Raw genomic sequence first — 225083 nt, forward strand, 5'->3', positions numbered from 1 at the left:
GGCTGATTGGCCAATGTCGGAAAACGCCGACACGGTTGAGGATTGGCTGCCGACAATGTTCAGGTTCCCCAGCAGAATGGTACCCACAATGATCAGGACAGGTGCACCCAGGAACCACGTGAATGCCTCACCGCGCGTAATCGGTTCGGCGTTGGTTGCGCCCATTTCGACTGCAGGTGCCTTCTCAGGATTCAAAAGCGCATAGCCGAAGGCATACAGAGCATAAAGCAGCGCGAGCATGATGCCCGGCAACAGAGCCGCTTGGAACAGCGTACCCACCGACACGACCGCAGGCTCACCCAGATAGGTCAGCGCGTCTGTGCAACCGGCAACCTGTGCCCGGTTTTCCTGAGCGGCCGAGTAAAGGTCGCCAGCAAGTGTGCCCAGAAGAACGATCACGATGGACGGCGGAATGATCTGCCCCAAGGTGCCAGAGGCTGCAATCACGCCTGTCGCGATCTCGGGTGAGTAGTTGTTCCGCAACATGGTCGGCAGCGCCAAGAGGCCCATGGTCACAACCGTCGCACCCACGATGCCGGTCGATGCGGCAAGGAAGGCACCCACAACAACGATGGACACAGCCAGACCGCCCGGCAGCGGACCAAAGACGCGAGCCATGGTTGTCAGAAGGTCATTGGCAATCTTCGAACGTTCCAGCGTGATGCCCATCAGAACAAACATCAAAACGGCCAGCAGCGTTTCGATGGATTGACCCGCCAGCACACGCTCGTTCATCCGGTTCACGACAAAGGACACGTTCCGGTCCAGCGCGACTTCCCAACCGTTGGGGAACACAGGTTCGCCAATGCGCGGCAAGTCGGGGTATCGGAACACGCTGATCGTATCGGGTTTGACCCCCGAATTGACCAGATCACGATAGGCTTGCGCGCTTTCGTCAATGGCTTGGTGGATCAACAGCCCGGCACTGTCCAGCGACGCGATGATCCCGAAGGAGATGACCCCTGCCCCCGCAATCGCAAACGCAACGGGAAAGCCGGAAAGGATGCCGCCAAAGAGGCAGACAAAGACGATGATCAGGCCAATTTCTACGCCATCAAGTCCAAACAACATTGTTTACTGCCCCTAACTCAGTGTGTGCCTTCGTAGGCTTCTTCGCCCTCGCCCAGCGTATCGCGGTCGAGGTATTTGCCTTCGCTCTCTTCGCCTTCCCTCCACTCAAGATACGAGCGGTAGAAGAAGGCGATTGCGTGCAGGAATACGAGCCCCGCAAAGGCGACCAGCAGGATTTTGAACAGGAAGTACCCGTTGAAGCCGTTGGGGCTGAACCCGATCGTTTCAACGTTCCAGCGCACTGCGCGGGCCGACCGCTCAGCGCGCTCAATATCCCAACTTGCGGCCGGTTTGGGCGTCACCAAGTGGCGCCACAGGAAATACCAGCCATACATCCAGATCAGCGTGGCCGAGGGCAGCATGAACACCAGCGAGCCGAACATGTCGATCACGCGCTTGGTGCGGAACTTCACCGCGGAATAGAACAAGTCCACACGCACATGCCCGCCCTGCACGAAGGTGTAGGTGACACACATACAAACAACGAGCGCGTTATAGAGCTTTAGCTCTTCTGCGAACCAGGAGATGTCGAACTGCAACGGGATTCCGAAGCCGATTGAGATATCTGGCCGGGTAAAGATCCGCTGCATGAATACAATGATGATCTGCTGCAGCACCATCAAAAGGCCAGCCCAAGCAAAAAGGCGTCCAGAGGTGTTGGCAATGCCCTCCATCACCCGAACACAGCCCCACATGAACTCGCGTTTCCACAGGCCGACGGCGGTGACAACAAGGATAATGGCGAGGACGGCAAAGAAGAATTGCGTCGACCCGCCGTAGTAAACGAATTTCATCAAGGACAGTTTGTCCTCGGGGGTGTTGGCCCAAGTGACCCAATCCAGCCATGACGCTGGGTGCGTGATGGCATAGGCGATATTGTAGAAGGCCAGGCCAAGGTTCTGAAAGAACCAGAGAACGCCATCTACAAGCGTTGCAAAGGTGCCTGCGGCTTCAGCGCCGTTTTCGTTTTCCATGAATGTGCCCCCTACGATACTACCAGCGCGTGGCTGACTGATCGCCTCAGTTCCTCACGTGAACCAAGGGCCCCGATCATCGGAGCCCCTGGTATTTTCAGAAAGTGTCGGCTTAGCCGCCCAGCACGCGCACGCGCTGTTGGACATAATAGCCGTCGGATTTGTTGATCCAGCTGGCGGAGGTGGCGAGGCTTTCTTCGAACGAGGCGCGTGTTTTTGCAAACAGCTCGTCGCCCATGTTCTCGTCCATAACCTCTGCAGATGCCGCACCGAACGCATCCCAGACGTCGTCCGAGAATTGCAGCGTTTTCACGCCCTGCTGTTGCAGACGTGCCAACGCAGCACCGTTGTTGGCCAGTGTTTCGGCAAGCTGGTAGTGCGTGACCGCGCGCGAAGCGTTGGTCAGGATTGCCTGGTGCTGTGGTGTCAGGTCATTCCAGACATCCAGGTTCACGTTGGCAGCCAGAGCCGAACCCGGCTCGTGGAAACCGGCAGTGTAGTAGACTTTTGCCACTTCCTGGAAGCCGGCGCGTTCGTCAGCCATCGGGCCAACCCACTCCAGACCGTCCAGAGCACCGGACGACAGCGCCTGGTACAGTTCACCACCGGGGATGTTCTGCACGGATGCGCCCAGCTTGCCGAGCACCTTGCCGCCCAGACCGGGCATACGGAACTTCAGGCCGTTGAAGTCAGCAGCCGAGTTGATCTCGTTGCGGAACCAACCACCGGATTGCGAACCGGAGTTACCTGCCAGCAGACCTTTGAGGTTGAAGATTTCGCCCAGCTCGTCGTGCAGCTCCTGGCCGCCGCCGTGCTCGTACCAGTTGGTGACTTCCTGCGCGGTGCCGCCGAAGGGCACGGCCGTGTAGTAGGCATATGCCGGGTGCTGACCGATGAAGTAGTAGTCAGCCGAGTGGTACATGTCCGCCTGGCCCGACGACACGGCGTCGAACACTTCGAACGCGCCAACCAGCTCGCCCGGGGCTTTCTTGTCGATGGTCAGCTGACCGTCCGACATCTCGCCCACGAATTGCTCAAGATAGCTTGCCGCGTCATCCAGAACGGCAAAGCCGCGGGGCCACGAGGTGACCATTGTCAGCGTGCGCTTGCCCTGCGCATAGGCCGGCGCGGCCAGAGTTGTTGCAGCGGCGGCGGACCCACCAAGTGCAGACGTCTTTAGAAAAGAACGACGATCCATAGAGATACTCCTCCCAAATATGATGCCCTTCCCCTCCCAGGGGGGCGGATCGTTTCGAGTGCCGACACACTAGCGATGGCGGCCACGATGAAAATACCTAGTACTGCGTAGAAAGTCGGCAATTCTGCGCGTTTGGTCAGTTTTTTTCACCAATTTTGACCGCGTTTCATTCTACCGCGATCCTGTTAGCGCACGTAATTTTCGCTGTGCCTCTTTGATTCGAGCGGTAATCCGCGTATCGAATCATGCTGTGCGACATGCCCTTTCCAATCTGCGCCTGAGCTATGCGCAAAAGCTGTCACTTGTGGCTGCGGTTCCGCTTATCCTTGCGGTCGCGGCAATCGCTGTCTTGGTTGCCATACAATCCCGCGCGTTGGCCGAGCGGGAGATACAGGCCCTGGAAACCCAGTTGATCGAGGCCAAGAAAAGGGAACTGCGCAACTACGTGACGCAGGCGCGCAACGGATTCTACTTCATCTATGGATCCGCCGCACCCGACGATCAGGAAGCCAAAGATCAGGTGGCCCAGATTCTGTCTGCCATGATCTACGGGGATGAAGGGTTCTTTTTCGTTTACGACTATGACGGCACAAATCTGGTCAATCCGCGCCAAACCGAGATGATCAATCAAAACCATCTTGCGCTCACCGACAGCCGTGGCACGCATGTCGTTTCCAACCTGATCGATATCGCGCGCCAGGGCGACGGATACCTGACCCACCTTTGGCCGAAGCCGTCCAACGGTCAGGAAGCGGAGATGATCACCTATGTCACCTCCTTCCCCTCGTGGCGTTGGGCTGTTGGCACCGGCGTCTATATCGATGACGTCCTGACCTCGGTTGCTGAGGCGCGCGCCGATGTTGAAACCCGGGTGCAACGCACGTTCTACTATATATCCGCCATCACGTTGGCTGCCCTGCTGATGGTCTTTGGCTCCGGCATGGCGCTGAACTTTCGTGAACGCCGTCTGGCCGATGCCAAGCTAAAGAAACTGACGCAACGAGTCTTTGACGCGCAGGAAGAGGAACGCGGCCGCGTGGCCCGTGAATTGCATGACGGCATCAGCCAGATTCTTGTTGGTGTCCGCTATGCGCTCGACAGTGCGCGGCGGCGTTTGGACAAGGGCAGTGGCGACGTAACAGCCCCGTTGACCCAAGGCATAGACAACTTGGGCACGGCCATTTCGGAAGTACGCCGCATCAGTCGTGATCTGCGCCCGGGCGCATTGGATGACTTGGGGCTTGGCCCCGCCCTGAAAGCCCTGATCGAGGATTTTGCGAACCGGACCGGGATAGAGACGGATTTCCAAACCGTGGTGTTCCGCAACCGACTGGATCAGGATGCCAAAATCGCGCTTTATCGCATCGCGCAGGAAGCACTTACCAACATCGAACGGCACGCCGCGGCAACAAACGTGTCCGTCGATCTGCGGGGTCACAAACGCGGGGCAACGCTGCGCATCTCGGACAACGGTGTCGGTCTTGACCAGACCGTCAGCCGAAGGTCTGCAGGAATTGGTTTGCGAAACATGCAGGAACGTGTGGAGCAGCTGGATGGTACGTTGCGCATCCTGTCTGGTGCGGGCCAGCAGGGTGGCACCGTGATCGAAGCAACGGTACCATTGACGCACCTGCTGCCACCAGAAAGCTCGACAACCGGTAAGGAGCGCGCACGCGCATGACTGACTTAATTCGCGTTCTGATCGTTGACGATCACCCAATGGTCGCGCAGGGCATCCAATCTGTTCTTGAGGACCACGATAGCATTTCTGTCGTCGGAACACTTGGCACCGGTCGTGCCGTGATTGATCAACTGGACGCTCTTGATCCGGACGTCATTCTGATGGATCTCAACATGCCCGAGATGGGCGGTTTGACAGCCACCGAACTTGTTCTGGAAAAACGCCCGGGCACACGCATTCTTATCTTATCCATGCATGACAGTCCCGAATACATCTCATCCGCCCTGAGCCACGGTGCGATGGGTTACGTGTTGAAAGACGTACCGACCGAAGAGATTGCACAGGCGATAGAAACTGTCATGAAAGGTGAACGTTATCTGTGCACTGGGGCAGAAGGGGCCATTGCGCCCAAGCGCGCAGATGTCGCCGGCGCGCTGACCGGACGCGAGCAAACCATCCTGCTGCAACTCGCACAAGGGATGTCCAACAAGGAAGTGGCAAACGCCTTGGACATCTCCGTACGGACGGTTGAAACCCACCGCAAGAATATCAAGCGCAAGCTCGGTATCTCTTCGACCGCTGGCCTGACACGCTACGCACTCGAACATGGCGTGCTGCAGGGCACCGGCAACGCGCTTTAGGCGGCGCCTCCTAACGATTTCTAAAGTGATCAGTGGCAATGCTCAGGCATGTCACAACCGTCTTTTCGAACCACGTATGCACCAGAAACGGATACGGAGCGCTTTGCACAGCGCAGGGCTGCCATCGACCTGATTGCAACCACACGGGCGCGGGCCATCCGTTCTGCGTTGTTTGGGTCATATTTGTTCCGCGTAAATCCGCTTGGACCCGAAACCAGCGAAAAGCGGGCGCAATGGCGGGCCGTCCTGAACGAACAGCGTGACGCTATCGCACGTTCGGCGGCAATTGTGCGGGGAACGGACCCCCAAAAGGCCGTGCCTGACTGGGTCTGTGAGTGGATTGGACAGCATGGATCCGAAAACCCCAAGACGGTCGCTGACTTTGTGAGAATGAGCGACCTCACAAACGATGTCGCTCTTGCCGCTGGCGGCGATGATGTCCGACGGTTGCGCGACGCTCTTGATGTCCATTTGCGGGTTGGACGCGGTGGTTTCTTCGAAAGCGTCACCGGGTTTTGCGACGGTCTTTGGGCCAAGTTGGACGCGTCACGTCATGAAGAGGTAGAGCGCGCAAGTGCGGCCGGGGATGCGATCTCCAAAACTCTGACCCGGCTTGAACAGATCGGCAAACATGTCCGCCTTGTGTCTCTCAACGCATCGGTCGAAGCGGCACGTGTCGGCGATGCTGGCCGCGGCCTGGGTGTGATCGCGGTCGAATTCAAAACTCTGGCCGAAGAGATTCAGATGCTGGCCACCACCGCCCGCTCCGAGATAGCGGCCATGACTGGCAGTGAGGATGGCTGCAGCATCGCAAAAAGAGGCAAAAATTACCTTTAATGTCGACAAGAAGGCCTCACGCGAAACAAAGTTTCACATTTTTCCAGCCGCGGGACAGTTTTTTCTGTTTTTCCACTGTTGACCCTCCTTTGGGGTACGCATAATGTTTGCTCACGCAGAAAAGGACCTCAGGGTTAATGACTGAACTAGTCGTCATCGTAGTGGACATGCGCATGGGCCGGTAACGGAAATCCAGATCTACACCCATGCGCCCCCGAAACCCGGGGGTTTTTTTATGCGCAACAGAAACCGCAAATCGGAGCACGCGGAACATGACACGTCAAATGACCGGAGCGAAAATGGTCGTCCAAGCCCTCATTGATCAGGGTGTGGACACGGTATTCGGATATCCCGGTGGCGCTGTGCTACCGATCTATGACGAGATCTTTCAGCAGAACTCGATCAAGCACATCCTTGTGCGTCACGAACAAGGCGCAGTGCACGCAGCCGAAGGGTATGCACGTGCGACAGGCAAGCCCGGCGTGTGCCTTGTTACCTCCGGCCCCGGTGCCACCAACGCCGTGACCGGTTTGACAGATGCGCTGATGGATTCGATCCCGATCGTCGTTCTGACGGGTCAGGTCCCTACGTTCATGATCGGATCGGATGCGTTCCAGGAAGCGGACACGGTTGGCATCACCCGCCCCTGCACAAAACACAATTGGCTTGTGAAGGAAACTGACGGCCTGTCAGGCGTCATCCATGAGGCATTCCACGTGGCAACCGCTGGCCGCCCAGGCCCAGTGCTGATTGACATCCCAAAAGACGTGCAGTTCGCAACCGGAACATACAACCCGCCCAAACCTTCAACCTCCCACTACCAGCCGCAGGTCAAGGGTGACATGGAGGCGATCACAGAGTTGGCTGCCGCAATTGAGACAGCCAAACGCCCGATTTTCTATACAGGTGGCGGCGTCATCAACTCCGGCCCGGGCGCGAGCCAGCTGCTGCGGGAACTTGTGGATGCGACGGGCTTCCCCATCACGTCCACCTTGATGGGCCTCGGTTGTTATCCTGCCAGTGGGAAACACTGGATGGGCATGCTTGGTATGCACGGTCTCTACGAGGCCAACATGGCGATGCACGATTGCGATTTGATGATCAACATTGGTGCGCGGTTTGACGACCGGATCACGGGCCGCATTGACGCGTTCAGTCCAAAATCAAAGAAAGCCCATATCGACATCGATCCGTCCTCGATCAACAAGGTGATTAAGGCGGACATCCCGATTGTCGGCGATGTCGGGCACGTGTTGGAGGACATCTTAAAGGTCTGGAAGTCGCGCGGGCGCAAAACCAATCAGGCTGCACTGGCGCAGTGGCGGGCTAAGATTGATGAATGGAAAGCTGTGGATTGCCTGAAGTTCACGCAAGAAGGCAAAACCATCAGACCGCAGCACGCATTGGCGCGGTTGGAGGCTCTGACCAAGGACCATGATCGCTACATCTGTACCGAGGTGGGCCAGCACCAGATGTGGGCAGCGCAGTACCTCGGTTTCGAAGATCCGAACCGCTGGATGACATCCGGGGGCTTGGGCACAATGGGCTACGGCTTCCCAGCCTCGATCGGCGTACAGATGGGACATCCCGAAGCGTTGGTGATCAATGTGGCGGGCGAAGCATCTTGGCTGATGAACATGCAGGAACTGGGGACAGCGATGCAGTTCAACCTGCCGGTCAAGCAATTCATCCTCAACAACGAACGCTTAGGTATGGTGCGTCAGTGGCAGGAGCTGCTGCATGGTAAGCGCTATTCACATTCGTGGTCCGAAAGCCTGCCCGACTTCGTAAAACTTGCCGAGGCGTTTGGCGCCAAGGGCATCATCTGCTCCGATCCGGACGACCTGGATGAAGCAATCATGGAGATGATCAACCACGATGGACCCGTCCTGTTCGACTGTCTGGTTGAGAAACACGAAAACTGCTTCCCGATGATCCCATCAGGCAAGGCGCATAACGAGATGCTGCTGGGCGAGGCCGAGACACAGGGTGTAATTGATGCCATGGGGAGTGTTTTGGTTTGAAACACGCGATTTTTCTGTTTGCTTTAATCGCAAGTGTTTCTCTCGCTGCTTGCGAAGCACCGGTCATAGAACCGGAGCTGAAAATCGAGCGCTTGGCCAGCGTAAACCTCAGCGATGAGAGCGCGCGGAAGTATCAGGAATTCCGGGAAATCGCGACTGTCTACAGCGCAATGTATGTAACGACGGATGGTATTGGCGGGGGCCGCGCTTGGGGATATTCCAGCCTTGAAGAAAGTAAGCGACTGGCGCTCGGAGAATGCCGTAAGTTCAATTCAGGGCGCTCTTGTATACTGTATGCTGTCGCAGTCCCAACGAATGAGTAAAGGCGCTTTATGCAAGTGGCCACGGCACCAAATGGCTCTAGCCAGAGCAAATTAGCCAAATGGCTCTCAATTTTGAAAGACTAGTGATATGTCAGCTCTGAAAATTAAAAAAGGCTCCACCAGCCACTCCGCATACAACCTACGCCCCACCTTTTCGGACGTGGAAGAACGACACACCTTGGCGGTACTGGTCGAAAACGAACCAGGGGTTCTAGCACGCGTCATTGGCCTGTTCTCGGGGCGGGGCTACAACATCGAAAGCCTGACGGTGGCCGAGGTAGATCACACCGGCCATCTGTCCCGCATCACAATTGTGACCACTGGTACACCGCAAGTGATCGAGCAGATCAAGGCGCAGCTCGGGCGGATCGTATCCGTGCATGAAGTCCACGACCTGACAGTCGAAGGGCCGTCTGTTGAACGGGAACTGGCCATGTTCAAAGTCTCGGGCCAAGGTGAGAAACGCGTGGAAGCGCTGCGCCTGGCTGATATTTTCCGCGCCAACGTGGTCGACAGCACTCTGGAAAGCTTCGTGTTTGAGATTACCGGCGCCCCGGACAAGATTGACGCTTTTGCTGACTTGATGCGTCCACTTGGGCTGGTAGAGGTGGCACGGACGGGCGTTGCCGCCCTGCCCCGTGGCGACTAGGCAAAGGGTTCGCCCACCTTCAGCAAACGCTTTTCATAGGGTGTTAACTCATCTTCCGTGCAGTATCCCGACGCGCGCGCTGCGGCCTTTGCGGCGCCAATGCTCGTACCGAGATGCTCATAGATCATGCGCACGACCCGGTCATTGCTCAGTGTCTCTTGCACGGTACGCGCCACGTACCCAACCCAGACATTGTTTTCAAAAGATGTCACCCGGCTCAGGTAATTGAACGATGCTGTGTGAGACCCCCGACGCGAGATCAGTGCACTCACGCCGTCTTCCTGACGCAAGACCAACCCACGAAACTCGCGCGCCTGCCGCGTGATGGGCATTCCCTGCACACCCAAGGCTGCTTTGGTTTCGTACCCCCGCACAATCGTGGCCCCGTCATCTCTGAAGACGCGTACCAGTCCCGTCACAAATCTGTCGGTGTCCAGAAAGCTGGCCCGGACGAAACGATAAAACCCACTAGGAAACAGGTTCTCATCAATCAGCCCGACCCCGGCGCCGACGAAATCCTTAAGGAGCGGACCAGTAAGTGGATCAGAACCTGACATAATGTTTTGCACAGGTTCAAGCAGCACGCGTGCATCAACATCAAAGAAGTCACAGATGCGTGCCAAGACATCAGGCCGCGGAAAGCTCTCTCCAGAAAGATAGCGATTGAACTGTGTCCGGTTGATACCCAACTGGCGGGACAGCTCAGAAATGGACGGATAGCTTTCGGCAAGAATCCGCAAGTTTTCACCGAACATGCTGCGCAATTCCGCCGGTGATCTGCGCGTTTCAGGCATAGTTGTCTCTTCGTTTTGTGCTCGAATCGGAATGTAATCGTTAATCCGACGCCAATCCGAGCCACTTGCTCAAAACGTGACGCCAATTCGCATCAAAGGTGACGCAAAACTGCTTCTGAACGATACTGTTCCAGACACAAAATGCAAGCGAACGTTACCGACTTAGACATGTCGTAAATGTCTAGAATTGAGTTTGATAAAAACTGTCTAACTCTGGGTAGAGCAATGATTGGTGTCATCCTTTGGAGCGATCCAACAACTGAGAAAGCAGTCATCTGGTGTGAGGACCACGGCGACCTCGCTTTCCTGTCGAGAGACGATTGTGATTCACTACCGGAAGCATTCTTTGATGTTGGCGACATGGTCGAGTTTGATGCTTTTGCCGAACGCAATCTACGTAAGGTAAGGCGCGCGCATCTGCTGCAGCAAAACCATGACACAGCCCTACCCGACAGCCTGCATCGAATCAGACACGAGAAACGCGCACTTGTCGATGTCACGGACTCGGCAGAAATCATTCCTTTCCGCCTTCCTTCCAAAGCCCATCCAGCTCCGGAGCGTATGCCGCAACAGTTGCGCAGTGTCTAAACCTTAGACAACATGTCGGGCACGGAAAAATTCTGTCGAAAATCTGCGCACCTCAACCGCCGTGACACATACCTTGTGTGTCAAACAGCAGGTGGGGAATGCGAATGGAAACGACAACCCTGAGTTCAGTGCGCCGCCCGATTTCGTCTGCACATGGCCTGCCGAACGAACACTACACCAGCCCGGCTGTGTTCGAGGAGGAGCGCGAGGCGCTTTTGATGGCAGGCTGGTCAGGTTTGGCCGTTGCGGCGGGCGTTCCGACACCGGGCGATACCGTTCCGCAGACCTTTCTTGGGATTCCCTTGCTCCTGATCCGGGACAAGTCGGGTACAGTACGCGTGTTTCACAACATCTGCCGCCATCGGGGCATGATCCTGGTCGATGCTCCCCGCAAGATCGAAGGGGCCATACGCTGTCCCTACCACAGCTGGTGTTACTCAACCGAAGGACGACTGGTTTCAACACCCCATGTGGGAGGACCTGGTCAGAACACCGCCGATGGGATCGACAAATCCTTTCTAGGGCTGATCGAGGTGCGCAGCCACGTGTGGATGGGCGTCGTCTGGATCAATTTGTCTGGCGATGCTCAGCCCTTTGAAGAGGCCAACGCAGATTTGCTTGCCCGTTGGATTGAGTTTGACAAACCATTGTACCACGGGGGCGAAGACAGCCATTTCCAACTCAGCGTGAACTGCAACTGGAAACTTGCGGTCGAGAACTATTGCGAGAGCTATCACTTGCCGTGGGTACACCCGGATCTCAACACGTACTCGCGGCTCGAAGATCATTACCACATCGAAGCCCCCAATAGATACTCAGGGCAAGGCACGCGCGTTTATCGGCAATTATCTGGTGACGACAATCGCACATTCCCAGACTTCGAGGGATTGAGCGACAAGTGGGACACCGCGGCGGAATACATCACAGCCTATCCAAATGTGCTGCTAGGTGTGCATCGCGATCATGCCTTTTCCATCATATTGATCCCACAGGGCCCAGGGCGAACGACCGAAAACGTCCACCTGTATTACGCGCAGCCTGACACCAATCCCGCTTTGAGGATGCGCAACGCCGCGCAGTGGAAGCAGGTTTTCGAGGAAGATATTTTTGTTGTGGAAGGTATGCAGCGCGGCCGTCAAACACCGGCGTTTGACGGCGGTCGCTTCTCACCGGCGATGGATGGGCCGACGCACCTGTTCCACACCTGGGTTGCAGAACGGATGATGGCCCATCGCGCGGCGGCCAACGCTGCCGAATGAATGATCTTGAGCAGCGTCTTCTGGCGGCACATACCGATGGCAAACACGCTACTTTGGTCGGTCTGTATCAAGAGGCTGCGACTGCGGCGCCGTCGGAGAATGAACGCGCCTTTTTGCTGACGCAAGCACACGTCTTTGCCTTGGACACGGCACATCCGGATGCCCCGCTTCTGCGTCAAATGCTGATCGACATGGGGCGCGAAACACCGCTTTAACGCGCACCTGCCGCCATTTGCGCATAGATGTGCCAGGATGCGTGCCCAAGCCACGGCAGAACGATCACCAGCCCAAGCAGTCCGGGTAGCATCGCCAGAAACAGCAAAACCACGATGACAGCCGCCCAACTTAGCATGGGGACCATGTGGGCCTGCACATGCCCCCAACTGGCGAGGATTGCGGTCATGTAATCCACCTCGCGCGCCAGCAGCAGCGGCAGGCCAAATACGCACATCGAAAAGAAGATAAAGGCAAAGATGCCTCCGACAACGGTGCCAAGCGCAATCATCATCAAGCCATCCACGGTCAGGAAAACATCAAACGATGTCGTGACGTTCACCATAGGTTTGAGGCCCAGAAACAGTGCGAAAATCATGTGCCCCAGAAAAAACCAAAACAGCAGCGCAACCACCATCAGCATGGACAGCCATGGCAGTTGTCTCCCCCGTTCTTCCCGCAGCTGTGCAAGGATTACGCCGATGCCCGCAGGTTGCCCCATCCCGATCCGCCGCGACACTTCGTAAGTTCCAAGTGCGCAAAGTGGAGCCACCAGAGGGAACCCGAATACGGCGAGGATCAACCAGAACGTGTGACCGGCCCACATTGTCAGGCCAATCAAACCCCAACCCGCAATGACCGAGGCAATCCCGGTCAACAGACCAAAGCCCGGCGCCGCCCGGAAATCACTCCAACCCGCAGATAATGCATGGCGAATAAATGCAGGCCGCGGCGCATCAAATGGCGGCACACCTGCCGGGAGGCTGGGATACGGATTCGCTTCCATTACATGAGATCCTCCATTCCGGGACGGCGCGCAGGCCAGTCCGTCATATCGTGCCATGCTTGTGCCAATCGCAGCAAGAGCGCGTCGCTGCCCCGGCGTCCAATCAATTGTAGTCCCATGGGCAGATCGCGCGGACCGCCAAAACCGGCCGGTACACACACAACAGGCAAGCCAAGCAAACTCGCGGGCACCACGACTTCCATCCAGCGGTGATATGTATCCATCGCCGTGCCACCGATCTCGCGCGGCCAATCAATTGAGACGTCGAAAGGCCACATCTGGGCGGACGGCAGCACAAGCACGTCACAGCTTTCGAACAAGGTCGTGGCGGCCCTGAACCAGCTTGATCTTACCACACTGGCCCTATGCACTTCCATCGCAGACAAGGTGAGACCGCGTTCGATCTCCCAAATCGCTGTGTCTTTCAATTGATCGCGCTGGGCTGGGTCCGCATACAGAACCTCAAGGTTCCCTGCCACAGCCCAACTGCGCAACGTGATCCAGGACGACCAAATAGCATCGCGATCAAACGGGGCATTCAAGGCGTCCACCGTGACGCCGAGCGTCTCCATCTCCGTCAACGCCGCCTTGCACAGATCCAACACACCAGCCTCCATTGGCAGCGCGCCACCCCAATCGCCCAGCCAACCAACGCGCAACCCGTCGGCACCGCCACCGATCTGTGGCAATGCGGGCGGCGCATCGACACCATGCGGCTGGCGTGGATCGGACCCTGTCATCGTATCCAGAAGGGCTGCCAGATCGCTCGGTGTACGGGCCATCGGCCCATTTGTGGAAAGCTGATGCAAGAAGCTATCGCCCATCGGTTCCGACGGCACGAGGCCCCAGCTTGGCCGCATTCCATACACATTGTTCCATCCCGCCGGGTTGCGCAGAGACCCCATCATGTCCGAGCCGTCGGCGACGCTCAGCATCCCGGTGGCCAAGGCCACCCCTGCCCCACCAGACGATCCACCCGCGCTGCATTCAGTATCGTAAGGGTTGCGGGTTGCGCCAAAGACCGGGTTGATGCTGTGCGACCCCAGGCCAAACTCCGGCGTATTTGTCTTTCCAATGATGATGGCTCCGGCATCACGCAACCGGGCCACCATGATGTCATCGGATTGCGCCACCTGCCCGGCAAACAAAGGTGACCCCATAGAGGTCGGCAGGCCCTTGGCGTTTGCCAAATCCTTGATAGCCATCGGGATGCCATGCAACCAGCCTGCCTTAGGCGCTGAATCAGCCGCGCGCGCCTCGGACATCAAAGCGTCGGCATCTCGCAACGACACAATCGCGTTGACCTTTGGATTGATTGCAGAAATGCGATTAAGCGTCTGCTCCATGAGCGCTTCTGCAGTGATGTTGCCCGCATCCAACTGTGTCCGCAGTGCGAGCGCACCTTGCTGGATCATGTGATTGGCCTCCCTTCGAGTTGGCAGGCCAAAGGCGGGTTACTCCGCCTGCGCCTCTGCCCGGGACTTGCCCGATACATCCAAAGCTAACGTGGCCGCCATCAACCCATCAAGGTCTCCGTCCAGAACACCCTTGGTGTCAGACGTCTCGTAATTGGTGCGCAGGTCTTTCACCATCTGGTAGGGCTGCAAGACATAGGATCGGATCTGGTTGCCCCACCCCGCATCGCCCTTGTTCTCATGCATCTCGTTCACAGCAGCATTCCGGCGGTCCAACTCCATCTGATAAAGGCGGCTTTTCAACGCCTTCATCGCAATGTCGCGGTTCTGGTGCTGGGATTTTTCAGAGCTGGTGACGACAATACCCGTGGGCGCGTGGGTGATCCGCACCGCCGAGTCGGTTGTGTTCACGTGCTGCCCGCCCGCGCCGGACGACCGGTACGTATCGATGCGAATGTCGGCAGGATTCACCTCAATCTCAATATTGTCGTCCACCACGGGATAGACACCGACGGAGGTAAAGCTGGTGTGGCGTTTCGCGGCACTGTCAAACGGGCTGATGCGCACAAGTCGGTGCACGCCGCTTTCCGACTTTAGCCAACCATAAGCATTCTGGCCGCTGATCTTGTAGGTGGCCGACTTGATGCCAGCCTCTTCCCCCGCGCTTTCGGACTGCAGTTCAACCTTGTAGCCCTTCTTTTCCGCCCAACGGACATACATCCGCGCCAGCATTGCGGCCCAGTCACAGGATTCTGTTCCGCCCGCGCCCGAGTTGATCTCAAGGAAGGTGTCGTTGCCGTCAGCCTCACCATCAAGCAGCGCCTCAAGCTCTTTCTGAGCCGCCGTTTCGGCCAGTGCCTTAATCGCAGCTTCCGCGTCAGCGACAACCTCGTCATCTTCCTCCATCTCACCCAACTCAATGAGTTCGATATTATCTGCCAGATCCTGCTTGATGCGATCATGCGTTTCCATGGCATCCACAAGCATCTGGCGGTCACGCATCAGCTTTTGCGCAGCCTCGGGATCGTCCCACAGGTTGGGGTCCTCGACACGCGCGTTGAACTCTTCCAATCGGTGCTGGGCCGTTTCAACATCCAGCCGCTGAGCCAACAAAGCCACCGACTTTTCAATCTCTTCGACGACATTCTGAATTTCGGCGCGCATGTCCCATCCTTCTTGGCAGAGCTTCGAGATAGCCCATGCAAGACTGCGCGACAAGATCAGTTGGAGTGCTCCGGACGGTCAGCTTAGTACAGACCGCCCGAACTCAGCGTACCGAAGTTTGCCTTGGGGCCTACAACTGCTTTCTTGCCGGTCGAGGTGGTCACCTGACGGCCACCGCTGCCCACTTCTTCGAACAAGGGCAGATCAGCGCCCATCGCAAATCCACCATCGAAAGTGATGCCGAACGTCGGCTCAAACCCATCCCGGAAACACTCGCTAACCACGTTGTCGCCTGCCGCCGCATCGCTCAAACGCGCACCGGAAAAGCGGTCGATTTTGATGAACATGCATTCCTCAGGCACATCGAATGAACCGCCACCATACTTAGCAATCGCTTCTTGCATGAAGGTGTTGAATACGGGGCCACACATACCGCCGCCAGACGCGCCCTTGCCAAGGCTGCGCGGTTGGTCGTAGCCAATGTAGCAGCCTGCAACGATGTCGCTGGAAAATCCGATGAACCAGACGTCCTTGGCGTCGTTTGTGGTCCCTGTTTTACCGGCAATTGGAACTGGAAGGTTCACGCTTCGTGACGCGGTGCCGCGATCGACCACGCCCTTCATCATCGATGTCAATTGATAGGCTGTCACGGGGTCCATTACGCGCTGGCGATTGGATACCACCCGCGGCGCAATGCCCGGATCAAGGCTGGCCAGTTGCGTGCAGTCACGGCACTCACGTTCATCATGGCGATAAACGGTGCGACCAAACCGGTCCTGAACCCTGTCAATCAGCGTGGGCTGCACCCGTTCACCACCGTTCGCGAACATCGCGTAGGCCGACACCATCTGGTACAGCGTCGTTTCTTCGGACCCCAGCGAGTTGGCAAGGAACAGCCCCATGCGGTCATAAACGCCGAAGCGCTCTGCATAGTTGGCAACAATGTCCATACCGACCTCTTCCGCCAGACGGATGGTCATCAGGTTCCGCGACCGCTCGATACCAGTGCGCAGCGGTGTGGGGCCGTAGAACTTGTTGGACGAATTGCGCGGGCGCCACAGGCCCTGAGGCGTGTTGATCTCGATCGGAGCGTCCACGACGATGGTGGCCGGGGAATACCCGCTGTCGAGGGCGGCCGCATAGACAAACGGTTTGAATGACGACCCCGGCTGCCGCTTGGCCTGTGTGGCGCGGTTGAAGACCGAGTTCTGGTAGCTGAACCCACCCTGCATGGCGATCACACGGCCCGTGTTCACGTCCATGGCCACAAAGCCGCCCTGCACGCGCGGCACCTGACGCAAGGTCCAACGGATAAAGGAACCATTGTCATCGGCCGTCATGGCACGCACATGCACCACGTCACCAACTTCGAAATTGTCAAAGAAGTTGCCCTGGATCCACTTGATGTCTTCGCGCGGAACAACCGCGGCCGGTTCGCTGTCCGTCCACCCTTCGATACCAATGCGCAGCTGCTGGTCTTCGACCTCCAAGACAACAGCGGGCCGCCATGCGCCGTTCAGGTCGATGTCACGCGCAACAGAAACACCCCTGAGGGCCTCTTCCCAATTCTCAAGCTGATCCGCTTCGATGCTCTCGCCGGTGCCGCGCCAGACGCCCTGCCCCCGATCATAGCTTTCAAGCTGGCGCCGCAATGCATAGGCCGCGATGGGTTGCATCTCGGCATCGATTGTTGCGCGGACCGTGTAGCCACCAGTAAAGAACTCACCCTCACCGTAGTCCTCGCTCAGCTGACGGCGAATTTCATCGGTAAAGTAATCACGCGGCGGCAGCTCAGCCTTGAAGCTCTCGAAGTCGCCATTTTGCACGGATCGCAGCGGCATCGCCACCTCTGTCTCGTACGTGACGGCATCGATATATCCGTTCTCCATCATCTCTTTCAGAACGAAGTTTCGACGGGATAACAGTCGATCCGCACGTCGCACCGGGTGAAAGTCCGACGGTGCCTTGGGCAAGGATGCGAGAAAAGCTGCCTCATGCGGCGCCAATTCGGTCAGGGTCTTGTTGAAATAAGTCTGACTGGCTGCAGCTACGCCGTAGGAGTTCTGACCAAGAAAAATCTCGTTCATATACAGTTCGAGGATTTTTTCCTTGCTCAACGCCTCTTCCACGCGGGCGGCAAGAATGATTTCCTTAATCTTACGCTCAGCTTGTCGGTCGCCGGACAGCAGGAAATTCTTCATCACCTGCTGAGTGATCGTCGACGCGCCGCGGACATCCCGCCCGCGACTGCGTACGGCATCGTATGCGGCGGCGCCGATACCACGAAGGTCATAACCGTCATGCGAATAAAAATTCTTGTCCTCGGCCGAGATAAACGCCTGTTTCACCAGGTCCGGGATCGTCTCGGCCGGTGCAAACAGGCGGCGTTCTTGGGCAAACTCGTCAATGATCTGACCTTCACCCGAATAGATGCGGCTGATTGTGGCCGGTTGATATTGGGCCAACGACTCGTGGCTGGGCAAGTCCCGGCCATACATCCAGAATATGGCCCCGATCGACAATGCGACCATGGCAATGCCCATCGTTACGGTGGTGAAAATCCCACCAAAAAAGGAAAGAATGAACCGAAACATGACCGCTCGCACCTGTTTTCAACGGTTGCTTTTGTTCCGGTATACGCGAGGGCGCGGACAGGGTCAAAAGCGAACGGCAGCGCGATATCGCCGATGTGAACGACTACTGTCGGATCAGCGGTTGCATTGCCAGATCATCATCCCGCCATTGCAGAATGCCCGCCGCCAATGCTTCGACCATGACCGCGCGCCAAACAGGGTCGCGCAAGTTGGCAAGGTCACGTTGGTCCGACAGAAATCCGACCTCGACAAGGACAGATGGGATGTCTGCACTTTTAAGCACGGAGAACGCTGCCTCGCGCCGCGGGCGTTTGTTCATCGGACCACCTGCCGCGGCCATATTGTCGATAAGTGCCGTCGCCAAAGTTTCCGTGCGGGGCATGGTTTCGGTGCGTGCCAAATCCATCAGAACCGACGCAACCTGATCATCCGTGCCACTCAGGTCCACACCGGCCAGAATGTCGGCACGGTCATGCTGCGCCGCCAATTGAGCTGACGCCGCATCGCTTGCTTCGTCGGACAAAGTATACACCGTGGCACCTCTTGCCTGACCCTGGCTCAAGGCGTCGGCATGCAAAGACACGAAAGCATCTGCACCGACCTGATGTGCCAAAGCAACCCGGCCCGTCAGCGAAACGAACGTGTCCGTGTCGCGGGTCAATACAACTTCGATACCACCAGCCCTGCGCAATGCGTCGCGCAAGGCCAATCCAATGCCCAGCATCAGTTCTTTTTCGCTGGTGGTCTCGCGCACGGCCCCCGGATCGATCCCCCCATGACCCGGATCGATGACAACCACGAAACCGTCTTCCAGCATTCCGGGCGGTTCGTCTGCAGCCTGCACCCCCCAATCGGCATCACCCGGCGGGCCCGCCAGTTCCGCGAATTCCTGTGCCGAAACCTCTTCCAATGCGATGGTCAGGACCGCTCGACCAGATGAGGGATCGACGGGCATTGCAATTTGCTTTGGTATCATCGGCGCGTTCAGATCCAACACAAGTCGGGACCATCCGGGTTTGAAGGCTCCGAAACGTATCGCTGAAATGCGGCCGGGCTCGGGCAGCAGGGCATCCGGCGAAATACCGGAGAAATCCACCTCTCGAAAATCGACAACCAGCCGCGCTGGGTCCGACAATGAAAAGACACGGAATGGCACGCCCTGGCTCAACGACAATGTCAGATCAGTTGAACCAAACCAGCCGTCAGAAATCTCACTTTCAGTGACATCCACTCGCGCCAGACCGGACAGGTCTTGCGCTATGGCCGAGAAAGCAAAAAACCACATCACCACTGCGATCAAGATCGCCCGCATCACCACTGCCCTTTTCGTTTTGCGTGCAGCATAGCGGCACCCGCTCCTCGCGGGAATCCCCGATTAACGCCCATCCATGAATGTTTTCAGTCGGCGCAGGCCTTCCGCAATATCATCCGTTGTACGCGCGTAAGAAAAACGCAGGGTCTGGTGCCCCCGGACGGGATCAAAATCGAGGCCCGGTGTTACTGCAACCCTCGCCTCGTCCAGTATCCGCGCAGCAAATGCACGGCTGTCATCGGTCAGATCTGACACATCGGCGTAGACATAGAATGCTCCATCAGGTGGCGCGATGCGCGTGAAACCGGCCTTTGGCAGACCTTCCAGCATCAGGGCACGGTTGGTGCGGTAGACATCCAGATTTGCCTGCATCTCGTCCGTTGCGTCCATGGCAGCAAGCGCGGCCACCTGACTGGCATGCGGCGGGCATATGAACATGTTTTGAGCCAGGCGCTCAACCACGCGCACGTGATCCTCGGGCACCACCATCCATCCGGCACGCCAACCGGTCATCGAGAAGTACTTGGAAAACGAATTGATGACATAGACATCGTCACTGACATTCAGGGCGCTGACGGCTTTAGCCTCATATTCGATGCCGTGGTAGATTTCGTCGCTGATAAAGCTGGCTCCGGCCTCTTGCGTGGCATCAACCAGACGCGCCATGGCCGCATGGTCCAACATTGTCCCGGTGGGATTTGCCGGAGAGGCAACAAGCAAACCCCGTAAATCATGGCCCGCAAAGTCATCGGGCACCGGTTGGTAACGGTTGGCGGCGGCCGTCGGCAAATCGACCGGTGTCAGACCCAGGCCCGTCAGGATTTGACGATAGCTGGGATAACCCGGAGCACCAATACCCACACGATCCCCGCTGTCGAACAGCGCATTGAAAGCAAGTATGAAACCGCCAGACGCACCTGACGTTACGATCACACGGTCTGGATTCAGATCAACATCGTACCAGTCGCCATAGAGCCGCGCGATGCGCGCCCGAAGTGCAGGTAGCCCCAATGCAACGGTATAGCCAAGCGGCCCTTCATCCATCGCTTGCCCCAATGCGCGGATCGCCGCCTTAGGTGCCCCTGTTCCGGGTTGCCCCACTTCCATATGGATTATGTGGCGACCTGCAGATTCCGCGGCTCGTGCGGCCTCCATCACATCCATCACAATGAAGGGATCGACATCGCTGCGTCTTGAGGTTCGCATGGCGTCTCCTATGATCGCACCATGACCTTTCATACCCTGGCGCGGGTGGCGTCAATCCTGATCGTGTCGCTTGCGCTTGCCCTGCCAGCGCGCGCGGTAACCCTGTTGCGAGATGCAGACATGGAATACGCGCTGGCACAAGTGGCGGCGCCCGTGCTCAAGGCTGCCGGATTGAGCGCATCACGCACCAAAATCCTCGTGGTCAATGACAGCTCTCTCAACGCTTTTGTGATCAGCAACGATGCGATCTATATCCATTCGGGCCTGATCAGTCGGATGGACCGCGCGGCAATGCTGCAGGCTGTGATCGCACACGAGGCGGCGCATATTACCAATGGCCACATCACGCGAAGGATTACGAACCTCGGAAACGCCCGCACGGCTGCAACGCTTGGCCAGGCGCTGGCAATCCTTGCGGCAGCAGCAGGCGCCGGAGAAGGAGCCGCGGCTATAAGCCTCGGGACGCAAAGCGCGGCACAACGCAACTTTCTGAGCCATACCAGGGCAGAAGAAACGGCCGCCGACCAATCGGGCGCGCGGTACCTGCGCAGCGCGGGCATCGATCTGGACGGCATGCTGGACGTCTTTCGCCTTTTCCGGGGCCAAGAGGTTTTGAGCGCAAGCCGACAAGACCCCTATGTCCGCTCCCACCCGCTGAGCCGTGATCGCCTGCGCACAATCGAAGGGTTTGCAGCGGCGTATGGCGGCTCTGCCACCGCAGACTCCGCCACGTCGGACTATTGGTTTGCGCGCGCAAAGGGCAAGCTGACATCCTTTACCCGTCGCCCGAGTTGGACACTGAACCGATTGGGCGAAAGCGGCTACCGCGACATTGCCTTGATGCGTGAGGCTGCTGCACGACACCAGAACTCGCAAACACGTCGCGCGATTGCTGCCATCGACAAAGCCATCGCTCTGCGCCCGCAGGATCCGTTCCTATACGATCTCAAGGGCCAAATTCTTATGGAAACCCGGCAATTCGCAGCGGCAGCGAATGCGCACGGCCGTGCGGTACAGTTGCGCCCCAACGATGGGCTGCTACAGGCCGGGTATGGCCGTGCGCTTTTGGCCAGTGGAAATGTCAGCGCGGCCCTGCCAGCCCTTGAACGCGCCCGCCGCATTGATTTCCGGGATGGATCGATGTTGCGCGATCTCAGCGTGGCCTATGCGAAATCCGGCCAGCGCGGCATGGCGTCACTTATCACTGCCGAGCGCTACGCCCTGCGTGGTCGGCTCGAAGATGCCGGTATTCATGCAAAGCGGGCCACCGGCCTCCTGTCAGAAGGGTCTGGCCCTTGGCAACGGGCACAGGATGTGGTCCTTGCATCTGAACGCGCAGAAAAGCGCAAGAAACGGAGATAGAGCATGTTCTTCCGCCCCCTCGCAGCAGCCTCTTTTGCCATGGCGCTCGCCTTACCCGCCCAAGCGCTTGATCTGAGCCAGATGACCGACGAAGAGCGGCAAATTTTCCGTGAAGAAGTACGCGCATACCTGATGGACAACCCACAGGTGATTATGGATGCGGTGCAGGTGCTGGAACAAAGGCAAGCTGCAGCACAAGCTCAAGCCGACCTTTCACTTGTGTCCGACAACGCCGAAGACATTTTCAACGACGGCTTCAGCTTTGTCGGCGGCAACCCCGATGGGGACATCACCCTGGTCGAGTTCCTCGACTATCGCTGCGGGTTCTGCAAACGCGCCCATGGTGAGGTTGCCAAACTATTGGAAACGGATGGCAATATTCGCCTGATTGTCAAAGAATTCCCGATCCTTGGAGAACAGTCGCTGCTTGCCTCGCGATTCACTATCGCAACCAAGCAAATCGCCGGTTCAGAGGCCTACAAGAACGTCAGCGACGCTGTGATGGAAATGTCAGGCGATGTATCGATGCGCACGCTGCGGCGCATGGCATCGACCTTTGGCCTCGATGCCACCGCGATCGAAGCGCATATGGAAAGTGAAGCGGTGACGGATGAAATCCGTCGCACCCGTGCTCTAGCCCAAAGATTGCAGATCACCGGCACGCCTACATTCGTCCTGCAAGACGAACTTGTGCGCGGCTTCCTGCCCTTTGATGAGATGCAGGCATTGGTCGACGAAAAGCGGGGATGACCTGCTGAGGTCTTCAGGACGCCCGACCGCCTCCAGAAGAACTCGCTATTCTGCCGCTTGCGCCTCTGCTGCGCTTGCGGCGTCCAGTTCCGCGGCTTTCTTCTCTACCTCTTCGACGATGTGATCGACCATCTGGTCATTGTCCATCCGGTGGCTTTGCTTGCCAGCCAGATACACCATGCCGTGGCCGGCCCCACCGCCGGTAAAGCCCACATCGGTCATGAGCGCTTCGCCCGGTCCGTTCACGACGCAGCCGATAATGGACAGGCTCATGGGCGTCTTGATATGCGCCAACCGGTCTTCCAGCACTTCGACAGTCTTGATCACATCAAAACCCTGCCGTGCGCAGGATGGACAGGAGATGATGTTCACACCGCGGTGCCGCAGACCAAGTGACTTGAGAATTTCGTAACCGACTTTGACCTCTTCCACGGGATCGGCAGACAAGGACACGCGGATCGTATCGCCAATGCCCATCCAAAGCAGGTTGCCAAGGCCAATCGCGGATTTGATGGTGCCGGACGTTAAGCCGCCCGCTTCGGTGATCCCAAGATGGATCGGCGCATCCGTGGCCTCGGCCAACTTCTGATACGCCGCGGCCGCCATGAACACATCAGACGCTTTGCAGCTGATCTTGAACTCGTGAAAGTCGTTGTCCTGCAAGATCTTGATGTGGTCGAGGCCACTTTCCACCATCGCGTCGGGTGTGGGCTCACCATATTTCTCGAGCAGGTGCTTTTCGAGTGACCCAGCGTTCACGCCGATGCGGATGGAGCAGTTGTGGTCGCGCGCGGCCTTGATGACCTCTTTGATCCGGTCTTGCGACCCGATGTTGCCGGGATTGATACGCAGACAGGCGGCACCTGCCTCGGCCGCTTCGATCCCGCGCTTGTAGTGGAAATGGATGTCAGCAACGATTGGCACCGGGCTGTCAGCGACGATCTCTTTCAACGCCTTGGACGACGCCTGATCCGGGACCGAAATACGCACGATGTCCGCGCCCGCCTCTGCTGCCGCCTGCACCTGCGCCACCGTCGCCGCGACATCGGTGGTCAAGGTGTTGGTCATGGTCTGGACCGTGATCGGCGCATCGCCACCAACCGGCACCGATCCCACCATGATCTGACGGCTTTCCCGACGGTAGATGTTACGCCACGGACGGATATGGTTAAGCGACATGAAACACCCTGTTCAGCATCGGCAGTTGTCACGAAAGATAGACAGGTGAAGGCACACCGGCAATGGGGCGCGAAGACTATTCGCTGATCGCTGTGGATGTTGCTTGTGCTTCGGCGTAGCGGGTCAGCCCCTCGTCGGTGCTAACATCAACAGGCAGATACGTCTCTTTCAGACCTGCAATCTCCAGCGGCAAGTTGGATGTCACAGCGCCAGTCGGGCCAACCGGACCATAGAACTTGTTGTTCATTGCGAAGTAGATTGCACCACTCTCGCCAGTGCGCAACGTGGGCGCTTCTTCGGTCAGGGGCGCTTCCCATGTATCGCCTGCCTGCATCGTTGCTTCGTAGATCACGGTACCATCGGCGGCACGCACGCGAACCCAGGAGGGTCGCACGGCAACCATTGTCAGCGCAGGCGCAGTTTCCTCGACCACTTGCGGCACGGTGGGTGCAATCGCCTCTGCCAAGGCGCGATCGACCGCTCCGATCAGCGGTGTGGTGACTGCCGGTTCGGGCGCTGCAAAAGTCCCGATCTCGCGCGGGTCCAAAGTGGCGATTGGCGCATCGCGCGCAACCAGCACAGGGACATCCAGCGCTTGCGGCCGGTACAGGCGATCCAGCGCATCCGCACGTGGCGTATCAATCGTGGGACCCTGCTCGGCCAATGACAGGTTTGAGCTGCTCAATGGATCAAGATCGGACAGAACGACCGGCGTTTGATCCACGGGCGCGACCTGTACGCGTTGCACCTCTTGCAGCACGGAATAGCCGCCAAACCCGATGCCACCAATCAAGGCGAGCAACACAAGCGACGATCCGACGGCGCGTGGCTCAATCCGTGACCAGACGGCCTCGCCTGTTGGAACGAACGGGGTCGCAGGTGCTGCGAAGATATCGGCTCCGTGAGGTTTCTGCAGCCGATCTTCACGCGCGGCTTTCTTAACCACGGACGCTTCTGCTGACATGCCATGGGCAACAGCAAAGCCGCTTTCTGCGCAGAATGTGTGGAAGGAACGATCAGGGTCCATGTTCAGGTAACGGGCATATGACCTAACGTAACCTGCGATGAAGCCCGGAGTGTCGAAGGCATCTGGGTCACAGGCTTCTATGGCGGCGATATAGCTTGCCTTGATCCGCAGCTCACGCTGCACATCCAACAAGGACTTGCCCATCGTTGCACGCTCGCCGCGCATGATGTCGCCTAGGCGCAACTCGAAGTCGTCAAAGCCCTTTGGCTCGACGTCTTCTTGAACTTTTGCGATGTCGGATTTCCGCCCGATCATACAGCTGCCCCGTTGTACCAAGTGATGACAAATCGATCCCACTCGATTCGCTTCACCTCTGTTGTTTAACAGACGGTAACATATGGCAATGTTATTTGCGAATATTAGTGAATTATCCTGCGCTCTCGGCGCGATTTAGCGCACAATGAGACCACAGTTTATCCATAGCTTTTACAAGGGCATCGATCTCTTCCGGGCCATGCACCGGCGATGGTGTAAATCGCAGCCGTTCGGTTCCGCGTGGCACAGTCGGGAAGTTGATCGGCTGAACATAAATACCGTGCTCTTCCAACAGCATATCGCTGAGCATCTTGGTGTGAATAGGGTTACCGACCATGACAGGAACGATGTGACTGCCGTGATCGATAATGGGCAAGCCCATGCCTTTCAGTCGCAATTTCAACGCCTTGGCTTGTACCTGATGGTCCGCGCGCAGGTTTTCAGCTGTTTTCAAGAACGCAACCGATGCAGCCGCCCCGGCAGCGACGGCGGGTGGCAGCGACGTCGTAAAAATAAATCCAGGCGCATATGACCGGATCGCATCGCACATCTTGGCCGATGCGGCGATGTAGCCCCCCATAACCCCATACGCCTTCGCCAGCGTGCCGTTGATGATGTCGATGCGGTGCATCACCCCGTCACGCTCAGCAACACCTGCACCACGCGGACCGTACATGCCCACGGCGTGCACCTCATCGATATATGTGAGCGCGCCGAATTCGTCGGCAAGATCACAAATCTCTTCGATTGGTCCAAAATCGCCATCCATCGAATAGATGGACTCGAATGCGATCAGTTTGGGCGCATCAGGATCGTCAGCCTCCAAAAGCTCCCGCAGATGCTCGACATCGTTGTGGCGGAAAACACGCTTCGCACCACCGTTACGACGCACACCTTCGATCATCGACGCATGGTTCAATGCATCCGAATAAATAATAAGGCCCGGAAAGAGCTTAGGGAGCGTGCTTAATGTCGCGTCGTTGGCGATATACGCGCTCGTAAACAGCAACGCGGCATCTTTGCCGTGCAGATCGGCAAGCTCGGCCTCAAGCCGTTTATGGTACACCGTCGTGCCCGAAATGTTGCGCGTCCCGCCCGAACCGGCACCGGTCGCATCAATCGCTTCATGCATGGCTTGCAGCACAATGGGGTTTTGACCCATGCCAAGATAGTCATTGCCGCACCACACGGTAATTGGTGCCTTGGTGCCATCAGGCCGCGTCCATTCCGCATGTGGGAACTGACCCTTTTGACGCTCGATGTCGATGAAGGTCCGGTAACGGCCTTCGTCATGCAGGCGTTGCAGGGCTGTGTCCAATTTGGCGGTGTAGTCCACGCGAGGCTCCATTTTGGTCTTTGCGTCTTTGTCATTCCGCTGACGCAGTATTTAGAATGAATATAGACAGCGAGATTGGGCTTCAATGCTAATCAAATGCGCGTCATGTCGCAGGTCTGGTATTCCCCACCCAGGCAACCTGCGCTTTGACCCAGATCAACCACTGGACACTGCCCCGCCGCATCGTAGTGTTGCCGCAGCAGTCAAACCAAAGGAAACCCCATGACCCTCGACGCCGTTCTGTCCCGCATCGATGCTGATCTGCCCCAAGCAACCGAACGGTTGCTAGAGCTATTGCGCATCCAGTCGATCTCGACCGATCCGGCATTTGCGGATCATTGTCAGACAGCGGCGGACTGGTTGGTGAGGGATCTGCAAAGCATTGGCATCACAGCAGAAAAACGGGAAACACCGGGGCACCCTATGGTTGTGGGTCACGTAGAAGGCGACGGACCGCACCTTCTGTTCTACGGGCACTACGACGTACAACCTGTTGATCCGTTGGAACTTTGGGATCGCGACCCGTTCGATCCACAGATCGAAGAAACGGCCAAAGGGCAAGTCATCCGGGGGCGTGGATCATCTGATGACAAAGGTCAGCTCATGACCTTTGTTGAAGCATGTCGCGCCTGGAAGTCCGAGCACGGCGCCCTGCCATGCCGCATTACCTTCTTCTTCGAAGGCGAAGAAGAATCAGGCTCTCCGTCCTTGGTCCCCTTCATGCAGGAGAACTCGGAAGAGCTGAAATCCGACCTCGCCCTGATCTGCGACACCGGCATGTTCGAGTCCCGCGTACCGTCCATCGTCACAATGCTGCGGGGATTGCTAGGCGAAGAGATCACGATCACCGCCCCAGACAAAGACTTGCATTCGGGCATGTATGGTGGGGTCGCGATGAACCCGATCCGTGTACTTACCCACGTCCTTGCCTCACTGCATGACGATCAGGGTCGCGTTACGGTCCCTGGGTTCTACGACGGCGTACACGAATTGCCGGATGACATTCGCAGCCAATGGCAAGGCCTCGCCTTTGACCATGGCACGTTCCTCGGCGATGTGGGTTTGTCGGAACCAGCAGGCGAACAGGACCGTACCCCAATCGAAATGATCTGGTCCCGCCCGACCTGCGATGTGAATGGCATCTGGGGCGGTTACACAGGCGACGGCTTCAAGACTGTCCTACCGTCCAAGGCACACGCCAAAGTGTCTTTCCGCCTTGTCGGCGATCAGGACCCGCACAAGATCCGCAACAGCTTCCGACAGATGGTGGAGGACGCCCTGCCCGCCGATTGCGAGGTTGAATTCTCAGGCCACGGAGCCAGCCAGGCATCGACGACAGAAACAACCGATCCGGCCTTCGAAGCGGCGCGTGTTGCGCTCACGAATGAATGGAATGTCCCTGCCGCCTATGTCGGCTGCGGTGGCTCGATTCCGATCGCAGGTCATTTCCAAGACATTCTCGGCACCACCCCCATGCTCGTCGGCTTCGGCAAGGATGACGATCAGATCCACTCGCCCAACGAAAAATACGACATGGAGAGCTTTCACAAAGGTATCCGCAGCTGGGCTCGTATCCTCGACGCTCTGACATGATGACGTTCACGACTGCCGAAGACGTTACCATCGCCCATGATATACAAGGCGATGGGCCTCCGGTTCTGCTTCTACACGGTTTTCCGCAAACCAGGGCCATGTGGCACGCCATTGCGCCACAACTGGCCCGGGACTTCACCGTCGTCACCGCCGATTTACGCGGCTACGGTGCCAGCACCAAACCAGCGCGGATGGAGGATATGAGCTTTCGCAACATGGCCACTGATCAACGGGCGCTGATGGAACATCTCGGCTTTGATCAATTCCACCTCGTCGGTCACGACCGCGGCGCGCGCACCGCACATCGCATGGCTTTGGATAGTGCCAACAGCGTCCTGTCCCTCACCTTGATGGATATTGTACCGACCCATTTGCTGCTGAACGAGGTGACGCAGCAGTTTGCGCGCGCATACTATCACTGGTTCTTTCTGGCTCAACCTGCACCGTTTCCGGAAACGCTGATCGGCCATGATCCCGATGCCTATTTCGAAAGCTGCCTGGCCGGTTGGGGCGGTGGTACGGGCGGGTTCGACGCTGACGCGCTTGAGGCGTATCGCACTTCATGGCGCGATCCCGATTGCATCCGCACGATGTGCAACGACTACCGCGCCGGCATCGATGTTGATTTCGACCTCGACGCCTCGTATCTCGGGCGATCAGTCGATTGCCCTGCCCTTGTGCTTTATGGCGCAGACGGAGTCATGGGACGATCCTATGACGTGGCTGCCACCTGGGCGGATCGGCTGACAAACATGCAAGCGAAGGGGCTGCCCGGCGGACATTTCTTCCCAGACACACACTCCGTGGAGACCGCAAAGGCCCTTACCGATTTCTTGAGTTCGCAAAAGTAAGGCGCAACTGCCGGTGCGCCCCGCACGTCAAATCACGCCCACAAACCTCTCGGGCAACACATACTGGGTAGCATAGTCCGGGCGGTCGAAATGATAATATCCAGTATCGCCACGCGGTTTGAAACTGCGCTGCATCTTCCGACGCAACGGGCGCATGTCGAACTCATCGACCATTTCGAGCTTGGCGAAGTCTTCGAAAACCTCTCGATCCTCCCCCCGCGCTTCTGCAAACCAGTGGCGACCTATCGAGGCTTCCTTGACCGATGCATTCACCTCATCGGTGACCGCATTGCGGTGATCCATCACGCCGACATATGCGCCGAAATCACAGAACTTCAGATGCATGAGGTACAAATCGTCCGGTGTGAACAGCTTGTCGGCCTGCGTGAAATGCCCGCCCCGCGCGATCTTGACTGGGACAGAGATGATGCAAGGCTTGGAATAATGTGGTGCCGGACGCACATGACGGCGCGGACCAATGATGTGATCTGTGATCTCGTCCTGTTCGAGATCGATGCGATGGATCACCTCAAGACCAAGCGGCGTCAACACGCGACCATCAGGCGCATCTTCCAGAAAATCCAGCAACGTACCGCCCGCCTCCGGGTCACGCACGACCAGTTCATCCACGTCACCAACGATCACATGACGGTAGTAGCGCCGTAGTCCCCCAACGAGGTTGTTCAGTAGTCCCCAACGCTTGATGTCGAAATTCTTGTGCGGGTCCCCAGGAATGCCGACGATGTTGCACCCGGCGGCCAGCTCGGCCACTTCGGCACCACGACCATGATTGATGACATAGCAATTCTCGCGCCCAAACATCTCACCGTAGTGGCGCAGCCACGCTTTCAAGAAAAACGCGTCATCGCGCACCATGGTCACGACGGCCACTGTCTGCATCTGCTAAGGTCCTGCTCAAAGGGTTATTTTTGCGCACCCTATCGCAAGGACCCGGCCAAGAGAATCGTTATTTTGCCCCAGAGGCTGCGCATGACACTGCCCCCAGACTTTGCCCGAACCGGCCTGCATGTCAGGCGTGCGGGTGAAACGCCGATCACGGGCTATCAGATCATCGGAGAACGGTCATCGGGCACGAATTTCGTCAAGCGCTTGTTGGGCCGGAACACAAACCTAGTACCAACCGAAGCACTGGGCTGGAAACATGGCTTTCCCCACATGATGGCGATCCCGTCGGACTTGGCAGTGATCGTCGTTGTACGAAGGGCTGACACATGGGCGCGGTCCATGTTTTCGAAGCCATGGCACACGACACCCGCCATGCAGGCCATGCCTTTTTCAGAGTTCATTCGCGCACCATGGGACACGATCATTGACCGTCCCCGATACTTCGAAGGGCTGGTCCCGGAAGGCAGTGTCGGCCTGCCTTTGCAACATGACAGGCATCCGGCAACGGGCGCACCTTTTGAAACACTGTTTGCCCTGCGCACCGCAAAACTCAACGGGATGTTGTCGCTCCTGAACCGTGACTGCACTTGCGCCATTCTCCGTATGGAGGATACGCAAGAGCGACCACGGGCAACACTCGATGCTTTGACGTCCGGTCTTGGCTCTGCTCAACCGCATGCCGAATACCGCCCCGTCGTCAAACGGCTTGGCTCAAAATTCAAACCCGCCGTTGCAGATCGCCCCGCCCTGCCCGACCGCTGGAGCCCAGAGGACATGACGCACCTGCGCAGCTCTGTAGACACAGACCTCGAAGCGCAATTGGGCTACATCTACTGATCCTCTTTCATCTTGCCAGGTAAACTTCGGGGAGCACGAGGGGCTGGCCCCTCGTTACACCGCAAGGCAATCACAGAGCAATCAGCATGGCTTGGAGGTTGGGAAAAGTGGCGCGGTTGACGGGGCTCGAACCCGCGACCCCCGGCGTGACAGGCCGGTACTCTAACCAACTGAGCTACAACCGCGCATTTTGCCTTTCGGCGTGCCCATTCCTCCGGGACCAGAGAGCAGCAGTGGCGCGGTTGACGGGGCTCGAACCCGCGACCCCCGGCGTGACAGGCCGGTACTCTAACCAACTGAGCTACAACCGCCCGCTGCGTTTGGCGGGTTTATGATCAGCCCCCCGCCCCGTCAAGCGTCTTTTCCCGCTTGGCAGTCGAAATCTGCTGCCAGAATGTCAAAGGCGGCACCAGACCAACGAAACGGCACCATGCGTACCGTCGCCCCAAGCAGTGTTTCGTCGTGGGGGGTGCCCTCTTGTCCTCCCATGCGGACATAGAAGCGGCGGGCACGCGCATTGTCGGCAATCACAACCAGACGCAAGGCGGTGGCGCCCTCTTCCACCAGACACGCAGACATCATCTTCAGCAGCCGCGCACCAACACCGCCGCTGCGCGCGTCCGGATCGACGTGCAGATTGTCCAGAAGCGGCACATCCTGCCGCACCACGGCGGCGAACCCCAGCACGGCATCGCCGTCTTCGGCCAGCAAGATCAACCGGTCGGCAGGCCAGCTATCCCACCGCGCGCGCATATTGTCATCAAGCGGCGCACCCAGGACCTCTGCCGGAACATATGGCGCATAGGACGCCCGCCAGCTTCGCGCGTGCAAGGCCGCAAGCGCAGGTGCATCTTCTGGCTCCGCACGGCGCAAGCGTACCGTCATTTGTCCGGCAGTGGAATGAACTCGCTTTCATCCCCGGGCGGCAATTGAAACCGGCCATGCGCCCAATCGCCCGCGCGCCAAGCCTCCTTGGCCGCATCAATGCGGTCCTGTGATGACGCCACAAAGTTCCACCAAATGTACCGCGATCCCTCCAACGTCGCTCCACCAAGAAGCATCAGTCGCGCGCCCTGCTCACCTGCCGCCAGCGAAATGGCGTCTCCGGGACGAAAAACCATCATCTGCCCCGCGTTGTAGGCATCTCCGGCTACAGTCACCGACCCTTCGACGACGTAAACACCACGATCCTCATGGTTGTCGGGCAAAGGAATACGGGCGCCTGCCTCAAGAACAGCGTCCGCATAAAACATCTCGGAAAACGTCTGCACGGGCGCCGTCTCGCCCCACGCATCCCCGAGGATCAGGCGCACCTCTTTGCCTTCCCCCTCCAGAAACGGCAGCGTGTCCTTGGGCGCGTGCTGAAAATCGGCCGGATCATCCTCGGCGTCCTTGGGCAAAGCAACCCAAGTCTGAATGCCGAACAGGTTATGCGGTTTCTTGCGGATCTCGCCATCCGTGCGTTCAGAGTGGGTAATCCCGTGGCCAGCCACCATCCAGTTCACCGCGCCCGGTTCGATCCACTGATCCGTGCCAAGGCTGTCCCTGTGATGTATTTTACCTTTGTAGAGGTACGTGACAGTGGCCAACCCGATATGCGGGTGCGGACGGACATCAATGCCTTTTCCAGTCACGAACTCCGCCGGCCCCATCTGATCAAAGAAGATGAACGGGCCCACCATCTGCCGCTTGGGCGCGGGCAAGGCGCGGCGCACCTCGAACCCACCCAGATCACGAGCACGCGGCACAATGACAGTTTCAATTGCGTCAACGGCATCCCCTTTGGGGCAATCGGGATCAAGGGCCGGGTTCCAGCTCATGGCATGTCTCCTTACGCGTCATATGATCAAGATAGTTGGGGTATGCTGACCAACAAGCAATTGTCGTCCACGGCCCCTGTGCATCCAAGCACGATCGACGGCGGCCATGCCCGCATCACAACTCGAGATTGATTCAAAGCGCAACTTCTACGAGTAAACTCCTTTGTGATAGGATCAACCTCCCGTATAACGAGCGCAGGTACCCACAATTGCAGGTACCCAGAAAACAGAGGATAACATGAAGACTTTAGTATGTTTCACAGCGGCTTGCGCAGCCGTTGCAGGCCCGGTTTGGGCCGATAGTATCGTACCCACAGACATGGCCCCCACCTGTGTCGTGTCGTCAGACACGATAAACGGCTGGTTCGCCGGAGGGTCAGTTGCAGAAAACGCTGCCATCGACGCCCCGGACTCCGTCACATTTACATCGACGTACAACGACGACCCTGACAGATGCGATTTCTACACTTGGGGTGCGCAGATGTTCCTCTGGCTGACGTCTACAGACGGCACCAAACTGGTACTGGACAGCCCAAATTTCTTCACGATTGCCCCCGTCGACAGCAGCGGCAACCGCGTGTTTATTGAAAACACCGCATCCACCCCAACGGCTTTGCAGGTTCGCAGTGAAAAAGCTGACACACCTGCTGGCGACGACATTGGCGAAATCGGCCAGGCCGGATCATCCGGTGTCCTGATGTCGCAAGACAGTTCCTTGGTCTACTACGGGCTGGCGGCGAACGATGCCTATGCCTACTTCCTGACAGGACAGAAGGATCCGACCTCGAATCTCGCGTCCAAAACGACCTTTCCATACACGCAGGCAGATCTGACCGACTTGCAGACCTACATGAGTGACAGCTGGAGCGGCACCACACTTCTGACTGGCAATCAGCTGGCAATGGAACTCAAGACGTCATGGGTTGAAGCCAGCACGCTCTCGGACAGCGGCACCTACCTGACGATTGAGGGTACGATTCCAAACTTCGTCGCGAATGCCGACAACACGGCCATGTCCGTCGATGCAACAACCCCCACCAAGACCGTGACACTCGCCCTCACCGGCATACACGTTGTGGGCACGGTCCAAGATCACCCGGAATTTGTCTGGGCGACGTTCGAACACTACAACAATGCGCCCGACGCGCCCTATTACTACTTGGCGGATGACGGCACGATCACCCTGAACGATTTTGACAGCAATCACGACTTTCTCTTCATGGCCGAAAGCGGCGCGCAGGACGGTGCCAACATCGAATGTATGAAGGCCAACAAAGATGGCACGATTGCAGTCAATGTCAGCGGTACCGGAGAGCCGGTCTGTGAAGGCGGAATCGTCCCGTCGAATACGGTGCGGGAATATCCCTGGGGCAGCCTTGCCAATGATCCGTCAAGTACAACGGTCACCAACAACACGCTGTTGCTGTCGATCAACAATTCGGTGCGCAGCCAATTGGCGAAAGGTGACATTCGCGCGAATTATATCCAGACCGGCAGCGTCTGGACAACGACACCTCCGAGTGGCGGCGCCGCACCAATTCCCAACCAAACGGCGAACCAGGCCCTGAACCTGCGTGGTTCGACCACCATCGCGAACATGACGATGGAGACTTACACGCAAGGGACCAACTGCTTTAGCTGTCACAACCTGACAGAAGGCACGCCAAACAGCTTTGAAGAGTTCGGTCTGTCGCACGTCTATTCCGAGATTGAGCCGCTGAAACCGGCCCAATAAAATACCGGACGCCGCGCACATATGCGCGGCGTCCAATCGCGCCTCGTGGCACAGACGTCATCCGCTCCAATTGACAAGCATTGGTCAAGACAACGGCTTGCCCTGCAACTGCAACGCCGTCCGTTCCATATCCGCCGCCAAAACGATCAGCCGCGCCACTTGTCGGGCTTCGTCTGACTGAGCGACCTCGAATGCCGCATATTCCAAAAGGTGTGCCGTGACGGCCAACACGGCACTGGTTCTGCCCTCCTGCGGCAGGTCATCCAGCTCACGCAACAAGCTTTGAACGTAGGTGCCCAGCGGCTGACTTTGACTCTCGGTTTCCAGCATGTCCCGGGCCCTTTGAACACATGTTTGATGACTGTATTTTATGAGCGATACCAACAGCCTGTCATGTCACGCAGTTACGTGACAGCCATCAAGGCAAAATAAGCCCTGCCCCGATCCCCTTGACCGCCGCGGTTGTTCGATCAGTCACCCCTAGCTTGGAAAAGATGCGGCGCACCAGAGTATCCACTGTATGAGGCGACAAAAGCAGAATGTCCGCAATACTGCTGTTAGACTTGCCACGTGCAATCCACCGCAGGATTTGGCGCTCGCGCGGGGACAGGTCAACGCCGGAAAAAGACGTCGGGTTCAACTCGCAATACCGGATATGCCCCGCTTGTGCGACAACCTGAAAATCCAAGACAAGCGCATCGCTTGGAAAATCACCAGCCGCATTCATGCCTAAACCAACATAGCCATTGCGCACCCCCGGGCCAAAAACCTGGAATGCAAGACCATCGCCCACTCCAGCATCGCGCATGTCGTTCAGGTATCGCTTCTGATCCACGGTCAGGCGCACAAGATTGCGAATGTTCGACCATCGGAACGGTGCTGTCACGCTTTGCGCAAATTCAGTGATCGGGTCGATAGTATAGAGCTTCTGCTCGACATAATGACACACCCACTCCTCGGAAAAACCATCTGCATTCACGTTCACCGCATCCTGCGCGCGCACGTCTCCGGAAAAATGGTGATAACTGACCTTGGTGATGCCCCGGTCGTGGAAATAGAGCAACAACAGCGCCCACAAGGCACCCGTATCCGTTTCAGCGCGAATGGCCTCCAATGCAGTATGTGTCATTGCAATCCCTTAACTTGAAAACAGGCGAGCACGCCCAGGGCCAAGATCGCCGCCATCCCAGCTCAAATCAGAGATTTGATAACGCCACTGCACGCTTTCAATGCGAACAAGCCACTCAATGCCAAACGAATGTGAGTGAGGCGCAGACAGGCAACAGGAGTGCAGCACAACGAACCCAACACGATGGCTCTGCCCCAAAATTTTCTTGGCGCAACAGATCAGTATTCCTATGCTTGGTCCATTTTTAAAAAGGGAACTGATTATGCTTCAATATTTTCGTGAAACCGCCACCGGGCACTCCATGACCAATGCCTATCTTCTGTCCGTTCTCAGTTTTTATGCATATCATCAACCATCCGTCGTCAACGGCAAATGGTCGGATGTTATACGGGCGCAAGTGCGGGCACTAAGTGATCCGGACGACAAGGCCGAACTGGAAACGGTAGAGTCCAGCGGGTCAATTACCTCAATCTTCGACGTCGAAGTGGCAATTGTCGCCACCAGTCGGGTGATCTTTGTTGTCTTTCGCGGCAGCGAAAGCAACCCGCAGGACTGGATCAGCAATATCAACCATCGCATGGTGGATGTTCCCACGCATTTAGGCGGGGTGACCAACGTGCGTGTCCATCGCGGTTTCTGGACGTCCCTCAATTCGCGCTATCCTGAGATCTTCGCCAAGGTGAAGTCACGCCGCAACAACAACCAAAAGGTGTTTCTGACTGGGCACAGTCTTGGTGGTGCGCTCGCAACCCTTTGCGCGTACCGATTTGCCCGAGCCGAACCATTACCGGTTGACGGCGTATACACGTTCGGCGCCCCTCGCGTCGGAAATCACAAGTTCCGCGATGCCTACGAACACCATGTCAAAGGCCCTACATTCCGCTGGGTGAACAACAAGGAATTCGCGGCCTATCTGCCCATATCCGACAACTTCGGTGTGGACGAAGTATACTACCATGTCGGTCAGCTGAATTTCATTGAACCGGATCAGTCCGTGACACTGGATCGCGATGAACAGATCCTTGACGCCATCCCAAGCCTCTCAGTTATCAAGGACCACGAATTGCAAAGGACCTGCCAGATTCTGCGCAAACATCTGAGTAAAAAGACGCGTGAAAGTCCCACGGACCCTACGCATCTTGTTTACAAGGATCCCGCGCGGGCCCTGTCGATCGTGTAGGCAGCGCCTCGGGTTTCAGTGCATTTTCGAGGCGAAGAACGTATTCAAAATCGCTGACAGCCATTGTTCGGGCGACGGTCTCGGTGGGCCATCGGCACGGCTGTCACCACAGCCAAGTTTACTCGTTGTCGAAACACTGTAGAGGGACGGAGGATATGGTGGGTCGTGAGAGGCTCGAACTCCCGACATCTTCGGTGTAAACGAAGCGCTCTACCAACTGAGCTAACGACCCGTTAGACGCCTCTTAGCGCAAGGTTGTCAGGACCTTCAACCCCCTTCTGCAAGACAGTTCTGTGACCCGTTCGACATGTGGTAGATCACACCCTGCCCACCCGGCAGATCGGCAAAGGCCGCAGGCTCAAGGCCCAGATAGTGACACCGCAGGATGCGCGACGTAATCCCGTGCGTCACAATGACAGTGGGTGCGTTCAATTCTGACAGAAACGCACCGGTGCGGGCATAGATTCCTTCCAAACCCTCGCCGCCCGGGGCGTGGTCATACCACTCCATCCCATCACCTTGGTCGAACAGGTGCGGCACCTCAGCAGCGATCTCGGTCCGCATTTTTCCGGTCCAATCCCCCAACGTGATCTCGACCAGACGCGAATCCTCCTGGGCACCCTCGATCTTGCGGCCCAAGGCAATACGCGCCGTTTCACGACATCGCCCCAGCGGGCTGACGCGGTACCCCCATCCGGTCAGGTCACGCTTGGCCAACAACCGTCCCTGCGCTTTGGCCTGCGTACGGCCAAGATCGGTCAGAGGGCTGTCTGCCGCGCCCTGCATACGCCCAATACGGTTCCACTCGGTTTCGCCGTGGCGCAGGATCAGAAGATCGGGATACCTCATCCCACCCGGCTACCCCTGCAAACGGGTCTTCACAAGGGGCAACACCCCCTCGACAACCGCGCGGATCGCGGGCGCATGCCTGCTGCGCGGGTGCAGAATGCACCACAAGGGACGCACACGCCGTCTGGCATCGGTCACATGCAGACCTTCCGTCTTGCACAATGGCAACCACGCCTTGCCCAAACCCTGGCGCACAGCTGCATGTGCCGCATCCACATCCGAAATACGCAGACAGACAGCCCCGGGTTCAGCCTCTGACCATTGGGCTTGGGGCAAATGCGCCATCTCTTCCACATAACCCACCCAATCGCCGCAACCCGCGACCACAAACGGCACGTCACAGATCTTGCGCGCGACAGCATCCCCCTCGTCACGCGGCTCGGCCATCCGCAATGCAATATCTGCTTCACCGTGCATCAGGCGAAGATTTGAGTGATCCGACAACAGGGACAGCCGGATATTGGGGGCCTTTTCGGACCAGTGCCGCACAACTGGCAACACAGCGCTTTCAACGATCCACGGCACTGCAGTGATACAAACCGAACCAGTCAGCCAACCCTGCCCAGACAGCGCATTGGCCGCCGCCGCCGCTTCGGCCTGCATCCGGTCGATATGAGACAACAACAGGGTCCCCTCTGCCGTTGAACCTGCGTCCGCACCGCGCCACAGAATTTGACCCGTTACCTGTTCCAGCCTGCGCACACGGCGCGCAACCGTGGTTTCATGCCGTCCCATTTCGTCGGCTGCCTTCGCAAAGCTGCCAGCGCGCGCAACAGCCTGAAGTGTTCGAAGATCGTCCCAGTCCCAATCCTGCATTTTTGCAACCCATTACCTTGAAGATATCCATTCACACAGGATTTTCGCAGGTCGATACAGGTACTGACAACAGTGGAGCCGGTAAATGCCCTACCTGATCCTTTTCGAAGATGCGCCAGACCACGATCACGTGCGGGCGCAGTACATGCCGGATCACTTGGCATTCCTGACAGCGCACGCAGATGCAATTCAATCTGCAGGCCCGTTATTTGATGGTGATATCGCAGCTGGCGGCGCATGGATTGTGAATGTCGGATCCATGGACAAAGCACGTGCACTGGTCGAAGCGGACCCATTCTGGCCGACCGGCTTGCGCAAATCTGTTCGCATCCTGCGGTGGAACCACGTGTTCGCCAACGGTGTGGCCATGCCGCCGAAGGCGGCAACATAGGCGGCCCATCCACCGCACTGCCTGCTCACTCACAAGATGATGTAAGGCACATGGAAGCCAATAAAGGAGGGGTGGTGGGTGATAACAGATTCGAACTGCTGACATCTTCGATGTGAACGAAGCGCTCTACCACTGAGCTAATCACCCAAAGTCCGCGCGTCTTAGCCAACTGCACCAGACCATGCAAGGCCCCGGAGGGTAGAATTCTACTCGGCTGCGGCCTTGTCTGACGTATCGGTTGTCTTCGTGACTGTCGTGGTCTCGTCCGTTTGCGTGGCAGCCGGGGTGTCGTTCTGACGAATGCGCGCAACAAACATGCGGCCTGACGCCAACTTTTTCTCGCGATTGATCTTGACCTTGCCCATCGGATGCAGATTGAGCGCGCGCCCGTCTTGCAGAGCCTCGCCGAGAACTGCCAAAGTGGCTTCAACCGCCGGTTTGACATCTTTCTTTTTCATGCCGCTGCGCGCAACAACCGCATCAATCAACTCTTTCTTACGCATCATCGGTCCTGCCACCACCGGAGTCGGTGCATCCACAACAACGGGTGCCGCTGTGGCCGCCTTTGTTGTGGCTGTGGACGGCTTGACCGAGGTCTCGGGTTTTGTGGCCACTGCCTTGGACTTGGTCGTTATCGTCTTCGGCTTTGTTGCAGAGCTGCGCGTCGACGTAGTCTTGGTTGTGGTTTTTGTTGTGCGGGTTGCCATTTTGGCCTCTTCCGTTCTGGACTGCTTGATCCCTGCATAGCGCGGAACGGTGACTCAATCCATAAGTTAGCAACAAAACAATAAAAGGAACTTCGATTGTCGCGGTTTTGGCAACAGAATTGACCAAGCACAACGGTTAGATAGGCACAAAAAAGGCGCACAAACAAAAGCTTGCGCGCCGATCTTCATTCGAGACTGATCAGTGGGCAGTTGCGCCCGCACCAGTATCGCGGGCAGCGGCGGCCGCGGCCGCGGCTGCTTCTTCGGCTGCCTCGTCCCATTCAATGGCGTCCGGTTTCGACACCAAGGCACGTTTCAACACCTCGGTCACGTGGGTGACGGGAATGATCTCAAGCCCCTCTTTCACGTTGTCCGGAATGTCGGCCAGATCCTTCTCGTTCTCCTCAGGTATGAGAACGGTCTTGATCCCGCCCCGCAAGGCCGCCAGCAGCTTTTCTTTCAAGCCGCCGATAGGCATCGCATTGCCGCGCAGACTGACTTCGCCGGTCATTGCAATGTCCCTGCGCACAGGAATACCGGTCAGAACGGACACGATCGAGGTCACCATCGCCAGACCCGCAGACGGGCCATCCTTGGGGGTCGCACCATCCGGCACGTGTACGTGGATGTCGGTCTTGTCGAACAGCGGCGGCTTCACCCCTATATCGGGGCTGATGGACCGCACATATGAACTTGCCGCGTCGATCGACTCCTTCATCACGTCACCGAGTTTACCGGTGGTCTTCATCCGACCTTTGCCCGGCAGCTTGAGCGCCTCAATGTGCAGCAGGTCGCCCCCCACCGACGTCCAGGCAAGCCCGGTGACAACACCGATCTGATCATCCTGTTCCGCCAGACCGTAACGATGCTTGCGCACGCCGAGGAAATCGTCGAGATTTTCAGAGGTTACAACAACCTCTTCAACCTCTTTCTTGACGATCTTGGTCAGCGATTTCCGCGCCACCTTGGCGATCTCGCGCTCCAGGTTCCGCACGCCCGCCTCGCGGGTGTAGTAACGGATGATGTCGCTCAGCGCCTCATCGGTCAGTTCAAACTCCTTGGTCTTCAGACCATGGTTCTTGATCTGCTTGGCGATCAGGTGTTGCTTGGCAATCTCGCGCTTTTCGTCCTCGGTGTAGCCGGCCAGCGGAATGATCTCCATCCGGTCCAGCAGCGGCCCAGGCATGTTGTAGCTGTTCGACGTGGTCAGGAACATCACGTTCGACAGGTCATATTCGACCTCAAGATAGTGGTCGACAAATGTGCTGTTCTGTTCCGGATCCAGTACCTCCAACATGGCCGACGCCGGGTCCCCACGGAAGTCCTGACCCATCTTGTCGATTTCATCGAGCAGGATGAGCGGGTTCGTCGTCTTGGCCTTTTTCAGCGCCTGAATGATCTTGCCAGGCATCGAGCCGATGTAAGTCCGGCGGTGACCGCGAATTTCGCTCTCATCCCGCACGCCACCCAGCGAAATGCGGATGAATTCGCGCCCTGTCGCCTTGGCAACCGACTTACCAAGCGAGGTTTTACCCACGCCTGGTGGACCAACCAGACACATGATCGGGCCCTTCATCTTTTTCGAACGCTGCTGCACCGCCAGATACTCGACGATCCGTTCCTTGACCTTCTCCAGGCCATAGTGATCGGCGTCCAGAATGGCTTCGGCCTTGCCCAGATCCTTCTTCACGCGGGATTTCACGCCCCACGGGATCGACAGCATCCAGTCCAGATAGTTGCGCACAACCGTCGCCTCGGCGGACATGGGCGACATGTTCTTGAGCTTCTTCAGCTCAGCCTCGGCCTTGTCCTTGGCCTCTTTCGACAATTTGGTCTCAGCGATTTTCTCTTCAAGTTCAGCAACTTCGTTCTTGCCGTCCTCGCCATCGCCCAGCTCTTGCTGGATCGCCTTCATCTGTTCGTTCAGATAATACTCGCGCTGCGTCCGCTCCATCTGGGACTTCACGCGGGTCTTGATCTTTTTCTCGACCTGCAGAACAGACATCTCGCCCTGCATCAGGCCATAGACCTTCTCAAGCCGCTCGCTCACCGCCAGCGTCTCAAGCAAGTCCTGCTTCTGGTCCACCTCAATGCCCAGATGCCCAGCCACCAGATCGGCCAGTTTCGCAGGCTCGGTCGTCTCCCCAACGGCGGCCAGTGCCTCTTCGGGAATGTTCTTTTTCACCTTGGCATAGCGCTCAAATTCATCGGCAACAGACCGCAGCAGCGCCTCGGTGGTGGCGATATCGCCCGGCATCTCGGTCAGATACTCGGCACGCGCTTCAAAGAAGTTGTCGTTGTCCAGGTATTCGGTGATGCGCACCCGCGCCTGCCCCTCAACCAACACCTTCACAGTGCCATCGGGCAGTTTCAGCAGTTGCAGCACATTCGCCAGCACCCCGGCTTTGTAGATGCCAGACGCTTCCGGGTCGTCCACGGACGGGTCAATCTGGCTCGACAGCAGAATCTGCTTGTCGTCAGCCATGACCTCTTCCAGCGCGCGGACCGACTTGTCGCGGCCGACAAACAGCGGCACGATCATGTGGGGGAAAACCACGATATCGCGCAGCGGCAGCACCGGGTAAGAGGCGTTCAAAGGCTCTTGCATGCTCTTTTCCTTATCATTGGCAAGACAGCGTGGCCCCGCTCTGCGGCAACCTTGTGCTGTCTCCGTGCTTCGGACTGTCTGATCTGTGATCCCAGCCCCTCGGTTTCAAGGTGTATCCTGACGTGGCAACGACAAGGGTGCAATGGCCCCCGGCAAACTGTCCCCAGTTTTTTGACACAATTTGTCGTGGAAAAGCAGCTCCCACCCCCAAGATACGGCATTCGCCCAGCGCTCTGCGGCACTCCGCACAAACACATTTGCTTGATCCTTGAGCACTCCGGCCTGTCCACCTCCTATTGTGAAGACCTTTGCGCATACACCATCGCCCAAATCTTGGCCGTGCCTGAACATCGCCGGGGATGGTGGGCGGGGCGTCGTGGCGCGCCAAGCGACACGCGCGCCGTCTCTCATCAGTCACACCAGAGTCAGGACCGCCAAGACGGATACTGAGAACCAAACAAACGAAAACACAACAAATGGCATGGCGGTCCCTCCCCAGGGTGCGTGACTGCATTCAATATAGGCCACGCATGCAGCCCGCACGATGGGGGAATTCCTGACCATCGGTCCCCGCTGCGACACCGAGATGGGCATTTACCTGTCACTCAGCGCCTCCCCCACAGTCACGGCACAAGAAAACGACTCCCTTATTACGGGAATCTGCTGCTACACTTTCACCCTGCGCGGTGATTCCCGCGTTTTTTTGAAATTATTTTTAGGAGCAGATTATGGGATTTCCGGCAGACTACGCGAAAGCGATGGAAAAACAGTTTGGATTTCAGGTCATGTGGCCGCCCAACAGGTTGGTGCAGATCGGGGACTACGGCACCATCCACGGCGGCAAGGGCAAGGGCGGAGCATTCACCAAACTCGGTAACATTGCACGAGACTTCAACCTCGCGTTTGAAACCGAAACCAGCGCCCGGGTCGAAGTGGAGTCGCTGCAATCGGACGGTGTGTCGATCGTGAACGCCACCGCCGATGGCGGAGGCAAGGTCGACGGCGTGGATTTCGCCGTCCAACTGTCTGTCCACTTCGAAAAGAAGAACAGCATGGTCTACAACGGCTCCGGCATGGTCCTCAGGTCTATGAAGGACATCGGGTCCATCGGAACCCAATTGGCAAGGAAACTGGCCTCCGGTGACTGGAAGAAGAACTATCTCGTCGTCACCGATGTACACGAGACGGAAGGCATGACCGTCTTGCTGTGCCAGACAAAAAACACCCAGGTGACATTGGGTGGCTCGGCGTCGCTCACCACTGGCGACATCGGCAAGGCCTCCGCCAATGTCGAGGTGATCTCAAACCAGTCTTCGATTGCACACTACATCGCGTCGACGCCGACCACACCACTTCTCAAGGCGCGTGCAGTTAACAAGAAGGGTCTGAAACTGCAGAACGATATGCTGACAAACGGGGCGCTGGCAGGCACCAACGCCATTCCGCTTGAGGATGGCGACACGTTCGAAGAGGTCCTTTTCGACTATTGCGATCTGGACCACTTGCCAAACGCCGACGGCGATTGACACAAAAACAGGTCAGAGCGGCGGGATATCACCTTCCGCTCTGCCCGCATGAAACGCGGCCTGCCACGCCTCGAACGTCCCCGCAGCAATTGCGCCGCGCATCCCTGCCATCAACTCCTGATAATAATGCAGGTTGTGCCATGTCAGCAGCATGCCCGAGATCATCTCCTGCGCCCGAAACACATGATGCAGATACGCGCGGGAGTAGTTGGAACATGCGGGACAGGTACAATCCTCATCCAAAGGACGCGGATCATCGGCGTGACGCGCATTCTTGATGTTGACCACACCGCGGCGGGTGAAAACCTGCCCCGTCCGCCCCGACCGCGAGGGCAGTACGCAGTCCATCATGTCAATGCCACGCGCAACTGCGCCTACAATGTCATCCGGCTTGCCCACCCCCATCAGGTAACGGGGCTTGTCCTGCGGCAACTGCTCCGGCGCATAGTCCAGGCAACCAAACATCGCCTCCTGCCCCTCGCCAACGGCCAAACCACCCACGGCATAGCCTTCGAACCCGATCTCCCTGAGGGCGTCGGCACTCTCGGCGCGCAAATCTTCCTCAAGCCCGCCCTGCTGAATGCCAAACAGAGCGTGGCCCGGACGGTCGCCAAAGGCGTCGCGGGACCGCTTCGCCCAGCGCATCGACAGACGCATACTCTCTGCAATCCGGTCGCGATCGGCGGGCAAAGCCGGGCACTCATCGAAACACATCACGATGTCCGACCCCAGCAGCCGCTGGATGTCCATGGACCGCTCGGGCGTCAAGGCATGCTTGGACCCATCAATATGCGATTTGAAGGTCACCCCCTCCTCGGTCAGCTTGCGCAGGCCCGCCAGGCTCATCACCTGGAACCCACCACTGTCGGTGAGAATGGGGCGATCCCAGTTCATGAACTTGTGGAGCCCGCCCAGACGATCGATCCGCTCAGCCGTCGGGCGCAACATGAGGTGATAGGTGTTGCCCAGCAGGATATCGGCTCCGGTGGCGCGCACACTCTCGGGCAGCATCGCCTTGACGGTGGCGGCCGTCCCTACGGGCATGAAGGCTGGCGTTCGGATCTCGCCCCGCGGCGTGGTGATGGTGCCGGTGCGGGCGCGGCCATCGGTGGCATGCAAATCAAATGAAAAACGGGTCATGGCCCCTCATGCCGCGCAGATGCAGAAATGCCAAGACCCGCTGGGAAGACGCACAATCACCACGCAATCGCCCAACCTGCGTACGATTTATGAACAAGTTAGGACAAATTGCTGCGATAGGCCTCCGGTTCAAACTCCGTTCCCACTGAGGGAAATGACCTGTCAATCAAGACACAAGGCCTTGTCATGCCCACCCCAGAAGAAGACTTCACGACCACGACGATCGAAGACGTCGACAACACCCAGGGTTGGACCAGTATCACCACCAGCGTGGACAGCTCTGGCCTTTTCATGATCAGAACCACGCTCATGGACAGCGGCAGCGCGGTGTTCGAGGCGTTTCTTGGGCCGCAACGGCTGAGCCAAACGGTCACGGACACAGCAGCCAATGACGCCGATTGGGACAGTCGCTCGACCGAGTGGAACTGGTTGGGTCAAAAAACCGCCCGGACCATCAACTATGACAATGGTGACCAACGGATCGAACGGTTCGATGAAACCACCGGCGCACGCACAGAGCGCATCGAGATAGACGGGAACGACGACAAGCCGTGGGCCTCGCTTACAACAAGCTATGATGCCGCGACCGGCGCACGCATCGGCTCGGAAAAGGTGCTGGACAACGGCCGCATCGAAACGCTGACGTTCGACGCAGATACAGGCACCCGCACCAGCCGCACCATCACCGATGGCGGCGATGACAATCCCTGGCAGTCCAAGTCACTGACTTACGACGCGGACACAGGACGGCTGACGACGCGTGAAATCGTTTATGACGACGGTCGCAGCGACACCATCACTTACCAGAATGGCAGAAAGACCTCTCAGGTGCTGACCGACGGGGACAATGACACTTTTGACTGGGTGACCCGCGAAACCACCTACGATGCCAACGGGCGCATCGCCCTGACCGAAGAGGTCCGCGACGATGGCGACCTGATCGTCGAATCCTATGCGGGCGGGCGGTTGACGGAACAAACCACTTACGACAACTCGGGCGACGAAGCCTGGCATGTCGAAGAGATCGCGTTCAATGCCGCCGGCGACATCGTCGATACAACCTACTACGATGAGTCGGGCAATATCCTGATCTTCTGATCCCGCGCACTTGTCCGCCCCTAGGGACAACCACAAAGACCATGCGCCGCCCGATCACAGGGCGGCTTTTTTGTGGGCCAAGCCATCCGACTTGCATTTTGCGTGGGCTTCATGTCTGCCCAAGCAAAGCCTGTCCGTTGTGAGCAGACCTCGCCCACGCTACGGTGCTTAAAAATACTCAACAAAAAAATGGGGACAACATGGACACGTTGAACTTCGGCTGGGAAGAATGGATGTCACTGCCCGAACTGGGACTGCCCGCTCTCAAGGCAAAGATCGACACCGGCGCGCGCACATCCGCACTCCATGCCCACGACATCGAAGTGTTCGGCCCCGCCAAGCAACCCAAGGTCCGGTTCAACGTCCACCCCATCGCGGGCAAGGACCATGTGTCGATCACCTGCTCCGCGCCGATCCTCGACCGGCGCGAAGTCACGTCCTCCAATGGTGAGGCGGAACTGCGCTACGTGATTGAAACCCGGCTGGACGTGGGCGGACAGTCTTGGCCCATCGAGGTCACGTTGACAGACCGCTCCTCCATGACCTCACGCATGCTCCTGGGGCGTCAGGCCTTGCAGGATCACATTACGATCACGGCCTCGGAAAAGCGGCTGCAACCCGAACTCAGCTATGACGTCTACCACTCTTCCGCGATGCGGAAAGTAGCCCCGGCCCGATCCCTGCGCATCGCCGTGCTGAGCCGCGAAAACAACTACTCGACGCGCCGATTGGTGGAAGTGGGCGAAGCGCGCGGCCATACTGTCGAGGTGATTGACACCACCCGCTGCTACATGGCGATCAATGCCATGGCCCCAGAGGTGCATTATGACGGCAAGCGCCTGCCCCGCTACGACGCCGTGATCCCCCGCATCGGGGCGTCCATCACCGCCTATGGCACTGCCGTCATCCGACAATTCGAAACGACCGGCACCTATTGTGTGAACGGCAGCGCCGGGATCACGGCCAGCCGGGACAAGCTGCACGCCCACCAAATCCTCGCATCAAAGAAGATTGGCATGCCCACCACGGCCTTTGCCGCCTCGCCCAAGGACACGGCCAACATCATGGGGCTCGTGGGCACCGCACCTGTGATCGTGAAACTGCTGGAAAGCACCCAAGGCAAAGGCGTTGTGCTGGCCGAAACCAAGAAGGCGGCGGAATCGGTGATCGACGCGTTCCGGGGACTGCGCGCCAACTTTCTTGTGCAGGACTTCGTCAAGGAAGCAGCGGGCGAAGACATCCGCTGCCTCGTCGTGGACGGCAAGGTCGTGGCCTCGATGAAGCGCACCGGGGCCGAGGGTGACTTCCGCTCGAACCTGCACCGCGGCGGCAGCGCTACATCGGTGCGGATCAGCAAGGCAGAACGTGAAGCCGCCGTCCGGGCCGCCCGGGTATTCGGGCTGGGCAAGGCGGGCGTGGATCTCCTGCGGTCCGAAAGCGGCCCAAAGGTGCTGGAAGTAAATTCAAGCCCCGGCTTCGAAGGGATCGAAAACGCGACCGGCAAGGACATCGTGGGCAAGGTCTATGACATGATCGAAGCACGCGTGAAACCGCGCCCGGTGCGACGGCGCAGTTGATCCCCCCTTGCGCCAGGCCAGGATGCCGAAAAGCAGGGCTGATCACTAACGTTTCAACTGATACGTGATCCAATTGCTCCTGTTCGCGTGCCGATCATAGACCGCCCGCGCGCGGTAGTTGGTATCGGACGTCATCCAGCGCACCACGTCCCACCCCTGCTCTTTCGCATAGGCGCCGACGCCCTCGATCATCAGATCGACGACACCCTGCCCGCGTGCCGCAGGAGCCACGAACATATCGTCGATGTAGCCGCCGATAGCCGCGTCCATCGGGCGCTCGAAAGACCGGAAGTGAACAAAGCCGACCAACTGCCCATGCGCATCCGCAACAACAAAGCACCGCGTTTGCGCTGATGGGTCGTGTATCCAAGCCCAAACGCGATCACGCATCTCAGACGTTTGCCGCGCCCCGCCGAATGCGCAATAGGCTTCGAACAGCGTGTCCCATTGCGCACGATCACGCGCTTCTGCCCACCGCAGTGTCACTGCCACGCCAGCCTCCATTGCTTGGTGCATTTCGCAACTTCCGACATTTGGTCGCCGGCAACAAGTGAATGACGCAACGAGCGGATGGGCCACAGCACGAATACATCAAGTCACACGCCCTTTACCGGCCACGCCCCGTTCCCTATATAAACACTCAGGAACAAGTCCGGGGATCCCATGAACCAGCCCACCGAACAGATGGAAGGCACGCCGCTGATCGCGCCCTCGTCAACCGACCACCCTTTGCATGAGGCCGTGGTCGAAGCCTGCCGCACTGTCTACGACCCCGAAATTCCGGTAAACATCTTTGAGCTTGGCCTGATCTACACGATCGACATCAATGCCGAGAACGAAGTGAAGGTGATCATGACGCTCACGGCACCCGGTTGCCCCGTCGCAGGCGAGATGCCGGGCTGGGTTGCAGACGCCATTGAACCGCTTCCCGGTATCAAACAGGTCGATGTGGAACTGACATGGGAGCCGCCTTGGGGTATGGAAATGATGTCGGACGAAGCAAGGCTCGAACTCGGTTTCATGTAAGAAGCGTCACAAAACCATCACGAACGCATTGAGAAACCGTCATATCGGCGCTTCATCCTGCATGGATAAACACCGTCGAAGGATTCTCAAATGCGACTTGCTGCTGCCTGCATTCTGCTTACCACGACCCCTGCCACCATTATGGCCGAAACGGTCGCCATCGATTACGGACCCCGTCCTGCCTACCTGATCGATAAACTTCCCGAAGGCGATCTGAAGACAAAGCTGCAAAGTTGTCAGAGCCAGACACCCGCCAAGTCGGACTTTTCAATTGGCCACCGCGGCGCACCCATGATGTTTCCCGAACACACGGTGGAATCAAACGTCGCAGCTGCGCGGATGGGGGCCGGTATCCTCGAATGTGACGTGACCTTTACCAAGGATCACGAACTGGTCTGCCGCCACGCGCAAAACGACCTGCACACGACAACCAACATCCTTCTGACCGATCTGGCCAGCACATGCGCCACGCCCTTCTCGCCCGCCAGCGGCGATGAAGAGGCGACCGCCGAATGCCGCACATCCGAACTGACGCTGGCCGAGTTCCAAACGCTCACTCCCAAAATGGACAGCGCAAACAAGGCCGCGACGACAGCGGAAGAGTACCAAGGCGGCATCGCCGGCTGGCGCACCGACCTTTACACAGACGGCGCACAACTGATGACACATGCCGAGTCCATCGCGCTGTTCAAGTCCCTCGGTGCCAAGTTCACGCCCGAACTGAAATCACCCTCGGTCGACATGCCGCATAACGGCTTCTCCCAAGCCGACTATGCGCAAAAAATGGTCGACGAATACAAGGCTGCAGGCATCCCCGCCTCGGATGTCTGGGTGCAAAGCTTCGACCTCAACGACGTACTTTACTGGATTGAAAACGAACCGGAATTCGGCGGACAGGCTGTCTATCTCGATGACAGCTACAACGTTGATGGCTTCGACCACAACGATCCCGCCACCTACCCGGACAGCATGACCAGCCTCTATGAACGCGGCGTGCGTTACATCGCACCGCCCATGTGGATGTTGGTCACAATGGAAAACGGGCAAATCGTGCCCTCAGCCTACACCAAGGAGGCCAAGGCTGCCGGTCTGAATATCATCACATGGACGCTCGAACGCTCAGGTCCTCTGGGCAATGGCGGCGGCTGGTACTTCCAGTCGATCAGCGACGCGACCACGCATGACGGTGTGTATTATGAACTGCTGGATGTGCTGGCACAGGATGTGGGCGTTGCCGGCGTCTTCTCCGACTGGCCCGCCACGGTGACGTATTACGCCAACTGCATGGGCCTGTAACCCGTACCCGGCGCCATCCCCCCGCGCGCTTCTACAGGTCTGCAAAGGGCCGCCGATCCCCCGGCGGCCCTTTTTTTGCTGGTTTCACAAACGACGCAAAACCCACATCAGCACCCGGCGTCGGCGCTGACTGCGCTTGCGAATTCGCTCCTGCTCTTGCATTTTTGCAAACAGGTCCTGTTCTTTTGCGTAAAGGCTGTTCATTTCCATTGACTTATAAGGGTGCAGCATAATCACTCCTTTCGTTGATAATGACCATATGGCAGCAGCCATGCGGCATTGTCAGACCCCGGATTCGCACCTACATTTGCAATCATGCAAATCACTGACTGGACAGACTACGGACTATTCGCCGCCGTCGCCCGCCACGGCTCGCTCGCGCGCGCAGCCCGGGAAACCGGGCTGAGCCAGGCCACCCTGTCACGGCGCATGACGGCGCTGGAACAACGCACAGGCCGCAGGCTTTTTGCCCACGGCGCTGCGGGCTACACCCCCACGACAGAAGGGCGCGCCCTTCTCGAACGGGCAAAGAAGATGGAGGCCGCCGCCCGTTGCATCGCTCACTGGTCCGCGGAACAATCCGGCGCCCCGCGCGTGCGCGTCTCTGCTGGCACCTGGACCACGCTCTACCTCAGCCGGAACCTGTCCAGCTACTGGACCCGAAGCGATCGCTGGACGCCCGAATTTGTCTCCTGCAATCTCGACATGGATATCGAGCGGCGCGAGGTGGATATCGGCATCCGCAACCGCCGCCCCGATCACGATTGGCTGGCCGGACGGCGCACAGGCCACGTCGAACACGCCGTCTACGCCGTGTCCGAAAACGTTGAAGGATGGATCGGCCCGAGCGACGATACAGCCACCCTGCCCTCCGAGGCATGGACAGTCGCCAATCACGGCTCTGAACTGGTTGCCGTCTCGAACGATCCACAAGTCCGCATGGCACTGGCGCAAAGCGGCGTGGGCCGGGTTGTCCTGCCCACCTTCGCGGCCGACACAGCCCCCGGTCTGACCCGCGTCTCAAGCATCATCGAGGCCCTCACATCAGAGGAATGGCTGGTCTGCCACCAGGACACCCGCCACGACCCAGCCATCCGCGCAGCACTCGACGCAATCGCCGGTATGCTGGCTCGTCCACGCCCCTTGCGGGACGACGCCGAAAGCCCTACCTTAAACGTCGGATAAGCAAAGAGGCGCCCATGTTCTCGATCCCCGGCAAAAACGCCGTCAGCATTACCCCCCGCGCCGCCGCGCAAATCTCCAAACTGATGGAGAAAGAGGGCCATTCGGGCCTGCGCATCGGCGTGAAAAAGGGCGGCTGCGCAGGCATGGAATACACCATGGAATACGTGGACGAAGCCGACCCAAACGACGAAACCGTCGAACAGGACGGCGCACGCGTCATGATCGCGCCCATGGCGCAGATGTTCCTCTTCGGCACCGAAATCGACTACGAAACATCGCTTCTGGAATCCGGTTTCAAGTTCAACAACCCCAACGTGACCGACGCATGTGGCTGTGGCGAAAGCATTTCGTTCAAGGACGTGGACGCGCTCGCCGCCGAGCAAAACGCACAATAGAATGGCCGTCAGCGCCGAAGAGATCGACCACGCGCTCGACCTCTTCTCCGGCCTCGGCCCTCTCAGCACCCGCAAGATGTTCGGCGGCCTGTCGATCTACTGTGACGGCATCATTTTTGCCATCCTGATGTCAGACGGGCGGCTCCTGCTCAAAGGTCAGGGCAAGATGCAGGACAGGTTTGAGGCCATGGGCCTCGACCGTTGGGACTACAAGCGCAAGGACGGCAGCGACACGCATATGCCGTATTGGTTCCTCCCTGACAGCGCCCAGGATGACGCCGACGAAGCAACAGACCTCGCCCGCGAAGCCCTGACGTATCTATAAAGGCGTGCGGGTTCACCGGGTACCCTACACACGCGCCTCCCGCGCCAGCGTTTCTTGAAAGACCCGCATGAACGCCACGCGCTCCGCCGCCATCCCGCGCGCCGGCGCTGTATTGAGCGTATCGGCCACGCCAAACAGTTTCACCCGGAAGTGGTCGAGGGCAAAGGCGGCATCGTCCAACGCCCGCGTCTCTGCCAAAGGATCATTCCCTTCCACCAATCCGGCTCCCATCTGACCAGCCACATTAAAACAGCGGGAAATGCCAATCGCGCCCAAGGCCTCCAACCGGTCCGCATCCTGCAAAACCTGCGCCTCCAGCGTCTCGCAAGGATGACCGGCTGAATAGCTATGCCCCAGAATGGCATGGGCAACTGCATCCTGCCGCGGCAATCCACGCGCCGCCATCCAGGCAACGGCATGGTCGGCAGAAAGCGCCGCAGCTTGCGTCCGGCGCGGGTCATCTTTGGGGACATTGACGATGTCGTGCAGATAGGCGGCAATCAAAAGCACCTGGCGATCTACCGGCGTGTCCAAGGCCTCTGCAATCCGCCGGCAATTCGCCCAAACCCGCCGCACATGCCAGATGTCATGCGCCCCGTCCGTCTGCTCTTTCCACTGCGCCGCAACCTCAGCTTCAAGTTCAGCCTGTAAATTCATGATTTTCCCTGAAGATGCACATAGGTCTCTTCAAACCGCGCGCTCAAATGATCGCCCGCCAACATCACCTCATCCGACCCTTCCGGGGCCACATTGGTGTCATAGGTCGGATTGAAAAACAGCGGGATGGAAATGCGCTCCGCCAGCCCACCGACAACCCGGTGCGGTGTCGCCTTGACCTTGCCCCCGGTCCAGAATTCCAGCATCTCACCGAAGTTGATGATGAACTCACCCGGCGGCGCGCTGACAGGAATCCACCCGCCGCCCCGCTTGCGCACCTCCAACCCCGGCGATCCATCCGTCGCCAGCAGGGTCAGACAGCCATAATCGGTATGGGTTGCAATCCCGAAATCCTTGGCGCCGGCCCAGTCGGGCCGCGCCGGATAGAAATTTCCACGCAACAGGGCCATGGGTGTCTCGAACGCCCCTTCAAAATGGGTTGGATCTGCCCCGATGGACCGGGCAATGGCCGCCAGCAACCCCTTGGCCACTTTCAAAGCATCATCGTAATACTTTGAAATCACTTCTTTAAACACAGGATCATCCGGCCACAGGTTCGGCGCATAAAACCGCTTGTCCCCAAGGGGATGCCCCTCGGGCAACTGAAACCCCACATCAAAAAACTGCTTGTAGTCAGGGTTGGCATCAGGATCGACCTGCTCCGATCCGGGCGCTCCCCAGCCCCGGTTCGACCCGGTGCGGGCCATATCAACCGCCCGCTTCTGCGCCTCGGGCAAGTGAAAGAACGCACGATAGGTCTCGATTGCCTCCTCCACACGTGCCGCCGACAATTCGGTGTTGTGCACGGTGGCAAAGCCCACCCCGGTCGCTGCTTCGCCCAAAACCTTCAGGCTCTCTGCTTCGCCAGCAGCCAATGCCGCCGCATCCAAACGTGGGATCATCTCATGCCCTCCATGCTGCGCGCGCAGCCCTAGCGCAGCCACACCCGCGATGCTAGGACCAAGGCAACAAAACCGGAGAGAGACATATGCGGCGCACATTGGCAGCAGGCAACTGGAAGATGAACGGCACCCCCGAGATGTTGGCAGACCTGGCCACGCTCACAGGTGGTGCGTCGGACAACGCACCACAGATCATCATCTGCCCGCCCGCGCCCCTTCTCACCCGCGCCGCCGAGGCCACGGAAAACAGCCCCGTCGGAATCGGCGGCCAAGACTGCCACGCCAATGCCAAGGGCGCCCATACCGGCGATGTCGCCGCATCCATGCTCAAGGACGCAGGCGCCAGTGCCGTAATCGTCGGCCACTCCGAACGCCGCGCCGACCACCACGAGACCAACGCGCAAGTCCGGGCCAAGGCAGAAGCAGCCTACGCAGCGGGCCTCACGGCCATCATCTGCATCGGCGAAAGCGAGGAAGAACGACTGGGCCCTGACTGCCTCGACATCATCGCCGCGCAACTGGATGGCTCAACGCCGGACAGCGCCACGGCAGAGAACACAGTCATCGCCTACGAACCCATCTGGGCCATCGGCACTGGGCGTGTGCCCACAATGGAACAGATCGTGGAAACCCACGACATGATCCGCGAAAAACTGACCGCGCGCTTCGGCAGCCAAGGCGAAAACATGCGTGTTCTCTACGGCGGCTCGGTCAAACCCACAAACGCAGCCGAAATCTTCCAGGCCGAAAACGTCGACGGTGCCCTTGTCGGCGGTGCCTCCCTTACGGCGTCCGACTTCCAGCCGATCATCGACGCACTGGCGGCCTCATAGTCTTCTTCTGGCTACAAATACCTCGGGGGGTTTGGGGGGCAGAGCCCCCCATCAGCACAAATGAATCGCGTCGCCGCAAGGCGTCATTTGGATCAGCGCTCCGTCACTGCACGATAATCTCCGGCCCCATCATCAGGGTCGGCAACCAGATCGAAATGGCCGGAATATAGGTCACCATGATCAGGAAGACGAAGAGGACGGCCAGGAACGGCAGCGCCGCCCGGACGACCCGCATCATCGGCATCCCCGCCACGCCTGAAGTGACAAACAGGTTCAGCCCCACAGGCGGCGTGATCATCCCGATCTCCATGTTCACCACCATGATGATGCCCAGGTGAATGGGGTCGATGCCCAATTCAATGGCGATGGGGAACACCAGCGGGGCCACGATGACCAACAGGCCCGATGGCTCCATGAACTGTCCGCCAATCAGCAGGATCACGTTCACGATGATCAGGAACACCACGGGGCCAAACCCAGCATCCAGCATCGCCCCGGCAATCTGCTGCGGGATCTGCTCGTCCGTTAGAACATGCTTCAGGATCAAGGCATTTGCGATGATGAACATCAACGTAACGGTCAGCTTACCGGCTTCAAAAAAAGCGTGCTTCGTGTCGCGGTGCACCAGTGCCAACGGCATCCGGGCAAAGTCCGTCGCAATCGAGACGGGGTTCAAATCCAACCCACGCACGATCCGCTCGGCCACCGCGCCCACGGCCGCCAGCGCAAAGCCAATCAGGACAGAGGTGGTCAGGTCGAGGCCGCCCGACACCAGCCAGATGACGATCCCAAGCGCCAACCCGCCCATCAGCGTGATGCCAGTGAAATTGCCCGCCCTTGGCGCCACCTTCGAAAATGGCCCCATGTCGCGGTAGATGAAACTGGCAATCAGGAAGGAATAAACGGCTGCTACGGCGGCGGCTTCGGTGGGCGTGAAGATACCACCATAAATCCCGCCCAGAATGATGATGATCAGGAACAGACCACCCGACGCGGCCCCGGCGGAGGAGGCAACCTCGCCCCAGCCGAGCCAATCCCCTTTGGGCAGGTTCTTGATCTTGGCGATGGCATAGATCGTGACCATCAGCATGGTGCCCGCCATGAGGCCCGGAATGACGCCCGCAAGGAACATCCGCCCCACAGAAACATCCGTGGCCGAGGCATAGACCACCATCACGATGGACGGCGGGATGAGGATGCCCAGCGTGCCCGCATTGGCGATGACGCCCGCCGCAAAGTCCTTGGAATAGCCCACCTGCCGCATACCCGCGATCACGATGGAGCCGATGGCTACAACCGTGGCCGGCGATGACCCGGACAGGGCCGCGAACATCATGCAGGCGAACACGCCCGCGATGGCCAGACCACCGGGGAAATGGCCCACGACCGCGATGGAAAACCGGATGATCCGTTTCGCCACCCCACCCGTCGACATGAAGGTCGAGGCGAGGATGAAGAACGGGATCGCCAGCAACGTGTAGTGCCCCGCCATCGCCTGGAACAGCGTCTGCGCAATTGAGGCGAGCGACGTGTCGCTCAGCACCAGCAGGAACACGATCGACGACATGCCCAGAGCCACGGCAATCGGCACCCCGATCAGCATCATCCCCACGACGAGGGTAAAGAGAATTGCAACTTCCATGGTCTCAGTCGTCCCGGTTCAGGTGTTTGACGTCTTCGATGGCGTCTTCGGCCTCGTGGCTGACGATCAGGCTAGTGGTTTGTCCCCGCCAGACCCTCACAGTCGCCTGCACGAAACGGAACAGCAGCAGGCCCATGCCAAACGGCAGAATGGCGTAGGGAATGAAGCGCGGAATTTTCTCGTATGCTTCACCCTCATTCATCAGAGGTTCGATCCATTTCAGCCATGCGGGATGCGGAATATCGACCGTCTCGTACCACCCGCGATAGGACGAACGCTTCATCTCTTCGAACCCCGTGGGGAACCAGCGGCCCGTGGTCTGCGGCAGGTTGGCGAAGTTGGCCCAATAGTCCCACGCGCCCTTGAAGACGAGGAAGGCGTAGGCGATGCAGATGGCACCTGCGACCAATGCGATAACCCGGCGGACCGGAGCAGAGAACAGGTTGATGACCGCATCAACGCCAAGGTTAGCTGTGATCTTGACCGCATAGCTGACCCCGAAGAGGACCAGCCAGGCAAAGAGGAAGGTCACCATCTCGAGGCCCCAGATAAGGCCGGTGTTGTAGCCGTAGCGCAGCACCACGTTGATGAAGGTGATGAGTGTCATCAAGGCCAGCAGGATCGCGATGGCCGTTTCTTCGATTTCGTTGACCCAGCGGCCAAAGCCCGAGCTGGGATCATAAGCGCCTGCCATGGTCCTGCCCCCTTCCCCAAATTTTCAAGAAAAGATGGGCCCGGCGGATGTCCCCGCCGGGCCGCGTCGCGCGACCTTTAGTTGGTCGCGGCGTTGATGGCTTGCGCCGCGTCGATATTGTCCTGGCCTACGTCGTCCTTGAACTGGTCCCAAACGGGTTTCATCACGGACACCCAGGCTTCGCGCTGTGCGGCGTCCAGCTGGCGCACAGTACCACCGGCGTCGATGATGGCCTGCTTGGCCTCTTCATTGACTTCGAAGGCTTGCGTGTTGCGGGTGGTGGTGACGTCTTCCACGATGGCCGCCAATTGGGTCCGCGCGTCGTCAGGCATGCTGTCCCAGAAGTCCGTGGATGTCACGACGAGGTAGTCGATGATGCCGTGGTTCGTCTCGGTGATCCCATCCTGCACTTCAAAGAACTTCTTGCCGTAGATGTTGGACCAGGTGTTTTCCTGACCGTCCACAACGCCGGTCTGCAGCGCGCCATAGACTTCGGAAAAGGCCATGGGCTGGGGCGAGCCACCGATGGCCGCCATCTGCGCCTTGAGCACGTCGGAGTTCTGGACGCGGAACTTGAGGCCGTTGGCATCCGCAGGTGTCATCAGCGGCTTGTTGGCCGACATCTGCTTCATGCCGTTGTGCCAGAACGCCAGACCCAACAGGCCGCGGCGGGTCATCGATTCCTTCATCGCCTGACCGGTTTCGGACGCCTGGAAGGCGTCAACCGCGTCGATGTCCTTGAACATGAACGGCAAGTCGAAGATGCGGAACTGCTTGGTGAACTGCTCGAACTTCGACAGCGACGGAGCGGCCATCTGAACGTCGCCCTGCAGCAGCGCTTCGAGCACCTGGTCGTCGTTGTAGAGGGTCGAGTTCGGGAACACTTCCATGCAGGCGGTGCCGTTCATTTCCTCGTTCACGCGCTCTTGCAGCAGCGAGGCGGCGATGCCCTTGGGGTGCTTGTCGGTGTTGGTGACGTGGCTGAACTTGATGACGATTTCGCCATCGTCACAGGCAGCGGCCACGGCGCCTGCGCTGACGGTCAATGCCAGGGCGGCGGCGGTCAGGAATTTCATTGTCTGTCTCCTCCCAGAGATCGTGTTTTTGGGACGTGTCCCCGCGGGGACAGCGATTTGGATAAAAGCAGAGCGTACGGTGGGGTACATAGAAGGAAGTTTTTAACTTCTCTCGCCACCGCCTTATCCATTATTTTTCAATATCTTAAAGAACACTTTGGAAGTTGCTCAGGTGTTGCGCGCTGCCTGTGTGTGCGGATTTTCGCACGACCCCATGCAACACTGTGTGGAAATCCACACAGTGTTAGCGCCGATAGTCCTCAGGCCGAATCCCGTATTTCTTGAGCTTGTCGTAGAAGGTTTTGCGCGGGAGCCTCAGCGCTTCGGCAGCCGCGCTGGCATGCCCGTTCTGTCGCCCCAGCGCCGCAACCAGCAATGAGCGCTCAACCCGCGCCATCTGCTCGGCCAAGCCGAGATCAACAGCCTTGGACGCATCCTCGGGCATGCCCAGTACAAAGCGCATGGCGGCACTCATCAACGATCGCGCGTTGCCGGGCCAGTCCTGCGCCATCAGGGCGGCCATATGATCCGGGGCCAGTTCAGGCGGGGTCAGGCCCGCCTGCTCTGCCGCCTGGGCGACATAGTGGCGGAACAGGATGGGGATGTCCTCGGGGCGTTCGCTCAGCGACGGAATGCGGATCGGGAACATCTCGATTTTGTAGTAAAGATCGGCGTTCAAAGCGCCCTCTTCCACGGCTGTGCCAAGGTTGCGTGTGCTGCCAGCGATCAGTCGCGGGCCTTCGCCTGCCTCCAGCGCTTCGAGCAGGGCGAGTTGGCTGGCATGGGGCAGCCCGGTGACTTCATCCAGAAACAGGCTCCCCCCCTTGGCCTTGTCCATAGACTCGGCCAGTGCGCCCGGGCGCAGATCGGCGGCGGCGCGTTTGACAAAGGGCGCCTTGGACCGAAGGGAGCTGAGGTGAATGACCTCGGCCACCTTGGAAATGCCCGTGCCGGGCGCTCCGGTCACAAGCACCTCGGTCTCAAGCGGGGCCAGCAGCCGCACGCGGTCACGCAAGCCATTGGCAAGATCGCTTTCGCCAAAGAGCATACGGGCGGCCGGATCACCGCTTTCCACCAGTTGCCGCAGGCGGCGGTTTTCAAGAACCAGGGCGCGGGTTTTCAATGCACGCTCAAGAACAGCCAGCAACTCATTGGGCGCACAGGGTTTTTCGAGGAAGCCAAATGCGCCGTCACGCATCGCCTGCACGGCCATCGGAATGTCACCTTCCCCCGTCAACAGGATCACCGGCAGGTCCGGATCGATCTTGCGCGTGTGGGCCAAGAGATGAAAGCCGTCGCGCCCCGGCATGCGGATATCAGACAAGATCACACCGTCAAAGTCGCGTGTGATGTGATCTTTGGCGACCACGAAAGAGCCTGCCGGGATTGGCTCAAGATCTGCAAGCTCCAACGTTTGGGCCAGCGCGTCACGCACGGCGGCGTCATCATCGACAAGCAGCACTTGGGTGGTCACGCGGCTACCTCTTGGGTCCAAGGTTGCAGATCGACCGTGAACACCGCGCCGTCCGGGCCATTGTCGCCGTGGATTTCACCGCCAAAGCTTTGCACGATGCCGTATGAGATCGAGAGGCCCAGCCCCATCCCTTCGGATGCGCCGACCTCTTTGGTGGAATAGAACGGGTCGAACACGCGGTCTGGCGTTTCGATGCCCGGGCCGGTGTCGGAGATGATGACCGAGGTGTCATGAATTTCGATGGTCAGCGCGCGCCTGCCGCGCCCCGCCATGGCGTCGACCGCATTCGAGATCAGGTTGACGAAGACCTGCCCCAGCCGCACCTCACCCCCCGACACCCAAACGGGTGCGTCGGGCAGGTTGAGCGTGAGTGTCACATCCTCGTTCCGCATACGCGGCGTGGTCAGTTCCACAGCACTTTGCACCACCTGGGCAAGGTCCACGCGCAGCGCCGGTTCGCTTTCCTGCCGGGCAAAGGCGCGCAGGTTCTTGATGATGCGCCCCATGCGGCGGGCCATGTCGGCGATGCGGCCCAGATTGTCTTCGGCCCGGTCGGGTTTGTCGCGCTGCAGGAAGGCCTGCGCATTGTCGGCATAGGTCTGGATCGCCATGAGTGGTTGATTGAGTTCATGGCTGAGCCCCGCGCTCATCTGTCCCAGTGCACTCAGTTTGCCCGCCTGGACAAGGGCGGCCTGCGCCTGTGCGAGGGCGGCTTGCGCCTCTTCCCGCTCCTCGGCCTCGCGCCGGAGCTGGGTGTTGGTGTCGGACAGGGCGGCGGTGCGTTCAGCCACGCGTTGTTCCAGTTGCGCGTTCGCTTCGGCCAATGTGCGGCGCCGTTCCGTGGCAAGGAACAGCAGCGCGCCGAAGGCAAGGCACAGCCCTGCCACCGCTGCGGCCTGTAGCGTCGCAAGGCGGCGGGCCGGGGCGACATCCACAAGCGCCTCGCCCGTCATGCCGATCACCGGCAAGGGTCGTACAAGGTGCAGGGCGTTTTGCGGCAGGTACGGCCCCCACCCCAATTGCCAGACCTCATGCCGCCCCAGTTCGTAGCTGTCGAAAGGCAACGCCGGGCCAGTGGCCGGTTTCAGGCCCGGCCCCTCGTCCGCGCGTTGCCAATAGACGATTTCGGATCGATTGGTGATGAACACCCGGTCCCGCGCGTCGGTGAAAAACACCGCAGGGTTGGAGCCGACCCAATCCCATTCGATCCCGGCAAGGTCCGCCGTCACAACCACGATTCCGGTGATCCGCGACCGGGCATCAAAGACGGGTGCTGCGTAAGCAAAGACGCGTGTGCCCTGGGCCGTGCGCCCATTGCCCCAGCCCAGCGCCCCTTGCGCCGCACGCGCCACCAGCGGCGCAATATCAAGACCCGGTTGATCGGAGCGCGCAGCGGCTAGCACGAGCCCCTCTGCATTCGTCAGGCGGATGTCTTGCGCTGCCGTTTTGTCTGCAATTTCAAGGAACAGCGCTTCGGCTTGGCTGACATCTTCCCCTGCAAGTGCCGCACTGACACGGGGATGATCCGCCACCAGCACTGCGAGTTCACGGTAGCGCTGGAGCTGCCCTGTCAGGCGGTCCGAGGCAAGCGCAAGATCCGATTGCCCCTGCCGGGCCAGTTGATCAAGCGCCTGGAAGTACCCGTAGCGCCACACGCCGGCGGCTGCCGCCGCAACCAGCGCAACAAAGCCCAGCACCACGCTGATCCGTCTGAGGTATCCGTTTCCCATGGCGGCCACCCTATCCGCGTGCGCAAAGGCTTGCCAAGGCGCGTCCGGCCTGAGACATCTGCCCCATGTTGATCCAGTCCCCGCATGAGCCCGCTTTTGTTCAAGATCCGTATGCATTTTACGACCGTGCGCGGGCCGACGGCCCGGTGCTGTTCTGGCAGGACTACGGGATGCACGCGGCCTTTGACCATGCCACCGTGCATGCGCTTTTGCGCGACCGGCGTTTGGGCCGTGCTGTGCCGGGGCGCGGAGCCGCACCGGCCCATCTGACCGATTTCGATGCGGTGGAGCGCTATTCGCTGCTGGAGCTGGAGCCACCCGAGCACACCCGCTTGCGCCGGTTGGTCCTGCACGCGTTCACCTCGCGCCGGATTGCAGGTCTTGAGGGCGATATTCGCGCCATCTGTGCCGATTTGTTGGCGAGTTTGTCTGCGGGTCCGTTTGATGTGATCCCCGCCTATTGCCAGCTTGTGCCCGTGCGCGTGATTGCGCGCCTGCTGGGTGTGCCGGAGGAGATGGGCCCGGACCTGTTGCGCTGGTCGTCCGCGATGGTGGCGATGTATCAGGCGGGACGTGATCGGGCGATTGAGGATGCGGCGAATGCAGCTGCTGCGGAGTTCTCTGCCTTTCTGCGCGGCTATATCGAGGAGCGACGGGACGATCCCCGCGATGACCTGATCACCGAGTTGATCGCGGCAGAGGAAGACGGCCAGACGCTGAGCCACGACGAGATGATCGGAACGTGTATCCTGCTGCTGAACGCAGGGCACGAGGCGACGGTGCATAGCTTGGGCAACGCCGTGAAGGCGCTGGTCGAGACCGGACAGACCGATGCACTGGCCCCGGGCCGCGTGGACAGGACGGTGGAAGAGGTCATGCGCTTCGACCCGCCGCTGCATATGTTCACACGGCACGTCTATGAACCCATCGAAGTGGGTGGGCACAGCCTTGGCCCCGGCGACGAGATCGCCCTAATGCTGGGGGCAGCGGGCCGCGACCCAGCCGTGTTCGACGCGCCTGAGCAGTTCAACCCGGCGCGGGTCAAGAACACCCATGTCGCCTTTGGCGGCGGACTGCATTTCTGCGTGGGCGCCCCGCTGGCCCGGCTCGAGATGCAAATCGCCCTGCCCATGTTGTTCGAAACGATGCCAAACCTGCGCATTATCGAAGCCCCGAAATACGCAGACAGCTACCACTTCCACAAGCTGGACCAGCTGATCGTCGCAGCGTGAGTCGGGACCGGGTCAAGGATGGCCGGAGGCCACCGCCAGAGGCGGCTTGTCCTTGACGCGGGCGCGACTCACATCACCCTTGATCAGGTCTGCTCAAGACGCAAAGCGCCTTAAGCGACCTCTCAGCAAAACTCCCAAACCTTTCAACCGCCACATCGCCGAAGGCAAAGCGTCGCGTCTCCACTGGCAGAATATGAAATGCGCGGTAGCGCACATTTTTGAAGCACGCAGCGACGCGCGACTGGATCACGTTTCCAAAGGGAGCATCGTGGTGGATTTGATCTCTTCCATTGACAAGAGCGCCGTGACGTTGTGCACCCGCACCTCGGAAATCAGCGCCTGATAAAACGCATCATAGGCACGTGCGTTTTTCACTCGCACCTTCAATATATAGTCGATGTCGCCCGCCAGCCGGTGTGCCTCCTGCACCTCCGGGCGCTCCTGAAGCGCGCGCAAGAACTTGGCTTGCCAGTCCGCCTCATGCTCGGACGTGCGGATCAGGACAAAAAAACAGGCCTCGAACCCCAGCGCCTCTGCATCCAGCACAACGGTCTGCTGACCGACCACGCCCGCATCGCGCAGCTTGCGAATCCGGTTCCAAACGGGGGTCTTCGAAGACCCCACGGCCTTGGCAATATCGTCCAGCGACTGGCTGGCATCACGCTGCAGCTCGGCCAGAATTTTGCGATCTACCTCATCGATGCGAACAGACATTCCAAAGCGCTCCAAATCGGGAAACAGGTGTTCTGCACCTACACAGAGACAGAACAATCATCCTTATCTGCGCCGCTGTCTAGCAGAAAACCGGGATAATTTCCTATATTGGGGGTCAGTTTTACGGGATCGAGGCCGATATGAACCATTTCCCCATCTTCCTGAACACCGCCGGACGGCGGATCGTGTTGTCAGGCGGCGGCGATGCGGCGCTGGCCAAGCTGCGGCTGCTGATGAAAACAGCGGCCCATATTACCGTCTTTGCACCAAACGCCGATAACCAGATCAAGGCATGGGCGACGGATGACAAGCTGCGCCTGATCGACCGCGCCATGGAGCCCGGCGATGCGATGTGCGCCGCCCTCTTCTATGCCGCCGATGAAGATGAGGTGGAAGACAAGCGCACCGCGGCTATTGCCCACGCAGATGGCGCGCTGGTCAACATCGTTGATAACCTCGCCGACAGCCAGTTCATCACCCCTGCCATCGTGGACCGAGATCCTGTCACAGTTGCCATCGGCACCGAAGGGGCCGCCCCCGTGCTCGCGCGTGCGATCAAGGCCGATCTGGAAGAACGCCTGCCCACGTCCCTCGGCACCCTTGCCCGTATCGGCAAGGCCTTCCGCAAGGCGGCAGACGCCCTGCCCTTTGGCCGTCCGCGTCGCGACTTCTGGCGCGACTATTACTTCAATGCCGGTCCCAAGGCGATGAGCGACGGCGAAGAGGCCATTCAACCGGCCCTCGATGGTCTTCTGGCGGATCATCTGATGCGCGACGCCCGCAAGGGTCACGTGGCCTTTGTTGGCGCAGGCCCGGGTGATCCGGAGTTGCTGACCCTAAAGGCCCGAAAAGCCTTGGATGAGGCAGACGTGGTGATCTACGACCGCCTAATTTCGAAGGAAATCCTGGAGCTTGCCCGCCGCGAGGCCACGATGATCGACGTGGGCAAAGAGGCCTTTGGCCCCTCGACCCCACAGGAGACCATCAACGATCTGATCGTGGAACATGGGCTGAAAGGTGCGCAGGTCGTGCGCCTGAAATCCGGTGACGCCACTGTCTTCGGTCGTCTGGATGAAGAGATCGAGGCGGTGACCGAGGCCGGTGTGGAGTATCACATCGTGCCGGGCATCACGGCGGCGTCCGCTGCTGTCGCCTCCATCGGTCAGTCGCTGACCCGCCGAGGCCGCAACTCCTCCGTCCGGTTCCTGACCGGCCACGACACCCGCGGCTTTGCCGATCACGATTGGAAGGCGTTGGCCCGCCCCGGTGAGGTAGCGGCCATCTACATGGGCAAGAAATCGGCCCGTTTCATTCAAGGTCGCCTGATGATGCATGGCATTGATCCAGCCACGCCCGTGACCTTCGTGGAAAACGCGAGCCGCGCTGATCAGCAGGTCCTCTCCACCACGGTGGCCGAGATGGAACCGACCCTCACCGAGGCCGGTCTGGGTGGCCCTGCCCTGACCTTCATTGGCCTTGCCCCGCGTGCGGCCATCGCCGCCATTCCCGAGATCCCCATGCCCCACATGCAGGAGACGCACTGATGCCCAAAGCGTTCACCCCCAAAGTTGTCACCGCCAACCACCTGCTGGCAGGCGACGTGATATACCAAACCGCTGATGGCTGGACCCGTAAGCTGGAAGAAGCCGAAGTGCTGACCGATGAGGCTGATGCCGATCTGCGCCTCATCGAAGCCAGCCAACAGGTGGACGAAGTTGTCGGCGCCTATCTGGCCGATGTGGCGGTTGAGGACGGCGTGCCTGTCCCCACCCATTTCCGCGAAACCTTCCGGGCCACCGGCCCCAGCAACTACGCCCATGGCAAGCAAGTGGAGCTGTCCTGATGTATAGCTATTCCGAGTTCGACACGGCCTTTCTGGCTGAACGAAACCGCCAGTTCCGCCAGCAGGTGGAGCGCCGCGTCTCGGGCGCACTGACCGAGGATGAGTTCAAGCCCCTGCGCCTGATGAACGGTCTGTACCTGCAGTTGCACGCCTACATGCTGCGCGTTGCGATCCCCTATGGCACGCTCAACAGCGCCAAGATGCGCACGCTGGCCGAGATCGCGGAGCGCTGGGACAAGGGCTATGGCCACTTCACCACCCGCCAGAACATCCAGTACAATTGGCCGGAGCTGAAGGACGTGCCCGATATGCTGGACGCGCTGGCCGAGGTGGGGATGCACGCCATCCAGACCTCCGGCAACACGATCCGCAACGTGACCGCTGACCACTTTGCCGGCGCCGCCGCGGACGAAATTGCCGACCCGCGCCCCGTGGCCGAGCTGATGCGTCAGTGGTCCACAGATCACCCTGAGTTCCAGTTCATGCCGCGCAAGTTCAAGATCGCGATCACCGGCAGCCCGAATGATCGCGCCGTGACCAAGGCCCATGACATCGGCATCCGCATGGTCGAGCGCGACGGCGCGCGCGGCTATGAGATCATTGTCGGTGGTGGCCTGGGCCGCACCCCGATGATCGGCAAGGTTATCAATGACTTCCTGCCCGAAGCGGACCTGCTGCCCTATCTTGAGGCCATCGTGTCCGTCTGGAACCAGATCGGCCGCCGCGACAACAAGTACAAGGCGCGGATCAAGATCACCGTGCATGAACACGGTATTGATGAAATACGCCGCCTTGTGGACGAACGGTTCGAAGAGACACGTAAAACCTTCTCGGGCGTGGACGTGCAGATGCTGCGCGAGATCGAAGAACACTTCGCGGCCCCCGCCTTTATCACGAAGTCGGAGGCACCATTCAAAGACGCCTATCACAACGATCCCGTGTTCCGGTCATGGGCAGATACGAACCTGACGGCGCACAAGGCGGATGGGTACAAGATCGTGTCGATTTCGCTGAAGAAACATGGCGATACCCCCGGCGACGCCACGGCTGACCAAATGCGCCTGATGGCGGACCTTGCCGAAGAGTTCGCCCATGACGAGCTGCGCATCAGCCACGAGCAAAACGTGATCCTGCCGCATGTGCATGTGTCCGACCTGCCCGCGATCCACGCGCGGCTGAAAGAAGCTGGCCTCGCCACGGCCAATATCGGTCTGATCAGCGACATCATCGCCTGCCCCGGTATGGATTATTGCGCGCTGGCCACCGCCCGCTCGATCCCGATTGCGCAAGAGATTGCGACCGCCTTTGACGATCTGAAACGCGAGCACGAGATCGGCGCGCTGAAAATCAAGATCTCGGGCTGCATCAACGCCTGTGGCCACCACCATGTGGGCCATATCGGCATTCTGGGTCTCGACCGTGCAGGTGTAGAGAACTACCAGATCACGCTGGGTGGCGATCATACCGAACAGGCCAAGGTTGGCGATCGCGTCGGCCCCGGTTTCTCGGCTGATGACGTTGTGCCAGCGGTTGAGCGGATCGTGGACACATATCTCGACCTGCGCACCGACGAGACCGAGGAGTTCATCGACACCTACCGTCGGACGGGCCTCGCCCCGTTCAAGGCGGCACTCTACCCCGAAACCAAGGTGGCTGCGGAGTAATATCCCATGCTTCATCTTGCCCAGAAAACTTCCCCCGGAGGGCCGGTCCGCCCGGAAGCGCACGTGATGGTCAGCGCGCTCAATGCGCAACTGACCCATCACGGCGCCACGGATGTGCTGCGCGCGGCGTTCGAGGCGGTGCCTGACATCGCCTTGGTGTCCAGTTTCGGGGCGGAATCAGTTGTACTGCTGCACCTTGCGGCCATGGTGAAACGGGATGTGCCGGTGATTTTCATCGATACAGAGATGCTCTTTGTTGAAACACTGGTCTATCAACAGGACGTGGCGGAGCGGCTGCGATTGGAAAACGTAACCGTGATCCGGGCGGATAATATCGTTGCCCAGGACCCGGACGGAAACTTGCATCAGCGTGACACGGATGCGTGCTGTGCGTTACGCAAGACGGTGCCGCTGCAAAAAGCGCTCGCACCCTACAGCGGATGGATGACAGGCCGGAAACGGTATCAATCGGGAACGCGGGCGAAACTGGAGTTCTTTGAGGTCGAGGACGCTACGGGCCGGATCAAGGTGAATCCGCTGGCCCGCTGGGCACCCGAAGACGTGCGCGACTATATGGAAGAAAACCGCCTGCCCCGGCATCCGCTGGTGGCACAAGGATATCCCAGCATCGGTTGTGCGCCCTGCACGTCGCCGGTGGCAGAGGGCGAAGACCCGCGCGCAGGGCGTTGGCGGGATCAGGACAAGGACGAATGTGGCATCCATTTTGTCGATGGCAAACTGGTGCGCGTAGGAGAAAGCAAATGACAATTGTTGTAACGGATCAGGGCTTTGGGCCGGACACTTGGGATGGCGGCTATGCTCCGCTTGGCGAGGCTGCGAATGATGCGGCAGCGCTCGACGTACCAAGCGATGCAGACCCAGATCAGATCCCGCTGAATGCGGATATCATCCGCGTGGATTTCCCCAGCTTTGCCGATGGCCGCGGTTTCACCATTGCCCGGATGCTGCGCCTGCGCGGGTATCAGGGCCGTCTGCGCGCCAAGGGCCACGTGATTTCGGACCAATACGCCATGGCCCGCCGGTCAGGTTTTGACGAGGTTGAGATCAGCCAGGCCCTAGCCGCGCGCCAACCCGAGGATCAGTGGCAGTTCCGCAGCGAGTGGCAAGCCCATGATTATCAGGCACGGCTGCGCGGTGCGTCCAACCACTAAAGCCCCGTCATCTGACCCAGATCAAGGCGCGCGACCTTTCGCGCACTTACCCAGCTACAAAATTCTTCCCAAATAGAGAGGCGCGGGTGTAAACCCGCGTTGACATATACATGACCGAGCAAACACCCGTGAACGAGACAACCGCCGTCAAGGCCACCCCGACCCTGCCCGATGCCCAGACGGTGACGGAGATCGAACACTACACCGATCGCCTGTTCCGCTTCCGGTGTACGCGCCCCGCATCCTTGCGCTTTCGCTCGGGCGAGTTTGTGATGATCGGCCTGATGGGTGACCCGCACCCCGAGACCGGCAAACAGAAGCCGCTTTTGCGCGCCTATTCCATCGCCTCTCCATCATGGGACGAGGAACTGGAGTTCTACTCGATCAAGGTACAGGACGGCCCGCTGACCTCGAAGCTGCAGCACATCCAGCCGGGCGACGAAATCATTCTGCGCCCCAAGCCCGTCGGCACGTTGGTGCATGACGCGCTGCTGCCCGGTAAGCGCATCTGGTTCTTTGCCACTGGCACCGGCTTTGCGCCTTTCGCGAGCCTGCTGCGCGAGCCGCAGACCTATGAGGATTATGACGAGGTCATCATCACCCACACCTGCCGCGAAGTGGGCGAGCTGACCTATGGCCGCGACCTGATCGAGAGCCTGAAGCACGATGAGTTGCTGAACGAGGTCATTGGCGAGGGCTTCTGGAAGAAGATCAAGTACTACCCCACCACCACCCGCGAAGAGAGCCCCAAGATGGGCCGCATCACCGACCTGATGAAATCCGGTGAAGCCTTCAAGGATCTGGACGTCGAGCCGCTGAACCCCGAAAGCGACCGCGCGATGATCTGCGGCAATCTGGCCTTCAACCTCGAACTTAAAGAGATGTTCGAGGAGTACGGGCTGGAAGAAGGCGCCAATTCCAAGCCGGCGCATTACGTGGTGGAAAAAGCGTTCCTCGACTGACGCAAGTGCACCCTTTGAATCAGCTATCCTGATCCTGTGCAATCAGGGTCAGGAACGTATCGATCAGCGTCATGTCTTTGGACACTGCGGGGCCGAACACGCCTTTGTGCGTCCAGCTGAGCGACAGGGCGCTGTAAGCAGCGGCCCATGACAGCAGGTGGGATTGCGAGACATTCAGCGCGGCGGACCACTGCACCGCCCGGCGCAGGATCACAGTTGGGTCAGAAAAAATCGCATCCGATCCAAGCGGGTTTCGGAACGCGTTTGCGAGTTCGTATGTCGCCTCACCCAACACACCTTTGGCGTCAAAGGCCAGAAAGCCGCGGTCGCTGCCCCGCACGTTGTCGTGGTGCAAGTCACCGTGCAACGGGCGGATATTCGTTTGATTGGCCAGCAGCGGCTGCGCCAGTTGGCGTGCGGCTTGTACCGTTGCCCGCACGCTAGACGGACAATCCGGGGTGAAGGTCGCTGCAAAGAGCGCCTCGAACCTATGCGGCAACGGATCAAGGCTGCGCGGCGGGTCTATCCGGCTTTGGTGCAATTGCTGTGCGACATCGCCGAGGATTTGGGTTGCCTGCTGATCGTCCCCCTGACGCACCATGTCGCCCAGCGACGGGCCGTCCAGCCATTCCATCAGAACGGCTGCGCCTGCCCTCTCGAATACGCGCGCCGCACCCTGCCCGTCCAAGGCGGTCAGCAAGTCGAACCCCGGGGCTTCGTCCCGCAAGTCATCATCTGTGTAGCATTTCAAGCAGGCTGTGGTGCCGTCCGCACGTTTGACCCGCCAGAGCGATGCAATGGGCGTATCCGTCAGGTGTTGAGCCTGTGTGATTTGGAAGGCGGTCAGTAAGCTGGTGTCAGGTTGCATGTCGCATGGGTATTGTCCCTGCTTCGACATGTCCAATGCCCGATCAGGTGGGCCAGAAAAAGGCCGCGCCCCAAGGGTTGGGACGCGGCCATATCACCGTTTGCTGACAGCTTGGATCAGAGACCCATCGCCTGTTTCAGCTGGTCCAGAAGGCCTTCGAGCACTTCGGGATTGTTTTGCGCCTGTTCGATCCCGGCTTTGAGCGTTGTTTTCTGCACGACGCTCAACGCTTCGGAGTTGTCGATCATCTCGGCGACCTTGTCGAACTCGAAGCCGTCGACGGTCAGCAGGTCAGCGACACCGCCATCCGTTGCACTTTCAGTTGCTACGCTTGCGGTGTCGGTCGCTGCGTCAGTTGTTGCATCCGTCGCTTCGGTTGCTGCACCTTCCGCAGTGTCGGTCGCGGCATCTGCCGTATCGGTCACAGCATCTGTCGTCGCCTCTGCAGCGTCGGTTGCACCTTCGGCGGCATCTGTCGCTGTCTCGGTCGCTGCATCAACTGCTTCAGAGGCGGTTTCAGTTGCGGCATCCGCTGCATCCGTTGCCGTCTCTGTTGCTGCGTCAACCGCGTCTGCTGCAGCGTCGGCAGTGTCTTCGGCCAGGCTCTGCGCGCCTTCCACGGCATCCGAAGCCGCATCGGCGGCGCCTTCGGCTGCGTCTGTAGCGGTATCGGCCACGGCATCGGCAGCCGCTTCTGCGCCTTCAGCCACCGCTTCGCCCGCGTCCGTTGCCGCATCCACGGCTTCACCCACGGCGCTTTCGGTCGCTTCTGCCGCCTCGCCGACGGCATCACTTGCGCTTTCCAGCGCTTCGGGTGCGTTCACGGCGTCCGCCGCTTGCGTCGCCACGTCTTGAGGGGTCTGACCCGAGTACAGCAGATACGCCCCCCCCGCGATCACGACCGCCACGATAATCCAAATGAGATTCTTCATTGCCCACTCCTTTTGTCCAGCGGTCACCCCCTGTGACCGTGTCTTTACTCTCGGGTGTCAGATGCGCAGGCCTGTGAAAAGGTGCAAGGGGGAAATTTGTAGATTTCGGCGCAGGATGGCCGATTCAGAGGGTTGAAGAAAACCAGGGCAAAGAGTAGGTTTTGGCCTCATATTTTTCGGAACGATCAAAGGACGACCACCATCGCTCGCAGACCCCACAACGCGCCGCCGCAACGCGACACCGGCCCGCGCGTCAACGACAAGATCCGCGCCAACGAAATCCGCCTGATTGGCGCCGACGGCGAAAATGTCGGTGTCGTCACCCCCGCCCGCGCCATGGATATGGCAGACGATGCAGGCTTGGACCTGGTTGAAATCTCGCCCAACGCCAATCCACCCGTGTGCAAGATCATGGATTTCGGCAAGTTCAAGTACGAGACGCAAAAGCGCGAAGCCGAAGCCCGCAAGAAGCAGAAGATCATTGAGGTGAAGGAGGTGAAATTCCGCCCCAACACCGACACCAACGATTACGAAGTGAAGATGCGCAATGTCTTCAAGTTCCTCGAGAACGGGGACAAGGTGAAGGTGACCCTACGGTTCCGCGGGCGCGAGATGGCGCACCAGAATCTGGGGCGTGAGTTGCTGGAGCGCGTGGCCGAAGACACCAAGGAAATCGGCAAAGTCGAGAACTTCCCCAGGATGGAAGGCCGTCAGATGGTCATGATGATCGGGCCGCTGCCGCAGAAGTAACGACCTGCTCTTATCCCAAATTCCAAGGGCGTCGCTTTCGCGGCGCCCTTTTTGGTGTCAGACGGTCTAGACGTTCACGTTGTCTTTCGTATCGTCATCCTCGGATGGCTCGAACAGTTTGGAACTTAGTTCGATCATCTTGCCCGTTTCCGCCGTGTACTGATCAATCGCCTTCTGCAGAAAGGCCATTTGTACCTCCTGCACTTCGGTGGGCGTCTTGGCGTGTAGCAAAGAGTGCTGCAAGGCAACGTCCTCGCGCACCCGTTCAGCAACAAAGGTCATCCATTCGGCACCCATATCGCTCATTCGTTCGATGGAAGAGGCCCCAAACCAATTGAGCGCGCCGAGGCCAGCCGCTTGCCATTGTGACATGGTATCCGCCATGGTTGATTGGTCTGTATCCTTCGGGTGTTTGTCTGTGCGTTTCATCGTGCGCAATCCTCCCTGTGGCGGGATTATGCTAACACGAGTGGCGCCTGCGTACCTTGCGCACAGTCAAAATTGATGTGCGCACGCGGCCCCTTGCCGAAAAAAGAGGCCAACTTGCGTTGGCCCCTTGTCAGGACGAGTATCAGGTCTGCGGATTTGCGGTCGTATCGGCCACAACCACGGCTTGCACGAAGCCGCGAACGGATCGTCAATGTTGCCTGAGCCATCGCGCAGCAGGAAGTCAGCCGTCACAGTCACGGCATTGCCCGATATCCGGGTGATATCCAGGTCAACCTCTTGCTCCAGCACGTGGTGATCGCCGTTGTTGTACCGCTGGCGAAAGCCTTTGAGCATCGCTTCGGCCTTTTGCACTGTGGATCCAAAGGTGACGGCCTGGGATTCCCGCCGTTTGCGCCCGCGGGTTGGATCGAAATGAATAGTCAGTTGGCGAAATTCGACAACCGTAATAGTAACTCCTTGAATAAATCAGTTTTTCAAATCACTGCTAAATATGCAGTGACACTATCATAACGCGAACCCCTCTTTTTTTACCCGTCCGGATCTGTGTCGCCCTACCGAACTTGTGAATGTCTGCATGTGAGCGCTCACAGACCCGGCCTTGACCTCACCCGGGGTGCATTCGACAAGGGGCCGTCATCAACGGAGCCAGAGATCATGCCTGAATTTGCGCGCTACCCGAGCCTTGAAGGCGCACCTGTCCTTGTGAGCGGCGGTGCATCCGGCATTGGTCGGTTGACGGTTGAAGCCTTTGCCGAACAGGGGGCTAAGGTTGCGTTCCTGGATCGGGATGCGGACGGCGCGGCAGAAGTGACAGAGGTGACCGGTGCAACGCATGCATTGTGCGACTTGCGCGACATTGCAGCCACACGGGAAGCGATCGCGGACCTGGCCAAGCAGGTTGGCCCCTTCAAGGTTCTCGTCAACAACGCGGCCCGTGATGACCGGCACAACTGGCAAGACGTGACCCCCGAGTATTGGGACGAACGGATGCAGACCAACCTGCGCCACATGTTCTTTGCCATCCAGGCTGTGGCGCCGGACATGATCAAGGCCGGAGGCGGCTCCATCATCAACATGGGCTCCAATTCCTGGTGGGAGGCTGGAGGTGGCTTTCCCGCATACACCACGGCCAAAGCTGCCGTACACGGCCTGACCCGCACCATGGCGCGCGATCTGGGGGACCACCGCATTCGGGTAAACACGGTTGTGCCCGGCTGGATCATGACGGACCGCCAAAAGGAGCTGTGGGCCACGCCAGAGGCGCTGGAGGCGCACCGCGCACGGCAATGTCTGCCCGACCTGATCGATCCCGTTTATGTGGCGCGGATGGTGCTGTGGCTGGCCTCAGACGATGCTGCAATGTGTACGGCGAACAACTTCATGGTCGAAGCCGGCTCGATCTAGGGCAGTGAGACACCTGCGGACCTTGCACCATCAAACAACTCCCGCAGATGACCGAATTCCGCCACAAGCATGCAGCGTGCAAGGTTCGTGTCCTCGCTGTAGCGGGCAATACACAGCGTGTTTGACGCTCCGCGCTGCACGGCCGCATCCAAAAGCGGCTCAAGCAGTTCCGCATAGCGCTGCATGACCATCGTCAGGTCGTTAAAACATGCTTGGGCCGGTCCGCTCTCCGACCCTTCGCATCTTGCGATTGCCAGAGAAAGGCAATGGGTTTGCATTGGCGCGCGCAGCGCATCTCCCAGACCATCAACAGCCTTGGCACACCCCACAATGTTGGCCCGTTGGAATTGTATGTCCTCCGCAAGCAAACTGCAGGGAAAAAGCAAAAGGGCCGCCAGCAGGCAGCCCTTCGATAGGTGAGTCCAAGCGCGGTTCACGCGGCCGCTGTGACGGCCCGCTTGGTCATCACGGCGCAAAGATGCGCGCGGTAGTCACCCGTTCCATGCAGATCACTGATCATATTGTCGCCGGATAAGCTCAGGCCGACGATGGCATCGGCCGAGAAATTCGACGACAGCGCGGCTTCGGCCTCGGTCCAGCGGAAGACACCGTCGTTGCTGGCACCAGTGATCGCGACGCGTACTCCATCGGCATATTTCGCCACGAACACACCGACGAGCGCAAAGCGCGATGCAGGTTGCACGAACTTCTGGTAATTCGCTTTGTCCGGCACCGGAAAGCGCACCTCGGTGATGATCTCACCTTCGTCCAGCGCCGTGGCGAACATGCCCTGAAAGTAGTCGTCCGCCGCGATTTCGCGCGCGTTGGTCTTGATCGTGGCCCCCGATCCCAAGGCAGCCGCCGGATAACAGGCGGAGGGGTCGTTGTTGGCAAGGCTGCCACCGATGGTGCCACGATTGCGCACGGCCGGGTCACCTATATGCGCCGCTGTCGCCGCCAATGCGGGGTAGCCCCCAGCCTCTGCCGCGACCGTGGCGTGGTTGGTCGCTCCACCAACGCAGATTGATCCGTCTTCTCCTGTGCAAACACCGCGCATTTCGTCGATAGCTGACAGGCTCACCAGCTTGTCCGGGCTTGCAAGCCGCTGCTTCAGCGTGGGGATCAGGGTCTGACCGCCGCCAAGGGGCTGGCTTTCGGTACTGTCCGACAACTCCTTGACCGCATCTGCGATCCGGGTCGGTTTTACGACATCAAAGTTGTACATCTTTGGTCCTTTCTCTCGGCAGGATGCGCGTCTTCATCTTGCCAAATAAACTTCGGGGGTCCGGGGGCTGGCCCCCGGTCCCACACTTTCCATTCAGCCGTTCATTGCCTCCCAAACCCTGTCGGGTGACAGCGGCATGTCGATATGGGTCACATCCGTGCCTGCCGATTGCAGCGCATCGACCACAGCGTTGACCACTGCAGGCGGTGACCCGATGGCCCCGGCCTCGCCACATCCCTTCACGCCCAACGGATTGTGTGTGCAGGGCGTCTGGCTGGAGTGATCCACAGCGAACATCGGCAGATCGTCGGCGCGCGGCATCGCGTAATCCATGTAGGACGCACTTAGAAGCTGGCCGTTTTCGTCATAGGCGCAATTTTCCAAAAGCGCCTGGCCAATGCCCTGCGCAATACCGCCATGGACCTGACCGGTCACGATCATCGGGTTGATGATGTTGCCAAAATCATCGGCGGCAGCGAACCGTTCGATGGTCACCTTGCCAGTGTCCGGATCCACTTCAACTTCACAGGCATAAGCCCCTGATGGATAGGTGAAATTCGCCGGATCATAGAAGGCCGTTTCCTCAAGCCCCGGCTCGATATCCTCAAGCGGGTAGTTGTGCGGCACATAGGCCGCGAGGGTCACATCGCCCCAGGCGACCGACTTGTCGGTCCCCGCAACAGAAAACGCGCCGTCCTTCAACTCAATGTCGGCCTCGGACGCCTCCAGAAGGTGAGAGGCGATCTTCTTGGCCTTGTTGATGATCTTCTCGGTCGCGCGGACCATGGCGGATCCCCCCACCGCGATAGAGCGGGAGCCATAGGTGCCCATGCCCATCGGCGTGTTGGCGGTGTCGCCGTGCACGATCTCGACCATGTTCTCGTCGATGCCGATCATCTCGGCCACCACTTGCGCAAAGGACGTCTCGTGCCCCTGCCCGTGGCTGTGACTGCCGGTCATCACAACCAGACCGCCCGTAGCATTCACACGGACGGTCGCGCTTTCATAGAGACCGGCACGTGCACCGAGTTGCCCGACAAGGTTCGACGGAGCAATGCCGCAGGCCTCGATATAGCAGTTCACACCCAAGCCACGCAGCTTGCCGTTCTTTTCACTTTCCGAGCGGCGCGCGGCGAAACCGGCGAAGTCGCCCATCTCTTCAAGCTTGTCCATGGTGCCGTGATAGTCACCGGTGTCGTACTCGACAGCGACCGGTGTGGCATAGGGGAACTCCGTGATGAAGTTCTGGCGGCGCAGCGCGATAGGATCAACGCCCAACTCGCGCGCGGCCTTGTCCACGACACGTTCCAGCTGGAACGTCGCTTCGGGGCGGCCTGCGCCACGGTAAGCATCGACTGGTACCGTATTGGTAAAGACCGCCTTGACGTTCACGTAGATCAGCGGGGTTTTGTAGTTCCCTGCCATCAGCGTGCCGTGCAGCCAAGTTGGGATCGACGGCGCGAAAGTCGAAAGATACGCGCCCATGTTGGCGTGCGTCTCGGTCCGGATCGCGGTGAAGTTGTTGTCCGCATCCAGCGCCAGCTCGATCTTGGTCACGTGGTCGCGGCCATGCGCGTCCGAGATGAACGCCTCGGTGCGCGAGGATGTCCATTTGACCGGACGGTTGCAGGCCTTGGCGGCGAAGGTGCAGAACGCCTCTTCCTGGTAGTGGAAGATCTTGGTGCCGAAACCGCCGCCCACATCGGGGGCCACGACGCGCAGCTTGTGCTCGGGGATGCCGAGGACGAATGCGCCCATCAGCAACCGGATCACGTGCGGGTTCTGCGACGTCGTATACAGCGTGCTGTCGTCGGTGCCCTTGGCATAGTCACCAACGGCGACGCGCGGTTCCATTGGGTTGGCGACGAGGCGGTTGTTCACCAACTCCAGCGACGTGACATGCGCCGCATCTTCGAACGCCTTGTTCACGGCATCCTTGTTCTCTTCAACAAAGCCCCAGTCGTAGCAGAGGTTGTCGTTGAGATCGTCGTGCACCTTGGTGGCGCCGCTTTCAAGCGCCGCTTTCATATCAACCACTGCAGGCAGTTCGTCGATGTCGAGCACGATGGCTTCGGCGGCATCACGGGCCTGTTCGGCGGTGTCAGCCACAACGGCGGCGACAGGTTCGCCCACATGCCGGACCTTGCCCTGCGCAAGGATCGGATGTGCTGGTTCCTGCATGGGCTGGCCGTGACGGTCCGTGACCTGCCAGCCGCAGGGCATACCGCCCACGCCTTCGAAATCCGCTCCGGTAAAGACGCGTACCACACCGGGCATCCTGGCAGCCGCCGCGGTGTCGATGCTTTTGATCGTTCCGTGCGCGATGTCAGAGCGCAAGAAATGCACATAGGCCTGGCCACGGATGTTGATGTCGTCGGTGTAGTTTCCGGCCCCTGTCAGGAACCGCACGTCTTCGCGCCGCTTGCTGCTGGCGCCGATGCCTCCGTCTTTTGGCATATTGTTATTCCTCCCTGTTGGCGTGACGCGCCTCCCCGCGCGCCTGCTGACTGACAGCCCGGAAGGATATCCGGGCTGCGGAATTTGGTGCTATTCGGCGGCGATGGCCGACACATCTTGGCCGCTGGCAGCCATGATCGCCTTGACGATGTTGTGGTAGCCCGTGCAGCGGCAGATGTTGCCCTCAAGGTATTCCCGGACTTCCGTCTCGGTCGGCTTTGGGTTGTCCTTGAGCAGTGCTGCTGCCGACATCACCATGCCGGGTGTGCAGAAGCCGCATTGCAGTCCGTGATGGTCCTGAAAGGCCTGCTGGATCACGTTCAGCGATCCGTCCGCGTTGGCCTGACCTTCGATCGTGGCCACATCGGCCCCTTCGGCCTCAACAGCGAGCATCGTGCAGGATTTCACTGCCTGCCCATCCACATGCACAACGCAGGCGCCACATTGAGACGTGTCGCAGCCCACGTGGGTTCCTGTCAGCATCAGCTGGTCGCGCAGGAAAGACGACAGCAATGTGCGTCCCTCGACCTCGCCAGACGCAGCCTTTCCGTTCACGGTCATCGAGACCTGTGCCATGGCATCCTCCCTTTTGGCGTTCTTGTTGGGGTCAAGTTAAGCATGGGTCGTGGCACTTGAGAACAGAAAACTTCGCCGCATCCGCGAAATCGCAAGATCGCGCAGTGCCTTAGCATATCAGCTTTCTCTCGGTCGGGGCCGAGTCGGAATTTCCTTGAGCAAGCCGCCAACCCCCATCTGCGCGATGTCCTGCGGGGTCAGGTCCACACCACAGATCAACCGTTCAAGAACCCAGTCTGCGCCGTTGAGTGCTGGCGATCGCGCGCATCCGGGCAGGCCGATCACTGGCCTGTCCTGGTGTGTTCCGAAAAAGAGCAGATTGCCCGGATCAACTGGCATGCCATAGGCAGTGACGGTTCCACCTGCCTCACGCACCGCTGACGGTGCGACATCGTGCATGTCCGATGTGGCGGACGCCGTAAGGATGAAAACAAATTCGCCCTCTGCCTCTGCGACGGCTTGGGCCAGCGGGGCGTCGCGATGCGGCACCACCACCCGGGGCGTCAGCGACACATTCAGGCGGTCGAGCCGACCGGTCAGCGCGGCACGGCCCTTGGAGGACGGTTCGGCATTGCCAACCTGCGTTTCGATCAACGTCGCCGTTGAATATTGCGGGCTCAGGATACGGATTGCATGGGCAGCATCCTCTGTCGCCCTGTCCAACGCGTCCTGCGGCACGGCATAGGATATGATCTTGATCGTGGCGACCATGGTGCGTGCATCGACGCGATGGAATGGCGGCACAGTGGCAATGGTGATCATGGGATCAACCGCATTGATACGCGAGAGCCGATCCACATCCAGCAGGGAGACTCCCGGGCCCATCGCGTAAAGGTTCACGCGCCCTGCCCCGGCCGCACTGATACGCAGCCCCTGTTTCTCGGGCGTTGGCACGACGGCAGCGGCGAGAGCTTCGGCGGCACTGTTTTCTTCGATGTCGCCTGGGTCGAGCGCCGCGACCGTCAGCGTGTCGTGACCTGCCGCAGTCAGTTCTGCAATGTCGTCATCTGTCAGGACGGTTCCCTTGGACACGCGACGGGACTGACCCGCCAACGAATGGGCGAGCGTCGCGCCAAGCGCATCCGCTGCAGGCCTTGGGCCGAACTTCATGCGCCTTGCCTGAGGGTTGCGACCATCTGGGCCAAGATGGACACCGCGATCTCTGACGGGCTTGCCGCACCAATATCGAGTCCAATGGGCCCTTTAATCCGCGCGATCTGGTCTGCGGTGAACCCCGAGTCTTCCAGCCGGGCCACGCGTTTGGCATGGGTGCGCGTGGAGCCGAGCGCGCCGATATAGAACGCCTCGGACTTCAACGCGATGTGGAGCGCCGGATCGTCCAGTTTCGGGTCGTGTGTCAGCAGGACCAGGGCGGTGCGGGCATCCACACCGATCTCGGCCAGCGCTTCGTCCGGCCAGTCATTGATCACGCGTTCACCTGGGAAGCGGGCCTCGGAGCCGAAGGCTTCTCGGGGGTCGATGATATAGGGGTCATAGCCAGCCAGTTTCGCCATGGGCACAAGCGCCTGGGCGATGTGCACACCGCCAACAATCGCCAGTCGCAGCGGCGGGTTGTGAATGGCGACAAAGGTCTTGCCATCCTCCTCCATCCCCGTGCGGTCCTTGGCAAAGCGTGCCGCATGGCCGTCGTAGTCCAGCCGCCTGTCCCAGCTTTCAGTGTCGACCACATAGGCTGCCTGTCGGCGCGTCGCGCGGGCCGTAACAAGCGCATCAAGCGTGTCTTCGGGCATCGCCGACCCCACCGGCTCAACGAGGATCTTGATCGTGCCGCCGCAGGCCAGCCCCACTGCAAAGGCGTCCCCATCGCTGACCCCGTATTCAAGCAGACGTGGGGCGCCGTTTTCGAGCGCTTCCATCGCCTCGACCACCACGGCGCCCTCGACGCAACCACCCGAGACGGAGCCCATCATGTCGCCGTCGCCCGAAACGACCATCTGCGCCCCGGCGCGGCGCGGGGCGCTGCCCCAGGTTTCGATCACGGTGGCAAGGGCCGCGCCCTTGCCCGCTTTGATCCATTCGAGCGCTTGCTCCGGCGCGGTTTCAACCGACGACATGCGATCCGTCCATTTTTGCTGGTTTCATCCGCGCAAAACGTAAGCGGTGACTTCCCGGGAACACAACCCTGACTTAAGCACAGGTTGTTGCGCGTGCTTATGCTTGCGCGTTCCCCGCCTGCGGCCTACATCCGTATGCAAGACCAGCCGGAGACCAGCCAGATGCCAATGCAAGCCCAAGAGATCGAAGACCTGATCCGTGAGAGCTTTCCCGACGCCAAGATCACCATCACGGACCTGGCGGGTGACGGAAACCACTATTCGGCCGAGGTGATCGACGCATCGTTTGCCGGTATGAACCGTGTGCAACAACACCGGGCCGTCACCAAGGCGCTGAAGGGCAAGATGGATGGCAGTCATGGCGAGTTGCATGCGCTGGCCCTGACGACAAAAGCACCTTGATGACTGCCTTGTGGCATATGGTGACTATGCCGTTTCGACGGGCACCGCGGCGTCCATTGTTGGCGCGCCGTCCCGATCGTGACGAGATGGGTCAGACCCGGGTCGTACCGTTGGGTATGGAAGCGACTGATCTGACGCTTGTGAACAAGGTCAACCGACGCAATGACGCTTTGGAGCGTGTAAACCAGGTCAAAACGGATGGAACCGCGAAAAAGAGCGGCTACATGGCGGAAGCCAGCACGCATGTCCAAGCGATGCCCGAAGATGAAACCTATGCCGCGCGGTTTCACCGCGCTTTCCACAAGAAAGGCAAATAGAATGAGCGACGCCGCAAGCCGGATCACCGAAACCAACACCGCCAACGACGTGGTCCTTTACATGAAAGGTACCAAGTCCATGCCCCAGTGTGGCTTTTCCAGCCGCGTGGCTGGCGTGCTGAACTATATGGGCGTCGATTTCGCCGATGTGAACGTTCTGGCTGATGAAGAATTGCGCCAAGGCATCAAGGACTTTTCGGATTGGCCAACCATCCCGCAGCTTTATGTCAAAGGCGAATTCGTGGGCGGTTGTGACATCATTACCGAGATGACACTGTCCGGCGAATTGGACACGCTGTTTGATGAAAACGGCGTAACCTATGACAAGGACGCGGCGGACAAGATCCGCGAAGCCAACGGCTAAGCAGCTGGGCGCACGACACGTGCGCCTTACGTTTCAAAGAAAGAAGGCGTGCCGGGTTGGCACGCCTTCTTTTGTTTCGCGGGAATGCGCAGCAAGCTGCGCTTTACGCTGTCTTCTCTTCCACTTCTGCGGCGAGTGCTTCGGCTCGGGCCGCCAACTCGGCCAGCGTGTCGGTCACCGCTTGCGGCACGACGGGCACCTCAATCCGTTCCGGCTCTGGCGCGCCCATGGTGCGCAGCCCTTCCAGTTCCGCCTCGCGTTCGGCCAGTTTGGCTTCGACCTCGGCCACGCGATCTTCGACGCTCGCCGTCTTGTCCGCCAGCATCAGACCCGCCATCAGCAGCATCCGCGCTTCCGGCATGCGCCCGGCCTGATCGGCCAGCACCTGCGCTTCGTCATCGAGCATCTTGGCTGCGGAGTGCAGATAGCTTTCTTCACCCTCCTGGCAGGCAACCTGAAAAGGGCGTCCGCCGATGTTGATTGTGACCTCAGGCATCTGCGTCCTCCTCTTCCGGGGCTTCGAGTTGGTCGAGCAGCGGGGTCAGCGCCCCGATTATGCTGTTGGCTTCGGCCACATCTGCAGCGCGGGCAGCCCGCAGACCTTCAAGCTCGGCCATCATGGATTTGTTGATCAGGTGCGCTTCCCCGACGCCTTCCTCGTTCGCTGTGCGCAAAGCGGCGTTCGACTCGCGTAACTGCTCGTTCGCCTTGCGCAGCCTTTGGAGTTCAAGGTCCAATTCCTGCACCCGGGCTTGCGCCGCATCGGCATTGGCCTTGGCGTCGGAGGTGGCAGCTTCTTGCCGTTCGGACAGCTTGCGCACCCGCTCCGTCAGCTGCGCGTTCGCAACACGCTCATCATCCAAGGCTGTTTGCAAGGCCGCCGTGTCGTCGGCCCCTGCCGTGTCCAGCCCCTCAAGGCCGGTGGCGATCCTGTCCATCGCGGCGGTCAGCCGCTGCTGCAATCCGTCGATATCGCTCATTTCCTGTGCCTGTCCCCTTTTTCCTCGCGCATGGGCGCAATGGTTCCATCCGCCCGGACTGTTCGAATCGATTTAGCGTCCGGTTGGGCTTGAGTTTAGCCAAAGAGGTATGGAAATGCGCCCCCCTTTGCGATCAACCACTTGCAGGGCGGCTTTGATGTAGCAAAACGCCGCTTGCCGTTAGATGCCCCGATTTGCTTGGGCACAGCGCCTTGATCTTTGGTCTTTGCCTGATATGCAGCCTCAAACCAAATTCCAAAGGACGAGCAATTCCGTGGATCTGACAGCCCTTCGCACCGCCCATCCCGACCACTGGTCCAAGGCCACCGCCATCCGTGCCTTGACCCTTGATGCCGTGGCCGCCGCCAATTCCGGCCACTCAGGCATGCCCATGGGGATGGCCGATGTGGCCACCGTCCTGTTTGAAAAGCACCTGAAATTCGACGCCAAGGCACCGGACTGGCCCGACCGCGACCGGTTCATTCTGTCTGCCGGTCACGGCTCAATGCTGCTTTATTCCCTGCTGCACCTGACCGGCTACGAGGATATGACCCTTGAGCAGGTCAAGAACTTCCGTCAGTGGGGCGCGATCACTGCAGGCCACCCGGAATATGGCCACGCCAAGGGAATCGAGACCACCACTGGTCCACTGGGCCAAGGCGTTTCGAACGCTGTGGGCTTTGCCATGGCCGAGGAAATCCTGCGCGCCCAATACGGCAAGAAGGTTGTCGATCACTATACCTATGCCATCGCAGGTGATGGATGCCTGATGGAAGGTGTCAGCCAGGAAGCCATCACGCTTGCTGGCCGTCACCAACTGGGCAAGCTGATTGTCTTCTGGGACAACAACAACATCACGATTGATGGGCCGGTATCGCTGGCAGACAACACCGACCAGCCGCAGCGCTTCAAGTCTGCGGGCTGGGCCGTGATCGAGATTGACGGCCACGATCCGGAGGCAATTGACGCCGCGATCACCAAGGCGAAGACACAGAAAAAGCCCACCATGATTGCCTGCAAGACGCATATTGCACTGGGTCATGCGGCACAGGATACGTCCAAAGGCCACGGCGCGTTGACCGACCAGACGCAGTTGCAGGACGCCAAGGCGGCATATGGCTGGACCACCGGACCGTTCGATGTGCCCGCCGATGTCAAAGCCGCGTGGGAGGCCATCGGCACCCGTGGGGCCGAAGCGCGCGCAGCCTGGGAAGAGCGGTTTGCCTCCATCTCAGGTTCAAAGCAGGCGCAGTTCAACCGGACCCTCGCCCGTGAGGTGCCCAAGAAGCTGTCGGCTATCATCAAAGCGTTCAAAAAGCAGATGTCGGAAAGCGCGCCCAAGTTGGCGACGCGGGCGGCATCTGAAAAGGCACTTGAAGTCATCAACCCGGTGATGCCTGAAACCGTAGGCGGCTCGGCTGACTTGACCGGATCGAACAACACCAAGACGGGCGATCTGGGTGTGTTCGACACCGACAACCGTGGCGGTCGCTATGTGTACTGGGGTATCCGTGAGCACGGCATGGCCGCCGCAATGAACGGCATGGCCCTGCATGGTGGCATCCGTCCGTATGGCGGCACGTTCATGTGCTTCACTGACTATGCCCGCCCCGCCATGCGTCTGGCAGCCCTGATGAAGATCCCAACAGTGTTCGTTATGACCCATGACAGCATCGGCCTGGGCGAAGATGGTCCGACTCACCAACCGGTCGAGCATCTGGCCATCAGCCGGGCCACGCCCAACACCATGGTGTTCCGCCCCGCCGATGCGGTGGAAACCGCTGAAAGCTGGGAACTTGCGCTGTCATCCACTGAAACGCCGTCGGTCCTGTCCCTGACCCGTCAGGGCCTGCCGACAGTACGCACAGAGCACAAGCTGAAGAACATGACGGCCCAGGGCGCTTATGTGCTGGCTGAGGCCGAAGGTAAGCGCCAGGTGATTCTGATTGCCTCGGGTTCAGAGGTCTCTATCGCACTCGAAGCCCGTGAAACCCTGCAAAGTGCCGGTATCGGTACTCGTGTCGTATCCATGCCCTGCATGGAGTTGTTTGCACAGCAGGATGAGAGCTATCGCCGCAAAGTCTTGCCTGCGGGAGCCGCTCGTATCGGCATCGAAGCAGCGGTGCGTCAGGGCTGGGATCGTTGGCTGCTGGGCGAACGTGGCAAGGCCAACAAGGCCGATTTTGTGGGTATGGACGACTTTGGCGCATCCGCACCTGCCAGCGTCCTTTTCGAAAAATTCGGTATCACGGCGGAAATAGTGGTCAAGAAGGCAAAGGCGCTTATATGAGCGAATGAGTGCCGTTAACGCCCCGGTTGAAATTTTGTGCTGTTCTTAGTGTCTCAGGTGTGGAAACTGGCACACACGTATTTGGAGAGTGAGCGCAAACAATAGGGCACGCGTGATTGGCATATTGATCATAGCCACGATTCTGGCCGCCGGTGGGGCAATAACAGCTTTGGCAATGGGTGCCAGTTGGTGGGTTGCTTTGCTTGTCTATTCGCTCGGCGGGGCGGCTTTGACCGTTGCCATGACGATGCTTGTTTCGCTTAGAAAAGATGCGTGTGATCCAGCCCTACCCATGTCTTCTGCGACAGAACCCCAGGATTCGATGGTAGACGCCAAGATCAGTCCCAAGCCGCACGCGGAAACGGTCTGACATCAGATCGTCCGCGCCAGGAAAATTGTACTTAGCTTAAGGATCAGGCGCGCGAAAGCGATGCAGATACACCGCGCCAGATCGGCGTGATGATCTTTTCCCCAACCGGGATGAGTACAAAGCCCATGGCAAGGCCCAAGATTCCATCAACACCAGCCTTGGTGATCCAAGACACGAAGCCCGACGCCCCCTCGACCATGGCTCCCGCCGATTTGCCGAGGCCATAGATTATCTCTTCCGGTGTGTGCCAACCCATTTCTGCCAAGCCGTGCACAATGATGGACCCGCCAACCCAAAGCATGGCCGCCGTACCAACGATTGTCAGCAGTTTCATAAAGCCTGGCATCACCTTGACCAGCCCACGTCCCAGCGCCCGTGTAAGGCCAAGGCGACCATTGTTTGCCATGGCAAGGCCTGCGTCGTCCGCCTTCACGATCAATGCAACCGATCCATAGACCGCCACCGTGATCATAATGGCCACAGCCGCCAGCGTCGCGGCTTCCATCCAAAAGTTGCTTTCGGGGATTGCAGCCAGTGAGATCGTCATGATCTCCGCCGACAGGATAAAATCGGTCTTGATGGCACCTTGGGCCTTCTGCTCTTCCAGATGCGCCGGGTCTTGAACTTCAGTCTCTTTGCCTGGGTAATCATCGTGCCCATGGCCCCACCCCAGCACATGCGCCACCTTCTCCGCCCCTTCGAAACACAAATAGGCTCCGCCCAGCATCAGAAGCGGCGGAATGGCCCAAGGCGCAAAGTTGGCCAGCAGCAGACCGATGGGCAACAGGAACACGAGCTTGTTCTTGAACGACCCCTTGGCGATACGCCAGATGATTGGCAATTCGCGGTCAGCTGAAAAGCCCGCAACGTATTTCGGCGTCACCGCAGCGTCGTCGATCACAGCGCCAGCCGCCTTCGCCCCGGCCTTGGCTGCCTGCCCAATCACATCATCCACTGATGCGGCCGCCACTTTGGCGATTCCCGCAACGTCGTCCAAAAGAGCCAAAAGTCCGCTCATTTCGCCCGTTCCCTCGTTTTGTCCTTACGTTAGCGCATAACACAGTGTGGCGGTTCCGCATACTGTTAGCGCGAACTGCATACAATGGAACACGTTTATCGCTAACACTCTGATTAATATTCTCTTTTCCCCTTCTCTCATTGCGGCGCAGCGGCTATCACGCTCGCGACATTCAAGCTGCCCCAGCGGAAGGACGACCGGAAACATGACCATCAAAGTCGGAATTAACGGGTTTGGACGCATTGGGCGCTGCACCCTCAGCCATATTGCAACGTCGCTGCGCAACGACATCGATGTGGTGGCTGTGAACGCAACGGGGCCGTTGGAAACTGCCGCCCACCTGATCAAGTATGACAGCGTGCACGGTCGTTTCCCAAACGAGGTGAAACTGACCAACGATACGATAGATCTGGGCCGTGGACCGATCCGCATGATGTCCACCTACGACATGAATGATTTGGACTGGACCGGCGTGGACGTGGTGCTGGAGTGCACGGGCAAGTTCAACGACGGCGAAAAAGCCAGGGTCCACATGGACCGCGGCGCCAAGAAAGTGCTGCTGTCGGCCCCAGGCAAGAACGTGGACAAGACGGTTGTCTTCGGCGTGAACGACGAACAGCTCGCCGCCAATGACCGGATGATTTCCAACGGGTCCTGCACCACCAATTGCCTTGCCCCGCTGGCCAAGGTTCTGGATCGCGCTTTTGGCATCGAACGCGGTGTGATGACCACGATCCACAGCTACACGGGCGATCAGCCGACACTGGACCGTCGCCACGACGATTTATACCGGGCCCGCGCCGCGGCGATGGCAATGATCCCGACGTCAACCGGTGCCGCCAAGGCGTTGGGGGAAGTCCTTCCGAACCTCGCGGGCAAGTTGGATGGCACCGCCATGCGCGTGCCCACACCGAACGTGAGCGCCGTGGACCTAACATTCGAAGCGGGTCGCGACGTCACCGTCGAAGAAGTCAACGCCGCTATGGCCGAGGCTGCAGCCGGCCCCATGGGTCGTGTGCTAGCCTATGATGACGAACAGAAGGTCAGCGTTGATTTCAACCACACCGAACACTCGTCCATCTTTGCCCCCGATCAGACAAAGGTGGTGGGCAACCGGATGGTGCGCGTCCTGGCATGGTATGACAACGAATGGGCGTTTTCGGTCCGCATGGCCGATGTGGCCGTTGCCATGGGTCGCCTGACCTGAACAACGCGACAGGTTGCAAGCATCGGGTGGGGCTGTCACAACAGCCCTGCCCTTTTTCTTTGTGACGCAGCCCCATGACCAACCGCATCGCTCTTGTCCTTGCCCTGCTGATCATCGGCGCGATCACCCTGGATGTGATGCTGTATGGCATGGAACACCTGATTTTCCTGGGCAAGAAATTCGCTGAGCTGCTGGAGTGGATCGCCTTCTGGCGCTGACCCGTGCCCGACATGTCGCACCGATTTGACCGGCATCCCCGGTTGACAATCGCGCCGCTTTGCATTTGTTAGCGGTAACGGCGCACCCCTCAAGTTCGGGGCCGCGTTCAGACATCATTCTGACACCAGACATGGGGGATACCATGGCCATTAAAGTTGCAATCAACGGGTTCGGGCGCATCGGGCGCAACGTGCTGCGCGCGATCGTCGAAAGCGGTCGGACAGATATCGAGGTGGTCGCGATCAACGACCTGGGCCCCGTGGAAACAAATGCACACCTGTTGCAATATGACAGCGTGCATAGCCGCTTCCCTGCCACCGTGACGGTCGCGGGCGACAGCATCGACGTTGGCAACGGCCCCATCAAGGTCACAGCAGAGCGCAACCCGGCCGATCTGCCCTGGAGCCATGTGGACATCGTGATGGAGTGCACAGGCATCTTCACCTCGAAAGAAGCCTGCCAGGCACATTTGGAGAATGGCAGCAGCCGCGTGCTGATCTCGGCCCCCGGCAAGAATGCCGACAAAACCATCGTATATGGCGTGAACCACGACACACTGTCAGGCGACGATGTGGTTGTGTCGAACGCCTCGTGCACGACCAACTGCCTGACGCCCGTGGCAAAGGTCCTGCACGACCAGTTCGGGATCAAGCGTGGCTTCATGACCACCGTGCACAGCTATACCGGCGACCAGCCGACGCTGGACACGATGCACAAGGACCTCTACCGCGCCCGTGCAGCGGCGCTGTCGATGATCCCCACCTCGACCGGGGCAGCCAAGGCCGTTGGTCTGGTCATGCCGGAACTGAACGGCAAGTTGGACGGTGTGGCGATCCGCGTCCCCACACCGAACGTATCCTGTGTCGACCTCACGGTTGAGGTGAATGGCGACGTGACCGTTGAGCAGATTAACGCAGCCATGACCGAAGCCGCCGCCGCTGGCCCACTGAAAGGTGTGCTGGGCGTAACGGACGCCAAACTGGTGTCAATGGACTTCAACCACGATCCGCACTCGTCGATCTTTGCCACCGACCAGACCAAGGTCATGGATGGCAACATGGTCCGTATCCTGAGCTGGTATGACAACGAATGGGGTTTCTCGAACCGCATGGGTGACACAGCGGTTGAGATGGGCAACTACCTCTGACCTGTATCGCACCACAGATCGAAAAGGCGCCCCGCACGGGCGCCTTTTTTGTTTGCAGCCTCGGCCCCGCGACACAACGCAGATATCCGAGTGGCCACTCGATCTTTCCCGCTTGACGCGCCCCTGTTTCTAGCAGATCGTTTTTCGCGATGGTTCCCGGATGCCAACGGCTACCCGGGATGAAAAGGGAATACGGTGAGGATGCCAATTGGCGCCAAATCCGTAACTGCCCCCGCAACTGTGAGCGGTGAGCGACCCCGATGATCACCACTGAACGCCTGCGTTCGGGAAGGATCGGGCAAGCCCGGACCCGCGAGTCAGGAGACCTGCCATCATCGATGTAACTTCAACCCGGACGGGGCGTCCGGACAGGAGGCCATGATGGTTTTTGCGGAACACCCCGCTGAAAGTGACATGTCTGCCGTACGCCTCGAACTATCGCGGAGGGCGACATGGGCCAACCACCACAGAAGATCACGATATGTACATCCTGTCGGCACAAGGGCAGCAATTGCCGACCTGGCTATGAACTGATTGCAAAATTGCGCGCTGCGATTGTCGCGGCGGGCGACAGCATCACGGACGAGTTTGAAATCTCTGGCGTGGCCTGCATGGCCGGATGCGATCGCCCCTGCACCGTTGCCTATCACGGCACCCGCAAGGCCACGTACCTGTTTGGGGATATCGAAGCGGACACAGACATAGACGACCTCGTGGCATTTGCGCAGCAGTACGCACGGATAGACGACGGCTGGTGTTCATCCGTAAACCGCCCCGGAAAACTGCGCACATCGACACTGGCGCGTGTGCCCGCCGCCATCATCGCGCTGGAAGACAGCGACGTGCGTGTGTCATGAGCGCAGCGGACGTTATTGCCGAAAACGTCAGTTGGACACCACAGCGTGGCTCGGCCCCGCTGCTGAAACCGACCAGCTTTCACGTTCAGGCTGGGCAGGTTCTGGGTGTCGTTGGGCCAAACGGGGCTGGTAAATCAACGCTGCTGCGGATGATTTACCGCTACTACCGCCCTCTGACCGGGCAAATTCGCATCGCGGGCGAAGACATCTGGTCTGTCCCGCCGCGCATGGCCGCACAACGTGTGGCGGCGGTCTTGCAGGAACAGGCCTCTTCCTTTGGGTTGACCGTACGCGAGGTCGTGACGCTTGGCCGCACACCGCACCGCGCCGGGTTTTCCACTAGCGGCGCACGGGATGCCGACATCGTCGCAAGAACGATCAAGCAATTGCACCTTCAGGATTTTGCGGACCGGGACCTGGCAACACTGTCCGGTGGAGAACGGCAACGGGTCATGGTGGCCCGCGCGCTGGCGCAAGAACCCCAGGTTCTGGTGTTGGATGAGCCGACCAATCACCTCGATATCCGCCATCAACTGGAGGTCTTGGCCCTGATCCGTCAACTTGACCTGACCATCATCGTCTCACTGCACGACCTGAACATGGCCGCGCAGACCTGTGACGCCATCCTGCTTCTTGAGAATGGCCACACCAAGGGCTTTGGCCCTCCCGATCAGGTGCTGACCGAAGCACAGGTGTCATCCGCATTCCGTGTCGATGCGCGGCGCGAGCGGCTGAGCCCAAGCGATACCAGACATTTTTCATTCCATTTGCCGACGTAAGGACCCCCACAAATGAAACGCACACTCACGATCCTTGCCACCACCTTGTGCGCCACGGGCGCATTGGCGCAAACCACGGTTCAAAGCTGTGACCGCACCGTGACCTTCGATGCCCCGCCACAGGCTGCAATTTCGAACGATGTGAACCTGACCGAGATGATGCTTGTCCTGGGCCTTGCAGACCGGATGGTCGGTTACACAGGTATTTCGGGCTGGAAAACACTAGACGAAGAGATGACGGCGGGCATCGAAGCGCTGCCAGAATTGTCCGCAAAATACCCCAGCAAAGAGGTGCTGATCGGAGCAGACGCAGACTTCTTCTTTGCCGGTTGGAACTACGGCATGAAGGTCGGAGGCGATGTCACGCCTGAAACGCTCGCGCCCTTTGGCATCGACGTGTACGAGCTGACGGAAAGCTGCATTCACATCGGCGACAAAGGCGCGGCCAGCATGGACGACATGTACAACGACCTGCTGAAGCTGGGTGCGATTTTTGACGTTTCTGACAAGGCCGAAGCATTGGTCGCAGACTACCGCGCCGATCTGGAGGGGTTTACGGCGGAGCTAGAGCCACTTGAGGCGGCCCCCCGTGTCTTTGTCTATGACAGTGGTGAAGATGTGCCATTTACGGCAGGGCGCTATGCCATGCCCAACGCCCTGATCGAAGCAGCGGGTGGCGCCAACATCATGAATGACTTTGAAAAAAGTTGGGCCACCGTCGGTTGGGAAGCGGTGGTTGAGCGCAATCCCGAAATCATTGTGATCGTGAATTACGGTGAGGTCACAGCTGAGGAAAAACGCGTCTTCATGATGTCCAACCCCGCCTTTGCCGAGATTGATGCAGTCAAAAATAATCGCTTCGTCACCTTGGAATATGTCGAGGCAACACCGGGTCCCCGCAACATCAACGCGGTGAAGACGCTCGCCGCCGCATTCCGCGTGGAGTGATCCGCATGGAGAGAACCAGTGCAGCTGTAAAAAACCGCACTTTGACGCGCCCGTTCGCGATCATGGTGGGCTTTGCTGTTCTGGTCCTTTCCATTTCTGCAGCTATTGGCCTGGGTGCGATTCCGATCCCGATGTCGGTGGTCTGGGGCGTAGTCGCTAACAAGATATCGCCCGACTGGGTACCGGTGGTATGGTCTTCGGGGCGCGAGGCGATTGTGTGGGACATCCGCTTTCCCCGCGCGCTTCTGGCGTGTTGTGTCGGGGCCGGACTTGCAATGGTCGGGGCCAGCCTGCAGGCCGTTACACGCAATCCGCTGGCCGATCCCCATCTTCTGGGCATCTCTGCCGGAGGAGCCTTTGGTGCCATCCTGGCCTTGCTGCATACGGGTCTGTTTCTGGGCCTGCTCACCGTACCGCTTTTGGCCTTCCTTGGTGCGCTCGCAGCGACGCTGCTTGTGCTGGCGGTGTCCCAGTTTGCCTCGGCAACCAGCGCAGATCGTCTGATCCTCGCAGGTGTTGCCGTGTCCTTCATCGTCATGTCACTGGCCAACATGCTGATCTTTCTTGGTGATCCGCGCGCAACCCATACTGTAGTGTTCTGGATGCTGGGTGGGCTTGGCCTCGCCCAGTGGGGCCAGCTTGTCTTTCCATTTGCAATCCTGGTCGCAGGCGGCGCTTACCTGTGGCTCAACGCCAGCAACCTGAATGCCATGACCATCGGGGATGAAACAGCATCCACTTTGGGCATTTCGGTGGCTCAGTTTCGCCTCTCCGTTTTCGTGGTGGGCGCGCTGATCACCGGTGTCATGGTGGCCTTCTCCGGCATCATCGGTTTTGTTGGCCTGATGGTGCCACACATCGTGCGCCTGATCGTCGGGGGCGACTATGCGCGCGTTCTACCTGCTTCTGCCCTACTGGGTGCCGTGTTCCTGATCTGGGCCGATGTTCTTGCGCGCACATTCATGGCGCCCGACGAGGTGCCAATTGGCGTCATCACCGGGCTCATTGGTGGTGTCTTCTTTGTCTGGCTGCTGCGCAGGCGCGTGGGCTAGACGAAAGTGTCCTCGAAGAACGTGTCGAAAGATCCAGATCAACCGAACCGCTGTTCCAGCGCGTCATTCACAAGCGGTGTCACAAACTTGCTGACATCGCCCCCAAGGCGGGCGATTTCCTTGACCAGCTTGGATGCAATCGCCTGGTGTTCGGCTTCGGCCATCAGGAATACGGTTTCGATGCTGTTATCAAGCTGGCGGTTCATGCCGACCATCTGGAATTCGTATTCAAAATCGGCAACGGCCCGCAGTCCACGAATGATAAGCTGTGCTCCGACGTCACGAGCACAATCGATCAACAGGTTTTCAAAGGGATGGGCGACAATCTCGGTCCCCGTCTGCGCGCTCAACTTCGCGCATTCGGCCTCGATCATTGCCACGCGTTCTTCCAATGAGAACAAAGGCCCTTTGTCGCGGTTGATGGCAACGCCAATCACCAACCTGTCGACCATGGGACTGGCCCGCCGAATGATATCAATGTGCCCCAGCGTGATGGGATCGAAGGTGCCAGGGTAAAGGCCGATGCGCATTGGCGGCTCCGTCAGTCGTCTTGGCCGCAATGCAGCATTTCAGACACGCGATTGCAAGCAAACACGACGCAAGTGTCTGGTCAGTGGCCCATAATCATGCCTTGAAGCGCTTCCTTCTCCATCGACAGCTCGGTCAGCCGCGCCTTGACCACGTCGCCCAGGGTAATCAGCCCCACGAGTTGCCCGTCCTCGACGACGGGCATGTGGCGAAATCGGCCTTCCGTCATCTGGGCCAAGATATCGTCCGCCTTGTCGTCGCGCTGGCATGTCACCAGTTTCGAGGTCATGAAGTTGTCCACCGGCTCGTTCAGGATGGCTCCACCCCGCTTGGCCAGAAACCGCACGATGTCGCGCTCCGACAGGATACCCTCAGCGGTTAGCCCATCTGTTGAGACGACGACTGTCCCGATCCTGCGCTCGGCAAGGATCTTCGCCGCTTCGGACACCTGCGTGCCGGGTTTCACCGTAACAACAGCGTCATCGGATTTGGACTTGAGAATCTGGTGCACAAGCATGGATCTGGACCTCGTCAATACTGCGGCATAACCCAGCGTCTGCCGCCAAGGCCCTGTCTGTCAAGTGTACGAACGTCGCCCGGCGATCCACTGCCGGTTGAAATCTGCCCGTGAGCGCGACCGCTACGCGCTAAATTGGAAGTTGAGCGTATGCCTGCAAGCATTTGATTTTATTCACACACAGCCTTCAAGTCGCGCAATCTCGGACCGGACCCCTTGCACCAGAAGCTCGGCAAACGCGTTCAACCGTCGGTCACGGGTGTCAGACTGATGCCGGATCAGGAAAAAACTGCGCAACAGAGACATCTGGTCCAGAAGCACTCGGCGCAGACCAGATGCGAATGGCAAGGCAAAGTCGTGCACCACACCGACGCCCGCACCCTGCCGCAGTAGGTTCAACTGCACCGCGACCGAGTTGGACGCCAGTGCAACCCGTTCGACCCCGGCATCGGCCAGATAATCCAGTTCTCGATCAAAAATCATGTCAGGGATGTATCCAACAATCCGGTGTGACTGCAGGTCGGTCATCTTGGCCAGCGGCGCAGCACCCTCCAAATAGGTCTCACTGGCAGCCAGATGCAGCCGGTAATCTGTAATACGTTGCACCGTCAGCTGCCCCGCTGTCGGTGCACTTACGCCAATGGCCAGATCCGCCTCGCGACGGGACAGGTTGAACACCCGGGGCAAGGCAACGATCTGAATATCGAGCGCGGGGTGCGCTTTCCCCAAGGCGGCACAGACCTGCGGCAGCACGTAGTTCGCGCATCCATCCGGCGCACCGATGCGCACCTGACCGGTCAACCCGGTCTCAGCTTGGGTAGGCCCTGCCCCGGAAATCCCTTCCGTTGCGGCGCGCATGGCGGCCTCTGCGGTCTCTGCCCGCTCCAGCAACTGCGCCCCCGCATCCGTCAACGCATATCCCTGCGGAGATTTGCGAAATAGAACCACATCCAGATCCCGCTCCAGTCGCGCCACACGCCGACCCAAGGTCGCGGCATCCTTGCGGACATCCGTGGCGGCCGCCGAAAGCGTTTCAGCGCGCGCCACCGCCAGAAACAGGCGCAGATCATCCCAATGTGGCAGCATCAAAACCTCTTTCAGTCTGCAAAAATGCAAAATGGTTTTGCCTACTTGCCTCTTTTGCCAGATATTTTGCAAGACTATCCTGCCGCCAACTTCGAAACTCAACACCCCCTCGGGAGGACGCAGAATGCAGGAACTGACCCACTACATCGATGGTGCCCACGTCAAAGGAACATCGGGCCGTTTTGCCGACGTCATGAACCCCGCCACGGGTGAGGTGCAGGCAAAGGTGCCGCTCGCTTCGGCAAGCGAATTGGCCCATGCCGTCGACATTGCTGCCAAAGCGCAACCGGCTTGGGCGGCCACCAACCCGCAACGCCGGGCGCGCGTGTTGATGAAGTTCGTGACTTTGCTCAATCGCGACATGGAAAAGCTGGCCGAAGCGCTCAGCCGCGAGCACGGCAAGACACTTCCCGATGCGGCAGGCGACGTGCAGCGCGGCCTCGAAGTTGTCGAGTACTGCATCGGCGCGCCGCACCTGCTGAAAGGCGAATACACCGACAGCGCCGGCCCCGGCATCGACATGTATTCCATGCGTCAGGCGCTGGGTGTGACGGCGGGCATCACGCCATTCAATTTCCCCGCCATGATCCCGATGTGGATGTTCGCGCCTGCCATCGCCTGCGGCAACGCCTTTATCCTCAAACCGTCCGAACGCGACCCGTCGGTTCCCCTGATGCTGGCCGAATTGATGGAAGAGGCGGGCCTGCCCAAAGGTATCCTGCAAGTGGTCAATGGCGACAAGGAAGCCGTGGACGCGATCCTGCACCACGACGTGATCCAGTCCATTGGCTTTGTCGGATCAACCCCCATCGCGGAATACATCTATGCCACGGGCTGTGCGAACGGCAAACGCGTTCAGTGCTTTGGCGGGGCCAAGAACCATATGATCGTCATGCCCGACGCCGACATGGATCAGGCCGCCGATGCGCTGGTCGGTGCAGGCTATGGCGCAGCGGGCGAACGCTGCATGGCGATCTCGGTGGCAGTGCCCGTCGGCGACGAAACCGCAGACCGTCTGATTGAAAAACTGGTGCCGCGCATCGAAAAGCTTAAGGTTGGCCCCTACACCGCAGGCAATGACGTGGACTATGGCCCCGTTGTGACCGGCGCAGCCAAGGCCAACATCGAACGGCTTGTGCAAACCGGTATTGATCAGGGCGCCGAACTGGTTGTCGATGGGCGTGATTTCAAACTTCAAGGCTACGAAGAGGGATACTTTGTCGGTCCGCATCTTTTCGACCGTGCGACCAAAGACATGGATATCTACAAGCAGGAAATCTTTGGCCCTGTCCTGACAACCGTCCGCGCACAAACCTACGAAGAGGCCATCGGCCTTGCCATGGATCATGAATACGGAAACGGGACCGCAATCTTCACCCGGGACGGTGACACAGCCCGCGATTTTGCCAACCGAATCAACATCGGCATGGTAGGCATTAATGTCCCAATTCCCGTGCCATTGGCCTATCATACATTTGGGGGCTGGAAAAAATCCGTATTTGGTGACCTAAATCAACACGGTCCTGACGCATTTAAGTTCTATACGCGTACGAAGACAGTGACGGCCCGTTGGCCATCTGGAATAAAGGAAGGCGGAGAATTTTCGATCCCCGTAATGGAATAGCATGCCCATACGTTTTCGCATCATCCCGGACCGCGGCTTGGTCGTGGTCCGGTATTCAGGTTTCGTGACCATAGACGACACACTCGGTGCCACCCAAACCTATTTGGCCCACCCGCACTATGCGCTTGGCCAAAAGCAGTTGGTCGATTTCAGCAGCATCACCGACTATGAACGGGACTATGTTCGTTTCATGCAGATGCAAGCGACCAAAGTAGATCGCTTTGCCAACTCCGGCGTGCAATCGCTTGTTGTCTATATCGCACCAACGCAGATCAGTCAGGAACTGAGCGCGCTGTTCATTAAATCCTGGGACAACGTGGATGCGGTTGTGCCGATGGTGCAGCACTCGGAATCCGAGGCACTGACGCTACTTGGTCAGCCTGAAAAATCCCTTGATATGCTTCTGCCCCCGGTCGGAAAGCAGGCCTTGCAATAGTCCTGCAAACATCGGAATTTAACGTGCGTTCAATTCAAGCCATTGCGCTATGGGAGGCAGCATGGATTTCGCACTGACCGAGGAACAGACCGCAATTTTCGACATGGCCCATGCCTTTGGCCAGTCCGAGATCGCGCCCCATGCGCGCGATTGGGAAGCTGCTGGCACCATCCCCAAAGACCTGTGGCTCAAGGTGGGTGAACTGGGCTTTGCTTCGCTCTATGTCTCGGAAGATGCGGGCGGTGCGGGTCTGTCCCGGCTTGATGCAACGCTGGTGTTCGAGGCGCTGAGCATGGCCTGCCCATCCGTTGCGGCCTTCCTGTCGATCCACAACATGTGCGCCAAGATGCTCGACAGCTTTGCGGGTGACGGTCTGAAGGTCCGCGTGATGCCGGACGTCCTGAGCATGAACACCGTGCTCAGCTATTGCCTGACCGAACCCGGCTCTGGTTCCGACGCGGCGGCCTTGCGCACCCGTGCGGATCGCACGAATGAGGGCTACACCCTGAACGGCACCAAAGCGTTCATCTCTGGTGGCGGATACTCGGATGCGTATGTCTGCATGGTGCGCACTGGAGAAGACGGGCCAAAGGGCGTGTCCACAGTCTATGTCGAAGACGAAACCGAAGGTTTGTCATTTGGTGGGCTGGAAGACAAAATGGGCTGGCGCAGCCAACCCACTGCGCAGGTCCAGTTCGACAATTGCAATATCCCCAGCGGCAATCTGGTCGGAGAAGAAGGCCAAGGCTTTAAATATGCGATGATGGGCCTCGATGGCGGTCGTCTGAACATTGCCGCCTGTTCATTGGGCGCAGCCCAGACGGCTTTGAATGTGACGCTGGCCTATATGGGCGAGCGCAAGGCGTTTGGTCAGCCCATCGACCAGTTCCAGGGCCTGCAATTCCGCCTCGCGGATATGGAGATCGAACTGCAAGCCGCCCGCACTTTCCTGCGCCAAGCCGCATGGAAGCTCGACAACGGCGCGCCTGATGCCACCAAATTCTGCGCCATGGCCAAGAAGTTCGTGACTGACGCGGGATCCAGGGTCGTTGACCAGTGCCTGCAATTGCATGGCGGTTATGGCTATCTAGCGGATTACGGCATCGAAAAACTGGTCCGCGATTTGCGCGTGCACCAGATCCTTGAAGGCACCAACGAAATCATGCGCGTGATCGTGGCGCGAGACATGTTGAAGAACCGATGACCGACATCAAGCGCTTCGATTCGGACAAACGGATGAGCCAGGCGGTTGTGCACGGTCAGACCGCTTATCTTGCCGGGCAGTGTGGTACCGCCTTTGCACCGATCCAGACCCAAACACGCGAAGCGCTGGCCAAGGTCGATCATCACCTTGCCGCCATGGGCACTGACAAAACCCGATTGCTGTCCGTGACCATCTGGCTCGCCTCTATATCCGACTATGACGCCATCAACGAGGTTTGGGACGCATGGGTGCCCGCTGGTACCGCCCCCGCCCGGTCGTGCGGAGAGGTACAGATTGGTGGCGAAGGCTACGACATCGAAATCATCTGCACGGCGGCTTTGCCATGACTGACATCTCCATCCGTATCACCGGGCGCGCGGGCCGGATCACCTTGCAGCGTCCCCAAGCGCTCAACGCGATGACCTATGAGATGTGCCTCGCCATCGAAGCGGCATTGGACGCATGGCGCAGCGATGACAGTGTCGAAGTGGTGGTGTTCGATGCGATCGGCGACCGCGCCTTCTGTTCGGGCGGTGACATTGCCGAACTCTACGAAACAGGGACTAAGGGCGACTATGCCTACGGCCAAACATTCTGGGCCGACGAATACCGACTGAACCACAAGATCTTTCACTATCCCAAGCCGGTGGTCAGCTTCCTGCAAGGGTTCACCATGGGCGGCGGGGTCGGCATTGGCTGTCACGGGTCACACCGCGTCGTGGGCGACAGCAGCCAGATCGCCATGCCAGAATGCGGCATCGGCCTTGTTCCGGATGTGGGTGGGTCGCTGATGCTCTCCCTCGCCCCGGGTCGTTTGGGGGAGTACTTGGGCACCACGGCGGCGCGGATGAATGCAAGCGACGCGATCTTTGCTGGCTTCGCCGACCACTACGTGGCCGAAGCACACTGGCCCGCACTGATAGCCACGCTTGAGGCCACGGGCGACACATCCTGCATCGCTGCTGCCGCCACGGATCCGGAGCGCGGACCACTTCAACAAGCAATGCCTGACATTGACAGGCATTTTCATGGCGCGTCACTCAGCGACGTGCTGACCACGCTGCGGGACGAGGACAGTGACTTTGCTCGCGATACACTCAAGCGCATGGGCCGCAACAGCCCCCTCTCCATGGCCTGTACCATCGAAGCCCAGCACCGCCTGCGCGGTCCATCGCTGACCTTGGACAAGGCGCTGGACCTTGAATACCGTTTCACCGCGCGCGCAATGGAGCATGGTGACTTCCTTGAAGGGATCAGGGCGGCCATCATAGACAAGGACCGCACACCGAAATGGCAATATGCCGACGGCGCGGTCCCGCCCGCCGCGGTCAGCAAGATGCTGATGCCGCTTGGGGACATGGCACTCAAACTGGGAGGAACGGGCATGAAGATCGGATTTGTTGGGCTGGGCAACATGGGTGCCCCGATGGCCGCGAACCTTGCGAAGGCCGGGCATAGCGTGACCGGGTTCGACGTGGCCGGAACCACTGCCGAGGGCGTCACGAATGCCCCAAGCGCTGCTGAGGCCGCTACCGATCAGGACATCGTCATCACGATGCTGCCCAATGGCGACATCCTGCGCGCCGTCGCCGCCGAAGTGATCCCCGCGATGAAACCCGGCGCAACTCTGATCGACTGCTCGACCGTTGATGTGGAAAGCGCGCGTGCGGTCGCCGCACAGGCAGATGCTGCCGGGCTGGGCTCTGTCGACGCACCCGTCTCTGGTGGCATCGGCGGCGCTGCTGGTGGAACACTCACCTTCATGGCGGGCGGCAGCCCAGCGGCGTTCGACGCCGCCAAACCACTCTTCGACATCATGGGCCAGAAGGCCGTGCATTGCGGCGATGCAGGCGCCGGTCAGGCGGCCAAGATCTGCAACAACATGATCCTCGGCGCGACCATGATCGCCACCTGCGAAGCCTTTGCCCTGGCCGACAAACTCGGACTTGACCGACAAAAAATGTTCGATGTGGTCAGCACATCCTCGGGCTATTCTTGGACAATTAACGCCTATTGCCCTGCCCCGGGTGTCGGCCCGCAAAGCCCCGCGGACAATGGCTACACCCCGGGCTTCGCAGCGGAACTGATGCTGAAAGACCTCGGGCTGAGCCAGCAGGCGGCAGAGGCCGTCGACGCGGACACCCCGATGGGTCAACGCGCGCTCGAACTCTACCGCCAGTTTGTCGAAAACGAGGATGGTCTGGGCAAGGATTTCAGCGCCATGCTACCCCGGTTCGAAACCCGCGGGCGCGGCTGATTGCTATTTCCCCACGGTGATCAGCATTAAGCCTGCGAAAATCACAAAGACAAGGAACAGGGCCACGATGATCAGGGCTGGATACCCCCATGTGGCAATGGCCAGCCCCCATGCGACCACCAAGGCCAGTATGCCCAGCAACACGTAAAGCTCCGGGCCAACCACGGCAGAGAACATGGTGCGCGCGGCATCCGATATTTTCTGCATCCCGGCTCGGATAAAACCCAACTGTCGCGCAGCGTTGGTGTTTGTCGTGGTCATGTTTGGTCTGCTCCATCAAAGGTTTCCCATCAGATAGGAGGCTTGGAACCGCATTGAATGCGGCATTCTGACCAAAACAATCGGACTTCCCTGCGTCGCCCTTCACGCGACACGGGAGCCGAACGTGCACGATGCGCAACGTTTACCAGCCTTGCCCGATTGGCGGCTTATACAGCAACTGAAGAACGGTTCAGGACCCGGGCAGGCTCACTTCCCCGCCTGAGCTTTCCTTCACCTTCACATCCATCGGCGCACCTTCCACATTAATGTCGCCCCCGCTGGAGGCGCGTGCGAACAAGGTCTCGGAGACATGGATTTCGATGTCCGACCCGCTTGAGGCGCGTGCATGGACGTCCCGGCATTCCAGATCTTCACCATCAATGTCCGACCCACTGGAGGCCTCGACCACAAGGGACCCGCAGGAGCCGCGCACGTCCAGGTCCGAGCCCGAACTGGCCTTGAGGAACACCGTTTCGGTGTCCAACCCGTCAATATCGACATCGGCACCACTGCTGCTCATCGCTTCGAACGCATCGGTAAACGTGCCTGATACTTCGACATCAACCCCGCGACTGCCAATGATCGACGTCAACTCTGGCATATGCACCGTGACGGTATAGTAATCGGCCATCCCCATGAGGATCATCGACGACCCACCCTGGCGTTTGATCGACAACGTGTCGCCGTCCTGTTCCACCACCAGCCGACGTTCGCGCGCAGTGCCAGAGACATCGGACACAACGCGGTAGTCCGAGCCTGAAAACACCCGGACCGTCACACCATCAGCGGCGATTATCTTGGTAAAACCTGAAAAGTCATGAACTGTTTCGCGAGCCGCCAGCGGGGTGGCCAAGGCAACCACACAGACAGCAGGCACGACGTACAAAGGTCGTCTCATCTTCACTCTCCCGATGTGAATACGAAGATGAGATGGTGTTAATCAGATTAACATTCAAGACACCTGAGCCTATTTACTCTGCTGCCACCCTGCGCTGTGCCAGCATCGGCTTCAGGTACCGGCCGGTATGGCTCTCGGCCACCTCCGCCACTTCCTCCGGCGTACCGGTCGCAACAACCTGACCACCACCATCGCCACCCTCTGGGCCAATGTCGATGATATGGTCAGCGGTTTTTACGACATCCAGATTGTGTTCGATCACAACGACCGAATTGCCCTGATCCACCAATTCATGCAGCACTTCCAAAAGCTTGCGCACATCTTCGAAGTGCAGACCGGTCGTCGGCTCATCGAGAATATAGAGCGTCCGGCCCGTCGACCGTTTCGACAGTTCCTTCGACAGCTTTACCCGCTGCGCCTCGCCCCCGGACAGGGTCGTCGCCTGTTGGCCCACCTTGATGTAGCCCAGCCCCACGCGCATCAGCGCATCCATTTTTTCACGGATCGACGGCACGGCCTGGAAAAACGTCTGGGCATCCTCAACCGTCATACCCAGTACATCGGCAATGGACTTGCCCTTGAACTTGATCTCAAGCGTTTCACGGTTGTAGCGCGCGCCTTTACACGTCTCGCACTCGACATAAACATCCGGCAGGAAGTGCATCTCGATCTTGATGACACCATCGCCCTGACAAGCCTCGCACCGCCCACCCTTCACGTTGAAGGAAAAACGCCCCGGCTTATAACCACGCGCCTTGGCCTCCGGCAGTCCCGCGAACCAGTCGCGGATTGGGGTGAATGCCCCGGTATAGGTCGCAGGGTTGGACCGCGGAGTGCGCCCGATGGGGCGCTGGTCGATGTCGATCACCTTGTCCAGATGCTCCAGCCCCTTGATCGTCTCGCAGGGCGCAGGTGTCTGGCGCGCACCGTTCAGCGCCATGGACGCCGTCTTGAACAGCGTTTCAATTGTCAGCGTGGACTTGCCCCCGCCCGACACGCCCGTCACGCAGACAAACTTGCCCAAGGGAAAGTCGACAGTCACGTTCTGCAGATTGTTGCCCGTCGCCTTGACGACAGTGACCTTCTTTTTGCCCTTCTTACCCTTGCGACGCTCTGTCGGCACCGCGATCTCGCGCTTGCCAGACAAGTAGTCGCCGGTGATGGACCCGCTGGCGGCCAGCACATCCGGCGTCCCATGCGCCACGACCTGCCCGCCATGCACCCCCGCACCCGGGCCAATGTCGAAGACATAGTCGGCCTCGCGAATGGCCTCTTCATCATGTTCCACCACGATGACAGTGTTGCCCTGATCCCGCAGGTTCTTGAGCGTGCCCAAAAGCCGGTCATTGTCGCGCTGGTGCAGGCCAATCGACGGTTCGTCAAGCACATACAGAACGCCGGTCAAACCGGACCCGATTTGGGAGGCCAACCGAATACGCTGGCTCTCTCCCCCGCTCAGCGTGCCACTTGAACGTGACATCGTAAGATACTCAAGACCAACGTTATTCAGGAACCCAAGCCTCTCGCGAATCTCCTTCAGAATGGCCCGCGCAATCTCGTTATTCTGGTCCGTCAGATGCTCCGGCACGGTCTGACACCAGTCAAAGGCCTCGCGGATCGACATCTCGACCACCTGCCCCACATGCAGCAGCCGTTCGGGGTCATCACGTGGCCCGATCTTCACCGCCAACGCTTCGGGCCGCAGGCGGAACCCGCCACAATCGCCACAAGGACGGTTGTTCTGGTACCGTTCGAACTCTTCGCGAATCCAGTTCGAATCCGTCTCGCGATAGCGGCGCTCCATGTTGGGGATCACGCCCTCGAACACGCGCGTCACCTGATAAACGCGCCCGCCCTCATCATAACGGAACGGGATCTCCTCATCACCGGAGCCGTAAAGGAACACCTGCTTCACATGCGCTGGCAGATCCTTCCACTTGGTCTGCGGGTCAAACTCGTAGTGGGCCGCAATCGCCTCAATGGTCTGCAGGAAATACGGCGATTTCCCCTTCCGCCACGGTGCCAGCGCCCCGTCATAGACCTTCAATGTCTGGTCCGGCACCACCAACCGTTCGTCAAAAAACAGCTCGTGCCCCAGCCCATCGCAGGACGGGCACGCTCCAAAGGGCGCGTTGAACGAAAACAGACGTGGCTCAATCTCGGGGATCGTGAAGCCACTGACAGGGCAGGCAAATTTCTCGGAAAAGGTCGTGCGCTCGGGATCACCTTCGCTCGGCGCAGTCTCAAGGATCGCAATCCCGTCGGCCAAATCCAGCGCCGTCCGCAGCGAATCTGCTAACCGCGTCTCCAGCCCCTCGCGCACCACGATCCGGTCCACCACAACGTCGATGTCATGGCGAAACTTCTTGTCCAATGTCGGCGGCTCGTCCAACTCATAGAACGACCCGTCCACCTTGACCCGCTGGAAACCCTGCTTGCGCAGCTCCAGGAACTCCTTGCGGTACTCACCCTTCCGGTCGCGGATGATGGGGGCCAGAAGATAGGCGCGCGTCCCCTCCTCCATCGTCATGATGCGGTCCACCATGTCCTGCACCTGCTGCGCCTCGATCGGCTTGCCAGTGGCAGGCGAATAGGGCGTGCCGACGCGGGCAAAGAGCAGACGCATGTAGTCGTAGATTTCAGTCACAGTGCCAACAGTCGATCGAGGGTTCTTCGACGTCGTCTTCTGCTCGATGGAAATCGCGGGGCTCAGGCCCGAGATGTGATCCACATCCGGCTTCTGCATCATGTCCAGGAACTGACGCGCGTAAGCCGACAGTGATTCCACGTAGCGGCGCTGCCCCTCGGCATAGATCGTGTCGAAGGCCAGCGATGACTTGCCCGACCCGGAAAGCCCAGTGATCACAACCAGTTGGTCGCGCGGGATATCCACGTCGATGGACTTGAGGTTGTGCTCGCGCGCGCCACGCACCTCGATATTCTTCTGCTCGGCCATATCAGCCCCCCGGATTAACGGTTTGTACATAGGTCAGATGGCCGAAACAGCCAATGAAAAAATGAGAACATGTCGTGAACATGTCGCTTACTGCCGAATGGTGTCAGTACGCCGCCGCGTCGCCATCCACGCATGGACCGCAATCCCGCAACCAAAGACGGCGACGCACGTCCAGACCAACCCCGGAAAGCCAGCTATACCCAGCACGGCCAACAACACGGGCGTGCCCAGCGTGTTGCCCAGATTGCCGGTCTGCGCCAAGCCACCATAGGCTTGGGATTGGTGGGCGGCAGTCCGGTTCAACTGCGGCACAGCAGCAAAGCTTGCCCCCTGCACCAGCCCCAAGGCTCCTGCCAACGCCAGGCACGCAGCGGGCAAGCCCGGCGCGGCCCAAAGCCATAACAGAGACAGGATGCACAGCACAAAACCAATCTGCACCAGCATGATCGCAGACATGAACCGCATCGCAAAAACGCCCAGCGTCAGGGACACGGCAATCGAGGTCAAAGGCATCGCCCCCATGACCCAAGCCCGCCATTCCTGCGCGATGTAGGGCGGCAAAACTGTCAGGATCGCCAGAAAGCAAAACGTATAGAACAACCAACCGGCCCCCGGTGCCGCAATGCTGGGGGAACGGTAGATGGTCACGTGATCGCGCAAGATGCCCCGCAGGGACAAAGTACCCCCTGGCGGCACCTCAATTGGGTGCAGGAACACACCAAGGGTAACCGCGAAAACGGCCAGCCAAATGGAATGAGCGACGAACAACGCAGGCACTCCCATCGCATCCACAAGCGGCAGGCCAAGGGCGACCAAAAGGGTGAAGGCGACGGAAAAGAACGTACTCCACAGTGTCAGGGTAAAGCCGCGATGCCGCTCGGCACTCAGCTGCGCGATAAGCGTAGGCGCGGCAACAACCATCGCCAGATGCGACACGCCCTCAAGCGCACGGCTCACCAGCATCAAGGGCAAGCTCGGCAAAGTCGCCTGATAAAGTGACAGCGCCGCACCCGCCCAAAGCGCCCACAGCATCGCCCGCCGATACCGGATGCGCGCGACAACCAGGCCAGCCACGACGCCCAAAAGGATACCCAGAAATCCAACAAGAGACACGGTGAACCCAAGCGCTGCACCAGCATCAGGATAAACAGCGGGCAGCCTGTCAAAGATCACCGAGATTTTGGCATACTGCCCCGCAGCGCCCAACCCCGCGCCCCAGAGAGCAAAGACGAGCGGGAATGAAGTGCGATCAGTCATTCCCGACGCTCATCACAAGCGCCGGGGAGGTGCAAGGCCCGTTAACCGGCGGCTTCGAAGATTTGCACGCGCGTCACGGTGTTGCCGTTGCCGAAAACCCGGACGAGAACGAAGCCGATGAACTGAGAACGGATACGCTCGACCGTATGGTAAGAAGGATCGTACTCGCATCGCCCCGCAATCATTGCCCGCCGCTCCGCCGTGGTAAAGAACGGGTCGATATTGTCCGCCGAGTCGCGTCTGCCGAATTTGTGGACGTTGGCGCGATCCTGCTGCACGATCCCACACACGTCATTCAAAGGCAGGCCGCTTGAGTTGTAAGTGTCCTGTGGTGACAGCATCGCGTAGTACTCAAATGTAAACTGCTGCGCAGAGGTCGGTGCGACTGTCAGCCCCAAACCAAAAAAGGCGGCGGCCAGCATCATCAAACATCTTTTCATCAATCATTCCCCAGAATCAAAAAAACCGATGAGCGTAGGATAACGATCATCAGTTTTTTCAGACAATAAATGTCGCGCCTTACATGTGGATCACACGATCATAGGCATCCAGCACGCTTTCGTGCATCATCTCCGACAATGTCGGGTGCGGGAAGACAGCATGCATAAGGTCTTCTTCCGTTGTCTCCAGCGCTTGCCCCACTACATACCCCTGGATGAGCTCGGTCACCTCGGCACCGATCATATGCGCGCCCAGCAACTCACCCGTTTTGGCATCGAACACGGTCTTGATCATGCCCTCTGGCTCGCCCAGGGCAATCGCCTTGCCGTTGCCGATGAACGGGAACTTCCCGACCTTCAGTGTATAGCCAGCCTCTTTGGCCGCCGCCTCGGTCAGACCAACAGACGCGACCTGCGGGTGGCAGTAGGTACATCCGGCAATGGAGTTGGGTTTGATCGGGTGAACATCGTTCTTGCCAGCAATCAGTTCAGCCACCATGACGCCCTCGTGTGACGCCTTATGTGCCAACCACGGCGCGCCAGCAATGTCGCCGATGGCATAAATCCCCTCGACACCGGTCCGGCAGTATTCGTCCGTCACAACGTGGGTGCGATCCACCTTCACGCCCAGTTTTTCAAGGTTCAGCCCCTCGACATTCCCAACGATACCAACGGCGGAAATAACTGTGTCGAAATCATGCTTCTCAACCTTGCCACCGACCTCGATATGGGCCGTCACCTTGCCCTTTGCTCGATCAAGTTGCTTGACCATCGCCTTTTGCATGATCTTCATGCCCTGCTTTTCGAACGCCTTCTTGGCAAAGGCCGAAATCTCGGCATCCTCAACAGGCAGCACACGATCCATGACTTCCACCACGGTCGTTTCGGCCCCCAACGTATTGTAGAAGCTGGCAAACTCGATCCCGATAGCACCGGAGCCGATCACCAGCAGCTTTTTTGGCATCCGCTTCGGCGTCAGCGCCGCCCGGTAGGTCCAGACAAGATCGCCATCCGCCTCAAGCCCCGGCAACTCACGCGCCCGCGCGCCAGTGGCAAGGATGATGCTCTTCGCTGTCAGCTCCTCGGTGCCCTTGTCGGTCTTGACGCTGACCTTACCCTTGGACGGGATCGTCCCCTCGCCCATTATGACCGTCACCTTGTTCTTCTTCAGCAGATGCTGAACACCGCCGGACAGCTGACCAGCCACCTTGCGTGAGCGTTCAACAACAGCGGGCAGATCATAGTCCACACCGGTCGCCTTCAGGCCAAACTCCTTGGCGCGGTGCATTAAGTGGAACACTTCCGAACTGCGCAACATCGCCTTGGTCGGGATGCAGCCCCAGTTCAAGCAGATGCCGCCAAGACTCTCGCGCTCCACCACGCAGGTACTCAGCCCCAGTTGCGCCGCACGAATGGCTGCCACATACCCGCCTGGGCCAGATCCGATCACCACCACATCAAAGGATTTCGCCGCCATTTCAATGCCCTCGCCAAACGCTGCGCCAGATTTAGTTTACCGTTAAACTATTTCTGAACACTTCACAACGGAAGCATGGCGCGACAAAACGCCTGACGCAAGGGAAGCCCCGCGCCAGCTCGTCATTGAAACAGAAAAAGTTTGTCAGGCAGCCTTGTCGGCCTGCATGCCCCGCAGAACGGCACCATAACCGCCTGCGTCCAGATGCGCTTTTTCCGCTGCCGTCGTGGCCCGTCTCAGAACCGCATTGCGGTGCGGAAAGCGGCCAAATTCGCGGATCACTTCGCGATGCGCACGGGCATGTAGCAGAAACTCGTCATCCTTCATCCGCTCACAAATCAAGCGCACGGCCCGATCCTGGTCACACAGGTTTTCCGAATGCTCAAGCGGCATGTAAAAGAACTGGCGCGCAGGCAGATCTATCCGCATGTCCCAGCCTTTCGCGATCGCGGATTTGGCCGCGGCAAGGGCCGCCTTGTCCGTGGAAAAGGCTGCTGCATCATCGCGAAACATATTGCGTGGGAACTGGTCTGTCAGAATGATATAGGCCAGCGCCCCCGACGGATATGTCAACCAAAGCGCAAACTTGCCTTCCGTCGCCGCCTTCCACGCGCCGCCAAAACGGTCGCGTATTTTTTGATCGAATGCAGCGTCAGATTTAAACCAATCATCCGGCGTGCACTCATCCAACCAGAAACTCAATACTTCGTCCGGACCAACCATGGTTTGTCTCCCGCTTCCCATGCCCCGTACTCAAATCGTTACATAAGTTTTCCACAGACCCCAATCACGAAATACGACAGGTGCGACACATTGCGTGTTAGGATGCCGCTTGTGCGTCATCTTCCGCCTCCAAATCAGCCTCAATGGCGTATTCTTGCGCGAATTCCATGCCAACCGGCGTCGTGGTGGCCTGGGACATCACAACATACGAACCCGTTTCTTCGACGGGAACCGCAGCCCGTTGCGTTCTCCGGTAGGCTGCATAGGAAACCAACGCGGCAAACAGCACACCAGTGAACATATAAAAACCCGATGGCCCCACGCTTTCCATCAGCGCACCAACGATCAGCGGACCGAAAACAGCACCCAGACCATTGATAAAAACCAACCCGCCAGACGCGGCCGCCATATCATCGTGATCAAGAAAGTCGTTCGTGTGGGCCAAAAGCAGGGAATAAAGCGGGTTTGACATGCCCCCCACGACAAAAGCCGACACCAGAAGCATTGCGAAATTGCCACCCAGAATCAGGCCAAGGACTGACCCACCACCGCCGATGGCTGCGACGATCAGGATCAGCGCCCGGCGGTCCATCCGGTCCGAAATCCAGCCAATGGGATATTGCAACAGCATGGCCCCGACAAAGAAGGTCGACACAAAGGCCGAAATCTGCGCGACCGACAGCCCTACTTGCGTGCCGTAAACCGCCGACATCCCGAATTGCGCGGCAAAGACACCTCCCAGCAGGAACATGCCCACACAGCCCAAGGGCGAGGTCGCGACAAGCGCGCGCAGCGACATCGGCTTGGTTGTTTCAAAGGCCGGCACCGGACTGATCGACAACAGGATGGGCGTAATCGCCAGCGACACCAGCACCGACGGGATGACAAACAGGACAAAGCCCGAGGGATCGGCGGTCAGCAGCAAATACTGGCTGACCACAATGCCGAATGTTTGCACAATCATGTACAAAGACAGAGCCTTGCCCCGGTTCGAATTGTCGGCCGCATCGTTCAGCCAGCTTTCCGCCGTGACATAGACGGCAGAAAAGCAAAAACCGATAACAACACGCCCGATGGTCCATGCCCACGGATCCGCAAAGGTTGGGTACAGGATCATTACCGCCGAAATCAGCGACGCGAGTGCCGCAAAGACGCGCACATGGCCCACCCGCTGGATCATCCTTGGGGCCAGACGGCTGCCACCGAGAAATCCAAGGAAGTAAGCCGACATGACAATCGACATCTGGGCGGTCGAGAATCCCTCGATCTCCCCCCGAATACCAAGCAACGTGCCTTGCATCCCGTTGCCCACCATCAAAAGCCCCATGCCAAACAGCAGGGCCCAGGCGCTTGTCAGAACTTGGAACATGATGCGGAACTCCTTGAAGGGGTGAAATCACCCTGCCCTGCATTTGCCGACCGTGTCGCAGATATGTGCGACCAGTGTGTGTCGGTTTCCGGTGTCACGTTTGCGGCAACAAAAGCGACGCATCCCCATATGAAAAGAACCGGTACTCCGATTTCACGGCGTGGTCATAGATGGCGCGAATGCGATCCTGCCCCATCAGGGCTGACACAAGCATCATCAATGTCGATTTGGGCAGGTGGAAGTTGGTCATCAACCCGTCCGCCACGCCAAAGCTGAAACCGGGATAGATGAAGATATCCGTTTCCCCCTCCCACGGCGCGATGCCGCCATCCCGCGCCATCGTCTCGATCAAACGCAGGGCCGTGGTGCCAACGGGAATCACCCGGGCACCGCGCGCCTTGGCTGCCGCTATGTCCCGCGCGGCCCGGCCCGAAACCTGCCCCCATTCGGCGTGCATCTTGTGCTTGGTCACATCATCCACCTTGACCGGCAGAAATGTGCCTGCACCGACGTGCAATGTCACATGGGTCGTCTCGACCCCGTGCGCGGCCAGCGCTTGCATCAACGTTTCGTCGAAATGCAGCGAGGCCGTTGGTGCCGCCACAGCGCCACTGCGCTTGGCCCAGATGGTTTGGTAATCGGTCTTGTCCTGTGCGTCTGCAGGACGTTTGGCGGCGATGTACGGCGGCAGCGGCATCGCACCGGCCTCAGCCAGCGCCGCGTCGAAATCCTTACCCGTCAGGTTGAACCTCAAATGCCCCTGCCCGTCGGCGCTGCCTTCAAGCGTGGCCGACAGATCATCGGAAAAGCGGATCACCTCGCCCGGCTTCACCTTCTTCAACGGTTTGACCAAAGCCGACCATGTGCCGTCAGCGCGGGGCTCCAGCAGGGTCGCCTCGATCCGTGCTTCGGTCAGGCCTTGCGCACTTTCCCGTGCGCGGGTGCCGAACAGGCGCGCCGGGATCACACGCGTGTCGTTCAAAACCAGCAAATCGCCAGGACGCAGCCATGATACAAGGTCCGTGACCATCTGATCGTGGATCGAGTCCCCAACGGCCACCAGCAACCGCGCCGATGACCGCGGTGATGCGGGACGGGTCGCAATCAGCGCCTCGGGCAAATCAAAATCGAAATCATCCAGTTTCATGCGCGCCACGTAGCGACGCAATCACCGATCATCAATGCGTTTTTGCCGTTCAATCCGTCTTTGTTCGGCACGGCTGGGTCCTGTGTCCTCGGGCACAAAGGCCTCCGGTACGACCGGCGCCACCTGCTCCCCTTCGACCCGGGGAACATCCGGCGCCGGGGCGCGGAAAATCTCGCGGAACACGCCGGGCGTCAGCGCCGACAGCGGATTGACCTGCACGCGCGGGTTCGCCGCCGGGCCGCGCAAACGGTAGTTGAAACCGATCAAACCCTCGCCGCGCCGAGGGGTAAAGATGCCGCCGATCCCATTGATCAGAAACAGGGGTGAGATCACGCCCTGCATGTTCAGACGCCCGCCTGCCACATCATAAACACCATCCATGGACAGCCCCATCGATGGCCCCGTCGCACTGGCCTGTGTCAGTGTCATCGTGGATGGGGTCAGGCGGAAAGAGGCATCGACATTCTGAAAGTGAATGCCGCTGCCGCTCATCTGCTCCAACAGGCCGACAACACTAAGCGCATTCAAAAGAGCGGCAATGGCCGGCGCATCCTGCACCCGCGTTTCCTTGACACTCAACGTGCCGTCAAAGGCCGCATCGCCTACAGGCAACAGGGTCAGGGACAAGGACCCGCCGCGCGCCTGTTTCAAAATACCGGCTGAGGCCGCCACACCACCAGCATCGTCCGACGTGATGCGGATCGCACTGCGACCGTTCTGCGGCAGCACCTGGCCACGGATCGGCGTTCGGCCATTCACCCGGGCACGAAACTCGCCATCCAACCCGCGCGCCATGTTGAAATCACCCGTCACGCGATCAAGCGCGATGGTGTCGGTGATCTGCAATCGATCCAATGTCAGGCTCAGCGGCCCGCCCCCCTGCTGCCCGCCGGTGCCCGCACCCGAACCACCAAAATCCGCCGCGCGCAGATCCAGCACGCCGCCACGCACCTCGACCGCCGGCGCAGCGCCCGAGCCACGGCCCCACAGATCCACCGGGCCATTCATCCAGTTTCCGACACGAACAGAGCTGAAACTCGCCCGCTCCAGCCCCCCGCCCGGAATGAACGTGATTGCCCCTTCCGCCTGCAAGCCAGGCGTATCCAGCGCAATCCGATCCACACGCGGCAACGGCCCAAGTTGCCCGGCCAGGGTCAAGGACGCAGCAGCTGACGCAGGCTTCGACCACCCCAGCGGCGGCGATGACAGGCGCACCCCACGCAGGTTGGTCGACAAGGCAAAGGAGGGGACACCGCCGCCCACCGGCAGGTCAATGGTGATGTTACCGGTCCCCCGGCCCGTCACCAACCCGGGCGGAAGGCCCAGTTCAAACGCATCAATCGTGCGCTCTGACAGCTCGATTGTGCCCGTGACCTGGCTCGGTTGCGGCGATCCCTGCCCCAATGGCTGCGCCCAGCGCGCATCAAACGGCACCCCATCCAACGTTCCGGGGCCAGACACCTCAACCCTGTTTTGCGAGGCGATGACCCGCAACGTGTCCGCCGCCAGACGTCGCCCTTCGATCAGGGTGGTGCTCAACACATCCCGGGCAGTGCCGGTCGCATCATACTCAACATCCTGGGGCTTCAGCCCCTTCTTCATGGCAAAGGCCAGCGTACCGGCGGCTTGCAAACGCCCGTCCGCCAGTGTCGGAGACAACCCCGCGCGCTCCATCACGCTCAGCGGTGGCAAATCCAACAGCGACAGGCCCGCCGTCACTGTCCCGTCTGTTTCCAACCGGACGACGGCAGGCACACCCTCACGCGCACGCACATCGGGAATGATGAAGGACGACCCGCTGACATCGATACGGCCACCACGCGGTGACGCGACAAAGCCCTGATCAACGGCAACCACAAAACGGCCATCCAGCAGGCTGGCGCTCCCCCTCGCCTGCTCGACCGGGGGCATCGTCTTGAGGTAACGCACCCGCGCGTCCTCGTAAGCAAACCCGGCATAGGCGACCGTTGGACTGCCGGGCGTATCCCGCAGTGCAACATCAATGTCGCGCATGAACCCATCTTGCAGGTTCTCCAGCACCCATTTGCGGGCCTTGGGTGCATAGCGATCCGGCCAGATCTCAAGCAGACGTTCAGGCATCATGCCCGCCACCTGCGCATCCAGCTCATAGCTCCACCCATTTGGGGCCGCCAACAAGGAACCCTGCGCAATCAGGTTTTGCCCATGGTCCTCAAACAAAGCCTGTCCGATATCCAGCCGAAAGGGATCAAGGCGCAAACGAAAATCCAGCTGCGCCGCCTGCATCTCGATCGGTTCAGGATACAGGTTATCCGGATTTGCACTTAACGACGTGGCCCGAAACTGGCCGACAAGATCATCAAGACCGCCCTGATCGTCCAACCCCAAAACCGCCTGACCGTCGATCTGCGCCGTGATCCATGCGCTTTCGACGGACAATTCGTTAAAGGTCAGGACGGTGTCGCCGGGATCGTAGCTGAAGTAACTGCGCGCCGACTGGAACGGCACCGGTCGTGTCGCGTCGGTTGGTTGAATAACACCCGCGCCGATATTCAGCGACACATTTAGCGGGGCCAGCACGCCATCCGCGCCCACGCCGCCACGCACCGCACCCGATATCGGGGCACGCACCACGTCAAGCCATTCAAAAGCCGGTGCGAGAACCGCAATATCTCCGGCATCCACATCGCTGACCAAGACACCAAAGGTGGCCGATGACTGCCCGACCTGACCCTCGTAATTGGCCTCCAGCGTCGCCACGTCCTCGCCACCGCTCAGCAAGGCAAGGTCCGAAGTAATGCGCACTGCGTCGCCGTCGCGCGCCAATCGCATCCGACCACCGTCAACCGTCCACGCGCGGGAGGATCTGACATCCTCGACCCGCAGGGTCAGCGCCTGAATGTCGCCCGAGGTCAGGGCAGACAAGCCCGGCAAGGTCAGCAGTTCGTCAACGCTTTCGATCAGCAGGGCCAGGTTGGCCGCCCGCTGCGTGGGTCCGGTCAGATCCAGACCGCCGGACAGAATGACCGAGCCATCAATCTCACGCCGCATACTGGCAAAGACGCCGGACACACTGATGTCCGTGGGGCGAAACTCTCCCTGCGCCAGACCGGTCACGGATAAACCAATCCGCATTTCGGAAAAGCCCACAATCTCTACGCCAGCTGTGTTCAGCACTTGCACATTGCTCATGCGGACCCGTGGCTTGCTGCTGTCCTCGACGACAAGATCGAGCGCATCAAAGCGCAGCGACGCCGCGCCCAACGCTTGTCCTGCCCGCACCTCGATCCGGTCGCGCAACCAATCCGGTGCCGCAATCGGTCGCCCGATCAGCACATAGATGGCGGTGCCCAGAATGACGGCAAAGAAAAGACTGAAAAACAGGCTCCCCAGCCCAAGGCGACGCCACAGGCTTTTTTTCCGCCGCGCGGGCGGTTCAGGAGTCGGGTCTTCACTGCTCATGTCTTTATTCTTGTCCGCCCAGCCCTATCATGCCAGTCACAACTTTCCCAAGTCTTATGAAAAGGCCGAAACATGCTCGATATCGCCTCCCCCGCCCCTGACTTCACCTTGCCTGACAGTGATGGAAATGATGTGACCTTGTCGGCGATGCAAGGCGGTCCGATCGTACTTTATTTCTATCCACGCGATGACACGCCGGGCTGCACCAAGGAATCGATCGCCTTTTCAGAACATCTGGCCGAATTTGAATCCGCTGGCGCCAAGGTTTTTGGCATCTCCAAGGACAGCGTCGCCAGCCATGCCAAGTTCGCCAAGAAACGCGAGCTGACCGTGGGGCTTTTGTCGGACGAAAACGGCTCGGTCTGCGAGGATTACGGCGTTTGGAAGGAAAAGAACATGTACGGAAAAAAGTACATGGGCATCGAACGCACCACCTACCTCATCGACGCCAACGGCAGTGTTGCAATGGTCTGGCCCAAGGTGAAGGTGCCCGGTCACGCCGAAGCGGTGCTGGCGGCTGTCAAAGCCCTGTGACCGGATGGCATCTGCCTGAGCGGTTCCAGACGTCAGCAGGTTTTGTTGCTGCTGGTCGATCCGGCACCGGCCCCGCGCTGGTGCTGGCCCATGGCTGGCCCTGGTCGTCCTTTTCCTGGCACCGCGTGATTGCACGCCTGTCCGAACAGTTCACCGTGCACTGGTACGACATGCCCGATTTCGGCGCTTCGGAACATCGGGCCGACCGTCCCAGCGGGATTGATGCGCAAGCGCAGGTCTTGGCCGAGATGCTCGATCATTTCGACCTGCGCGCACCCATCGTGTGGGCGCATGATTTCGGCGGCGCGATTACATTGCGGGCGCATCTGATGGGCGGTGTCGAATATACCCGTCTGGTCCTGATGAACGTGGTGATGATGCGCCCGTGGGGGTCAGGCTTTTTCGATCATGTGAAACGCCATGTCGATGTGTTCTCCGCCGTGCCGCCGCACATACATCGGGGTATTGTCGAAGCGTATATCGGCGGCGCTTTCGCACATGGCATCGCCGGGGACGACATGGAGCAACTGGTCGCGCCCTGGCTGGATGCAGAGGGGCAGATCGCATTCTATCGCCAGTTCGCGCAAGCGGACGAGGCGCTCACCGCAGCGTTCGAGGACAAGCTGGATCAGGTCAGATGCCCGGTTCACATCTTGTGGGGCGCTGATGATCCGTGGATACCCTTGGCGCGTGGGCGCGAATTGGCTTTGGCGATGGACCGCCTACCCATGACAGAACTGCCGGGACTCGGACATATGCCGCAACTCGAAAACGCTGACGCAACGCTCCGGGCCGCCCTGCCCGCCCTCGCCCCATGATGCCCCTTGCGCAAATGGCGGAGGCTGTGCTGCGCACCGCAGATGGCCGGGAAAAGACGGCCCTGTCCCGCAAGCTGGCCGCCGAATGGAAAGCGGCACGGGCCGACGGGCACACACCTGACATCGGCACGGCTTCCCCGCCCATGCACCCGGCCCGGCCATCAACGCCCGAACTGCTCAGCCCCCGTGACGTGCCGCGCCGCCGCCCCGGCAGCCCGCAGGGGCGCATCGCGCTGCTGCACGCCGTGGCCCATATCGAACTCAACGCCGTCGACCTGCACTGGGACATCATCGCCCGCTTCACCCATGTGCCGATGCCCATGGGGTTTTATGACGACTGGGTGAAAGCGGCAGACGAAGAATCCAAACACTTCAACCTGATGTGCGACTGCCTCGAAGAGTTGGGCAGCCACTACGGCGCCCTTCCGGCCCATGCGGGCATGTGGCGCGCCGCCGAAGACACGGTAGAGGATTTCATGGGCCGTCTGGCCGTTGTCCCCATGGTCCTCGAAGCCCGCGGTCTCGACGTGACGCCGGGCATGATCGACATCTTCCGAAAAGCGAAACTCGACAGCGCCGTCGCAGCACTCGAAACCATCTATGCCGAGGAAGTGGCCCACGTCGCTTACGGCTCGAAATGGTTCCACTTCATGTGTGGGCGCTACAATCTTGACCCCAAGGATGCGTTCCACGCCTTGGTTCAGAAATACTTCCACAGCCCCCTCAAACCACCCTTCAACGAAGAGAAAAGGGCAGAGGCCGGGCTGCCCCCGGATTTCTACTGGCCTCTTGCGCTAACGGACTGATCCGTATGGATATCATGCGCGGTTTTCCGCCAATTTGATACATTTCCGCACCGGTTTTACACAGAACGTAGCGTGAGACTTGCCGCCAAAGCGCTGTGACTTTATGCACAGGCGTTAGGGCGTCGTGTTTGGGGATATGAGCGCCGCTGTGGGATGGGAACTAAAGGGACGAGCGTTTTGCGGACACGCCTCGGCATTAAGTGGCACGGACTTCTGGAAAAGTATTTTCCCGAGCGTCGCGTCTTTCTCAAATCGGACAATGACACCAGGTTCATCCGGCTTCGGCCCGGCACACAACTGCTCGCTTTCGCGGGCAGTTCTTTTGTTGTGGCATGGGCAATCGTGGCAACGGCCATCCTGCTCATGGACAGCATCGGGTCCGGCAACTTCCGTGAACAGGCCAAACGTGATCAAACCACCTATCAGGCCCGCCTGAACGATCTGGCTGGTCAACGCGACGCCCGCGCTGAGGAAGCGCTGGCCGCACAAAACCGCTTCAACGCCGCCCTTCAACAGATCTCCGTCATGCAATCAGAACTGCTGACGTCCGAGACACGCCGCCGCGAACTTGAAACCGGGATCGAAGTGATCCAGGCGACGCTGCGCGGCACCATGAAGGACCGTGAAACAGCACGCGAGCAGCTGGCCGCACTGCAGGACCAGGTTGAGACCGGTGGCGCAGGCACGGCACTCGCCGCAAGCGGTGGTGGGGCACCCATGGATTTTGTGGCAGACGCGCTCGCCAAAACCGCTGCCGAACGCGACAAGATCGAACAGGACGCGCAGGATGCGCTGCTTGCCGCCGACGCAATGGCGACCGAAATTGCGCTGATGCGCGAACAGAACGATCAGATTTTCCGCCAGCTCGAAGAAGCGATGACCGTCTCCGTTGCACCGCTGGACAAGATGTTCCGCTCCGCTGGTATGCCCACCGACCGGATTATCGAGCAGGTCCGGCGCGGCTATTCCGGCCAAGGCGGCCCGCTGACCCCCCTGTCCTTCTCGACACGGGGTGAAGAACCCAGCCCCGACACGCTGCGCGCCAATCGTCTGCTGAACCAGATGGACACGCTGAACCTCTACCGGATTGCCGCACAGAAAGCCCCCTTTGCCACCCCGGTCAAATCCGCCTTCCGCTTCACATCGTCGTTCGGCTTCCGCCGCGACCCCAAAACGGGCGGTCGACGCATGCACAAAGGCGTCGATTTCGCCGCCGGTCTGGGCACACCGCTATATGCCACGGCCGACGGCGTTGTGACCCATGCAGGCTGGCAATCGGGCTATGGCAGACTTGTCAAAATCCAACATGAATTCGGGATCGAAACCCGCTACGCGCACCTGTCACGGCTGCGTGTGAAAGTTGGTCAAAAGGTCTCGCGCGGGGACCGGATAGGTGATATGGGAGCGTCTGGACGGGTAACCGGCGTGCATCTGCACTACGAAGTCCGCGTCGGCGGAAAAGCCGTCAACCCGATGATCTATATCAAGGCAGCCAACGATGTTTTCTAAGAGCAAAATCAACGATCCCGCGCCCAGCACCGATGCGGAGAAAAAAGCGGCACCGGCCGCCCCTGCCCCCGCAGCGCCCAAACAGCAAAGCGAATTCAAGGCCAGCGCGCCCAAGGCGAAACCACCCGCATCGCTTCTCTCAGCTGACCTGCACGTCACGGGCAACATGAAAACCACCGGCGACATCCAGGTCGAAGGCACAGTTGAGGGCGACATTCGCGCCCACCTGCTGACCATCGGTGAAAGCGCCACGATCAAGGGCGAGGTCGTCGCGGACGACGTCGTGATCAACGGTCGCATCGTGGGCCGCGTCCGTGGCCTGAAAGTGCGCCTGACCTCGACCGCACGGGTCGAAGGCGACATCATTCACAAGACCATCGCCATCGAAAGCGGTGCCCATTTCGAAGGGTCCGTACAGCGTCAGGACGATCCCCTGAACGCGGGCGGCAACAAGCCCAAGGCACCACCGCAGCAGCCATCGCCAGCGCCGCAAAACGGCTAGGGTCTTTTTCACATGACAGACACACGGGCGCCCCAGACCACTGCGGCGCCCGTTTTTCATCCCGGGTTCTGCGCGGAACGCAGTCGCCCCTACATCCTTGTTGCGGCGGTACTCGCCTCGGCCCTGGGCATCATCGATGGCACGGTCGTAGCCATCGCCCTGCCCGCCATGCGCGACAGCCTGGGCGCGGGGCTGGTACAGGCACAGTGGATTCACAACGCTTATATGCTCACGCTGGCGGCCCTGATCCTTGTCGGCGGGGCCATGGGCGACCGTTTTGGACTGGGCCGCGTTTTTGGGCTTGGCATTGCGCTTTTTGTTGTGGCGTCGATGTTTTGCGCCCTCGCCCCCACGCCGCTCTTCATGATTGTCGCACGCGCGGTGCAGGGTGTGGGCGCGGCCATCATGGTGCCCGGCTCGCTCGCCCTGATTGCCCGCGCCTATCCCCGCGAAAGTCGGGGGCGCGCCATCGGCATCTGGGCCTCTGCAACTGCAGTCACCACTGCAGCGGGGCCCATCATCGGCGGGCTTACCCTGACCATTGGCGGGCCCGAAATGTGGCGCTGGATCTTTGCCATCAACCTGCCGCTGGGCGCTTTGGCGCTGTTTCTGCTGTACCGCCATCTGGGCGACGACCCAGCCAAGGAGAATGCCCGCGTTGACATTCCCGGTGCCCTGACCGCCACTGCCGCTTTGCTAGCCATCGCATGGGGACTGACCTCGCTTGATCATGGCGGCAACGCGACGATGTGGCTGATCGTTGGCGCGATGATGCTGGTGGCTTTCCTCTGGACGCAAACGCGCAGCGATCATCCTATGATGCCGCTCACACTCTTTGCCTCGCGCCCCTTCTCTGCCGCCAACGCGCTGACGTTCACGCTCTATTCCGCGCTGTCGATGATGTTCTTCTTCATGCCGATGACCTTCATCGCAGGCTGGGGGCTCAGCGAGATTGCAGCCTCCGCCGCTTTCGCGCCCATGTCGGTGTTCATTTCACTGTTATCAGCCCGCGCGGGCAAACTGGCTGACCGGATCGGCCCTGCGCCCCTGCTCATTGGGGGATCACTGGTGGTTGCGACGGGCTACGCGGCGATGGCGATCCTCGCATCGTATCAGAATTTCTGGGGTCACATCCTGCCTGCCATGTGCCTCGTAGGCCTTGGCATGGCAGCCGTTGTGGCCCCGCTCTCAACCTCAATCATGGCAGCGGTGGACGAAACCCAATCCGGCACGGCCTCGGGCATTAACAACGCCGTCACGCGGATGGCAGGCCTCATCTCGGTGGCCGCTGTCGGCGGGTTCGTCGCGGCCCTCTACGCAGGCGCAGGGGGCACCGCCAGCTTCGGAATCGAGAGCGATACAGCAGGTCACGGCGCGGCCATGACAACGGCATTCACAGGGCTTGCTTGGATCGCCACAACGCTCGCAGTGATCAGCGCAGGCCTCGGCTGGTTGACCCGACGTGTAAACGAAAATTAACCTTCAACCACTTTTTAATCGTTGAATACTGCAGGTTAAGTCGTTGCACGAAAACGCAAAAAGGGCACACTTAAAGTGTGCCCTTTCAACGTGTCCCCGCGGGGACAGATTTTTATTCGGTGACCGACACCTTGGTCATCACATCCGGCGCACCTTCAATCGCACCCGACCGCGGGTGCCCCCGCTTGATCTGGTCCAGCACCTCAAGGCCCGAGGTCACGCGGCCTACAACGGTGTACTGGCCATCCAGAAACGGCCCCGGCTGGAACATGATAAAGAACTGGCTGTTGGCACTGTTCGGGCTTTGCGACCGCGCCATGCCGACAACCCCACGGTCAAAGGTGACGTCCGAAAATTCGGCTGGCAGATCCGGTTGGTCGGAACCCCCGGTCCCCGCACGACGACCATCATAGTCACCGCTCGTATCTCCGAACTGCACGTCACCGGTCTGCGCCATGAAGCCGTCGATCACCCGATGAAAGGCCACCCCGTCATACTCACCACCTTCGGCCAGCGCCGTGATGCGCGCGACATGTTGCGGTGCCGTGTCTTCCAGAAGATCGATGGCGATGGTGCCATTGGCCTCACCGCTCACCTCAATCTCAAGGCCCGAGGCCAGCGCTGTCCCCGCAGGGACAACAAGTGCTGCGGCGGCGATCAGGTTACGCCACATCGGCGGCCACCTTTACGCTGATCATACGGTCAGGCTCGGCAGGCGGCTCGCCGCGGGTGATTGCATCGACGTGCTCCATGCCAGAGGTCACCTGACCATAAACGGTGTACTGACCGTTCAGGAAATCATTGTCCTTGAAGTTGATAAAGAACTGGCTGTTGGCGCTGTCGGGGTTGGCCGACCGCGCAGCCCCCAGCGAACCACGGGCGTGGGGGACCTTGGAGAACTCGGCCGGAACGTCCGGCTTGTCCGAACCACCTGTGCCGGCCATGCGGATATTGAACCCGTCTTCCATGTCGCCATGCTGCACGTCGCCCGTCTGCGCCATGAAACCGTCGATTACACGGTGAAACGCGACGTTGTCATATTCACCGGCACGCGCCAGTTCCTTCATCCGCTCGACATGCTTGGGGGCCACGTCGGGCAGCAGTTGAATGGTGACGGTTCCGCCTTTGAGCTCCATCAGGATCGTGTTTTCGGGGTCTTTGATCTCGGCCATGTGCGCCTCTTTCCAATTGGTTTGGGCATCTACCTAAGCCGGTGGGCACGCAGGGACAAGTCACCCGGTTGACCCGAGGTGCATTTGCCGCGATGCAAGGGCCAACACAGAGGCAAAGGAGTGCGCAACATGGGCTGGAAATCGCTGGATGATATGGATCTGAACGGTAAGCGCGTGTTGACCCGCGTCGATATCAACGTGCCCATGGAGGATGGCCGGGTGACCGACGCCACCCGCATTGAGCGGATCGTGCCCACCATCAAGGACATCCGCGCAAAAGGCGGCAGCCCGGTGTTGCTGGCCCATTTCGGACGGCCCAAGGGCCAGCCCAACCCCGAGATGTCTTTGCAGCCCCTCGTCCCTGCCCTCGAACAGGCGTTCGGGTGCGCGGTCATCTTTGTCGAACGTCCCAGCCGGGACTGGATCGACGCGCAACCTGCCGACGCTGTCATTCTTGTGGAGAACACCCGCTTTTCCCCAATGGAAGAAGCCAACGATCCGCAGATGGCACAATTCCTTGCCACGCTCGGCGACGCCTATTGCAACGACGCATTTTCTGCAGCGCACCGGGCGCATGCCTCGACCACCGGCGTGGCCCACCTGCTGCCCAACTGCGCGGGTCGGTTGATGCAGGCGGAACTGGAAGCGCTAGAAGCGGCCTTGTCCAACCCGAAGCGTCCCGTAGGAGCCGTTGTGGGTGGAGCCAAAGTGTCGACCAAGCTGGACCTGCTGCAGAACCTCGTGAAGAAGATCGACGTGTTGATCATCGGCGGGGGCATGGCCAATACATTCATCGCGGCACAAGGCGCGGACCTTGGCGCATCGCTGCAAGAGGCGGACCTGCACAACTCCGCGCGGGACATCATGGCGGCAGCCAAGGACGCAGGCTGCACCGTGATCCTGCCGACAGACGGACGTGTCGCGCGCGAATTCAAAGCCGGTGCGGACCATGAGGTGATTGCCCTTGGGCAAGATACGAAACTGGCAGATGACCAGATGGTTCTGGATGCTGGCGATGATGCAGCCGACACCATCGCACGGGCGTTTAGCGATTTGGAAACGTTGATCTGGAACGGGCCACTCGGCGCATTCGAGATCGCGCCATTCGATACGGCAACAGTGACCGCAGCCAAGGCCGCTGCAGCGCTGACCAAGGCAGGCAAGCTGGTCACCGTCGCAGGTGGCGGAGACACGGTGGCCGCGCTCAATCAGGCGGGTGTTGCAGGTGACTTCACCTATATCTCCACCGCCGGGGGCGCATTCCTCGAATGGATGGAGGGTAAAGACCTGCCTGGGGTAGCTGCGCTCACTCAATAGTCAGCGCGAGCCGGTTGGCGCAGACGCGCCTTAACTCATATGATGCCCTATCGATCTGCATCAAATGGGGGACACGACATGGCCTGGACACTGATCACCGGCGCATCCGAAGGTTTGGGTGTAGAGTTCGCGTGCGTTGCGGCCAAGGAAAACCGCAATGTGATCCTGGCCGCGCGGTCCAAGGACAAGCTTGACGCGGTCGCCGAGGAGGCGCGCAGCCACGGGGTTGAGGCGGTGGTGATCCCCGCCGATCTGTCCGACATGGCGGAGGTCGACCGGTTGTGGTCCGAAGCGAGTAACGGACGCGAGATTGATGTCCTCGTGAACAACGCAGGTCTTGGCTATAGCGGGCCGTTCGACGCCGGTCAGGGATGGGAGCGCGAGCTGGCCTCGATCAACGTGAACATGCTGGCACTGACCCGGCTGATGAAGCTGGCGATCCCGCACATGCAGGGTTTGCCCAAGGGGCGTATCCTGAACGTCGCCTCTGTCGCTGGGTTCACCCCCGGTCCGCAGATGGCAGTGTATCACGCCACGAAAGCTTATGTTCTGTCCCTGTCCGAAGCAGTAGCCGAAGAATTGCGCGGATCATCCGTGACCGTGACGGCACTGTGCCCTGGTGCGACTGCCACCAATTTTTTCGATGACGCCGACATGCACGGCGTGCGCCTGCTCAGGATGTCGAAGCCCATGAACGCCAGGGACGTGGCCGAGGCCGGTTGGCTACACGCACGGATCGGCAAGCGGATCGTCGTACCCGGTGCCATGAACAAGATGTTGGCTTTCCTGCCCCGGATATCGCCGCGAACCCTGACAACGCGGATAGCCGCGCAAATGATGGGAAAACACTAGGCCTTGTAAACAAAAGGGATTCACAGCGCGAATCACCTGTGTCATAGTGTTCGAAACCGCCCAAAGAGGCGGGAACAAAGGCAGTAGTTTCACATGACCCGTACAGCGCGCCCCGCCGTGGGCACATTTATCTTCTTCTCGATTACGTTCGCTTTGGCGATCTATTTCACCTTTGCCGCCGTACAGGGGGATTTTGGTCTGTTCCGCCGTGCCGAGATCGAAGCAGAAGCGCGGGACCTGTCGCGCCAGCTTTCTGAGGTCCAAGTGCAGGTGGCACAGATGGAGAACCTGACCAAGCGTTTGTCGGATGATTACCTAGACCTTGACCTGCTAGACGAACAGGCCCGCAGCGTGCTCGGCATGTTGCGCAGTGACGAAATCGTCATACGCTGACCCCTGAAAAACAAGCATTATTGGTGCAAGTTGCCCTCGCGGCAGATTGGCACTCGCCTCGCGTGAACGAATCCTGTAGGGAATAGTTTAACGCTAAACTATTCCTTGTCAGGGAGGTCGCCGCCATGGCCGCGCGCAAAGCCCAAACGAAACCAAACGTGTCAGCGGAGGAGCTGCAGGGCTACTACCGCGACATGTTGCTGATCCGCCGGTTCGAGGAAAAAGCCGGGCAGTTGTACGGCATGGGCCTGATCGGTGGGTTTTGCCACCTTTATATCGGGCAGGAAGCCGTGGTTGTGGGCCTGGAGGCTGCGGCCGAGGACGGCGACAAGCGCATCACGTCCTACCGCGATCACGGCCACATGCTGGCCTGTGGCATGGATCCCAATGGCGTGATGGCCGAGCTGACGGGTCGCGAGGGCGGCTATTCCAAGGGCAAGGGTGGCTCCATGCACATGTTCTCGAAAGAGAAGCATTTCTATGGGGGGCATGGCATCGTTGCCGCGCAGGTGCCCCTTGGTGCGGGCCTCGCCTTTGCTGACAAGTATAAGGAAAACGGGCGCGTCACCTTTACCTATTTCGGTGATGGTGCGGCCAACCAGGGCCAGGTCTACGAGGCCTATAACATGGCCGAGCTCTGGGACCTGCCGGTCGTATTCGTCATAGAGAACAACCAGTACGCCATGGGCACCTCCACCAAGCGGTCAACGAAGTCGCCCAGCTATTGGGAACGTGGTGCGGCTTATGGCATCCCCGGCGAGGAAGTAGATGGCATGGATGTGTTGGCGGTCAAGGCGGCGGGTCAGAAGGCCGTCGCGCACTGCCGGGCTGGCAAGGGTCCGTATATCCTTGAGATCAAGACATATCGGTATCGCGGTCACTCGATGTCCGATCCAGCCAAGTATCGCACCCGCGAGGAAGTGCAGAAGATGCGCGATGAGCGTGATCCGATCGAGGCCGTCCGTTCCATGCTACTGACCGGCAAGCACGCGACCGAGGATGACCTGAAGGCCATCGACAAAGAGATCAAGGAAATCGTGAACGCCTCGGCCGAGTTTGCGAAGGAAAGCCCGGAACCAGCGCTCGACGAGCTTTGGACCGATATTTACGCCTGAGGGGAGACGAGACTTATGGCAACCGAAATTCTCATGCCCGCCCTGTCCCCCACCATGGAGGAAGGCACGCTGGCGAAATGGCTGGTGAAGGAGGGCGATACGGTATCGTCCGGTGACATCATGGCCGAGATCGAGACCGACAAGGCGACGATGGAGTTCGAAGCCGTCGATGAAGGGATTGTTGGCAAGATCCTGATCGCGGAAGGCACCGAGGGTGTGAAGGTGAACACGCCCATCGCCATTCTGGTCGACGAAGGTGAAGAGGTCGGCGACGTATCTGCCGCCCCTGCCCCGGCAGCCGAAGCCGCCCCTGCGGTTGAAGCATCTGCATCTGCCGCTACGGCGGCGCCTGCCGCACCGCAGGTCGACCTGACGCCGGACTGGCCGGAAGGCACCGCGATGAAGGAGCAAACGGTCCGCGAAGCGTTGCGCGACGCCATGGCCGAAGAGATGCGGTCTGATGACACCGTGTTTCTGATGGGCGAGGAAGTGGCCGAGTACCAGGGTGCGTATAAGATATCGCAAGGATTGCTGGACGAATTCGGGGCAAAGCGTGTGATTGACACGCCCATCACGGAACACGGCTTTGCCGGGATCGGTGTCGGTGCTGCGTTCGGTGGCTTGCGCCCGATTGTCGAGTTCATGACCTTCAACTTCGCGATGCAGGCAATTGACCAGATCATCAACTCGGCAGCCAAGACGCTGTATATGTCCGGCGGTCAGATGGGTGCGCCCATGGTGTTCCGCGGCCCGAACGGTGCTGCCGCCCGCGTGGGTGCGCAGCACTCTCAGGACTACGCGGCGTGGTACATGCAGGTTCCAGGTCTGAAGGTGGTCATGCCCTATTCGGCCTCGGACGCCAAAGGTCTGATGAAGACGGCGATCCGCGACAACAACCCCGTCATCTTCCTGGAAAACGAGATCCTCTACGGCCGCACCTTTGACGTGCCGGACATGGACGATTTCACAGTGCCCTTCGGCAAGGCGCGCATTTGGCGCGAAGGTGACGATGTGACCATCGTATCCTTCGGCATCGGGATGCAATACGCGCTGGAGGCTGCGGACAAGCTGGCCGCTGAAGGCATCAATGCCGAGGTTATCGACCTGCGTACCCTGCGCCCGATGGATACGGGCACGATCATCAATTCGGTAATGAAAACAAATCGCTGTGTGACTGTTGAAGAGGGTTGGCCGCAAGGCTCTGTAGGCAACTACATCAGCTCGGTCATCATGCAGCAGGCCTTCGACTACCTCGATGCACCGGTCATCAACTGCACAGGCAAGGATGTTCCAATGCCGTATGCCGCGAACCTCGAAAAGCACGCGCTGATCACCACGGACGAGGTGATCGAAGCCGTCAAGCAAGTCACCTACCGCTAAGGAGCCGCAGACATGCCGACAGAAATTCTCATGCCCGCACTGTCTCCGACCATGGAGGAAGGTACACTTGCGAAATGGCTGGTGAAAGAAGGGGATACCGTATCGTCTGGTGATCTACTGGCCGAGATCGAGACCGACAAGGCAACCATGGAATTCGAAGCGGTCGATGAAGGGATCGTCGGCAAGATTCTGGTCGCGGAAGGTTCGGAAGGTGTGAAGGTGAACACCCCCATCGCTGTATTGCTGGAAGACGGCGAAAGCGCAGACGATATTGGCAGCGCAAGCACCGCGTCGACGGCCCCCGCGCCAGCAACCGTTGAAGCCCCAGCCAGCGAACCTGCAGCCGCGGTAGCCGCTGCACCTGCTCCGTCTGCGCCCAAGAGCAACGACGGAACCCGTATCTTTGCATCCCCGCTTGCGCGACGCATTGCGGCGCAGAAAAGGCTCGACCTGAGTGCGATCAAAGGATCCGGGCCGCATGGTCGCATCGTCAAGGCGGATGTTGAACAGGTAGAGGCTGCTCAAGTGCAGGCTGCACCGGCGACAGCAGCAGCCACACCGATTGCGGCAGCCCCAGCAGGCCCCAGCAGCGACACCATTGCGAAAATGTATGAGGGGCGCGAATACGAAGAAGTCAAACTCGACGGGATGCGGAAAACCATTGCTGCACGGCTCACTGAAGCCAAGCAGACGGTCCCACACTTCTACCTCCGGCGCGATATCAAACTGGACGCGCTGCTCGAATTCCGCAGCACCCTCAATGGGCAGCTGTCCGAGCGCGGGGTGAAACTGTCCGTGAACGACTTTATCATCAAAGCCTGCGCGCTGGCGCTGCAACAAGTGCCTGACGCGAACGCGGTTTGGGCAGGTGACAAAGTGCTCAAGCTCACGCCTTCCGATGTTGCCGTCGCAGTAGCAATTGAAGGCGGACTTTTCACACCCGTGTTGCAAGACGCACATCAGAAATCGCTGTCCGCACTTTCCGCGGAGATGAAGGATTTGGCAGGTCGCGCCCGTGATCGTAAACTCGCCCCGCATGAGTATCAGGGTGGTAGTTTCGCCATCTCGAACTTGGGTATGTTTGGGATCGACAACTTCGACGCGGTTATCAATCCCCCACACGGCGCAATTCTCGCCGTTGGCGCCGGTGTCAAAAAACCAGTGGTAGGCGCGGATGGAGAATTGCAAGTCGCGACCGTGATGTCCGTCACCCTATCCGTGGATCACCGTGTGATTGACGGAGCTCTTGGTGCGAACCTTTTGAAAGCCATTGTGGACAATCTGGAAAATCCATTGGCAATGCTTGCTTGATACAGAAAAAACCCCTGGCGAACGCCAGGGGCTCTACTCGCTATTCGGCTGCACCTGATTTGCCAAGACTAATAAGAAAAACAGCCTCAACAACAAAGACTTTCAGCTAGTTTTCACAATCGCAAGATAGATCGCTTACTGATCCTTACCCAGCATGTGGTTCATGGATACCGAGGGTTGATCACAGCCAGCCTCGCCTACAATCCGCGCCGGAATTCCAGCAACTGTTTTGCACGGCGGGACCTCTTCCAAAACAACAGAACCCGCTGCAATACGGCTGCAGTTACCCACCAGAATGTTTCCAAGCACTTTGGCACCGGCACCAATAAGAACACCATCACCGATCTTGGGGTGCCTATCTTCTTCCTCTTTGCCGGTCCCGCCCAGGGTCACGGAATGCAACATGGATACGTTGTCGCCCACAACAGCGGTTTCACCGATAACGATGGAATGTGCGTGATCGATCATGATGCCCTTGCCAATGTGCGCGGCTGGGTGAATGTCTACACCAAATATCTCGGACACGCGCATCTGGAAGAAATAGGCAAGGTCGGTATGGCCTTCCTGCCAAAGAAAGTGCCCCACACGATACGCCTGCATTGCCTGATACCCCTTGAAGTACAAGATGGGTTGCAGCAACCGATGGCATGCCGGGTCACGTTCATAAACAGCAACAAGGTCTGCGCGAGCAGCCTCTACCAGCGCCGGCGACTTCTGGTAGGCTTCTTCGACAATCTCGCGCACGACAACCATGGACATCTCGTTCGAAGCCAGCTTGGCCGCAATCCGATAAGACAGCGCTTTTTCCACAGATTTGTGATGTAGAATGCATGCGTGTACGAACCCACCGATCAACGGTTCGTCTGAAACAGCTCGGCGCGCCTCTTCCGTAATCTGGTCCCAAACCGGATCAATCGAAGCGATGTTTGTGCGTAGGTCAGCCATAGAGTGTCCTTTCGGATTCTTCCTACCCTATTTAAGACCTTTTCTCCAAACGCAAACCCGTGATGTGTCCCATCTCGAAACTGGATCATTTGCCCATGCTCGCGCAGGCTGGTTCCACGGCAAAGCTCCCAACACAGTTAATGCCGCGCAAGTGCTACAGGCTGCATAGCCCCTGTTCGAATCGCCATGTCATTCAGACCAGATCGCTGTTTTGAACGGCCCTGGCCCAAATCGGGCAGAGTTCTGGGCCACCGAGACCTCAAAATCTCCAGTAAGTCCATCAGCTTGCTGCATAGCGCTTGTGTATGTCCAAGACGGCTCTGATACGACAACTTCACGAACAACTTGTCCAAGCGTCCCTACCCGAACTGTATAGCTCTCTGTCTCTTCAGCCAACGGTACCTCAGGCAAGTCCCAACCGTCACCATCCAATCTCGTGCGACGAACCCACTCGACATCAACACCGGTACCGCTGCTGGCAAGCTTAAGATGAACCGGTGCATAGGGCCTCAATCCATTCCCATTAAAGGCATGAATGGCCTCCGTATAAGATGGGTCGTCATAGCTGCGCTTGGACGGCCCAATTCGGAAAGTTTGCGAGATCCGACGCAAAGAGCGAAGCAGATTGATCTGAGACGGAACACCGTTCATGTGCACGAACCAAGAACCAACTGGCCATTCAATAGGAATATAGGCATCCGTTCCAGCTTGTCCGCGCAACCTGTTGGACAGCAAATACTGGTTCGGCCCAATCAACTCGGCGTCCTTGAACTGGATCAGCTCCCAGTTGTCAGGCGAACCATCTCCGACAGCAACAAGATTTCCACCGCTCAGAAACGCGGACTCTGGGATTGACTGCAGAGTCCCATGGATCATTTTAACATCAAGTGGAGCACCTCGATCTACCAGCCCGGGCACGGCACGCGGCAAGGGCGAATTCAGAAAGCCGATATTCGCCCGGGCGGCAATCACTGTGTTGAGCACAAAGTCAGAGTCAGTTGGCGACTGATACACCGCCACGCCACCCGGCCAAGGTGAGCCTGTCACGGCCAGATGTGGTGCGTGCTCCACCTCATCCCCAGTGAGCAATGGCAAGTCCATGAATACTGATGTCAATGGAACCGGTGGAACAAACTCACGGACACCTGCCAACTCGTCGGAAAGATCCGAGGGCGTATATACTTCAGGTTCAATCCGCACAGCTTCCAACAACTGCATATGGCCTTGTTCCACCCGGTCCACGCGGTAAAGCCCAGCACCCTCAGATTGATCGGCCGTCACCTCGATAACGTCACCAGCACCTACACCAATTTGTGACGGCGGCAGCGCAAGCTTGATTGCTTCGCGGGCAACCCTCGCCTCGGTCAACCAACGCTCTGCCACCTGCCGACCCTCGGGACGGGTCAACGCCATCACAATCTCACTCGTGGATACGGCATGCGTGGTATCGTCCGCCAGAATGGCTTCCTCCGACAGCACGTCGAAATTCCCGTCAGTCTGTACAAAGCGAACGCGTACACGCCCCGCCAACTCGGCCTCGGATTCGCGCGACTGCTCCAAGCGGCCGTTGAGGTCAGAGTGGATTGCAAGTGTTTCCGGCGGCAGTTCAACCGCCCCTGTTCCAGAGCGCGAGACAAACTTCAGAACACCATCACGCTCAATTGCATCAAAAGCAAATCGCAGCATCAGCGGCTGCAACGCCCCCCGCGCATCAGTGACATCATCAACAACGAACCCACGCACATATCCAAACAGCTCAGATGTGTCGTAGTGTTGTAGCCCGGACCGTTCGCAGATTTCACCAACAACCGACGCAAGCGACCGGCCCGACGTGCGCCCGTTGATCCAGTGACCACGCGGGTAGTTCTCTCCATCGGACCAAATGCGCAGCGAGTTTGGAAAGAATGGATACGGCCTTGCATCCCAAGCCCAGACAAAGGCCCGAGACATGTCCACCATCGGAGCCTCATACTCAACCGATACTGGATTGTTCTCGGTAGCCCGCCAATACGAATGCATCGCCCTGAGGTATTGCTTCTGGATCAGATCGTCGCGCGCGCCATTCGAATACTTCGGCAGGCTGCTCTCAGATGATTTCTGGTCCAAAAACTTGTTGGGCTGGTTCGTACCCTTGTCGATGGCAGCGCACCCAAGCTCTGTGAACCAGATTGGCTTGGACTCCGGGACCCAAGACGTAGGAAGTGCCGACCGCACGCCCGCGATACGTTCATAGTGCGCATTGCCCCACCAGTTGCGAATGTCCTTGTAGCGATACACCCAAGGCTCGTCATGCGCGCCATCTGTGATTGGCGTTCTTATTTGCGCAGTATCGGCTTCCTGTGACCGATAATACCAATCGTAGCCCTCGCCACCCTCAATGTTGGAGCGCAGGTAGTCGATGTTGTATAAGCTCTGCCACTCTGCGTCCGCATGATCTTCGCCATCGCGCCAATCCGAAATCGGCATGTAGTTGTCGATCCCGATGAAGTCGATGTTCTCATCTGCCCACAGAGGATCCAGGTGAAAATAGCGATCGCCACTCCCGTCCTGCGGCTGATACCCAAAGTATTCCGTCCAATCAGCGGCATAGCTGATCTTGGTGTCTGGGCCCAGGATAATGCGCACCTGAGCCGCCAACTCTCGCAGTTTCTGGACGGCGTAGAATTGGTTTCCTGTACCACGAATTTGCGTCAAGCCACGCATCTCCGACCCAATGCAGAACGCGTCAACTCCCCCTGCCTGACGGCACAATGCCGCGTAGTGCAAAATAAACCGCGACAACGTCCACTCCTGCGGGCCGACATACTGGTAATTTCCGTGAGTATTGAAGTGGGATGCATTTACATTACCAAAGAATGCATCAACCTCCGCTTCGGCAGCAGCGGTACCATCCGGTGATCCGTCGATCCCTAGTGCCCGCGACAAGGTGATCCTACCCCGCCAGGGAAGGTAAGGCTGCGTTTCATCAGGTGCGTACGGGTTGGGCAGCTCATTACCTTCCAACTGATCCATCAGAATGAAAGGATAGAACATGACCTTCTTTCCGGATGCATTCATGGCTTGAATAGCTTGCATGACCGACCCATCCGCAGGTGTGCCGCCATAGATCGGGCGATCATCGACACGAGCGATCTCCGCCACCCCTTGGCGTGACACTCCAGCGACATGCCATGGCATGTTCTCAGCCTCAATGTCGCGGCGCTCTACCTTCGGCTGCACCTGGCAAGATCCGCAGCGCAAGTCATTCCCAAACCACGACACAATCAACGAAGCGGCCTCACAATTCGGCAGCTCATCATTCAGCGCATCAAGAGACATGTTAAAGTCGGGCTGGCCTGCCGGCGTGTTAATGTTGGCACTCCAGCGACCGCGATTTTGGTCAACATAGTTCACCGGCGTCGTTGCCAGCGCATATTCTCCGGTTCCTGGCATAAGCGCGACGGCTTTGACAGCGCGGGTGATCTCTTCTTCGGCCCCGGCTTCTTCTGGCTGCTCCGGGCGTACAACCTCGAACGAAAACTGCGGGACCCGATTGCCAAAAGGACCTAAGGCCAGATTTTCAATCACGACATAGGCGGTTCCACGATACGCCGGCACCAACCCCTGCCCTTCAATGGCTTCCATCAGCGGGTCCGGCAATTGATCCTGCGTTCCCTTGTAAACGCGCATGTTCAGATCATTGATCGCAACTTCTTCGCCATCGGCCCAGACGCGGCCGATACGGGCGATTTCTCCTTCGCAGACAGCAAGTGCCATGCTCAGCGAATAGCTGTATTCACGAACCTCGGGCTGTGGTGACGGTGCCGGGCCACCCTTGCCGCCTCCTCCTCCTCCGCCGCCTGTTACGGTAACAGTCTCCAGAAAGTCCGAGGACCAGATCACCTGCCCACCCAAGCGCATACGCCCATAAAGCTGGGAAATCGGTGCGCCTTCACCCGAATTCGACAAGCGAAACCGGTCCACCTTACCATGCTCAACGACCTCAGACCCCTGACCCATAACACGCTGATCAATCACCTTGCCCAAGGTCGCACCAATGGCACGCCCGATGGCAACGGATGACAACCCAAGCGCAGAGCCACCAATCGAGCCGCCAATGGCCGCGCCAGCGGCAGAAAGTACTACGGTCGCCATCAGTCGGCCTCCACATCAGGGAATTGAAAACGGGCCACGATCCGTCGAGCCCACGGTGCACTCAGCGGGCTCTCGACAACGCCGTGACCGCTATAGGCGTGAATAAACTTAGGCGCAGTGCCCACGTCTGACTGAATACCAAGGTGTTTGGCCACCCCGCCCTCGCGCATACGAAACAGGATCACATCTCCACACGCCGCCAATGACACTGTCTTTGGTGACAGATGGCGCAGCGCCGCTGCCCAGAGTTGTTCTTGTCCCTGCGGCTCAGACCAATCCATGCTGTATGCAGGCGGCCGCTCCGGTTCGCTGCCGACCACGGCACGCCAAACCCCACGGATAAGCCCAAGACAATCAGTGCCTGCCCCACGCGCGGCCATCTGGTGAATGTACGGCGTGCCGATCCAGGCGCGCGCTTCATCCACAATAAAGGAATGCGCCAGTGTCATCGCAGGCTGCCTCCGCTGTTTGAGCCGCCGGTTGTCGGATATGCCATCATCCAGTCGTCACTGGGCAAGTCCGGGAAACCTTGGAAGTTCAAAAGGTTGGCAAACTTCAGGCGACAGGTTTCGAACCGCTTGTCACAACCTGCCGTCAAACGCACTTGGTCCTGCGCACTGACCTGGCCGCGCACCGCTTCCCAAAGCTCGATCCGGCGCACACCATCTTCGACGACATCGCGCTTGATCATGCCCCACAGACCACTGGCAGGTCCGGACGTGACATCAAGCCGCCCTCGCATGAACCACTGCGGCTCAAAGCCGCTCAGATCGTTCCACTCAAAGATCCGACCATCGATCACGCGATCTGGCTGCCCTTCGAACCGATACCCCGGCTGCTCCAGATTGAAACGGCATGCACGGTCACCCAGAACGGCGGTACATGGCTTTTGATAGATGCGGCCCAACGGCCGGTTCAATGCCTCGGTCAAGCCGCGCAGTTCAGCGTGAAAAGCTCCACCAGAACGCCGCAGTTCGCCGATGGAGCCTCGAAACTGCAACCAACGAACATCAGGATCAGCCCAGTTCACCAACCACGCGCGGACCTCCGCATTGTCAAAGCGCCCTGCTTCGATCTCGTCTTCGCGCACCGACGCATCAGTCAGCGCGCCCAACGCTTCAGTATTGTCAACGCTCAGTCCAGTGCTTTGCGCCAACGCCGCAGCAGACAGGCCGGTGTCAGCGCGAAACTCAAGCCCGTCAAAGGTCAGCGGCGTGTCATGGTCAGTAAACCCGAAAGTCTTGCCATCCGTCCGCAGAATGGCCCAAGCCCGACACAGGGTCGTAACGCCCTTTGCCGTGTGTGCAAGAAACTCTTCGCTCTGCCCGCTCATCACACACGCACCTCGACAATGGGCACGTTTGGAACGGTACCCGCCTGAAAACTGGCTACGGATGTCTGGATCTGGTCCGTGTCGAAGCGCACAGGCACATCGAATTCAAAGCCGGCCGTGATCTCTTCATCTTGCTCAGGCGGGTGCTGAAAGGTGACAAGCCCGGTGTTCAATTCGACTTCGTAGTCGACCCCTTCTTGCATCTCATCACGCCCAAGACCCACGCGCACTGTTCCGGAAACGGGCTTCGAGATCGGTCGTGAATAGGCAAACTCTCCTGATCGATACGTCTTGAGCAACGGAAACGCGGCTTGCACGCCATCACCGGTGGCAATCGTCTGATCCAGAAAAGTCGGATCAGCACTCGCCGCACCCGACTTGAAGTCCGCCCAATCCTTCCAACGGAACCCGTACATCTGCCCCATGCGTGCTTCAAAGAAAGCAATCAGGGTTTCCACGTCATCCAGTGACCGCATCCCCAGTCCCGCGTCATAGCGGCGACGCGAGTGCGCCCAGGGCGTGTTCCGTTCCTCGAATCCGTTGGCGAGCGTCACAACCTCTGTCCGGCGCTCCGGCCCGCCGACCGAGCCAAAGCTCAAGGATGCGGGAAATCGAACCTCGTGAAAATTCATGGCCTTGGCTCCCCTTCCATTTGTTATCTGTTGCGGTTCGCGCGGCTCAGTGCGCGGTTCATCTGTGCGGCGATCTGGTTTTGCGATCGGGCAAAGCCCTGCACGTCCGGTGTGGTGATGTTCATCACGACGGTCGGGCCGCTTTGCCCACCACCGCCACGCACACCCAGCTTGCCATCAGGACCACGGGCAAGCGGCATGATGGCCTCTGGCCCCGCCTCCCCCATGACACCCATACCGCCCCGCATGCCAAACGGCGTGGCCGAACTGACGACACCGCCTGATGCGAAGGGCATTACGCGCCCCTGGCTGAACGGCGCACCATCGGCAAAGGGCAGGATATTCTCGAGCAACCCACCCGCACCCGAGGCCAGCAATCCACCGACATGATCAGTCACGGGCTTGATGGCCGCATTGTAAGTCGCGTTGATCATCGAGTTGGCCAGCCCATCCAGGGCATCCGACAGGCTCGCCCCATCAAAAACCAAACCATCAAAGGCCTTGCGCAATCCACGCGACAGCCCTTTCTCAAGCGTCGCCACGTCCTTGTTGGTCGCCGCCAGACTCTCACGCATGCGGCGCAATTCGCTGTCGAAACCGGTGACCATGTCCGAGGTTGCACTCAGCGTGAAGCGCAAATCTTCGGCGTTCTCGTCAAGGTTCTCGATCTCATCTCGGTAATCAGTCATTCCGGATCCCCTTCCGACCGTTCATCCGGCCAGGCCGCCATCAACGCGTCCAGACCGTCGCTCAACAGCGGTGCGGCCTGGCCCGGTGTGCCCAGCATCATCTGCAATTCGGCAGGGGTCAGCGCCCAGAACGCCTCTGGCGTTAGGCGCAGCCCCTGCATCCCGGCCCGCATCAGCGCGGGCCAGTCCAATGTCTTTGTCATGCCTCAGGCACCACGAAGGCCCGCGCGATCAACTCGGCCGCAGCACGGGCAGCGCCCATGGGGCCGCCCGCAATGTCAGCATGATCCAACCGATCGACATCAAAGGCGCAGCCGCCCCCAGCCAAACCAGCCTTCAGCACAGCCAGCACGTCCGTACTGGAAAAGCGGCCCTGCTCAAACCGCTCCACCAAGGCAACCAGCGATGGCTCTGCCAATGCCGCCTCAAGCCCCGCCAAAGCCCCAAGGGTCAGCCGCATCACCTGAGGCTGACCGTCGATCACCAGCGTGACCTCTCCCCTCCACGGATTGGTCATCAGGCTACAAGTGCCGTAAAGGTCAATGCACCGGCCGAGGCCAACGACATCTCGTAAGTCGCCTCGCCATTGTGGCTGCCGCTGTACTCAAGCGACGTCACCTGAAACGGCCCTTCGACAACGCCGAAATCAGGAATGATCACCTGAAAATCCGGCGTCTCGCCGTCAAAGAAGATCTGGCGCGCACGCTCATCCGTGCCTTCATCCTTGAACACACCGGCGCCCGTGATGTTGGCGGACCGCACACCGGCCCCCGCCAGCAGCTCACGCCACCCGCCCTGGCTCTCCAGGCTGGTGACATCCACGCTCTCGGCGTTGAAACTGACGCGCGTGGCCCGCAGACCCGCAATGGTTTCGAACTGCCCGTCCGAGGTCATGTCGACCTTCAGAAGCAGGTCCTTTCCGTTCTGAGCACCCATGGGTTTTCTCCGTTAGATATTGGTTGATTGGTTGTCTTCCGTCCGCGCGCGGAACGTCAGGTCGATGCGGCGGCCCGTGCCCTTGTCGATCTTTACGGCACGCGCGCGCTCAAATCGCAGGGACACCAGCCGCCCACGATCAAGCGTCAGAGCGGCATCATGCAGAACATCGCAAACAGCGCCCGCCGCTTCCTTGGCGGCAAGGAACCCCGGCACCTCGGTCACGACCGACACGACAAAGCTGTGGACGGCGCCGCTGCCTGTCTTGTCATCCGCAACACGCACGGTTTCCGGACCAAGGTTGATGTACATGTTCGGCAACGCACCACTGGGCACCGCGTCATAGACAGCGTCGCCAACTGCATCACCAACCGCGATGTCTGACGCAATTGCTGTAAACACGGCACTCTGAAGGGCTGCAGAAACGGCATAGCTCATATCGCGACCTCCTCATCGGTCATGCAGACCAGGTAACGGCCTTCAGGATCACGCTCCGCAACGCTGCGGATGTGAAACACACGGTTGCCATCACGGAACCGCTGATCGGCAATAGGACGCTCCGGGTGCCCCACCGGGGCACCACGAACGACAACCGAATACGGAACGGCGGACACCGCCGCGCCAGTGGCGATCGTCTCTCGGCCTGTCCGTGCAGTCAGCTCGGCCCACAGGACACCCAAGGGCATCCAGCGTTCCGAGAAACCACCGGCGCCATCAGACACACGCGATGGGCTCTCCAGGGTCAGGCGCCGGTTCAGGCGCGGCAGTTTCATCGTGCGCCTCCGCCCAAACGTATGGGCCTGTAACGCTCGATCAGGCTGGTCACGCCAAAGGGCATGCACCCTTCGCTCAATGCCGTCTCGTTGCGGAACTCGTAGTAGTGAGCCGCCAAAAGCATCACGGCCTGCGCCAGATCCGCCGGAATGTCAGACCACACCGCGCCAAACCCGGCGGTGAAAGACACACGCATAGTCCCGGCAGCTGGAATCTGGGGCAAAGAATGCCCGACCGAACGCAACCGCGGACGGTGCGTATCGCGCTCCAACCAATAGGTGTCACCGGCCACACTTGTTTCCGCGCCAGCACGATCCACAAAGGTAACTGTGTGCACCGCCGTCACCGGAGCAACAGGAAATGCAACTGCATCCGTGGTGGCCAGTGACGAAACTGACAAAGAAAAATCATGCTCGATCAGGGCTTTGCCCGTACGAGCCTCAATTGCCGCGACAGCCGCGCGCAGGAAACTGACAAGCACCGCGTCCTGCACGGTATCATTGCCAAACCCACTGCCCAGACGCAGATGCGCCTTGAATTCTTCGACCGGCAGCGCGGCGTCGGGCACCGTGGTCTCTTCGTTCAACATCATGGAACATCTCCAGGAAAATTCTGCCCCTCGGCTCCAAAGGCCCGGGCGCGCGCCAGTCCGCGTTGCTCGGACGGAGGGGAGCAGCTAGACAACACGGCGCACTTCCAGCGCGCACCCGGAACCGGGGGCAGTTGCCCACCCCCGGCCATCCGCATCAGCCGTTCAGGCCGTTGCGAATTTCAGCAGCTTGATCGCCGCAAAGTCGCTCACGTCGCCGCCCACGCGCTTGGTGGCATAGAACAGAACGTGAGGTTTCGCGCTGAAGGGGTCACGCAGCACACGCAGGTCGGGGCGCTCGGCCACGGTGTAACCTGCGTTGAAGTCACCAAAGGCGATGGCGTCGGCACCCGTTCCGGCGTCAGGCATGTCCTCGGCGATCAGAACCGGGTAGCCCATCAGGGTCGCGGGCTGACCGGCAGCCAGACCATCGGACCACAGGAAGCGGCCGTCATTGTCCTTGAGCTTGCGCACGATGCCAGCCGTCTTGGAGTTCATGACAAAGGTCGCGTTGGCGCGGTACTCGGCACCCAGTGCGTACACGACATCAATGATCGACTCGGCAGTCACGTCACCGTCGATACCAGAAGGCACGTAGCCAAGGTTGCCCCAGGCCCAGACATCATTGTCGACCGATGTATGGGTCAGGAAACCACGGGGTTTGTCGATGCCGTCACCGTTGACGAATGCAGCAGCCTCGGCGCGGGCAAACTTGTCGGCAATGCGACCTGCCAGCCACGCTTCAATGTCGAACGCGCTGTCGTCCAGCAAACGCTGCGATGCTTTCGGCAGGGCCGACAGCTCGTGCAGCGGGATGGTGATGCGGTCGATGGTGGGGGTGTCGGTCTCGGCCTGTGTGGCGGTTTCGGTCGCCCAGCCTGCACCTACATCGGTGTGATCGACCAGCACGTCAAAGGATGTCGCCTCGACATTCACCACGGACGCGATGGAACGGATCGACGCGGTGGCATTCAGAACCGATTTCACGGTCTCTGACGTCTGCGGGTCAACGAGGTAACCACCGTCCGAGTTCACGGCAGTGGACAGCGATTTGCCCTCCAGCTCCAGGCCGCGCAGGCCATCATCCTCACCCGAACGCAGATAGGCGTTGAACGCCTTCTGATGGGGGGCACCCGTTTCGACGGCACCTGCCAGAGGGGTGCGCGCCGCAGTCATGTTTTTCCGATCCAGCATGGTCAGTCGCTCTTCCGTTTGTTGAAGTTTGGTTTGAAAGTCGGCTTGGAAGCCTTTGAATTCGGTCACGAAACCCGTTACGGCCTCTGCAACCTCCTGAGCCGGGGACAAACCTTCCCCGGCCCGAGCCTTGATCTCGGTCTTGCTCATCAGCATGTCCTTGATGGTTGGTGTGAAACGGCCCCGCGCTTTAGCGCTGCGCCAACTCCGCGCGCGCAGCCCGCAGGGCCGCCGCCATGTCGCGCAAATGGTCGTCCTGATCCGAAGGCATCTCTTCGGACTTGGCCGCCACCCGCGCACTGGGCAGCATCGGGAAGGTCACAAGCGACACCTCCCAAAGCTCCAGTTCGGTCAAGAGCCGCTGGCCCTTGTCATTCTTCGTGGCCTTCACGGTCCGGTAGCCGATGGACAGACCATCAATGGCCCCGGCCCCGATCAGCTCCGCCGCCTCGCGGCCCTTGGCGATTGAGGGCAGCAAACGCCCCTTCACCCACAGCCCCTTGGCATCTTCCCGCACCTCGTCCCACACGCCGATAGGAAAGGCCGGGTCGTGCTGCCACAGCATCTTCACGTTGCGCCCTTCGGCAGCGATGGCCTTGAGCGACGCCGCATAAGCGCCCTTTCCCACCACATCGCCCCCCTGGTCACAGGCACCGAACAGGCTCGCATAGCCCTCTACACCCAGGCCATCCTTCACCTCGACACCTTCGCCAAAGCGCGCAAATTTCGTCTCCAGACCGGTCTCTGCCTGCATCTGCTCTCTCCTCTTCGATGCGGATCCCTAGTGAGGAATGGCCGCCATAATCGATTGAAATCCGGTCGCCAGCACAACCGCCACGACACCGTAAACGGTCAGCCACAACCGCTTCTCCAACCGCTCCATCAACTTTTCCAACCGCTCCAAACGGTCGGAAATATTGGCAAAATGGACTTCGGTCAGACGCTCATGGGCTTCCAGCTTCAGGCCCGGGCCACAGGCAAACCGTTCCCACAGCTTGGCGTCATCCATCCGCACCGTCCTCGGCCACAGCTGGCAGCCCCAAAAGGCGGCGCTTCTCAGCCACGCTCAGGAAATCCGCTTTGGCCACCCGCGCCCACTGCGCATCCCGCTCGCTCGACAAGGCAGGCACCTGATCCAGATCGGGGGCCAGCACCACATCCTCACCGGTATGCGCGCCCAACCATTCGGCCAAGGCGGCAGCCACACGGGTCGCCAGCGGCAATACGGTCAGACGATAGAAAGCCCGGTTGGCCTCTTGATAGTTGGCATAGGTGGCATCACCCTGAATACCCAACAGCATCGGAGGCACACCAAAGGCCAAGGCAATCTCCCGCGCCGCCGCCTCCTTGGTCTTCTGGAACTCCATGTCCGATGGCGAAAAGCCCATCGGCTTCCAATCCAAACCACCTTCCAGCAACATCGGACGCCCCGCATTGCGCGCACCCGAATGATTGGCCTCAATCTCACTCACCAAACGATCATACTGATCCCCCGACAATTGCGACTGTCCGTCCTGCCCGCGATACACGATGGCCCCCGAAGGACGTGCGGCGTTATCGAGCAACGACTTCGACCATCGCGACGCCGCCGTATGGACATCCAACGCCATCGCCGCCGCCTGCATGGGCGAGAACCCGTAATGATCATCCTGCGGGTGAAAGCTCTTGATGTGACAGATCGGGCTCACCGGCCCTGACGCATCAAAGCGATGTGTCTTGCCCCCCACGGAATAGTCATAGGCCACAGGCCACCCATCGGCGCCAGGCACGACAGACATCCGATCCGACCGCAGAACATGCAACTCCAGCGGCGCGCCGCTTTCACCGGCAACAGCCTCCACATAAGCGTTCCCCGACAACAGCAGCTGCGCATAAAGCGCTTCCAACAGCTCGGCCCGCCCCTGCCCCGGATTGGGCCGCTTGATCAGGCTCAGCAACGGATGCGTCTCAAACCGCTGCTCCACATCCTGCAACACCAAGGGCAAAGCCGCTGCGGCCTCAGCAATCAGCTTGACCGACCGAAACCCGACCGGGTTCCCGGAAAAGCCCGCTCGGGTCAACGACACGGCATCGCGCGGTGACCAGGCCACACGGCCACCTGTCTGCCAGGCCACAACCTTCCCCGTCGCACTTGCCTTCTGCTCTGGTACATCCGCCACAGCCCGGTTCCGAAAGAAATCAAACACGAAGGGTCTCCTTTTGATCCCAAAGGGCCGCCCGGCCCGTCGCTCAAAGAAAAAGGCGGCCCGAATGGAACCGCCTCACCGCAAGGGGCATCCCCTGCTTCATCTTGCCAAATAAACTTCCCCCGGAGGGGAAAGCGCCACACGCGGCGCGCTTACAAACTCCGCACGCCCGGCCGCCGATAGGCATTGCCGGGCTCGATCATCAACTCGTGCAACGCCCACACCAACGCATCGACGCGGTCCGGCGATCCCTCGCCCTCATATCCAACCCGCGTCATCCGGGTCATCTGATCCTCAAGATCACCCAACCCAAGGGCATGTGTCACCCGATCCTGCTCATAGAGCGCTGCCACAGGCTCCGCCCGTGCCACCTTGCCCTTCGAGGCATGTACGGTCTTGAGTGACACCAAAGGATCCACCTGCCGGATCACCTCGCTTACCAGTTGTCCGCCCTGATTGACCTCAGCCACCAGACGGTCAGCATTGTACTTGTCCATCGCGTCTATCGCCACCTTCGCCCATTGGGTGGGCCCAACGCCCTGCACGGTGCAATCAGCAATCACATGGGCCCGCCAGTCCTGCGGCGGCCCATCCATCGACACGCCTGCAACAACGATGCCGCACGCATCAGAAGAGCGTCCCGCGCTCACCGCCGGGTCCAACGCGACAACCACACGGTCCAGCTTCGGCTTACGCTTCCGACGCACCGCATCCAGCATCGCCGTGGTCCAAAACGCGCCTTCGGCATCACGCAGCAAGATGCCTTCCAATTCCTGTCGCCCCAACCGGGTCCCGGCATAGCGACGACGCACCTCTTCCAGAAACGAACCCGCCAGGTTGGCCGCATTGGCCTCGGTCGGCGCGTGCGTAACAACAGTCGATGACTGCGCCAGCAAATCCTTCAACACTTCGACGTTGCGGGGCGTCGTCGTCACGCAGACACGCGGATCATCGCCCAGCCGCAACGCAAACTGCAGCATGTCCCAGGTTTCCTGTCCCCTCTTCCACTTGGCCAGCTCATCAACCCAGGCACAATCAAATTGCGGCCCCCTCAGCCCCTCGGGGTCATGGGCCGTGTGAATGGTCGCGACAGCTCCGTTCGGCCACTCCAGCATCTTCCGCGTCGCATGGAACTTCGGGCGGCGATCAGACGGCGTGCACACCAGCAACCCGCTCTCGCCAAAAATCATCACCTCGCGGACCTGCTCGATGGTTTCACCAACCAAGGCAACCCGCTTGGCCTTGCCCTTGTCCAGCGGCATCGGTCCTTCGACCATGGACCGGACCCACTCAGCCCCTGCGCGCGTCTTGCCAGCCCCGCGCCCGCCCATGATCACCCAGGACCGCCAATCGCCTTCAGGCGGCAACTGATGCTCCATCGCCCAGAATTCGAACAGAAAAGGGAGGGCGCCCAAGGCGCCCTCTCCCAACTCACTCAGAAACTGTTCCTGCGCCTCCACAGGCGCGGAGGCGACCAAGCGCGCACCGTACCTCAGCTCGGGCAAAGTCAAGGTCGAAGGCATATCCGTTCTGGGCGATGCCGGTTCGGGCTTGTCGAAATTCGTCAAGCTTCTTCTCCATACCTTCCAGGTTCACGATCAGCTTGTTCAACGTGACAAGCTGGCTGTTCACCTCAGTTTCCTTCACATCCTCCCCGGCTTCTGCCTTTCTTGTGAAGGCTTTGAAGTGCTTTCGCATAGTCGTCAGGGTGTCATGCATCGACGAGACAAGCTCCTCGCTGCGGTCGCCCTCAGCCTCCGGGGTAATCAATGCCATGTGATATGACCTCTCATGCGTTGGGATAATCTCCGCACGAGCGAAATAGAAAAGCGACCTCCGGGTCACCCCGGGGCCGCTTACCCACTTCTTCTAGCTTGTCACAAGTTATACGTGTGACCGTTCGCAAAGTCAAGCGAAATCCACTTGAGGAAAACCCTCTAACCGTACGGTATGATTAACAAAATCTTACCTCAGTGGTTAAGATGTGGTTAATGCAAGGCGTAAGCCTTTGATCCCCCACAACAACCGTTGTTTGTCCCCGCGGGGACAAACGGGCGGAGAACACCTCGGCCTTACGATTGAACCTTTGCGCCTCGTAAGGCGGACGTGCCGTCCGCCCTACCCGTCGTCCGACTGGTTGGCCCGCTCCGCCTCGATCTCGCGCCACCGCGCGACGTTGCGGTTGTGTTCATCCAATGTCTCGGCAAAGGCGTGCCCGCCGGTCCCGTCAGCCACAAAGAACACGAAGTTCGTGGCATCCGGCTGCGCCGCAGCCATCAGGCTTTCCCGCCCCGGATTGGCAATCGGAGTCGGCGGCAGACCCTGAATGACATACGTATTCCAAGGGGTCGCAGCGCGCAGCTCCGACCGGCGCAAGCCCCGGCCCAAAACGCCTTGCCCCTTGGTGATGCCATAGATCACCGTCGGGTCCGTCTGCAGGCGCATGCCACGGTTCAACCGGTTCACAAACACCGACGCCACTTGGCGCCGCTCCTCAGCCACCCCCGTCTCCTTCTCGATGATCGAAGCGAGGGTCAGCAACTCCTCCGGGCTCTCCAGCGGCAGTGCCTCGTCCCGGGCCTCCCAGGCCGCGGACACCCACAACTCCTGCTGTTCGGCCATCTGCGTCAGGATGTCTGCGCGATTGTCACCGCTGCGCACCTCATAGCTGTCGGGGGCCAATGCGCCCTCCGGTGGGATTTCAGCGACCTCCCCATCCAGCACATCCATGTTGCGCAACGCGTCCACGACCTGCCAGCTCGTCACACCCTCGGCCAGCGCCACACGATATCGCGTGTCCTGCGCGGCGCGCACTTCGGTATAAATCTCAGGCACTTCTTCCTCACCCGGCTGGAACTCGGCGCGCTCCACGAAACGGTTTGTGCCCGGGTCCAACTCACGGACTTGCGCACTCAAACGGTTCACTCCGATCCGATAGACCACTTCGGTGCCACAAGTACTGGCCCCACCACGGGTCACAACATCCACGATCTCTTCCATGGACGCACCGGGTTCCACCAGGAAACTCCCGGCCTTCAACGCGCTTGTCTTGCCCGCGTACTCAGCCCCGGTGCGGAAAATCCAGCCATGGTTGACGGCCCCCTGTTCCTCAAGGTCAGCGCTCACACGGCGAAAATTCGATCCCCGATCCACCTGAACACAGATCGCCTCAGTCAGCGGACCCGCACCCTCATATTGACCGCGTCCCCACAGGATCAGACCGCCCACCACGAACAGGGCCACGATCAGGAATGTCAGTGCGTTCGAGGCGATGGATCGCCACATCAGCTGACCTTTCCAAAGATCACGCTGGCATTTGTACCGCCAAAGCCAAAGCTGTTGGACAGGGCCACGTCGACCTTGCGTTCGCGTTTGGCATTGGGTGCCAGATCAACCGGCGTCGCAACGGCAGGGTTGTCCAGGTTGATGGTCGGTGGGCAGACCTGATCACGGATCGCAAGGATCGAGAAGATGGCCTCGATCGCACCCGCAGCACCCAGCAAGTGGCCGGTCGCCGACTTCGTCGAAGACATGGTCACGTTGGCCGCATGATTGCCCAGCAAACGCTCGACCGCGCCCAGCTCAATGGTGTCCGCCATGGTCGAGGTGCCGTGCGCGTTAATGTAGTCGATATCCGACGGCTCCAGCCCCGCATTGCGCAGGGCTGCTTTCATTGAACGCTCACCACCTTCGCCATCCTCGGACGGCGCGGTGATGTGGTAGGCGTCGCCGGACAGGCCATAGCCCCGGACTTCGGCGTAAATCTTGGCACCACGGGCCACGGCGTGCTCATATTCCTCAAGCACAACAATGCCCGCGCCTTCACCCATGACGAACCCATCACGGTCTTCGTCATAGGGACGGCTTGCCGATTGCGGATCATCAGCACGTTTGGTCGACAGCGCCTTGCAGGCGTTGAACCCCGCGATGCCGATCTTGCAGATGGCCGCCTCGGCCCCACCCGCGATCATCACATCAGCGTCGCCATGCTGGATCAGACGGCTCGCATCACCAATGGCGTGGGCACCTGTCGAACAGGCAGTCACAACAGAATGGTTCGGCCCCTTGAACCCGTACTTGATGCTCACCTGACCTGAGATCAGGTTGATCAGCGCACCCGGCACAAAGAAGGGAGACACGCGGCGCGGCCCCTTCTCTTCCATCATCACGGCAGTGTTCGCGATGGAGTTTAGACCACCAATCCCCGAGCCGATCAGAACGCCGGTGCGCTCCAGGCTCTCGGTGTCCTCGGGCATCCAACCGGCATCCTCGACCGCCTGCTGTGCCGCAGCCAGACCAAACATGATAAAGGTATCGACCTTGCGCTGTTCCTTGGGCGCCATGTAGGCATCGCCATTGAACGTGCCATCCGACCCGTCCCCGCGGGGCACTTCGCACGCGTATGTTGTGGTCAGCCCCTCGGGATCGAACTGCGTGATCGGACCCGCGCCCGATTGCCCGTCCAGAATACGGCTCCAGCTTGCCTCGACCCCGTCCGCCAATGGCGTCACCAGTCCAAGACCTGTCACGACAACTCTGCGCATCTGCTCATGCCCCTCTCGTTTCTGGCTCGCCTCTTACCGCGCCCGCATGCCCCTGTTCAAGTCCCGACGGGGTACGGCTCGTTCGCCTCGGCAAGCCAGAAGCGGTATATAAACAATGTCGTGCGCCGCAGGCGCGCCTTTGGATCACACCTACGGCGGAGACTTGCGCAGTTTCAGTTGAATGGGGCCGTCATCATCTTCGGCCAAACGCATGTCGACATAACCAAGTTGTTCGGCGATGCGCGCCGAAGCGGCATGATCAGGGTCCATCATGCAGACCAAGGGGCCCGTCACCACGCGGTCAAACCAGTCATGGGCCGCCTGGGCCGCTTCAATGCCCAAGCCAACGCCCTGCGCCTCAGGGGCCAGAACCCAGCCCGCCTCCGGCACAGAATCGAAATCCTCACCCAAACCGCGCGCGCCAAAAAAGAACCCGACCTGCCCCACCAGCCGTTTGGATGCATGTTCTTCGATGCCCCACTGGCCAAAGCCGGTCATCTGCCAGTGCCCTGCATTGATCAGGAATGATTTCCAGCTTTCGCTGCGATTGCGTGGTGCACCGCCAATGTAAACTGCAACCTCGGGCATGGCCCAAATCTCGGCAAATCGATCAAACTCGGCTGGTCGTATTGCGCGCAAGGTCACGCGCGCCGTGTTGATGGTCGGCACATGTCTGCCCATGGATGTTGTCCTGCCCGAACGTTTTGTCGTTTTGCATAACTTTGTCCGTGCACAACCGCCAAAGCAAGAGCGCATGATACATGCACAAAAAAACGGCGCCCTTTCGCACGAAAGAACGCCGTTTTGTCGGGCAGTTGCCCGGAATGCTTAGGAGGCTTTCGAGATGAAGCCCACTGCGTCGCCGAAGGTCTGGATGGTTTCGGCCGCGTCATCGGGGATCTCGATGCCGAACTCTTCTTCGAAGGCCATCACCAGTTCCACGGTGTCCAAGCTGTCTGCGCCCAGATCATCAATGAAGGACGCGTTTTCGCTGACCTTTTCTTCGTCCACACCCAGGTGCTCTACAACGATCTTTTTAACGCGATCGGCGATGTCGCTCATATGACTGTCCTCATTTTACCGGGGCAAATATTCGCGCCCCCAAGTGGTGTCCCCGTGCAAGCAGGGCTCTGGTCTTGCCCCCCTGGGGCGGTGAAGCAACAGACCATTTGCATGGTCTGCCGCCGGAATCTGCGCCGCCTATAGCACATCCCGTAAAGATGGCAATACGCGGCGTGTTAGCGCCTACAACATGGCCATGCCGCCATTGACGTGCAAGGTCGTGCCCGTGACGTAGGCCGCCTCGGGGCTGGCAAGGTACAGCGTTGCGGCGGCAATTTCATGCGCTTCGCCCATACGACCGGCAGGAATTTGCCCCATGATTCCAGTCTTTTGGTCGTCAGTCAGCTTATCCGTCATTGCCGTGGCAATGAACCCGGGCGCAATGGCGTTCACAGTAATGCCTCGGCTTGCCACCTCGTAGGCCAGGCTTTTGGACATGCCGACCATCCCGGCCTTGGAGGCCGCGTAGTTCGCCTGCCCCGGGTTGCCTGTGGCGCCCACAACCGAGCTGATATTCACGATCCTGCCCCAGCGCGACTTCATCATGCCGCGCATGACGCCTTTGCACAGTTTGAAGGTCGACGTCAGGTTCACGTTGATCACCGACTGCCATTCCTCGTCCGACATGCGCATAAAAAGGTTGTCCCGCGTGATGCCAGCGTTGTTCACAAGGATATCGACGGCCCCCATCGCCTCGATCGCCTGTTTCGGCAGGGCCTCCACGGCCTCCGGATCGCTCAGGTTGCACGGCAGCACATGCGCGCGTTCGCCAAGCTCTCCCGCCAGCGCCTCAAGCGGGTCAGTCCGCGTGCCGCTTAGGCCCACGGTCGCACCAGCAGCGTGCAAGGTGCGCGCGATCTCGGCCCCGATGCCGCCCGATGCGCCTGTAATCAGCGCGGATTTACCTGTCAGATCAAACATATGAACCTCTTTCGTTAAGTCTGGGCCACGTCCATGTAGACGTCGCAAATGTTGAGGGACGCGTCCTTGGCCATAAAGCGGTAGACCTCGCGCGCCCAACCGGTCCGCGTCAGGTCCCGCGCCTCGACCTCTGCGGTCAGCGCCTGGTAAATGCGCGGCAGCGTATCAAAGGCGCCGTGATGGCGGATGTGGAGGGCCCGCGTTGCATCCACATCGAACATCTGGAAGCCCGGTAAGGGCTTCGGCAGCGGTACGCCGATCCGGATTTCCATATCGTCGCCGTTGACCCGGTACAGCGCCGTTTGGGGACCGGCAAAGAAGATACCCGCCTGCCCGAGCAGCGAATCCATCCGTCCGAACACATCCGGGATCAGCTGGAACCGACGGGAAAACGGCACCGTATCGATCACACCACCCAAGGTTTCAGGCGGCAAGGTGACCAGATCAGCCATCAACGGCCGCCTTCACATCATCGGGTGTGCCCACAGGACGGGTTGCGATGGAGCGGTCGATGCGGCGGATCATGCCGGACAGCGCTTTGCCAGCGCCGATCTCCCAAATCTCGGTCACGCCTTGCTGGCCCATATACATCACCGTTTCACGCCAGCGCACCGAACCTGTCACCTGAGACACCAGATGTGCCCGCAATTCATCAGGGGTACTGCATGCCGTGACCGTAACATTGGGAATCACGGGAACTGCAGGTGCATGGATATCAACCGCACCCAGCGCATCGGCCATCGCCCGGGCTGCAGGCTCCATCAGGCTGCAATGAAACGGTGCGGACACGGGGAGCATCACGGCGCGTTTCGCCCCTTTCCCCTTGGCGATCTCGACAGCCCGTTCAACGGCACCCAAGTGGCCGGACACGACCACCTGACCGGGATCGTTGTCATTCGCGGCCTGACACACTTCACCCTGTGCCGCTTCGGAGGCTATGGCTGTTGCCGTTTCGAAATCCAGACCGAGCAAGGCTGCCATGGCCCCGACGCCAACCGGCACGGCCTCTTGCATGGCCTGCCCGCGTGTGCGGAGCAATCGTGCGGTGTCAGCAACACTCAGTGCGCCAGCCGCGCAGAGGGCGGAATATTCACCAAGCGAGTGCCCTGCAACGAAGCTGGCCCTGTCGATACCGATCCCTTCTGCCTCAAGCGCGCGCATGGCAGCCACGGATGTCGCCATCAGCGCCGGTTGCGCGTTCTGGGTCAGTGTCAGCGTGTCCTGCTCGCCTTCCCAGATCAGCGCGCTCAGCTTCTCGCCCAGCGCCTCGTCCACCTCGTCGAACACAGCGCGCGCTGCCGGGTAGGCATCTGCCAACGCCTTGCCCATTCCAATTGTCTGTGCACCCTGTCCCGGAAATACAAATGCCACGCTCATGGCCTGCCCCCTCGTTGTCGTTTCCACCGGGTGTAAAGGCCATCCCCGCGCCAGACAAGGGATCGGTGCACGGCATATGTGCGGGAATTGCGTGTTGTCCCGCGCGCAGGTCGCATAACATTGAGGGCAAAGGTGTTAGACCTACACACAAACGCCCGGAGACCGCTTATGGCCCTCGCCAACACCGCCAACCGCTACGGCAGCCTGTCCAAGACTTTTCACTGGCTGACCGCCCTTCTGATCCTGACGCTTTTCCCGCTGGGTCTTGTCGCAAACAACATGGCCTATGAATTGCAGAGCATGTCCGCCCCTGCAGATGATCTGGTGGCCCGCACGGCGTGGCTGTTTTCGCTGCACAAGACATTGGGCGTCACCGTGTTCTTCGTGGCACTGCTGCGCATCCTGTGGGCACTGAACCAGCCAAAGCCAGGCCTTCTGCACCCGGATCGCAAGCTGGAAAGTCTGGCTGCGGAAACCGTGCACTGGCTGCTGTATGGCAGTCTGGTTGTCGTGCCTTTGTCCGGATGGATCCACCACGCCGCGGCCAGCGGCTTTGCCCCGATCTGGTGGCCCTTTGGCCAGACCTTGCCACTGGTGCCCAAATCCGAAGCCGTTGCCGCGGCTATGGGCGGCGCGCACTGGGTGCTGACCAAGGTTCTGGGAGTTGCGCTACTCCTGCATATCGCGGGCGCGTTGAAACACCACGTCATTGATAAGGATGCCACCCTGCGCCGCATGTGGTTCGGGCGTACCGATGTGCCCCGGACCAGCCCCGAACACAAACATGCCGCACCGATCACAGCCGCGCTTGCCTTGTGGGCGCTTGCCTTGTCCGGCGGCGCAGCTCTGGGTGTATATGCACCGCACGGGGATGGGATCGCAGTCGCCGAACTGGAAGAGGTTCAGTCCGACTGGCAGGTCCAGGATGGCACATTGGCCATCACGGTCACCCAGCTTGGATCCGAAGTCGAAGGGCAATTCGCCGACTGGACCGCAGTGATCAGCTTTGACGAAACCGTTGAAAACGGCACGGCCGGCGCGGTTGAGGTCACGGTGGCGATTGGCTCCCTTTCCCTAGGGTCGGTCACAGATCAGGCGATGGGGCCGGACTTCTTCAACTCGGCAGACTTCCCAACGGCCACGTTCACGGCAGATATCGTTACGGTGGTGGACGGGTACGAAGCGAAGGGAACGCTCACGATCAAAGAGCAGTCGATGCCAATCACCCTGCCCTTTGGTCTGTCGATCAACGGCGACACCGCCTCGATGACCGGGGGCCTGACGCTGGACCGCCGCAGCTTTGGGATCGGAGACAACATGGCCGACGAAAGCTCCCTTGCCTTTGCAGTCACCGTAGATGTCAACCTGACCGCCCTGCGCGCAGCATCGGAATAGAGTTCACCCCCGCTTCCCTGTTTCAAAAAATCCCCGCCGGAGGCATGGGTCAGGAGGGTCTGAAAAGGCCCTCCTGAATAAAATCGTGTCGCGCGCACGCGCGGCCTTTCGACGGCAACCACGAAAAAAGCCGCGCGAGAAAATCGCGCGGCTCTCAGATACTACGTGAGTGGTGATCTTACTCAGCCTTCTGGGCTTCGACCGAAATCTGCACCTGCACTTCGTCACCGACGGCCGGAGCGAACGCACCCAGATTGAAGTCGGACCGCAAGAGGGTTGTTGTGGCGTTAAAGCCAGCCCAGTCTTTCTGGTTCAGCGGGTTGGCACCCGCCTGGTTCAGCGTCGCGTCGAGAACAACAGATTTGGTCACGTCATTCATGGTAAGATCGCCTGTGATCTGCGCCGTGTCATCCCCGGTCAATTCGATGCCGGTTGATGTGAACGAAATCACATCTTCATCCGTGGCCCCAAAGAAATCATCGGACATGAAGTGGCCATCGCGCTGCTCCCACCCTGTGAACATCGATTTCGTAGGCATCGACACGGTCACGCTGGAATTGGCGGGATCTTCCTGATCAAACATGATCTCGCCTTCAAAGCCCGAGAACATGCCCCAAGTGGTCGAGAAACCGAGGTGGTTGTAGGAAAACAGCACCTGGCTGTGGCTTGAATCCAGCGTGTAGCGCTCTGCTGCGAAGGCGAAAGACGCAGTTGAGGCCAGCGCTGTGGCAAGAAGAAGGGATTTCATGGGGCGTGCTCCACAAGAGTTTATGTATGCAGACAAGATGTCGCATATTGCCGCAGAGGCAACTGCACATCCGTCAACATATCGTGCGCATGGCTGAACATCGCTCATGCGCATGGGGAGTGCCCGATTGAAATTTTAGAGTTTGCCAGCGTCCTGCAAGGCGCCATACAGGCTGGACCACGCATCCGGATCCGGCAGTGTTATTGCAGCCAGAAACGCGCCATTTGCCGCCGTCAATCGGATCACGTCACCGACAGCTTCCGCGCGCCCCAGATCACGGATGGCGATGCGACGGATCACTGAGCGGCGGCGCCCACCCGGTCGGGCGATGCGAACTTCGCGGCGCACGGTATCGATTTGCACTTCAGGGTCCTGCGCCTGAAGCTTGTCCTGCATCAGCGCGAGGCCTGCGAAGCCAAGAAACAGCGACACACCCAGCTTCATCAGCACAAGATCGACGGCCATCTCGGTCCCGGGTTCAATCCAAAGGCCAAGCGAGGCCAGAACAAGGACAGCGCCAAACGCGCGGCTTGCGATCCTCCGCGCTCCCAGGGACCACATGCGCGTGCGCTTGTTTCCCTGCTGTTCAGCGTCGGTCGCTTGTTGTTCGGCTTGGGTCGTTGTTTCGAATGTGGCAGTCATGGCAGTGATCCTCCAGCGTGTTGCGGCGACATTGTCGATCAAAAATGACTAAATTGCGGCCCATCCAAGGAAAGCCCATGATCACGCCGTGGGGCGAGATCTGCCCTTGCACCGCAGCGTCAAGAGTGTATACGAGCGCATCCCTGCAAACCCGTTTTGCCGCGCAGTCTCTCGTGACCATCCCGCAGGGCCTTGATGGATCGGTCTATGAAATGCGCCTTGATAGAAGTGGAGATATCCCATGCCTCTTTATGAGCATGTGATGATTGCCCGTCAGGACCTGTCGAACACGCAGGCCGAAGGGCTCATCGAACATTTTGGCACCGTTCTGGCTGACAATGGCGGTCAACTCGTAGACAACGAGTACTGGGGCGTCAAAACAATGGCCTACAAGATCAACAAGAACCGCAAGGGCCACTATGCCTATATGCGCACCAACGCACCGGCCCCCGCCGTGCAAGAGATGGAGCGCCTGATGCGCCTGCATGACGATGTCATGCGCGTTCTGACGATCAAGGTGGACGAGCATGCCGAAGGCCCCTCGATCCAGATGCAGAAACGTGACGAACGCGACAGCCGTCGCGAGCGCCGCTAAGAGAGAGGGAGCTAAACCATGGCTGCAAAACCGTTTTTCCGCCGTCGTAAAGTGTGCCCCTTCTCGGGCGAGAACGCACCATCGATCGACTACAAGGACACGCGCCTGCTGCAACGCTATATCTCTGAGCGTGGCAAGATCGTGCCCAGCCGTATCACCGCCGTCTCGGCCAAGAAGCAACGCGAGCTGGCCCGTGCCATCAAGCGCGCCCGTTTCCTGGCCCTGCTGCCCTACGCCGTGAAATAAGGAGCGACTGACATGCAAGTTATCCTTCTCGAACGTGTGGCCAAACTGGGCCAGATGGGTGACGTCGTTGACGTCAAGCCTGGCTACGCCCGCAACTACCTGCTGCTGCAGAAAAAGGCGCTGGTCGCATCCAAAGCCAACATCGCAGACTTCGCAGCGCAGAAATCGCAGCTTGAAGCCCGCAACCTTGAAACCAAAAAAGAAGCCGAAGCGTTGGGTGAAAAGCTGGATGGCCAGCAGTTCATCGTGATTCGCCAAGCTTCGGACGGTGGCAACCTCTACGGCTCCGTCACGCCTCGTGACGCATCCGACGTTGCCACGGCTGAAGGTTTCAGCGTTGATCGCAAACAGGTTGTGATCCCGAACCCCATCAAGGAGCTGGGCCTGCACGATGTGCACATCACCCTGCACCCTGAAGTGGACGTGGTCATCCAGCTGAACGTCGCCCGCTCGGAAGAAGAAGCCGAGCTGCAGGCGTCGGGCAAATCGATCCAGGAGCTGGCCGCCGAAGAGGAAGCCGCTGCCGAGTTCGAAATCCAGGAACTGTTCGACGATATCGGTGCTGCCGCATCGGAAGACGAAGAGCTGGCAGAATCCGCAGGCATCGCACCCGAAGAGGCACCCGCCGAGGAAGAGCCCAAGGACTGATCCACCTTCGGAATGAAACACGTAAACCGCGTCCCTTCGGGGCGCGGTTTTTTTCTATGCCTCTCCCATTTGACCTTTGCACATCGCGCAGCCAAGGTGCGCGCATGTTGCGACGCTTCGGCCTGTTCTTGCTATTACTTGCTGCCTGCGATGAGCCCGACCTAGGTCGCGACCCGGCCACGATTGTCATGGCCCCCCGCCCCCAGCCGCAGACCGAGGCCGAAATCGCCTTTGCCGCCGACTTGTTCAATGGGCTTCAGGCGCAATCCATCGATGAGGGGCGCGAATATTGCGGATTGATCGGTGTCGATGCCAGCGGGTCCTATGTCGCGACGACCGCCCGCCGTGGGGGAACCTCGACCTGTCTGCCGCCCCTATCCGCTGGGTCCAACATCACCGTCCTGGCCTCTTACCACACCCATGGCGCTTATGATCCGGAATATCTGACCGAGATTCCGTCCTATGATGATATCCGGACGGACATTGAGGATGGTACGGACGGCTATGTCGCCACGCCCGGCGGGCGTCTGTGGTATGTCGATGCCCGGGCCCAAGAGGCGCGGCTCGTCTGTGGTGCGCGATGCCTGGTGAGTGATGCAGAGTTTGAGGAAGACCCCGCATTTCCGGTACGTCCACGATATTCGTTGCAGGATCTGAGTGGGTTCTGAGCCGGGCCTTAGCGCATAGCCCAAGTGAAGACTTGTAGAAAGGAGCCTAAGGAATGATTGCGTATGTCACCGTTGGTGTTGACAACATTGCGCGCGCAGAGCGTTTTTATTCAGCATTCCTGCCAGCCCTCGGTTACGGGCTGGAGGAGTATCATGGTGACCTGAGTTACGCGTTGCCTGTACCAGCGGGCCAGTCTCCGGTGTCGCCGGAATTTTACGTCAAATCGCCCTTCAATGGAGGGTCAGCCACGGCTGGGAATGGGACGATGATTGCATTCGAGGCGCGCAATCAAAAGCAAGTGCGCGACCTGCACGCGGCAGCACTTGCCGCTGGCGGGTTTGACGACGGGCCGCCGGGATTTCGTGCCATGTACGGGCCGAATTTTTATGTCGGCTATCTTCGCGACCCTCAGGGTAACAAGATCGCATTGTTCTCCAGCAATCCAGACGAACCGGGACGCGACGGATAGCGCGGGTTTCGCCAGCGGAACACGCGCCCGATCCGCGTTTCAGGGCAGAAGTCAGCACACTTGTGGATCGTGGCGGAGCGTCTTGTTTCGCGCCGTCACGATCCTTTTCCAAAACCAATGCAACGCCCTACTCTGCGGGGATTGCGTCGCGCCGAGCAGACGGTGGGACCTCGCGCGCACTGTCGGGTTGCGGAGGGCGCTTTGCGGACAGGGTCAGACCAACCGACAAAGCGGCAACACCCAAACCGATGACACCGGTAAATGTGAGCGTCTCGCCAAAAAGCATCCATGCCATCACCATGGTCACCGGCGGTGACAGGTAGGTCAGGCTGGCAACGCGCGGCGCAGGCATTTGGCGCAGCAAGACAAACATCAGGCCGTAAGCGGCCAGCGACACGACGACGGCCAGCCACACGATAGCAAACACCAGATTGCCGTTCCATTCGGCCTGAAGCCCTTCGATACCCACAGCCAACGGCGCCAAGACCAGCAAAGATGCGAGGCAATGCAGGAAGGTCACCAACACCAACGGTGCCTCGTTTTCGTTGCTGACGGTTGCACTGCGATCCACAAGCGACGCGATGGTGATCGAGATCACCGCAAGAAACGGCAAGGCATAAGCCAGAAACGCGCCACCGAGAGCAACGCCATCTCCGATCACGATCGCCACGGCCACAAGGCCCAGACAAAGCCCAAGCCATTCGCGCGTGGCCACCCGTTCTCCGGTCATCCGTGCGGACAATGCGCCGGTCATGATCGGCTGCAAGGCCGTGATGAACGCCGCAAGACCCGCAGACAGGCCCAGATCAATCGCACCCAACACGGCGGCCAACCACCCCGCATGTGCCAGTGCGCCAACAACCATGTGCCGTGCGACCACGCGGCGTGGCATCCTTTGCCATTGCCGCAGGATACTGACCAGAACGCCCAGGATCACCACGATCAAAAGGTAACGCCAAAACAGGATCGTGAACGTTCCTGCGTAGTCGAGGCCAAATTTGGCCCCGACAAACCCTGAACTCCAAAGCACGACAAAGGGCGTGCACAGGACCGGGATGCCCATCATGCGCGCGCTCATCTCGCGCCCCCCTGCCCTTCGACAATGCGCTGGTAGCCCGTCAGATCATCCAGTTCCATGTAAACCTGTTGGAAGTGCCGAACGCCTTCGTCATCATCAAAGGCGTCCCGCCCATGCAGTACACGATGATTGTTGATCAGCAGGATTTCACCCGGTTCACACCGATAGGACAGCCGGTTTTCAGGGGCATTCACCCGGGCCGCAAGGGCACGCCACGCATCATACCATTGTGGCACCAGATCGAAGGGCACGGTGCGCAACGGCTGCACCGTCCAGTTGGCATATCGCAGGATCACCAATTCCCCCGCATTGTTCAGGATCACCGGCGGGAATTGCGACAGCGTGTCTGCCTTTCCTGACCACAACCGGAATTCGACGTCATGGGTGGTCAGAACCTCAAGCGCCTCGGGGTTTTCGTCGCGCAGTTGCGCCACGACCTGCGCACCATCCACATATTGCGACGCCCCACCCGCCACATCGTTCTGCAGGCAATGGAACACCATCACATTGGGCGGCCATGAGTAGCCCGAGCAATCCGTGTGAAGCGGCAATGCTGCTTTGGTAAAACCCAGCGTGTAGGGATCAACGCTGACCCGAATGTTGGCAACCCGATCGAATGCGATCTCCCGGACATGGGCCAGATGCTCGGCAAAGCGCTCAACCTCGCCCTGCTCGGTCGGCACGTCGATCATCTGCACCAGGCCGAAACGCTGAAAGTCAGCGATCATGGCAGCTGCCGTGTGCGGATCATTCATTACGTGCTGGTAGGAAAAGCTGCGCAGTTCCCGCGTGTTGATGTCGAACCGCTGATCCGAACGGCAATTGTCGCGCAGCCACTGATAGTGGAACCGCGACAGGCCACCGTGCGCCCAATGCACGGTCAGATGGTCGGTGTTGAGATCCGTGGCGATAACGCTTGGTGACGTGAAGTGCGTGTCGTGCTTGCCCACGGGGAACCTCCTTTGCTGAGCTGTACCCATAGAATTGAAGCGACCGTTGCTTTTCAGAAGATGTCACTTATGCGAACCTCCTTTGCGTAAAACGCAAAGCCATGCAGATCGCGAAAAGGGTGGATCATGGACCTCATCGGTGACTTGGAACTCATGCAGGACCTTGCGGAGCTGGGCAGCTTTTCAGCCGTGGGTCGTCAGAGATCACAGGCCGCGTCGAGCATCGCGCGCCGCCTGGATCGGCTTGAAGCCCATGTTGGGGAACGTTTGTTCAACCGCACCCCGACGGGGCTTTTTCTCACTGCCGCTGGCGCGCGCAAACTGGTGGACGCACGGGACCTGACCGCGGCCGCCGCCGCCTTTGCCGAGCGTGACGAGGACAACGGCCAGCTCAGGGGCCATATCGTGGTATCGGCGCCGTCCCGGTTGGGCGAGGTTTGCATCGCACCGATCGTCGGTGCGTTCCTTGAAACACATCCGGCCGTGTCGATTGACTTGCATCTGACTGACGCGGTTCAGGATCTGGACCGAGGCAGGATTGGCCTTGCCGTTCGGATCGGAGGCACGTCCGAGAACCATCATATCATCCAGCGGATCGCCAACAATCGCCGGACCCTTGTTGCCGCCCCAACTTATCTTGCGCAGCATGGAGAGATAAGGGCTGTTGAGGACTTGGACAGGTGTGACGGGTTACTCTTGGGAGACGCACCATCCTGGCGGTTGCTGGGCCCTGGCGGTCGGGTTTACCTTGCCAAGCCACGGGCGCGGCTCAAATGCGTGTCGGGCGATATTGTGCGCATAATGTGTGTCGCCGGACTTGGCGTCGCGCTCAAATCCCATTGGGATGTTCAAAGTGCGCTTGCGGACGGCACGCTGGTGGAAATTCTGCCGGATTGGACCCAGGCGAACCCTGTGGACGTGATGATCGTGATGCCGGACCGCAGGCTAACCTCTGCAACACTGCGCGCCTTCCGCGAGGTGCTTGAAAAGCGGCTGAAATCCATGCTGGCTGTGCCATCGGCATAGGCTGACGCCGACGACATTCCTGATGGCGGGCGCACACTACTCGCGCGTCCAAGATCCGTGCGCGAACTCGAATTGAGGACGGAACGCGGCACTTGAGCCGTCATACTTCAAATCCGGATAGCTGGAACGGGCCCACCAACGCTGCGATGGGTCATCAGCATCGCAGGCGGCGGTTCCAACGTCGGGCCCTTCCGCAGGTCCGACCGTTCTGGGAACGAGCAAGCACCGGTCGCTGTTTCGGTTGCAGATCAGCACGCCGGGCAAGCCGCGGTTCGGTTCGTTGACGATCTCGAAGTACTGGCGGGAGTCATTTGAATTGCAGCCGAACAACTGTATGAAAGGCGGCTCCTCCGCGCTGAGCCCAGTGTCAATTCCAAGACAGGACTGCCCTTCGCTGCCTTGATGATTGCGCCAGACCAACCGGATAGAACCAAAATGCGCCTCGACGGGAACCACCTCGAATGACTGATCATTGAAGTCGCCATCAGCAGTGGCGCACGCCTGCGTACGCACATTCAGCGGGGTTTGCTCTGGAAGGTCGGCAACGGTGATGCACGCATTCAGGTTGGCGTCAAAGAGTTGGTGTGTGGAATACGGGCTTCCGAACTTTTTACGTCTGCGCAGCTTTGCAGAGTTACGCTGGGTGACACTGTTGCCCGGCGCTGCATTGGGATCAACAGAGAAAACTTCGAATGGTCCAAAGCCCAGAAAGCTGGAATCGACCAATTGCAGCTCAAACGTATTGCGCAGTTCGCAGCGCGACGGCAGATCGGTCAGAAACCGCGGCAGGGCAAGCTTGTATGTGTGCGATGTGTCGTCACCGCGCGTGCAATTGAAGAACTCGGATGCCGAGCAATCGGCCTCGAATGTTTCGACCGTGCTGTCGATGCGTGCCCGGCTCCGCCTCAACCGATAAGGCTTGTAGTGGCCGGTATGCAGGCAAGCCGAGGCGGATCAGGTTGTTCGCGCGAATGTCCAGTTTGCCGCGCTGCCCAATCGCGGCATGAGTGCTAGAAAGGGGCGCTGCCCGGTTGCTTCAGGAGTGACCGTGGCATCGCGCAATTCCGCAACGTCATCCCTTTCCTTGACGTCTGTTCCGACGCGCAGCACGGAATAGTCGATCAGCTCGATCACGTAGGACGTCAGTGAGGGCGTTCTGTTGTCGGATCGGCCAAACTCTTGTGCGGCCACCGTTCCCGCGCCGAATACCAAAGCAACAAGGATAGAAGTTGGTTTTCCAAAGACTTTCACAATAACTTCTCGGTCCGTCAGGGTTGGCACAAAGAAATCGTTAAATAATGACTAGCATATCGCAGCCGGACCAAAGCGCACTCTGGCGTTGCAGCTGATCAGGTGGGCCGCATCAGCAGAAGGTCATTGCCGTCAACACGTTGCGCCCACGCAAAACGAAAAAGGGCCACGCCAAGTGGCGCAGCCCCAAGATACTTTCGGAAGAGACGGCGACTTAGTCTTCGTTTTCTAACGCTTCGACGGCCTTTTGAAGATCGTCCTTGCTGACATCCTTGTCCTTCACCGACGCGTTTTCGACGATGTGGTCAACCACCTTGTCCTCGAACAGCGGGGCGCGCAGTTGCTGTTGCATCTGCTGGTTCTGCTGCACGAATTCAAAGAACTGGCGTTCCTGGCCCGGATACTGACGCGCCTGCTGCATGATGGCCTGGCTCATCTCCGCGTCGGTCACTTCGACCTCGGCCTTCTGGCCCAGTTCGGCCAGCAGCAGGCCAAGACGCACGCGGCGCTCGGCCAGCGTGTTGTGTTCGTCTGTCGGCTCGACCTCGGGGTGGTCATGCCCTTCGACATCGGGGTTTTCCTCGTGCCACAGCTGGTGCGCAATCTGCTTGGCTTCGGCTTCGACCAGCGACGGCGGCAGGTCGAACTTCACGATGTCATCCAGTTGGTCAAGCAGCGCGCGTTTCATGACCGCGCGCGCGGCACCGCCATATTCACCTTCCAGCTGTTCGGTGATGCGGGTTTTCAGACCATCCAGATCTTCGGCCCCGTATTTCTTGGCCAGCTCGTCGTCGATCTCGGCGGCAACGGGTTCTTTCACTTCCTTAATGGTGCAATCGAACACGGCCTCTTTGCCGGCCAAGTTCTCAGCCTGATAATCGTCAGGGAAAGAAACAGTTACGGCCTTTTCTTCACCTGCCTTCGCACCCACAAGCTGCTCTTCAAAGCCAGGGATGAAAGAGTTGGAGCCCAGTGCGAGAGGATAGTCCTCGGCCGAACCGCCTTCGAAGGCTTCACCGTCGACCTTACCCACGAAGTCCATAACAACCTGATCGCCGTCCTTGGCCTTTGAGCCTTTTTTGCGCGCTTTGAAGTCCTGCGCGTTTTCAGCAAGCGACCCGAGTGTTTCCTCGACCGCCGCGTCGTCAGCTTTTACAACCAGTCGTTCCAGCTTGATCTTGCTCAGGTCCACTTCGGGAATCTCGGGCAGCGCTTCGTAGGACATCTCGACATTCACGTCGTCGCCTTCTTTCCAGTCCTCGTTGGTCATCTTGACCTCGGGCTGCATGGCAGGCCGATCGCCGCTGTCTTCGAAATGCTTGTTCATGGCGCCATCGATGCTTTCCTGCATCGCTTCGCCCATCAGGCGCTGGCCAAACTGCTTTTTCAGCAGGGCCATGGGCACCTTGCCCTTGCGAAAACCCTTCATCTCGACGTCGGGCTGCGCCTCGGTCAGTTTCTCGTTGACCTTGTTGTCCAGTTCAGCGGCGGTCACGGTGATGGCATAGCCGCGTTTCAGCCCTTCGTTCAGCGTCTCGGTGACCTGCATGTGTGCTCCCATAGCATTAAAGCCCCGTCCATGGGGGCTGATCGGAAATTCGCGCCCTTCTATGCAGCGTGGATGCGGTGTGCAAGGGGATTGGCGCATGTCACGCAAAAATGGGTAGATTGGACGCGCCGGACGGATTGATCCGCGAGGGCTTGCAACGCTCGTGCGCCACCACAAGGCGACCACACAGCAACTTTTTGGTGCGGGCGGGGAGACTCGAACTCCCACACCTTGCGGCGCCAGAACCTAAATCTGGTGCGTCTACCAATTCCGCCACGCCCGCAACTCCGGCCCCTTTAGCAAAGCAATTGCAAGGATGCGAGACGTATTTGCGCAAAAACCACGCGACATTAAGGGCGTGTTCAGCTATTGTGCCCGTAACCTAGAGGCAGGTTACAGAAAGAGACGCCATGAAACCGAATACGGTCGGGCGCGAAACGGGCACAACGATGCCCCCTTTGCGCATTGATATTGCACATGTCGGACTTGTGTCCGGCACCCTTATTCTCACAGCGGACGGTGAAATCCCGGTCGAGTATCTATCGGCCGGTGACAGGATCATCACGCGGAACGCAGGCCTTGTGCCGCTGAACGCAAGCCAGTCCTATCGCACAACAGACGAGGCGGTGAAGATCGCCGCGGGGGCGTTGGGTGATACCAAGCCCACCCACAGTGTCATCATCCCCGCCGCTCAGATGGTGCTTGTACGGGACTGGCGCGCCAAGGCCTTGCGCGGGGCTGCGCAAGCGGTGATGCCAGCCGGGTGTCTGATCGATAACGAGTTCATCACGTCGCTGGGCCCGCGCGAAATGACGCTGGTGCGGCTTGGCTTCGAAGCACCCCACATCATTTATGCTGATGGGCTGGAATTGTCCGTACCGGCAATGGCCCTGACAGGCGCCGCTGCAGCCTAAACGCCTACATCGCGCAGCACCCGCGGTAGCATCTCGGGCAAATCCTCGGCGATCAGGCCCGGGCCGAACTTGCGCGCGCATTCGATATGCAACCATGCGGCGGTTCCGGCTGCTGCCATTGGCTCAAGCCCACGGGCCAGCAGGCCCGTGATGAACCCGGCCAGTACGTCCCCCGCCCCGGCTGTGGCCAACCAAGGCGCTTCACGCCCATAGGCGGCCGTGTGGACAGAGCAACGCCCGTCCGGATGCGCGATCACCGTGTCATGTCCCTTGAATACAACCACGGCACCGCAACGTGCCGCGGCGTGCCGGGTTGCATCCACTTTCGAATACGCCGGGCCTTGATCCGGTATCGCCTGAAGGCTTGCGGCGATATCGGGGAAAAGGCGCGCAAACTCTCCACCATGTGGGGTAAGAATTGCGTTTTCATTCAATGCCTCCAATCGCGTTGCGTCCTGGGCAATGAGCGTCAGACTGTCGGCATCAAAAACGACGCGGCGCGTAAAGCGGAGATGCCCCTCGCCCAGGATGACATCCAGAAGCGCAGCTGCCTGGTCATGCAGCCCAAGGCCGGGCCCGAGACATAGGGCATTTATCCTTTGATCTTCCAGAACAGCGTTCAATGCATGCGCGTCGCTTACCCGCGTAAGCATCAAGGCCGTGACCTGTGACGCAACCTCCATTTGCGCTGCAGGCGGCACACCCAACGTCACCAGCCCTGCGCCGATCCGCAATGCACCACGGGCAGCCAGACGCGCGGCCCCGGTTCGCCCTGCCCCCCCGGATAGGATCAGGGCATGTCCGTGGTCGAACTTATGTTGGAACCTGTGCTTATTGATGTTCGGGCGATCTATTTCTGCAACGTCCACGAGGCGGATCAATTGCTCTTCTGCGACCTCAGCAGGCAGGTCCTCGTCCAATCCAATGGGCTTGACCCGGACGACGTCGGGCGTGAAGGGGAGGCTCATGTAAACACCAACCTTGGCGCGATGAAATGTAACGATCAAGTCGGCGACCAGTGAAACGGGACCGATCTGTTTGCCACTGTCGGAACAGATCCCGGAAGGCACGTCGATAGCAACGTTCCTGCTGAACATGCGATCCGCCAATTGCTGCACCTGCCACTGGAAAACGTCCTGAAACTCCTCTGGCAAAGCACGTCTCAGCCCGGTCCCGAACCCACCATCCACAAACAGATCCATGGTTTCGAAGGCTTTATTCATCTTGCGCATGTCGGATACCTGGCCCACCTCGCGCCACCGCCCGCAATTGGTTTTCGCATCCGACGGAAGCATCTCAGGGTCGCCGTAAAGGAACACCTCAACCGTCCAGCCAAGATCAGCCAGCAATCGCGCCACGACAAATCCATCGCCACCATTGTTGCCAGGCCCGCAGAGAACCACGGCCCGGTGCGCGCCCTCGCTCAGCTCAGGCCATTCCTCGAAGACACCCTCAACAACGCCGGCTCCGGCACGCTCCATCAGCTCGAGGCCAGTCACCTGTCCCGACTCAATCGCGGCCTGTTCAATGGCCCGCATCTGGGCCTGGGTCAGCAGCTCAGTCATGCGCAAATCCTCAAAGTTTTCAAAACGCCCAATTTTTATGCGCGTCGCCCAATTTGAGGGCGCATACCTCACAATCGCGTCTCATCCCCAGCAATCTCTACAGCATGCCATGGACGCCCCAAACCACAAATGGTCCACCGCCAACACAAGGCGCGACAAAGGGAGGCAGCCCCGTGAAAAAGATCGAAGCGATCATCAAGCCCTTCAAGCTTGATGAAGTCAAAGAGGCACTGCAAGAGGTCGGTGTCCAGGGTCTGTCCGTGATCGAGGTCAAGGGATTTGGCCGCCAGAAAGGTCACACGGAACTCTATCGCGGTGCCGAATATGTTGTCGACTTTCTGCCAAAGGTGAAAGTCGAGGTCGTGCTGGACGATGATCAGGTTGATGCCGCCATCGCCGCCATCGTGGACGCCGCCAAGACCGAGAAAATCGGTGACGGCAAGATTTTCGTATCACCCATCGAACAAACCATTCGCATCCGTACCGGCGAGACCGGCTCGGACGCGCTCTAAACTCTACTCAAAGACAGGAAGGACCCATAGGAAATGGCCAACCCCGTTCTCGATATGATCAAGGAAGAAGGCGCCGAGTACGTCGACATCCGTTTCACAGACCCGCGTGGCAAGCTGCAGCACGTGACCGTCATGGCCGACCAGGTCGACGAGGATTTCCTTGAAGAAGGCTTTATGTTCGACGGCTCGTCGATCGCAGGCTGGAAGTCGATCGAAGCGTCCGACATGAAACTGATGCCCGACCAGGCCAGCGCCTATGTCGACCCCTTCTATGCCGAGAAAACCATCTGTGTTCACTGCTCCATTGTAGAGCCGGACACAGGCGAGGCCTATGAGCGCGACCCACGCGGCACCGCCGAAAAAGCCGAAGCCTACCTGAAATCCACAGGTATCGGCGACGCAGCTTACATGGGCCCCGAAGCCGAATTCTTCCTGTTTGACGATGTGCGTTATTCCAACAGCATCAACAAGGTATCCTACGAAGTTGATGCAACTGACGCGTCGTGGAACACCGACACCGAATACGAGATGGGCAACATGGGCCACCGCCCCGGCGTCAAGGGCGGTTACTTCCCTGTAAACCCAACGGACGAAAGCCAGGACCTGCGCTCCGAGATGCTGAGCACCATGAAGCGTCTGGGCATGAAGGTCGACAAGCACCACCACGAAGTGGCGTCCTGTCAGCACGAGCTGGGCCTGATCTTTGACAGCCTGACCAAGCAGGCGGACGAGCTGCAGAAGTACAAGTACGTCATCCACAACGTCGCCGCTGCCTATGGCAAATCGGCTACGTTCATGCCAAAGCCCATCGCAGGCGACAACGGCACCGGCATGCACGTGAACATGTCGATCTGGAAAGACGGCAAGCCGCTCTTTGCTGGCGACAAATATGCCGACCTGTCGGATGAGGCGCTGTTCTTCATCGGTGGTGTTCTGAAGCATGCCAAAGCGCTGAACGCCTTCACCAACCCGTCGACCAACAGCTACAAGCGTCTGATCCCGGGCTTCGAAGCGCCTGTGCTGCGCGCCTACTCGGCTCGTAACCGCTCGGGCTGCGTCCGGATCCCATGGACCGAGTCGCCCAAAGCCAAGCGCGTCGAGGCCCGCTTCCCCGACCCATCGGCGAACCCCTACTTGTGCTTCGCGGCCCTGCTGATGGCTGGCCTCGACGGTATCCAGAACAAGATCCATCCGGGCGAGCCTTCGGACAAGGACCTGTACGATCTGCCGCCAGAAGAGTTGGCCGGCATCCCGACAGTTTGCGGCAGCTTGCGCGAAGCGATGGAAGAGCTGGAAGCCGACATGGACTTCCTTCTGGCCGGAGACGTGTTCACCAAAGACCAGATCGAAGGTTACATCGCGCTGAAGATGGAAGAGATCGAAACATACGAGCACACACCGCACCCGGTTGAGTTCGGTATGTACTACAGCTGCTAAGCTGTTAACCGATCAAACGAGAATTGGAGGGGCGCCCGCAATGGCGCCCCTTTTTCGTACACGGAGCCATGCCGCAAAGAGCGGTCACGTTTGACCCAGAACCACTCTGTTTTAGCCGCATGTCATTAGATGACGCGGCGCGGTCGCATGCGGCAATTTCAGTAAAAACCACATGTCGCGTCACGGCTGCGCGACCGTCAACCCGCCACGCGATACAGCATCTCCGCAAGATCGGCGATGACTTGCTCATATGACGTCTTGGACGCCCTAAGGTCCTGAATTCCTTACTTGCATCCGCTACCAGCAGTTAAGACTATGGCAGCATTACAGAACTATTTTAACCAGGTGACCATATTATGACCACGACACAGTTTTGCTTCCGCGTCTGTATTGCAGCGTCCGCCATTATGGCGCTGCACTTGATCCTGACGCACGTCGCCTAAACAGCCAACAAGGTTGATTTTGAAAACCAAGCGCGTGCAGGTTACTCTGCACGCGTTTTGCAGGAGAGCTAACATGCATTTCAAACAGCGTGCGCGCAGCCTATTTGCCGCTGGACTCATTCTAACAGCAGGCGCCGGATCAGCACTGGCGCAGTGCGGGAACACCTCCGCAGGCTTTGAAACATGGAAGACCAGCTTTGCGAATGATGCGAGGAAAGCAGGCGTCAGATCGTCGGGGCTGCAAGCGCTCGCAAACGCGCAGTATGCGACACGTACGATTGCCGCAGATCGCAATCAAAAGTCGTTCCGCTACTCGCTTGATAAATTCATGCAGGTCCGTGGCGCGGATACAATCGTTGCGCAAGGACGCAAGCGCAAAGCCCGCAGCCCCGATTTCTATGCGGCGCTTGAACGTCAATACGGTGTGCCATCCGGTGTGCTGATTGCCATCCACGGGATGGAGACCGCGTTTGGCGGGTTCATGGGCGACAGCTCTGTTGTGTCAGCCATTGTGACGCTGACCTATGATTGCCGCCGTTCGGACTTTTTCGCACCGCACGCCATTGGCGCGTTGAAGCTGGTGGATCAAGGGTCGATCACAGGCGCGACCAAAGGGGCCAAGCATGGCGAGTTGGGGCACACTCAGTTCTTGCCCGGCAACGCACTGAAATACGGTGTGGATGCAAATGGCGACGGGCGCATCGATCTGTACAACCAAACCGATGCCTTGGCCTCGACCGCCAACTTTCTCCGGCAGAAAGGTTGGAAAACGGGTCAGGGTTATCAGCAAGGGCAGCCAAATTTTGCCGTCATAAAGCAGTGGAACGCGGCAACGGTCTATCAACAAGCCATCGCCATCATGGGCGCGCGCATCGACGGGTGACCTGCGCGCCGTCGTCGCGCTTGGCCATCTTTGCGATGCTCTGTGGATGCAAAACCTGCTCAACGCGCTTGTCATTGCGGCAGCCTCATCATAGATGGTCGGCCATAGGGTTCAGGCCCCTGCCCTCCGCATCTTGGTGAAGCCTGACGATCCGACCCCAATTTCGGTCGCGGGCATGGCAACGCGGAGACCCAGCTGCCCAGATCACGCGACCGGAGAACGGAGACGGATATGGACATCCCACTTCCCTCACGCGCAGCGCTCAAGGCGCAAGCCAAGCGATTACGTGCGGCCATGAACGAGGCTGGCACCCCTTGCACCCATTCCCTGGCGCTGGAAACGGTGGCACGGCAATGGGGTGCGCGCGATTGGAACACCTTGAATGCACGGGCGCAGGACGACAGCCAACACGGGTATCATCCCGGACAACGCGTGTCCGGTCGCTACCTGGGGCATCGCTTTGCGGGTTTCGTGAAATCCGCGCGGCTCATGCCGAACGGGCGTCACGCCCTGACCCTGCGCTTTGACGATGCAATTGACGTTGTCGCGTCGCGGCACTTCTCGGCGTGGCGCAAGCAGGTGAACTGTGTCGTGGATCAGCGCGGGCGCACGTTGCGCACCACGTCAAACGGGCAACCGCATGTGGTTATCCACGATGCCTGGTGCGGCAGATGATTGGGTCAGGCGGTCCTTGGCCCGCCTAACTCAGCCCTGACACGTCTTCGCGCGCCAGCACATAGGTGTGAATGGCAAACACCACCGCACGGCTTTGCGGCAGACGCAGCAGCGTCTGCCGTTCGCTCCTATAATATGGCCCCTCGGTCAGGCCCGCCCCCACTCGTCGCGGTTCTGACTGAGACCGGGGCTGGAACAGTTCTGGGTCCTGATACCAAAGCTGGTTGAACCGCCACAGCGGACGCCCGACCTGAATCCCGTCAAACAGGCGCTGCACGCGGCGTGCAAGGTCACCGGTGTATTCCGAGACGGGTATGTGAATGTCGACCAGAGGTCGGCCAGCTTTCTCGCTCAGCCGCCACGAGGCCGGAAAACACAACACAGCGCCAGTCAACACATGTTCGTCGCCGCGCTTCTGCATCAATACAAAGTCGTTCTGGCACAGCCGCCCCAATGTCTTCATCGGCGCGGAATGATCCAACGATACAATGCGCCCATCCGGACAGGTGACGTCATTGCCATCCCGCTGAAACCCTTGCGCGGGCAAGATGTCGAGCACGGCATTCAGCAATTCATCTGCGGCGTCAAGCGCCAACGGGTCGAGGTACAAGACCTCACCGGCTCGTTCCGCCAACAAGGCCTCACGCCGTGCCATCTGTTCGGCATAGGCATCATCCACGCGCAGCCACAGTCCGCCCTCGGGCTGGATACCCGGCAAGGCGCGGCTGACGCGCATGTCTTCGGGCAATTCACGCTGCAAAATCACGGTCATGGCGCACATTTGCACGGGGTTCGATCAACACGCCACAGCAAAAAAACGCCGGTTCCCTGTCGGAAACGGGCAACTGCACCGCACGAATCCACGGCACCCTGCCCTCAGGGAAGGACGCACCATGAACCAGCATTACCGTGACACGCGCAAAATCGACCCCAATCGCGGCGCCGCGTTGGGCGATGGCACACCGAATGATGCCGACCGCATTGAAATCGGCCCAACGCAACTTGCCTTTGCCGAATGGGAGGCTGCTGGCCTGCAACTGCCCAACCTCGCCAACATGCGCGAATATCGCTGGCGCAGGCTGACCCAGCACATCGTTGATCGCGGCTATGCCGGCCTTTTGATGTTTGACCCGCTCAACATCCGCTACGCCACCGACTCGACCAACATGCAGCTTTGGAACACGCACAACCCGTTCAGGGCCGTACTGCTGTGCGCTGATGGTTACATGGTGATCTGGGATTACAAGAACGCCCCCTTCCTGTCGTCCTTCAATCCGCTGGTCAAAGAGGTGCGGCACGGGGCTGATCTGTTCTACTTCGACCGGGGCGACAAGATCGACATCGCCGCCGATGCCTTTGCCAATGCCGTGCGCGAGATTTGCGCGGAACACGCCCCCGGCCATACGCGCCTCGCTGTCGACAAACCGATGGTGCACGGGCTCCGCGCGCTTGAGGCGCAGGGGTTCACCGTCATGGATGGCGAGGAAGTCACTGAGAAGTCCCGCTCCATCAAAGGCCCGGACGAAATCAAGGCCATGCGCTGCGCGGTCAACGCCTGCGAAGCGTCGATCAAAGCGATGGAGGATTTCGCGCGGGCCAATGTCGGCGATGGCAAGACATGTGAGGATGATATCTGGGCTATCCTGCATGCCGAGAACGTCAGACGCGGCGGCGAATGGATCGAAACGCGGCTCCTGTCCTCCGGTCCACGCACCAATCCGTGGTTTCAGGAATGCGGGCCACGCATCTGCCAGCAGAACGAAATCATATCCTTCGACACCGACCTTGTCGGATCATACGGCATCTGCGTCGACATCTCGCGCAGCTGGTGGATCGGTCCTGACACACCGCGCGCCGACATGGTCTATGCCATGCAGCACGCGCACGAACACATCATGCAAAACATGGAGATGATCAAACCGGGTGTTATGATCCCCGAGTTGACGGCCAACACACATGTGCTGGATGACAAATTCCAGGCCCAGAAATACGGCTGCCTCATGCATGGCGTTGGCCTGTGCGATGAATGGCCATTGGTCGCCTATCCCGACAAGGCGGTGCCGGGCGCATTCGACTACGCGCTTCAGCCGGGCATGGTGCTGTGCGTCGAAGCTGCAGTGGGTGAAGTCGGTGGGGACTTTAGCATCAAGCTGGAGGATCAGGTGCTGGTTACGGAAGACGGGTTCGAAAACCTGATTGGATACGAGTTTGATCCCGCGCTGATGGGTCTCTGATTTCTGAGGACGAGCGCGCCATCCCGGCGCGCATCTTGGAAATCCCCGCCTCTGCGTGCGTGGTGTGGGCAGACCGCAGGTCGCCCTGCATCCATGCCACCCCCGACAACCTGGAAAAGCGTTTCTGCCCGGCCCCAACTTGCCCAGTCTCGATGGAGGCAGGTCTGTTTCAATCTTCGCCCAGGACAATCATGAAAACTGTATGCGGAACCGTATTTCTCGCATAACGTGAATATATCAGTCGAATCTATGTTGGGTTGAAACTGCATTTTTCGCTCATACGCGAGCAAAGTCATTTTTTGGGGATCATATGAACGCCGACGACATTGAAAGCATCGCAATCCACCCGGCAATCGGTGTCGCCCGCGTCGGAAATGCGAACGACGCATATTTCCTTGCCCCCGAGGTGATTGGGGAAACACCGAAAGACACAGATGGTTTTCGCGACGCCCATGGTCACCTCAAACGCCAGGTGGCGCGTTTCCGAGTGTACGCGACCCTCAAATCCGGGGAAGTGCGCGAAATCACGGCGTCCGACGCCCAGATCAACTGGCGGGTGGAAGTGGCCAATCTCAAGGCCGGGTGGTACGAATTCCAGCACGCGATGGACCTGCCGCCTGATCAGGTGTTTGAACCGCCCAAACGCAATGCAGATTTCAATGACGATGACCGCGAACGGCTGAGCATTCGGCCCAACGCGCGCCATGTCAGCGGTCCCAACACAACGTCCGACGCCTTCGACGACGGGACCTTTTTCGGCAAGCCCGTGTATCTGGGTGAACTGCGCACCGACGACCAAGGGCGGCTTTTGTTTTTCGGTGGGCATGGCAAGTCCGAGCCACTGGTGCCCGGCACCGCGCCCACCACTTTTGCCAACAATGATGGCTGGCATGACGACACATGCGACGGCCCAGTGCGCGCGACAATCACCATCGGTGGCCGCGATTTCGAAGCGCAGCCCGCCCACGTGATCGTCGCGCCCCCGAACTTTGGCCCGGGTCTGTTCGGTGTTGTGACGATGGACGACGTGGTACGCGATCTGTTCTTTGGGCTTGGCGTTCTGGACGCCCCGGAACACACTAGCTTCACCCGCGACATCTGGCCCATCTTCGACAGGATGACCGGGCATCAATGGGTGTGCGACGGCATCTTGCTTCTTGCTGGTCAAGGAACGCCGCTGGATGCGCGCGACCCGGCGATCATTGCGCAGATGGGGGACCCTTCGGACGCCAGCGCCGCGTACAGGCAGGCCGTGTTCAATCTGTTCCGCAACAGCAAGACAGAGGCCCTGAAACATGCGGCCCTGCCCCCCTTCTATGGAGACACATACGGAGACCGATATCTTGATGGTCCTCATGAGGGAGAGTTGGTCAATCCGGCACGTGAAGATCTGTTCCTGACCAAGACCCAGTATCAGCACATCGAAAACTGGGCGAACGGCGATTTTGAAGCCGACTGGGATGGTATCCCCGTAATCCCGGATTTTGACAACATCGCCGTGGCGGATCAGCCCCGGGAACTGGATCGCGCCGCGTTGCACGAATGTCTGGGTGGCCCGTTTCACCCGGGCATCGAACTGACCTGGCCCATGCGCCTCGCCTCAATGTGGGATCCGGACAGACCCTATCGGTTGCGCCCCCTGCCCGAGGGTGAGCCGGTGCGCCAGAACTACGGCGTGACGCTCAGCCGTGAACAGGCGCTGGCATCGGATGGGCCTTGGGGACCAACCGGCGCAGGCAGTCTGACGCGCTGGATGGGGGTGCCATGGCAAACGGACGAGGCCTCCTGCAACTCGGGTCTTGTCTATACGCCAAGCCTGTACCTCAGCTCACCCAGTTTCTGGGGCGCGCGTGTCCCGAACCAAGTGCTGCCCATTGAAGCTTACAACATAGCCACCACTCCGGACCTCGCCCCGCTTCAAGTGCAGCGCCACTTCAGCAACCGCCGCTTCTGGCTGCGCGACCTGCAAGGCACGGGCTACGCCGCACGCATCAATAACATGGTGCACAAATGGTGGATGACCGGCCTGGTCGAAGCCCACACTCCACCAGAGGGCGCGGGGCTGCCCGACACATGCTTTGTCGAAACCGGGCGCTCACCCAGTTTCACCAAGGGCGATCCCAGCCTGAGGTTGGCAAAGGGTGTCGTCGCCCTTCAAGCGCAAGAGGACAAGGCCGCCACGCCATTGGGCACTGCGCCAGGCACCGAGGACGCCGTCGAAGAACAGACCTTCGAACGGCTGGGCCGCGGCGAGGTCTAGTGCCTGCCGTTCTCATTGCCGGTGGCGGGCCCGCGGGGCTTGCCGCTTCTATTGCGCTTGCGGAACGCAAGGTACCCGTCACCGTAGTCGATCCATCCGGGGCAGCAGCCGAAACACGTGGCGAGTTGCTTGCCCACGGTGCCGCGCAGATTGTGCGGCGTTTGGGCTTGAGCCACGTTCTGACGGACGCGCTGTTGATCAGCGATGTTGTCAGCCATTGGGGTGCCGCTGGCCTGCAATCCCATGGCGCGCATCCAGGTCTCGGCTTGCACGGCTGGGGTATCGACCGCCGCGCACTTGCCAAAGCGATGCGGGAACGGGCCCTTGATCTGGGCGTGACACTGCACAAGGCGCGCGTGGCCCAAAGCCACCCATCTGAAACGGGGTGGCGTGTGATGGTGAAAACACCCGTAGGCACGGAAACACGGCATGCAGACTACGTGATTGATGCAACGGGCCGCCCGGCCCATATCGCCAGACGTCAGCAGGCCACTGTTTTGCATGGCCCCGCACTGGTCGCCGTTCTTTGGCAATTGGGCGCGCCGCAACATGCAACAATGCAGGCCGAAGCCGCGCCGAATGGGTGGTGGTACATGGTTCCGCACAAAACCGGCGGGACAGTCGGGTTTGTCACAGACGCCGCCACCGCCAAACGCATCAGTGCCAGTCCAACCGCCTTCCTGGACAGCGTGAAGGATACACTGTCGCTTGTATCGCTGAACGGAATATCCACTCCGCCCTGGTCAATGGATTGCCGCAGCGCAGCTCTGGATCACACCTCTGGCGCCGGATGGCTTGCAACGGGCGATGCTGCAGCCGCCTTTGACCCGATCACATCCCAAGGGCTTTTCAATGCCTTATCCGCCGGTTTCTTTGCAGGCAACGCCGCCGCAGATGCGATTTCAGGCGATGCAGAGGCCCCCAAAGTATACGATGCCCTGCTGACCCGGACGGTCGAACGCACGCATGCCACAACCCATCTGCAATACGCCGCTTTACCCTTTGACACGCCGTTTTGGCGACACCACGCACGGGCCGGTCTGGAAAAGAGCAAAACGTCAGCAGTTCCCGCTTGAGTGGAATCTGCCGCATATGCAAGCTGGCCCTATTCAGGTGCCGCATTCACGAATGGTTATTCAGATCATTCCACATTTCTGGGAGGAACGCAGTTGCCCACATTTGAGATTCACCCCCGCATTGGCGTTGCACGGCTTGGGAACAGCTTGACGGACTTTTATCTGTCGCCAACCGAAACCGGTGGCCTGCCCGTTACCTGCGATGAATGGGGCAATGAAACGCCGGACGCCGGGCCTGTCACCGTGTTCAAGGACGCAACCGGCGCGATCAAGCGGCAAGCCGCGAAATTCCATGTTTTTCAAAAGGATGACGATGGAGCTGAACGTAAGGTGTCATTGGACGACGCAGAGATCGACAAGATCGAATGGGTGGCTCATGTCGCGAACAAGAAGCCGATCTGGTACACGTTCTCTGAACTGCTGGGGGACCTCGAATTCGGCGAAAGCAACAGCTACGACAACAACCACGTGCCATGGAACAACCCGGATGTGACCAGCAGGAAAAAGCGGCAAAAGCTGATCATCGACCCCGGCCCCCGCCACATCTCGGCGCCGCAAACCAGCATTGATTTCTCGCGCTACAATATCCCCGAAGACTACAAGCACGGGTCCTTCCCCGACCTATCAAATGGTGGTCAGCAGATTGACACGCTGGGCGAGTTGAAGATGGATGCACAGGGCAATCTCATCGCATTGGGTGGCTTTGGTCGCGTCACGGGCAGCGCAGAAATTTCCAGCTTCCGTGGGGCCGCAGGCTATTGGGACGACATCGCGGATGGTTATGTCTTTGCGCGTGTGACCATGGCCGACGGGACGGTGCACGACACATCATCGGCCTGGCTGGTCGTGGGCAGCCCGAAATACGCGCCCGAAATCGTGAACATCACGACGCTGGCTGACACGATGGACGACGTGGCCATCCGCAAACGCAATGCGCGGCCTGATGTCTTCCCCGGTGGGGATACCTCCTCGGATTGGCCCCGCGACCCACGCAACGGCTATACACCTCTGCAAGGCTTCAACCCGGACTATGTCGTGAACTTCGAACGGGATGTGCAGCCCATCGTCGACCGCATGGGCCTCTACAAATACGTAGCCAACGTCCCCACCATGGATGATTTCGCCAATCCGAAATTCGATATGCGGGATGCCAGCGACGGCAACTCGGACCAGCGCATGCGGTACTTCAACCTGTTCCGCATGCCACTTCTGCCCAAGGACTACAGCGAGTTCTACGCCACCATGTCCAAAGGCCCCGGCCAGCTTTACGCGCTCAAGGATAATGATCCCGACACCTTGTCGGGCCTGCCAATGATGCCGCTCAATTCCGGCGACAACTCGGTCACCAACACGGGCCCTATCTACAAGTTCGAAACGCTGTCACCCACGCAGTATTTCTATCTGTACCAATGGGCATGCGGGCACTTCACGACCGACAAGCCCGACCCGCTGTCACTGACCGAACATATGGACCGAGTGGACGCCAGCAACTGCGTGGGTGCCCCGTTCAGCCCCGGGATCGAAGTGACGTGGAGTGTACGCAGCGCAGCCATCTATGACGCCCCCCTGCATCTGAAGCTGGCCCATGACAAACGCGGCTACGCCAAGATGTCCAAGCATTATGAGAAAGAGGGCCTGAGCGTTGATCACAACGAATGTGCAGGCGGCGGATGCGAGCCCGGCGACCTGACCAAACGTATGGCAATCCCGTGGATGGCCGATTTCCATGAATGCACGGTCCAGACCCCGAACCTGACCAACATCCACGTCAACCAACTGGCAGACGGATCGGGGATCGAGGTGCCGCCGGCCTTCTATGTCTACTGGTGGCCGCCACAAAGCCCGTTCAATGTGACCACCGGCACGCAATTGCCGCAGGATCAAGTGCTCGACGCCTTTGTCAGCGACATTGACGGGCAGACCATCGTGCCACAGGGCCAGAATGTCGAATTCCAACGCGGCATCGATTCCGCACAAAAGATGATCGACTCGTGGTTCATGCTGGGCTTTCTGCTGAACCGCGGCACCGAAGAGGTCCCGTATATCGTTGAAACTGAACGGAACTTCGGACAACTGGCGCAGGCGCACATCACCGAAATCACGTCAGCGGCGGCCGCGGCCTCCACGGCAGCCAAGGGCTGACCGTGGATCAGCACTTCGATGTTGCGATCATCGGCGGCGGACCTGCGGGCACCGCCGCCGCACTGACGCTGTGCAAGCGCACCGACATCTCTGTCACCGTCCTTGAACGCGGCGCTTATGCACAGCCGAAAGTCGGCGAATCCCTGTCACCGGGCGTCCGTGGGTTACTGCAATATCTCGACCTGTGGTACCGGTTCGAACAGGAACAGAGACTCAGCTTGCTGGGAAGCGAGGCGGCATGGGGCAGCGACGCGCTTGGCACCATGGACTTTATCCTGACGCTGCACGGCGCAGGCTGGGCGCTCGACCGCCAGCGTTTTGAACAAATGATGGCGGACGAGGTAGAGCGGCGGGGTGTGCCGCTACAAACCGAAACAAGCGTCATGGCCTGCCACCATGATGGTGCAGTCTGGCACCTGGATTTGGGCGATCGTGTCATGACCGCGCGTTACGTGATCGATGCAGCTGGGCGAACATCGCGATTTTCAGTGCGGGACGGGGCGCATCGACAGCGCAACGACACGTTGACAGCGATCAGCACGCGGTTGCCACGCGCGGACGATGCCCAACAGATGACACGCGTCGAAGCCTTCGAGGATGGCTGGTGGTATGCTGCCCCCCTGCCCACTGGGGACACCATTCTGTGCCTGTTCTCGGACGCCGAACGCATACATGCCTTGCGCCTGTCGGACCCGCAGGTGTGGGCAGACCACCTGTCACAAACACAGCATATCAAGCCGCTGATCAAAGCGGGTCAGACACAGCTATCACAGCTCGAAACCCTGCCCGCCTTCTCCGGCCTGCTGAGCCGCGGAGATCCAAACACTCCCATGGTGGCCGCAGGGGATGCCATCGCCGCGCGTGACCCGCTATCGTCCTCCGGCATACCCAACGCGATCGGCAGCGGCATTCAGGCAGCCCGCGTAGCCGCCGACTGGCTCTTTGGAACCGGCGCATTGAAACCCGCCTATCTGGACGGTGTGGCGCAGGATCACGCGGCGTATCTGAAAACACATTGGCGAACCTACAGGACCGAAGACAGGTGGGCGGACGCACCATTCTGGCGCTTCCGCTCTGCGCAGGTGACCAGAGGGCCCGGTGCAAGAGTTTGCGCCGCTCCCAATGGGGATACCTCGCTTTTTGTGCCGGGCCATGTTGCCCGCTGGATTGCAGGCGAAGCGCAACGGCCGACATCACAGCTTGATCTTGTCAGACAGGCCCGCCAGACCTTTCCCGACATCCCGGACGAACGACTGCTGCTTGCCATCGAAGACCTGACAATCGTTGCTGGTACAGCCCCGTCAGCCTGACATTATCCCGGCAAACCCCGTGTTGTCCGTTCCCGTTTGCACGCAGATTCTCACCCGCGCGGCTCGGGTTCCAGATGGCACACCATATGTCACGGCAACACCTGTGCGTGAGAACTATGTCACGCCCCTTCTTTCCAAAGGCATCCTGTACCATTCTCCCAGTCAAGGAGACAGCATATGCCCACTGAACGCATCACATTCCCCGGTCATGCCGGAACCCTCGACGCCCGGCTCGACATGCCCGACGGGCCACATCTGGCCACAGCCGTCTTTGCTCACTGTTTTACCTGCGGCAAGGATATCCCGGCCGCGCGTCGGATTGCGGCGCGGTTGACCACGATGGGCATCGCCGTGCTGCGCTTTGATTTTACCGGTTTGGGCCACAGCGAAGGTGAGTTTGCCAACACATCCTTCACCTCGAATGTCGAAGATCTTGTGCAAGCCGTCGCATATCTTGAGGGGCGCGGTCTGCCACCCACTCTGATGATCGGCCATTCTCTTGGCGGCGCTGCCGTGCTCAAGGCAACCGCACGGCTGGACCAGATCAAAGCTGTCGCAACCCTTGGTGCGCCTTTCGACCCCGAACATGTGACGCACAACTTCTCTGACGCCCTGTCCGAGATCATCGCGCAAGGGGAAGCCGAGGTGAACCTGGGTGGCCGTCCCTTCCGCATCGGCAAAGGCTTTGTCGAGGACGTGACCGACGAAGCCCTGCAACCTGCCATCGCACGGCTCAACGCCGCCCTTCTGGTTCTGCACGCCCCGCGCGACACGATCGTCAGCATCGACAACGCGAGCGAGATATTCCTCGCCGCCAAACATCCCAAAAGCTTCGTGACGCTGGACGACGCGGATCACTTGGTGACAAAGGCCGAGCATGCGGAGTATGCCGCCGACATCATCGCCACATGGGCCAAGAAGTACTTGCAGCTCAAACCACCCGCCCCGCCCATCGGCGCGCCCGAAGGCATCGTGCGCAGCTCGGAAGCCGATCCAAAGGGGTTCCTGCAGGACATCACCCACGGAACGCGCCACCACATCCTCGCGGATGAACCCCGCGCCTATGGCGGCACCAATCAGGGCCTGTCGCCCTATGGCCTGCTGTCGGCCGGTCTGGCGGCCTGTACATCCATGACCATCCGCATGTATGCGCGCCGCAAGGAATGGCCACTGGATCATGTCCATGTCGATGTCAGCCACAACAAAGTGCATGCGCAGGACGCGGGAACAGGTTCGGGCGACAAGATCGACGAGTGGAAACGCAGGATCAGCCTGACCGGCCGCCTCGATGATGCACAGCGGCAACGACTGCTCGAAATCGCCGATAAATGCCCTGTTCACAGGACATTAGAGAGAACTTCTAAGGTTTTGACTGAACTCGCGCCCGTGGGTGAGGTGTTGGAGATCACCTAACCCTTTACGGGCTCAGACCGGCAATCCGACCCCAAGAATGAAATGAGGCGCGGCCCCGTCAGGGACCGCGCCTCTCATTTGGATCAGGAGAGTGATCAGCCGCGTGCGCGGCCCACCAGTTTCCATGCTGCCGGCAGAACCAGAGCGGCCAGCGCCAGCTTCAGCGCATCCCCCACTAGGAACGGTGTCAGGCCCCACTCAAGGATCGGCTTGTCCCAGCCGTAAAGCTGACCCAGCCACGCAAGGCCCGGAACGTAGATCAGTACGTTGCCGATCAGCATCGCCAGCGCCATCCACAGCACCGATCGGTCCCAGCCGCGTTGCGCCAGTGCGCCCAGCGCAACGGTAGCCATCACATATCCAACCAGGTAACCGCCTGTGCCGCCCATCATGTAGGTCAGGCCGAATTTCTCAGCCGACGACCCGGCAAAAACGTCAAAGCCCAGCGCGCCGACAATCATGTAGCCAATGATCGTGACCAGACCCAGACGCGCGCCATAGGCTGCACCGATGGTCAGCACGGCAAAGGTCCCCATCGTGATCGGAACGGGCCACATTGGCACCTTGATTTTTGCTGCAACTGCAAGAAAGGCAATGCCCAACACCACCAGGGCAACTTGCTTGACGCGCAGCGCCGTACCCTCTGTTGCGCCAAGCATATCGCTCAGCACCTTGTTATTCCACGTCGATTCCATGAGGCCTCACCTGTCAGGTCAAAAAGAAGTGCGCGTGTTGTGCCAAGGGGTCGCGGTTTCTGCAAGTGCAAAGCGGATGTTTGCGATCACATCAGCCTATGCGGCTATATCGGGTCACGCTCAAATAGCCCTTGCGTGGTCCACTCACGTCCCACGTCACATTGAAGGAAGGCCAGGCCGTGAAATCATAGGTTCCGACATAAGTGTCCGGATCGCAAAAGTGCTCGGTGCGACCGCCCGAGCACGGCACTCTGTGAAAGAAACGCCCATCGTCAAAGAACACGGACAGATCCGTTGTCCAGTGGTACTTGCGTTCCGCCTGCATCGGGGCGGCACCTTCCATCTGCAAAACACCTCTTTCGAAATAGTCCAACCCATCTGACACAGGCACCCATCGGGCGGTTCCTTCAAGGCGGACCACAGGCCCGACGGTGGGAGTGATCGTGCGTTCGATGGCCCACGCACCGGCAAAATCTGCCGACGTACGATCAGTCTGCATAGCTGGCTTCCGTGATGTCTCCGCCCTGCCCAACAAAGCGCAACATGTCATTCTTGCGATCCATCATGTAGCAGGCCCACATGTCATTCGGCGGCCATTGACTGCAGTACTGATCATCTTCGATGCGCCAATAGCCCCAGCTTTCACGCCCCTTGTATATATAAAGGGTTCGACCTGAATCGCGAAAATCCTGCGTGGTGTCAGGATAGGCCAGCGTGCGCCCGGTCAGGGCGTCGCGAATCTGCTCGCCCGTCATAGCCTCCCAATCCTCGGCAGCAGCAGGACTGCCCATCAGGGTCAAGATCAGGGCAAAGCGTCTCATATGGGGGCCTTCGTCTTGTCGTTCGTCGGGCCTCAGTCTAAGGACGCGGCACGATATCCGACAGTCACAAAAAGGTGCCCCATGATCCCACGTTATTCCCGCCCCGACATGGTTGCGATCTGGGACCCGGCCACCAAGTTCCGCATCTGGTACGAGATCGAGGCCCACGCCTGTGACGCAATGGCCGATCTGGGCGTGATCCCCCGCGAAAATGCCGAGGCTGTCTGGAAGGCCAAAGACGTCGAGTTTGACGTCGCCCGCATTGACGAAATTGAGGCTGTGACCAAGCACGACGTCATCGCCTTCCTCACTCACCTGGCTGAACATGTGGGCAGCGACGAGGCGCGGTTCGTCCACCAGGGCATGACCAGCTCAGACGTGCTCGACACCTGTTTCAACGTCCAGCTCACCCGCGCCGCCGACATCCTGATTGCCGATCTCGAAGGGTTGCTTGCCGCCCTCAAGCGCCGCGCGTTCGAACACAAGGACACGCCACGCATCGGGCGCAGCCACGGCATCCACGCCGAACCCACCACAATGGGCCTGACCTTTGCCCGCTTCTATGCAGAAATGGACCGCAACCTCAGCCGCATGCGCGACGCGCGGGCCGAGATTGCGACGGGCGCCATCAGCGGTGCCGTTGGCACCTTTGCCAATGTCGACCCTGCTGTCGAAGAACATGTCTGCGACAAGCTGGGTCTCGTCCCCGAACCGATCAGCACCCAAGTGATCCCCCGTGATCGTCACGCAGCCTTCTTTGCAACGCTCGGTGTGGTGGCCAGCTCGATCGAGAACGTCGCCGTCGAAATCCGCCATATGCAGCGGACCGAGGTGCTGGAAGGGGCCGAGTTCTTCTCGATGGGCCAAAAGGGCTCGTCGGCGATGCCGCACAAGAAGAACCCGGTTCTGACGGAAAACCTGACGGGCCTCGCCCGCATGGTCCGCTCTGCCGTGATCCCGGCGATGGAAAACGTGGCCCTTTGGCACGAGCGGGACATCAGCCACTCCTCGGTTGAGCGCATGATCGGCCCCGATGCCACCATCACGCTCGACTTCGCCCTTGCCCGTCTGACCAGCGTTGTCGACAAGATGCTGATCTTCCCCGAGAACATGCTGGACAACATGAACAAGTTCCCCGGCCTGATGATGAGCCAGCGTGTGCTGCTTGCCCTGACCCAAGCCGGTGTCAGCCGCGAGGATGCCTATACCTTGGTGCAGCGCAACGCTTTGAAGGTCTGGGAACATCGTACAGATTTCAAAGAGGAATTGCTGGGCGACGCAGACGTGACCGCCGCACTGAGCAAGGAAGAGATCGAAGAGAAATTCGACCTTGGCTATCACACCAAGCATGTCGACACGATCTTTGCCCGGGTGTTCGCCGAAGGTTGACCTGCGGGGCGGACGACACGTCCGCCTTACTTATTTTTGATCACACAGCATGCAATAAGGCGCATCAGGATGCGCCTTACCTCGTTTTTGTTTTGCGGAACGGCATCTGTGCCCTACCCTTTGTCCACCCAAGATAAAGGAGAGGACAGATGAAGACCAAGACCCTTGTGGTGGCACTGGCGTTCACCCTCGCCCCCACGCTCACACTCGCCATGGGCTGCAACTATGGCAAACACGAACAGCAAGCGATGTCCTGCGCGTCTGGCACTGTCTACGATGCGGACACCAACAGCTGCGTGGCCACGACCGGATAACGCTCACGATTTCGTGATCGCATAAAAATCGGAGGCGCCGGGTTGTCTCTGCATCATACCCGACGCATCCAATACGGAGACTTCCAATGCTGCGCACCTTGATCCTGACCACGGCCATCGCCCTTCCGCTGGCCTTGCCCACAAGCAGCTTTGCCGCCGGCGGCAACGACAATTCAAAGCCCAAGAAAACCGAAACCACACAGAACTGCCTGCAAGCGCGCCAATGGGATCCCGACAAAAAGGCTTATGTCCGCTTCTCGCAGCCCGTGAACGGTGTGTGGGACGCAACGATCGGCAAATGCGTGCGCCCTGACAAGACATCGTATCTGGATGCAGACGAGCTCTACAAAGCCGTGCGTGAACTGGCCTATGCCGGGCGCTACAACGAAGCCAACACCGTGCTCGACCAGATGCCCGACCAAGCGGAAGACCGGGTGCTGACCTATCGTGGCTTCACGGCGCGCAAGACTGGCCAGCTTGAACTGGCGAACGTCTACTACCAGCAAGCCATTGAAACTAACCCCGACAACATCCTGGCCCGGTCCTATATGGGCCAAGGCAAGGTCGTCGAAGGGGACAAGGTCGCCGCCCTGACCCAATTGCGCGAAATCCAGGCGCGCGGCGGTGCCGGCACCTGGGCCGAGCAAAGCCTGCGCGACGCCATCGAAAGCGGGACAACCTACAACTACTGATCCCGGGTCGGGGTTGAGGGATTCTCAACCTTTGCCTGCCACAACGACATCAAATCGTTTCGAGGCAGGACATGACTGATCTGGTACCCGTGTCCGCCACCCCTGCCCCGGTGCAGCAGGGTGGCGGTTTCTCTTCTACCCGCACGCCCCCCTTGCTGTCTCGTCGGGCCAAGGCTGCCATCGTGGTGCGCCTGCTTCTGAACGAAGGCGCGGATATCCCTCTCGAAGAACTGCCAGAAGACCTGCAGGCCCACCTGACCAAAGCGATGGGGTCCATGCGTGTGGTCGATCGCGACACGTTGCAGCTGGTAGCGGCCGAATTTGCCGAAGAGGTTGAGCGTATTGGCCTCAGCCTGCCGGGCAGCATGGCGGGCGCGCTGGATGCGCTCGATGGCAAGATCAGCGCACAAACAGCGGCACGCCTGCGCAAGGAGGCTGGTGTGAAACGCGGCGGCGATCCCTGGCAGCGCATCCGCGAGATGGGGCCAGACACCTTGTTGCCTGTGCTGGAAGAAGAAGCCGTCGAAATCGCAGCTGTCATGCTGTCGAAGCTGGATGTGACCAAGGCGGCGCAGCTTCTGGGTCTTCTGCCCGGTCCGCGCGCACGCCAGATTACCTACGCCGTGTCACAGACCGGGGCAGTGACGCCTGAGGCGGTAGAACGGATCGGCCTGTCGCTGGCCACGCAAATGGAGGCACAGCCGCTACGCGCCTTTGACAACGGGCCCGTCGAACGTGTCGGCGCGATCCTGAACTCCTCGACCTCGACCACACGGGACGAGATGCTGGCCGGGCTGGAGGAAACGGATGAAGGTTTCGCGACAGCCGTTCGCAAGGCCATCTTCACCTTCGAAAACATCCCGACCCGCATTGAACCCCGCGATGTGCCACGCATCCTGCGCAATGTGGAACAGGATGATCTGATCATGGCCTTTGCTGGAGCTCCGGCCATGGGGCTCGACACATCGGTCGAGTTTGTCCTGACCAACATGTCTGCCCGCATGGCGGATCAGATGCGCGAAGAAGTGGAGGAAGCAGGTACGCCAAAACCCGCAGATGTCGAAACGGCCATGGGCAATGTTGTCAAAGCGATCCGCGATATGGAAGCAAGCGGCAACCTGATGCTGATCACCCAAGAGGAAGAAGAGTAAGGTCAGCACCCGTCTGCCTCATCTCGCCTCAGCACCACCACGCAAAACCGCCCGACGCAATGTTCGGCCCGCGCCAACTTTGCCGGGCAGTCACGCACTCGACACCGATTACGGCACCGCGTAAGCGGCACGGATGCAATCGCCAAATCCATCCCGTGCAATCCTCCTAACCATCACCGCCATCATCTGCTTTGGGATAATGGACGTGGCGGTCAAGGCGGTCTCCCCCGCCACAGGCACCCTACCCGCCTTGTGGGCGCGCTATGCCGGGCAAATGCTGATCGTGTTGATCCTGATCGCGCCCCGTTTGCGACAGGTGGTGCGCAGCCGGTATCCCAAGTTGCAAATCGCGCGGTCCGTCCTGCTGATGCTGGCCACGTTCTTTTTCTTTTCGGCCCTTGGTCATATCGGTCTGGCCGAAGCAACCGCAGTCATGGCCCTGAACCCGGTGTTGATCACGCTGGGCGGGGCGCTGTTTCTGGGTGAAACGCTGGGACCACGCCGCATCGGCGCCATTGTGGCCGCACTTGTCGGCGCACTGATCATCATTCGGCCCGGAACGGACGTATTTCAACCCGCCGCCCTTCTTCCGCTTGTCGCCGCCTTCTGCTTTGCCAGCTACACGCTGATCACGCGACGTGTCGGCCCGGATGAAGATGTCTGGACCTCCCTGTTCTATACTGGGCTGATCGGGTCGGTGATTATCAGCGGTCTTGTCCCCTTTCACATGACCGTGCCGACCTTTAACTCCATCGCGCTGCTCGGGGTGATCGGCATCTTTGGAACGATGGGACAGTTGATGCTGATCCGCGCCCTGTCGCAGGCCGAGGCCGGACTGCTGGCACCATTCAACTACGTTGGCCTGATCACAGCGGTGATCTGGGGGCTGCTCCTGTTCGATGAGTGGCCTGACGCGCCGACGCTTATTGGCGCGCTTGTGATCGCGGGGGCCGGGATTTATGTCTGGCATCGGGAAACGCGGGCCAACTGACGGCACGCCCAGAACACGGACCTCAATGCGATACGATCCCGAAGACCTGCCCTGGCGCGTCAAGCTTGCCTACCTCGCCACCAACGCGGTGGCGCGCACCTGTATCGGCGCGGCCCTGGCATTGCCCTATCGCTGGCGCGTGCCCTTCATGGGATGGATCATGTCGCGCGTGGTGGGACCTCCGGCAGGTTTCAATCGGCGTGCTTTTGAACATGTTGCATTTGCGATGCCGCATCTCTCACCTGCCGAGCAACGGCGTATTGCACGCGACAGCCTTGAAAATGTCGGGCGCACCCTGATCGAAAACTATTCGACACGCATTCTGCTGGAACGTCAGAAAGACACCCCCATAACCGGCTCTGGATTTGACGCGATGGTCCAAGCCGCTGAAACAGGACAGCCCGTTATCCTCGTCACGGGACATTTCGGAAATTACGAAGCGCTACGCGCATCGCTTGTCGGGCGCGGGTTTAAAGTGGGCGGGCTCTACCGCGACATGTCGAACCCATATTTCAACGCTCACTATGTGCGCACGATGCAAGCCTTTGGCGGGCCGGTCTTTCCGCAAGGACGCAAGGGTACGGCAGGGTTCGTCCGCCATCTGAAAGCTGGCGGCCAACTGGTTCTTCTCTTCGACCAGCACGTGTTTCAGGCACCAGTCCTGGATTTTCTCGGACACCCGGCCCACACCGCAGTTTCAGCAGCGGAACTGGCCCTTCGCTACAACGCATTGCTGATCCCGTTTTACGGTATTCGGAATGCGGACGGGTTGACCTTTGATTGCGTGATGGAGAGCCCAATTCCGCATTCTGATCCGACAACAATGACGCAAGCCATGAACGACAGTATCAGCGCCCAGATCCAAGCGCATCCTGACCAATGGCTTTGGGTTGCACGCCGCTGGCGTGTCAAAACCCGCTGAACTGTGACTATCTGAGTTGTGCCGCCGCCAGAATGGGACCACTCAGCCCCTTCTGAACCATGACGACCAGTGGCTTTTCGCCGGGCGCATCCGCTTTGATGCTCAGGTCGGTAATGCCATCCCATTCCTGCAGGATTTTCCAATCCTCGGTCACATTGGCATAGGAAATCGTATGGCCCGCGTTCTCACCCCGCGTGATGCGTGCCGTCCGTTCCGGCGTATAGCGCAGCATCTGCACAACCAGTGGACCGTTTGACGCGCTGCTCTGGGCGACGATCTGCACGCTTTCACCATCGCGGGTAACTTCCAATGAAACGGGTGTCGACTTTTCCGCATATTCCATAATCAAACGCGACAATTCCATGGGGCGTGCGCCAACGATGTCCGTTTGCCCGTTGATGATCATCTGCGGGGTGTAGACAGACCGGCGCCCTGCCTCAACAGCGTAACCGCGCTGACGCTTGGCATAAGCTGGGTCCGCAAACTCGTCTTTCCAGCCGATGTAGTCCCAGTAGTCCACGTGCAACGCCAGGGCGATGACATCGTCCCGCTTGGCCAGCTCATGCATCAGCTTGTCAGCCGGGGGGCATGACGAACACCCCTGCGAGGTGAACAGTTCGACCACCACGGGCGACTGCGCTGCCGCGGGACTGATCAGACTTGCAAATGCCGCGAAGGCAACGGGGATCAAACGATGCATCAAGGGGGCGCACTACCTGTTTGGTTCGGTTTTGAACTGTACCGCCTAATTATGAAAGACTTTCACGATTCACCAATCAAGGTTTGTTGAGCGTATGTGACAGCCGGATCACGACAATGCGCACAAAAACTGTATGCAATGGTATACAAAATCGTCGCACACCCCCTAAATGCAGTTGATCGCAGACATCATTTCAGGGCATGACGAACCCAAGTCATTGCCCCATCCGTTTCAGGAAAGGAAGATAGCCCATGCCCATCACCGTAGGTCAAGACACCGCAAAGACGCGCAAGACGCTGACCGTTGGCGATCAATCCATCGACTATTATTCGATCCCCGCTGCCACAGACGCGGGTCTGGGAGACTTTGCGAACCTGCCTGCCGCCCTGAAGGTGGTGCTGGAAAATATGCTGCGGTTCGAGGACGGCAAGACCGTCAGCGTCGATGACATCAAGGCCTTCGCTGAATGGGGCGCCAAGGGCGGCAAGAACCCCCGCGAGATTGCCTACCGCCCGGCCCGCGTGCTGATGCAGGACTTTACCGGTGTGCCTGCGGTTGTGGACCTTGCTGCCATGCGCGACGGTCTCGTGGCCCTCGGTGGTGATCCGGAAAAGATCAACCCGCTGAACCCCGTTGATCTGGTCATCGACCACTCGGTCATGATCGACGAGTTCGGCAATCCCCGCGCCTTCCAGATGAACGTGGACCGCGAATACGAACGGAACATGGAACGCTACACCTTCCTCAAATGGGGTCAGTCCGCGTTCAACAACTTCCGCGTCGTGCCCCCCGGCACCGGCATCTGCCACCAGGTGAACCTTGAATATCTGGCGCAAACCGTATGGACGGACACCGACCAAGACGGCCACGAAGTGGCCTACCCTGACACGCTGGTCGGCACCGACAGCCACACCACCATGGTCAACGGCGCCGCCGTTCTGGGCTGGGGCGTCGGCGGGATCGAAGCCGAGGCCGCCATGCTGGGCCAACCGATCTCGATGCTGATTCCCGAGGTTGTGGGCTTTGAGCTGACAGGCTCCATGGTCGAAGGCACCACCGGCACCGACCTCGTGCTGAAAGTCGTGGAAATGCTGCGTGAAAAGGGCGTAGTCGGTAAATTCGTCGAATTCTTTGGCGAAGGTCTGAACCGCTTGCCGCTGGCCGACCGCGCCACGATCGCCAACATGGCCCCCGAATACGGCGCCACTTGCGGCTTCTTCCCCATCGACGGCGAAACCCTGCGCTACCTGCGCAACACGGGCCGGGATGAGGCACGCATCGCTCTGGTCGAAGCATATGCCAAGGAAAACGGGTTCTGGCGCGGCGACGATTACGCGCCAATCTACACCGACACCCTGCACCTCGACATGGGCACCATCGTGCCTGCCATCTCGGGCCCCAAGCGCCCGCAGGACTATGTGGCCCTCACCGACGCTAAAACTGCCTTCCTCAAGGAAATGGAAGACACCTTCAAACGCCCCATGGGCAAGGAAATCCCGGTCGAGGGCGAAGACTACACCATGGAATCGGGCAAGGTCGTGATCGCCTCGATCACGTCGTGCACCAACACCTCGAACCCCTATGTGATGATCGGCGCGGGCCTTGTCGCACGCAAGGCCGCTGCGCTGGGTCTGGACCGCAAACCATGGGTGAAAACCTCGCTGGCCCCCGGCTCGCAGGTTGTATCCGCCTATCTCGAAGCCGCGGGCCTGCAAGAAGATCTGGACAAGATCGGGTTCAACCTCGTGGGCTATGGCTGCACCACCTGCATCGGCAACTCCGGCCCCATTCAGGCGGAACTGTCCAAGGCCATTGCAGACGGCGATCTGGTCGCCACCTCTGTGCTGTCGGGCAACCGCAACTTCGAGGGTCGGATTTCGCCCGACGTGCGCGCGAACTACCTCGCCTCCCCACCCCTCGTGGTGGCCTATGCGCTGGCAGGCACGCTCGACATCGATCTGACATCCGAACCCCTGGGACAGGACACGGACGGCAACGACGTCTTCCTGAAAGACATCTGGCCGTCCAGCCAGGAAATCGCGGAACTGGTTGAAGCAACCGTCACGCGCGAGGCGTTCCTGACCAAATACGCGGACGTGTTCAAAGGCGACGAGAAATGGCAGGGCGTCGAAACGACCGACCAGAAAACCTATGACTGGCCACCGCAATCCACCTATGTCCAGAACCCGCCCTACTTCCAGGGCATGTCGCCTGAACCAGGCGTGATCACCAACATCGAAGGGGCCAAGGTTCTGGCACTCTTGGGTGACATGATCACAACCGACCACATCAGCCCGGCAGGGTCGTTCAAAGAAAGCACGCCCGCAGGCCGCTACCTGACAGAACGGCAAGTTGCCCCGCGCGAGTTCAATTCCTATGGCTCGCGTCGCGGCAATCACGAGATCATGATGCGCGGCACATTCGCCAATATCCGCATCAAGAACGAGATGCTGGACGGCGTCGAAGGCGGCTACACCAAGGGGCCCGATGGCGCACAAACCTCAATTTTCGACGCGTCCATGGCGCATCAGGAAAACGGCACACCACTGGTGATCTTTGGCGGCGAACAATACGGCGCCGGATCGTCCCGCGACTGGGCGGCCAAGGGCACAGCCCTGCTGGGCGTCAAGGCGGTCATCGCGGAAAGCTTCGAACGCATCCACCGCTCGAACCTCGTGGGCATGGGTGTCATTCCGTTCGAATTCACAAACGGTGACACCCGCAAATCCCTTGGCCTGACAGGCGACGAAACAGTCTCCATCTCCGGCCTCGACACGATCCAGCCGCTGCAAGAGGTGCCCTGCACGATCACCAAAGCGGACGGCACAGTGCACGAGATCATGCTGAAATGCCGGATCGATACCGCGATCGAAATCGAATACATCGAACATGGCGGCGTTCTGCACTACGTACTGCGCAACCTTGCATCTGCCGCGTAAGCCGGATTTTATACTACCAGAACGGGTGTCCCTCGGGGCGCCCTTTTTGTTGGGAGACCGCTATGAAGATCGCACTTGTCACCGGCGCCGCACGCGGGCTGGGCCGTGCCATCGCCGCCGACCTCGCACAAGATCATCATGTCGCCGTCACATGGCGCGGCACCAATCCGGCGAGTCTACTGGCCGACCATCCCGACATTGCCGCCTTCCAAGTGGACCTTGCAGACCCCGGTGCCACAGCAGCCCTGCCCCGGAGAGTCATCGACCGGTTCGGTCACCTCGACCTGATCGTGAACAATGCGGGCAGCATCCTGACCGATGATGCGGAAAACTACGACGCCAAGACGGTCGAAACCAACTTCAATGTCAACGTGAACGCCCCCATGGGGCTGGTCGCGGCGGCCCTCGACCACCTGCAACCCGGTGCCGCCATCGTCAACATCTCCTCCCAAAACGCCCGCATGCCTGCAATGATCGCGCACAGCTATTCCGCCAGCAAAGCCGCCGTCGACACCTGGACCAGGATCGCAGCCAAGACCCTGGGCCCGAAAGGTATTCGCGTGAACGCGGTCGCCCCGGGTGCCGTCAACACACCCGAAGCGACCCGCCCAGAGGACGTGACCGAAATGATCGCAAAGGACACAGCACTCCGCCGGCTTGCCACACCCGAGGATATCGCCGCCGCCGTCCGCTTCCTCGCCTCCGACGCCGCAGCAGGCATCACGGGCGTCATCCTCGACGTTAACGGAGGCTACCGTCTCTGACACACACCCGTCGTTTTCATCGTTGCTAATCGCCCGTTGCGGATACGCACATCAATTGGGCAAAAACAACAACCCAAAATAGAATTTCAAAGCGCTGAATTGACCTGAAATACAAATCATTGCGAAAAATCCGGAATCAATTTAATAATTAAGTATAGAAAGATATATTTTTTACTTTTTTTGACTGGGGAAGGTTATGAAAAAGCTATTTGCCACCGCTCTTTTTTGCACTGTTTTCGCAAGTGCAGCATCAGCAGTCACCATCAACTTCGAAGACTTTGACGAAGGCGACGTGCTGGGTATTGGCACGGATCTTGGTGGTGGTATCCTTGCCGACGTCACGGCAATCGGTGGCATCGCACAAGCTGTTGTGTTCGACACTGCCAGCGGGACCGTCAGCGCCGGAAATGACCCGGACTTGACGTCGCCCTTCACCAACGCCGAGGACAGCAGCGATCGCCGCGGCTTTGGAAATGCTCTGATCGTTCAGGAAAACGCAACCGGTGGACCAGACGATGTTGTTGGTGGGTCTTTGATCTTCAACTTCGACGCGCTGTGGTCTTTCGCCTCGCTGTTCCTGCTCGACGCCGAAGTGGGCACAAGTGCGACCCTCTTCAACGGAAGCGACGAAGTGGCATCGTTCACTTTGGATAGAAGCAATGAGTCCGAAACGGGCAGCAACCCAAACAACAACGAATTCACGCTGCTTGGTTTTGCCGGGGCCGTCGGTGATACTCTTCGGATTGATTTCGCTGGGTCAGGCGCACTTGGTGAGTTCGAACTCAGCGCCGTGCCGCTTCCGGCAGCATTTTCGCTGCTTCTGGCGGGGCTCGGCGGGCTGGTATTGGTGCGGCGACGCCAAACGGCCTAGACAACCTCGGAATAAAAACAAAAAACACCGCAGCATCGTCTGCGGTGTTTTGCGTTGGGTCACTTGCCTTGAGCTTCCTCAAGCGCAGGCAGGAACCGGTTTTCGTAATCTGACCCCACGAGCGGACCCTGATAGCGGAACAGCACGGTCCCCTCACCGTCCAGGATAAAGGTCTCTGGTGGGGCCGTGACCCCCCAGTCGATGGCGGATCGCGCTGCCGGGTCAAACGCGACAGCAACAAAAGGATTGCCATCCTCATCCAGATACCGGGACGCAGGCCCTTCGGTATCGCGGAAATTCACGCCAATGATCGGAATACCGTCCGCCGCCATCTCCAACAGCTTCGGATGCTCGGCACGGCATGGCGGGCACCAAGACGCCCAGAAGTTCACCAGCGTTACCTCACCCCGCGCCAGATCTCCCTCGGCAACGGGTGTGTAATCCGCCAGTTGCGCATCCGTCAGCGGCGGCGCTACCGCACCCACCCGGGTCGAGGGCAATTTATCCGGGTTGTCCCGGAACATCCCCACGGCGGCCAAAGCGACAAAGCCAGCAAAAATCCCGATGGGCGCCAACATGAGCGGAGAGATTTTAGCCATTCCGCCCGCTCCGCTTTTCCACCGCATCCATCTCGGCCCGCACACGACGGCCTCGCCACACGGTCAGCACCACGATGCCCACCAGCAACACAATAGACACGGCATAGGCCGACAGAACCGCGTCCGCATATTTCCCAAGATCAGGCATCACGCCCCCTCCGCATGCAGCCCGGCGCTGCGCGCCTCCCGTGCGATCAATGCCCGCGTCCGACGCAACCGGATCTCGGTTCCCGTGCGGTACAGGACCAGCGCCAGAAACAGCAGGACAAAGCCCCCGATGCACACCAACAAGGGGATATAGAACACGTCGGCCACGTTCTCTTCCTTGTCCAGCGACAGCGACGCGCCCTGGTGCAAGCCCTGGTTCCAGAACAGCACCGCATAGCGGCTCAGCACAGCAAAGACGGTGCCCACCAGACACAGGATCGATGTCAGATCCGCCGCAGTATCCGGGTCCTCAATCGCCTCCCACAAGGCGACATAGCCAAGATAGAAAAGGAACAGGATCAGAAAGGATGTCAGGCGCGGATCCCACGCCCACCATGTCCCCCACATCGGCTGCCCCCAGATTGCCCCGGTCAACAGCGCAATCAACGTCATCACGATGCCCACGGGGGCCGCCGCCTTGGCCGCCAGCGCCGACACATGGTGCCGCCGGATGATCCAAATCAGGGACGCCACCAGCATCATGAACCACGCATTGATCGCCATCAGGGCCGATGGCACGTGCAGATAGATGATCTTGACGGTCGATCCCTGCCGGAAATCATCCGGCGTGAAAAAGAACCCCCAGACCAACCCGACACCCAAACAGATCGCGGCCCCGGCCCACAGCCATGGCTGCACCCGTTCGCTCAGGCGCAGAAACTTGACCGGATTGGCATATTCCCAAAGTGACATGGCTTGTTCCTAAACCCTCGCTTGTCCCTTCTCAATCGACAACGACGTTACCGCAGGTTCACCCGCAGCACAGCCCCTGCGGCAAATGGCATCGCCGCCAGTACGGCCAAGGTGATCCCGGCCAAAAGAAACAGCGGCGTGCTCGGATCAAGACCCTGCGCCGCCCGCCGTGCCGCCTCTGCGCCAAAGATCAGCGTCGGCACGTAGAGTGGCAAAACCAAGAGTGACAAGAGCAGCCCGCCGCGCTTGATCCCCACGGTCAACGCCGCACCAAAAGCCCCGATCATCGACAAGGCAGGCGTCCCAAGCGCAAGGCTCAGCACAAGCACACCATAGCCCGACGGGGCCAGGTTCAACAGCACGCCCAAAACGGGTGCGGCCAGCACCAAAGGCAAGCCAGTGGTTACCCAATGCGCCGCCGCCTTCACGGCAACGATGCCCTCAAGTGGCAGGGGGGATGTCGCAAGCAAATCCAGCGCCCCATCCTCCCAATCCACGGCCAAAAGCCGATCCAGCGACAGCAGGCACGCCAACAACGCACCCAGCCACAGCACCCCCGGCGCAATCTGGGTCAACAACGCCGATTGCGGCCCCACGCTGAACGGCACCAACACGACGACGATCAGGAAAAACGCCAGCCCCAGGCCAAATCCGCCCCCGGCTCGCAGCGCCAGCGCAAGATCACGGAAAAACAGCGCCCTCACAGAAACGCCTCATCGGTCGATGCCATCTGTGCGGCTGCCGCGCGAAAGCCCGACACATCCAATGTCTCCGCCTCAATCCCCAGATCGATATGGGTCGCCATCAACGCCGACCCGCCGCGCGCCAAATGCCCACGCACCGCATCAGCAAAAAGCGCAACCGAAGCGGCATCCAAGGACACCGTCGGCTCATCCAGAACCCACACATCACGGCCCGTCACCATCAACCGCGCAAGACCCAAACGCCGCTTCTGCCCCGCCGACAACTGTCCAGCCCGGCGCTCCACCAAATCCTCAAGATCAAAGGCAGCCAATGCGGGTGCAATATCCGACTGCCCAAACACCGACGCCCAAAACCGCAGGTTCTCGGCCACCGTCAATGCTGCCTTCAACCCATCCGCATGGGCGGCATAGGCGATCCTGTCTTCGGCCCCATGCACCTGCCCGGCCATCGGCACCTGCAAACCAGCCACGGTGCGCAACAACGTGGTCTTGCCCGACCCGTTCGGCCCCCGCAACACCAGCGCCTGCCCCCCCGGCAGGGAAAAAGACACACCAGCCAGCACCGGCGCACCGCCACGGCCCACGGCCAGATCAGTGACTTTCAATTCCATGCCACAGCCGTAACCTATTGCGCGCAAGCACAAAACCCCGCGCGGTCCTTCCCTGTTTCAAAAAAATCCTCGGGGGGATGCGTCAGCATCGGGGGCAGACAGCCCCCTCTCCGCTCTCAAACAGGCAGAACGGCCAGCGCAATGCGCCGTCCTTCACTCAAAAGCACGTTATAGGTCCGTGCCGCCGACGGGGATGACATCACCTCGACCCCCAGACCGGCCCCCTCCAATTGGGACCGCAGCTCAGACGGAATATGCGCAATCTCTGCCCCGGTGCCCATAAACAGGACATCCACCTGCCCGGCCAGGTCAAGCAGCGGCTCAAGATCATCATACCCACCCCAACTGCCGGTCCCCGTCGGGGCAGTCAACAAACCGCCCTCAACGACCTTTCCGCCAATGCGGAAAAAGCCGGGGCCATAGCCCTCGACCGGCTGGGCGTCGGTGTATGTGATCTCGTTAAGGCGCATGCCCCATCTCCCAAATCGGCAGTCCAAGGATAGCGGAAACCGCGATGACGATATAGGCCACGGCGCGAAAAAGTCGCTCGGCCGTCGGGTCAAACAGCCATGCGCCCGCGACATTGGCCATCATGTAAAGGGGCACTAGCACCAGCCCGATCAACACGGCCTGTGCATCCAGCAATCCGAACACCAAAAAGATGCCCAGCATCATCACGTCGATGCCCAGAAGGTACAAAAGAAAGTTGGCGCGGATCACGGCGATGGCCTTGGCAGACGCAATGTACAGCAGGATGACCGGCGGCCCCGGAATACCGGCCAAACCACCCAGAAAACCGCCAAAGGTGCCGACCCCCGCAATCATGCGCGGCCCCATAGGCCCGGAATAGCGCCAGCCCGACAGCAAAGCGCCCAGCAGGATCAAAATGGCGACCGACACGCCCCAGCCGAACATCTCTGGCTCGACAAAGGACAAGGTCCACAGCCCAACAGGCAAACCGACAGCCACACCCAACAACAGGAATTTCGCTTCGCGCAGGTCCCCCACACGCAACGCCGCGCGCAGATTGGGCAACGGTCCCCAAAGCTCGACCACGACAAGAAACGCAAGGGCGGCAAAGGGCGACAGAACCGAACTGGCCGCTGCCATGATGATCATGCCCGACCCGAACCCGGCAAAGCCACGCACCAGCCCCGCCGCAATGATCGCCACCACCAGCCACCATAGCCCGGGCAACGCCAGTGTTTCCGTGATCAGTTGCGCCATCATACCCTACGCTCGCAGCGTTGCGCGCTTGGGCCTAGGGCCAGTTTGGGAACGTGACTAAGCCAGGAAGGCGTCAAGCGTCCACATTCGCAAACTGGTTGCCTGCATTGGCATCCGGCTTGGACCAGTCCCGCTTGACGCCCAACCACAACAGGATGGTCGACGCGACAAAGACGGAACTATAGGTCCCCACGATCACCCCCCAGATCATCGCAAACACGAAACCGCGGATCACATCACCGCCCAGCACATACAGTGAAATCAGCGCCAGCAGTGTGGTCACCGAAGTCATCACGGTGCGCGAAAGCGTCTCGTTGATCGAGATGTTCAGCACTTCGTTCAGCGGCTTCTTCTTGTACTTGCGCAAGTTCTCCCGCACCCGGTCGAACACAACAACGGTGTCGTTCAGCGAATAGCCCACAATGGTCAGAAGCGCCGCGATGATGGCGAGGTCAAACTTGATCTGCAGTTCCGAGAAAACACCGATGGTCAGGATCACGTCGTGCACCAGCGCGGCCACGGCCCCCAGCGCAAACTGCCACTCAAAGCGCAGCCAGATGTAGATCAGAACCGCCCCGATGGCGAGAATGACAGCAATGGCCGCCGTCTGGATCAGCTCGCCTGACACTTTGGGGCCAACCGATTCCACTGAAGGGAAGGTGATCTTGTCATAGGAAAAAGAGAGGCTGTTTACGGTGATACCCGAGCCAGAGGCGCTGTCACTGATCTGATCAAGAATGGCAAATGTACTCCCGGTCGGAAACAGGTACCGCTGTGTGTCCACACTTGTGTCGCGAATTCCGCCGAATTGTTCAAATCGTACAGGGAGCTGGGTTTCATCTCCAGACTGCAGGCTGATGTCCAGAACGAGCCGACTGCCCGTCGCGTTCCCGAGAGCATGCTGCACCTCGCGGATGGTCTCGGGCGTCACCGCCTCTTGGCCCTCTTGCGCCTGAATGCGGATCATCGCCACGTTCTGATCGGCGTCAAAGGTCGGGTCAAACACCTCGGTGATTGAAATATCGCCCAGCTCCAGCACGGCCATCGCGTCGCGGTACACACCGATGTCGACCGGCTGCGTGCTTTCGGTCCGCACCGTGGTGCCCCCCCGAAAGTCGATGCCAAAGTTCAGCCCCTGAATGGCAAAGGACGCAAAGCCCACCACCATCATCAACGCCGAAATACCCAGCCACAGCTTCCACCGGCTGAAGAAATCGAAATTGGTGCCCTGTTTGACCAGCTTCAGTCGCATCTTACACCTCGATTGTCTTGGGGCGGCGGCGTTCAAACCACATCACCACCATCAGCCGCGTCACGAAGATCGCGGTAAACACGGACGTCAAAATGCCCAGACCCAGCGTGATCGCAAAGCCGCGCACCGGGCCAGAGCCCATGGCAAACAGGATCACAGCCGTGATGAAGGTCGTGATGTTGGCATCCAGAATGGCCGACAGCGCCTTCTCGTACCCAAGTTCGATCGCCCGCGCAGGTCCCCGCGCCGACTTCAACTCTTCGCGTATGCGCTCGAACACTAGCACGTTGGCGTCCACCGCCATCCCCACGGTCAACACGATGCCTGCAATACCCGGCAAGGTCAGCGTGGCTCCGATCATGCTCAAAAGGCCAAAGATCAAACCAATGTTGATGATCAGCGCGATATTGGCAAACAGCCCAAACAGACCATAGCTCAGCCCCATGAACACCAGCACCGCGGCAAAGGCGATCATGGTCGCGATCTTGCCCGCATCAATGCTGTCCTGCCCCAGTTCCGGTCCGATGGTCCGCTCTTCCAGGAACGTCAGTTCCGCAGGCAAAGCCCCCGCACGCAACAGAATGGCAAGGTTCGTCGACTCCTCGACATTGAAGTTGCCGGTGATGATCCCCGACCCACCCGGAATATGGCTCTGGATCACAGGGGCGCTCACCACCTCATCATCCAGCACAATGGCAAAGGGCGACCCAATATTCTCGGCCGTGTAGTCCCCAAACCGACGCGCACCCGTGGTGTTGAAGCGGAACGACACCGCGGGGCTGCCATTCTGGTCAAAGCTCGGCTGCGCATCCACCAGATCCTCGCCCGTCACAACAGGCGCGCTCTCGATGACATAAAACAGACCCGGCTCATCCAGCGACGGCACCAGCTTGTTACCAATGCCCGGCGCGGCATTCTCGTCCGAGGTCCGGTTCACAACCGGGTTGAACGTCAGCTGGGCCGTGGTGCCAATGATCTCTTTCAACTCGGCGGCTGATCCGATGCCCGGCACCTGGATCAAAATCCGCTGCGATCCCTGCCGTTGGATGGTCGGCTCCCGCGTGCCGACCTCGTCAATCCGTCGGCGCACAATCTCCAGCGATTGCTGCACCGTCCGCTCGTCGCTTGCCAGCTTTTCCTCGTCGCTCAAGCTGACAACAATCACGTCCGCCCCATCGGCACGGACCACAATGTCATTCGCGCCCACACCCGTCAGGGTCTGCACCGGCTGCGCCAGCGTCCGCACGACCTGCAACGCGCGCTGCAAGCCCGCAGGTTCCCCAATGCGAATGCGCAACTCGTCAGATGCCGAAGGCTGCAAGCGAATGGTGCCAATCGTTGCCCGCTCAGGGCGCAGAATATCCCGGATCTCGGGCCAGCTCGCCTCCATGCGGCTTGCATAGACATCCTCGACCTGCACCTCGGCCAGCAAATGCGCCCCGCCCCGCAGGTCCAAACCAAGGTTCACCAGCGCCGACGGCATAAAGCCCGGCCACTGCGCCAGTATCTCCTGGTTCGCGGGCGTATCAGCGCCCAACTCGATGGCCTGCGCGGCATCATTGTGCTGCTCAACCCGGGTGTAAAACCCGTTCGGCAGGGCCAGGATCAGGCCAAGCGCACACAGCGCCCAGATCAGAACCCGTTTCCAGCTCTCGATCTGAAGCATTACTTCGCGGGCTCGGTCTTGTTCAGAACCTGCGCGATGGTGGATTTGACGACGCGCACTTTCACGCCCTCGGCCAGCTCCACCTCGACCTCATTGTCTTCCTTGACCTTGGACACTTTGCCGATCAGGCCACCTTGGGTGACGATCTGATCACCCCGGCGCAGTTGCTCCACCATGGCGGCATGCTCTTTGACCTTCTTTTGCTGAGGGCGGATCAGCAAGAAATACATGATCGCAAAGATCAGGATCAGGGGAATAAACTGGCCGATGGCTTCCATGGGAATTGTCCTTGGTCTTGGGGCGGATTCTAGGCCCGCTTCAGAGTTTGGCAGAACCTATGGGCGGGGGCGGGTCAGCGCAAGGCACAAAGGGGTTTTCAGGGGCGACAGATCATCCCGACAATGTCAAAAGTCTTTTGCCCGACGCACATTCGCGTCAGAATGGTGGGATGGAGACGACCACGCTGACTATTCCCATGCCCCCATCACTGTTCTGGGGCTTCATTTCTCTCGCATCCATCGCCGGAGCGTCATGGCTTGTTTTTTCGATCTTGCCGGGACAGCAACGCGACCTGCCTTTCCTGACATATTTGCGCGAAAGGCTGGGTGTCCGAAGGATGCCTGTGTGGTCATTTATTCTTGGCACAGTCTTGTGGGTGGGAGTTGTAACGATCCTGACTGCCGGTCTTTTGGGTTTGATAATCGACGTTCTTTCAAACGCTGTCACGCGTCGACAGGTGCCAAACGGCGTTTGGGAATTTCGATTCAAACTGGTGCAGCTGACGGCCCTCACAACTGTCATCGGTGCAGCGATCGCACTGCCGCTCACCATGGCACGCCTCAGATTGACGCGGCGCACAAACAAAACGGCTGAGGATGCATTGTTTAATGACAAGATCAATGAGGCGACCAAGGGGCTCTACGCCCGCAGGCAAGTGAGCAAGCCAAACGCAAATGGCACCTATCAAGACCTTTGGGAAGACGACATAGTCCAACGCAATGCGGCAATAGATCGGCTTGAAGGGCTGGCGAAGGAAGACCCAAAAGAAGTTTCCCGCATCGCCCGCTTGCTTTCTGTATATGTCCGCGAACTCAGCAAAGAGTTTCCGCCCAAAATTCGAGACGACGAGCAAACGGACAACCCAAAAGTAAATTGGGCCAGAAACCTGTCTCCGGTTCGGGCAGACATGGAAAAGTCGGTGCAAACACTTGGCAGGCTAAGCCGAATATCAGACACGCCACTGCGAGATGGCGAGTTCGACTTGCGGGGGTGCAACTTGCAAGCCTTTGACCTTACAGGGGCGCAGCTTGAGCACTGCCTTTTGTCCGGGTCGAGCCTTCAGGGCGCAAAACTGGTCGAGGCGCAGCTGCATGGATCGGACCTGTCATTCGCCCAGCTTGAAGCGGCGTATCTTGTGGACGCTGACTTATCGGAAGCCAATCTGTTCATGGCAGATTTAAGGGTCGCCGCCCTGAACGATGCCAACCTGCAAAACAGCCATTGCTTCAGAACGGGTTTCGACGGGACCAATCTGTCTGGCGCTCTATTTCAACACAGCTCGCTTCAAGGCGCATCTTTCCACGGCGCCATTGTGAAGGAAACTTGGTTCCAAGGGGCGAAGATGGACAGCATCAAACTCTACGACATGTTTTTGCGTCACCCGAGTCAGGTCTTTGATCGCTCAAATCAAATATCCGGAGCAGCGTTGCGGAACATTGATATGACTAAACAGCAGATTTCTGAGTTACCAACTGATCTAGTGTTCGGAGACGCCTCTGTCGTTCTCCCATCCGGTGTTTGCCCTGGCGACGACGGTTGGCCACCGCACTGGCCGGACCAAAAGCTAAAGGGTGATGCGTTTGAAAGACAATGGCGCGCTTGGCAAGAAACCTTGCCCGTAGGATGGCAACAAGGGAATGCATAAAACCCAAACACCAAACCTTTCCTAGTCCCTAACACCCCTCCCCAAACCTTAACGCCCCCCAAAAAGTTAACCAAACTCGCCAACCCACCATCTACCGAAACACGCACTTTCCCCCGCAAAACGTGCGGTTTCCCCAATCCTCACTCAAAACCCCACATATCCACCCCATCAAAACACGCAGTTTCACCCCCAAACATCGCAGTTTGCCCGCAACTCCCCCACCGTACACTACCTTAACCTCTTGGCCCCCGCCCCCTGATCGGGCATAGGGGCGGCACCATAAATTCTGTTCAAAGGATCAGACCAATGCACGACATTCGCGCCATTCGCGAGAATCCCGCCGCCTTCGACGCCGCTCTTGCGCGCCGTGGGGACGCTGCGATGTCGTCGTCTCTGCTCGCGCTGGACGAGGCCCGCCGGGCCAAGATCCTCGCCGCCGAAACCGCGCAGGCCGAACAGAATAAAGCATCCAAGGAAGTGGGCGCCGCCAAGGGTCGTGGGGACGAGGACGAGTTCCAGCGCCTCCGCGCCTTAGTATCTGAAAAGAAAGCGGAAATCGCGCAGATGCAAGAGGAGGCCAAGGCGCTCGACGCCCAGCTGACCGACGCATTGGCGCGCATTGCCAACCTGCCTGCAAGCGACGTACCGGACGGCGCGGACGAGGATGACAACGTCGAAATCCACCGTTGGGGCAACCCGCAAAACTTTGATTTCGACGCAAAAGAGCATTTCGACATCGCGGGCGTTACGGCCTCGATGGACTTCGAAACCGCCGCCAAAACCTCCGGCAGCCGCTTTGTCATGCTCAAGGGCGCCGTCGCCCGCATCCACCGCGCACTGGCTCAATTCATGATCGACACCCATGTCGATCAGAACGGACTGACGGAGGTGAACAGCCCCGTGCTCGTCCGCGACGACGCCATGTATGGTACTGATAAGCTTCCCAAATTTGGCGAAGACAGCTACCGGACCGAGGACGGCATGTGGCTCGTTCCCACCTCCGAAGTGCCCCTGACTTACACCGTCGCAGGCGACATTCTGGACGAGGCCGCCCTGCCCGTCCGCATGACCGCCCACACCCTCTGCTTCCGCTCCGAAGCAGGGAGCGCAGGTCGTGACACGGCAGGCATGCTGCGCCAACACCAGTTCGAAAAAGTCGAGATGGTGTCGATCACGCATCCAGACGGTTCGGAAGACGAACAGAAGCGGATGTTGGGTTGTGCGCAAGGTATCCTGGAAGCCCTTGAAATTCCTTACAGAACCGTCGTTCTGTGCACGGGAGACATGGGTTTTGGCGCGCGCCGCACCTACGACATCGAGGCGTGGCTACCCGGCCAGAACACCTATCGCGAGATCAGTTCGGTCTCAACCACCGGCGACTTCCAGGCCCGCCGCATGAACGCCCGATTCAAACCCGCAGACGGCGGAAAACCGCAGTTCGTTCATACACTTAACGGCTCTGGCCTTGCCGTGGGTCGCTGCCTGATCGCCGTGCTGGAAAATGGACAGCAGGCCGACGGTTCGGTTTCTCTGCCCGCGGCGCTGACCCCCTATCTTGGCGGCAAGTCAACGTTGTCAGCAGACGGAACGCTGGCCTAAATCTTCAAGGAGCCGGGGCGATAATCGCCCCGCTTCTGCCTGCGCTCGTCGACCGAGGCATGAATTTCCCATTTGGAAAGAGGGCCTTGGCGCCACTTCTTCAACAAGGACCACCCCGTATCGATATCCGCGTCCGCCAGCGGATCAGGGTCGCTGGGTGGAAACCTTGTGCCCGGTTCAAGCGTCAAACGCCCGGCCCCCTGCACCACCCAATCCAGCGCAATCATCGACAATGGTTGGGCCGCACCCGATCCACCCACGATGCTATGGTCGCCCACGAACCAAATCTGCTGATAGGGACGCAGCGGCCCGGTATCCCCGTGGTTCAGGCCCTTGTCGCCATCCAAGTTGTCCCACTTCGCAGGCCTGTACATCACCCGCCGTTCATCCAATGCCAGCGCGTGCCGGGCCGATTGCACAAGGCTGGACAGCGCCATGTCATGGAACTTGTACTGCCTGTTCCACATTGACGCGATCGGCCCCAGCAGTGACGGGGGAATGCCCCGCGCGCCCACAGTATCCCAGACGCCAAGGTATGAAATCTCGACCAATCGGGAGGTATCGTTGCGCCATGCCAAGTCACTGACAGACGTACCGAATTTCGGCGACATCGCGCGCCGTGCTTCGCGGATATGAGGGGTGTCGGGGTGATTGCGCTTGCCCCGTTTGCGATAGAGGTTGAATGCGGCATTCACACCCTCGGTGCTTGTATCGGTAATGATCCCGCACTTGCGTATCATCCCCGCGACCGACCGCGCTGTGAATGCGCCCCTTGAAAAGCCGAACAAATAAATTTCGTCCCCTGCCTGATAGGCTTGAGCCAGAAACTGATAGGCCTGCTTGACCTTGGCATCGAGACCCCAGCCGAACGCCCCGCCGCCCCACCTGTTCAGGAACTTCTTGACCGGGCCATCGAACCGACGGTCAGTGCCAATCCCGGCAAAATAGGCAGCCACTTGTTCCTTGCTCGGATCGTTCACAAGCGCGCGTTTGAGTTTGTGCACGCTGGTGGGTTCTTGCATATCGGGTGAGTTCCATGTCCCATCACAAAAGATCGCAATGCGTGTCATATCTATTCAAGTCCTTGAAATACGGTCGAAAGCACTAAACTATGACAGCAAGGTTACCGGCCTTGTGAAATTTGTAAACGGTGGAAAACCATGCCTGCGGTTGTGCTGATCCTTGCGCTGGCCTTTGCCGCGTCGCCCTTTTGGGTGCCGGGCTTCGGGGGATTTGATGCCGATCAGTTCCCGATCCCGCAGGCGGACCCGCCCGTGCAGCCGGAAGGATATGCTTTTGCCATCTGGGGTGTGATCTATCTCTGGCTCATCGTTGGTGCCGCCTTTGGCGCCCTGCGCCGCTGGACTGCGCCGGACTGGGCGGAGATGCGCATCCCTCTTGCCGTGTCGCTGGCGGTTGGCAGCATTTGGTTGCCTGTGGCTGTGCGTAGCCCTGTCTGGGCGACCATATTAATTTGGGTGATGTTGGTCAGTACGTTGATCGCGCTTTGGCGCAGTCCTCGGCTTGACCCTTGGGCGGCCGCCTGGCCTGTTGGGCTTTATGCAGGGTGGCTAAGCGCAGCCAGTTGCGTCGCTTTAGGATTGCTTCTGGCGGGGTACGGGCTGACATCCCAGCAAACGGCTGCTTGGCTGATGGTGGCTACCGCGGTCGCTCTGGCATTCATAGTCCAAAACGCGCTGGGTCGTGCGCCAACTTATGGCATTGCCGTGATCTGGGCCTTGGTGGCCGTGACCGTTCAGAACGGGTTTGACCTGCGGTCTGTGGGCGCACTGGCGCTGCTTGGGTCCATCATCATGGTGTACCCGGTGATCCAGTCTACGACACAGAAAACATAGTGTCCCCGCGGGGACAGATTTGTTTTCAACACCTTAGGTGCTTTAAACCTGGTTAACGCACTAGCTGCGTCGCCCTTCGGTGTGTTTGCGCAGCTTGGACGGCCCCGCCTTCTTGCGCCCCTTGTAAGGGTTTGCATCATTTTGTCCGCGCATGAACAGACGGATCGGCGTACCGGGCATATCAAAGTCCAGCCGCAAGCCATTCACCAGGTAGCGATTGTAGCTTTCGGGCACCTTGTCGGGGTGCGAACACATGACGACAAACCCCGGCGGCCGGGTCTTGGCCTGAGTCATGTAGCGCAGCTTGATCCGCTTGCCCTGCGGCGCGGGTGGCGGGTGCTGTTCCAACATGCCCGTCAGCCAGCGATTCAGTGCCGCAGTAGGCACACGGCGGTTCCAGACGTCGTAGGCACGCATGATGGCGCCGTGCAGCCGATCCAATCCACGTCCAGTTTTGGCCGAAACGGTAACCAGCGGTGCACCTTTGAGTTGGGGCAACAGCCGTTCGAAGCTCTCCTTCAGTTCTTTCAGCTTGGCTTGCTTGTCGTCCTCGATATCCCACTTGTTAATGGCGACAACGACGGCCCGCCCCTCACGCTCAGCCAGATCGGCAATGCGTAGGTCCTGCTGTTCAAAGGGAATGGCCGCATCAAGCAAGACCACCACCACTTCGGCAAACTTCACGGCGCGAAGACCGTCGCTGACAGACAGTTTTTCCAGCTTTTCCTGCACCTTGGCCCGCTTGCGCATGCCTGCGGTATCGAAGATGCGCATAGGCGTGCCGTCCCAATCCGTGCGCAAACTGATCGCATCGCGGGTGATCCCGGCTTCCGGGCCCGTCAACAGGCGATCTTCGCCAACGATCTGGTTGATCAAGGTGGACTTGCCCGCGTTCGGTCGCCCCACAACGGCAACCTGCAGGGGCTTGGCGTTGGTGGGCTGCGGGACGTAATCGGGATCATCTTCATCCTCGTCCACGGTTACATCTGTTTCCGGGGCCTCTTGGGCGTTCTTTTCTTCGTGGAGATCCGCCAAGGGTTGCAGTTGGGCATAGAGATCGTTCAGCCCTTCACCGTGTTCGGCAGACAGGCGGATTGGCTCCCCAAGCCCGAGCGAGAACGCCTCGAGCACCCCTGCATCTGCGGCTGATCCCTCTCCTTTGTTCGCAGCCAGCAGCACGTGGTCCGCCCGCTTGCGCAGGATGTCAGCAAAGACTTCGTCCGTGGGTGTCACACCTGCCCGTGCGTCGATCATGAACAGGCACACATCGGCCATGTCCACGGCGCGCTCGGTCAGCCTGCGCATGCGGCCCTGCAGGCTGTCGTCGGTCGCTTCCTCAAGCCCGGCCGTATCAATGACGGTAAAGCGCAGATCAGCCAGCCGCCCGGCCCCTTCGCGCAGGTCGCGGGTCACACCGGGCTGATCGTCAACCAAGGCAAGGCGTTTGCCCACAAGGCGATTGAACAGCGTGGACTTGCCCACATTGGGACGTCCGACAATAGCGAGGGTCAAGGTCATGAGGTTTGTATCCGAGAGATCAGATCGCGCACATAGACCATTCGCGCGCCCACTTAAAGGGGGCGGTTTTGACTTAGCGATAAGCCAGCAATTGGCCCTTGCGGGACACGACGTACAGGGTTTGCCCTGCCACCACGGGGGCTGTGGTTGCCCCGCCGGGAATTTCCGTCCGACCTGTTAGCCCGCCCGACACCGGGTCAAAGCTGCGCAGTGTTTCGTCCGAGGATGCAACCAGCAGTCGACCACCGGCGAGAACCGGGCCGTGATGTGCAAACACTTCGGATTGACGCAAAGGGCGATCCTTTACGAAGTTCGGCAAGCGCGTGTCCCAGACACGGGTTCCGTCCTCGGCGTTCAGGCGCACAAGTTCGTTCCGGTCAGAAATCAGGAAAACGCTTCCTGCCACTGGCAACACGGTATCAATTGCCCCTTCGGCGCTGGTCCAGATGGGTGCGCCGGACCCGGCATTCACTGCAACCGTACGACCGGATTGGTTGCCCGCATAGATAACGCCATCCTTGGCAATGGGGCGACCAGTGACATCGTCGACCTTGGCCAGCGCACGGCCCTGCCGTTCACCCAGCACCGATGCATCCCAGCGGCGCAGGCCACCCTGACGGAACACCGCCTGCATTTCGCCGGAGCCAAAAGAGAATACCGCCAGACCATCCGTCACGATGGGCGCAGGCCCACCCAAGACGTTTGTGCGGGTCTCAGAACTGCTGACCTGCCACGCGATGCGGCCACTGTCTTTCTCCAAAGCCCAGCCAGTGTCGTCCCCGGCCATAACATAGACGAGATTTTCAAAGGCGGTTGGGCGCCCAACGCCGATGGCTTCCAGTTCCTGTTCCCAAATCGTGCCGCCCGTTTCGACATCAAGGGCGGTCAGCGTGCCCAGCCCGCTTGAGACAAACAAGACATTGCCATCAACGGCAAGACCACCGCCCGTTCCCTCGCCACTGTTGGCGCGATCCGTCAGGATGTCCCGTTGCCACAGCACCTGGCCAGACGTGGACACCGCCGTAACCGTCGTTTCGGCGTCAAGTGTGAACACACGCCCGTCCGAGACGACAGGGTCGGCCACGATGCGGTGTTTGCGGCTGTCGCCTGCGCCAATATCCACGGACCAGATCGGCGTCAGTGTTTGACCCAGCTGCGGGTGATCGGTTCGAAATGCAGGTGTGCCAAAGCTTTGTGCCGCATCGGTGTTTGCCACTTGTGGCGGAAGGGCGATATCACGCGCGGCCTCAGTCAACGCCTCAGCCTCGGCAGTGTCGGCCGTCAAGACGGCGGACACAGGTTCGCGTTTGCCCGGCAGAATGATCTCCCGCTCGGAACAGGCCGCAACAATCGTCAGCGCCACGGTTGCCAACAGGATACGTTTACGGGTGTTCCAAACCATACCCAAATCCCCCATCGTCCGGCCCATCTTGCTTATTCTCCAGCGGTCTCTGTGGCTTCTGGCGCGCCGCCCAGCGCCACCATTGCCTGTAGGGCACGACGTTGCAAGCCCGGGGTCGCCTCGGCATCATCCATGATGGACTGGAAGCGGGCGATGGCCGCATCCGGGTTGCCGGTTTCGATATCGATCAGCGCAAGCTGTTCTTCGGCCAGAAGGCGCATACGAACGCCCGGAACGGCCAATGCCTCGAACCCCTGACGACGCGTGTCTGCATCCTGCGTTTCACTTTGCAACATCAGCGATTTGAACGTGGCGATCTGGCGATAGATCAGCGGCAGCTCGGGCGATTGTGCAATAGGTTGCAAGGTCTGGATCGCATCGTCTGCGCGACCTGCTTGCGACTGCGCACCTGCTGTCATGAAAGCGAGAATCGCGGCGCCTTCTGCTGTGTCGGCCGTAACCCCGATCAGTGCGTCGGCGCGCGCGTCATCTTCGTTTGATGCCAATGCGGCCAGCATTGCGTCACCCAGCGCTTGTGCGTTGGATTCTGCCTGCGCCCGGCGGTATTCATTGAAACCCGCAGCACCAACGATGCCCACAATCACGATGGCTGCAATCCAGCCATAGCGACGCACATAGCCATACAATCGGTCGCGACGCACCTCTTCGGTGACTTCGTCAATAAAGCTGTCGGTATCACTCACGCCCGCGCTCCCAATATCGTGGCGGATTGGCTCCGCCTCACCCTTGTTTTCCGAGCCGTCTTACAGGGATGCCGCGCCCAAGCCAAGAGCATGCATCCGCTGCTTGCACTGCGTCAATTGGGCATCATTGCGATGCCGCCTCAAAAAAAGTAATCTGAACTGGTTAGTTTAGACGTATGAAACTCTATATAGCACCCGACCCGTCATCACGTTTTGGGTCATTGGTCTACCAAGGAAGAACACAAGATGCGGATTGTTTCGATGATCTTGGCCATTGCAGTTGGCGCAGGATTGTATTTTTGGGTCATTGAACGTGAGTCGACTCTTGCCTTTATTGCCGAATTGACCGGCGGGGCGGAAACAGAAGTCGAGGAAGTCGCAGAGGAATTGGCCCCTGCGGAAACTGAGGATGCGGCTCAGGATACCGACGCGTTGATCAAGGTCGTTGTGCGCAAATCTGTTGCGCGCGAAATCGACAACGCGGTCACATTGCGTGGCCAGACACAAGCCGCCCGCGAAGTTGAAGTACGGGCCGAGACGTCATCCACCGTCATCTCTCCACCGCTGCGCAAGGGCGCGTTCGTCGAAGCGGGTGAATTGATGTGTCAACTTGATCCCGGGACCCGTGCATCCAGCCTTGCAGAGGCGCGGGCGCGTTTAGCCGAGGCCATCGCCAGCAAAGCCGAGGCCGAAAGCCGCGTACCCGAAGCCGAATCGCGGGTGATCGAGGCGCAGGCGCGCATTGATGAGGCAGTGGTAAACCAGAACGCGGCCCGCAGGCTGAGCGAGGGTGGTTTTGCTGCTGAGACGCGTGTGAAAAACGCCGAAGCAGCCCTGGCCGCCGCCGAAGCGAGCTTTGAAGGGGCCAAGGCCAGTGTAGTTGCCGCCAAATCCGGGCTTCAAAGTGCCGACGCCGCGATCGAAAGCGCGGCTGCATCCATCGCCACGGCAGAGAAGGAATTGGAACGGCTCGACATCCGTGCACCTTTCGCGGGTTTGCTGGAAAGCGACACGGCAGAGTTGGGTACGTTGCTGCAACCGGGATCGCTTTGCGCCACGGTTATTCAACTTGATCCTATCAAGCTGGTTGCGTTTGCCCCCGAGACCGAAGTCGCGCGCGTCGCCGTCGGTGCCGCCGCTGGCGCGCGCCTTGCGGCTGGCGGCAGAGAGGTCACTGGCAAAGTTACATTCCTAAGCCGTTCTGCTGACGAAACCACCAGAACCTTCCGGGTTGAGATCGAGGTTCCGAACGCCGATCTTAGTATCCGTGACGGGCAGACGGCAGAAATCGCCATCTCAGGCGCAGGGACCAACGCGCACTTGCTACCCCCATCTGCGCTGACCCTGAGTGAAGATGGCGTGTTGGGCTTGCGGACGGTTGATGACGCTGGCCTTGTTGCTTTCAACCCGGTCAATGTCGTGCGCGATACCGCACAAGGTATCTGGCTGACCGGATTGGCTGATGAGGTCAATGTGATCGTCGTTGGACAGGAATTCGTGACAGCGGGCGTGACAGTCGCGCCCACTTATCAGGAGCAGACCCAATGACCGGTATCGTCGACTGGGCCGCGTCACGAGCGCGAATGGTTGTAGCCTTTATCTTCCTGTCCATTCTTGCAGGCGGCTTGGCCTATGTCGTGCTGCCCAAGGAGGGTGAACCAGATATTGAAATCCCAACTTTGGTGATTTCACTGCCCTTCCCCGGCATCTCTGCCGCGGATTCGGAACAGTTGCTGATTCAGCCCATGGAAACCGAGTTGTCCGACCTTGACGGCTTGGATCGAATGACGTCCACAGCGGCCGAGGGCTACGCCAACATCGTGCTGGAGTTCGAGTTTGGTTGGGACAAGACCAAGGTTCTGGCTGACGTTCGTGATGCCATGGACAAGGCCGAAGCGGATTTCCCGGATGGGTTTGAACAATACACGGTCGATGAATTCAACTTCTCGGAATTCCCGATCATCATTATCAACCTGTCCGGCCCTGTCCCTGAACGCACAATCGCGCGGGTCGCAAAGGATTTGCAGGACGACATCGAGGGGCTTGATGCCGTTCTGGAAGCCAACCTTGTAGGCAACCGCGACGAGATGGTCGAAGTCCTGATCGATCCGCTGCGCCTTGAAGCCTACAACGTAACCGCTGGCGAATTGATCAATGTGGTTCAGAACAACAATCAGCTGATTGCAGCTGGCGAGATTGAAACTGCGCAAGGCGCATTTGCCGTCAAAATCCCGTCGTCCTTCAACGAGGCGCGCGACATTTATGAACTGCCGGTCAAAACGAACGGCGACCGCGTCGTAACTCTGGGCGATCTGGCCCAGATAAACCTGACATTCGAGGACCGCGACTCAACAGCCCGCTTCAACGGAAGCGACACCGTGGCCCTGCAAGTGGTCAAGCGGAAGGGGTTCAACCTGATTGACACCGCGAGCGAAGTGAAGGTGCTGGTTGATGAAAAGGCCGCTGAATGGCCTGAAGGATTGATCGCCGCCGTCGAGGTTGGCACGTCCAACGACATGAGCCGCGAGGTGGCATCGATGGTCGGTCAGCTTGAAGGGTCCGTCCTGACCGCGATTGCGTTGGTCATGATTGTCTCTCTTGCTTTCCTTGGACCGCGCGCCGCGACGCTTGTGGGCTTTGCCATTCCGACGTCGTTCCTGCTGTGCTTTGTGCTGCTGGCAATCATGGGGATCTCGATTTCGAACATCGTGATGTTCGGTCTGATCCTGGCGGTAGGTATGCTGGTCGACGGCGCCATCGTTGTTGTCGAGTACGCTGACAAGCGGCAGCAGGCCGGTGTCGGTCCGATGCGATCCTATGTCGAGGCTGCGAAACGGATGTTCTGGCCTGTTGTTTCATCTACAGCGACGACGCTTTGTGCGTTCCTGCCCATGCTGTTCTGGCCCGGCGTGCCAGGGGAATTCATGGGCATGTTGCCTGTAACGCTGATCTTTGTTCTGTCAGCATCACTGATCGTTGCTCTTGTGTATCTGCCTGTTATGGGCGGTGTTCTGGGTCGCATCATCCAGGCACTCGGCAATGCAAACATCAGTATCGCAGGCATGCCAATTTTGGCCCATCTGCTGTTTTTCTGTGTGGCGGCCGCAATGATGGCCGGTCTCACCGCCATTCCGCTGCTGCTTGAAGGTGCGGGCACCGCATTTGCCATGATGGACCAGCAAGAGATTTGGCGCTCCGTGCTGCCCACATTCCTTGATGTCTTCATGTTCGGGTTGGGCATGCTGATATTGGCCGCTCTGGGCTTTGCCGGCGCGATCATGGCGCTCCTGTCCGTCACGGCCTTGTTCCTGCGCTTGGGATTGGGTGTGAACTCGGGCGTTCGCAAGGTCTTTGGCACGCGTAACCGCAAGGTGCACGCGGGCTATCAGCGGTCGACGTTCGGTTATGTCATTCAAGGCATTGTCGGAAACCCGGTTATGCCGCTTGTGATGATTGGCGTTGTGTTTGTCTTTGTCGGCACCACGCTGATCTATTTCATCAACAACAACCGCGGCGTCGAGTTTTTCGTCGAGACAGAACCAGAGCAAGCCATTGTTTACGTGCTGGCGCGCGGGAACATGTCACTGGACGAAAAGGACGCGCTGCTGACGCAGGCCGAAGAGATTGTGCTGGGCCACCCAGGCATCAAGAGCGCCTTTGCCTTTGCGGGTGCGGGCGGGTTGAACGCCAATACCGGCGGAGCGCAATCGCCCCGTGACACTGTTGGTCAGATCCAGCTTGAAACCATAGCGTGGGAAGACCGCCCTGACGCCTCAGAACCCTGGTTTACCATCCCGTTCACTGACTACACGGTGATGCGCGAGATCAAGGCAGAGGATTTTGACGGCAACACCGTGCTGGACGAGTTGTCGGTCGAATTGGCACAGATACCGGGCATCCGGGCAGAGGTTTTTCCACTGTCACAAGGGCCGGCCTCGGCCAAGCCTGTGCATCTCAGGATCAAGGGGGACAATTGGGAGGACCTGGTGCAAGCCGCAGGTGCGGCGCGCGCGCAGTTCGATACCCTGCCCGGGTTGACGCGCATCGAAGATACACGCCCCCTGCCCGGCATCGACTGGCAGATCGACGTGGATGTTCAAAAGGCGGGCCGCTACGGGGCCGATGTGGCAACCGTGGGCGCAATGGTACAGTTGGTGACCCGTGGCCTGTTGCTGGACACGATGCGTGTCGACACGTCTGACGAAGAGATCGAGATCCGTGTCCGCTTGCCCGAGGATGATCGGGTGCTGTCCACGCTGGACACGCTGAAAGTGCGTACAGCGGATGGACTTGTTCCGCTTGCCAACTTCATCACTCGCACCCCCGTGGCCGAGCTGGCGCAGATCAGCCGTGTGGATCAAAAGCGCTATTTTGACGTGAAGGCGGATGTGCTGGATGGACTGCAGAAAGTGGTACGGACAGTGGACCAGGATGGTGCACAAGTTGAGCAGATCGTTGCAACCGTTCGACCGTCAAGCGATGCGGACCTGACGGCAAATGGTCTGGACTACGGGATCTTTGCGGCAACGCCCGAAGGCCGGTCACTGGATCTGCAGGCTGGTCTGAATGCAGGTGAGCTCCGCCTGATCCCGGTCAATCCCAACGAGCGTATTGCAGAGTTGACCAAGTGGATCGACACCGCGCCCTTCCCGATCGGTATCGACAGCGAATGGACAGGTGACCAAGAAGATCAGGAGGAATCGGGTGCCTTCCTGATGCAGGCCTTTGCAGGTGCTCTGTTCCTGATGTTCATCATCCTGCTGGCGCAATTCAACTCGATCTACAACGCGCTGCTTGTTCTGGGCGCTGTGGTTCTTTCCACGGCAGGGGTGCTGATCGGTATGCTGGTGATGAACCAGCCGTTCTCGATTATCATGACCGGCACGGGCATCGTCGCGCTTGCGGGGATCGTGGTGAACAACAACATCGTGCTGATCGACACCTATCAGGAGTACGAGAAGTACATGCCGCGGATTGAGGCCATCATCCGCACGGCGCAGGACCGTATCCGACCAGTGCTGCTGACAACGGTCACCACTATGGCTGGTCTTGCCCCGATGATGTTCGGCCTGTCGCTCGACTTTGGTGGCGGCGGCTATACCATCGACAGCCCCACTGCGCTGTGGTGGAAGCAGTTGGCCACGGCAGTTGTCTTCGGCCTTGGCATCGCGACGGTGCTGACCTTGGTTGTCACCCCCTCACTGCTCGCAATTCGGGTCTGGATCGTCACATATGTTCGTTGGATCAGCCAATTGCTGGCCAAACTGTCAATGGGCCGCGCCAGCCGGGCTGCACGGGACTGGGCGTTGACACGAGACACGCGCACGGTTGGCAACCACGAACTGGTCTGGGATTTCGGTGACGAACCAAGCCACGCCGAGGCGACGCTGTCACAGGCATCGCTTGGGGCTACGTCGCTGAAGGCCGCGGAGTAAGTTCAAAAGGAAACTGTCGGTGGCAGGTGTTCGAATGCCACCGACACGACATTCTTTCGCCGGAGTCGTGATCCTTATTGCCCGCATCACGTGTGGGAGTATTTTCATGTTCCGATTGATCTACCGACAACGACTTTGCCATCTGTTTGGTGCTTTTTTGCTGCGTTGACAGCTCCCAGCTTTGCCGTTCAGCCGATCACTGACACAGATCGCTGCGAGATCACGCTGACACTCAAACGGCAATCTCTGCTGATCTGGGAAGGGCTGCTCATGTGGTTCGACGCGCTGGGTGATCAAGCGGACCACATGTGCGCCGAATGTAACGACGGATGGGACTGGAGCATGGCGAGCACGTTCCGACGTGAGGCCTTGGCCTTGTTATGATGCGCCGATCAGCTGGGTGCCTCATCCGCCTGCTGGCGATACCACAGCTGGGCATATCGACCATCCTTCGCCAGCAGTTCGTCATGGGTGCCAGTTTCGACAATCTCGCCCTGCTCCAGAACAATGATCCGGTCGGCCTCGGCAATGGTGCTGAGGCGATGGGCGATGGTCAGCACCGTGCGGCCCTGCCCTGCCGCATGCAACGCGTCCTTGATATCCTGCTCCGTCTCGGTGTCGAGCGCGCTTGTCGCTTCGTCCAGCAGCAGGATGGGCGGGTTCTTGAGCAGGGTCCGGGCAATGCCGACACGCTGCTTTTCGCCGCCAGATAGCTTCAGGCCCCGTTCGCCCACGGCCGTGTCATAACCTTCGGGCAGTGCATGAATGAAATCGTGGATCTGGGCGGCTTTGGCAGCGGCTTCGATCTCGTCATGGGTGGCGTTGTCGCGCCCGTAGGCGATGTTGTATCGGATCGTGTCGTTGAACAGCACGGTGTCCTGCGGCACGACGCCAATGGCTGCATGCAGGCTGTCTTGCGTGACTTCCCGCACATCCTGTCCGTCAATCCGAAGTGCCCCGGCACCCACATCATAGAAACGGAACAAGAGCCGACCGATGGTCGACTTGCCCGAGCCGGTCGAGCCCACGATTGCCACTTGCTGCCCCGGCTCCGCCGCAACGGACACACCTTTCAAGATGGGTCGCGCCGGGTCGTAACCGAAATGCACATCATCCAATTCAATACGCCCACCCGTGACGTTCAGGGCCTTGGCGTTTGGAGCATCCACGACCTCGGCAGGTTGTTCCAACAGATCGAACATCTCACCCATATCCACAAGCGCCTGCCTGATCTCGCGGTAGACCGTACCAAGGAAGTTGAGCGGCATGGTGATCTGGATCATGTAGGCGTTCACCATGACGAAATCGCCGACAGTCAGCGTGCCATTCTGAACACCGATGGCTGCCATGACCATCACACCGACAAGGCCGGATGTAATAATGACGGACTGACCGAAATTGAGAAACGCGAGCGAATAGCTGGTCTTGAGCGCCGCAGTCTCGTACCCTTCCATTGCCTTGTCGTAGCGGCCAGCTTCGCGTGCTTCGGCGCCAAAATACTTGACCGTTTCGAAGTTGAGCAGACTATCGATAGCTTTTTGGTTGGCGTCGGTATCTTGCTCGTTCATGACCCGCCGCAGCTTCACCCGCCACTCGGTCACTGCAAATGTGAACCAGACATAGAGGCCAATAGTCACGGCTACGACGACCAGATACCAAATATCGAACAGGATGGTCAGCACGACCCCGATCAGCAGAAGCTCCAGGATCAGCGGCCCGATTGAGAATAGAAGGAAGCGTAGTAGAAATTCGACCCCCTTTACGCCCCGTTCGATGATGCGGCTTAGCCCGCCGGTCTTGCGCGTGATGTGATAACGCATCGACAAGCGGTGGATGTGCTGGAATGTCTCCAGCGCCAACATGCGCAAGGCACGTTGGGCCACGCGAGCAAAGATGGCGTCCCGCAGCTGCTGAAAGCCAACGTTCATCAGGCGCGCCACGCCATAGGCCACGGTCAAACCGATGGCACCCAGCGCAAGATCGGAAACGCCTTCGCCCCCCAGCACGTTCACGGCATCGCGGTAGAGGATGGGCGTGTAAACCGACACCAGTTTGGACAGCACCAAGGCCAGCATCGCGAGTACAACACGTTGCTTTACCCAAGGCTTGTCGGCTGGCCAAAGGTACGGTGCGACCTTGCGGATTGTGCGCATCCCCGAGCTACGCTCGGCCTGGCTCACATCCTTGTTCGGGTCATTGGTCGGGGTTGTCGGATCGGCGGGTGTAGCCGAGGCCGAAGTGTCTGCGGGCATAGAAAAGCATTCCTGAGGTTCAGGTCTGACTATTTAGGACACTGATGCCTGACTTGCCAGCGTCAGAGCGCCAGTAGTGATTAATTCGGTAGGGCAAATACCTGACCAGGGAAAATCAGGTCCGGATTGCGGATGCGGTCGCGGTTGGCTTCAAACACCTGCACATAAAGCGTTCCTTCGCCATAACGGTCGCGGGCGATAGCCCAAAGCGTGTTACCTGCTTGAACAGTGATCTGCGTCGCTGGTGTGTCCTCACCGTCAGCTTCCGCCAAAACCTCGGGATCTTCGCGTCGAAACGGTGTTTCAACCCGGCTTGTCACCTGTCCGGCGTCATTAAGCTCGTCCACGCGCAGCGTGTAGGTGCCCTTGTCGATCTCAGGCAGTTCACCTTTCCATCTGCCATCTTCGCTGACGTCGATATCGGCAACAGGCGTGTTGTTGACATAGACCCTGACAGCCTCTGCCTCGGATTGCGCGCGCCCGGCAAGTTCCACATCGCCGGTGTCAGAATAGCTGATGCTGTCCAGCGCGATGTTGTCCAGCGCCTCGGGCGCAACGTTGCCCAAAACCTCCACACCTTCGGCGGTCGATTTGAGAACGGTCACTTGGGTCTCAGGTTCCGAAGCGCTTGCGCCTGTCTCCGCTGAAACGGAGGTTACCGCGTTGCTGTCATCGGGCGCCACCTCATCGGATACCGGTATCTGCGGTTCCTGAAAAGATTCAACCTGAGCAATGTCTTCGCTGGGCGCTGCGGTGGATGCCGGTGCTGTGATCGCTCCTGCGACATCGGCCTCAACAGGTGTCTGCTCGGCCACCGAAAACGTTGACTGGTCTGTGGGTTCGGCTGCAACCACGTCCTCGGTCTGAGGTTGCTCCGGCACGCTTTCGGCTTCGGCCAAAGCTTCGGGTGCCGCAGGTTTTGCTGATTTGGGCGTGGGTTGCGCTTGCGGGGCGAGGATCACCTCGTCCACCGATGCGATCTCATCCTGACCAACACGTTGGACGACCGTCAACACTTGCGTCTTCGGGCTTGGTGGAAGGATGGTGATTGCTGCAAAGCTGCCGCCATCATCTGTTGTGGTTTCCGTGTTTTCTGTCCCATCCAAAAACACGGCCACCTTGCTTCCAGGGGCCGCACGACCAGCGATCACCATCAGCCCGTCCGGTTCGACCCTCACCTCGTCAATAGAAGGCGGATCGGGTTGCAAAAGCTCTTTTGGTTCTGGAACGGCCGCTGGCTGCACTTCAGTTGTTTGTTCGACATCAGTCGTTTCAGTGACAACAGTCTGCGGTGCTTGAACCGTGTCAGATCGGTTCGCGTTGATGTACAGCCCAGCCCCGACTGCCGCCGCAACGACGACAATCACAGTACCCGCCAAGGCGCCGTTCGATCCGGCAAATGCCGACCATTTGGACATGTTCACCCTTTCCACCGCACCGGTTGGCCCGGTTTCGTTGCGCTTGCATAACAGGCAGCGCTATAGCGGTCAAAAGAACGGCGTCACAAAACCTTCACTTTCGCGCGCCCGTTACAGGAGCACCACATGTCCCCATTTTCCGTCTGCGTCTACTGTGGCTCGCGCCCTGGGAATACTCCCCGCTACACAACCGAAGCCGAAGCCCTTGGCGCCGGGATTGCTGAACGAGGATGGCAGCTTGTGTATGGCGCGGGCGATGTGGGGCTGATGGGATCGGTTGCGCGCGCAGCACAGGCGGGCGGCGCTGATACGTTTGGCGTCATCCCTCGCCATCTGGTCGATTGGGAGGTCGGCAAGACCGACCTGACCCGATACGTCGTGACCGAAACGATGCACGAGCGCAAAAAGGTCATGTTCATGAACTGTGATGCCGTCGTTGTGCTGCCCGGAGGCGCGGGGTCGCTGGACGAGCTGTTTGAAGTGCTGACGTGGCGACAACTTGGGTTGCATGAAAAGCCGGTCGTGCTGGTCAACGTGGGCGGCTATTGGGATCCACTGATTGCGCTGTTGGATCACGTGGTCGCGGGCGGGTTTGCCGACGCATCGCTGCTGGGCTATTTCCAGGTGACCGACAGCGCGGAAAATACGTTATCTGCGCTTTCCAAGACGGCAAGGTAAAACAAAAAAAGGCCGATCTGTGTGATCGGCCTTTTTGTTTGTTCAATACGTACCGGCTTACATCCGGCTGGCAACGTTTTCCCAGTTGACGAGGTTGTCCAGGAAGTTGGTCAGGTAGGCCGGCCGTTTGTTGCGGAAGTCGATATAGTATGAGTGCTCCCACACATCGCAGCCCAGAAGCGCTGTCTGACCGAAGCACAATGGGTTCACACCGTTTTCGGTTTTTGTGATCGCCAGACTGCCGTCTTTTTCTTTGACAAGCCACGCCCAGCCAGAGCCGAACTGCCCAGCACCAGCTGCAGAAAACTGTTCTTTAAACCCATCTACCGAGCCAAAGTTTTCAGTCAGCGCTTTTTCCAACTCGCCGGGCATCGCACTGTCGCCGGGACCCATCATCTCCCAGAACTGGTTGTGATTCCAAAGCTGGCTAATGTTGTTGAATATGCCATTCTGTGCAACGGCGTTTGCGTCGTAAGTACCGACTATGATCTCTTCGAGAGACTTGCCTGCCCACTCGGTGCCCTCAATGGCCTTGTTGCCGTTCACGACATAGGCGTTGTGGTGCAAGTCGTGGTGATACTCCAGCGTTTCCTTGGACATGCCCTTGGATGCAAGTGCGTCGTGAGCATAGGGAAGGTCGGGAAGTTCAAAAGCCATGGGGGCCCCCTTTTGTAGTATTGCAAGGTTGTGCCTGACAGATTGTGCGCGGACGAGCAAGTTCAAGCACCAACCACAAAATACAATTCGAAATGGTGAGTTACTTGTTCTTCAATTGCCCCACTTCGCATGAGCCATTGCCGTTGAACGAGTTTGTGACTCCGGGCATGGAACCTCGCACGATAACTCTTTTGGTGTTCGTGTCGAGTTCGATACGATACCCGATCCGCGCGGGTCGAGGGTTGGCCGGTATGTTGTTCACCCGGTACGTAAAACGAAATTTGCCGTTGCCGCGATCTTTGAGCTTCACAGAGATTGGTTCGCCATGAACAGCATGAATGATTGCATCGTACACGATTGCTGTCTTCGCTGACGGTTCAAATTGCAGTGCAAGTACGGGTGAAATAAATCCATCGCCGGTATCACGCACCTTGCAGACATAATCCAATGCCGCTGCTGGTGTCGCCATCATCGTCACCGCACACATAATTCCGCACAAAGAACGCATAACTTTCCCCCTAAAGTGTAGTGACGTTAATTGACGTCACTACAAGAGAAACTCAATGTGAAAAACGGTTCTCTCAGAAAACATCTACTGCGCTGCCGCGTTGGCTTGCGACCGTTAGCAAGTCAAACACATACTGTGCCTGACTGCGGAAACAGATGATGCGGAAGCTGTCGTTGTCATGCAGCCAGAACGCAGCTGGAACCTGCGCCATCCGCGTACGCCGGAACATGCCGACCGTGAACTGATCCGGCGCAAGATCCACGGGCACCAGCTTGGCCAACACCTCACGTGCGTTGTCACCGGACAAGTCAAACACTGCACGCGCGTCAGACACGTTGACGCAAAGGCTGTGCACGTCGCCCAAGACCCCCTGCATTTGCTTCAAGTTGGTAGATACCGCATCGTAAGGGCAAAGGACCAACAGCTCATCAGGTGACATCCAGCAGATACCGCGATCGTCGACACAGTTGGCCTGCCCGTGCCCGGGCATCTCCAAAGAGGTCGCGCTCATTGCGGCCTTTTTGACCTTCGCATCGGTCAGTTGTCCGCGCAGCGTGATCATCCCCTGCAATGGTACCTCGGTAACGGTCGCGATACCTTGGGCCCATGTAACGCCATTCAATGCACTGACAGCATTAGACATTCTGCTTCTCCCCATCCGGGTCATAGAAGACCGGGCTTACAATCCTGGCCCTATAGGTCGTGCCATCCGTGCCCGGGAAATCTATCACTTCACCCATACGGTCCGGTCCATGTAGGACAAGGCCCATGGCGATCCCCTTGTTCAGGTTCGGCGAATGGTACGACGATGTGACTCGCCCTTGCATGTTGCGCTGGCCGTTGTCGTTGGTGCCCTCCGCAACCGCATAGGCGCCATCGGGCAAATCAGAGCCATCCAATGTTTCTAGGCCCACCAGTTTCCAGCGTTCAGGATCAATCATATGAGGGCGTTCTTGCGCGCGCTTTCCAAGATAGTCCTCTTTCTTCTTCGAAAGTGCCCAATGCAAACCAAGGTCCTGCGGGATGACCGTTCCGTCTGTCTCATCGCCGATCATTATGAAACCCTTTTCGGCCCGCAGAATGTGCAGCGCCTCGGTGCCGTAAGGCATGACGCCCAGATCGGCGCCAACGGCCATAAGCGCATCCCAGAACGCCTGCCCTTTCGAGGCATGTACCGCGATCTCATAGCTGAGTTCGCCGGAAAAGGAGATGCGGTAGGCACGCACGTCGAAGCCGCCCAGCGTGCCATCGGCCCATTCCATGAAGCCGAGAGCCTCGGCCGAGACATCCATTCCCCCGAGCGCTTCAAGCGCCTTGCGCGCGTTCGGGCCGACCACTGCAACCTGCGCGTATTGCTCGGTCACATTGGCGACATAGACCTGCATGTCCCACCATTCGGTCTGAAGCCATTCTTCCATGTGGCCGTGGATGCGTTCGGCTCCCCCCGTAGTGGTGTGACAAAGAAACGTATCGTCATCGATCCGCGCCACAACGCCATCGTCTATGAGAAAGCCATTTTCGCCGCACATCAGCCCATAGCGACATTTGCCGGGTTTCAGCGTGCTCATCATATTCGTATAGAGCATGTCGAGGAACTTGCCCGCATCGGGCCCTTTGACAACGAGCTTACCGAGCGTTGATGCATCAAGAAGCCCGAGGTTCTCTCGCACATTCCGCGTCTCGCGCATGACGGCATCATGCACGGTTTCCCCGTTGCGAACATAAGCATACGGGCGGCGCCAGTGGCCTACCGGTTCCCAATCGGCCCCATTTTTATCGTGCCATTCATGCATCGGTGTGCGGCGTATGGGTTGGAATACTGTGCCCCGCGCTTCCCCCGCAATCGCCCCCATTGAAATTGGCGTATATGGCGGCCGGAAGGTGGTTGTACCTGTCTGGGGGATGGGTTGATTCAGTGCATCAGAAAGGATCGCAAGGCCATTGATGTTGCTCAGCTTTCCCTGATCCGTTGCCATGCCCAGTGTTGTGTATCTCTTGGCATGTTCGACGCTTTCAAATCCTTCCTGCGCCGCCAGTTGTACGTCCGACACTTTGACATCGTTCTGATAATCAAGCCATGCTTTCCCGCGTAGGGCTGCACCTGCGCCTTGGGGCATCAGCCATACGGGTGCCATGGCGGCCTCTTCCACACTGCTTGCGTCCGGTGCCGAGACCTTTCCTGGCTTGTGCCCTGTGGCACGCGCCGCCGCATGCCCCATCGCATGGGCGTCACCAACCAGCTCAGCCAATCCGAAGTGTCCGTTTGCTGACCCAACCGGGCTGACAAACGCGCTACCCTCCGCGCCCGTCGGTGCTTTATCCACATCCGGACGGAACATGGCGAAATCGTTATCCCAGAGCAGTTTGCCACCGCAGTGCGACCACAGGTGGACAACGGGTGACCAGCCGCCCGACATAGCGACTGCGTCGCACGCGATTTCTTCCAGTACCGCGCCCTCGCCCGCCTGCGAACACACAGCAACACCGGTGACCCGCTTGCCGCCCAGAACCTTGGATACGCCGTGGCCCATCAAGACACGGATTCCAGCCGCTTTTGCCTCGGCAATCAGCGGGCTGTCGACCGGCAGCACGCGCGCATCAAGAATGGCGGGAACATCCAGTCCAGCGAACTTCAAAGCGCTTGCGGTGCGATATGCATCATCATTGTTGGTCACGATGACGGTCCGGTCGCCCGAGCTGACACCGTAATTCACAACGTAATCCCGCACGGCGGATGCCAGCATCACGCCGGGGATGTCGTTGCCTGCAAATGACAGCGGGCGTTCAATCGCGCCAGTGGCTGTCACGACGTGCCCCGCCCTTATGCGCCACAGCCGATGGCGCGGGCCATCGGTTTCCGGTGCATGGTCGTTCAGGCGTTCATATCCCAGCACATATCCGTGGTCATAGACTCCTGCCCCCATCAGGCGCGTGCGCATCGTGACGTTTGGCATCGCCTCCAACTCAGACACCAGTTCGTCCACGACATTATCCACAGGCTTGCCGTCAACATCGCCACCATCCACAGGCGCGCGGCCACCCCAATGCGCGGTTTGCTCAATCAACAGAACCCGTGCACCAGTCTTGGCCGCCGAACGTGCGGCGATCAGACCTGCAATTCCGCCGCCTACGACAAGCACATCACAAAACGCATGAAAGTGCTCATAGGTGTCCTGATCACGACCTTTGGGGGCCTGCCCAAGTCCAGCGGCCTGACGGATGAATGGCTCGTAGACGTGCTTCCACAGCGGACGCGGATGGATGAACATCTTGTAGTAAAAACCAGCTGGCATGAAGCGCGACAGCTTGGCGTTGATCGCGCCCACATCGAATTCCAAGCTCGGCCAATGGTTTTGCGACGTGGCAAGCAACCCTTCGAATAGCTCCGTTGTCGTGGCACGCTGGTTCGGCTCGAACTTGCCCTCGACACCAAGGTTGACCAGCGCATTCGGTTCTTCCGGTCCGGCGGCGACAATACCGCGCGGACGGTGGTACTTGAAAGATCGGCCAACCAGCATCTGGTCATTGGCCAGAAGGGCGGAGGCAAGCGTATCGCCCTCGAACCCGCGCATCTGCTGCCCGTTGAAGGTGAAGCGAACGGCCTTGTCCTTGTTCAGAAGGCGACCGCCTGTGGCGAGACGTGTGCTCATGTGTTGGCCTCATCGCGGCGGCAGGCGTCAAAGCCTCCGGCGGTGGTATTTTCAGTCAGAAGAAACAGGGTCAAGAAAACGCCCTCCATGACCAGTCGGGGCGCTTTTTGCTAATCTTGTCGCAGATCTCTTTCGGAGGTTCGGTAACTTGCGCGGAATAGGTGCCAAAGACTTCGAGAGTTGTCGTGCATCGGGCAGCGTGGAACCACTTGCCACAGCCATAGACATGGCGCCAGCGTTCGAAATGCACGCCCTTCGGGTTTTCGCGCATGAACAGATACTCTTCGAAATCACCATCCGATGACCCGGGGCCGAAACGTTTCAGGTGCGCCTCGCCTCCGGCATGGAATTCGGTCTCTTCTCCAGTCTGGCCACAATTGGGGCAGGTCAGGATCAGCATTGGCGCACTCCGATCATTGGAGCGGACACGCAAAAGGCGGACGTCCGAAGACGCCCGCCTGATGCGGTCCGAATAGTTTGGGAGGGGTTATTCGGTTGGCACCGCCGTGCCTGTTGTGCCGGTCGTTTCGGTTGCCGCCGGTGTGATGGCATTTTGTGTTGGGCCGCCTTCACCACCGCCCGAGCCGATGGAGCCAAGCAGTGCAAGAAGTGCCACAACAGCGACAATGACCGCGAATGAGATAAGGAGCCCGCGGCCTGACACGCCGTCGCCACGATGGATGTTCGGGTTTGGATAGTCTGACATGTGTAAGCCTCCGTTCTATGGGCTTCCATGTCATCACGTGGATACGCTGGCGCAATACTTGGGACCTTGGGTACGGAAAACGGGCTGAGCACAGCCGGTTTGCCCCCAATAGAACGGCTGCATCCCGCCTGTTTTGCGATTTTTCGTGACGCAGCGGTCGTTTCTGTGCAAGTGTCAACTAAAGTTGACAGGAGGTCATTATGGATCACACGACTGGCGCCATCATGGTCTTTGGCGCGATTGCTGCGGGCGCAATCATCATGTTTGTTCTCGAGCGGCGTGCGGCCGCCAAACGGCTGGAAGCGCGGGGCGGACGAGAGATTGATGTCGCCAACCTGATCGCCTTCGGGTCGGCCGCAGGCGAAGGGAAGAAGACGCACGAATGATGTGCAAGACGGATTGAACAAGCCTTGCCAAAAATCTGCTACGGATTTTTGCACTACTTGCTGCATCAGTGCGCCACCCCGGCGGCCACGCTCTCGTCAATGAACCGCCCCTCACGGAACCGGTTCAGTCCAAACTCATCGGTCAGCGGTGATCGTCCCTTGGCAATCAGTTCGGCCATAGCCCAGCCTGATCCCGGGATCGCCTTGAACCCGCCCGTGCCCCAGCCGCAATTGATGAACACACCATCCACCGGCGTGGCCGACAGGATGGGAGAACGGTCGCCCGTCACATCCACGATGCCGCCCCACTGACGCAGCATCTTGAGACGTGAAATCATGGGGAATGTTTCGATCAGCGCGCGCACCGTTTCCTCGATATGGTGGAACGAACCACGCTGCGTGTAGTTGTTGTATCCGTCGGTACCACCGCCGATCACCATCTCGCCCTTGTCGGACTGGCTCATGTAGCCATGAACCGTGTTGGCCATGACCACCACGTCCATACAGGGTTTGATCGGTTCGGACACCAAAGCCTGAAGTGCCACGGATTCGATGGGCAGACGGAAGCCCGCCATGTCGGCCAGATGCCCCGAGTGCCCTGCAACGACGACACCCAACTTGTCGCAATCAATAGCGCCCTTGGATGTATCGACGCCAACGACCTTACCACCCTCTCGCCGGATCGCCGTTACTTCGCATTTTTGGATCACGTCCATGCCCATGTCCGAACAGGCACGGGCATAGCCCCAAGCTACGGCATCATGGCGGGCCGTGCCACCGCGTGCTTGCCAGAGGCCACCCATGACTGGGTAACGCGGGCCATCGAGATGGATAATCGGCACCAGTTCCTTGACCTTTTCGGGACCGATGAACTCAGTCTTCACGCCCTGCAAGGCATTGGCATGGGCCGTGCGCTGATAACCACGCACCTCATGATGGGTCTGGGCCAGCATGATGACGCCGCGCGGGCTGAACATGACGTTGTAGTTCAAATCCTGGCTCATCGTCTCGTAAAGGCTGCGCGCCTTTTCGTAGATCGCAGCCGACGGATCCTGCAAGTAGTTCGAACGGATGATCGTTGTGTTTCGCCCGGTGTTGCCGCCCCCAAGCCAACCTTTTTCAAGGATAGCAACGTTCGTGATCCCGAAATTCTTTCCGAGGTAGTAGGCTGTCGCCAGACCGTGCCCACCTGCCCCAACGATGATCACATCGTACTTCTTCTTTGGCTCGGGCGCGCGCCACGCGCGCTCCCACCCGGTGTGGTAACGCGCGGCCTCTCGGGCAATGGCAAAAGCAGAGTATCGTTTCATGGGCAGCCGTCCGGACCGTGGAATCGCAAAGCGTATACGTGCGGTTTTAATCGCCTTTGTGTCCGAAAAAAGGGGCCGCGCTGGCGGCGTTTTTTGACGGATTTGCGACACATGTCCCTGCCTGCGACATCACGGGTGTGCCATGGACCCTTTTGCTGGTCCTGCGCAGGGGTTAAATGACGACGAACGAACAAGTGTGGTGCGCATGTTATTCTGGATAATCACGGCCCTGTTGACGCTCGCGGTCCTCGCAACATTGGCCCGCGCAATGTTGCGTGGCTCTGTCGGAGATCGCCCGCCCGCAGCCTATGATTTGGATGTCTACCGGGACCAGTTGCGTGAAGTGGACCGTGACCTGGCACGTGGCGTGGTGTCAGAAGCAGATGCGGATCGGATCCGCACGGAAGTGTCACGCCGCATTCTTGCCGCTGACGCAGCCTTGCAAGAACAAGAACAAAGCGCCGGGAAGTCCGGCGGGCTGACAGGCCTTGGCCTGACCCTCGCCGTTACTATTGTAGGGTCTTATGCCATCTACACCCAATTGGGCGCACCGGGTTACGGCGATCTTGCGCTGGCCAGTCGGATCGAGGCCGCCGAGATCCTTCGCGAAGAACGACCCAGCCAGGAAACGGCTGAAGCCAGCCTTGATGAACCGTCCGCGCCGCCAAATGTCGATCCCGATTACGTGGTCCTTGTCGAACGCCTGCGGCAGGCAGTTGTGACCCGCCCTGATGACGTGCAAGGCCATGAATTGCTAAGCCGCGCCGAGGGGCGTCTTGGAAACTATGCGGCAGCGCATACCGCAAAAGCGCAGGTTCTCGCGCTTAAAGGGGACAAGGCCACCGCGACTGACTTCTCGGAATATGCGGATCTGTTGATCCTGGCCGCTGGTGGATACGTCTCGCCCGAAGCGGAAGGCGTTCTTGAACGAACGCTTTCCATGAATCCGGCAGATGGGCCTGCGCGCTACTACTTTGGGCTGATGATGTCGCAAACCGGGCGACCGGACACGGCTTTGCGCGTCTGGGATCAACTGTTGCGTGAAGGGCCTGCCGATGCACCTTGGATTGCGCCAGTGTCGTCACAGATCGAGGAAATGGCCTTTCGCGCGGGTGTGAACTACGCCATGCCAGCGATCGGTACAGGGCGCGGACCTTCCGCAGATCAGATTGAAGCAGCGCAGGGCCTGAGCCCTGCAGAGCGGATGGAGATGATCCAGGGGATGGTCACTGGCCTGTCTGACCGTCTGGCAACCGAAGGCGGTCCTGTTGAGGATTGGGCGCAGTTGATTTCCGCTTTGGGGGTTTTGGGCCAGATGAATCAGGCCAATGCGATCCTGATCAATGCGCGCGAAGTGTTTGGCGACGATCCCCGCGCCGCAGATATCCTGAGCCGCACCGCTGACCGCGTGGGCTTGGAATGATAACGAACGATACTGATGCGTTTTTGGCGGCACTGCCCCCAATGCAGGCCCTCATGGGCCTCGATCTGGGCGACAAAACCATTGGTGTAGCGGTTTCAGACACATTCTGGTCCGTCGCAACACCGCTTGAAACGGTACGGCGCAAAAAGTTCGGTTTGGATGCCGCACGCCTGCAGACCCTCATAGCTGAGCGCAACGTCGGTGGTCTTGTGTTGGGCCTGCCCCGCAACATGGATGGGACCGAGGGGCCGCGGTGCCAGTCCACTCGTGCCTTTGCACGCAACTTTGAAAGGCTTTGGGATGGTCCCATCACCTTTTGGGACGAACGATTGAGCACCGTGGCCGCCGAAAAAGCGCTGCTTGAGGCGGATACGACACGTAAACGTCGCGCCGAGGTGATTGATCACGTCGCTGCCGGATATATCTTGCAAGGACTGTTGGACAGGCTGGCAGCAATAAAGAGGCAGGCATGACAGACGTTCCCCGTTCCCTTGTGTGGAAGCGCGACGAGATCGAAAGCCCCTGCGTGCAGATCTGCGTCATTCATCCCGAGACGCGGCTGTGCACTGGCTGCGCCCGCTCTATCGACGAAATCGGTGGTTGGAGCCGAATGAGCACCGATGAACGGCGCATCATCATGGCTGAACTGCCAACGCGAGAAGCCGCACCGAAGGGTCGGCGTGGCGGACGTGCGGCCCGGCTCAAACGGTAGCGAAATCTGACGCAGTCCCTCGTGGTCCTACGACGAAGGAACAATCTGGCGCATAGTTAGCAAAGCGATCTTTGCGTCAAGGTTGGTTGAGCCAATCCATCGGGTCCGGGAATTCAGGTCGAAAGAATGCGATCATGCGACGCCCGCCTTCGGCCCCCTTCCACGGTTCAGTGCCATGCAGGGCAAAACGGTGGATCAGGAACGACTGGCCGGGTTTTGCACGTATCTGCACCGCCTCACAGCTGTTGAAGACGATGCGCCGCGCGGCATGGTAGGCGTCGGTCACATCCACCTCGCGCGGATCCTGGTCGACGATGGCCTCTCTGAGTGCCTTCTGCATGATCCGATGGCTGCCTTTCCAAACAACCGTTGGAGCGGCAGATACATCATTGAGTGGTAGCCCCAGAATATAGGCGTGAAATTCGCGGGCAAAGCGCTGCCGGTCCAGCCCTTCGGGCAACAGGCCATCCACATGCGCGGCCATGCGCGTGATCCGAAACCGATGATTGGCTTCACTTTGGTCCGCGTCGCGCTTGGGATAACCGGGATAGACAATTGACACTTGACCGGCGTGCATCGGCAAGTCTGGCACATGGCTTTGCCAAGGTCCGGCAAGGGGCACACCCATCACGCTGCCATCTGTTTTGTTTGGCAAAACATCGACACCTACGAACCATGTTTTGCCGTGCCGCAGATTGTGCAGCCTCGTTTCAGGATCATCAGCGGCGTTTGCCGCTGCTTTTTCTGCCGCTGCGGCCCATCGCACCGTCCGATCATCATAGTCAAAAACCACGAAGCCGTCCGGGTCGATCATCCCCACAGCGCCTTGCGCAGCATGTTGAGCGCGACAAGCACAAGGAAAACCGCAAACACCCGCTTGAGCGGACCGGGATCCATCGCATGTGCCAACCTGACGCCCCAGGGCGCGGTCACAAGGGTCATCGCAATAATGACTGCAAAGGCAACTAGGTTCACGGCCCCCACCGTAAATGGCGGCACCGGCCCATCAAGCGAAACCATCAAAAAGCCGATGACCGATGGAACAGCGATCAGCACACCGAAGCCCGCCGCCGTCGCGACGGCGCGGTGAATCGGAACTGAAAACAGGCTCATCAGCGGCACACCAAAGCTACCCCCACCGATCCCCATCAGGACCGAAAGAAATCCCATGCCCGGTGACACGGCAGCCCTGCCCGCACCGGTCGGCATTGCAGGGCCCAGCCGCCAGCTCGTGCGGCCAAACCCCATGTAAAGCCCTACGATCAAGGCAAGAATGCCAAATATGGCCTGCAGGGTGGTCGTGCGCAGCTGTGCCACCAGCAGCATGCCCAATACGGCTCCGATCACGATGCCAGGTGCCCAACTGCGCAGGATGTCCCAGTCAACCGCACCTTTCTTGTTGTGGCTCATCACGGACCGGACCGAGGTTACGATGATTGTTGCAAGAGAGGTGGCCAAACACATCTGCATCAAGTCTGGCCCACCATATCCAAGCGTTTGGAATGCATAGAAAAATGCCGGCACCAGAACGATACCTCCGCCAACCCCCAACAGGCCGGCCAGTACGCCGGCAAAGGCACCGATCACGGCCAGCACGATCAGCATCTGAATCAGAAGAAATGTGTCCGGCATCGCCAGCTCCCGCGTGAAGTCGCGTGGTGCTACACTGCTTTGGCTTCAGGGACCAGTGCCGTGACATGGCACAGGGCGGCCTCGACCAATTCCGGTCCTGCACCGTCACGTGTCGAACCTTCACTCAGAGTACGGCGCCAGCCACGCGCGCCGGGGCGACCGGCAAAAAGGCCAAGCATATGGCGGGTGATCTGATGTAGACGGCCGCCTGCCGACAGGTGCGCGTCGATATATGGCAACATGGCTGCAACTGCCTGTTCGGCGCTGCTGTCACGCCCCTTCCCAAAGATGCGTCTGTCAGCCTGCGCCAAAACATCCGTGGGCTGATGATACGCCGCGCGGCCGACCATCACACCATCAAGCCCACCGTCGAGCAACATTTCGACCTGATCCAACGTGGCGACGCCACCGTTGATCGAGATATGCAGGTTTGGAAACAGTCCCTTCATCCGGTGCACCAGATCATAGTCCAGCGGCGGGATATCCCGGTTCTCTTTTGGGCTTAACCCTTTGAGCCAGGCCTTGCGCGCATGGATCGTTACCCGTTCGCATCCAGCGGCAACGATCCGAGACAGAAATTCCGGCAGAACCTCTTCCGGGTCCTGCTCGTCCACACCGATGCGACATTTGACCGTCACCGGCACATCAACCGCATCACGCATCGCAGCCACGCATTCGGCAACCCTGCCCGGCTCCCGCATCAGCACAGCCCCAAAGGTGCCGGATTGCACCCGATCTGATGGGCAGCCGCAATTCAGGTTTATCTCGTCGTAGCCAGCTTGCGCGCCCAATTGCGCGGCCTGTGCAAGTTCCCGGGCATCGGAACCGCCCAGTTGCAAGGCGACAGGATGCTCTGCCGCGTCGTGGTCCAGCAGATGCAAAGCGCCGCCGCGCACAAGCGCCGGGGCTGTTACCATCTCGGTGTACAAAAGCGCTTGC

Annotated in this window: 226 protein-coding genes, 5 tRNA genes, 1 pseudogene and 1 riboswitch (2 of these 233 running past the window's edge); of the genes and pseudogenes, 103 read left to right on the top strand and 129 right to left on the bottom strand. The window is 59.4% G+C overall.

Annotated features, from left to right (window positions below):
* From Q1A51_RS01120 to Q1A51_RS01130, 3 genes are all read right to left on the bottom strand, one after another.
* On the bottom strand, nt 1-1071 hold the 5' portion of the coding sequence (locus Q1A51_RS01120) for a TRAP transporter large permease subunit (RefSeq protein ID WP_299605904.1). 1284 nt of this gene lie to the left of the window's left edge; the window shows 1071 of its 2355 coding nt (coding positions 1-1071); its start codon is at nt 1069-1071; its stop codon lies off the left edge, out of view.
* Nucleotides 1072-1088: 17 nt separating this feature from the next.
* Nucleotides 1089-2045: a TRAP transporter small permease subunit gene (locus tag Q1A51_RS01125; protein ID WP_299605907.1), complete on the bottom strand. Its 957-nt coding sequence runs from the start codon at nt 2043-2045 to the stop codon at nt 1089-1091.
* A 112-nt stretch (nt 2046-2157) separates the two neighbouring features.
* Complete coding sequence (locus tag Q1A51_RS01130; RefSeq protein WP_299207089.1) at nt 2158-3243, bottom strand: TRAP transporter substrate-binding protein; 1086 nt, start codon at nt 3241-3243, stop codon at nt 2158-2160.
* Between the two features lie 250 nt (nt 3244-3493).
* Between Q1A51_RS01130 and Q1A51_RS01135 the strand changes: the two genes are divergently transcribed.
* The 6 genes from Q1A51_RS01135 to ilvN all read left to right on the top strand — a co-directional run bounded on the left by Q1A51_RS01135 (nt 3494) and on the right by ilvN (nt 9398).
* Nucleotides 3494-4924 carry a cache domain-containing protein gene (locus Q1A51_RS01135; RefSeq protein WP_299605909.1) on the top strand — a complete coding sequence of 477 codons (1431 nt, stop codon included), beginning with the start codon at nt 3494-3496 and terminating at the stop codon, nt 4922-4924.
* Entirely contained in the window at nt 4921-5565 is a 645-nt protein-coding gene (locus Q1A51_RS01140; RefSeq protein ID WP_299605911.1) for a response regulator transcription factor, read from the top strand. The genes Q1A51_RS01135 and Q1A51_RS01140 overlap by 4 nt, the downstream gene beginning before the upstream one ends.
* Before the next feature lie 48 nt (nt 5566-5613).
* A complete protein-coding gene (locus Q1A51_RS01145) occupies nt 5614-6402 on the top strand; it encodes a methyl-accepting chemotaxis protein (protein WP_299605914.1) in 789 nt (262 codons plus the stop codon).
* Nucleotides 6403-6674: 272 nt separating this feature from the next.
* Nucleotides 6675-8426 (top strand): acetolactate synthase 3 large subunit, encoded by a 1752-nt coding sequence (locus Q1A51_RS01150; RefSeq protein ID WP_299605916.1) that lies wholly within the window; start codon nt 6675-6677, stop codon nt 8424-8426.
* Nucleotides 8423-8749: a hypothetical protein gene (locus Q1A51_RS01155; RefSeq protein WP_299207100.1), complete on the top strand. Its 327-nt coding sequence runs from the start codon at nt 8423-8425 to the stop codon at nt 8747-8749. Before Q1A51_RS01150 ends, Q1A51_RS01155 begins: the two co-directional genes overlap by 4 nt.
* A gap of 88 nt (nt 8750-8837) precedes the next feature.
* On the top strand, nt 8838-9398 hold the full coding sequence (gene ilvN, locus Q1A51_RS01160; protein WP_299207102.1) for an acetolactate synthase small subunit: 561 nt from the start codon (nt 8838-8840) through the stop codon (nt 9396-9398).
* Here the strand turns inward: ilvN and Q1A51_RS01165 are convergent.
* On the bottom strand, nt 9395-10153 hold the full coding sequence (locus Q1A51_RS01165; protein WP_299605918.1) for a helix-turn-helix transcriptional regulator: 759 nt from the start codon (nt 10151-10153) through the stop codon (nt 9395-9397). The genes ilvN and Q1A51_RS01165 overlap by 4 nt on opposite strands.
* Before the next feature lie 216 nt (nt 10154-10369).
* Between Q1A51_RS01165 and Q1A51_RS01170 the strand changes: the two genes are divergently transcribed.
* From Q1A51_RS01170 to Q1A51_RS01180, 3 genes are all read left to right on the top strand, one after another.
* Nucleotides 10370-10780, top strand: coding sequence for a hypothetical protein (locus Q1A51_RS01170; RefSeq protein ID WP_299605919.1), 411 nt, complete (start codon nt 10370-10372; stop codon nt 10778-10780).
* Between the two features lie 98 nt (nt 10781-10878).
* Nucleotides 10879-12039: an aromatic ring-hydroxylating dioxygenase subunit alpha gene (locus Q1A51_RS01175; protein ID WP_299605920.1), complete on the top strand. Its 1161-nt coding sequence runs from the start codon at nt 10879-10881 to the stop codon at nt 12037-12039.
* Nucleotides 12036-12254 carry a hypothetical protein gene (locus tag Q1A51_RS01180; protein ID WP_299207110.1) on the top strand — a complete coding sequence of 73 codons (219 nt, stop codon included), beginning with the start codon at nt 12036-12038 and terminating at the stop codon, nt 12252-12254. Before Q1A51_RS01175 ends, Q1A51_RS01180 begins: the two co-directional genes overlap by 4 nt.
* On the opposite strand, the gene Q1A51_RS01185 is transcribed toward Q1A51_RS01180, so the two are convergent.
* From Q1A51_RS01185 to Q1A51_RS01210, 6 genes are all read right to left on the bottom strand, one after another.
* On the bottom strand, nt 12251-13039 hold the full coding sequence (locus tag Q1A51_RS01185) for a DUF2189 domain-containing protein (RefSeq protein ID WP_299605923.1): 789 nt from the start codon (nt 13037-13039) through the stop codon (nt 12251-12253). The two genes, Q1A51_RS01180 and Q1A51_RS01185, sit on opposite strands and share 4 nt — an antisense overlap.
* Entirely contained in the window at nt 13039-14454 is a 1416-nt protein-coding gene (locus tag Q1A51_RS01190) for an amidase (RefSeq protein ID WP_299605926.1), read from the bottom strand. Before Q1A51_RS01190 ends, Q1A51_RS01185 begins: the two co-directional genes overlap by 1 nt.
* Nucleotides 14455-14493: 39 nt before the next feature.
* Nucleotides 14494-15618: a peptide chain release factor 2 gene (gene prfB / locus Q1A51_RS01195; RefSeq protein ID WP_299207116.1), complete on the bottom strand. Its 1125-nt coding sequence runs from the start codon at nt 15616-15618 to the stop codon at nt 14494-14496.
* A gap of 83 nt (nt 15619-15701) precedes the next feature.
* Nucleotides 15702-18212, bottom strand: coding sequence for a penicillin-binding protein 1A (locus Q1A51_RS01200; protein ID WP_299605929.1), 2511 nt, complete (start codon nt 18210-18212; stop codon nt 15702-15704).
* 103 nt (nt 18213-18315) lie between these two features.
* Nucleotides 18316-19524, bottom strand: coding sequence for an N-acetylmuramoyl-L-alanine amidase (locus Q1A51_RS01205; RefSeq protein ID WP_299605931.1), 1209 nt, complete (start codon nt 19522-19524; stop codon nt 18316-18318).
* 63 nt (nt 19525-19587) lie between these two features.
* Nucleotides 19588-20730, bottom strand: coding sequence for an aminotransferase class I/II-fold pyridoxal phosphate-dependent enzyme (locus Q1A51_RS01210; RefSeq protein WP_299605933.1), 1143 nt, complete (start codon nt 20728-20730; stop codon nt 19588-19590).
* Nucleotides 20731-20751: 21 nt separating this feature from the next.
* Between Q1A51_RS01210 and Q1A51_RS01215 the strand changes: the two genes are divergently transcribed.
* Both Q1A51_RS01215 and Q1A51_RS01220 read left to right on the top strand, forming a co-directional pair.
* Nucleotides 20752-22092 carry a M48 family metalloprotease gene (locus Q1A51_RS01215; protein WP_299605935.1) on the top strand — a complete coding sequence of 447 codons (1341 nt, stop codon included), beginning with the start codon at nt 20752-20754 and terminating at the stop codon, nt 22090-22092.
* A 3-nt stretch (nt 22093-22095) separates the two neighbouring features.
* The gene (locus tag Q1A51_RS01220; RefSeq protein WP_299605938.1) at nt 22096-22842 is read left to right on the top strand and encodes a DsbA family protein; all 747 of its coding nucleotides are present in this window, start codon (nt 22096-22098) and stop codon (nt 22840-22842) included.
* Nucleotides 22843-22887: 45 nt separating this feature from the next.
* On the opposite strand, the gene ispG is transcribed toward Q1A51_RS01220, so the two are convergent.
* From ispG to hemA, 3 genes are all read right to left on the bottom strand, one after another.
* Nucleotides 22888-24021 carry a flavodoxin-dependent (E)-4-hydroxy-3-methylbut-2-enyl-diphosphate synthase gene (ispG, locus tag Q1A51_RS01225; protein ID WP_299605940.1) on the bottom strand — a complete coding sequence of 378 codons (1134 nt, stop codon included), beginning with the start codon at nt 24019-24021 and terminating at the stop codon, nt 22888-22890.
* Nucleotides 24022-24097: 76 nt separating this feature from the next.
* Entirely contained in the window at nt 24098-25303 is a 1206-nt protein-coding gene (locus Q1A51_RS01230) for a helix-turn-helix domain-containing protein (protein WP_299605942.1), read from the bottom strand.
* 112 nt (nt 25304-25415) lie between these two features.
* Nucleotides 25416-26639 (bottom strand): 5-aminolevulinate synthase, encoded by a 1224-nt coding sequence (gene hemA, locus Q1A51_RS01235; protein ID WP_299605944.1) that lies wholly within the window; start codon nt 26637-26639, stop codon nt 25416-25418.
* Nucleotides 26640-26861: 222 nt separating this feature from the next.
* On the opposite strand from hemA, the gene Q1A51_RS01240 reads away from it, so the two are divergent.
* Complete coding sequence (locus Q1A51_RS01240) at nt 26862-28232, top strand: M20/M25/M40 family metallo-hydrolase (RefSeq protein WP_299605946.1); 1371 nt, start codon at nt 26862-26864, stop codon at nt 28230-28232.
* Nucleotides 28229-29083, top strand: coding sequence for an alpha/beta hydrolase (locus Q1A51_RS01245; RefSeq protein WP_299605948.1), 855 nt, complete (start codon nt 28229-28231; stop codon nt 29081-29083). The genes Q1A51_RS01240 and Q1A51_RS01245 overlap by 4 nt, the downstream gene beginning before the upstream one ends.
* A gap of 27 nt (nt 29084-29110) precedes the next feature.
* On the opposite strand, the gene Q1A51_RS01250 is transcribed toward Q1A51_RS01245, so the two are convergent.
* Nucleotides 29111-29983, bottom strand: coding sequence for a glycosyltransferase family 2 protein (locus tag Q1A51_RS01250; protein ID WP_299605950.1), 873 nt, complete (start codon nt 29981-29983; stop codon nt 29111-29113).
* Between the two features lie 90 nt (nt 29984-30073).
* On the opposite strand from Q1A51_RS01250, the gene Q1A51_RS01255 reads away from it, so the two are divergent.
* Nucleotides 30074-30826 carry a hypothetical protein gene (locus Q1A51_RS01255; protein ID WP_299605952.1) on the top strand — a complete coding sequence of 251 codons (753 nt, stop codon included), beginning with the start codon at nt 30074-30076 and terminating at the stop codon, nt 30824-30826.
* 108 nt (nt 30827-30934) lie between these two features.
* Here the strand turns inward: Q1A51_RS01255 and Q1A51_RS01260 are convergent.
* From Q1A51_RS01260 to Q1A51_RS01275, 4 genes are all read right to left on the bottom strand, one after another.
* Nucleotides 30935-31011, bottom strand: a tRNA-Asp gene (locus tag Q1A51_RS01260).
* Nucleotides 31012-31060: 49 nt separating this feature from the next.
* Nucleotides 31061-31137: transfer RNA gene (locus Q1A51_RS01265), tRNA-Asp, on the bottom strand.
* A gap of 40 nt (nt 31138-31177) precedes the next feature.
* Nucleotides 31178-31711, bottom strand: a complete 534-nt coding sequence (locus Q1A51_RS01270) for a GNAT family N-acetyltransferase (RefSeq protein ID WP_299602853.1) — start codon at nt 31709-31711, stop codon at nt 31178-31180.
* Complete coding sequence (locus Q1A51_RS01275) at nt 31708-32646, bottom strand: pirin family protein (RefSeq protein ID WP_299602856.1); 939 nt, start codon at nt 32644-32646, stop codon at nt 31708-31710. Before Q1A51_RS01275 ends, Q1A51_RS01270 begins: the two co-directional genes overlap by 4 nt.
* Nucleotides 32647-32884: 238 nt before the next feature.
* Between Q1A51_RS01275 and Q1A51_RS01280 the strand changes: the two genes are divergently transcribed.
* The gene (locus Q1A51_RS01280) at nt 32885-34381 is read left to right on the top strand and encodes a hypothetical protein (protein WP_299602858.1); all 1497 of its coding nucleotides are present in this window, start codon (nt 32885-32887) and stop codon (nt 34379-34381) included.
* Nucleotides 34382-34465: 84 nt separating this feature from the next.
* Here the strand turns inward: Q1A51_RS01280 and Q1A51_RS01285 are convergent, their stop codons facing one another.
* Nucleotides 34466-34711: a hypothetical protein gene (locus Q1A51_RS01285; RefSeq protein WP_299602860.1), complete on the bottom strand. Its 246-nt coding sequence runs from the start codon at nt 34709-34711 to the stop codon at nt 34466-34468.
* An 88-nt stretch (nt 34712-34799) separates the two neighbouring features.
* Complete coding sequence (locus Q1A51_RS01290) at nt 34800-35510, bottom strand: LuxR family transcriptional regulator (RefSeq protein WP_299602864.1); 711 nt, start codon at nt 35508-35510, stop codon at nt 34800-34802.
* A gap of 205 nt (nt 35511-35715) precedes the next feature.
* On the opposite strand from Q1A51_RS01290, the gene Q1A51_RS01295 reads away from it, so the two are divergent.
* Nucleotides 35716-36690 carry a lipase family protein gene (locus Q1A51_RS01295; RefSeq protein WP_299602867.1) on the top strand — a complete coding sequence of 325 codons (975 nt, stop codon included), beginning with the start codon at nt 35716-35718 and terminating at the stop codon, nt 36688-36690.
* A gap of 156 nt (nt 36691-36846) precedes the next feature.
* On the opposite strand, the gene Q1A51_RS01300 is transcribed toward Q1A51_RS01295, so the two are convergent.
* The 3 genes from Q1A51_RS01300 to Q1A51_RS01310 all read right to left on the bottom strand — a co-directional run bounded on the left by Q1A51_RS01300 (nt 36847) and on the right by Q1A51_RS01310 (nt 38355).
* A tRNA-Val gene (locus Q1A51_RS01300) sits at nt 36847-36922 on the bottom strand.
* A 35-nt stretch (nt 36923-36957) separates the two neighbouring features.
* Nucleotides 36958-37539, bottom strand: a complete 582-nt coding sequence (locus Q1A51_RS01305) for a histidine phosphatase family protein (RefSeq protein ID WP_299602870.1) — start codon at nt 37537-37539, stop codon at nt 36958-36960.
* Nucleotides 37540-37548: 9 nt separating this feature from the next.
* A complete protein-coding gene (locus Q1A51_RS01310; protein ID WP_299602872.1) occupies nt 37549-38355 on the bottom strand; it encodes a LysR family transcriptional regulator in 807 nt (268 codons plus the stop codon).
* A gap of 85 nt (nt 38356-38440) precedes the next feature.
* On the opposite strand from Q1A51_RS01310, the gene Q1A51_RS01315 reads away from it, so the two are divergent.
* Nucleotides 38441-38746 (top strand): YciI family protein, encoded by a 306-nt coding sequence (locus Q1A51_RS01315; RefSeq protein WP_299602874.1) that lies wholly within the window; start codon nt 38441-38443, stop codon nt 38744-38746.
* Nucleotides 38747-38818: 72 nt separating this feature from the next.
* Here Q1A51_RS01315 and Q1A51_RS01320 read toward each other — a convergent pair.
* The 3 genes from Q1A51_RS01320 to lon form a co-directional block, all read right to left on the bottom strand.
* Nucleotides 38819-38893: transfer RNA gene (locus Q1A51_RS01320), tRNA-Val, on the bottom strand.
* Nucleotides 38894-38952: 59 nt separating this feature from the next.
* Nucleotides 38953-39453, bottom strand: coding sequence for an HU family DNA-binding protein (locus tag Q1A51_RS01325; RefSeq protein WP_299671108.1), 501 nt, complete (start codon nt 39451-39453; stop codon nt 38953-38955).
* Between the two features lie 199 nt (nt 39454-39652).
* Nucleotides 39653-42061, bottom strand: a complete 2409-nt coding sequence (gene lon / locus Q1A51_RS01330) for an endopeptidase La (RefSeq protein ID WP_299602880.1) — start codon at nt 42059-42061, stop codon at nt 39653-39655.
* Nucleotides 42062-42789: 728 nt separating this feature from the next.
* Between lon and Q1A51_RS01335 the strand changes: the two genes are divergently transcribed.
* Complete coding sequence (locus Q1A51_RS01335; RefSeq protein ID WP_299206405.1) at nt 42790-43587, top strand: hypothetical protein; 798 nt, start codon at nt 42790-42792, stop codon at nt 43585-43587.
* Between the two features lie 12 nt (nt 43588-43599).
* Here Q1A51_RS01335 and tgt read toward each other — a convergent pair whose 3' ends face one another.
* The gene (gene tgt, locus Q1A51_RS01340; protein ID WP_299602884.1) at nt 43600-44727 is read right to left on the bottom strand and encodes a tRNA guanosine(34) transglycosylase Tgt; all 1128 of its coding nucleotides are present in this window, start codon (nt 44725-44727) and stop codon (nt 43600-43602) included.
* A 186-nt stretch (nt 44728-44913) separates the two neighbouring features.
* Here tgt and Q1A51_RS01345 point away from each other — a divergent pair, with 186 nt between their 5' ends.
* Both Q1A51_RS01345 and rimK read left to right on the top strand, forming a co-directional pair.
* A complete protein-coding gene (locus tag Q1A51_RS01345; RefSeq protein WP_299602887.1) occupies nt 44914-45825 on the top strand; it encodes a hypothetical protein in 912 nt (303 codons plus the stop codon).
* Nucleotides 45826-46025: 200 nt separating this feature from the next.
* On the top strand, nt 46026-47402 hold the full coding sequence (rimK, locus tag Q1A51_RS01350; RefSeq protein WP_299602892.1) for a 30S ribosomal protein S6--L-glutamate ligase: 1377 nt from the start codon (nt 46026-46028) through the stop codon (nt 47400-47402).
* 45 nt (nt 47403-47447) lie between these two features.
* Here the strand turns inward: rimK and Q1A51_RS01355 are convergent, their stop codons facing one another.
* Nucleotides 47448-47894, bottom strand: a complete 447-nt coding sequence (locus Q1A51_RS01355; protein ID WP_299602895.1) for a GNAT family N-acetyltransferase — start codon at nt 47892-47894, stop codon at nt 47448-47450.
* A 171-nt stretch (nt 47895-48065) separates the two neighbouring features.
* Between Q1A51_RS01355 and Q1A51_RS01360 the strand changes: the two genes are divergently transcribed.
* Both Q1A51_RS01360 and Q1A51_RS01365 read left to right on the top strand, forming a co-directional pair.
* The gene (locus Q1A51_RS01360; protein WP_299206415.1) at nt 48066-48428 is read left to right on the top strand and encodes an SUF system Fe-S cluster assembly protein; all 363 of its coding nucleotides are present in this window, start codon (nt 48066-48068) and stop codon (nt 48426-48428) included.
* A gap of 141 nt (nt 48429-48569) precedes the next feature.
* On the top strand, nt 48570-49724 hold the full coding sequence (locus tag Q1A51_RS01365) for a glycerophosphodiester phosphodiesterase family protein (protein WP_299604004.1): 1155 nt from the start codon (nt 48570-48572) through the stop codon (nt 49722-49724).
* 84 nt (nt 49725-49808) lie between these two features.
* On the opposite strand, the gene Q1A51_RS01370 is transcribed toward Q1A51_RS01365, so the two are convergent.
* The gene (locus Q1A51_RS01370) at nt 49809-49955 is read right to left on the bottom strand and encodes a hypothetical protein (protein ID WP_299206417.1); all 147 of its coding nucleotides are present in this window, start codon (nt 49953-49955) and stop codon (nt 49809-49811) included.
* 84 nt (nt 49956-50039) lie between these two features.
* On the opposite strand from Q1A51_RS01370, the gene Q1A51_RS01375 reads away from it, so the two are divergent.
* The 3 genes from Q1A51_RS01375 to Q1A51_RS01385 are packed head-to-tail and all read left to right on the top strand — an operon-like array spanning nt 50040 to nt 51629.
* A complete protein-coding gene (locus Q1A51_RS01375; protein WP_299602902.1) occupies nt 50040-50909 on the top strand; it encodes a LysR family transcriptional regulator in 870 nt (289 codons plus the stop codon).
* A 14-nt stretch (nt 50910-50923) separates the two neighbouring features.
* Nucleotides 50924-51304: an iron-sulfur cluster assembly accessory protein gene (locus tag Q1A51_RS01380; RefSeq protein WP_299206421.1), complete on the top strand. Its 381-nt coding sequence runs from the start codon at nt 50924-50926 to the stop codon at nt 51302-51304.
* Between the two features lies 1 nt (nt 51305).
* Nucleotides 51306-51629, top strand: a complete 324-nt coding sequence (locus Q1A51_RS01385) for a TfoX/Sxy family protein (protein ID WP_299206423.1) — start codon at nt 51306-51308, stop codon at nt 51627-51629.
* Between the two features lie 24 nt (nt 51630-51653).
* On the opposite strand, the gene Q1A51_RS01390 is transcribed toward Q1A51_RS01385, so the two are convergent.
* Together Q1A51_RS01390 and Q1A51_RS01395 are read right to left on the bottom strand one after the other, a co-directional pair.
* Nucleotides 51654-52286 carry an HD domain-containing protein gene (locus tag Q1A51_RS01390; protein WP_299602907.1) on the bottom strand — a complete coding sequence of 211 codons (633 nt, stop codon included), beginning with the start codon at nt 52284-52286 and terminating at the stop codon, nt 51654-51656.
* The gene (locus Q1A51_RS01395; RefSeq protein WP_299602911.1) at nt 52283-53188 is read right to left on the bottom strand and encodes a 2-oxoglutarate and iron-dependent oxygenase domain-containing protein; all 906 of its coding nucleotides are present in this window, start codon (nt 53186-53188) and stop codon (nt 52283-52285) included. The genes Q1A51_RS01390 and Q1A51_RS01395 overlap by 4 nt, the downstream gene beginning before the upstream one ends.
* A gap of 86 nt (nt 53189-53274) precedes the next feature.
* On the opposite strand from Q1A51_RS01395, the gene tpiA reads away from it, so the two are divergent.
* Nucleotides 53275-54021 (top strand): triose-phosphate isomerase, encoded by a 747-nt coding sequence (gene tpiA / locus Q1A51_RS01400; RefSeq protein WP_299602915.1) that lies wholly within the window; start codon nt 53275-53277, stop codon nt 54019-54021.
* A gap of 103 nt (nt 54022-54124) precedes the next feature.
* Here the strand turns inward: tpiA and Q1A51_RS01405 are convergent, their stop codons facing one another.
* The 5 genes from Q1A51_RS01405 to Q1A51_RS01425 form a co-directional block, all read right to left on the bottom strand.
* Nucleotides 54125-55663: a TRAP transporter large permease gene (locus Q1A51_RS01405; RefSeq protein ID WP_299602918.1), complete on the bottom strand. Its 1539-nt coding sequence runs from the start codon at nt 55661-55663 to the stop codon at nt 54125-54127.
* Nucleotides 55664-55667: 4 nt separating this feature from the next.
* Entirely contained in the window at nt 55668-56357 is a 690-nt protein-coding gene (locus tag Q1A51_RS01410) for a TRAP transporter small permease (protein WP_299602921.1), read from the bottom strand.
* Between the two features lie 77 nt (nt 56358-56434).
* A complete protein-coding gene (locus tag Q1A51_RS01415) occupies nt 56435-57433 on the bottom strand; it encodes a DctP family TRAP transporter solute-binding subunit (protein ID WP_299602923.1) in 999 nt (332 codons plus the stop codon).
* Between the two features lie 244 nt (nt 57434-57677).
* Nucleotides 57678-58907 (bottom strand): sigma-54 dependent transcriptional regulator, encoded by a 1230-nt coding sequence (locus Q1A51_RS01420; RefSeq protein WP_299602926.1) that lies wholly within the window; start codon nt 58905-58907, stop codon nt 57678-57680.
* Entirely contained in the window at nt 58904-60637 is a 1734-nt protein-coding gene (locus Q1A51_RS01425; RefSeq protein WP_299602930.1) for an ATP-binding protein, read from the bottom strand. The genes Q1A51_RS01420 and Q1A51_RS01425 overlap by 4 nt, the downstream gene beginning before the upstream one ends.
* Nucleotides 60638-60702: 65 nt before the next feature.
* On the opposite strand from Q1A51_RS01425, the gene Q1A51_RS01430 reads away from it, so the two are divergent.
* The gene (locus tag Q1A51_RS01430; RefSeq protein ID WP_299602934.1) at nt 60703-61869 is read left to right on the top strand and encodes a cytochrome P450; all 1167 of its coding nucleotides are present in this window, start codon (nt 60703-60705) and stop codon (nt 61867-61869) included.
* A 246-nt stretch (nt 61870-62115) separates the two neighbouring features.
* On the opposite strand, the gene Q1A51_RS01435 is transcribed toward Q1A51_RS01430, so the two are convergent.
* Nucleotides 62116-62583: an Lrp/AsnC family transcriptional regulator gene (locus tag Q1A51_RS01435; RefSeq protein WP_299602938.1), complete on the bottom strand. Its 468-nt coding sequence runs from the start codon at nt 62581-62583 to the stop codon at nt 62116-62118.
* Nucleotides 62584-62723: 140 nt separating this feature from the next.
* On the opposite strand from Q1A51_RS01435, the gene cysG reads away from it, so the two are divergent.
* From cysG to Q1A51_RS01465, 6 genes are all read left to right on the top strand, one after another.
* A complete protein-coding gene (gene cysG, locus Q1A51_RS01440; protein WP_299602943.1) occupies nt 62724-64127 on the top strand; it encodes a siroheme synthase CysG in 1404 nt (467 codons plus the stop codon).
* Nucleotides 64127-64426: a DUF2849 domain-containing protein gene (locus Q1A51_RS01445; protein ID WP_299602946.1), complete on the top strand. Its 300-nt coding sequence runs from the start codon at nt 64127-64129 to the stop codon at nt 64424-64426. Before cysG ends, Q1A51_RS01445 begins: the two co-directional genes overlap by 1 nt.
* On the top strand, nt 64426-66090 hold the full coding sequence (locus Q1A51_RS01450; protein WP_299602950.1) for a nitrite/sulfite reductase: 1665 nt from the start codon (nt 64426-64428) through the stop codon (nt 66088-66090). The genes Q1A51_RS01445 and Q1A51_RS01450 overlap by 1 nt, the downstream gene beginning before the upstream one ends.
* Nucleotides 66091-66156: 66 nt before the next feature.
* Nucleotides 66157-66855, top strand: coding sequence for a phosphoadenylyl-sulfate reductase (locus Q1A51_RS01455; RefSeq protein WP_299604007.1), 699 nt, complete (start codon nt 66157-66159; stop codon nt 66853-66855).
* A complete protein-coding gene (locus Q1A51_RS01460) occupies nt 66852-67262 on the top strand; it encodes a DUF934 domain-containing protein (protein ID WP_299206455.1) in 411 nt (136 codons plus the stop codon). The genes Q1A51_RS01455 and Q1A51_RS01460 overlap by 4 nt, the downstream gene beginning before the upstream one ends.
* A gap of 110 nt (nt 67263-67372) precedes the next feature.
* Complete coding sequence (locus tag Q1A51_RS01465) at nt 67373-68224, top strand: ferredoxin--NADP reductase (protein WP_299602952.1); 852 nt, start codon at nt 67373-67375, stop codon at nt 68222-68224.
* Between the two features lie 19 nt (nt 68225-68243).
* Here Q1A51_RS01465 and Q1A51_RS01470 read toward each other — a convergent pair whose 3' ends face one another.
* Both Q1A51_RS01470 and Q1A51_RS01475 read right to left on the bottom strand, forming a co-directional pair.
* Nucleotides 68244-69092, bottom strand: a complete 849-nt coding sequence (locus Q1A51_RS01470; RefSeq protein ID WP_299602954.1) for an aminoglycoside phosphotransferase family protein — start codon at nt 69090-69092, stop codon at nt 68244-68246.
* A gap of 116 nt (nt 69093-69208) precedes the next feature.
* Complete coding sequence (locus tag Q1A51_RS01475) at nt 69209-70024, bottom strand: translation initiation factor 3 (RefSeq protein ID WP_299602957.1); 816 nt, start codon at nt 70022-70024, stop codon at nt 69209-69211.
* 201 nt (nt 70025-70225) lie between these two features.
* Here Q1A51_RS01475 and infC point away from each other — a divergent pair, with 201 nt between their 5' ends.
* Complete coding sequence (infC, locus tag Q1A51_RS01480; RefSeq protein WP_366141856.1) at nt 70226-70774, top strand: translation initiation factor IF-3; 549 nt, start codon at nt 70226-70228, stop codon at nt 70772-70774.
* Between the two features lie 66 nt (nt 70775-70840).
* Here the strand turns inward: infC and Q1A51_RS01485 are convergent, their stop codons facing one another.
* Nucleotides 70841-71203, bottom strand: a complete 363-nt coding sequence (locus tag Q1A51_RS01485) for a phasin family protein (protein ID WP_299602963.1) — start codon at nt 71201-71203, stop codon at nt 70841-70843.
* 297 nt (nt 71204-71500) lie between these two features.
* On the opposite strand from Q1A51_RS01485, the gene Q1A51_RS01490 reads away from it, so the two are divergent.
* Both Q1A51_RS01490 and Q1A51_RS01495 read left to right on the top strand, forming a co-directional pair.
* Nucleotides 71501-71734, top strand: a complete 234-nt coding sequence (locus tag Q1A51_RS01490) for a hypothetical protein (protein ID WP_299602965.1) — start codon at nt 71501-71503, stop codon at nt 71732-71734.
* Between the two features lie 144 nt (nt 71735-71878).
* Nucleotides 71879-72628, top strand: a complete 750-nt coding sequence (locus tag Q1A51_RS01495; RefSeq protein WP_299206465.1) for an SDR family oxidoreductase — start codon at nt 71879-71881, stop codon at nt 72626-72628.
* Here Q1A51_RS01495 and Q1A51_RS01500 read toward each other — a convergent pair.
* From Q1A51_RS01500 to Q1A51_RS01525, 6 genes are all read right to left on the bottom strand, one after another.
* Nucleotides 72625-72813 (bottom strand): hypothetical protein, encoded by a 189-nt coding sequence (locus Q1A51_RS01500; protein ID WP_299602969.1) that lies wholly within the window; start codon nt 72811-72813, stop codon nt 72625-72627. The two genes, Q1A51_RS01495 and Q1A51_RS01500, sit on opposite strands and share 4 nt — an antisense overlap.
* 248 nt (nt 72814-73061) lie before the next feature.
* Complete coding sequence (locus tag Q1A51_RS01505) at nt 73062-73853, bottom strand: xanthine dehydrogenase family protein subunit M (protein WP_299602972.1); 792 nt, start codon at nt 73851-73853, stop codon at nt 73062-73064.
* A gap of 93 nt (nt 73854-73946) precedes the next feature.
* A complete protein-coding gene (locus Q1A51_RS01510; RefSeq protein WP_299602974.1) occupies nt 73947-76310 on the bottom strand; it encodes a xanthine dehydrogenase family protein molybdopterin-binding subunit in 2364 nt (787 codons plus the stop codon).
* A gap of 90 nt (nt 76311-76400) precedes the next feature.
* Nucleotides 76401-76886 carry a (2Fe-2S)-binding protein gene (locus tag Q1A51_RS01515; protein WP_189368599.1) on the bottom strand — a complete coding sequence of 162 codons (486 nt, stop codon included), beginning with the start codon at nt 76884-76886 and terminating at the stop codon, nt 76401-76403.
* 117 nt (nt 76887-77003) lie between these two features.
* Nucleotides 77004-77996: a molybdopterin-binding protein gene (locus Q1A51_RS01520; protein WP_299602977.1), complete on the bottom strand. Its 993-nt coding sequence runs from the start codon at nt 77994-77996 to the stop codon at nt 77004-77006.
* Nucleotides 77993-78961, bottom strand: a complete 969-nt coding sequence (locus Q1A51_RS01525; RefSeq protein WP_299602979.1) for an XdhC family protein — start codon at nt 78959-78961, stop codon at nt 77993-77995. Before Q1A51_RS01525 ends, Q1A51_RS01520 begins: the two co-directional genes overlap by 4 nt.
* A 162-nt stretch (nt 78962-79123) precedes the next feature.
* Here Q1A51_RS01525 and Q1A51_RS01530 point away from each other — a divergent pair, with 162 nt between their 5' ends.
* From Q1A51_RS01530 to grxD, 3 genes are read left to right on the top strand one after another with little or no spacing between them, the layout of a single operon-like run.
* Nucleotides 79124-79363 (top strand): BolA/IbaG family iron-sulfur metabolism protein, encoded by a 240-nt coding sequence (locus tag Q1A51_RS01530; RefSeq protein ID WP_222521292.1) that lies wholly within the window; start codon nt 79124-79126, stop codon nt 79361-79363.
* The gene (locus Q1A51_RS01535; protein ID WP_299602982.1) at nt 79363-79680 is read left to right on the top strand and encodes a hypothetical protein; all 318 of its coding nucleotides are present in this window, start codon (nt 79363-79365) and stop codon (nt 79678-79680) included. The genes Q1A51_RS01530 and Q1A51_RS01535 overlap by 1 nt, the downstream gene beginning before the upstream one ends.
* 1 nt (nt 79681) lies before the next feature.
* Complete coding sequence (gene grxD, locus Q1A51_RS01540; protein WP_299602984.1) at nt 79682-80044, top strand: Grx4 family monothiol glutaredoxin; 363 nt, start codon at nt 79682-79684, stop codon at nt 80042-80044.
* A 103-nt stretch (nt 80045-80147) separates the two neighbouring features.
* Here grxD and Q1A51_RS01545 read toward each other — a convergent pair whose 3' ends face one another.
* Both Q1A51_RS01545 and Q1A51_RS01550 read right to left on the bottom strand, forming a co-directional pair.
* A complete protein-coding gene (locus Q1A51_RS01545; RefSeq protein ID WP_299206483.1) occupies nt 80148-80540 on the bottom strand; it encodes a cell division protein ZapA in 393 nt (130 codons plus the stop codon).
* Nucleotides 80533-81024 carry a hypothetical protein gene (locus Q1A51_RS01550; RefSeq protein WP_299602988.1) on the bottom strand — a complete coding sequence of 164 codons (492 nt, stop codon included), beginning with the start codon at nt 81022-81024 and terminating at the stop codon, nt 80533-80535. The genes Q1A51_RS01545 and Q1A51_RS01550 overlap by 8 nt, the downstream gene beginning before the upstream one ends.
* Before the next feature lie 274 nt (nt 81025-81298).
* Here Q1A51_RS01550 and tkt point away from each other — a divergent pair, with 274 nt between their 5' ends.
* Nucleotides 81299-83314: a transketolase gene (gene tkt, locus Q1A51_RS01555; RefSeq protein ID WP_299602991.1), complete on the top strand. Its 2016-nt coding sequence runs from the start codon at nt 81299-81301 to the stop codon at nt 83312-83314.
* Between the two features lie 413 nt (nt 83315-83727).
* On the opposite strand, the gene Q1A51_RS01560 is transcribed toward tkt, so the two are convergent.
* A complete protein-coding gene (locus Q1A51_RS01560) occupies nt 83728-84702 on the bottom strand; it encodes a DUF808 domain-containing protein (RefSeq protein WP_299602994.1) in 975 nt (324 codons plus the stop codon).
* Nucleotides 84703-84907: 205 nt separating this feature from the next.
* Between Q1A51_RS01560 and gap (Q1A51_RS01565) the strand changes: the two genes are divergently transcribed.
* From gap (Q1A51_RS01565) to Q1A51_RS01595, 7 genes are all read left to right on the top strand, one after another.
* Nucleotides 84908-85909 carry a type I glyceraldehyde-3-phosphate dehydrogenase gene (gene gap / locus Q1A51_RS01565; RefSeq protein ID WP_299602997.1) on the top strand — a complete coding sequence of 334 codons (1002 nt, stop codon included), beginning with the start codon at nt 84908-84910 and terminating at the stop codon, nt 85907-85909.
* Between the two features lie 74 nt (nt 85910-85983).
* The gene (locus Q1A51_RS01570; RefSeq protein WP_299602999.1) at nt 85984-86127 is read left to right on the top strand and encodes a hypothetical protein; all 144 of its coding nucleotides are present in this window, start codon (nt 85984-85986) and stop codon (nt 86125-86127) included.
* 143 nt (nt 86128-86270) lie between these two features.
* Complete coding sequence (gene gap / locus Q1A51_RS01575; protein ID WP_299603002.1) at nt 86271-87275, top strand: type I glyceraldehyde-3-phosphate dehydrogenase; 1005 nt, start codon at nt 86271-86273, stop codon at nt 87273-87275.
* Nucleotides 87276-87408: 133 nt separating this feature from the next.
* Nucleotides 87409-87624: riboswitch (cobalamin riboswitch) on the top strand.
* Nucleotides 87625-87727: 103 nt separating this feature from the next.
* Nucleotides 87728-88132 carry a DUF1636 domain-containing protein gene (locus Q1A51_RS01580; protein ID WP_299603005.1) on the top strand — a complete coding sequence of 135 codons (405 nt, stop codon included), beginning with the start codon at nt 87728-87730 and terminating at the stop codon, nt 88130-88132.
* Nucleotides 88129-88911 (top strand): ABC transporter ATP-binding protein, encoded by a 783-nt coding sequence (locus Q1A51_RS01585; RefSeq protein ID WP_299603010.1) that lies wholly within the window; start codon nt 88129-88131, stop codon nt 88909-88911. The genes Q1A51_RS01580 and Q1A51_RS01585 overlap by 4 nt, the downstream gene beginning before the upstream one ends.
* A 12-nt stretch (nt 88912-88923) precedes the next feature.
* Nucleotides 88924-89859, top strand: a complete 936-nt coding sequence (locus tag Q1A51_RS01590; RefSeq protein WP_299603013.1) for an ABC transporter substrate-binding protein — start codon at nt 88924-88926, stop codon at nt 89857-89859.
* 5 nt (nt 89860-89864) lie between these two features.
* A complete protein-coding gene (locus Q1A51_RS01595; RefSeq protein WP_299603016.1) occupies nt 89865-90911 on the top strand; it encodes an iron ABC transporter permease in 1047 nt (348 codons plus the stop codon).
* 38 nt (nt 90912-90949) lie between these two features.
* Here the strand turns inward: Q1A51_RS01595 and coaD are convergent, their stop codons facing one another.
* The 3 genes from coaD to Q1A51_RS01610 form a co-directional block, all read right to left on the bottom strand.
* Nucleotides 90950-91441, bottom strand: coding sequence for a pantetheine-phosphate adenylyltransferase (gene coaD, locus Q1A51_RS01600; RefSeq protein WP_299206508.1), 492 nt, complete (start codon nt 91439-91441; stop codon nt 90950-90952).
* An 80-nt stretch (nt 91442-91521) separates the two neighbouring features.
* Nucleotides 91522-91956, bottom strand: a complete 435-nt coding sequence (locus Q1A51_RS01605; protein WP_299206510.1) for a CBS domain-containing protein — start codon at nt 91954-91956, stop codon at nt 91522-91524.
* Between the two features lie 174 nt (nt 91957-92130).
* A complete protein-coding gene (locus Q1A51_RS01610) occupies nt 92131-93042 on the bottom strand; it encodes a LysR family transcriptional regulator (protein WP_299603021.1) in 912 nt (303 codons plus the stop codon).
* 124 nt (nt 93043-93166) lie between these two features.
* On the opposite strand from Q1A51_RS01610, the gene Q1A51_RS01615 reads away from it, so the two are divergent.
* The 6 genes and pseudogenes from Q1A51_RS01615 (at nt 93167) to mmsB (ending at nt 98563) form a co-directional block, all read left to right on the top strand.
* On the top strand, nt 93167-94666 hold the full coding sequence (locus tag Q1A51_RS01615; protein ID WP_299603024.1) for a CoA-acylating methylmalonate-semialdehyde dehydrogenase: 1500 nt from the start codon (nt 93167-93169) through the stop codon (nt 94664-94666).
* Between the two features lies 1 nt (nt 94667).
* The gene (locus Q1A51_RS01620; protein ID WP_299206516.1) at nt 94668-95102 is read left to right on the top strand and encodes a hypothetical protein; all 435 of its coding nucleotides are present in this window, start codon (nt 94668-94670) and stop codon (nt 95100-95102) included.
* A gap of 61 nt (nt 95103-95163) precedes the next feature.
* Nucleotides 95164-96306, top strand: a complete 1143-nt coding sequence (locus Q1A51_RS01625) for an acyl-CoA dehydrogenase family protein (RefSeq protein WP_299603028.1) — start codon at nt 95164-95166, stop codon at nt 96304-96306.
* Complete coding sequence (locus tag Q1A51_RS01630; RefSeq protein WP_299603031.1) at nt 96303-96653, top strand: RidA family protein; 351 nt, start codon at nt 96303-96305, stop codon at nt 96651-96653. Before Q1A51_RS01625 ends, Q1A51_RS01630 begins: the two co-directional genes overlap by 4 nt.
* Nucleotides 96650-97657 (top strand): annotated as a pseudogene (locus Q1A51_RS24305) (enoyl-CoA hydratase/isomerase family protein); the annotation flags it as partial. The gene Q1A51_RS01630 and the pseudogene Q1A51_RS24305, both read left to right, overlap by 4 nt.
* A 33-nt stretch (nt 97658-97690) precedes the next feature.
* Entirely contained in the window at nt 97691-98563 is an 873-nt protein-coding gene (gene mmsB / locus Q1A51_RS24310) for a 3-hydroxyisobutyrate dehydrogenase (RefSeq protein ID WP_366869743.1), read from the top strand.
* Between the two features lie 3 nt (nt 98564-98566).
* Here mmsB and Q1A51_RS01640 read toward each other — a convergent pair whose 3' ends face one another.
* The 10 genes from Q1A51_RS01640 to Q1A51_RS01685 form a co-directional block, all read right to left on the bottom strand.
* On the bottom strand, nt 98567-98824 hold the full coding sequence (locus Q1A51_RS01640; protein WP_299603035.1) for a hypothetical protein: 258 nt from the start codon (nt 98822-98824) through the stop codon (nt 98567-98569).
* Nucleotides 98825-99014: 190 nt separating this feature from the next.
* Nucleotides 99015-99722 carry a head GIN domain-containing protein gene (locus Q1A51_RS01645; protein ID WP_299603038.1) on the bottom strand — a complete coding sequence of 236 codons (708 nt, stop codon included), beginning with the start codon at nt 99720-99722 and terminating at the stop codon, nt 99015-99017.
* Nucleotides 99723-99795: 73 nt separating this feature from the next.
* Nucleotides 99796-102678: an excinuclease ABC subunit UvrA gene (uvrA, locus tag Q1A51_RS01650; protein WP_299603041.1), complete on the bottom strand. Its 2883-nt coding sequence runs from the start codon at nt 102676-102678 to the stop codon at nt 99796-99798.
* Between the two features lie 87 nt (nt 102679-102765).
* Complete coding sequence (locus Q1A51_RS01655) at nt 102766-103935, bottom strand: MFS transporter (protein WP_299603044.1); 1170 nt, start codon at nt 103933-103935, stop codon at nt 102766-102768.
* A gap of 41 nt (nt 103936-103976) precedes the next feature.
* Nucleotides 103977-104360 carry a hypothetical protein gene (locus tag Q1A51_RS01660; RefSeq protein WP_299603047.1) on the bottom strand — a complete coding sequence of 128 codons (384 nt, stop codon included), beginning with the start codon at nt 104358-104360 and terminating at the stop codon, nt 103977-103979.
* 94 nt (nt 104361-104454) lie between these two features.
* Nucleotides 104455-105852, bottom strand: coding sequence for a dihydrolipoyl dehydrogenase (lpdA, locus tag Q1A51_RS01665; protein WP_299603050.1), 1398 nt, complete (start codon nt 105850-105852; stop codon nt 104455-104457).
* A 144-nt stretch (nt 105853-105996) separates the two neighbouring features.
* Complete coding sequence (locus Q1A51_RS01670) at nt 105997-106575, bottom strand: DUF924 family protein (RefSeq protein WP_299603053.1); 579 nt, start codon at nt 106573-106575, stop codon at nt 105997-105999.
* Between the two features lie 97 nt (nt 106576-106672).
* Nucleotides 106673-107944 carry an MFS transporter gene (locus Q1A51_RS01675; RefSeq protein ID WP_299603056.1) on the bottom strand — a complete coding sequence of 424 codons (1272 nt, stop codon included), beginning with the start codon at nt 107942-107944 and terminating at the stop codon, nt 106673-106675.
* Between the two features lie 94 nt (nt 107945-108038).
* Nucleotides 108039-109091, bottom strand: a complete 1053-nt coding sequence (gene queA, locus Q1A51_RS01680) for a tRNA preQ1(34) S-adenosylmethionine ribosyltransferase-isomerase QueA (protein ID WP_299603059.1) — start codon at nt 109089-109091, stop codon at nt 108039-108041.
* Nucleotides 109092-109112: 21 nt separating this feature from the next.
* On the bottom strand, nt 109113-112532 hold the full coding sequence (locus Q1A51_RS01685) for an AsmA-like C-terminal region-containing protein (RefSeq protein ID WP_299603062.1): 3420 nt from the start codon (nt 112530-112532) through the stop codon (nt 109113-109115).
* Between the two features lie 72 nt (nt 112533-112604).
* Between Q1A51_RS01685 and bcp the strand changes: the two genes are divergently transcribed.
* The 6 genes from bcp (at nt 112605) to Q1A51_RS01715 (ending at nt 118180) form a co-directional block, all read left to right on the top strand.
* Nucleotides 112605-113066 (top strand): thioredoxin-dependent thiol peroxidase, encoded by a 462-nt coding sequence (gene bcp / locus Q1A51_RS01690; protein WP_299206570.1) that lies wholly within the window; start codon nt 112605-112607, stop codon nt 113064-113066.
* Nucleotides 113063-113884, top strand: coding sequence for an alpha/beta hydrolase (locus Q1A51_RS01695; protein ID WP_299603066.1), 822 nt, complete (start codon nt 113063-113065; stop codon nt 113882-113884). The genes bcp and Q1A51_RS01695 overlap by 4 nt, the downstream gene beginning before the upstream one ends.
* Nucleotides 113881-114690, top strand: a complete 810-nt coding sequence (locus tag Q1A51_RS01700; protein ID WP_299603069.1) for a ferritin-like domain-containing protein — start codon at nt 113881-113883, stop codon at nt 114688-114690. The genes Q1A51_RS01695 and Q1A51_RS01700 overlap by 4 nt, the downstream gene beginning before the upstream one ends.
* Before the next feature lie 177 nt (nt 114691-114867).
* Nucleotides 114868-116199 carry a M23 family metallopeptidase gene (locus Q1A51_RS01705; RefSeq protein WP_299603072.1) on the top strand — a complete coding sequence of 444 codons (1332 nt, stop codon included), beginning with the start codon at nt 114868-114870 and terminating at the stop codon, nt 116197-116199.
* Nucleotides 116189-116701, top strand: coding sequence for a polymer-forming cytoskeletal protein (locus Q1A51_RS01710; RefSeq protein ID WP_299206578.1), 513 nt, complete (start codon nt 116189-116191; stop codon nt 116699-116701). The genes Q1A51_RS01705 and Q1A51_RS01710 overlap by 11 nt, the downstream gene beginning before the upstream one ends.
* Nucleotides 116702-116713: 12 nt before the next feature.
* Nucleotides 116714-118180, top strand: a complete 1467-nt coding sequence (locus Q1A51_RS01715) for an MFS transporter (protein WP_299603075.1) — start codon at nt 116714-116716, stop codon at nt 118178-118180.
* Between the two features lie 112 nt (nt 118181-118292).
* Here the strand turns inward: Q1A51_RS01715 and Q1A51_RS01720 are convergent, their stop codons facing one another.
* Nucleotides 118293-118853, bottom strand: a complete 561-nt coding sequence (locus Q1A51_RS01720; RefSeq protein ID WP_299603078.1) for a peptidylprolyl isomerase — start codon at nt 118851-118853, stop codon at nt 118293-118295.
* Nucleotides 118843-119352, bottom strand: coding sequence for a peptidylprolyl isomerase (locus Q1A51_RS01725; RefSeq protein ID WP_299206584.1), 510 nt, complete (start codon nt 119350-119352; stop codon nt 118843-118845). The genes Q1A51_RS01720 and Q1A51_RS01725 overlap by 11 nt, the downstream gene beginning before the upstream one ends.
* A gap of 129 nt (nt 119353-119481) precedes the next feature.
* Here Q1A51_RS01725 and Q1A51_RS01730 point away from each other — a divergent pair, with 129 nt between their 5' ends.
* The 6 genes from Q1A51_RS01730 (at nt 119482) to Q1A51_RS01755 (ending at nt 125720) form a co-directional block, all read left to right on the top strand.
* Nucleotides 119482-120669 (top strand): phosphoglycerate kinase, encoded by a 1188-nt coding sequence (locus Q1A51_RS01730; protein WP_299603082.1) that lies wholly within the window; start codon nt 119482-119484, stop codon nt 120667-120669.
* A 78-nt stretch (nt 120670-120747) separates the two neighbouring features.
* Nucleotides 120748-121521 carry an SDR family oxidoreductase gene (locus tag Q1A51_RS01735; protein ID WP_299603084.1) on the top strand — a complete coding sequence of 258 codons (774 nt, stop codon included), beginning with the start codon at nt 120748-120750 and terminating at the stop codon, nt 121519-121521.
* Between the two features lie 93 nt (nt 121522-121614).
* Nucleotides 121615-121914, top strand: a complete 300-nt coding sequence (locus Q1A51_RS01740; RefSeq protein WP_299603088.1) for a septum formation initiator family protein — start codon at nt 121615-121617, stop codon at nt 121912-121914.
* A 125-nt stretch (nt 121915-122039) separates the two neighbouring features.
* A complete protein-coding gene (gene pdhA / locus Q1A51_RS01745; protein WP_299603091.1) occupies nt 122040-123029 on the top strand; it encodes a pyruvate dehydrogenase (acetyl-transferring) E1 component subunit alpha in 990 nt (329 codons plus the stop codon).
* Nucleotides 123030-123044: 15 nt separating this feature from the next.
* On the top strand, nt 123045-124409 hold the full coding sequence (locus Q1A51_RS01750; protein WP_299603095.1) for a pyruvate dehydrogenase complex E1 component subunit beta: 1365 nt from the start codon (nt 123045-123047) through the stop codon (nt 124407-124409).
* A 12-nt stretch (nt 124410-124421) separates the two neighbouring features.
* Entirely contained in the window at nt 124422-125720 is a 1299-nt protein-coding gene (locus tag Q1A51_RS01755) for a pyruvate dehydrogenase complex dihydrolipoamide acetyltransferase (protein ID WP_299603099.1), read from the top strand.
* A gap of 135 nt (nt 125721-125855) precedes the next feature.
* Here Q1A51_RS01755 and cysE read toward each other — a convergent pair whose 3' ends face one another.
* The 25 genes from cysE to fabD all read right to left on the bottom strand — a co-directional run bounded on the left by cysE (nt 125856) and on the right by fabD (nt 147036).
* Nucleotides 125856-126665 (bottom strand): serine O-acetyltransferase, encoded by an 810-nt coding sequence (gene cysE, locus Q1A51_RS01760; protein ID WP_299603103.1) that lies wholly within the window; start codon nt 126663-126665, stop codon nt 125856-125858.
* 189 nt (nt 126666-126854) lie between these two features.
* On the bottom strand, nt 126855-130799 hold the full coding sequence (locus tag Q1A51_RS01765; protein WP_299603106.1) for a glycoside hydrolase/phage tail family protein: 3945 nt from the start codon (nt 130797-130799) through the stop codon (nt 126855-126857).
* Entirely contained in the window at nt 130799-131248 is a 450-nt protein-coding gene (locus Q1A51_RS01770) for an NlpC/P60 family protein (RefSeq protein WP_299603109.1), read from the bottom strand. Before Q1A51_RS01770 ends, Q1A51_RS01765 begins: the two co-directional genes overlap by 1 nt.
* Nucleotides 131245-132132 (bottom strand): DUF2163 domain-containing protein, encoded by an 888-nt coding sequence (locus Q1A51_RS01775; RefSeq protein ID WP_299603112.1) that lies wholly within the window; start codon nt 132130-132132, stop codon nt 131245-131247. The genes Q1A51_RS01770 and Q1A51_RS01775 overlap by 4 nt, the downstream gene beginning before the upstream one ends.
* Entirely contained in the window at nt 132132-132764 is a 633-nt protein-coding gene (locus Q1A51_RS01780; protein ID WP_299206607.1) for a DUF2460 domain-containing protein, read from the bottom strand. Before Q1A51_RS01780 ends, Q1A51_RS01775 begins: the two co-directional genes overlap by 1 nt.
* 23 nt (nt 132765-132787) lie before the next feature.
* A complete protein-coding gene (locus Q1A51_RS01785; protein WP_299603115.1) occupies nt 132788-133453 on the bottom strand; it encodes a phage tail tape measure protein in 666 nt (221 codons plus the stop codon).
* A complete protein-coding gene (locus Q1A51_RS01790; protein WP_299206611.1) occupies nt 133450-133656 on the bottom strand; it encodes a rcc01693 family protein in 207 nt (68 codons plus the stop codon). Before Q1A51_RS01790 ends, Q1A51_RS01785 begins: the two co-directional genes overlap by 4 nt.
* Nucleotides 133653-133970, bottom strand: a complete 318-nt coding sequence (locus Q1A51_RS01795; protein ID WP_299603118.1) for a gene transfer agent family protein — start codon at nt 133968-133970, stop codon at nt 133653-133655. Before Q1A51_RS01795 ends, Q1A51_RS01790 begins: the two co-directional genes overlap by 4 nt.
* Nucleotides 133970-134389 (bottom strand): phage major tail protein, TP901-1 family, encoded by a 420-nt coding sequence (locus tag Q1A51_RS01800; RefSeq protein WP_299603121.1) that lies wholly within the window; start codon nt 134387-134389, stop codon nt 133970-133972. Before Q1A51_RS01800 ends, Q1A51_RS01795 begins: the two co-directional genes overlap by 1 nt.
* 12 nt (nt 134390-134401) lie before the next feature.
* The gene (locus Q1A51_RS01805; protein WP_299603124.1) at nt 134402-134827 is read right to left on the bottom strand and encodes a DUF3168 domain-containing protein; all 426 of its coding nucleotides are present in this window, start codon (nt 134825-134827) and stop codon (nt 134402-134404) included.
* Complete coding sequence (locus Q1A51_RS01810) at nt 134824-135162, bottom strand: head-tail adaptor protein (protein WP_299206619.1); 339 nt, start codon at nt 135160-135162, stop codon at nt 134824-134826. The genes Q1A51_RS01805 and Q1A51_RS01810 overlap by 4 nt, the downstream gene beginning before the upstream one ends.
* Nucleotides 135159-135755 (bottom strand): head-tail connector protein, encoded by a 597-nt coding sequence (locus tag Q1A51_RS01815; protein WP_299603126.1) that lies wholly within the window; start codon nt 135753-135755, stop codon nt 135159-135161. The genes Q1A51_RS01810 and Q1A51_RS01815 overlap by 4 nt, the downstream gene beginning before the upstream one ends.
* 162 nt (nt 135756-135917) lie before the next feature.
* Complete coding sequence (locus Q1A51_RS01820; RefSeq protein ID WP_299603128.1) at nt 135918-137096, bottom strand: phage major capsid protein; 1179 nt, start codon at nt 137094-137096, stop codon at nt 135918-135920.
* Nucleotides 137097-137136: 40 nt separating this feature from the next.
* Nucleotides 137137-137700: an HK97 family phage prohead protease gene (locus Q1A51_RS01825; protein WP_299603130.1), complete on the bottom strand. Its 564-nt coding sequence runs from the start codon at nt 137698-137700 to the stop codon at nt 137137-137139.
* A gap of 27 nt (nt 137701-137727) precedes the next feature.
* Nucleotides 137728-137955: a hypothetical protein gene (locus Q1A51_RS01830; protein ID WP_299206628.1), complete on the bottom strand. Its 228-nt coding sequence runs from the start codon at nt 137953-137955 to the stop codon at nt 137728-137730.
* Complete coding sequence (locus Q1A51_RS01835; protein WP_299603132.1) at nt 137948-139132, bottom strand: phage portal protein; 1185 nt, start codon at nt 139130-139132, stop codon at nt 137948-137950. The genes Q1A51_RS01830 and Q1A51_RS01835 overlap by 8 nt, the downstream gene beginning before the upstream one ends.
* 152 nt (nt 139133-139284) lie before the next feature.
* Nucleotides 139285-140511: a terminase family protein gene (locus Q1A51_RS01840; protein ID WP_299604015.1), complete on the bottom strand. Its 1227-nt coding sequence runs from the start codon at nt 140509-140511 to the stop codon at nt 139285-139287.
* 52 nt (nt 140512-140563) lie between these two features.
* Complete coding sequence (locus Q1A51_RS01845) at nt 140564-140908, bottom strand: hypothetical protein (RefSeq protein WP_189368664.1); 345 nt, start codon at nt 140906-140908, stop codon at nt 140564-140566.
* A gap of 342 nt (nt 140909-141250) precedes the next feature.
* Nucleotides 141251-142417 carry an endolytic transglycosylase MltG gene (gene mltG / locus Q1A51_RS01850; protein ID WP_299603133.1) on the bottom strand — a complete coding sequence of 389 codons (1167 nt, stop codon included), beginning with the start codon at nt 142415-142417 and terminating at the stop codon, nt 141251-141253.
* Nucleotides 142417-143676 carry a beta-ketoacyl-ACP synthase II gene (gene fabF, locus Q1A51_RS01855; RefSeq protein WP_299603134.1) on the bottom strand — a complete coding sequence of 420 codons (1260 nt, stop codon included), beginning with the start codon at nt 143674-143676 and terminating at the stop codon, nt 142417-142419. Before fabF ends, mltG begins: the two co-directional genes overlap by 1 nt.
* A gap of 150 nt (nt 143677-143826) precedes the next feature.
* On the bottom strand, nt 143827-144357 hold the full coding sequence (locus Q1A51_RS01860) for a GNAT family N-acetyltransferase (RefSeq protein WP_299206638.1): 531 nt from the start codon (nt 144355-144357) through the stop codon (nt 143827-143829).
* Between the two features lie 147 nt (nt 144358-144504).
* The gene (locus Q1A51_RS01865) at nt 144505-144738 is read right to left on the bottom strand and encodes an acyl carrier protein (protein ID WP_189368668.1); all 234 of its coding nucleotides are present in this window, start codon (nt 144736-144738) and stop codon (nt 144505-144507) included.
* A gap of 183 nt (nt 144739-144921) precedes the next feature.
* Nucleotides 144922-145659 (bottom strand): 3-oxoacyl-[acyl-carrier-protein] reductase, encoded by a 738-nt coding sequence (fabG, locus tag Q1A51_RS01870; protein ID WP_299206646.1) that lies wholly within the window; start codon nt 145657-145659, stop codon nt 144922-144924.
* 14 nt (nt 145660-145673) lie between these two features.
* A complete protein-coding gene (locus Q1A51_RS01875) occupies nt 145674-146111 on the bottom strand; it encodes a hypothetical protein (RefSeq protein ID WP_299603138.1) in 438 nt (145 codons plus the stop codon).
* Complete coding sequence (gene fabD / locus Q1A51_RS01880; protein WP_299603141.1) at nt 146104-147036, bottom strand: ACP S-malonyltransferase; 933 nt, start codon at nt 147034-147036, stop codon at nt 146104-146106. Before fabD ends, Q1A51_RS01875 begins: the two co-directional genes overlap by 8 nt.
* Nucleotides 147037-147204: 168 nt before the next feature.
* Here fabD and Q1A51_RS01885 point away from each other — a divergent pair, with 168 nt between their 5' ends.
* On the top strand, nt 147205-148431 hold the full coding sequence (locus tag Q1A51_RS01885) for a cytochrome b/b6 domain-containing protein (RefSeq protein WP_299603144.1): 1227 nt from the start codon (nt 147205-147207) through the stop codon (nt 148429-148431).
* A gap of 178 nt (nt 148432-148609) precedes the next feature.
* Here the strand turns inward: Q1A51_RS01885 and Q1A51_RS01890 are convergent, their stop codons facing one another.
* Complete coding sequence (locus tag Q1A51_RS01890; RefSeq protein WP_299206654.1) at nt 148610-149179, bottom strand: YceI family protein; 570 nt, start codon at nt 149177-149179, stop codon at nt 148610-148612.
* 135 nt (nt 149180-149314) lie between these two features.
* Nucleotides 149315-149821 (bottom strand): hypothetical protein, encoded by a 507-nt coding sequence (locus Q1A51_RS01895; protein WP_299603147.1) that lies wholly within the window; start codon nt 149819-149821, stop codon nt 149315-149317.
* Nucleotides 149822-150062: 241 nt separating this feature from the next.
* On the opposite strand from Q1A51_RS01895, the gene rpsF reads away from it, so the two are divergent.
* From rpsF to Q1A51_RS01920, 5 genes are all read left to right on the top strand, one after another.
* Nucleotides 150063-150416: a 30S ribosomal protein S6 gene (rpsF, locus tag Q1A51_RS01900; protein ID WP_299206658.1), complete on the top strand. Its 354-nt coding sequence runs from the start codon at nt 150063-150065 to the stop codon at nt 150414-150416.
* Nucleotides 150417-150434: 18 nt separating this feature from the next.
* Nucleotides 150435-150662 carry a 30S ribosomal protein S18 gene (gene rpsR, locus Q1A51_RS01905; protein ID WP_299206661.1) on the top strand — a complete coding sequence of 76 codons (228 nt, stop codon included), beginning with the start codon at nt 150435-150437 and terminating at the stop codon, nt 150660-150662.
* A 12-nt stretch (nt 150663-150674) separates the two neighbouring features.
* Entirely contained in the window at nt 150675-151310 is a 636-nt protein-coding gene (gene rplI / locus Q1A51_RS01910) for a 50S ribosomal protein L9 (RefSeq protein ID WP_299206663.1), read from the top strand.
* A gap of 104 nt (nt 151311-151414) precedes the next feature.
* Nucleotides 151415-151978 (top strand): DUF4329 domain-containing protein, encoded by a 564-nt coding sequence (locus Q1A51_RS01915; protein ID WP_299603150.1) that lies wholly within the window; start codon nt 151415-151417, stop codon nt 151976-151978.
* Nucleotides 151979-152031: 53 nt separating this feature from the next.
* The gene (locus Q1A51_RS01920) at nt 152032-152448 is read left to right on the top strand and encodes a VOC family protein (protein ID WP_299603152.1); all 417 of its coding nucleotides are present in this window, start codon (nt 152032-152034) and stop codon (nt 152446-152448) included.
* 127 nt (nt 152449-152575) lie between these two features.
* On the opposite strand, the gene Q1A51_RS01925 is transcribed toward Q1A51_RS01920, so the two are convergent.
* Together Q1A51_RS01925 and Q1A51_RS01930 are read right to left on the bottom strand one after the other, a co-directional pair.
* The gene (locus Q1A51_RS01925) at nt 152576-153526 is read right to left on the bottom strand and encodes a DMT family transporter (protein WP_299603155.1); all 951 of its coding nucleotides are present in this window, start codon (nt 153524-153526) and stop codon (nt 152576-152578) included.
* Complete coding sequence (locus Q1A51_RS01930; protein ID WP_299603158.1) at nt 153523-154476, bottom strand: TauD/TfdA family dioxygenase; 954 nt, start codon at nt 154474-154476, stop codon at nt 153523-153525. Before Q1A51_RS01930 ends, Q1A51_RS01925 begins: the two co-directional genes overlap by 4 nt.
* Before the next feature lie 126 nt (nt 154477-154602).
* Between Q1A51_RS01930 and Q1A51_RS01935 the strand changes: the two genes are divergently transcribed.
* A complete protein-coding gene (locus Q1A51_RS01935) occupies nt 154603-155502 on the top strand; it encodes a LysR family transcriptional regulator (RefSeq protein WP_299603161.1) in 900 nt (299 codons plus the stop codon).
* Nucleotides 155503-155538: 36 nt separating this feature from the next.
* On the opposite strand, the gene Q1A51_RS01940 is transcribed toward Q1A51_RS01935, so the two are convergent.
* From Q1A51_RS01940 to Q1A51_RS01955, 4 genes are all read right to left on the bottom strand, one after another.
* The gene (locus Q1A51_RS01940; RefSeq protein ID WP_299603164.1) at nt 155539-156228 is read right to left on the bottom strand and encodes a ricin-type beta-trefoil lectin domain protein; all 690 of its coding nucleotides are present in this window, start codon (nt 156226-156228) and stop codon (nt 155539-155541) included.
* 228 nt (nt 156229-156456) lie between these two features.
* Nucleotides 156457-156783, bottom strand: a complete 327-nt coding sequence (locus tag Q1A51_RS01945) for a hypothetical protein (protein WP_299603167.1) — start codon at nt 156781-156783, stop codon at nt 156457-156459.
* A 184-nt stretch (nt 156784-156967) separates the two neighbouring features.
* Complete coding sequence (gene tig / locus Q1A51_RS01950; protein ID WP_299603170.1) at nt 156968-158302, bottom strand: trigger factor; 1335 nt, start codon at nt 158300-158302, stop codon at nt 156968-156970.
* Nucleotides 158303-158500: 198 nt separating this feature from the next.
* Nucleotides 158501-158585: transfer RNA gene (locus Q1A51_RS01955), tRNA-Leu, on the bottom strand.
* Nucleotides 158586-158712: 127 nt separating this feature from the next.
* Between Q1A51_RS01955 and Q1A51_RS01960 the strand changes: the two genes are divergently transcribed.
* Nucleotides 158713-159216 (top strand): Hint domain-containing protein, encoded by a 504-nt coding sequence (locus Q1A51_RS01960; RefSeq protein WP_299206680.1) that lies wholly within the window; start codon nt 158713-158715, stop codon nt 159214-159216.
* Here the strand turns inward: Q1A51_RS01960 and Q1A51_RS01965 are convergent.
* Nucleotides 159213-160781, bottom strand: a complete 1569-nt coding sequence (locus Q1A51_RS01965) for an NAD(P)H-hydrate dehydratase (RefSeq protein ID WP_299603174.1) — start codon at nt 160779-160781, stop codon at nt 159213-159215. The genes Q1A51_RS01960 and Q1A51_RS01965 overlap by 4 nt on opposite strands.
* 173 nt (nt 160782-160954) lie before the next feature.
* Between Q1A51_RS01965 and Q1A51_RS01970 the strand changes: the two genes are divergently transcribed.
* From Q1A51_RS01970 to Q1A51_RS01985, 4 genes are all read left to right on the top strand, one after another.
* Nucleotides 160955-161293, top strand: coding sequence for a P-II family nitrogen regulator (locus Q1A51_RS01970; protein ID WP_299206684.1), 339 nt, complete (start codon nt 160955-160957; stop codon nt 161291-161293).
* A gap of 33 nt (nt 161294-161326) precedes the next feature.
* Nucleotides 161327-162730 carry a type I glutamate--ammonia ligase gene (glnA, locus tag Q1A51_RS01975; RefSeq protein WP_299549409.1) on the top strand — a complete coding sequence of 468 codons (1404 nt, stop codon included), beginning with the start codon at nt 161327-161329 and terminating at the stop codon, nt 162728-162730.
* Between the two features lie 516 nt (nt 162731-163246).
* A complete protein-coding gene (locus tag Q1A51_RS01980; protein ID WP_299603177.1) occupies nt 163247-164056 on the top strand; it encodes a lytic transglycosylase domain-containing protein in 810 nt (269 codons plus the stop codon).
* Nucleotides 164057-164287: 231 nt separating this feature from the next.
* Entirely contained in the window at nt 164288-164731 is a 444-nt protein-coding gene (locus Q1A51_RS01985) for a glyoxalase superfamily protein (protein WP_299603180.1), read from the top strand.
* A 25-nt stretch (nt 164732-164756) separates the two neighbouring features.
* Here Q1A51_RS01985 and Q1A51_RS01990 read toward each other — a convergent pair whose 3' ends face one another.
* On the bottom strand, nt 164757-165503 hold the full coding sequence (locus Q1A51_RS01990; RefSeq protein ID WP_299603183.1) for a DUF3445 domain-containing protein: 747 nt from the start codon (nt 165501-165503) through the stop codon (nt 164757-164759).
* A gap of 121 nt (nt 165504-165624) precedes the next feature.
* Between Q1A51_RS01990 and dddP the strand changes: the two genes are divergently transcribed.
* The 6 genes from dddP (at nt 165625) to Q1A51_RS02020 (ending at nt 175166) form a co-directional block, all read left to right on the top strand.
* Nucleotides 165625-166965, top strand: a complete 1341-nt coding sequence (gene dddP, locus Q1A51_RS01995; RefSeq protein WP_299603186.1) for a dimethylsulfonioproprionate lyase DddP — start codon at nt 165625-165627, stop codon at nt 166963-166965.
* Nucleotides 166966-167275: 310 nt separating this feature from the next.
* Nucleotides 167276-169225, top strand: a complete 1950-nt coding sequence (locus tag Q1A51_RS02000; RefSeq protein WP_299603188.1) for a LodA/GoxA family CTQ-dependent oxidase — start codon at nt 167276-167278, stop codon at nt 169223-169225.
* Nucleotides 169225-170301, top strand: coding sequence for a tryptophan 7-halogenase (locus Q1A51_RS02005; protein ID WP_299603191.1), 1077 nt, complete (start codon nt 169225-169227; stop codon nt 170299-170301). The genes Q1A51_RS02000 and Q1A51_RS02005 overlap by 1 nt, the downstream gene beginning before the upstream one ends.
* Entirely contained in the window at nt 170302-172443 is a 2142-nt protein-coding gene (lodA, locus tag Q1A51_RS02010; protein WP_299603194.1) for a CTQ-dependent lysine 6-oxidase LodA, read from the top strand. It abuts the gene before it with no gap.
* Between the two features lie 2 nt (nt 172444-172445).
* Nucleotides 172446-173753, top strand: a complete 1308-nt coding sequence (locus Q1A51_RS02015) for a tryptophan 7-halogenase (RefSeq protein WP_299603197.1) — start codon at nt 172446-172448, stop codon at nt 173751-173753.
* A 177-nt stretch (nt 173754-173930) separates the two neighbouring features.
* On the top strand, nt 173931-175166 hold the full coding sequence (locus Q1A51_RS02020) for a bifunctional alpha/beta hydrolase/OsmC family protein (RefSeq protein WP_299603200.1): 1236 nt from the start codon (nt 173931-173933) through the stop codon (nt 175164-175166).
* A 95-nt stretch (nt 175167-175261) separates the two neighbouring features.
* On the opposite strand, the gene Q1A51_RS02025 is transcribed toward Q1A51_RS02020, so the two are convergent.
* From Q1A51_RS02025 to Q1A51_RS02035, 3 genes are all read right to left on the bottom strand, one after another.
* Nucleotides 175262-175861: a biotin transporter BioY gene (locus Q1A51_RS02025; RefSeq protein ID WP_299603203.1), complete on the bottom strand. Its 600-nt coding sequence runs from the start codon at nt 175859-175861 to the stop codon at nt 175262-175264.
* 91 nt (nt 175862-175952) lie between these two features.
* On the bottom strand, nt 175953-176360 hold the full coding sequence (locus Q1A51_RS02030; protein ID WP_299603205.1) for a DUF6314 family protein: 408 nt from the start codon (nt 176358-176360) through the stop codon (nt 175953-175955).
* Complete coding sequence (locus Q1A51_RS02035; protein WP_299603207.1) at nt 176350-176682, bottom strand: hypothetical protein; 333 nt, start codon at nt 176680-176682, stop codon at nt 176350-176352. Before Q1A51_RS02035 ends, Q1A51_RS02030 begins: the two co-directional genes overlap by 11 nt.
* A gap of 81 nt (nt 176683-176763) precedes the next feature.
* Between Q1A51_RS02035 and purB the strand changes: the two genes are divergently transcribed.
* The 6 genes from purB (at nt 176764) to Q1A51_RS02065 (ending at nt 182141) form a co-directional block, all read left to right on the top strand.
* Nucleotides 176764-178071 carry an adenylosuccinate lyase gene (gene purB / locus Q1A51_RS02040; protein WP_299603209.1) on the top strand — a complete coding sequence of 436 codons (1308 nt, stop codon included), beginning with the start codon at nt 176764-176766 and terminating at the stop codon, nt 178069-178071.
* A 149-nt stretch (nt 178072-178220) separates the two neighbouring features.
* Nucleotides 178221-178385 carry a carbohydrate-binding module family 14 protein gene (locus Q1A51_RS02045; RefSeq protein WP_299206715.1) on the top strand — a complete coding sequence of 55 codons (165 nt, stop codon included), beginning with the start codon at nt 178221-178223 and terminating at the stop codon, nt 178383-178385.
* 86 nt (nt 178386-178471) lie between these two features.
* Nucleotides 178472-179077, top strand: coding sequence for a hypothetical protein (locus Q1A51_RS02050; protein ID WP_299603212.1), 606 nt, complete (start codon nt 178472-178474; stop codon nt 179075-179077).
* A gap of 71 nt (nt 179078-179148) precedes the next feature.
* Nucleotides 179149-180228, top strand: a complete 1080-nt coding sequence (locus Q1A51_RS02055; protein ID WP_299603215.1) for a FliG C-terminal domain-containing protein — start codon at nt 179149-179151, stop codon at nt 180226-180228.
* Between the two features lie 133 nt (nt 180229-180361).
* Entirely contained in the window at nt 180362-181219 is an 858-nt protein-coding gene (locus Q1A51_RS02060; RefSeq protein WP_299603218.1) for a DMT family transporter, read from the top strand.
* Between the two features lie 25 nt (nt 181220-181244).
* On the top strand, nt 181245-182141 hold the full coding sequence (locus Q1A51_RS02065) for a lysophospholipid acyltransferase family protein (RefSeq protein WP_299603221.1): 897 nt from the start codon (nt 181245-181247) through the stop codon (nt 182139-182141).
* A 7-nt stretch (nt 182142-182148) separates the two neighbouring features.
* Here Q1A51_RS02065 and Q1A51_RS02070 read toward each other — a convergent pair whose 3' ends face one another.
* On the bottom strand, nt 182149-182841 hold the full coding sequence (locus tag Q1A51_RS02070) for a thioredoxin family protein (protein ID WP_299603223.1): 693 nt from the start codon (nt 182839-182841) through the stop codon (nt 182149-182151).
* Between the two features lie 251 nt (nt 182842-183092).
* On the opposite strand from Q1A51_RS02070, the gene acnA reads away from it, so the two are divergent.
* The 3 genes from acnA (at nt 183093) to Q1A51_RS02085 (ending at nt 187415) form a co-directional block, all read left to right on the top strand.
* Nucleotides 183093-185780 (top strand): aconitate hydratase AcnA, encoded by a 2688-nt coding sequence (gene acnA / locus Q1A51_RS02075; RefSeq protein WP_299603225.1) that lies wholly within the window; start codon nt 183093-183095, stop codon nt 185778-185780.
* Nucleotides 185781-185842: 62 nt separating this feature from the next.
* Entirely contained in the window at nt 185843-186544 is a 702-nt protein-coding gene (locus Q1A51_RS02080) for an SDR family oxidoreductase (RefSeq protein WP_299603227.1), read from the top strand.
* Nucleotides 186545-186740: 196 nt separating this feature from the next.
* Nucleotides 186741-187415, top strand: a complete 675-nt coding sequence (locus Q1A51_RS02085) for a VPLPA-CTERM sorting domain-containing protein (RefSeq protein ID WP_299206729.1) — start codon at nt 186741-186743, stop codon at nt 187413-187415.
* Nucleotides 187416-187474: 59 nt separating this feature from the next.
* Here Q1A51_RS02085 and Q1A51_RS02090 read toward each other — a convergent pair whose 3' ends face one another.
* The 10 genes from Q1A51_RS02090 to yajC all read right to left on the bottom strand — a co-directional run bounded on the left by Q1A51_RS02090 (nt 187475) and on the right by yajC (nt 194652).
* Nucleotides 187475-188014, bottom strand: a complete 540-nt coding sequence (locus Q1A51_RS02090; protein WP_299206731.1) for a DsbE family thiol:disulfide interchange protein — start codon at nt 188012-188014, stop codon at nt 187475-187477.
* Nucleotides 188007-188162: a heme exporter protein CcmD gene (gene ccmD / locus Q1A51_RS02095; protein ID WP_299603230.1), complete on the bottom strand. Its 156-nt coding sequence runs from the start codon at nt 188160-188162 to the stop codon at nt 188007-188009. Before ccmD ends, Q1A51_RS02090 begins: the two co-directional genes overlap by 8 nt.
* A complete protein-coding gene (locus tag Q1A51_RS02100) occupies nt 188162-188914 on the bottom strand; it encodes a heme ABC transporter permease (protein WP_299603232.1) in 753 nt (250 codons plus the stop codon). Before Q1A51_RS02100 ends, ccmD begins: the two co-directional genes overlap by 1 nt.
* Before the next feature lie 47 nt (nt 188915-188961).
* Nucleotides 188962-189618 (bottom strand): heme exporter protein CcmB, encoded by a 657-nt coding sequence (ccmB, locus tag Q1A51_RS02105; RefSeq protein ID WP_299603234.1) that lies wholly within the window; start codon nt 189616-189618, stop codon nt 188962-188964.
* Nucleotides 189615-190229, bottom strand: a complete 615-nt coding sequence (gene ccmA, locus Q1A51_RS02110) for a heme ABC exporter ATP-binding protein CcmA (protein WP_299603236.1) — start codon at nt 190227-190229, stop codon at nt 189615-189617. Before ccmA ends, ccmB begins: the two co-directional genes overlap by 4 nt.
* A gap of 116 nt (nt 190230-190345) precedes the next feature.
* Entirely contained in the window at nt 190346-190699 is a 354-nt protein-coding gene (locus Q1A51_RS02115) for an Mth938-like domain-containing protein (RefSeq protein ID WP_299206740.1), read from the bottom strand.
* Nucleotides 190689-191456, bottom strand: coding sequence for a TSUP family transporter (locus Q1A51_RS02120; protein ID WP_299671117.1), 768 nt, complete (start codon nt 191454-191456; stop codon nt 190689-190691). The genes Q1A51_RS02115 and Q1A51_RS02120 overlap by 11 nt, the downstream gene beginning before the upstream one ends.
* Before the next feature lie 73 nt (nt 191457-191529).
* A complete protein-coding gene (gene secF / locus Q1A51_RS02125; protein ID WP_299603239.1) occupies nt 191530-192708 on the bottom strand; it encodes a protein translocase subunit SecF in 1179 nt (392 codons plus the stop codon).
* Nucleotide 192709: 1 nt separating this feature from the next.
* Nucleotides 192710-194374 carry a protein translocase subunit SecD gene (secD, locus tag Q1A51_RS02130; protein WP_299603241.1) on the bottom strand — a complete coding sequence of 555 codons (1665 nt, stop codon included), beginning with the start codon at nt 194372-194374 and terminating at the stop codon, nt 192710-192712.
* The gene (gene yajC / locus Q1A51_RS02135; RefSeq protein ID WP_299206748.1) at nt 194374-194652 is read right to left on the bottom strand and encodes a preprotein translocase subunit YajC; all 279 of its coding nucleotides are present in this window, start codon (nt 194650-194652) and stop codon (nt 194374-194376) included. Before yajC ends, secD begins: the two co-directional genes overlap by 1 nt.
* Nucleotides 194653-195560: 908 nt before the next feature.
* Here yajC and Q1A51_RS02140 point away from each other — a divergent pair.
* A complete protein-coding gene (locus tag Q1A51_RS02140; RefSeq protein WP_299604018.1) occupies nt 195561-196298 on the top strand; it encodes a pentapeptide repeat-containing protein in 738 nt (245 codons plus the stop codon).
* A 306-nt stretch (nt 196299-196604) separates the two neighbouring features.
* A complete protein-coding gene (gene serS / locus Q1A51_RS02145) occupies nt 196605-197897 on the top strand; it encodes a serine--tRNA ligase (protein WP_299603243.1) in 1293 nt (430 codons plus the stop codon).
* On the opposite strand, the gene Q1A51_RS02150 is transcribed toward serS, so the two are convergent.
* Nucleotides 197894-198967 (bottom strand): DUF2235 domain-containing protein, encoded by a 1074-nt coding sequence (locus tag Q1A51_RS02150; RefSeq protein WP_299603245.1) that lies wholly within the window; start codon nt 198965-198967, stop codon nt 197894-197896. The genes serS and Q1A51_RS02150 overlap by 4 nt on opposite strands.
* A gap of 90 nt (nt 198968-199057) precedes the next feature.
* Between Q1A51_RS02150 and Q1A51_RS02155 the strand changes: the two genes are divergently transcribed.
* Nucleotides 199058-199753: a hypothetical protein gene (locus tag Q1A51_RS02155; RefSeq protein ID WP_299603247.1), complete on the top strand. Its 696-nt coding sequence runs from the start codon at nt 199058-199060 to the stop codon at nt 199751-199753.
* 60 nt (nt 199754-199813) lie between these two features.
* Here Q1A51_RS02155 and der read toward each other — a convergent pair whose 3' ends face one another.
* The 3 genes from der to Q1A51_RS02170 all read right to left on the bottom strand — a co-directional run bounded on the left by der (nt 199814) and on the right by Q1A51_RS02170 (nt 203377).
* The gene (gene der, locus Q1A51_RS02160; protein ID WP_299206757.1) at nt 199814-201271 is read right to left on the bottom strand and encodes a ribosome biogenesis GTPase Der; all 1458 of its coding nucleotides are present in this window, start codon (nt 201269-201271) and stop codon (nt 199814-199816) included.
* Between the two features lie 73 nt (nt 201272-201344).
* Complete coding sequence (locus Q1A51_RS02165) at nt 201345-202673, bottom strand: PQQ-like beta-propeller repeat protein (RefSeq protein ID WP_299603250.1); 1329 nt, start codon at nt 202671-202673, stop codon at nt 201345-201347.
* Between the two features lie 32 nt (nt 202674-202705).
* Nucleotides 202706-203377 carry a hypothetical protein gene (locus tag Q1A51_RS02170; RefSeq protein ID WP_299603252.1) on the bottom strand — a complete coding sequence of 224 codons (672 nt, stop codon included), beginning with the start codon at nt 203375-203377 and terminating at the stop codon, nt 202706-202708.
* 246 nt (nt 203378-203623) lie between these two features.
* Between Q1A51_RS02170 and Q1A51_RS02175 the strand changes: the two genes are divergently transcribed.
* From Q1A51_RS02175 to Q1A51_RS02185, 3 genes are all read left to right on the top strand, one after another.
* Nucleotides 203624-204925, top strand: coding sequence for an efflux RND transporter periplasmic adaptor subunit (locus Q1A51_RS02175; protein ID WP_299603254.1), 1302 nt, complete (start codon nt 203624-203626; stop codon nt 204923-204925).
* Nucleotides 204922-208812, top strand: coding sequence for an efflux RND transporter permease subunit (locus tag Q1A51_RS02180; RefSeq protein WP_299603257.1), 3891 nt, complete (start codon nt 204922-204924; stop codon nt 208810-208812). Before Q1A51_RS02175 ends, Q1A51_RS02180 begins: the two co-directional genes overlap by 4 nt.
* A gap of 165 nt (nt 208813-208977) precedes the next feature.
* Nucleotides 208978-209196, top strand: coding sequence for a hypothetical protein (locus tag Q1A51_RS02185; RefSeq protein WP_299206766.1), 219 nt, complete (start codon nt 208978-208980; stop codon nt 209194-209196).
* Between the two features lie 8 nt (nt 209197-209204).
* Here Q1A51_RS02185 and Q1A51_RS02190 read toward each other — a convergent pair whose 3' ends face one another.
* Nucleotides 209205-211064 carry an ABC transporter ATP-binding protein/permease gene (locus Q1A51_RS02190; RefSeq protein ID WP_299603260.1) on the bottom strand — a complete coding sequence of 620 codons (1860 nt, stop codon included), beginning with the start codon at nt 211062-211064 and terminating at the stop codon, nt 209205-209207.
* 80 nt (nt 211065-211144) lie between these two features.
* Nucleotides 211145-212482 (bottom strand): LysM peptidoglycan-binding domain-containing protein, encoded by a 1338-nt coding sequence (locus tag Q1A51_RS02195; protein WP_299603262.1) that lies wholly within the window; start codon nt 212480-212482, stop codon nt 211145-211147.
* Nucleotides 212483-212608: 126 nt separating this feature from the next.
* Here Q1A51_RS02195 and Q1A51_RS02200 point away from each other — a divergent pair, with 126 nt between their 5' ends.
* Entirely contained in the window at nt 212609-213160 is a 552-nt protein-coding gene (locus Q1A51_RS02200; RefSeq protein ID WP_299206771.1) for a TIGR00730 family Rossman fold protein, read from the top strand.
* Between the two features lie 57 nt (nt 213161-213217).
* On the opposite strand, the gene Q1A51_RS02205 is transcribed toward Q1A51_RS02200, so the two are convergent.
* The 6 genes from Q1A51_RS02205 to Q1A51_RS02230 form a co-directional block, all read right to left on the bottom strand.
* Entirely contained in the window at nt 213218-213817 is a 600-nt protein-coding gene (locus Q1A51_RS02205) for a superoxide dismutase (protein WP_299603264.1), read from the bottom strand.
* A gap of 100 nt (nt 213818-213917) precedes the next feature.
* The gene (locus Q1A51_RS02210) at nt 213918-214289 is read right to left on the bottom strand and encodes a hypothetical protein (protein WP_299603267.1); all 372 of its coding nucleotides are present in this window, start codon (nt 214287-214289) and stop codon (nt 213918-213920) included.
* Between the two features lie 109 nt (nt 214290-214398).
* Nucleotides 214399-214968 (bottom strand): sarcosine oxidase subunit gamma family protein, encoded by a 570-nt coding sequence (locus Q1A51_RS02215; RefSeq protein ID WP_299603270.1) that lies wholly within the window; start codon nt 214966-214968, stop codon nt 214399-214401.
* Nucleotides 214961-217975 carry a sarcosine oxidase subunit alpha family protein gene (locus tag Q1A51_RS02220; RefSeq protein WP_299603273.1) on the bottom strand — a complete coding sequence of 1005 codons (3015 nt, stop codon included), beginning with the start codon at nt 217973-217975 and terminating at the stop codon, nt 214961-214963. The genes Q1A51_RS02215 and Q1A51_RS02220 overlap by 8 nt, the downstream gene beginning before the upstream one ends.
* Nucleotides 217976-218045: 70 nt before the next feature.
* A complete protein-coding gene (locus Q1A51_RS02225; RefSeq protein ID WP_299603276.1) occupies nt 218046-218375 on the bottom strand; it encodes a sarcosine oxidase subunit delta in 330 nt (109 codons plus the stop codon).
* 87 nt (nt 218376-218462) lie between these two features.
* Nucleotides 218463-218681: a hypothetical protein gene (locus Q1A51_RS02230; protein ID WP_299206782.1), complete on the bottom strand. Its 219-nt coding sequence runs from the start codon at nt 218679-218681 to the stop codon at nt 218463-218465.
* Nucleotides 218682-218881: 200 nt separating this feature from the next.
* Between Q1A51_RS02230 and Q1A51_RS02235 the strand changes: the two genes are divergently transcribed.
* Nucleotides 218882-219067: a hypothetical protein gene (locus tag Q1A51_RS02235; protein WP_299603279.1), complete on the top strand. Its 186-nt coding sequence runs from the start codon at nt 218882-218884 to the stop codon at nt 219065-219067.
* 65 nt (nt 219068-219132) lie between these two features.
* Here the strand turns inward: Q1A51_RS02235 and Q1A51_RS02240 are convergent, their stop codons facing one another.
* On the bottom strand, nt 219133-220377 hold the full coding sequence (locus tag Q1A51_RS02240; protein ID WP_299206786.1) for a sarcosine oxidase subunit beta family protein: 1245 nt from the start codon (nt 220375-220377) through the stop codon (nt 219133-219135).
* Between the two features lie 205 nt (nt 220378-220582).
* On the opposite strand from Q1A51_RS02240, the gene ccmI reads away from it, so the two are divergent.
* The 3 genes from ccmI to Q1A51_RS02255 are packed head-to-tail and all read left to right on the top strand — an operon-like array spanning nt 220583 to nt 222512.
* Nucleotides 220583-221800 carry a c-type cytochrome biogenesis protein CcmI gene (gene ccmI / locus Q1A51_RS02245; RefSeq protein WP_299603283.1) on the top strand — a complete coding sequence of 406 codons (1218 nt, stop codon included), beginning with the start codon at nt 220583-220585 and terminating at the stop codon, nt 221798-221800.
* Nucleotides 221797-222273, top strand: a complete 477-nt coding sequence (gene ruvX / locus Q1A51_RS02250) for a Holliday junction resolvase RuvX (RefSeq protein WP_299603286.1) — start codon at nt 221797-221799, stop codon at nt 222271-222273. Before ccmI ends, ruvX begins: the two co-directional genes overlap by 4 nt.
* Nucleotides 222270-222512 (top strand): DUF1289 domain-containing protein, encoded by a 243-nt coding sequence (locus Q1A51_RS02255; RefSeq protein ID WP_299206792.1) that lies wholly within the window; start codon nt 222270-222272, stop codon nt 222510-222512. Before ruvX ends, Q1A51_RS02255 begins: the two co-directional genes overlap by 4 nt.
* 76 nt (nt 222513-222588) lie before the next feature.
* Here Q1A51_RS02255 and Q1A51_RS02260 read toward each other — a convergent pair whose 3' ends face one another.
* The 3 genes in view from Q1A51_RS02260 to dusA are tightly spaced (at most 29 nt apart) and all read right to left on the bottom strand, a layout consistent with a single transcriptional unit that may run on beyond the window.
* Nucleotides 222589-223326, bottom strand: a complete 738-nt coding sequence (locus Q1A51_RS02260) for a hypothetical protein (RefSeq protein WP_299603290.1) — start codon at nt 223324-223326, stop codon at nt 222589-222591.
* Entirely contained in the window at nt 223323-224144 is an 822-nt protein-coding gene (locus Q1A51_RS02265; RefSeq protein WP_299603293.1) for a sulfite exporter TauE/SafE family protein, read from the bottom strand. Before Q1A51_RS02265 ends, Q1A51_RS02260 begins: the two co-directional genes overlap by 4 nt.
* A gap of 29 nt (nt 224145-224173) precedes the next feature.
* Nucleotides 224174-225083, bottom strand: partial view of a tRNA dihydrouridine(20/20a) synthase DusA gene (dusA, locus tag Q1A51_RS02270; RefSeq protein ID WP_299603296.1) — the 3' portion only. It continues 92 nt past the right edge of the window; only the last 910 of its 1002 coding nucleotides appear in the window; the start codon falls outside the window, past its right edge; the stop codon is at nt 224174-224176.

The sequence above is a fragment of the uncultured Tateyamaria sp. genome, assembly GCF_947496075.1.
In the GTDB taxonomy this organism is placed as follows: domain Bacteria; phylum Pseudomonadota; class Alphaproteobacteria; order Rhodobacterales; family Rhodobacteraceae; genus Tateyamaria.

What these genes read in the sequence shown, in the direction of transcription:
- Q1A51_RS01125 (WP_299605907.1), bottom strand. Translation starts at nt 2,045, where the DNA reads ATGGAAAACGAAAACGGCGCTGAAGCCGCAGGCACCTTTGCAACGCTT.
- Q1A51_RS01130 (WP_299207089.1), bottom strand. Translation starts at nt 3,243, where the DNA reads ATGGATCGTCGTTCTTTTCTAAAGACGTCTGCACTTGGTGGGTCCGCC.
- Q1A51_RS01140 (WP_299605911.1), top strand. Translation starts at nt 4,921, where the DNA reads ATGACTGACTTAATTCGCGTTCTGATCGTTGACGATCACCCAATGGTC.
- Q1A51_RS01145 (WP_299605914.1), top strand. Translation starts at nt 5,614, where the DNA reads ATGTCACAACCGTCTTTTCGAACCACGTATGCACCAGAAACGGATACG.
- Q1A51_RS01150 (WP_299605916.1), top strand. Translation starts at nt 6,675, where the DNA reads ATGACACGTCAAATGACCGGAGCGAAAATGGTCGTCCAAGCCCTCATT.
- ilvN (WP_299207102.1), top strand. Translation starts at nt 8,838, where the DNA reads ATGTCAGCTCTGAAAATTAAAAAAGGCTCCACCAGCCACTCCGCATAC.
- Q1A51_RS01165 (WP_299605918.1), bottom strand. Translation starts at nt 10,153, where the DNA reads ATGTTCGGTGAAAACTTGCGGATTCTTGCCGAAAGCTATCCGTCCATT.
- Q1A51_RS01170 (WP_299605919.1), top strand. Translation starts at nt 10,370, where the DNA reads ATGTCTAGAATTGAGTTTGATAAAAACTGTCTAACTCTGGGTAGAGCA.
- Q1A51_RS01175 (WP_299605920.1), top strand. Translation starts at nt 10,879, where the DNA reads ATGCGAATGGAAACGACAACCCTGAGTTCAGTGCGCCGCCCGATTTCG.
- Q1A51_RS01180 (WP_299207110.1), top strand. Translation starts at nt 12,036, where the DNA reads ATGAATGATCTTGAGCAGCGTCTTCTGGCGGCACATACCGATGGCAAA.
- Q1A51_RS01185 (WP_299605923.1), bottom strand. Translation starts at nt 13,039, where the DNA reads ATGGAAGCGAATCCGTATCCCAGCCTCCCGGCAGGTGTGCCGCCATTT.
- Q1A51_RS01190 (WP_299605926.1), bottom strand. Translation starts at nt 14,454, where the DNA reads ATGATCCAGCAAGGTGCGCTCGCACTGCGGACACAGTTGGATGCGGGC.
- prfB (WP_299207116.1), bottom strand. Translation starts at nt 15,618, where the DNA reads ATGCGCGCCGAAATTCAGAATGTCGTCGAAGAGATTGAAAAGTCGGTG.
- Q1A51_RS01200 (WP_299605929.1), bottom strand. Translation starts at nt 18,212, where the DNA reads ATGTTTCGGTTCATTCTTTCCTTTTTTGGTGGGATTTTCACCACCGTA.
- Q1A51_RS01205 (WP_299605931.1), bottom strand. Translation starts at nt 19,524, where the DNA reads ATGCGGGCGATCTTGATCGCAGTGGTGATGTGGTTTTTTGCTTTCTCG.
- Q1A51_RS01210 (WP_299605933.1), bottom strand. Translation starts at nt 20,730, where the DNA reads ATGCGAACCTCAAGACGCAGCGATGTCGATCCCTTCATTGTGATGGAT.
- Q1A51_RS01215 (WP_299605935.1), top strand. Translation starts at nt 20,752, where the DNA reads ATGACCTTTCATACCCTGGCGCGGGTGGCGTCAATCCTGATCGTGTCG.
- Q1A51_RS01220 (WP_299605938.1), top strand. Translation starts at nt 22,096, where the DNA reads ATGTTCTTCCGCCCCCTCGCAGCAGCCTCTTTTGCCATGGCGCTCGCC.
- ispG (WP_299605940.1), bottom strand. Translation starts at nt 24,021, where the DNA reads ATGTCGCTTAACCATATCCGTCCGTGGCGTAACATCTACCGTCGGGAA.
- Q1A51_RS01230 (WP_299605942.1), bottom strand. Translation starts at nt 25,303, where the DNA reads ATGATCGGGCGGAAATCCGACATCGCAAAAGTTCAAGAAGACGTCGAG.
- Q1A51_RS01240 (WP_299605946.1), top strand. Translation starts at nt 26,862, where the DNA reads ATGACCCTCGACGCCGTTCTGTCCCGCATCGATGCTGATCTGCCCCAA.
- Q1A51_RS01245 (WP_299605948.1), top strand. Translation starts at nt 28,229, where the DNA reads ATGATGACGTTCACGACTGCCGAAGACGTTACCATCGCCCATGATATA.
- Q1A51_RS01250 (WP_299605950.1), bottom strand. Translation starts at nt 29,983, where the DNA reads ATGCAGACAGTGGCCGTCGTGACCATGGTGCGCGATGACGCGTTTTTC.
- Q1A51_RS01255 (WP_299605952.1), top strand. Translation starts at nt 30,074, where the DNA reads ATGACACTGCCCCCAGACTTTGCCCGAACCGGCCTGCATGTCAGGCGT.
- Q1A51_RS01270 (WP_299602853.1), bottom strand. Translation starts at nt 31,711, where the DNA reads ATGACGGTACGCTTGCGCCGTGCGGAGCCAGAAGATGCACCTGCGCTT.
- Q1A51_RS01275 (WP_299602856.1), bottom strand. Translation starts at nt 32,646, where the DNA reads ATGAGCTGGAACCCGGCCCTTGATCCCGATTGCCCCAAAGGGGATGCC.
- Q1A51_RS01280 (WP_299602858.1), top strand. Translation starts at nt 32,885, where the DNA reads ATGAAGACTTTAGTATGTTTCACAGCGGCTTGCGCAGCCGTTGCAGGC.
- Q1A51_RS01285 (WP_299602860.1), bottom strand. Translation starts at nt 34,711, where the DNA reads ATGCTGGAAACCGAGAGTCAAAGTCAGCCGCTGGGCACCTACGTTCAA.
- Q1A51_RS01290 (WP_299602864.1), bottom strand. Translation starts at nt 35,510, where the DNA reads ATGACACATACTGCATTGGAGGCCATTCGCGCTGAAACGGATACGGGT.
- Q1A51_RS01305 (WP_299602870.1), bottom strand. Translation starts at nt 37,539, where the DNA reads ATGAGGTATCCCGATCTTCTGATCCTGCGCCACGGCGAAACCGAGTGG.
- Q1A51_RS01310 (WP_299602872.1), bottom strand. Translation starts at nt 38,355, where the DNA reads ATGCAGGATTGGGACTGGGACGATCTTCGAACACTTCAGGCTGTTGCG.
- Q1A51_RS01315 (WP_299602874.1), top strand. Translation starts at nt 38,441, where the DNA reads ATGCCCTACCTGATCCTTTTCGAAGATGCGCCAGACCACGATCACGTG.
- Q1A51_RS01325 (WP_299671108.1), bottom strand. Translation starts at nt 39,453, where the DNA reads ATGGCAACCCGCACAACAAAAACCACAACCAAGACTACGTCGACGCGC.
- lon (WP_299602880.1), bottom strand. Translation starts at nt 42,061, where the DNA reads ATGCAAGAGCCTTTGAACGCCTCTTACCCGGTGCTGCCGCTGCGCGAT.
- Q1A51_RS01335 (WP_299206405.1), top strand. Translation starts at nt 42,790, where the DNA reads ATGGGATTTCCGGCAGACTACGCGAAAGCGATGGAAAAACAGTTTGGA.
- tgt (WP_299602884.1), bottom strand. Translation starts at nt 44,727, where the DNA reads ATGACCCGTTTTTCATTTGATTTGCATGCCACCGATGGCCGCGCCCGC.
- Q1A51_RS01345 (WP_299602887.1), top strand. Translation starts at nt 44,914, where the DNA reads ATGCCCACCCCAGAAGAAGACTTCACGACCACGACGATCGAAGACGTC.
- rimK (WP_299602892.1), top strand. Translation starts at nt 46,026, where the DNA reads ATGGACACGTTGAACTTCGGCTGGGAAGAATGGATGTCACTGCCCGAA.
- Q1A51_RS01360 (WP_299206415.1), top strand. Translation starts at nt 48,066, where the DNA reads ATGAACCAGCCCACCGAACAGATGGAAGGCACGCCGCTGATCGCGCCC.
- Q1A51_RS01365 (WP_299604004.1), top strand. Translation starts at nt 48,570, where the DNA reads ATGGCCGAAACGGTCGCCATCGATTACGGACCCCGTCCTGCCTACCTG.
- Q1A51_RS01370 (WP_299206417.1), bottom strand. Translation starts at nt 49,955, where the DNA reads ATGCTGCACCCTTATAAGTCAATGGAAATGAACAGCCTTTACGCAAAA.
- Q1A51_RS01375 (WP_299602902.1), top strand. Translation starts at nt 50,040, where the DNA reads ATGCAAATCACTGACTGGACAGACTACGGACTATTCGCCGCCGTCGCC.
- Q1A51_RS01380 (WP_299206421.1), top strand. Translation starts at nt 50,924, where the DNA reads ATGTTCTCGATCCCCGGCAAAAACGCCGTCAGCATTACCCCCCGCGCC.
- Q1A51_RS01385 (WP_299206423.1), top strand. Translation starts at nt 51,306, where the DNA reads ATGGCCGTCAGCGCCGAAGAGATCGACCACGCGCTCGACCTCTTCTCC.
- Q1A51_RS01390 (WP_299602907.1), bottom strand. Translation starts at nt 52,286, where the DNA reads ATGAATTTACAGGCTGAACTTGAAGCTGAGGTTGCGGCGCAGTGGAAA.
- Q1A51_RS01395 (WP_299602911.1), bottom strand. Translation starts at nt 53,188, where the DNA reads ATGATCCCACGTTTGGATGCGGCGGCATTGGCTGCTGGCGAAGCAGAG.
- tpiA (WP_299602915.1), top strand. Translation starts at nt 53,275, where the DNA reads ATGCGGCGCACATTGGCAGCAGGCAACTGGAAGATGAACGGCACCCCC.
- Q1A51_RS01405 (WP_299602918.1), bottom strand. Translation starts at nt 55,663, where the DNA reads ATGGAAGTTGCAATTCTCTTTACCCTCGTCGTGGGGATGATGCTGATC.
- Q1A51_RS01410 (WP_299602921.1), bottom strand. Translation starts at nt 56,357, where the DNA reads ATGGCAGGCGCTTATGATCCCAGCTCGGGCTTTGGCCGCTGGGTCAAC.
- Q1A51_RS01415 (WP_299602923.1), bottom strand. Translation starts at nt 57,433, where the DNA reads ATGAAATTCCTGACCGCCGCCGCCCTGGCATTGACCGTCAGCGCAGGC.
- Q1A51_RS01425 (WP_299602930.1), bottom strand. Translation starts at nt 60,637, where the DNA reads ATGGGAAACGGATACCTCAGACGGATCAGCGTGGTGCTGGGCTTTGTT.
- Q1A51_RS01430 (WP_299602934.1), top strand. Translation starts at nt 60,703, where the DNA reads ATGTTGATCCAGTCCCCGCATGAGCCCGCTTTTGTTCAAGATCCGTAT.
- Q1A51_RS01435 (WP_299602938.1), bottom strand. Translation starts at nt 62,583, where the DNA reads ATGTCTGTTCGCATCGATGAGGTAGATCGCAAAATTCTGGCCGAGCTG.
- cysG (WP_299602943.1), top strand. Translation starts at nt 62,724, where the DNA reads ATGAACCATTTCCCCATCTTCCTGAACACCGCCGGACGGCGGATCGTG.
- Q1A51_RS01445 (WP_299602946.1), top strand. Translation starts at nt 64,127, where the DNA reads ATGCCCAAAGCGTTCACCCCCAAAGTTGTCACCGCCAACCACCTGCTG.
- Q1A51_RS01450 (WP_299602950.1), top strand. Translation starts at nt 64,426, where the DNA reads ATGTATAGCTATTCCGAGTTCGACACGGCCTTTCTGGCTGAACGAAAC.
- Q1A51_RS01455 (WP_299604007.1), top strand. Translation starts at nt 66,157, where the DNA reads ATGGTCAGCGCGCTCAATGCGCAACTGACCCATCACGGCGCCACGGAT.
- Q1A51_RS01460 (WP_299206455.1), top strand. Translation starts at nt 66,852, where the DNA reads ATGACAATTGTTGTAACGGATCAGGGCTTTGGGCCGGACACTTGGGAT.
- Q1A51_RS01465 (WP_299602952.1), top strand. Translation starts at nt 67,373, where the DNA reads ATGACCGAGCAAACACCCGTGAACGAGACAACCGCCGTCAAGGCCACC.
- Q1A51_RS01470 (WP_299602954.1), bottom strand. Translation starts at nt 69,092, where the DNA reads ATGCAACCTGACACCAGCTTACTGACCGCCTTCCAAATCACACAGGCT.
- Q1A51_RS01475 (WP_299602957.1), bottom strand. Translation starts at nt 70,024, where the DNA reads ATGAAGAATCTCATTTGGATTATCGTGGCGGTCGTGATCGCGGGGGGG.
- Q1A51_RS01485 (WP_299602963.1), bottom strand. Translation starts at nt 71,203, where the DNA reads ATGAAACGCACAGACAAACACCCGAAGGATACAGACCAATCAACCATG.
- Q1A51_RS01495 (WP_299206465.1), top strand. Translation starts at nt 71,879, where the DNA reads ATGCCTGAATTTGCGCGCTACCCGAGCCTTGAAGGCGCACCTGTCCTT.
- Q1A51_RS01500 (WP_299602969.1), bottom strand. Translation starts at nt 72,813, where the DNA reads ATGCAGCGCTATGCGGAACTGCTTGAGCCGCTTTTGGATGCGGCCGTG.
- Q1A51_RS01505 (WP_299602972.1), bottom strand. Translation starts at nt 73,853, where the DNA reads ATGTACAACTTTGATGTCGTAAAACCGACCCGGATCGCAGATGCGGTC.
- Q1A51_RS01510 (WP_299602974.1), bottom strand. Translation starts at nt 76,310, where the DNA reads ATGCCAAAAGACGGAGGCATCGGCGCCAGCAGCAAGCGGCGCGAAGAC.
- Q1A51_RS01515 (WP_189368599.1), bottom strand. Translation starts at nt 76,886, where the DNA reads ATGGCACAGGTCTCGATGACCGTGAACGGAAAGGCTGCGTCTGGCGAG.
- Q1A51_RS01520 (WP_299602977.1), bottom strand. Translation starts at nt 77,996, where the DNA reads ATGAAGTTCGGCCCAAGGCCTGCAGCGGATGCGCTTGGCGCGACGCTC.
- Q1A51_RS01525 (WP_299602979.1), bottom strand. Translation starts at nt 78,961, where the DNA reads ATGTCGTCGGTTGAAACCGCGCCGGAGCAAGCGCTCGAATGGATCAAA.
- Q1A51_RS01530 (WP_222521292.1), top strand. Translation starts at nt 79,124, where the DNA reads ATGCCAATGCAAGCCCAAGAGATCGAAGACCTGATCCGTGAGAGCTTT.
- Q1A51_RS01535 (WP_299602982.1), top strand. Translation starts at nt 79,363, where the DNA reads ATGACTGCCTTGTGGCATATGGTGACTATGCCGTTTCGACGGGCACCG.
- grxD (WP_299602984.1), top strand. Translation starts at nt 79,682, where the DNA reads ATGAGCGACGCCGCAAGCCGGATCACCGAAACCAACACCGCCAACGAC.
- Q1A51_RS01545 (WP_299206483.1), bottom strand. Translation starts at nt 80,540, where the DNA reads ATGCCTGAGGTCACAATCAACATCGGCGGACGCCCTTTTCAGGTTGCC.
- Q1A51_RS01550 (WP_299602988.1), bottom strand. Translation starts at nt 81,024, where the DNA reads ATGAGCGATATCGACGGATTGCAGCAGCGGCTGACCGCCGCGATGGAC.
- Q1A51_RS01560 (WP_299602994.1), bottom strand. Translation starts at nt 84,702, where the DNA reads ATGAGCGGACTTTTGGCTCTTTTGGACGACGTTGCGGGAATCGCCAAA.
- gap (WP_299602997.1), top strand. Translation starts at nt 84,908, where the DNA reads ATGACCATCAAAGTCGGAATTAACGGGTTTGGACGCATTGGGCGCTGC.
- Q1A51_RS01570 (WP_299602999.1), top strand. Translation starts at nt 85,984, where the DNA reads ATGACCAACCGCATCGCTCTTGTCCTTGCCCTGCTGATCATCGGCGCG.
- gap (WP_299603002.1), top strand. Translation starts at nt 86,271, where the DNA reads ATGGCCATTAAAGTTGCAATCAACGGGTTCGGGCGCATCGGGCGCAAC.
- Q1A51_RS01580 (WP_299603005.1), top strand. Translation starts at nt 87,728, where the DNA reads ATGGGCCAACCACCACAGAAGATCACGATATGTACATCCTGTCGGCAC.
- Q1A51_RS01585 (WP_299603010.1), top strand. Translation starts at nt 88,129, where the DNA reads ATGAGCGCAGCGGACGTTATTGCCGAAAACGTCAGTTGGACACCACAG.
- Q1A51_RS01590 (WP_299603013.1), top strand. Translation starts at nt 88,924, where the DNA reads ATGAAACGCACACTCACGATCCTTGCCACCACCTTGTGCGCCACGGGC.
- Q1A51_RS01595 (WP_299603016.1), top strand. Translation starts at nt 89,865, where the DNA reads ATGGAGAGAACCAGTGCAGCTGTAAAAAACCGCACTTTGACGCGCCCG.
- coaD (WP_299206508.1), bottom strand. Translation starts at nt 91,441, where the DNA reads ATGCGCATCGGCCTTTACCCTGGCACCTTCGATCCCATCACGCTGGGG.
- Q1A51_RS01605 (WP_299206510.1), bottom strand. Translation starts at nt 91,956, where the DNA reads ATGCTTGTGCACCAGATTCTCAAGTCCAAATCCGATGACGCTGTTGTT.
- Q1A51_RS01610 (WP_299603021.1), bottom strand. Translation starts at nt 93,042, where the DNA reads ATGCTGCCACATTGGGATGATCTGCGCCTGTTTCTGGCGGTGGCGCGC.
- Q1A51_RS01615 (WP_299603024.1), top strand. Translation starts at nt 93,167, where the DNA reads ATGCAGGAACTGACCCACTACATCGATGGTGCCCACGTCAAAGGAACA.
- Q1A51_RS01620 (WP_299206516.1), top strand. Translation starts at nt 94,668, where the DNA reads ATGCCCATACGTTTTCGCATCATCCCGGACCGCGGCTTGGTCGTGGTC.
- Q1A51_RS01625 (WP_299603028.1), top strand. Translation starts at nt 95,164, where the DNA reads ATGGATTTCGCACTGACCGAGGAACAGACCGCAATTTTCGACATGGCC.
- Q1A51_RS01630 (WP_299603031.1), top strand. Translation starts at nt 96,303, where the DNA reads ATGACCGACATCAAGCGCTTCGATTCGGACAAACGGATGAGCCAGGCG.
- mmsB (WP_366869743.1), top strand. Translation starts at nt 97,691, where the DNA reads ATGAAGATCGGATTTGTTGGGCTGGGCAACATGGGTGCCCCGATGGCC.
- Q1A51_RS01640 (WP_299603035.1), bottom strand. Translation starts at nt 98,824, where the DNA reads ATGACCACGACAAACACCAACGCTGCGCGACAGTTGGGTTTTATCCGA.
- Q1A51_RS01645 (WP_299603038.1), bottom strand. Translation starts at nt 99,722, where the DNA reads ATGAGACGACCTTTGTACGTCGTGCCTGCTGTCTGTGTGGTTGCCTTG.
- uvrA (WP_299603041.1), bottom strand. Translation starts at nt 102,678, where the DNA reads ATGGCCGAGCAGAAGAATATCGAGGTGCGTGGCGCGCGCGAGCACAAC.
- Q1A51_RS01655 (WP_299603044.1), bottom strand. Translation starts at nt 103,935, where the DNA reads ATGACTGATCGCACTTCATTCCCGCTCGTCTTTGCTCTCTGGGGCGCG.
- Q1A51_RS01660 (WP_299603047.1), bottom strand. Translation starts at nt 104,360, where the DNA reads ATGATGCTGGCCGCCGCCTTTTTTGGTTTGGGGCTGACAGTCGCACCG.
- lpdA (WP_299603050.1), bottom strand. Translation starts at nt 105,852, where the DNA reads ATGGCGGCGAAATCCTTTGATGTGGTGGTGATCGGATCTGGCCCAGGC.
- Q1A51_RS01670 (WP_299603053.1), bottom strand. Translation starts at nt 106,575, where the DNA reads ATGGTTGGTCCGGACGAAGTATTGAGTTTCTGGTTGGATGAGTGCACG.
- Q1A51_RS01675 (WP_299603056.1), bottom strand. Translation starts at nt 107,944, where the DNA reads ATGTTCCAAGTTCTGACAAGCGCCTGGGCCCTGCTGTTTGGCATGGGG.
- queA (WP_299603059.1), bottom strand. Translation starts at nt 109,091, where the DNA reads ATGAAACTGGATGATTTCGATTTTGATTTGCCCGAGGCGCTGATTGCG.
- Q1A51_RS01685 (WP_299603062.1), bottom strand. Translation starts at nt 112,532, where the DNA reads ATGAGCAGTGAAGACCCGACTCCTGAACCGCCCGCGCGGCGGAAAAAA.
- bcp (WP_299206570.1), top strand. Translation starts at nt 112,605, where the DNA reads ATGCTCGATATCGCCTCCCCCGCCCCTGACTTCACCTTGCCTGACAGT.
- Q1A51_RS01700 (WP_299603069.1), top strand. Translation starts at nt 113,881, where the DNA reads ATGATGCCCCTTGCGCAAATGGCGGAGGCTGTGCTGCGCACCGCAGAT.
- Q1A51_RS01710 (WP_299206578.1), top strand. Translation starts at nt 116,189, where the DNA reads ATGTTTTCTAAGAGCAAAATCAACGATCCCGCGCCCAGCACCGATGCG.
- Q1A51_RS01715 (WP_299603075.1), top strand. Translation starts at nt 116,714, where the DNA reads ATGACAGACACACGGGCGCCCCAGACCACTGCGGCGCCCGTTTTTCAT.
- Q1A51_RS01720 (WP_299603078.1), bottom strand. Translation starts at nt 118,853, where the DNA reads ATGTGGCGTAACCTGATCGCCGCCGCAGCACTTGTTGTCCCTGCGGGG.
- Q1A51_RS01725 (WP_299206584.1), bottom strand. Translation starts at nt 119,352, where the DNA reads ATGGCCGAGATCAAAGACCCCGAAAACACGATCCTGATGGAGCTCAAA.
- Q1A51_RS01730 (WP_299603082.1), top strand. Translation starts at nt 119,482, where the DNA reads ATGGGCTGGAAATCGCTGGATGATATGGATCTGAACGGTAAGCGCGTG.
- Q1A51_RS01735 (WP_299603084.1), top strand. Translation starts at nt 120,748, where the DNA reads ATGGCCTGGACACTGATCACCGGCGCATCCGAAGGTTTGGGTGTAGAG.
- Q1A51_RS01740 (WP_299603088.1), top strand. Translation starts at nt 121,615, where the DNA reads ATGACCCGTACAGCGCGCCCCGCCGTGGGCACATTTATCTTCTTCTCG.
- pdhA (WP_299603091.1), top strand. Translation starts at nt 122,040, where the DNA reads ATGGCCGCGCGCAAAGCCCAAACGAAACCAAACGTGTCAGCGGAGGAG.
- Q1A51_RS01750 (WP_299603095.1), top strand. Translation starts at nt 123,045, where the DNA reads ATGGCAACCGAAATTCTCATGCCCGCCCTGTCCCCCACCATGGAGGAA.
- Q1A51_RS01755 (WP_299603099.1), top strand. Translation starts at nt 124,422, where the DNA reads ATGCCGACAGAAATTCTCATGCCCGCACTGTCTCCGACCATGGAGGAA.
- cysE (WP_299603103.1), bottom strand. Translation starts at nt 126,665, where the DNA reads ATGGCTGACCTACGCACAAACATCGCTTCGATTGATCCGGTTTGGGAC.
- Q1A51_RS01765 (WP_299603106.1), bottom strand. Translation starts at nt 130,799, where the DNA reads ATGGCGACCGTAGTACTTTCTGCCGCTGGCGCGGCCATTGGCGGCTCG.
- Q1A51_RS01770 (WP_299603109.1), bottom strand. Translation starts at nt 131,248, where the DNA reads ATGACACTGGCGCATTCCTTTATTGTGGATGAAGCGCGCGCCTGGATC.
- Q1A51_RS01775 (WP_299603112.1), bottom strand. Translation starts at nt 132,132, where the DNA reads ATGAGCGGGCAGAGCGAAGAGTTTCTTGCACACACGGCAAAGGGCGTT.
- Q1A51_RS01780 (WP_299206607.1), bottom strand. Translation starts at nt 132,764, where the DNA reads ATGAATTTTCACGAGGTTCGATTTCCCGCATCCTTGAGCTTTGGCTCG.
- Q1A51_RS01785 (WP_299603115.1), bottom strand. Translation starts at nt 133,453, where the DNA reads ATGACTGATTACCGAGATGAGATCGAGAACCTTGACGAGAACGCCGAA.
- Q1A51_RS01790 (WP_299206611.1), bottom strand. Translation starts at nt 133,656, where the DNA reads ATGACAAAGACATTGGACTGGCCCGCGCTGATGCGGGCCGGGATGCAG.
- Q1A51_RS01795 (WP_299603118.1), bottom strand. Translation starts at nt 133,970, where the DNA reads ATGACCAATCCGTGGAGGGGAGAGGTCACGCTGGTGATCGACGGTCAG.
- Q1A51_RS01800 (WP_299603121.1), bottom strand. Translation starts at nt 134,389, where the DNA reads ATGGGTGCTCAGAACGGAAAGGACCTGCTTCTGAAGGTCGACATGACC.
- Q1A51_RS01805 (WP_299603124.1), bottom strand. Translation starts at nt 134,827, where the DNA reads ATGAGCTATGCCGTTTCTGCAGCCCTTCAGAGTGCCGTGTTTACAGCA.
- Q1A51_RS01810 (WP_299206619.1), bottom strand. Translation starts at nt 135,162, where the DNA reads ATGAAACTGCCGCGCCTGAACCGGCGCCTGACCCTGGAGAGCCCATCG.
- Q1A51_RS01815 (WP_299603126.1), bottom strand. Translation starts at nt 135,755, where the DNA reads ATGATGTTGAACGAAGAGACCACGGTGCCCGACGCCGCGCTGCCGGTC.
- Q1A51_RS01820 (WP_299603128.1), bottom strand. Translation starts at nt 137,096, where the DNA reads ATGAGCAAGACCGAGATCAAGGCTCGGGCCGGGGAAGGTTTGTCCCCG.
- Q1A51_RS01825 (WP_299603130.1), bottom strand. Translation starts at nt 137,700, where the DNA reads ATGCAGGCAGAGACCGGTCTGGAGACGAAATTTGCGCGCTTTGGCGAA.
- Q1A51_RS01830 (WP_299206628.1), bottom strand. Translation starts at nt 137,955, where the DNA reads ATGGATGACGCCAAGCTGTGGGAACGGTTTGCCTGTGGCCCGGGCCTG.
- Q1A51_RS01840 (WP_299604015.1), bottom strand. Translation starts at nt 140,511, where the DNA reads ATGGAGCATCAGTTGCCGCCTGAAGGCGATTGGCGGTCCTGGGTGATC.
- Q1A51_RS01845 (WP_189368664.1), bottom strand. Translation starts at nt 140,908, where the DNA reads ATGGCATTGATTACCCCGGAGGCTGAGGGCGACCGCAGCGAGGAGCTT.
- mltG (WP_299603133.1), bottom strand. Translation starts at nt 142,417, where the DNA reads ATGTGGCGATCCATCGCCTCGAACGCACTGACATTCCTGATCGTGGCC.
- fabF (WP_299603134.1), bottom strand. Translation starts at nt 143,676, where the DNA reads ATGCGCAGAGTTGTCGTGACAGGTCTTGGACTGGTGACGCCATTGGCG.
- Q1A51_RS01860 (WP_299206638.1), bottom strand. Translation starts at nt 144,357, where the DNA reads ATGGGCAGACATGTGCCGACCATCAACACGGCGCGCGTGACCTTGCGC.
- Q1A51_RS01865 (WP_189368668.1), bottom strand. Translation starts at nt 144,738, where the DNA reads ATGAGCGACATCGCCGATCGCGTTAAAAAGATCGTTGTAGAGCACCTG.
- fabG (WP_299206646.1), bottom strand. Translation starts at nt 145,659, where the DNA reads ATGTTTGATCTGACAGGTAAATCCGCGCTGATTACAGGCGCATCGGGC.
- Q1A51_RS01875 (WP_299603138.1), bottom strand. Translation starts at nt 146,111, where the DNA reads ATGGCTGATCTGGTCACCTTGCCGCCTGAAACCTTGGGTGGTGTGATC.
- fabD (WP_299603141.1), bottom strand. Translation starts at nt 147,036, where the DNA reads ATGAGCGTGGCATTTGTATTTCCGGGACAGGGTGCACAGACAATTGGA.
- Q1A51_RS01885 (WP_299603144.1), top strand. Translation starts at nt 147,205, where the DNA reads ATGGCCCTCGCCAACACCGCCAACCGCTACGGCAGCCTGTCCAAGACT.
- Q1A51_RS01890 (WP_299206654.1), bottom strand. Translation starts at nt 149,179, where the DNA reads ATGAAATCCCTTCTTCTTGCCACAGCGCTGGCCTCAACTGCGTCTTTC.
- Q1A51_RS01895 (WP_299603147.1), bottom strand. Translation starts at nt 149,821, where the DNA reads ATGACTGCCACATTCGAAACAACGACCCAAGCCGAACAACAAGCGACC.
- rpsF (WP_299206658.1), top strand. Translation starts at nt 150,063, where the DNA reads ATGCCTCTTTATGAGCATGTGATGATTGCCCGTCAGGACCTGTCGAAC.
- rpsR (WP_299206661.1), top strand. Translation starts at nt 150,435, where the DNA reads ATGGCTGCAAAACCGTTTTTCCGCCGTCGTAAAGTGTGCCCCTTCTCG.
- rplI (WP_299206663.1), top strand. Translation starts at nt 150,675, where the DNA reads ATGCAAGTTATCCTTCTCGAACGTGTGGCCAAACTGGGCCAGATGGGT.
- Q1A51_RS01915 (WP_299603150.1), top strand. Translation starts at nt 151,415, where the DNA reads ATGTTGCGACGCTTCGGCCTGTTCTTGCTATTACTTGCTGCCTGCGAT.
- Q1A51_RS01920 (WP_299603152.1), top strand. Translation starts at nt 152,032, where the DNA reads ATGATTGCGTATGTCACCGTTGGTGTTGACAACATTGCGCGCGCAGAG.
- Q1A51_RS01925 (WP_299603155.1), bottom strand. Translation starts at nt 153,526, where the DNA reads ATGAGCGCGCGCATGATGGGCATCCCGGTCCTGTGCACGCCCTTTGTC.
- Q1A51_RS01935 (WP_299603161.1), top strand. Translation starts at nt 154,603, where the DNA reads ATGGACCTCATCGGTGACTTGGAACTCATGCAGGACCTTGCGGAGCTG.
- tig (WP_299603170.1), bottom strand. Translation starts at nt 158,302, where the DNA reads ATGCAGGTCACCGAGACGCTGAACGAAGGGCTGAAACGCGGCTATGCC.
- Q1A51_RS01960 (WP_299206680.1), top strand. Translation starts at nt 158,713, where the DNA reads ATGAAACCGAATACGGTCGGGCGCGAAACGGGCACAACGATGCCCCCT.
- Q1A51_RS01965 (WP_299603174.1), bottom strand. Translation starts at nt 160,781, where the DNA reads ATGACTGAGCTGCTGACCCAGGCCCAGATGCGGGCCATTGAACAGGCC.
- glnA (WP_299549409.1), top strand. Translation starts at nt 161,327, where the DNA reads ATGGCCAACCCCGTTCTCGATATGATCAAGGAAGAAGGCGCCGAGTAC.
- Q1A51_RS01980 (WP_299603177.1), top strand. Translation starts at nt 163,247, where the DNA reads ATGCATTTCAAACAGCGTGCGCGCAGCCTATTTGCCGCTGGACTCATT.
- Q1A51_RS01985 (WP_299603180.1), top strand. Translation starts at nt 164,288, where the DNA reads ATGGACATCCCACTTCCCTCACGCGCAGCGCTCAAGGCGCAAGCCAAG.
- Q1A51_RS01990 (WP_299603183.1), bottom strand. Translation starts at nt 165,503, where the DNA reads ATGACCGTGATTTTGCAGCGTGAATTGCCCGAAGACATGCGCGTCAGC.
- dddP (WP_299603186.1), top strand. Translation starts at nt 165,625, where the DNA reads ATGAACCAGCATTACCGTGACACGCGCAAAATCGACCCCAATCGCGGC.
- Q1A51_RS02000 (WP_299603188.1), top strand. Translation starts at nt 167,276, where the DNA reads ATGAACGCCGACGACATTGAAAGCATCGCAATCCACCCGGCAATCGGT.
- Q1A51_RS02020 (WP_299603200.1), top strand. Translation starts at nt 173,931, where the DNA reads ATGCCCACTGAACGCATCACATTCCCCGGTCATGCCGGAACCCTCGAC.
- Q1A51_RS02025 (WP_299603203.1), bottom strand. Translation starts at nt 175,861, where the DNA reads ATGGAATCGACGTGGAATAACAAGGTGCTGAGCGATATGCTTGGCGCA.
- Q1A51_RS02030 (WP_299603205.1), bottom strand. Translation starts at nt 176,360, where the DNA reads ATGCAGACTGATCGTACGTCGGCAGATTTTGCCGGTGCGTGGGCCATC.
- Q1A51_RS02035 (WP_299603207.1), bottom strand. Translation starts at nt 176,682, where the DNA reads ATGAGACGCTTTGCCCTGATCTTGACCCTGATGGGCAGTCCTGCTGCT.
- purB (WP_299603209.1), top strand. Translation starts at nt 176,764, where the DNA reads ATGATCCCACGTTATTCCCGCCCCGACATGGTTGCGATCTGGGACCCG.
- Q1A51_RS02045 (WP_299206715.1), top strand. Translation starts at nt 178,221, where the DNA reads ATGAAGACCAAGACCCTTGTGGTGGCACTGGCGTTCACCCTCGCCCCC.
- Q1A51_RS02050 (WP_299603212.1), top strand. Translation starts at nt 178,472, where the DNA reads ATGCTGCGCACCTTGATCCTGACCACGGCCATCGCCCTTCCGCTGGCC.
- Q1A51_RS02055 (WP_299603215.1), top strand. Translation starts at nt 179,149, where the DNA reads ATGACTGATCTGGTACCCGTGTCCGCCACCCCTGCCCCGGTGCAGCAG.
- Q1A51_RS02060 (WP_299603218.1), top strand. Translation starts at nt 180,362, where the DNA reads ATGCAATCGCCAAATCCATCCCGTGCAATCCTCCTAACCATCACCGCC.
- Q1A51_RS02065 (WP_299603221.1), top strand. Translation starts at nt 181,245, where the DNA reads ATGCGATACGATCCCGAAGACCTGCCCTGGCGCGTCAAGCTTGCCTAC.
- Q1A51_RS02070 (WP_299603223.1), bottom strand. Translation starts at nt 182,841, where the DNA reads ATGCATCGTTTGATCCCCGTTGCCTTCGCGGCATTTGCAAGTCTGATC.
- acnA (WP_299603225.1), top strand. Translation starts at nt 183,093, where the DNA reads ATGCCCATCACCGTAGGTCAAGACACCGCAAAGACGCGCAAGACGCTG.
- Q1A51_RS02080 (WP_299603227.1), top strand. Translation starts at nt 185,843, where the DNA reads ATGAAGATCGCACTTGTCACCGGCGCCGCACGCGGGCTGGGCCGTGCC.
- Q1A51_RS02085 (WP_299206729.1), top strand. Translation starts at nt 186,741, where the DNA reads ATGAAAAAGCTATTTGCCACCGCTCTTTTTTGCACTGTTTTCGCAAGT.
- Q1A51_RS02090 (WP_299206731.1), bottom strand. Translation starts at nt 188,014, where the DNA reads ATGGCTAAAATCTCTCCGCTCATGTTGGCGCCCATCGGGATTTTTGCT.
- ccmD (WP_299603230.1), bottom strand. Translation starts at nt 188,162, where the DNA reads ATGCCTGATCTTGGGAAATATGCGGACGCGGTTCTGTCGGCCTATGCC.
- Q1A51_RS02100 (WP_299603232.1), bottom strand. Translation starts at nt 188,914, where the DNA reads ATGTCACTTTGGGAATATGCCAATCCGGTCAAGTTTCTGCGCCTGAGC.
- ccmA (WP_299603236.1), bottom strand. Translation starts at nt 190,229, where the DNA reads ATGGAATTGAAAGTCACTGATCTGGCCGTGGGCCGTGGCGGTGCGCCG.
- Q1A51_RS02115 (WP_299206740.1), bottom strand. Translation starts at nt 190,699, where the DNA reads ATGCGCCTTAACGAGATCACATACACCGACGCCCAGCCGGTCGAGGGC.
- Q1A51_RS02120 (WP_299671117.1), bottom strand. Translation starts at nt 191,456, where the DNA reads ATGGCGCAACTGATCACGGAAACACTGGCGTTGCCCGGGCTATGGTGG.
- secF (WP_299603239.1), bottom strand. Translation starts at nt 192,708, where the DNA reads ATGCGACTGAAGCTGGTCAAACAGGGCACCAATTTCGATTTCTTCAGC.
- secD (WP_299603241.1), bottom strand. Translation starts at nt 194,374, where the DNA reads ATGCTTCAGATCGAGAGCTGGAAACGGGTTCTGATCTGGGCGCTGTGT.
- yajC (WP_299206748.1), bottom strand. Translation starts at nt 194,652, where the DNA reads ATGGAAGCCATCGGCCAGTTTATTCCCCTGATCCTGATCTTTGCGATC.
- Q1A51_RS02140 (WP_299604018.1), top strand. Translation starts at nt 195,561, where the DNA reads ATGGAAAAGTCGGTGCAAACACTTGGCAGGCTAAGCCGAATATCAGAC.
- serS (WP_299603243.1), top strand. Translation starts at nt 196,605, where the DNA reads ATGCACGACATTCGCGCCATTCGCGAGAATCCCGCCGCCTTCGACGCC.
- Q1A51_RS02150 (WP_299603245.1), bottom strand. Translation starts at nt 198,967, where the DNA reads ATGACACGCATTGCGATCTTTTGTGATGGGACATGGAACTCACCCGAT.
- Q1A51_RS02155 (WP_299603247.1), top strand. Translation starts at nt 199,058, where the DNA reads ATGCCTGCGGTTGTGCTGATCCTTGCGCTGGCCTTTGCCGCGTCGCCC.
- der (WP_299206757.1), bottom strand. Translation starts at nt 201,271, where the DNA reads ATGACCTTGACCCTCGCTATTGTCGGACGTCCCAATGTGGGCAAGTCC.
- Q1A51_RS02165 (WP_299603250.1), bottom strand. Translation starts at nt 202,673, where the DNA reads ATGGTTTGGAACACCCGTAAACGTATCCTGTTGGCAACCGTGGCGCTG.
- Q1A51_RS02175 (WP_299603254.1), top strand. Translation starts at nt 203,624, where the DNA reads ATGCGGATTGTTTCGATGATCTTGGCCATTGCAGTTGGCGCAGGATTG.
- Q1A51_RS02180 (WP_299603257.1), top strand. Translation starts at nt 204,922, where the DNA reads ATGACCGGTATCGTCGACTGGGCCGCGTCACGAGCGCGAATGGTTGTA.
- Q1A51_RS02190 (WP_299603260.1), bottom strand. Translation starts at nt 211,064, where the DNA reads ATGCCCGCAGACACTTCGGCCTCGGCTACACCCGCCGATCCGACAACC.
- Q1A51_RS02195 (WP_299603262.1), bottom strand. Translation starts at nt 212,482, where the DNA reads ATGTCCAAATGGTCGGCATTTGCCGGATCGAACGGCGCCTTGGCGGGT.
- Q1A51_RS02200 (WP_299206771.1), top strand. Translation starts at nt 212,609, where the DNA reads ATGTCCCCATTTTCCGTCTGCGTCTACTGTGGCTCGCGCCCTGGGAAT.
- Q1A51_RS02205 (WP_299603264.1), bottom strand. Translation starts at nt 213,817, where the DNA reads ATGGCTTTTGAACTTCCCGACCTTCCCTATGCTCACGACGCACTTGCA.
- Q1A51_RS02210 (WP_299603267.1), bottom strand. Translation starts at nt 214,289, where the DNA reads ATGATGGCGACACCAGCAGCGGCATTGGATTATGTCTGCAAGGTGCGT.
- Q1A51_RS02215 (WP_299603270.1), bottom strand. Translation starts at nt 214,968, where the DNA reads ATGTCTAATGCTGTCAGTGCATTGAATGGCGTTACATGGGCCCAAGGT.
- Q1A51_RS02220 (WP_299603273.1), bottom strand. Translation starts at nt 217,975, where the DNA reads ATGAGCACACGTCTCGCCACAGGCGGTCGCCTTCTGAACAAGGACAAG.
- Q1A51_RS02225 (WP_299603276.1), bottom strand. Translation starts at nt 218,375, where the DNA reads ATGCTGATCCTGACCTGCCCCAATTGTGGCCAGACTGGAGAAGAGACC.
- Q1A51_RS02230 (WP_299206782.1), bottom strand. Translation starts at nt 218,681, where the DNA reads ATGTCAGACTATCCAAACCCGAACATCCATCGTGGCGACGGCGTGTCA.
- Q1A51_RS02235 (WP_299603279.1), top strand. Translation starts at nt 218,882, where the DNA reads ATGGATCACACGACTGGCGCCATCATGGTCTTTGGCGCGATTGCTGCG.
- Q1A51_RS02240 (WP_299206786.1), bottom strand. Translation starts at nt 220,377, where the DNA reads ATGAAACGATACTCTGCTTTTGCCATTGCCCGAGAGGCCGCGCGTTAC.
- ccmI (WP_299603283.1), top strand. Translation starts at nt 220,583, where the DNA reads ATGTTATTCTGGATAATCACGGCCCTGTTGACGCTCGCGGTCCTCGCA.
- ruvX (WP_299603286.1), top strand. Translation starts at nt 221,797, where the DNA reads ATGATAACGAACGATACTGATGCGTTTTTGGCGGCACTGCCCCCAATG.
- Q1A51_RS02255 (WP_299206792.1), top strand. Translation starts at nt 222,270, where the DNA reads ATGACAGACGTTCCCCGTTCCCTTGTGTGGAAGCGCGACGAGATCGAA.
- Q1A51_RS02260 (WP_299603290.1), bottom strand. Translation starts at nt 223,326, where the DNA reads ATGATCGACCCGGACGGCTTCGTGGTTTTTGACTATGATGATCGGACG.
- Q1A51_RS02265 (WP_299603293.1), bottom strand. Translation starts at nt 224,144, where the DNA reads ATGCCGGACACATTTCTTCTGATTCAGATGCTGATCGTGCTGGCCGTG.